This is a genomic window from Mesorhizobium sp. USDA 4775 (assembly GCF_054062655.1).
Genome location: NZ_JBSSFM010000002.1, coordinates 115343 through 346028 on the forward strand (window position 1 = coordinate 115343; position 230686 = coordinate 346028).

190 protein-coding genes and 58 pseudogenes (2 of these 248 cut by a window edge) are annotated in these 230686 nt (G+C 60.0%); 132 read left to right on the plus strand and 116 right to left on the minus strand.

Features of this window, described 5'->3' with window-relative positions:
• The 11 genes in view from ACVILI_RS32345 to ACVILI_RS32395 are tightly spaced (at most 53 nt apart) and all read right to left on the minus strand, a layout consistent with a single transcriptional unit that may run on beyond the window.
• A protein-coding gene (locus ACVILI_RS32345; RefSeq protein ID WP_457102765.1) for an EscU/YscU/HrcU family type III secretion system export apparatus switch protein crosses the window boundary here: on the minus strand, nt 1-1000 show its 5' portion. The gene continues 38 nt to the left of window position 1, outside the view; the window shows 1000 of its 1038 coding nt (coding positions 1-1000); the start codon lies at nt 998-1000; the stop codon falls past the left edge of the window.
• Nucleotides 997-1815, minus strand: a complete 819-nt coding sequence (gene sctT, locus ACVILI_RS32350; protein WP_038654912.1) for a type III secretion system export apparatus subunit SctT — start codon at nt 1813-1815, stop codon at nt 997-999. The genes ACVILI_RS32345 and sctT overlap by 4 nt, the downstream gene beginning before the upstream one ends.
• Before the next feature lie 8 nt (nt 1816-1823).
• Nucleotides 1824-2072 carry an EscS/YscS/HrcS family type III secretion system export apparatus protein gene (locus ACVILI_RS32355; RefSeq protein ID WP_084791849.1) on the minus strand — a complete coding sequence of 83 codons (249 nt, stop codon included), beginning with the start codon at nt 2070-2072 and terminating at the stop codon, nt 1824-1826.
• A 29-nt stretch (nt 2073-2101) separates the two neighbouring features.
• Complete coding sequence (sctR, locus tag ACVILI_RS32360) at nt 2102-2767, minus strand: type III secretion system export apparatus subunit SctR (protein WP_038654909.1); 666 nt, start codon at nt 2765-2767, stop codon at nt 2102-2104.
• On the minus strand, nt 2760-3803 hold the full coding sequence (gene sctQ / locus ACVILI_RS32365; protein WP_208604712.1) for a type III secretion system cytoplasmic ring protein SctQ: 1044 nt from the start codon (nt 3801-3803) through the stop codon (nt 2760-2762). Before sctQ ends, sctR begins: the two co-directional genes overlap by 8 nt.
• Before the next feature lie 53 nt (nt 3804-3856).
• Nucleotides 3857-4387, minus strand: coding sequence for a hypothetical protein (locus ACVILI_RS32370; protein WP_038654903.1), 531 nt, complete (start codon nt 4385-4387; stop codon nt 3857-3859).
• Entirely contained in the window at nt 4363-5718 is a 1356-nt protein-coding gene (sctN, locus tag ACVILI_RS32375) for a type III secretion system ATPase SctN (protein WP_091586575.1), read from the minus strand. Before sctN ends, ACVILI_RS32370 begins: the two co-directional genes overlap by 25 nt.
• Nucleotides 5715-6338, minus strand: coding sequence for a type III secretion system stator protein SctL (sctL, locus tag ACVILI_RS32380; RefSeq protein WP_038654897.1), 624 nt, complete (start codon nt 6336-6338; stop codon nt 5715-5717). The genes sctN and sctL overlap by 4 nt, the downstream gene beginning before the upstream one ends.
• Nucleotides 6335-6967, minus strand: coding sequence for a hypothetical protein (locus tag ACVILI_RS32385; RefSeq protein ID WP_038654894.1), 633 nt, complete (start codon nt 6965-6967; stop codon nt 6335-6337). The genes sctL and ACVILI_RS32385 overlap by 4 nt, the downstream gene beginning before the upstream one ends.
• Before the next feature lie 5 nt (nt 6968-6972).
• Nucleotides 6973-7830, minus strand: coding sequence for a type III secretion system inner membrane ring lipoprotein SctJ (gene sctJ / locus ACVILI_RS32390; RefSeq protein ID WP_091586577.1), 858 nt, complete (start codon nt 7828-7830; stop codon nt 6973-6975).
• A gap of 9 nt (nt 7831-7839) precedes the next feature.
• On the minus strand, nt 7840-8259 hold the full coding sequence (locus ACVILI_RS32395) for a nodulation protein NolB (RefSeq protein ID WP_276315567.1): 420 nt from the start codon (nt 8257-8259) through the stop codon (nt 7840-7842).
• Between the two features lie 250 nt (nt 8260-8509).
• Between ACVILI_RS32395 and ACVILI_RS32400 the strand changes: the two genes are divergently transcribed.
• Entirely contained in the window at nt 8510-9211 is a 702-nt protein-coding gene (locus tag ACVILI_RS32400; protein WP_038654888.1) for a nodulation protein NolW, read from the plus strand.
• Nucleotides 9212-9296: 85 nt separating this feature from the next.
• Here the strand turns inward: ACVILI_RS32400 and ACVILI_RS32405 are convergent, their stop codons facing one another.
• The gene (locus ACVILI_RS32405) at nt 9297-10130 is read right to left on the minus strand and encodes an IS5 family transposase (RefSeq protein WP_457102429.1); all 834 of its coding nucleotides are present in this window, start codon (nt 10128-10130) and stop codon (nt 9297-9299) included.
• A 443-nt stretch (nt 10131-10573) separates the two neighbouring features.
• Between ACVILI_RS32405 and ACVILI_RS32410 the strand changes: the two are divergent.
• Nucleotides 10574-12079, plus strand: a pseudogene (locus tag ACVILI_RS32410) (HrpF/NolX family T3SS translocon protein); the annotation flags it as partial.
• Nucleotides 12080-12344: 265 nt separating this feature from the next.
• Here the strand turns inward: ACVILI_RS32410 and istB (ACVILI_RS32415) are convergent.
• Together istB (ACVILI_RS32415) and istA (ACVILI_RS32420) are read right to left on the minus strand one after the other, a co-directional pair.
• Entirely contained in the window at nt 12345-13226 is an 882-nt protein-coding gene (gene istB, locus ACVILI_RS32415; RefSeq protein ID WP_038654861.1) for an IS21-like element helper ATPase IstB, read from the minus strand.
• A complete protein-coding gene (gene istA, locus ACVILI_RS32420; protein WP_457102814.1) occupies nt 13223-14485 on the minus strand; it encodes an IS21 family transposase in 1263 nt (420 codons plus the stop codon). Before istA (ACVILI_RS32420) ends, istB (ACVILI_RS32415) begins: the two co-directional genes overlap by 4 nt.
• A 385-nt stretch (nt 14486-14870) precedes the next feature.
• Between istA (ACVILI_RS32420) and ACVILI_RS32425 the strand changes: the two are divergent.
• From ACVILI_RS32425 to ACVILI_RS32445, 5 genes and pseudogenes are all read left to right on the plus strand, one after another.
• Nucleotides 14871-15071 (plus strand): annotated as a pseudogene (locus ACVILI_RS32425) (IS630 family transposase); the annotation flags it as partial.
• A gap of 345 nt (nt 15072-15416) precedes the next feature.
• Nucleotides 15417-16931: an IS21 family transposase gene (gene istA / locus ACVILI_RS32430; protein ID WP_457102398.1), complete on the plus strand. Its 1515-nt coding sequence runs from the start codon at nt 15417-15419 to the stop codon at nt 16929-16931.
• A complete protein-coding gene (istB, locus tag ACVILI_RS32435) occupies nt 16928-17743 on the plus strand; it encodes an IS21-like element helper ATPase IstB (RefSeq protein ID WP_284278837.1) in 816 nt (271 codons plus the stop codon). The genes istA (ACVILI_RS32430) and istB (ACVILI_RS32435) overlap by 4 nt, the downstream gene beginning before the upstream one ends.
• A gap of 109 nt (nt 17744-17852) precedes the next feature.
• Nucleotides 17853-18026, plus strand: a pseudogene (locus ACVILI_RS32440) (transposase); the annotation flags it as partial.
• 1 nt (nt 18027) lies between these two features.
• Nucleotides 18028-18222 (plus strand): annotated as a pseudogene (locus ACVILI_RS32445) (transposase); the annotation flags it as partial.
• A gap of 45 nt (nt 18223-18267) precedes the next feature.
• On the opposite strand, the pseudogene ACVILI_RS32450 reads toward ACVILI_RS32445, so the two are convergent.
• Together ACVILI_RS32450 and ACVILI_RS32455 are read right to left on the minus strand one after the other, a co-directional pair.
• A pseudogene (locus tag ACVILI_RS32450) lies at nt 18268-18852 on the minus strand (IS21 family transposase); the annotation flags it as partial.
• 144 nt (nt 18853-18996) lie between these two features.
• A pseudogene (locus ACVILI_RS32455) lies at nt 18997-19119 on the minus strand (IS3-like element IS426 family transposase); the annotation flags it as partial.
• A gap of 1 nt (nt 19120) precedes the next feature.
• On the opposite strand from ACVILI_RS32455, the pseudogene ACVILI_RS32460 reads away from it, so the two are divergent.
• Nucleotides 19121-19297 (plus strand): annotated as a pseudogene (locus tag ACVILI_RS32460) (IS630 family transposase); the annotation flags it as partial.
• A gap of 130 nt (nt 19298-19427) precedes the next feature.
• Complete coding sequence (locus tag ACVILI_RS32465) at nt 19428-20159, plus strand: RNA polymerase factor sigma-54 (RefSeq protein WP_457102766.1); 732 nt, start codon at nt 19428-19430, stop codon at nt 20157-20159.
• Here ACVILI_RS32465 and ACVILI_RS32470 read toward each other — a convergent pair.
• Nucleotides 20078-21346: an IS256 family transposase gene (locus tag ACVILI_RS32470; RefSeq protein WP_457102496.1), complete on the minus strand. Its 1269-nt coding sequence runs from the start codon at nt 21344-21346 to the stop codon at nt 20078-20080. The two genes, ACVILI_RS32465 and ACVILI_RS32470, sit on opposite strands and share 82 nt — an antisense overlap.
• Before the next feature lie 123 nt (nt 21347-21469).
• Here ACVILI_RS32470 and ACVILI_RS32475 point away from each other — a divergent pair, with 123 nt between their 5' ends.
• Both ACVILI_RS32475 and ACVILI_RS32480 read left to right on the plus strand, forming a co-directional pair.
• Nucleotides 21470-21661 (plus strand): RNA polymerase factor sigma-54, encoded by a 192-nt coding sequence (locus ACVILI_RS32475; RefSeq protein ID WP_084791863.1) that lies wholly within the window; start codon nt 21470-21472, stop codon nt 21659-21661.
• 41 nt (nt 21662-21702) lie between these two features.
• Nucleotides 21703-22116, plus strand: a complete 414-nt coding sequence (locus ACVILI_RS32480) for an RNA polymerase factor sigma-54 (RefSeq protein WP_457102767.1) — start codon at nt 21703-21705, stop codon at nt 22114-22116.
• Here the strand turns inward: ACVILI_RS32480 and ACVILI_RS32485 are convergent.
• A pseudogene (locus tag ACVILI_RS32485) lies at nt 22064-23693 on the minus strand (IS1634 family transposase). The gene ACVILI_RS32480 and the pseudogene ACVILI_RS32485 overlap by 53 nt on opposite strands.
• Before the next feature lie 125 nt (nt 23694-23818).
• Between ACVILI_RS32485 and ACVILI_RS32490 the strand changes: the two are divergent.
• Complete coding sequence (locus ACVILI_RS32490; protein WP_338100944.1) at nt 23819-24139, plus strand: RNA polymerase factor sigma-54; 321 nt, start codon at nt 23819-23821, stop codon at nt 24137-24139.
• Between the two features lie 81 nt (nt 24140-24220).
• Here the strand turns inward: ACVILI_RS32490 and ACVILI_RS32495 are convergent.
• From ACVILI_RS32495 to nodB, 5 genes and pseudogenes are all read right to left on the minus strand, one after another.
• A pseudogene (locus ACVILI_RS32495) lies at nt 24221-24968 on the minus strand (sulfotransferase domain-containing protein).
• A gap of 290 nt (nt 24969-25258) precedes the next feature.
• On the minus strand, nt 25259-26047 hold the full coding sequence (locus ACVILI_RS32500; protein WP_091586620.1) for an ABC transporter permease: 789 nt from the start codon (nt 26045-26047) through the stop codon (nt 25259-25261).
• A gap of 3 nt (nt 26048-26050) precedes the next feature.
• Nucleotides 26051-26965, minus strand: coding sequence for a nodulation factor ABC transporter ATP-binding protein NodI (nodI, locus tag ACVILI_RS32505; protein ID WP_038655128.1), 915 nt, complete (start codon nt 26963-26965; stop codon nt 26051-26053).
• A gap of 139 nt (nt 26966-27104) precedes the next feature.
• A complete protein-coding gene (gene nodC, locus ACVILI_RS32510; RefSeq protein WP_038655131.1) occupies nt 27105-28454 on the minus strand; it encodes a chitooligosaccharide synthase NodC in 1350 nt (449 codons plus the stop codon).
• A gap of 13 nt (nt 28455-28467) precedes the next feature.
• Nucleotides 28468-29163 carry a chitooligosaccharide deacetylase NodB gene (nodB, locus tag ACVILI_RS32515; RefSeq protein ID WP_084791865.1) on the minus strand — a complete coding sequence of 232 codons (696 nt, stop codon included), beginning with the start codon at nt 29161-29163 and terminating at the stop codon, nt 28468-28470.
• Nucleotides 29164-29465: 302 nt separating this feature from the next.
• Between nodB and ACVILI_RS32520 the strand changes: the two genes are divergently transcribed.
• From ACVILI_RS32520 to ACVILI_RS32535, 4 genes and pseudogenes are all read left to right on the plus strand, one after another.
• On the plus strand, nt 29466-30458 hold the full coding sequence (locus ACVILI_RS32520; RefSeq protein ID WP_051727029.1) for a LysR family transcriptional regulator: 993 nt from the start codon (nt 29466-29468) through the stop codon (nt 30456-30458).
• Nucleotides 30459-30593: 135 nt separating this feature from the next.
• A pseudogene (locus tag ACVILI_RS32525) lies at nt 30594-31056 on the plus strand (transposase); the annotation flags it as partial.
• 213 nt (nt 31057-31269) lie between these two features.
• Complete coding sequence (locus ACVILI_RS32530) at nt 31270-32898, plus strand: IS1634 family transposase (RefSeq protein ID WP_457102397.1); 1629 nt, start codon at nt 31270-31272, stop codon at nt 32896-32898.
• A 91-nt stretch (nt 32899-32989) separates the two neighbouring features.
• A pseudogene (locus ACVILI_RS32535) lies at nt 32990-33241 on the plus strand (integrase core domain-containing protein); the annotation flags it as partial.
• 46 nt (nt 33242-33287) lie between these two features.
• On the opposite strand, the gene fabG reads toward ACVILI_RS32535, so the two are convergent.
• The 4 genes from fabG to ACVILI_RS32555 form a co-directional block, all read right to left on the minus strand.
• Complete coding sequence (gene fabG / locus ACVILI_RS32540; RefSeq protein WP_091586622.1) at nt 33288-34025, minus strand: 3-oxoacyl-[acyl-carrier-protein] reductase; 738 nt, start codon at nt 34023-34025, stop codon at nt 33288-33290.
• Between the two features lie 216 nt (nt 34026-34241).
• Nucleotides 34242-35450 (minus strand): beta-ketoacyl-[acyl-carrier-protein] synthase family protein, encoded by a 1209-nt coding sequence (locus ACVILI_RS32545; protein WP_038655175.1) that lies wholly within the window; start codon nt 35448-35450, stop codon nt 34242-34244.
• Nucleotides 35451-35732: an acyl carrier protein gene (locus ACVILI_RS32550; RefSeq protein ID WP_038655172.1), complete on the minus strand. Its 282-nt coding sequence runs from the start codon at nt 35730-35732 to the stop codon at nt 35451-35453.
• Between the two features lie 266 nt (nt 35733-35998).
• Nucleotides 35999-36589: a NodA family N-acyltransferase gene (locus tag ACVILI_RS32555; protein WP_038655169.1), complete on the minus strand. Its 591-nt coding sequence runs from the start codon at nt 36587-36589 to the stop codon at nt 35999-36001.
• A 173-nt stretch (nt 36590-36762) separates the two neighbouring features.
• Between ACVILI_RS32555 and ACVILI_RS32560 the strand changes: the two are divergent.
• Nucleotides 36763-37476, plus strand: a pseudogene (locus tag ACVILI_RS32560) (LysR family transcriptional regulator).
• 55 nt (nt 37477-37531) lie between these two features.
• On the opposite strand, the pseudogene ACVILI_RS32565 reads toward ACVILI_RS32560, so the two are convergent.
• From ACVILI_RS32565 to ACVILI_RS32580, 4 genes and pseudogenes are all read right to left on the minus strand, one after another.
• Nucleotides 37532-38320: pseudogene (locus tag ACVILI_RS32565) on the minus strand (TIM barrel protein); the annotation flags it as partial.
• 353 nt (nt 38321-38673) lie between these two features.
• Nucleotides 38674-39243 (minus strand): IS5 family transposase, encoded by a 570-nt coding sequence (locus ACVILI_RS32570; protein ID WP_457102768.1) that lies wholly within the window; start codon nt 39241-39243, stop codon nt 38674-38676.
• A 32-nt stretch (nt 39244-39275) separates the two neighbouring features.
• Nucleotides 39276-40544 carry an IS256 family transposase gene (locus ACVILI_RS32575; protein WP_457102496.1) on the minus strand — a complete coding sequence of 423 codons (1269 nt, stop codon included), beginning with the start codon at nt 40542-40544 and terminating at the stop codon, nt 39276-39278.
• 39 nt (nt 40545-40583) lie between these two features.
• Entirely contained in the window at nt 40584-41063 is a 480-nt protein-coding gene (locus tag ACVILI_RS32580) for a transposase (RefSeq protein WP_457102769.1), read from the minus strand.
• A gap of 76 nt (nt 41064-41139) precedes the next feature.
• Here ACVILI_RS32580 and ACVILI_RS32585 point away from each other — a divergent pair.
• Both ACVILI_RS32585 and istB (ACVILI_RS32590) read left to right on the plus strand, forming a co-directional pair.
• A pseudogene (locus ACVILI_RS32585) lies at nt 41140-41901 on the plus strand (Mu transposase domain-containing protein); the annotation flags it as partial.
• Nucleotides 41898-42713 carry a P-loop NTPase family protein gene (gene istB, locus ACVILI_RS32590; protein WP_457102770.1) on the plus strand — a complete coding sequence of 272 codons (816 nt, stop codon included), beginning with the start codon at nt 41898-41900 and terminating at the stop codon, nt 42711-42713. The pseudogene ACVILI_RS32585 and the gene istB (ACVILI_RS32590), both read left to right, overlap by 4 nt.
• Before the next feature lie 171 nt (nt 42714-42884).
• Here istB (ACVILI_RS32590) and ACVILI_RS32595 read toward each other — a convergent pair.
• From ACVILI_RS32595 to ACVILI_RS32615, 5 genes and pseudogenes are all read right to left on the minus strand, one after another.
• Nucleotides 42885-43365 (minus strand): annotated as a pseudogene (locus tag ACVILI_RS32595) (IS481 family transposase); the annotation flags it as partial.
• A 72-nt stretch (nt 43366-43437) separates the two neighbouring features.
• Nucleotides 43438-43735: pseudogene (locus ACVILI_RS32600) on the minus strand (IS701 family transposase); the annotation flags it as partial.
• Nucleotides 43736-43783: 48 nt separating this feature from the next.
• A complete protein-coding gene (locus ACVILI_RS32605; protein ID WP_038655158.1) occupies nt 43784-44236 on the minus strand; it encodes a MucR family transcriptional regulator in 453 nt (150 codons plus the stop codon).
• A 68-nt stretch (nt 44237-44304) separates the two neighbouring features.
• The gene (locus tag ACVILI_RS32610) at nt 44305-45009 is read right to left on the minus strand and encodes an IS6 family transposase (protein WP_038655155.1); all 705 of its coding nucleotides are present in this window, start codon (nt 45007-45009) and stop codon (nt 44305-44307) included.
• 17 nt (nt 45010-45026) lie between these two features.
• The gene (locus tag ACVILI_RS32615; protein ID WP_457102771.1) at nt 45027-45215 is read right to left on the minus strand and encodes a LysR family transcriptional regulator; all 189 of its coding nucleotides are present in this window, start codon (nt 45213-45215) and stop codon (nt 45027-45029) included.
• Nucleotides 45216-45460: 245 nt separating this feature from the next.
• Between ACVILI_RS32615 and ACVILI_RS32620 the strand changes: the two genes are divergently transcribed.
• The 3 genes from ACVILI_RS32620 to ACVILI_RS32630 are packed head-to-tail and all read left to right on the plus strand — an operon-like array spanning nt 45461 to nt 48134.
• A complete protein-coding gene (locus ACVILI_RS32620) occupies nt 45461-46447 on the plus strand; it encodes an NAD(P)H-dependent flavin oxidoreductase (protein WP_457102772.1) in 987 nt (328 codons plus the stop codon).
• Complete coding sequence (gene ligM, locus ACVILI_RS32625) at nt 46435-47841, plus strand: vanillate/3-O-methylgallate O-demethylase (protein WP_038655152.1); 1407 nt, start codon at nt 46435-46437, stop codon at nt 47839-47841. Before ACVILI_RS32620 ends, ligM begins: the two co-directional genes overlap by 13 nt.
• Nucleotides 47842-47894: 53 nt before the next feature.
• A complete protein-coding gene (locus tag ACVILI_RS32630; RefSeq protein WP_038655149.1) occupies nt 47895-48134 on the plus strand; it encodes a hypothetical protein in 240 nt (79 codons plus the stop codon).
• On the opposite strand, the pseudogene groEL reads toward ACVILI_RS32630, so the two are convergent.
• Nucleotides 48131-48331: pseudogene (gene groEL, locus ACVILI_RS32635) on the minus strand (chaperonin GroEL); the annotation flags it as partial. The gene ACVILI_RS32630 and the pseudogene groEL sit on opposite strands and share 4 nt — an antisense overlap.
• A 49-nt stretch (nt 48332-48380) precedes the next feature.
• Here groEL and ACVILI_RS32640 point away from each other — a divergent pair.
• The 4 genes and pseudogenes from ACVILI_RS32640 to tnpC all read left to right on the plus strand — a co-directional run.
• Nucleotides 48381-48551, plus strand: a complete 171-nt coding sequence (locus tag ACVILI_RS32640; RefSeq protein WP_167365358.1) for a hypothetical protein — start codon at nt 48381-48383, stop codon at nt 48549-48551.
• Between the two features lie 82 nt (nt 48552-48633).
• A pseudogene (locus ACVILI_RS32645) lies at nt 48634-48813 on the plus strand (transposase domain-containing protein); the annotation flags it as partial.
• Between the two features lie 91 nt (nt 48814-48904).
• A pseudogene (locus tag ACVILI_RS32650) lies at nt 48905-49853 on the plus strand (IS630 family transposase).
• 10 nt (nt 49854-49863) lie between these two features.
• Nucleotides 49864-51128 (plus strand): annotated as a pseudogene (gene tnpC / locus ACVILI_RS32655) (IS66 family transposase); the annotation flags it as partial.
• 18 nt (nt 51129-51146) lie between these two features.
• Here tnpC and ACVILI_RS32660 read toward each other — a convergent pair.
• From ACVILI_RS32660 to ACVILI_RS32670, 3 pseudogenes are all read right to left on the minus strand, one after another.
• Nucleotides 51147-51758 (minus strand): annotated as a pseudogene (locus tag ACVILI_RS32660) (TCP-1/cpn60 chaperonin family protein); the annotation flags it as partial.
• A 203-nt stretch (nt 51759-51961) separates the two neighbouring features.
• Nucleotides 51962-52168, minus strand: a pseudogene (locus tag ACVILI_RS32665) (IS110 family transposase); the annotation flags it as partial.
• Between the two features lie 4 nt (nt 52169-52172).
• Nucleotides 52173-52391 (minus strand): annotated as a pseudogene (locus ACVILI_RS32670) (IS6 family transposase); the annotation flags it as partial.
• Between the two features lie 139 nt (nt 52392-52530).
• On the opposite strand from ACVILI_RS32670, the gene ACVILI_RS32675 reads away from it, so the two are divergent.
• The gene (locus tag ACVILI_RS32675; RefSeq protein ID WP_457102773.1) at nt 52531-56454 is read left to right on the plus strand and encodes a Ulp1 family isopeptidase; all 3924 of its coding nucleotides are present in this window, start codon (nt 52531-52533) and stop codon (nt 56452-56454) included.
• Nucleotides 56455-56809: 355 nt separating this feature from the next.
• On the opposite strand, the gene istB (ACVILI_RS32680) is transcribed toward ACVILI_RS32675, so the two are convergent.
• Together istB (ACVILI_RS32680) and ACVILI_RS32685 are read right to left on the minus strand one after the other, a co-directional pair.
• A complete protein-coding gene (gene istB / locus ACVILI_RS32680; RefSeq protein ID WP_038646815.1) occupies nt 56810-57565 on the minus strand; it encodes an IS21-like element helper ATPase IstB in 756 nt (251 codons plus the stop codon).
• Nucleotides 57566-57577: 12 nt separating this feature from the next.
• A complete protein-coding gene (locus ACVILI_RS32685; protein ID WP_457102774.1) occupies nt 57578-58519 on the minus strand; it encodes a Mu transposase domain-containing protein in 942 nt (313 codons plus the stop codon).
• A 1-nt stretch (nt 58520) separates the two neighbouring features.
• Between ACVILI_RS32685 and ACVILI_RS32690 the strand changes: the two genes are divergently transcribed.
• Nucleotides 58521-59744 (plus strand): IS256 family transposase, encoded by a 1224-nt coding sequence (locus ACVILI_RS32690; protein ID WP_038649879.1) that lies wholly within the window; start codon nt 58521-58523, stop codon nt 59742-59744.
• Nucleotides 59745-59747: 3 nt separating this feature from the next.
• Here ACVILI_RS32690 and ACVILI_RS32695 read toward each other — a convergent pair whose 3' ends face one another.
• The 6 genes and pseudogenes from ACVILI_RS32695 to queC form a co-directional block, all read right to left on the minus strand.
• On the minus strand, nt 59748-60443 hold the full coding sequence (locus tag ACVILI_RS32695) for a hypothetical protein (RefSeq protein ID WP_457102775.1): 696 nt from the start codon (nt 60441-60443) through the stop codon (nt 59748-59750).
• Nucleotides 60444-60505: 62 nt separating this feature from the next.
• Nucleotides 60506-60808 (minus strand): hypothetical protein, encoded by a 303-nt coding sequence (locus ACVILI_RS32700; RefSeq protein ID WP_457102776.1) that lies wholly within the window; start codon nt 60806-60808, stop codon nt 60506-60508.
• Nucleotides 60809-60904: 96 nt separating this feature from the next.
• A pseudogene (locus ACVILI_RS32705) lies at nt 60905-61885 on the minus strand (IS5 family transposase).
• Between the two features lie 658 nt (nt 61886-62543).
• Complete coding sequence (gene queE, locus ACVILI_RS32710; RefSeq protein ID WP_038654934.1) at nt 62544-63278, minus strand: 7-carboxy-7-deazaguanine synthase QueE; 735 nt, start codon at nt 63276-63278, stop codon at nt 62544-62546.
• The gene (gene queD / locus ACVILI_RS32715) at nt 63275-63631 is read right to left on the minus strand and encodes a 6-carboxytetrahydropterin synthase QueD (protein ID WP_038654931.1); all 357 of its coding nucleotides are present in this window, start codon (nt 63629-63631) and stop codon (nt 63275-63277) included. Before queD ends, queE begins: the two co-directional genes overlap by 4 nt.
• On the minus strand, nt 63631-64329 hold the full coding sequence (queC, locus tag ACVILI_RS32720; RefSeq protein ID WP_038654928.1) for a 7-cyano-7-deazaguanine synthase QueC: 699 nt from the start codon (nt 64327-64329) through the stop codon (nt 63631-63633). Before queC ends, queD begins: the two co-directional genes overlap by 1 nt.
• A 595-nt stretch (nt 64330-64924) precedes the next feature.
• On the opposite strand from queC, the gene ACVILI_RS32725 reads away from it, so the two are divergent.
• Entirely contained in the window at nt 64925-65050 is a 126-nt protein-coding gene (locus ACVILI_RS32725; RefSeq protein WP_276315590.1) for a hypothetical protein, read from the plus strand.
• Nucleotides 65051-65097: 47 nt separating this feature from the next.
• Here the strand turns inward: ACVILI_RS32725 and ACVILI_RS32730 are convergent.
• From ACVILI_RS32730 to ACVILI_RS32750, 5 genes and pseudogenes are all read right to left on the minus strand, one after another.
• Nucleotides 65098-65445 (minus strand): annotated as a pseudogene (locus ACVILI_RS32730) (IS3 family transposase); the annotation flags it as partial.
• Nucleotides 65446-65489: 44 nt separating this feature from the next.
• A pseudogene (locus ACVILI_RS32735) lies at nt 65490-65543 on the minus strand (hypothetical protein); the annotation flags it as partial.
• The gene (locus tag ACVILI_RS32740) at nt 65527-66246 is read right to left on the minus strand and encodes an IS630 family transposase (protein WP_276315591.1); all 720 of its coding nucleotides are present in this window, start codon (nt 66244-66246) and stop codon (nt 65527-65529) included. The pseudogene ACVILI_RS32735 and the gene ACVILI_RS32740, both read right to left, overlap by 17 nt.
• A gap of 97 nt (nt 66247-66343) precedes the next feature.
• Nucleotides 66344-66588, minus strand: a pseudogene (locus ACVILI_RS32745) (DUF2185 domain-containing protein).
• Between the two features lie 65 nt (nt 66589-66653).
• Nucleotides 66654-67632, minus strand: a pseudogene (locus tag ACVILI_RS32750) (IS5 family transposase).
• 63 nt (nt 67633-67695) lie between these two features.
• Between ACVILI_RS32750 and ACVILI_RS32755 the strand changes: the two are divergent.
• A pseudogene (locus ACVILI_RS32755) lies at nt 67696-68124 on the plus strand (DDE-type integrase/transposase/recombinase); the annotation flags it as partial.
• A gap of 381 nt (nt 68125-68505) precedes the next feature.
• Here the strand turns inward: ACVILI_RS32755 and ACVILI_RS32760 are convergent.
• Nucleotides 68506-69156: a helix-turn-helix domain-containing protein gene (locus tag ACVILI_RS32760; protein WP_457102777.1), complete on the minus strand. Its 651-nt coding sequence runs from the start codon at nt 69154-69156 to the stop codon at nt 68506-68508.
• Nucleotides 69157-69171: 15 nt separating this feature from the next.
• Between ACVILI_RS32760 and ACVILI_RS32765 the strand changes: the two genes are divergently transcribed.
• On the plus strand, nt 69172-69858 hold the full coding sequence (locus ACVILI_RS32765; protein WP_457102778.1) for a B3/B4 domain-containing protein: 687 nt from the start codon (nt 69172-69174) through the stop codon (nt 69856-69858).
• Nucleotides 69859-70127: 269 nt separating this feature from the next.
• Here ACVILI_RS32765 and ACVILI_RS32770 read toward each other — a convergent pair whose 3' ends face one another.
• A complete protein-coding gene (locus ACVILI_RS32770; protein ID WP_038655116.1) occupies nt 70128-71756 on the minus strand; it encodes an IS1634 family transposase in 1629 nt (542 codons plus the stop codon).
• Nucleotides 71757-71934: 178 nt separating this feature from the next.
• On the opposite strand from ACVILI_RS32770, the gene ACVILI_RS32775 reads away from it, so the two are divergent.
• From ACVILI_RS32775 to ACVILI_RS32795, 5 genes are all read left to right on the plus strand, one after another.
• Complete coding sequence (locus tag ACVILI_RS32775; protein WP_038654657.1) at nt 71935-72717, plus strand: ABC transporter ATP-binding protein; 783 nt, start codon at nt 71935-71937, stop codon at nt 72715-72717.
• A gap of 36 nt (nt 72718-72753) precedes the next feature.
• Nucleotides 72754-73515 (plus strand): transporter substrate-binding domain-containing protein, encoded by a 762-nt coding sequence (locus ACVILI_RS32780; RefSeq protein WP_038654655.1) that lies wholly within the window; start codon nt 72754-72756, stop codon nt 73513-73515.
• A 71-nt stretch (nt 73516-73586) separates the two neighbouring features.
• Nucleotides 73587-74282 (plus strand): ABC transporter permease, encoded by a 696-nt coding sequence (locus ACVILI_RS32785; RefSeq protein ID WP_457102779.1) that lies wholly within the window; start codon nt 73587-73589, stop codon nt 74280-74282.
• A gap of 154 nt (nt 74283-74436) precedes the next feature.
• The gene (locus ACVILI_RS32790; protein ID WP_038655116.1) at nt 74437-76065 is read left to right on the plus strand and encodes an IS1634 family transposase; all 1629 of its coding nucleotides are present in this window, start codon (nt 74437-74439) and stop codon (nt 76063-76065) included.
• Between the two features lie 143 nt (nt 76066-76208).
• A complete protein-coding gene (locus tag ACVILI_RS32795) occupies nt 76209-76964 on the plus strand; it encodes an ABC transporter permease (RefSeq protein WP_457102780.1) in 756 nt (251 codons plus the stop codon).
• Here the strand turns inward: ACVILI_RS32795 and ACVILI_RS32800 are convergent.
• Nucleotides 76883-78151 (minus strand): IS256 family transposase, encoded by a 1269-nt coding sequence (locus ACVILI_RS32800; RefSeq protein WP_457102496.1) that lies wholly within the window; start codon nt 78149-78151, stop codon nt 76883-76885. The genes ACVILI_RS32795 and ACVILI_RS32800 overlap by 82 nt on opposite strands.
• Before the next feature lie 197 nt (nt 78152-78348).
• Here ACVILI_RS32800 and ACVILI_RS32805 point away from each other — a divergent pair, with 197 nt between their 5' ends.
• The 8 genes from ACVILI_RS32805 (at nt 78349) to ACVILI_RS32840 (ending at nt 86278) form a co-directional block, all read left to right on the plus strand.
• On the plus strand, nt 78349-79560 hold the full coding sequence (locus ACVILI_RS32805; protein ID WP_038654652.1) for a trans-sulfuration enzyme family protein: 1212 nt from the start codon (nt 78349-78351) through the stop codon (nt 79558-79560).
• A 106-nt stretch (nt 79561-79666) separates the two neighbouring features.
• Nucleotides 79667-79984, plus strand: a complete 318-nt coding sequence (locus ACVILI_RS32810; RefSeq protein WP_038654804.1) for a DMT family transporter — start codon at nt 79667-79669, stop codon at nt 79982-79984.
• A 231-nt stretch (nt 79985-80215) separates the two neighbouring features.
• Entirely contained in the window at nt 80216-81277 is a 1062-nt protein-coding gene (locus ACVILI_RS32815; RefSeq protein WP_457102781.1) for a homoserine dehydrogenase, read from the plus strand.
• On the plus strand, nt 81274-82692 hold the full coding sequence (locus ACVILI_RS32820; RefSeq protein WP_457102782.1) for an aldehyde dehydrogenase family protein: 1419 nt from the start codon (nt 81274-81276) through the stop codon (nt 82690-82692). Before ACVILI_RS32815 ends, ACVILI_RS32820 begins: the two co-directional genes overlap by 4 nt.
• Before the next feature lie 47 nt (nt 82693-82739).
• Entirely contained in the window at nt 82740-83618 is an 879-nt protein-coding gene (dapA, locus tag ACVILI_RS32825; RefSeq protein WP_038654646.1) for a 4-hydroxy-tetrahydrodipicolinate synthase, read from the plus strand.
• A gap of 11 nt (nt 83619-83629) precedes the next feature.
• Nucleotides 83630-85033, plus strand: coding sequence for an aspartate ammonia-lyase (locus tag ACVILI_RS32830; protein WP_240565486.1), 1404 nt, complete (start codon nt 83630-83632; stop codon nt 85031-85033).
• 13 nt (nt 85034-85046) lie between these two features.
• Entirely contained in the window at nt 85047-85838 is a 792-nt protein-coding gene (locus ACVILI_RS32835; RefSeq protein ID WP_240565485.1) for a phosphotransferase, read from the plus strand.
• On the plus strand, nt 85835-86278 hold the full coding sequence (locus ACVILI_RS32840) for an Lrp/AsnC family transcriptional regulator (protein ID WP_038654575.1): 444 nt from the start codon (nt 85835-85837) through the stop codon (nt 86276-86278). The genes ACVILI_RS32835 and ACVILI_RS32840 overlap by 4 nt, the downstream gene beginning before the upstream one ends.
• Before the next feature lie 204 nt (nt 86279-86482).
• Here the strand turns inward: ACVILI_RS32840 and ACVILI_RS32845 are convergent.
• Nucleotides 86483-86828: pseudogene (locus ACVILI_RS32845) on the minus strand (FAD-dependent oxidoreductase); the annotation flags it as partial.
• Nucleotides 86829-86976: 148 nt separating this feature from the next.
• Complete coding sequence (gene istB / locus ACVILI_RS32850; RefSeq protein ID WP_457102783.1) at nt 86977-87705, minus strand: ATP-binding protein; 729 nt, start codon at nt 87703-87705, stop codon at nt 86977-86979.
• 135 nt (nt 87706-87840) lie between these two features.
• On the opposite strand from istB (ACVILI_RS32850), the gene ACVILI_RS32855 reads away from it, so the two are divergent.
• Entirely contained in the window at nt 87841-89109 is a 1269-nt protein-coding gene (locus tag ACVILI_RS32855) for an IS256 family transposase (protein WP_457102496.1), read from the plus strand.
• Here the strand turns inward: ACVILI_RS32855 and istA (ACVILI_RS32860) are convergent.
• Complete coding sequence (gene istA / locus ACVILI_RS32860; RefSeq protein ID WP_457102784.1) at nt 89078-90613, minus strand: IS21 family transposase; 1536 nt, start codon at nt 90611-90613, stop codon at nt 89078-89080. The two genes, ACVILI_RS32855 and istA (ACVILI_RS32860), sit on opposite strands and share 32 nt — an antisense overlap.
• A 177-nt stretch (nt 90614-90790) precedes the next feature.
• Between istA (ACVILI_RS32860) and ACVILI_RS32865 the strand changes: the two genes are divergently transcribed.
• On the plus strand, nt 90791-91309 hold the full coding sequence (locus ACVILI_RS32865) for a pyridoxal-phosphate dependent enzyme (protein ID WP_457102785.1): 519 nt from the start codon (nt 90791-90793) through the stop codon (nt 91307-91309).
• Nucleotides 91310-91597: 288 nt separating this feature from the next.
• On the opposite strand, the pseudogene ACVILI_RS32870 reads toward ACVILI_RS32865, so the two are convergent.
• From ACVILI_RS32870 to ACVILI_RS32880, 3 genes and pseudogenes are all read right to left on the minus strand, one after another.
• Nucleotides 91598-92578, minus strand: a pseudogene (locus tag ACVILI_RS32870) (IS5 family transposase).
• Between the two features lie 73 nt (nt 92579-92651).
• A pseudogene (locus ACVILI_RS32875) lies at nt 92652-93257 on the minus strand (IS256 family transposase); the annotation flags it as partial.
• A gap of 14 nt (nt 93258-93271) precedes the next feature.
• Nucleotides 93272-93628, minus strand: a complete 357-nt coding sequence (locus tag ACVILI_RS32880) for a hypothetical protein (RefSeq protein ID WP_457102786.1) — start codon at nt 93626-93628, stop codon at nt 93272-93274.
• A gap of 254 nt (nt 93629-93882) precedes the next feature.
• Between ACVILI_RS32880 and ACVILI_RS32885 the strand changes: the two genes are divergently transcribed.
• From ACVILI_RS32885 to ACVILI_RS32895, 3 genes are all read left to right on the plus strand, one after another.
• Entirely contained in the window at nt 93883-95151 is a 1269-nt protein-coding gene (locus ACVILI_RS32885) for an IS256 family transposase (protein WP_457102496.1), read from the plus strand.
• A 25-nt stretch (nt 95152-95176) separates the two neighbouring features.
• A complete protein-coding gene (locus ACVILI_RS32890) occupies nt 95177-95962 on the plus strand; it encodes an IS701 family transposase (RefSeq protein ID WP_457102815.1) in 786 nt (261 codons plus the stop codon).
• A 285-nt stretch (nt 95963-96247) separates the two neighbouring features.
• Complete coding sequence (locus ACVILI_RS32895; RefSeq protein WP_019863152.1) at nt 96248-98134, plus strand: acyltransferase family protein; 1887 nt, start codon at nt 96248-96250, stop codon at nt 98132-98134.
• Between the two features lie 88 nt (nt 98135-98222).
• Here ACVILI_RS32895 and ACVILI_RS32900 read toward each other — a convergent pair whose 3' ends face one another.
• The gene (locus ACVILI_RS32900; RefSeq protein WP_457102787.1) at nt 98223-98921 is read right to left on the minus strand and encodes an IS6 family transposase; all 699 of its coding nucleotides are present in this window, start codon (nt 98919-98921) and stop codon (nt 98223-98225) included.
• Between the two features lie 73 nt (nt 98922-98994).
• Here ACVILI_RS32900 and ACVILI_RS32905 point away from each other — a divergent pair, with 73 nt between their 5' ends.
• On the plus strand, nt 98995-99978 hold the full coding sequence (locus ACVILI_RS32905; RefSeq protein ID WP_457102788.1) for an IS5 family transposase: 984 nt from the start codon (nt 98995-98997) through the stop codon (nt 99976-99978).
• A 55-nt stretch (nt 99979-100033) separates the two neighbouring features.
• On the opposite strand, the pseudogene ACVILI_RS32910 reads toward ACVILI_RS32905, so the two are convergent.
• Nucleotides 100034-100526, minus strand: a pseudogene (locus tag ACVILI_RS32910) (IS6 family transposase); the annotation flags it as partial.
• A 128-nt stretch (nt 100527-100654) separates the two neighbouring features.
• Nucleotides 100655-102574 (minus strand): potassium transporter Kup, encoded by a 1920-nt coding sequence (locus tag ACVILI_RS32915; RefSeq protein WP_038652234.1) that lies wholly within the window; start codon nt 102572-102574, stop codon nt 100655-100657.
• Between the two features lie 728 nt (nt 102575-103302).
• Between ACVILI_RS32915 and ACVILI_RS32920 the strand changes: the two genes are divergently transcribed.
• From ACVILI_RS32920 to ACVILI_RS32945, 6 genes and pseudogenes are all read left to right on the plus strand, one after another.
• Complete coding sequence (locus tag ACVILI_RS32920) at nt 103303-104286, plus strand: IS5 family transposase (protein WP_457102789.1); 984 nt, start codon at nt 103303-103305, stop codon at nt 104284-104286.
• A 46-nt stretch (nt 104287-104332) separates the two neighbouring features.
• Nucleotides 104333-104896: pseudogene (locus tag ACVILI_RS32925) on the plus strand (Tn3 family transposase); the annotation flags it as partial.
• 15 nt (nt 104897-104911) lie between these two features.
• Nucleotides 104912-105277: a hypothetical protein gene (locus ACVILI_RS32930; RefSeq protein ID WP_240565481.1), complete on the plus strand. Its 366-nt coding sequence runs from the start codon at nt 104912-104914 to the stop codon at nt 105275-105277.
• Complete coding sequence (locus tag ACVILI_RS32935; protein WP_240565482.1) at nt 105277-106479, plus strand: hypothetical protein; 1203 nt, start codon at nt 105277-105279, stop codon at nt 106477-106479. The genes ACVILI_RS32930 and ACVILI_RS32935 overlap by 1 nt, the downstream gene beginning before the upstream one ends.
• Nucleotides 106480-106620: 141 nt before the next feature.
• Nucleotides 106621-107172 (plus strand): recombinase family protein, encoded by a 552-nt coding sequence (locus tag ACVILI_RS32940; RefSeq protein ID WP_014330244.1) that lies wholly within the window; start codon nt 106621-106623, stop codon nt 107170-107172.
• Complete coding sequence (locus ACVILI_RS32945; protein ID WP_014342038.1) at nt 107169-107594, plus strand: hypothetical protein; 426 nt, start codon at nt 107169-107171, stop codon at nt 107592-107594. Before ACVILI_RS32940 ends, ACVILI_RS32945 begins: the two co-directional genes overlap by 4 nt.
• 55 nt (nt 107595-107649) lie before the next feature.
• On the opposite strand, the pseudogene ACVILI_RS32950 reads toward ACVILI_RS32945, so the two are convergent.
• A pseudogene (locus ACVILI_RS32950) lies at nt 107650-107846 on the minus strand (transposase); the annotation flags it as partial.
• Between the two features lie 49 nt (nt 107847-107895).
• Between ACVILI_RS32950 and ACVILI_RS32955 the strand changes: the two are divergent.
• Nucleotides 107896-108612, plus strand: a pseudogene (locus tag ACVILI_RS32955) (IS6 family transposase).
• Between the two features lie 53 nt (nt 108613-108665).
• Nucleotides 108666-108824, plus strand: a pseudogene (locus ACVILI_RS32960) (IS6 family transposase); the annotation flags it as partial.
• Nucleotides 108825-109051: 227 nt separating this feature from the next.
• On the opposite strand, the gene ACVILI_RS32965 reads toward ACVILI_RS32960, so the two are convergent.
• Together ACVILI_RS32965 and ACVILI_RS32970 are read right to left on the minus strand one after the other, a co-directional pair.
• Complete coding sequence (locus tag ACVILI_RS32965) at nt 109052-109321, minus strand: hypothetical protein (protein WP_240565542.1); 270 nt, start codon at nt 109319-109321, stop codon at nt 109052-109054.
• A 68-nt stretch (nt 109322-109389) separates the two neighbouring features.
• Complete coding sequence (locus ACVILI_RS32970; protein WP_019863204.1) at nt 109390-109602, minus strand: cold-shock protein; 213 nt, start codon at nt 109600-109602, stop codon at nt 109390-109392.
• 229 nt (nt 109603-109831) lie between these two features.
• Here ACVILI_RS32970 and ACVILI_RS32975 point away from each other — a divergent pair, with 229 nt between their 5' ends.
• The 7 genes and pseudogenes from ACVILI_RS32975 (at nt 109832) to ACVILI_RS33005 (ending at nt 115771) form a co-directional block, all read left to right on the plus strand.
• Entirely contained in the window at nt 109832-110530 is a 699-nt protein-coding gene (locus ACVILI_RS32975; RefSeq protein WP_457102787.1) for an IS6 family transposase, read from the plus strand.
• A gap of 152 nt (nt 110531-110682) precedes the next feature.
• Complete coding sequence (locus tag ACVILI_RS32980; protein ID WP_276315588.1) at nt 110683-110808, plus strand: hypothetical protein; 126 nt, start codon at nt 110683-110685, stop codon at nt 110806-110808.
• Nucleotides 110808-110984, plus strand: a pseudogene (locus ACVILI_RS32985) (IS6 family transposase); the annotation flags it as partial. The gene ACVILI_RS32980 and the pseudogene ACVILI_RS32985, both read left to right, overlap by 1 nt.
• 338 nt (nt 110985-111322) lie before the next feature.
• Nucleotides 111323-112795 (plus strand): benzaldehyde dehydrogenase, encoded by a 1473-nt coding sequence (locus ACVILI_RS32990; RefSeq protein WP_038644990.1) that lies wholly within the window; start codon nt 111323-111325, stop codon nt 112793-112795.
• 67 nt (nt 112796-112862) lie between these two features.
• A complete protein-coding gene (locus ACVILI_RS32995) occupies nt 112863-113963 on the plus strand; it encodes an NAD(P)-dependent alcohol dehydrogenase (RefSeq protein ID WP_038644992.1) in 1101 nt (366 codons plus the stop codon).
• A 36-nt stretch (nt 113964-113999) separates the two neighbouring features.
• Nucleotides 114000-114893, plus strand: a complete 894-nt coding sequence (locus tag ACVILI_RS33000; RefSeq protein WP_038644994.1) for an alpha/beta hydrolase — start codon at nt 114000-114002, stop codon at nt 114891-114893.
• A gap of 161 nt (nt 114894-115054) precedes the next feature.
• Nucleotides 115055-115771: an IS6 family transposase gene (locus tag ACVILI_RS33005; RefSeq protein WP_457102790.1), complete on the plus strand. Its 717-nt coding sequence runs from the start codon at nt 115055-115057 to the stop codon at nt 115769-115771.
• A 27-nt stretch (nt 115772-115798) separates the two neighbouring features.
• Here ACVILI_RS33005 and ACVILI_RS33010 read toward each other — a convergent pair whose 3' ends face one another.
• From ACVILI_RS33010 to ACVILI_RS33045, 8 genes are all read right to left on the minus strand, one after another.
• Nucleotides 115799-116065: a hypothetical protein gene (locus ACVILI_RS33010; RefSeq protein ID WP_143019600.1), complete on the minus strand. Its 267-nt coding sequence runs from the start codon at nt 116063-116065 to the stop codon at nt 115799-115801.
• 39 nt (nt 116066-116104) lie between these two features.
• A complete protein-coding gene (locus tag ACVILI_RS33015; RefSeq protein WP_240565487.1) occupies nt 116105-118327 on the minus strand; it encodes a Ulp1 family isopeptidase in 2223 nt (740 codons plus the stop codon).
• Between the two features lie 571 nt (nt 118328-118898).
• Nucleotides 118899-119951, minus strand: a complete 1053-nt coding sequence (locus ACVILI_RS33020; protein WP_038654993.1) for an LLM class flavin-dependent oxidoreductase — start codon at nt 119949-119951, stop codon at nt 118899-118901.
• A gap of 268 nt (nt 119952-120219) precedes the next feature.
• Nucleotides 120220-121815 carry an SDR family oxidoreductase gene (locus ACVILI_RS33025; protein WP_240565366.1) on the minus strand — a complete coding sequence of 532 codons (1596 nt, stop codon included), beginning with the start codon at nt 121813-121815 and terminating at the stop codon, nt 120220-120222.
• 319 nt (nt 121816-122134) lie between these two features.
• The gene (locus tag ACVILI_RS33030) at nt 122135-122773 is read right to left on the minus strand and encodes a nuclear transport factor 2 family protein (protein WP_240565367.1); all 639 of its coding nucleotides are present in this window, start codon (nt 122771-122773) and stop codon (nt 122135-122137) included.
• Nucleotides 122736-123065 carry a ferredoxin gene (locus tag ACVILI_RS33035; protein ID WP_338100942.1) on the minus strand — a complete coding sequence of 110 codons (330 nt, stop codon included), beginning with the start codon at nt 123063-123065 and terminating at the stop codon, nt 122736-122738. The genes ACVILI_RS33030 and ACVILI_RS33035 overlap by 38 nt, the downstream gene beginning before the upstream one ends.
• Before the next feature lie 28 nt (nt 123066-123093).
• Nucleotides 123094-124311, minus strand: a complete 1218-nt coding sequence (locus ACVILI_RS33040; RefSeq protein WP_240565368.1) for a cytochrome P450 — start codon at nt 124309-124311, stop codon at nt 123094-123096.
• A 1179-nt stretch (nt 124312-125490) separates the two neighbouring features.
• Nucleotides 125491-127119 carry an IS1634 family transposase gene (locus ACVILI_RS33045; RefSeq protein WP_457102791.1) on the minus strand — a complete coding sequence of 543 codons (1629 nt, stop codon included), beginning with the start codon at nt 127117-127119 and terminating at the stop codon, nt 125491-125493.
• Between the two features lie 505 nt (nt 127120-127624).
• Here ACVILI_RS33045 and nifB point away from each other — a divergent pair.
• The 6 genes and pseudogenes from nifB (at nt 127625) to ACVILI_RS33075 (ending at nt 130887) form a co-directional block, all read left to right on the plus strand.
• On the plus strand, nt 127625-129106 hold the full coding sequence (nifB, locus tag ACVILI_RS33050) for a nitrogenase cofactor biosynthesis protein NifB (protein ID WP_091586658.1): 1482 nt from the start codon (nt 127625-127627) through the stop codon (nt 129104-129106).
• An 8-nt stretch (nt 129107-129114) separates the two neighbouring features.
• Nucleotides 129115-129333 (plus strand): 4Fe-4S dicluster domain-containing protein, encoded by a 219-nt coding sequence (locus ACVILI_RS33055; RefSeq protein WP_240565499.1) that lies wholly within the window; start codon nt 129115-129117, stop codon nt 129331-129333.
• A gap of 83 nt (nt 129334-129416) precedes the next feature.
• The gene (locus ACVILI_RS33060; protein WP_038655039.1) at nt 129417-129737 is read left to right on the plus strand and encodes a nitrogen fixation protein NifZ; all 321 of its coding nucleotides are present in this window, start codon (nt 129417-129419) and stop codon (nt 129735-129737) included.
• Nucleotides 129734-129946, plus strand: coding sequence for a putative nitrogen fixation protein NifT (gene nifT, locus ACVILI_RS33065; RefSeq protein ID WP_038655042.1), 213 nt, complete (start codon nt 129734-129736; stop codon nt 129944-129946). The genes ACVILI_RS33060 and nifT overlap by 4 nt, the downstream gene beginning before the upstream one ends.
• A gap of 38 nt (nt 129947-129984) precedes the next feature.
• Nucleotides 129985-130131: pseudogene (locus ACVILI_RS33070) on the plus strand (SIR2 family protein); the annotation flags it as partial.
• 57 nt (nt 130132-130188) lie between these two features.
• Nucleotides 130189-130887 carry an IS6 family transposase gene (locus tag ACVILI_RS33075; RefSeq protein ID WP_457102804.1) on the plus strand — a complete coding sequence of 233 codons (699 nt, stop codon included), beginning with the start codon at nt 130189-130191 and terminating at the stop codon, nt 130885-130887.
• Here ACVILI_RS33075 and ACVILI_RS33080 read toward each other — a convergent pair.
• Nucleotides 130836-131198 carry a hypothetical protein gene (locus ACVILI_RS33080; protein WP_457102762.1) on the minus strand — a complete coding sequence of 121 codons (363 nt, stop codon included), beginning with the start codon at nt 131196-131198 and terminating at the stop codon, nt 130836-130838. The genes ACVILI_RS33075 and ACVILI_RS33080 overlap by 52 nt on opposite strands.
• Nucleotides 131199-131291: 93 nt before the next feature.
• Between ACVILI_RS33080 and nifA the strand changes: the two are divergent.
• Nucleotides 131292-132416: pseudogene (gene nifA / locus ACVILI_RS33085) on the plus strand (nif-specific transcriptional activator NifA); the annotation flags it as partial.
• 139 nt (nt 132417-132555) lie between these two features.
• Here nifA and ACVILI_RS33090 read toward each other — a convergent pair.
• Nucleotides 132556-133260 (minus strand): IS6 family transposase, encoded by a 705-nt coding sequence (locus ACVILI_RS33090; RefSeq protein WP_038655013.1) that lies wholly within the window; start codon nt 133258-133260, stop codon nt 132556-132558.
• A 320-nt stretch (nt 133261-133580) separates the two neighbouring features.
• Here ACVILI_RS33090 and ACVILI_RS33095 point away from each other — a divergent pair, with 320 nt between their 5' ends.
• The 4 genes from ACVILI_RS33095 to ACVILI_RS33110 are packed head-to-tail and all read left to right on the plus strand — an operon-like array spanning nt 133581 to nt 137188.
• On the plus strand, nt 133581-134432 hold the full coding sequence (locus tag ACVILI_RS33095) for an electron transfer flavoprotein subunit beta/FixA family protein (protein ID WP_038655016.1): 852 nt from the start codon (nt 133581-133583) through the stop codon (nt 134430-134432).
• Between the two features lie 15 nt (nt 134433-134447).
• Nucleotides 134448-135557 carry an electron transfer flavoprotein subunit alpha/FixB family protein gene (locus tag ACVILI_RS33100; protein WP_038655019.1) on the plus strand — a complete coding sequence of 370 codons (1110 nt, stop codon included), beginning with the start codon at nt 134448-134450 and terminating at the stop codon, nt 135555-135557.
• 11 nt (nt 135558-135568) lie between these two features.
• On the plus strand, nt 135569-136876 hold the full coding sequence (locus tag ACVILI_RS33105; RefSeq protein WP_038655022.1) for an FAD-binding protein: 1308 nt from the start codon (nt 135569-135571) through the stop codon (nt 136874-136876).
• A 12-nt stretch (nt 136877-136888) separates the two neighbouring features.
• The gene (locus ACVILI_RS33110; protein ID WP_038655026.1) at nt 136889-137188 is read left to right on the plus strand and encodes a ferredoxin family protein; all 300 of its coding nucleotides are present in this window, start codon (nt 136889-136891) and stop codon (nt 137186-137188) included.
• A gap of 266 nt (nt 137189-137454) precedes the next feature.
• Here the strand turns inward: ACVILI_RS33110 and ACVILI_RS33115 are convergent.
• Nucleotides 137455-138799 (minus strand): annotated as a pseudogene (locus tag ACVILI_RS33115) (IS1634 family transposase); the annotation flags it as partial.
• Between the two features lie 66 nt (nt 138800-138865).
• On the opposite strand from ACVILI_RS33115, the gene ACVILI_RS33120 reads away from it, so the two are divergent.
• From ACVILI_RS33120 to ACVILI_RS33130, 3 genes are read left to right on the plus strand one after another with little or no spacing between them, the layout of a single operon-like run.
• Nucleotides 138866-139402 (plus strand): IS5 family transposase, encoded by a 537-nt coding sequence (locus ACVILI_RS33120; RefSeq protein WP_457102792.1) that lies wholly within the window; start codon nt 138866-138868, stop codon nt 139400-139402.
• Entirely contained in the window at nt 139300-139596 is a 297-nt protein-coding gene (locus ACVILI_RS33125) for a transposase (RefSeq protein ID WP_457102793.1), read from the plus strand. The genes ACVILI_RS33120 and ACVILI_RS33125 overlap by 103 nt, the downstream gene beginning before the upstream one ends.
• Nucleotides 139597-139641: 45 nt before the next feature.
• Entirely contained in the window at nt 139642-140340 is a 699-nt protein-coding gene (locus tag ACVILI_RS33130) for an IS6 family transposase (RefSeq protein WP_457102804.1), read from the plus strand.
• A gap of 273 nt (nt 140341-140613) precedes the next feature.
• On the opposite strand, the pseudogene ACVILI_RS33135 reads toward ACVILI_RS33130, so the two are convergent.
• Nucleotides 140614-140772, minus strand: a pseudogene (locus tag ACVILI_RS33135) (transposase); the annotation flags it as partial.
• Between the two features lie 408 nt (nt 140773-141180).
• Between ACVILI_RS33135 and ACVILI_RS33140 the strand changes: the two are divergent.
• From ACVILI_RS33140 to ACVILI_RS33155, 4 genes and pseudogenes are all read left to right on the plus strand, one after another.
• Nucleotides 141181-141852: a winged helix-turn-helix domain-containing protein gene (locus ACVILI_RS33140; protein ID WP_084791841.1), complete on the plus strand. Its 672-nt coding sequence runs from the start codon at nt 141181-141183 to the stop codon at nt 141850-141852.
• A gap of 41 nt (nt 141853-141893) precedes the next feature.
• Complete coding sequence (locus ACVILI_RS33145; protein WP_084791881.1) at nt 141894-143351, plus strand: type II and III secretion system protein family protein; 1458 nt, start codon at nt 141894-141896, stop codon at nt 143349-143351.
• A gap of 8 nt (nt 143352-143359) precedes the next feature.
• A complete protein-coding gene (locus ACVILI_RS33150) occupies nt 143360-143926 on the plus strand; it encodes a CpaD family pilus assembly lipoprotein (RefSeq protein WP_084791842.1) in 567 nt (188 codons plus the stop codon).
• Between the two features lie 597 nt (nt 143927-144523).
• Nucleotides 144524-144946, plus strand: a pseudogene (locus ACVILI_RS33155) (IS6 family transposase); the annotation flags it as partial.
• A gap of 57 nt (nt 144947-145003) precedes the next feature.
• Here the strand turns inward: ACVILI_RS33155 and ACVILI_RS33160 are convergent.
• Nucleotides 145004-145570, minus strand: a pseudogene (locus ACVILI_RS33160) (IS6 family transposase); the annotation flags it as partial.
• 55 nt (nt 145571-145625) lie between these two features.
• A complete protein-coding gene (locus ACVILI_RS33165) occupies nt 145626-146324 on the minus strand; it encodes an IS6 family transposase (protein ID WP_457102804.1) in 699 nt (232 codons plus the stop codon).
• Between the two features lie 71 nt (nt 146325-146395).
• Between ACVILI_RS33165 and ACVILI_RS33170 the strand changes: the two are divergent.
• Nucleotides 146396-146530, plus strand: a pseudogene (locus tag ACVILI_RS33170) (IS256 family transposase); the annotation flags it as partial.
• A 98-nt stretch (nt 146531-146628) separates the two neighbouring features.
• On the plus strand, nt 146629-147024 hold the full coding sequence (locus ACVILI_RS33175; protein ID WP_038654851.1) for a hypothetical protein: 396 nt from the start codon (nt 146629-146631) through the stop codon (nt 147022-147024).
• A 181-nt stretch (nt 147025-147205) separates the two neighbouring features.
• On the opposite strand, the gene ACVILI_RS33180 is transcribed toward ACVILI_RS33175, so the two are convergent.
• The 3 genes and pseudogenes from ACVILI_RS33180 to ACVILI_RS33190 form a co-directional block, all read right to left on the minus strand.
• Nucleotides 147206-147583: a DUF1419 domain-containing protein gene (locus ACVILI_RS33180; RefSeq protein WP_240565500.1), complete on the minus strand. Its 378-nt coding sequence runs from the start codon at nt 147581-147583 to the stop codon at nt 147206-147208.
• A 132-nt stretch (nt 147584-147715) separates the two neighbouring features.
• A complete protein-coding gene (locus ACVILI_RS33185) occupies nt 147716-148108 on the minus strand; it encodes a hypothetical protein (protein WP_240565501.1) in 393 nt (130 codons plus the stop codon).
• Between the two features lie 361 nt (nt 148109-148469).
• Nucleotides 148470-149350: pseudogene (locus tag ACVILI_RS33190) on the minus strand (ParB/RepB/Spo0J family partition protein); the annotation flags it as partial.
• A gap of 65 nt (nt 149351-149415) precedes the next feature.
• On the opposite strand from ACVILI_RS33190, the gene ACVILI_RS33195 reads away from it, so the two are divergent.
• On the plus strand, nt 149416-150639 hold the full coding sequence (locus ACVILI_RS33195) for an IS256 family transposase (protein WP_038649879.1): 1224 nt from the start codon (nt 149416-149418) through the stop codon (nt 150637-150639).
• A gap of 12 nt (nt 150640-150651) precedes the next feature.
• On the opposite strand, the pseudogene ACVILI_RS33200 reads toward ACVILI_RS33195, so the two are convergent.
• Both ACVILI_RS33200 and ACVILI_RS33205 read right to left on the minus strand, forming a co-directional pair.
• Nucleotides 150652-150894, minus strand: a pseudogene (locus tag ACVILI_RS33200) (DNA-binding protein); the annotation flags it as partial.
• A gap of 263 nt (nt 150895-151157) precedes the next feature.
• Nucleotides 151158-152351 (minus strand): DUF932 domain-containing protein, encoded by a 1194-nt coding sequence (locus tag ACVILI_RS33205; protein ID WP_240565503.1) that lies wholly within the window; start codon nt 152349-152351, stop codon nt 151158-151160.
• 412 nt (nt 152352-152763) lie between these two features.
• On the opposite strand from ACVILI_RS33205, the gene ACVILI_RS33210 reads away from it, so the two are divergent.
• The 3 genes from ACVILI_RS33210 to ACVILI_RS33220 all read left to right on the plus strand — a co-directional run bounded on the left by ACVILI_RS33210 (nt 152764) and on the right by ACVILI_RS33220 (nt 154691).
• Nucleotides 152764-153006, plus strand: a complete 243-nt coding sequence (locus ACVILI_RS33210) for a DUF982 domain-containing protein (RefSeq protein ID WP_038654839.1) — start codon at nt 152764-152766, stop codon at nt 153004-153006.
• Between the two features lie 201 nt (nt 153007-153207).
• Nucleotides 153208-153411, plus strand: a complete 204-nt coding sequence (locus ACVILI_RS33215) for a hypothetical protein (protein ID WP_240565504.1) — start codon at nt 153208-153210, stop codon at nt 153409-153411.
• A 59-nt stretch (nt 153412-153470) separates the two neighbouring features.
• On the plus strand, nt 153471-154691 hold the full coding sequence (locus ACVILI_RS33220; protein ID WP_038650363.1) for an ISAzo13 family transposase: 1221 nt from the start codon (nt 153471-153473) through the stop codon (nt 154689-154691).
• Between the two features lie 320 nt (nt 154692-155011).
• Here ACVILI_RS33220 and ACVILI_RS33225 read toward each other — a convergent pair whose 3' ends face one another.
• The 5 genes and pseudogenes from ACVILI_RS33225 to ACVILI_RS33245 all read right to left on the minus strand — a co-directional run.
• Nucleotides 155012-155224, minus strand: coding sequence for a cold-shock protein (locus ACVILI_RS33225; RefSeq protein WP_091586566.1), 213 nt, complete (start codon nt 155222-155224; stop codon nt 155012-155014).
• A 356-nt stretch (nt 155225-155580) separates the two neighbouring features.
• Complete coding sequence (gene repC, locus ACVILI_RS33230) at nt 155581-156786, minus strand: replication initiation protein RepC (RefSeq protein WP_457102794.1); 1206 nt, start codon at nt 156784-156786, stop codon at nt 155581-155583.
• Between the two features lie 154 nt (nt 156787-156940).
• Complete coding sequence (gene repB / locus ACVILI_RS33235; RefSeq protein ID WP_038654833.1) at nt 156941-157975, minus strand: plasmid partitioning protein RepB; 1035 nt, start codon at nt 157973-157975, stop codon at nt 156941-156943.
• On the minus strand, nt 157972-159153 hold the full coding sequence (repA, locus tag ACVILI_RS33240; protein ID WP_038655379.1) for a plasmid partitioning protein RepA: 1182 nt from the start codon (nt 159151-159153) through the stop codon (nt 157972-157974). The genes repB and repA overlap by 4 nt, the downstream gene beginning before the upstream one ends.
• Before the next feature lie 917 nt (nt 159154-160070).
• Nucleotides 160071-160470 (minus strand): annotated as a pseudogene (locus ACVILI_RS33245) (integrase); the annotation flags it as partial.
• A 510-nt stretch (nt 160471-160980) separates the two neighbouring features.
• Between ACVILI_RS33245 and ACVILI_RS33250 the strand changes: the two are divergent.
• The 3 genes from ACVILI_RS33250 to ACVILI_RS33260 are packed head-to-tail and all read left to right on the plus strand — an operon-like array spanning nt 160981 to nt 163194.
• The gene (locus ACVILI_RS33250) at nt 160981-162273 is read left to right on the plus strand and encodes a hypothetical protein (RefSeq protein ID WP_038655376.1); all 1293 of its coding nucleotides are present in this window, start codon (nt 160981-160983) and stop codon (nt 162271-162273) included.
• A gap of 4 nt (nt 162274-162277) precedes the next feature.
• Entirely contained in the window at nt 162278-162616 is a 339-nt protein-coding gene (locus ACVILI_RS33255) for an antitoxin Xre/MbcA/ParS toxin-binding domain-containing protein (protein WP_038655373.1), read from the plus strand.
• Nucleotides 162617-162624: 8 nt separating this feature from the next.
• Complete coding sequence (locus ACVILI_RS33260) at nt 162625-163194, plus strand: RES family NAD+ phosphorylase (protein ID WP_038655370.1); 570 nt, start codon at nt 162625-162627, stop codon at nt 163192-163194.
• Nucleotides 163195-163230: 36 nt separating this feature from the next.
• Here the strand turns inward: ACVILI_RS33260 and ACVILI_RS33265 are convergent, their stop codons facing one another.
• The gene (locus ACVILI_RS33265; protein WP_038655367.1) at nt 163231-164445 is read right to left on the minus strand and encodes a site-specific integrase; all 1215 of its coding nucleotides are present in this window, start codon (nt 164443-164445) and stop codon (nt 163231-163233) included.
• A 125-nt stretch (nt 164446-164570) separates the two neighbouring features.
• Between ACVILI_RS33265 and ACVILI_RS33270 the strand changes: the two genes are divergently transcribed.
• On the plus strand, nt 164571-165527 hold the full coding sequence (locus ACVILI_RS33270) for a DUF1403 family protein (protein WP_091586632.1): 957 nt from the start codon (nt 164571-164573) through the stop codon (nt 165525-165527).
• A gap of 2 nt (nt 165528-165529) precedes the next feature.
• Nucleotides 165530-166210 (plus strand): SMC-Scp complex subunit ScpB, encoded by a 681-nt coding sequence (scpB, locus tag ACVILI_RS33275; protein ID WP_038654660.1) that lies wholly within the window; start codon nt 165530-165532, stop codon nt 166208-166210.
• A gap of 193 nt (nt 166211-166403) precedes the next feature.
• On the opposite strand, the gene ACVILI_RS33280 is transcribed toward scpB, so the two are convergent.
• A complete protein-coding gene (locus ACVILI_RS33280) occupies nt 166404-167759 on the minus strand; it encodes a hypothetical protein (protein ID WP_457102795.1) in 1356 nt (451 codons plus the stop codon).
• Here ACVILI_RS33280 and ACVILI_RS33285 point away from each other — a divergent pair.
• Complete coding sequence (locus ACVILI_RS33285) at nt 167748-167954, plus strand: hypothetical protein (RefSeq protein WP_240565543.1); 207 nt, start codon at nt 167748-167750, stop codon at nt 167952-167954. The genes ACVILI_RS33280 and ACVILI_RS33285 overlap by 12 nt on opposite strands.
• 39 nt (nt 167955-167993) lie before the next feature.
• Nucleotides 167994-169262: an IS256 family transposase gene (locus tag ACVILI_RS33290; protein WP_457102496.1), complete on the plus strand. Its 1269-nt coding sequence runs from the start codon at nt 167994-167996 to the stop codon at nt 169260-169262.
• Here ACVILI_RS33290 and ACVILI_RS33295 read toward each other — a convergent pair.
• The 3 genes and pseudogenes from ACVILI_RS33295 to ACVILI_RS33305 form a co-directional block, all read right to left on the minus strand.
• Entirely contained in the window at nt 169181-169609 is a 429-nt protein-coding gene (locus tag ACVILI_RS33295) for a hypothetical protein (RefSeq protein WP_240565450.1), read from the minus strand. The two genes, ACVILI_RS33290 and ACVILI_RS33295, sit on opposite strands and share 82 nt — an antisense overlap.
• 265 nt (nt 169610-169874) lie before the next feature.
• Nucleotides 169875-170264: an AAA family ATPase gene (locus tag ACVILI_RS33300; RefSeq protein ID WP_240565448.1), complete on the minus strand. Its 390-nt coding sequence runs from the start codon at nt 170262-170264 to the stop codon at nt 169875-169877.
• Nucleotides 170265-170464: 200 nt separating this feature from the next.
• Nucleotides 170465-171897, minus strand: a pseudogene (locus tag ACVILI_RS33305) (ISKra4 family transposase).
• Between the two features lie 90 nt (nt 171898-171987).
• Here ACVILI_RS33305 and ACVILI_RS33310 point away from each other — a divergent pair.
• Nucleotides 171988-172737 (plus strand): DUF6502 family protein, encoded by a 750-nt coding sequence (locus tag ACVILI_RS33310; RefSeq protein WP_240565449.1) that lies wholly within the window; start codon nt 171988-171990, stop codon nt 172735-172737.
• Here ACVILI_RS33310 and ACVILI_RS33315 read toward each other — a convergent pair.
• Nucleotides 172699-174140: pseudogene (locus tag ACVILI_RS33315) on the minus strand (ISKra4 family transposase). The gene ACVILI_RS33310 and the pseudogene ACVILI_RS33315 overlap by 39 nt on opposite strands.
• A 117-nt stretch (nt 174141-174257) precedes the next feature.
• On the opposite strand from ACVILI_RS33315, the pseudogene ACVILI_RS33320 reads away from it, so the two are divergent.
• Nucleotides 174258-174533 (plus strand): annotated as a pseudogene (locus ACVILI_RS33320) (transposase); the annotation flags it as partial.
• 203 nt (nt 174534-174736) lie between these two features.
• On the opposite strand, the gene ACVILI_RS33325 reads toward ACVILI_RS33320, so the two are convergent.
• The gene (locus ACVILI_RS33325; protein WP_148307452.1) at nt 174737-175159 is read right to left on the minus strand and encodes a hypothetical protein; all 423 of its coding nucleotides are present in this window, start codon (nt 175157-175159) and stop codon (nt 174737-174739) included.
• Between the two features lie 165 nt (nt 175160-175324).
• Here ACVILI_RS33325 and ACVILI_RS33330 point away from each other — a divergent pair, with 165 nt between their 5' ends.
• Nucleotides 175325-176953: an IS1634 family transposase gene (locus ACVILI_RS33330; protein ID WP_038655116.1), complete on the plus strand. Its 1629-nt coding sequence runs from the start codon at nt 175325-175327 to the stop codon at nt 176951-176953.
• A 256-nt stretch (nt 176954-177209) separates the two neighbouring features.
• On the opposite strand, the gene ACVILI_RS33335 is transcribed toward ACVILI_RS33330, so the two are convergent.
• From ACVILI_RS33335 to ACVILI_RS33355, 5 genes are read right to left on the minus strand one after another with little or no spacing between them, the layout of a single operon-like run.
• Nucleotides 177210-178319: an NAD(P)/FAD-dependent oxidoreductase gene (locus tag ACVILI_RS33335; RefSeq protein WP_051726966.1), complete on the minus strand. Its 1110-nt coding sequence runs from the start codon at nt 178317-178319 to the stop codon at nt 177210-177212.
• Nucleotides 178300-178716 carry a hypothetical protein gene (locus ACVILI_RS33340; protein ID WP_240565417.1) on the minus strand — a complete coding sequence of 139 codons (417 nt, stop codon included), beginning with the start codon at nt 178714-178716 and terminating at the stop codon, nt 178300-178302. The genes ACVILI_RS33335 and ACVILI_RS33340 overlap by 20 nt, the downstream gene beginning before the upstream one ends.
• A 2-nt stretch (nt 178717-178718) precedes the next feature.
• Entirely contained in the window at nt 178719-181364 is a 2646-nt protein-coding gene (locus tag ACVILI_RS33345; RefSeq protein WP_091586496.1) for a LodA/GoxA family CTQ-dependent oxidase, read from the minus strand.
• A gap of 42 nt (nt 181365-181406) precedes the next feature.
• A complete protein-coding gene (locus tag ACVILI_RS33350; protein WP_091586498.1) occupies nt 181407-183404 on the minus strand; it encodes a tyrosinase family protein in 1998 nt (665 codons plus the stop codon).
• Nucleotides 183391-185496 carry a multicopper oxidase family protein gene (locus ACVILI_RS33355; RefSeq protein WP_038654607.1) on the minus strand — a complete coding sequence of 702 codons (2106 nt, stop codon included), beginning with the start codon at nt 185494-185496 and terminating at the stop codon, nt 183391-183393. The genes ACVILI_RS33350 and ACVILI_RS33355 overlap by 14 nt, the downstream gene beginning before the upstream one ends.
• A 1066-nt stretch (nt 185497-186562) precedes the next feature.
• Here ACVILI_RS33355 and ACVILI_RS33360 point away from each other — a divergent pair.
• From ACVILI_RS33360 to ACVILI_RS33395, 8 genes and pseudogenes are all read left to right on the plus strand, one after another.
• Nucleotides 186563-186925, plus strand: a complete 363-nt coding sequence (locus ACVILI_RS33360; protein WP_091586492.1) for a Nif11-like leader peptide family natural product precursor — start codon at nt 186563-186565, stop codon at nt 186923-186925.
• 147 nt (nt 186926-187072) lie between these two features.
• Nucleotides 187073-187525: a hypothetical protein gene (locus ACVILI_RS33365; protein WP_457102796.1), complete on the plus strand. Its 453-nt coding sequence runs from the start codon at nt 187073-187075 to the stop codon at nt 187523-187525.
• Nucleotides 187474-188604 (plus strand): radical SAM family RiPP maturation amino acid epimerase, encoded by a 1131-nt coding sequence (locus tag ACVILI_RS33370; protein ID WP_457102797.1) that lies wholly within the window; start codon nt 187474-187476, stop codon nt 188602-188604. The genes ACVILI_RS33365 and ACVILI_RS33370 overlap by 52 nt, the downstream gene beginning before the upstream one ends.
• The gene (locus tag ACVILI_RS33375; RefSeq protein ID WP_091586490.1) at nt 188588-189610 is read left to right on the plus strand and encodes a cysteine peptidase family C39 domain-containing protein; all 1023 of its coding nucleotides are present in this window, start codon (nt 188588-188590) and stop codon (nt 189608-189610) included. Before ACVILI_RS33370 ends, ACVILI_RS33375 begins: the two co-directional genes overlap by 17 nt.
• Nucleotides 189579-190718, plus strand: coding sequence for an ATP-binding cassette domain-containing protein (locus ACVILI_RS33380; RefSeq protein ID WP_051727005.1), 1140 nt, complete (start codon nt 189579-189581; stop codon nt 190716-190718). Before ACVILI_RS33375 ends, ACVILI_RS33380 begins: the two co-directional genes overlap by 32 nt.
• A complete protein-coding gene (locus ACVILI_RS33385; RefSeq protein WP_038655104.1) occupies nt 190715-191704 on the plus strand; it encodes a hypothetical protein in 990 nt (329 codons plus the stop codon). Before ACVILI_RS33380 ends, ACVILI_RS33385 begins: the two co-directional genes overlap by 4 nt.
• Before the next feature lie 147 nt (nt 191705-191851).
• Nucleotides 191852-193027 (plus strand): annotated as a pseudogene (locus ACVILI_RS33390) (ATP-binding cassette domain-containing protein); the annotation flags it as partial.
• A 31-nt stretch (nt 193028-193058) separates the two neighbouring features.
• Nucleotides 193059-193415 carry an ATP-binding cassette domain-containing protein gene (locus ACVILI_RS33395; protein WP_457102816.1) on the plus strand — a complete coding sequence of 119 codons (357 nt, stop codon included), beginning with the start codon at nt 193059-193061 and terminating at the stop codon, nt 193413-193415.
• 186 nt (nt 193416-193601) lie between these two features.
• Here ACVILI_RS33395 and ACVILI_RS33400 read toward each other — a convergent pair.
• Nucleotides 193602-194110, minus strand: a pseudogene (locus ACVILI_RS33400) (transposase); the annotation flags it as partial.
• Between the two features lie 72 nt (nt 194111-194182).
• Between ACVILI_RS33400 and ACVILI_RS33405 the strand changes: the two are divergent.
• Nucleotides 194183-195131 (plus strand): annotated as a pseudogene (locus ACVILI_RS33405) (IS5 family transposase).
• Between the two features lie 108 nt (nt 195132-195239).
• On the opposite strand, the gene ACVILI_RS33410 reads toward ACVILI_RS33405, so the two are convergent.
• Entirely contained in the window at nt 195240-196616 is a 1377-nt protein-coding gene (locus tag ACVILI_RS33410) for an IS701 family transposase (RefSeq protein ID WP_091586684.1), read from the minus strand.
• Between the two features lie 98 nt (nt 196617-196714).
• Here ACVILI_RS33410 and ACVILI_RS33415 point away from each other — a divergent pair, with 98 nt between their 5' ends.
• From ACVILI_RS33415 to ACVILI_RS33510, 20 genes are all read left to right on the plus strand, one after another.
• On the plus strand, nt 196715-196999 hold the full coding sequence (locus ACVILI_RS33415; RefSeq protein ID WP_038645292.1) for a hypothetical protein: 285 nt from the start codon (nt 196715-196717) through the stop codon (nt 196997-196999).
• Between the two features lie 105 nt (nt 197000-197104).
• Nucleotides 197105-197938, plus strand: coding sequence for an IS5 family transposase (locus ACVILI_RS33420; RefSeq protein ID WP_240565493.1), 834 nt, complete (start codon nt 197105-197107; stop codon nt 197936-197938).
• Nucleotides 197939-198000: 62 nt separating this feature from the next.
• Nucleotides 198001-198723 (plus strand): LuxR family transcriptional regulator, encoded by a 723-nt coding sequence (locus ACVILI_RS33425; RefSeq protein WP_038655506.1) that lies wholly within the window; start codon nt 198001-198003, stop codon nt 198721-198723.
• Between the two features lie 83 nt (nt 198724-198806).
• A complete protein-coding gene (locus ACVILI_RS33430; RefSeq protein WP_240565321.1) occupies nt 198807-199523 on the plus strand; it encodes an acyl-homoserine-lactone synthase in 717 nt (238 codons plus the stop codon).
• A gap of 606 nt (nt 199524-200129) precedes the next feature.
• Complete coding sequence (locus ACVILI_RS33435) at nt 200130-201089, plus strand: AfsR/SARP family transcriptional regulator (RefSeq protein WP_038655092.1); 960 nt, start codon at nt 200130-200132, stop codon at nt 201087-201089.
• A 335-nt stretch (nt 201090-201424) separates the two neighbouring features.
• Nucleotides 201425-201886: a nuclear transport factor 2 family protein gene (locus ACVILI_RS33440; protein ID WP_038655089.1), complete on the plus strand. Its 462-nt coding sequence runs from the start codon at nt 201425-201427 to the stop codon at nt 201884-201886.
• Nucleotides 201887-201908: 22 nt separating this feature from the next.
• Complete coding sequence (locus tag ACVILI_RS33445) at nt 201909-203765, plus strand: alkaline phosphatase family protein (RefSeq protein ID WP_167365340.1); 1857 nt, start codon at nt 201909-201911, stop codon at nt 203763-203765.
• A complete protein-coding gene (locus ACVILI_RS33450) occupies nt 203762-205126 on the plus strand; it encodes a DegT/DnrJ/EryC1/StrS family aminotransferase (RefSeq protein WP_051727004.1) in 1365 nt (454 codons plus the stop codon). The genes ACVILI_RS33445 and ACVILI_RS33450 overlap by 4 nt, the downstream gene beginning before the upstream one ends.
• Nucleotides 205126-205986 carry a transketolase gene (locus ACVILI_RS33455; protein ID WP_091586466.1) on the plus strand — a complete coding sequence of 287 codons (861 nt, stop codon included), beginning with the start codon at nt 205126-205128 and terminating at the stop codon, nt 205984-205986. The genes ACVILI_RS33450 and ACVILI_RS33455 overlap by 1 nt, the downstream gene beginning before the upstream one ends.
• Nucleotides 205973-206896 carry a transketolase family protein gene (locus ACVILI_RS33460; protein WP_038655083.1) on the plus strand — a complete coding sequence of 308 codons (924 nt, stop codon included), beginning with the start codon at nt 205973-205975 and terminating at the stop codon, nt 206894-206896. Before ACVILI_RS33455 ends, ACVILI_RS33460 begins: the two co-directional genes overlap by 14 nt.
• 11 nt (nt 206897-206907) lie before the next feature.
• On the plus strand, nt 206908-208239 hold the full coding sequence (locus ACVILI_RS33465) for a radical SAM/SPASM domain-containing protein (RefSeq protein WP_084791859.1): 1332 nt from the start codon (nt 206908-206910) through the stop codon (nt 208237-208239).
• 14 nt (nt 208240-208253) lie between these two features.
• Nucleotides 208254-210266: a B12-binding domain-containing radical SAM protein gene (locus ACVILI_RS33470; RefSeq protein WP_038655078.1), complete on the plus strand. Its 2013-nt coding sequence runs from the start codon at nt 208254-208256 to the stop codon at nt 210264-210266.
• The gene (locus tag ACVILI_RS33475; RefSeq protein WP_038655075.1) at nt 210263-211456 is read left to right on the plus strand and encodes a diaminopimelate decarboxylase family protein; all 1194 of its coding nucleotides are present in this window, start codon (nt 210263-210265) and stop codon (nt 211454-211456) included. Before ACVILI_RS33470 ends, ACVILI_RS33475 begins: the two co-directional genes overlap by 4 nt.
• Before the next feature lie 11 nt (nt 211457-211467).
• Nucleotides 211468-212271, plus strand: a complete 804-nt coding sequence (locus ACVILI_RS33480; RefSeq protein ID WP_091586464.1) for a DUF3050 domain-containing protein — start codon at nt 211468-211470, stop codon at nt 212269-212271.
• A gap of 203 nt (nt 212272-212474) precedes the next feature.
• Entirely contained in the window at nt 212475-213473 is a 999-nt protein-coding gene (locus ACVILI_RS33485) for a metallopeptidase TldD-related protein (protein WP_167365337.1), read from the plus strand.
• Nucleotides 213470-214438 carry a hypothetical protein gene (locus ACVILI_RS33490; protein ID WP_091586460.1) on the plus strand — a complete coding sequence of 323 codons (969 nt, stop codon included), beginning with the start codon at nt 213470-213472 and terminating at the stop codon, nt 214436-214438. Before ACVILI_RS33485 ends, ACVILI_RS33490 begins: the two co-directional genes overlap by 4 nt.
• Nucleotides 214435-215007 carry a hypothetical protein gene (locus ACVILI_RS33495; protein WP_038655061.1) on the plus strand — a complete coding sequence of 191 codons (573 nt, stop codon included), beginning with the start codon at nt 214435-214437 and terminating at the stop codon, nt 215005-215007. The genes ACVILI_RS33490 and ACVILI_RS33495 overlap by 4 nt, the downstream gene beginning before the upstream one ends.
• A gap of 31 nt (nt 215008-215038) precedes the next feature.
• A complete protein-coding gene (locus tag ACVILI_RS33500; protein ID WP_143019577.1) occupies nt 215039-216016 on the plus strand; it encodes a cysteine peptidase family C39 domain-containing protein in 978 nt (325 codons plus the stop codon).
• Nucleotides 216016-216942 carry a sulfatase-like hydrolase/transferase gene (locus tag ACVILI_RS33505; RefSeq protein ID WP_208604710.1) on the plus strand — a complete coding sequence of 309 codons (927 nt, stop codon included), beginning with the start codon at nt 216016-216018 and terminating at the stop codon, nt 216940-216942. Before ACVILI_RS33500 ends, ACVILI_RS33505 begins: the two co-directional genes overlap by 1 nt.
• Nucleotides 216943-217585: 643 nt before the next feature.
• Complete coding sequence (locus ACVILI_RS33510) at nt 217586-218821, plus strand: cytochrome P450 (RefSeq protein ID WP_167365335.1); 1236 nt, start codon at nt 217586-217588, stop codon at nt 218819-218821.
• Nucleotides 218822-218854: 33 nt separating this feature from the next.
• Here ACVILI_RS33510 and ACVILI_RS33515 read toward each other — a convergent pair.
• Nucleotides 218855-218974 (minus strand): annotated as a pseudogene (locus tag ACVILI_RS33515) (IS5/IS1182 family transposase); the annotation flags it as partial.
• Between ACVILI_RS33515 and ACVILI_RS33520 the strand changes: the two are divergent.
• Nucleotides 218965-219332 (plus strand): annotated as a pseudogene (locus tag ACVILI_RS33520) (ISL3 family transposase); the annotation flags it as partial. The pseudogenes ACVILI_RS33515 and ACVILI_RS33520 sit on opposite strands and share 10 nt — an antisense overlap.
• 153 nt (nt 219333-219485) lie before the next feature.
• Here ACVILI_RS33520 and istB (ACVILI_RS33525) read toward each other — a convergent pair.
• Together istB (ACVILI_RS33525) and istA (ACVILI_RS33530) are read right to left on the minus strand one after the other, a co-directional pair.
• A complete protein-coding gene (istB, locus tag ACVILI_RS33525; protein ID WP_038646815.1) occupies nt 219486-220241 on the minus strand; it encodes an IS21-like element helper ATPase IstB in 756 nt (251 codons plus the stop codon).
• Between the two features lie 12 nt (nt 220242-220253).
• Entirely contained in the window at nt 220254-221765 is a 1512-nt protein-coding gene (gene istA / locus ACVILI_RS33530; RefSeq protein WP_148307437.1) for an IS21 family transposase, read from the minus strand.
• Between the two features lie 195 nt (nt 221766-221960).
• Here istA (ACVILI_RS33530) and ACVILI_RS33535 point away from each other — a divergent pair.
• A pseudogene (locus ACVILI_RS33535) lies at nt 221961-222404 on the plus strand (ISL3 family transposase); the annotation flags it as partial.
• 497 nt (nt 222405-222901) lie between these two features.
• Here ACVILI_RS33535 and ACVILI_RS33540 read toward each other — a convergent pair.
• Nucleotides 222902-224125, minus strand: a complete 1224-nt coding sequence (locus tag ACVILI_RS33540) for an IS256 family transposase (RefSeq protein WP_038649879.1) — start codon at nt 224123-224125, stop codon at nt 222902-222904.
• Nucleotides 224126-224189: 64 nt separating this feature from the next.
• On the opposite strand from ACVILI_RS33540, the pseudogene ACVILI_RS33545 reads away from it, so the two are divergent.
• Nucleotides 224190-224489: pseudogene (locus ACVILI_RS33545) on the plus strand (ISKra4-like element ISMet1 family transposase); the annotation flags it as partial.
• Between the two features lie 104 nt (nt 224490-224593).
• Here the strand turns inward: ACVILI_RS33545 and ACVILI_RS33550 are convergent.
• Nucleotides 224594-225286 (minus strand): class I SAM-dependent DNA methyltransferase, encoded by a 693-nt coding sequence (locus ACVILI_RS33550; RefSeq protein WP_038654478.1) that lies wholly within the window; start codon nt 225284-225286, stop codon nt 224594-224596.
• Between the two features lie 132 nt (nt 225287-225418).
• Between ACVILI_RS33550 and ACVILI_RS33555 the strand changes: the two genes are divergently transcribed.
• Nucleotides 225419-226117: an IS6 family transposase gene (locus ACVILI_RS33555; RefSeq protein ID WP_457102804.1), complete on the plus strand. Its 699-nt coding sequence runs from the start codon at nt 225419-225421 to the stop codon at nt 226115-226117.
• Between the two features lie 254 nt (nt 226118-226371).
• On the opposite strand, the gene ACVILI_RS33560 is transcribed toward ACVILI_RS33555, so the two are convergent.
• The 5 genes from ACVILI_RS33560 to tssF form a co-directional block, all read right to left on the minus strand.
• Nucleotides 226372-226707, minus strand: a complete 336-nt coding sequence (locus ACVILI_RS33560; protein ID WP_038654601.1) for a hypothetical protein — start codon at nt 226705-226707, stop codon at nt 226372-226374.
• Nucleotides 226707-228647: a type VI secretion system Vgr family protein gene (locus ACVILI_RS33565; RefSeq protein WP_038654598.1), complete on the minus strand. Its 1941-nt coding sequence runs from the start codon at nt 228645-228647 to the stop codon at nt 226707-226709. Before ACVILI_RS33565 ends, ACVILI_RS33560 begins: the two co-directional genes overlap by 1 nt.
• A 241-nt stretch (nt 228648-228888) precedes the next feature.
• Nucleotides 228889-229317: a hypothetical protein gene (locus ACVILI_RS33570; protein ID WP_457102798.1), complete on the minus strand. Its 429-nt coding sequence runs from the start codon at nt 229315-229317 to the stop codon at nt 228889-228891.
• Nucleotides 229318-229363: 46 nt separating this feature from the next.
• Entirely contained in the window at nt 229364-230428 is a 1065-nt protein-coding gene (tssG, locus tag ACVILI_RS33575) for a type VI secretion system baseplate subunit TssG (protein WP_457102799.1), read from the minus strand.
• Nucleotides 230392-230686: the 3' end of a type VI secretion system baseplate subunit TssF gene (gene tssF / locus ACVILI_RS33580; RefSeq protein ID WP_038654590.1), read on the minus strand. 1592 nt of this gene lie beyond the right edge of the window; the window shows 295 of its 1887 coding nt (coding positions 1593-1887); its start codon lies beyond the right edge, outside the window — the gene reads right to left on this strand; the stop codon is at nt 230392-230394. The genes tssG and tssF overlap by 37 nt, the downstream gene beginning before the upstream one ends.

Here is a 230686-nt window from a genome sequence, read left to right on the forward strand (position 1 = left end):
GTTCGAAAAATTCCTTAGGAACGGGGTTGCCGAGATTTGCTTTTCTGATGAGCTGGTTCGCTAGGACATGATCATCGACAATTTCGAGACGAAGCGCCCGCGCTTCGCTAAGGAGGGGAGAAACGCGCTCGTCTTTCGCTCGGCAAACCACGACCGGCACCCCGGTCTCACCACGAACGTAGCGAACACCGATCAGTGCCCCCCTCCCTTTGAAGATCAGCGTGGCGCTATGAACACCAAGGGGAGGTTCGTCAGCTGCCTCATCGCGGATGCGACGTCGTTCACCTTTTAACTCGGGGGCCCCTTGCTGATCCTTCCGTTCGCGCATGACTTCAGTCTGGGTCATCCGCATCTCGCGCTGAAACAACGCACGCTGCAACACAAGATCAATCAGGCCGACGACCATTAGTGCGCCGGCGCCAATTCCAATGAGCGGTTTTGCCACCCCAACGACATGGCCGATGCAGCCCATGCCGCACCCCGGCAGATACATCATGGTCTTCCACGCGCCGAGCAGGTAGAGGGAAAACGTTGCGCTGAGAACGAATACCTTAAACAGAGTCTTGCCGAGTTCGACTGTGGACTGCGCAGACGCCAAGCGCTTCAGCCCTTGAAAAGGATCCATTTTTTCAAGGCTGGGCTTGATCGGCTCGAAAGAGAAAACAAATCCACCATTGGCTAATAAACTTGCCAAAATGACCACAGCGACAAGCGTTCCAAGCAGCGGGCCAACAGTTGCGAGGGCGAGTGCGGCCAGAACAACCAGCGCCTGCCCGACGGCGAATTTGAATGGCAGGTGGTGCAGTTTGTCGACGAAGAGTAGCGCTTCAAGACACTTGTCCTCGATGACGCTGCCTCTTACCCACAGGTATCCGAGCCCAGCGCAGGTCCCGACCGCGCGAACGAAATCGGAGCTACGTGGCAGCTGCCCTTTTTTGCGCGCCTCGCTTAGCTTCTTGGGACTGGCGGCGTGTGTCTTCTCTTCACTCGTGTCGCTCATTTCAGCAACTTATCGAGCCACTCGAGAGTGCCATCCGTTTGTGTGATCTCCAATGTCATTCCCTCAACCAGATAGGCAGCATAGGTGACCATGATGACCGGAAAGACAAGATTCTTGATCGCGGGCGAAAACTGACTTGACTTGAATTGGGGCGCAAAGCGACGCAGTATCATCATGGACACATCAATCAACGTCAGAAAGAACACGACTGGCCCAGACACCAACAAAGTCGTGCGCATAATGTGATCAAGGAGACCTAATATCTCCATTCCTGCTTGAGCGCTCATGGTTGGGTGAAACCGATATATGGGCCAGATCAAATAGCTGCCATAAAGTGCGCTGATCACGGTTTCCATACCCCCAGAGGCGACGAAGATGGCGATCGCAGTAATCCCGAGAAAGACCCCCACGGCGGAAGCCTGACTGTTCGTGGCGAGGTCGGACGGAGCAGACGGGCTGGTAATACCGCGTTGGTTGTCGATAAACTCACCCGCTGCCTGAAGGGCCCATAGGGGAATGCCAAGAAAAGTGCCTAATAGTGCACCAACGAAAACTTCCTTCAATCCGAGCAGAGTTACCTGGATCACGCGCGTTTCAGGATCCAGCGCCTGCAACCCGTCGCTGACGTGCGCCAGGCATGGTAATCCGAAAGCGACAGCCAGGCAGCCGCGGATTAGCCCGTCGGTCTGAGAACGAGTAAATACAGGCAGGATCAGCATGATGCCTATCGCGCGCCCGGCACCAAGACCGGCTGCTAGGAGGAGCTCGATAGCCGTATGAATCAGGATTTGAATCTCGGCTGATGACATAGACATGGCCGAGACTAGTAGCTGAGCGTCATGGCGGGAAACTCGGTAAAGATCTGGTTGGTTAGCTCTAGCAGGGGGGCGCTCAGGACAGGAGCAAACAAACCAATCACCGAGACAACAACCAGAAGCTTCACGGTGAGTGGTAAACTCTCATCCTGAATCTGCGTTGCCGCCTGGATGATGCCAATGACCAGGCCAACGACCACCGATGCGATCAACGGCGGTAGAATCCAAATCATTAAGACCACCAACGATTGACTCATAAGAACGACAATACTGGATTCGGCGATAATCAACCTCCCGGAAGCGTGTAACTCAACACAAGACCTTCCATCAATTTCGACCAACCATCAATAGAGACGAAAACAAATAGCTTGAAAGGGACTGATATAAGTGTCGGAGACACCATCGACATACCCATCGCCATCAAAATTGTCGTAACGATAAGATCGATAACAATGAAAGGAAGATAAAGCAGAAATCCAATCTCGAACGCGCGCTTAAGTTCTGACAGTAGAAAAGATGGCACCAGAATCGATAAATCATCATCCGCAGTCTTTGCGCGCATTTCCTCTGGCCATACTTTCTCGATCGAGGAGAGGAAAATTTTTCGCTGATCTTCATTGGTGAATTTCTTTAGATGGTCACGCAGTGGCTCGCTCCCGGATTTGACAGCGCTTACCCAGTCATCAAACGTCTGATAGTGCAGCTTCGGGTCGCTCATCCTATCATAGGTCAGTTGAATAACGGGCGCGCTAACAAACATGGTCAGGATCAATGATACAGCGTACAGCACTATGTTAGGTGGTATTGTTTGCGTTCCGAGCGCATTGCGCACGAGAAAAAGAACAACTGATACTTTTACAAACGCAGTGGTTGTGACGACTGCTAAAACAAGCAGACCAAGTCCAGCGGTTACCGCAAGAAGCGCCAGGATTGTCGGCTGGACCTCAGTCATTACATCCCAACCCGCCTCGCAGCTTTATACCCAGCGTTTCTCCAATGCGCACGATGTCGCCACGCCCGATGCGCTGACCATTGGCCAGTATGTCGACCGGACCCTCGATCGGGCGCCCAAGTTCGAATATATGCCCATCGCCGGCACGTCTTAATTCCCCTAGAGGAATAGGCCAGCGGCCGCATTCAAAGACAAGCATGATCCCGATATCGTCGAGATCATCCGTCAGTCCCAGCTGCGATACAGCTTGTGTCATCTGCGCATTCTCCAAAGAACTCGATCGCCGGCGGAAAGGGCCTCGCAGCACTAACTGGTCGCCCTCAAGATCTGCGCCGGCCCACAGCTGGCCAAAAGATAGAATGATCTCGCCGCGGCCAAACGGCGCCATGTTCGGCAACAGAACATCCCCGGCACGTGCGTCTCGAAGAAGAGCTGGAGGAATGCGTAGCGTCCCAATTTCTCCTGCAACCAGGATCGGCAGGTCCCGCGATAGCCCTCGCGGTTTTCGTGGTAACTGCGCAATGAGTTCGTCTAGGACGCGAAATGCAAGCGGCACCAAGCCGTCGAGAGGCGAGAACAGGAATAGACGACTGTTGCCTCTGACCGCGCCGAATACGATATCCAGTTCGAGATAGGGGGCTAGCGTGGCGGCTTCACCAACGCGCAGGAGTTGCAGGTTCAGCTGTGTCGCACACTCCAGTCGAGCGACGAGCGGCTCAAGTGCAAGCTCCAAAATGAGCGAAGCCGTTGGCTCGGACGGAAAAGGCAGGTCGTCCTGCACTGTCGCAATGAACGCATCTACAAGCGGCCGCGATAACGAGAGGATGACCGTCTCGGCTCCGACCTTCCAAATGCAGTCAAGCATCTCAATGGCTGCAGATTGCTCTTGACAGACAAGCCCTGCAACAGTCACCGACAACGGCACGTCTTTGATTCGGCTCTGAAACGGCTTGCGAGAAGCTGCCGTGTTATTAAGCAACCGCACGATCTCCCGTGATAGTGTCAGGGCTGGTTCAAATATAATGGGCCTCACCATCCCGGAAACCAAAGACTGCACAGCGCTAGCATTTCGGAGGACCTGCCGGTTTTCTAATTTGATTGCGCGACCTGGGCAAGCGCACTCCTCCCAAACCGAACTACTCTATCATCCTCGGCCTCGGTCTCGCTCACGGCCTCCGAATGGATCTCAACGTCGCGCCCGACGTCGTCCTCGATTTGCTGCCATTTGCGTGTTGCCGCCGAACATGCGATCCATTCGTCCCTCGTCCTGAACATCGCTATCTCAGCCTGTTCTTGGGCGATTTGCGCATCGCCAAGCATTTGCCGTCGGCACGTTATTTCAGCCGCAAGCAGCTCAATGCGCAGGTGGTGCCGGTCGAGCATACCGTTCGACAAGTTTTCGAGAGTCATCAGCTCCTGGTAGAGATCCGCTTCGGCGGCTGCGCAATCTTGTTGTGTCATTGCAAGGTCTCGAGCGGCATTCTGAGCGGCTAAGACAGCCATGTCGCGCTTGGCTTCCGTTTTGGACATCTTATGAAGGGCGCGACGCTCTTGCATCTCTTTCAAAAGACGTAACCTCGAAGCCTGAACATGATTTAAGCGGTCAGACGCGACATCCATGCGACCGTTTCCTCAAAGGTTGATGTCTCGCCTGCGCTCTGGCGCAGAAACTCTCTCAGTTCGTCTATTGAGTCGACAGCTCGGTCCGTCAGGGGATCGGCGCCTTGTTTGTATTCGCCGACTTTGATCAGGAACTCGGTCTCGGCATACAGCGAGAGGAGTTCACGAAAGATGGATGCCGCCTTGCGATGTGTCGTCGAAATGATCGCATCCATCACGCGGCTGCGACTCTGCAGTACATCGATAGCGGGAAAATGCGATCGCGCCGCAATCGCGCTTGAGAGGACGACATGCCCATCGAGAATGCCGCGCGACTCTTCTGCGATTGGATCCCCTGTGCCATCGCCTTCTACAAGCACAGTATAGAAAGCCGTGATTGAGCCAAGCTCACTCATGCCGGCGCGTTCTAACAGGCCTGGCAGCATGCTGAAAACTGAAGGAGGAAAGCCCCGTCGCGTCGGCGGTTCACCGGCAGCAAGGCCTATTTCACGCATTGCACGACAGAAGCGGGTCAGCGAGTCCAGCATGAGAGCTACGCGTAGCCCCTGTTCGCGAAAATACTCTGCAATCGCTGTCGCCATCGGAGCACATTGCGCCCGCTCGACAGCCGAGCGGTCGGACGTTTCAACAACAACGACGGCACGGCGAAGTCCTTCCGTTCCAAGATGCCTCTCGATGAATTCACGAACTTCACGTCCTCGTTCGCCTATCAGCGCGACTATGACAACGTCAGCGGCTGCACCTTTTACGATCTGTGACAATAGCGTCGACTTACCACCACCAGGCTCGCCGTAAATTCCGATCCGCTGGCCCTCGCCGCACGTCAGGAGACCGTCCAGAACACGTACCCCTAGAGGCAAGGGTCGTTCAATCATCCGCCTTGTCATTGGATTTGGAGCTCGGCCGTGCAGCGGCCGAGTTTCTGTGGTCCTGATTTGGCCTTTGCCGTCCAGTGGACGGCAACGACTGTCAACCACGCGGCCGAGTAAATCGTCTCCAACGGGTACTTCACGCATTCGTCCAGTGGCTACGACTTCGGCACGGCTAGACAGACCAGCCAAGTCACCAATCGGCGTCAGCAATACGCTATCATTCGAGAGGCCGATCACCTCGGCTTCGAGCGACAGTCCGGTTCGCGGATCCTGCAGGAGGCAAAGTTCCCCAATACGAGTGTCAGGCAAGACGGCATGAACAAGTGTGCCGACAGCACGCGTGATTCTGCCCCGGAGGGCGCGGGTCTCGATCCGCTTTGCCCGAGCTCTCAAAGACGAAATCACCGGATCAGCGGGGCAAACCGCGGCATCGTTATTAGGTTGTGACAGCGTGGTCATAGTTCGCCTCTTTCAGATAGCAACCCGAAGCCGAGGCGCAACGCGCGCATCTGGGCATCAAGCCCCAGATCGACATTGCCGTACTCACTCCACAGCACGCACCGTTGCGACGGCAACGTCGGATCCGGTTCGATCCGAACACTTGGTCGACCATCCTGTCCGTCGTATCCTGCAAACTCTTCCGCGAGTATGTCCACTTGACTCGGAGACACATGGAGGCAAACTTGTGCGCCGCTATATTGGCGTTCAATGGCGTGGCGAACAGCCATCACCAAAACTTCCCCCGGATCTAATGCTCCCACAAGATCGCTTAGTATCTCCATCACGAGCTGCGGCAATTCCTGGTTAAGAACGGCCTTTCGTTGCGCGACTTCGGTGACCGCCTGAGAAATCACCGCTGCCATTTCGGCGGCGCCCGCAGTTAAACCCTCGGCATGGCCGCGCGCCAACTCACGCTGATAGGCGGCGCGCGCCCAGCTGCGAACCCGCTGCTGATATCGTTCCGCGGCCGCAAGCGCTTCTGCAGCACTATCCCAGATTTCCAGCTCACTCGCCGGGATCAGCGGCCCCATTGGGCACAGCTGCGGCGCTGTTGGCGCAGGGAAAAGATCAAATGTCATATTAGCGGCTTCTCCGCCTCAAAATAGGCCATCACAAGCGAAAACAACTGGCCGGAGACGTTCCTGTGCTCAGGCTTTGGATTCTCGGCGGCGGTTCCAACCGGCAACCGTAGGAGGACGCGGTTACGCTCCATCACTGAATTGTTATTGAGCCAAGCACCAAGACAGGCATGTCCATCGTGTTCGATTTGGTGCGCGAGCTTTTCCGGATCGGCGATCAATCGGTTTGCAACGGAATGCGCCAAGTGTCGGATACCAAATTTGTGCGCATCAGCGCCGATATAGCCAATAAGAGCGGTGAGATCAGACCGAGAGACAAGCTTAAGCAGCGAACGGGCATGCCATACACTGCCTGCAAGAAAGGCGGCCCGCTGCGGATCATTCCCGCGCAGAAGATCAGGCCCCCAGTCGCTATGCTTTGAAGCCACGTCGAACAGCAATTCTGTCAGCCTTGGTTGCAGCCTGGGGGACTTCTGCAACTGCTCTAACGTAGCGGGCGCCAACGCCGGATCAAGACGCGCAGCAAGACGACTCGGATGGGCCGAAGCTGCAGGCTCGATCCCGCCGAAGGCGGACAATTGGAACGAACGATCAAGTTGGGCAGTCAGTATCGGCATTGGCGTCGACATGTCACTTACGCGCTATCGCTGGCGTTTCTTTGAATGGTGCTGAACACGGAAGGACTCAATCGCCGCTCGACCTTGGAGAATCCGCCCGACGATTGCTTGCGCCGGCGGCTAAGAGCGCTGGCCAACAGAAAGCATGCCACTGCGAACAGAGCTACAGCGATACCGATTACGGTCGCAAGAAACCGCGCTGGAATGAGCCTGGATGTCTCGGCCAAAACAGGCCTCGGCACAGACAGCTGCCCATCTGCGGACCCTTCCACCGCCACCAAAACCACTTCAACCTTGTCGTACGACAACCCTTCGATGCTGTCAGCCACAAGCATCTTTATCTGCGGCAGTAGAATAGAAAGGTTCGCTTTGGCGTCATGCCTGATAAAAACTGAGGCCGATGAGGGCGTGGTACCTGCTCGCAAAAGGTCGTTATGCGGCAGAACAACATGAACACGTACAGAGAACACTCCATCGATGTCGCTGATGGTACGGGACAACTCCTCACTCAGCGCATAGACGTAACGGGCACGCTCCTCGGTTGGCGAGGCTATCAGGCCTGATCCTTGGAAGATCTCGCCAAGGTTCTTGAACGACTGTCGCGGCAGCCCCTTCCCATTTAGAAGGTTAATTGAGAAAGCGATCCGCGCTTCATCAACCTGGAGGGTGCTAGTCCCATCCTTGGCGGCCACCCGGATCGCAGCTACTCCGTTGTCTATCAAAAGAGCCAACATTTCATTCGCTTCGCGTTCCTGCAGCTGCGTGTAGAGATCGACCTTGCAACCACCGAGAGCCAGGAGAACTGCCAGAGCTACAAGGCGAAGCAATCGCCAATGGTAAGTGTCGAGCATGACTTCCGCGGCTAGCTCAATCATGCGCGCGGTTCAGCCTTCCTTTAGAAGTTTATTCAACGAAGACGTAATGCCGCTGACACCTTTAGAGACAAGAGCAACCTGGGTGACACCGTTGTAGAGATCCCGCAGGCCAACAATCATTGCTTCAAAATCACGACCTCCTTGCGAAACGCCAGAGGTTCCGGTTCCCGGGCCTGTTTCGGCTGTAAGCTTCTGCGGCGGCCCTGGTTCCGAACCCTTGGAGAGTCCTACCTGCCAGTCGAGCGGACTAACCGCATTGCCTGCGAACATCGAAGAAATCTTCTCTACCACGCGATCGCCCAGGGAATTTGTCTTCGCAGCTGCGCGTTGCACATCCATCACCGGAGGAGCGAGCACCAGGGGAGCGTCGTTTTTCAGCGCGTCGGCCGCGTGCGCCAAAGCGCGCTCGAACTGGGCCTGGTCGCTCAAGGACGCTGATCCGGCCTTGGGCAGACACTCTGCTAGAGTGGCAGTAATCGGAGTGAAAGGCATCATCATGCAAGAACTCGATTATTTCCTCTTTGGCGATGTGAATCCCGTCGCCCATTAGTCGTTGTCGGGCCAGCATTTAGCCGTGAGAGCTGACGACAAGCTGACCAAGGCGGCATAATGGGCCATCTCATGCTGTGTGACTTTAGCCCCCTTGTGAAACTCTCAAACTGTAGGTTATCATTAGGATATGCCGAGACTGCTCATCAAATTCATCCCCTTGAACCTTTGGAGGCTTCTGTGTGCCGGGTTCTTTCTCTCCACCGGAATCCACGGAACACTAGGTGTCCCCTTATCCTTCCCCCGGACGCCTTACAGGTATACAGTTCTCGATCAGGATCTCGCTGCCGTGCTGCAGCAATTCGGTAACAACCTTAATATCCGAATCAACATTAGCAGCGAGGTGAAGGGACGGATCCGCGGGAGCATGTCGAATTTGCCACCGCTCGAGTTCCTAGACCGTTTGGCCAACTTGTACAGTCTACAATGGTATTATGATGGGCTTGTCCTTTACGTATCGGCCGCAAAAGAATCACAAACCCGCGTGCTTGTGTTGACCTCGATCCGCTTCGATAAGTTGAAGAAGGCCCTTGATAAGCTTGAGATTTCCGATGACCGCTACGTCATGAGACCTGCGCCGGGAGATAGCCTCGTTTTGGTCTCCGGTCCGCCGCGTTTCACCGCACTCGTGGAGCAGACGTTCAACGGCCTCGTTGCTGAGGCGCAGGCGCAGCCGCGCGTTCCTGAAACACAGCCAAGCGAATCGGTCCTGACATTGTTTCGTGGTTCCTCCTCCATGGTCGTTCGCGACGGACTACCGCAAGCCGCTTATTCGTCTGACGTGTTGCAACAGGATGGCGTCGGCGAGAAGCCAGAGCCGCGCCAAAAATGATATTTGCGACCGCAGCCTTGGCAAAAAAACGCCACAGCGGCCGCCCTTGAATGTGAATTCTCTAAGAGTCGGACTCGAAAAGAGGTCAATGATAGCAATATCTTGAGAGACGGCGCGTGATGAGGCGTATGTGGGCGATCATGATCCACGCCTCGGCGGAAGCGACGGATTTCTCGAAGTCCTTCGCCAGCCTTCTGCATCTGCCGAGCCATGCGAAGGTCCGTTCAACGACCCATCTGCGCGGTAGAACCTCGAAGCCCTTTGCCTTGTCGGATCGCTTGATGATTTCCAGTGTCCAGTGCCCGATTTTCCGCAGTCGCCTTTTCAGCTTGTCACCCGCGTAGCCGCCATCGGCAAAGACATGCAGCAGCCAAGGCCATCTTTGGCGGATGGATTTCAAGAGGTCCGGAGCACCGTCCCTGTCCTGAATGTCAGCGGTATGGACCATGAGACCGACCATCAGGCCGAGCGTGTCGACAAGGATGTGACGTTTGCGTCCCTTGATCTTTTTTCCGGCATCATAACCCCGAATGCCGCCGCTTTCGGTGGTTTTCACGCTCTGGCTGTCTATGACGCCTGCCGTCGGGCTGGCCTCTTTGCCTTCCAACTCGCGTGCTTCCATCACGAGATGATGGTTGATCCGGCTCCACAGACCCGTTGCTCTCCATTCGTAGAAATAACGCTGAACGGTTGAACAGGGCGGGAAATCCTTCGGCAGCATACGCCACTGGCAACCCGTCGAGGCGATGTAGAGCAGCGCGTTCAACACCTCTCGCAAATCTGTGGTGCGGGGACGCCCGACACGTCGCGCCGCTGGCAGAAAGGGCTGCACCAGGCTCCATTCACGATCCGTCAGATCGCTTGCATAACGGGTCGCGCGCCGGGCATAGTGCCGACGGGTGATTTCAGTCCAGGCCATCGTGAGCTCCATCGAATCTTTGCAAATCCGACGGAATCACAACCTATTGAAATCACCCACTTCTTTTTGAGGCAGTCTCTTAAGCTCGTCAGTTTCCCGAAAGCTAAACCGCTCATAGTGGAGCCGGAAGTTTGAGCGGTATCTCCGCCGATTGCTGAAATGGCGCCTGGAGCTGGCGCAGAACGATGTAGTTTGAAGCGCAGGCCGAACTATGACCTGCCAAAGCTCGTAGGACGCAAGAGCCCGAGGGGTTCTTGTGAGAAATTCTAAACATCACGTTTGAGGATGTACAAATGCCGGATTTATCGTCCCTTATCGCCAATCGCGCACAGTCTAGACAGCAGTCGCCAATCCTGAATGCTTTTCATCCGCAGCAAAGCGTATCGTGCTTCGAGGCGATACTAAGGAACTGCGCGCACAGGCCCTTCGGACTGGGCCCAGGTCCCGCTCCGAGAATAACGTGGAACGGGGGCTTGCTGACTTCTGCCGAATTGCAGATCGTGGCGGTACTGAACCGTCACAAGGACCAAATGCCCCTCAGTTGGGAGTCGCTGGCCCGCAAGGTCAATGATCCCTCCACTCCACCGGATCTGAGAGAGGCGATCGAGGGACTGCAGCAAGACCAAGAGCTTTTCTATGCCATCGGCTCTCAGGGCGATGGTCGCTGTGGAGGCAAAATCACGGCGAGGGACTTGTCCGAATTTTCCAAGCTTCATCCACCAGTCGCCGCATTTCAGGAAAGCCTGGCGCAAAGCTACGAGCAGAACTACATACCATCCGATAGCACCAAAAACGTTCAGCCTTCGCTCATGACCCGGAGCGATGCCTTGCGCGAGCTTTACCGATATTCCGAAAATTTGCCCAAGGTCATGAGCCTGGCTAGTTTCAAACAGATCGTTGTCGGCGAATCGCGAGCCGGTAAGTGTCCGCCCCAGGTCATTGCAGCAGCTCAATACTTCACCAATCATCCAGATGAATGGATGCAGGTGTGCGGTGGTGCTTCAGGTAAGGTCCATAAAGAGGATTTTCTGCAGGCCGCTTCATCGTCGATGAGTCTCACGCAAGCTGAACTGAATGTCCTAAAGACTATCAGCAGCAATCAGCTAGCTTTTTTCGAGGGCGGCGATCTAACGCGTGAAAAGCTGACAGGCATGTCTGAAGACAAAGGACTCGACAAAAGAGTAACGGAGGCGTCAGTTCAGCTACTTTCCGATCCTCTCCTCTTCAGTCTTCTGAACAATTCGATTACGGGATATAAGTCGCACAATTCATTCTTCGATTTCGGCGGCGGGCATACTGTCGACTCCGGTGACATTAGCAAAGAAGACTTTGTTCACTTCTACGGGAGCATGTCGTATGCGAACGGCGCCGTTCAGCAGCCCAAGACCCATGCGCCGGAAACCGCAGCGGATCAGAAAGCCGTCTCGGACATGATGATGGGCCGGGCGGATCAACCTGATGCCAAGTCACCCAAGAAAAACGGCGGGGCTTTCATCCACGCAGTCGGCGACGTGCTCAAGGTATACTCGACAGTGAATGATTGGGCTGCGACGGCGGTGGGTCTATTGAGCTTCATTCCGGTCGTGGGCCAAGTGGCCGATGCCGTTTCAATGACGCTAGCGTTCGAGGCGCAAGCGGCAAATCTTGTCCGTACAGCGATTACCGGCGGCAACTTGAAGCAGGCGCTGCTGGACGCTGGCATCAATATCGGCGCGCAAGCGCTGAGCCTTGTCGCTGGACCCCAGGTCAAGCTTGCAATTAGTAACGGACTCGTGAAGAAGGCGATGGAGGAGGCTGCCACGGTCGGTATCGATCTGCCGATTTCAATGGCGAAAAGCTACGCAGAAGACTATTTGCAGGGCCTGCAAGCACGTCTTCCGGCCGACCCTGTGCAAGCAGCCAATTTCCCCAGCCAAATGGCCATTCAATTTTCCCAGAATATGATCTGACAACAAATGTGGGAGGCACTCGTGGCTGTGGATGACAAGGGAACGGGGAAGGGCCGGTGAGTTCGCCGCTCCTGGCTAATATACCTTCGCTGTGTTTACCTCTCGGCTTAGGGCTGGCGACAGCGCGATGTCACGGGCGATATGATTATCGTGCGCTGTGCCGATGATGTTTTCGTCGGTTTCGAGGACGAAGCTCGTCATTTCCTCGATGCGGTGTCAATACCGGGTGAAATTTCCCCAAAAGTGCCGAAGTAAAATTCCCCAATTACGCCGTCTCGGACGGCATGGAGAATTGGGTATTTTTCGGCGGCCGACCGCGCGGCCGTGATGGTGGAGCGAATGACGGTGGAGTAATCAGGGCTTTCGAACGGACGTGTTCAGGCATCAATTCGGCATGCTGGCGCAGCCTGTAGCTTGATCCTTCGATCTGAACGACGACGGCATGGTGCAAAAGCCTGTCGAGAAGCGCGGTGGCGACCACGGCGTCTCCAAAAACATCTCCCCACTCTGCAAAGCCGCGGTTGGACGTCAGGATCATTGCCCCTTTCTCGTAGCGGGCGTTGACGAGCTGGAAGAACAGATTGCCGCCGCCGGCGATCACCGGGAGATAACCGATCTCGTCGACGATCAGCAGACTTGGCCTGCAGAAGAAGCGGATGCGTTCTTGCAGCCGTCCCTCCCGCTCGGCCCTGGACAGCACTGCAATGAGATCGGCCAGGGTGCAGAAGTAGACGCTCTTGCCCGCTTTGACAGCTTCGACGCCGAGCGCGATAGCCAGATGGCTTTTGCCAGTTCCTGGCGGCCCGAGGAAATGGGCGGCCTCGTGCCTTTCGACGAAGCCCAGTTGCGCGAGCGTGAAGATCCGATCGCGATCGAGGGAGGGCTGGAAAGAGAAATCGAAGCCGGCGAGCGTTTTAATGGTTGCCAGCCGACCCATCCGCAACGCCGTCTTTATACGGCTGTTCTCCCGTAGGGTCAGCTCTTCGGAAAGGAGAATGTCGATCGCTTCGAGCGCCGACAGCTCGCCATGCTCCAGGCGGCGGACAATATGGTCGAGTGCTTCAAGGGCACGTGGCATCTTCAGGCCGACCAGGTCATGGCGAATGCGGTCGATCATCGACGGCACGGCATCGAGAGCGGCGCTCATGGGCGGTTCTCCTGCGCCATAGCTCTGGCGACGGCGTCGTAGAAGGCGAGCGGCCGTTGTGTGACCCGGTCTCCGGATCCATGAAGAATGATCTCGTCATTGTTGACGTGCGATCGCGATCGCGGCGGTGAGCGAAAGGTTCTGTGTCCTGGTTCGACGCGTCGCTGATGGCGACCTTCCAACACCGGATGCACAGCAATCAGCGCACCGTCTTCGAAGATTCGAACCTCATTGGCCAAGGTGTGAACTTCGACGAGCCGCCTTCTGGTGGCGTCGGGCACGCTGTAGGCGTTTCCACCGACACTCACCATGCCCTCTCGGGATATCCTGCGCTCAAGCCGCAGAACCGATCGGAACGGAGCCAGCGGCAAGGGACGCAGATGAAGGCGCTCTTCCGCGAAGGCCTCGACGACGACGCGCTGCGTTGTGGCGTGCACGCGCGGATTGGCAACGCCATCCAGCCATTGCCGCAGTTGGGTGTTAAGATCATCAAGGTTGCGAAACGAGCGCGCCAGGAAAAAGTCTTCACGAATAAAGCGGAATGGTCGCTCGACCTTTCCCTTCGTCTTGGCGCGATATGGTTTGCAGGCCTTTGGATGAAAGCCGAAATGGCGAGCGAGATCGAGCAGAGCGCGGTTATAAACAATGCCGCCCGTTTCGCCTTCGCCGATGACGGCAGTCTTCATTCGGTCGTAAAGAATCTCGCGCGGAACGCCGCCGATCGCATCGAACGCCGCGGCGTGGCATCGCAGCACCGTCGGCAGATCCTGATGCATGGCAAAGCGCGCCCAGATGAGACGGCTATAGCCCAGCACCATAGAAAACAGCCAGACGATCCTGGGGGTTGCCGGCTCGTCGGTGAAGACCACATGGAATTGGGCGAAATCCACCTGCGCCTGTTCGCCGGGAGCTGTTTCGAACCGAACTTCAAAGCCGGGTTCTGAGGTCGGACGAACGTCTCTGAGAAAGTCCGTGACGGTAGTGTAGCCCCCGGCAAACCCACGATCCTTCAGCTCTCGCAAGAGCCGCCGACCGCTAAGGCCGGGATAGGCAGCAACCCGTTCACGCAAATAAGCGGTGAAGGGATCAATCACCGTCGCCCGCGGCTTCCTTGGTCCATAGGCAGGGGCCTCAAGGCCACGCTCGATGTATTTGCGGATTGTCTTTCGATCGACGCCGGTCTGCCTGGCGATCGCTGACATCGACAGCCCCTGCCGATGCATATCCAAGATCATGACTATCTCCCCGAGTTTGATCACCGCCATTCCCCTCTCGACCATCGAGAGCAGTATCGGTGATGACGCGCCGCCGGTCCTCCGGGGCGCGCCCCGGAAGACCGGCGGCAACGCTAAACTGAGGAAGATTCAAACGGCACTTCTGGGGAGTATTGACCCGGTATCGACAATGCGGTGCGTACGACGCTTGAGGAGTCCATGCTGTCGTTCCATCCGGACAGGGTCCGCCTGATTGAACTGGCCGCCATGGAACAGTTAATCGTAATCGGCTCGGGCTCGGCAAACCGGAAAGTTCGCGCTTGTGCAGTTCCTGTTTTGAGGAAATCCTAGGATTTCCAAAGAAGAGTGTTTGTGATTCAAGATGCTGGCTGGATAGGAGGCCAGCATCTTATGACGCGAGGCCCTTTTAAACGATCTTCGTGAGCGTGTTGTTGAGGCAGTTGGAGCGAGTGAGAACTGCCGTTCGGTGGCATCGGGCTTTGGCGTTGCAGGTTCCTCTGTGGTGAAGTGGTCGCAGCGTTACCGTGCGACCGGCTCGGTGGCGCCGGGCAAGATGGGCGGCCACCGGAAGCGCGTTCTGGAGGCGCATCGGGCCTTCATCGTGGAGCGGAGAGGTGGCTCGGCAAAATTGGACAGGGTGATAAGTGGAATTTCTGCCTGAGATCGGCATGAGTGCCGGAACAGGAGAATGACGAATGATCAGCCGCCCACGCCGGAACCACAGCCCGGCTTTCAAGGCGAAAGTTGCGCTTGCGGCGATCAAGTGCGGCGCGACAATGAAGGTGCGAGCGTTGCGTCAATCAAGATGAGAATGCTGGCGGGTTGGATCGCAGGGAGGGCGTAGCCCGACTGGAGTTTCAACCCGCCAGCGCCGCTGCCTTTTTGGGGGCGTTTGTCTGGTGATCGCGGTCGACCGGGTATGCCGGTGGTTTTTCCGATTTGGAGGAATCACTTTGTGCCCGGCCGCCACGTAACCGATCACCAGATGAGGCTCTACATGAAGTTCCGTCAGACCAATTCGACAGCCGTCGCGGCGGCAAAGGCGTCGATCAGCACGGCCACGGCCTATCGCATCGAGAAGGATTCGAGGCTGCCCTCGCAGAAGAAGGCGCCGCGGGAACGACGCCGTGCCGACCCGCTTGCCGATATTTTTCAGACCGAGGTCGTGCCGATGCTGCAAGCCGCGCCCGGCATTCGCGCGATAGCTATCTTCGAGGAGATGCTGCGCCGCCACCCCGATCTGGGCAACGGCGTTCGCCGCACGCTGGAGCGGCGCGTCCGCTCCTGGCGCGCCGTCCACGGCGTGGAGCAGGAGGTCATCTTCCGACAGGTGCATGAGGCCGGCCGCCTCGGCCTGTCGGATTTCACCGACATGGGTAAAGCCGGCATCACGATCGCCGGCCAGCCGCTCGACCACCGGCTCTATCATTTCCGGCTCGCCTATTCCGGCTTCGAGCACGCTCATGTCGTGCTCGGCGGCGAGAGCTTCGTCGCCCTGGCGGAAGGCCTGCAGAACGCGCTGTGGTCGCTCGGCGGGGCTCCCCGCGAGCATCGCAGCGACAGCCTCTCGCCGGCATTCCGCAACCTGGACAAGGACGCCCGGGCGGACCTGACGCGCCGCTACGACGAACTGTGCGGCCACTACGGCATGACCCCTTCCCGCAACAATCGCGGCATCGCGCATGAGAACGGCTCCATCGAAGGCCCGCACGGCCATCTCAAGCGGGCGATCGACGACGCGGCTCTGATGAGAGGATCGAGCGATTTCGGCGATCTGGTCTGCTACCGCCGCTTCGTCGACGAGATCGTCAGCCGCATGAACGCCCGCAATTCCAAGCGCATCGACATCGAGCGCGCCGAGCTCCAGGAACTGCCCGTCCGGCGCACATCCGACTACGAGGAGGTCACCGTGCGCGTCACCTCATCGGGCGGCTTCACGCTGCGCAAGGTGTTCTACACCGTGCCCTCGCGCCTGATCGGCCACCGGCTCAGGGTGCGCCTTTTCGACGATCGACTGGACATCTTCATCGGCGGCACCCTTCTCGTGACGCTGCCGCGCGGACGTGCCTCTCCATCGGGCAAACACGATCAGGTCGTCAATTACCGGCATGTCATCCATTCGCTGCGTCGCAAGCCGATGGCGCTGTTGAACCTGGTCTATCGCGACCAGCTCTTTCCGCGCGAGGCGTATCGGCACACCTTCGACATGCTCATGGAGCGGCTGCCGGAGCGGCAGGCCTGCCGCATCATGGTGGATCTTCTCGCCATGGCTCACGAGCGCGCCTGCGAGAGCGAACTGGCCGACCAACTGGATGCCGCGCTGCAGGCGCGCCGATTGCCCGACATGGCCGCCTTGCGGGAACGCTTCGCCCCCGATCCCTCCCGGCTGCCGAATGTCGTCGTGCGCCTTGCGCCGCTCAATGCCTATGAAGCCCTGCTCGGCGCCAGCCTGACGGGAGACGCGGCATGAAGACCAACACCACTGTCGATACCGCCAAGCTCAGCCTGCTCCTCAACGAACTGCGCTTGCCGGCCATCAAGCTCATGTGGCCGCAATTCGCCGAACAGGCCGACAAGGAAGGCTGGCCCGCCGCCCGCTTTCTCGCCGCGATCACCGAGCATGAACTGGCCGAACGCGACCGCCGCCGCATCGAACGCCACCTCGCCGAGGCCCGCCTCCTGCCGGGCAAGACCCTCGACACCTTCGCGTTCGAGGCCGTGCCGATGATCTCCAAGGCCCAGGTGATGGCGATCACCGCCGGCGACAGCTGGCTGGAGAAGGGGGCGAACCTGCTTCTGTTCGGCCCGCCCGGCGGCGGCAAAAGCCATCTCGCTTCAGCCATCGGCCTTGCGCTCATCGAGAATGGCTGGCGGGTGCTCTTCACCAGAACAACCGACCTCGTCCAGAAGCTTCAGACGGCACGGCGAGACCTGGCGCTCGAGAGCGCTCTGGCCAAGCTCGACAAGTTCCATCTCCTGATCCTCGATGATCTCGCCTACGTCACCAAGGACCAGGCCGAGACCAGCGTGCTGTTCGAGCTCATCAGCGCCCGCTACGAGCGGCGCTCAATGCTCATCACCGCCAACCAGCCGTTCGGCGAATGGGGCAAGGTCTTCCCCGACCCCGCCATGACGCTCGCCGCGGTCGACCGCCTCGTCCATCACGCCACCATCTTCGAGATGAATGTCGAGAGCTACAGGCGCCGCGAGGCCATGGAGCGAAAGCGTGGCCCGGGACGCCCCGCGTCCTATGCCACACCCGCCAACAGCGTCGCTGATTGACGCGCCGCGACAATCAAACCGACAAACCCTCTTGCGCGCGGCAATCAATGCCGCGATCATCACCTCCGCCGCGACACCAGATTCTCATCCAGATTGTCGCGCGCTTCTCATCAGAATTGTCGCGCCACAGATCAAGGGAGAAAAGACGCTGGCCGAGCTGGCGCAGCAATATGATGTGCATGCGAACCAGATCACGGATTGGCGAAAGCAGCTTCTGGAAGGGGCCTCGAACGTGTTTGGCGCGGAGAAATCGGAGCCGACGGTGGACATAAAGGCCCTCCATGGCGTTGAACCCGAAACTTCGACGGGCTGTCAGGGCCAGGGGCCATTTCCGCAGCGACGACGCGGCGACCAAGCTGCTCTATCTGATCTTGAACCGATCCGAGAAAGAGTGGAAAATGCCGCCACGTGAGTGGACCATGGCCAAGGCCCAATTCGCCGTCATCTTCGGCGAGCGCTTCATCCGGGCAATGGCTGCAATGTTCAACAGCCCGCCCGCACACGGAATTCCTGACAGTCCCCGCGCCTCCCAACTTCCACAGCGCATCTTGCAGATGCTCGGACAGAGCGGTGAAGCTCTCTCTACCCAGTACGACCGCCGAATCCTCCCAGCCGCTGCTGGCGAGGCGAAAATGAAAGAGGCGATGGTCGAAGCGCTGGCTGGCGATGGTGACACGCAAATCGTCAGCGACGGTGAAATCCAAGAGGCCTAGCCGGCCGATCTCGTGATGCTGTGGGAAGAAGATCTCCGTCTCGCCCCCATTCAGGGCCCGCCACCGGGCAATCCGGCGCTCGAGGGTCCGCCTGACGCCATCGGGGACGGCGGCCTACCCGAACTCGTCCTGCACAGTCTCGAAAATGGTGACGGAGAGGATGCCTGCGATCTTCAGCAGTTCCTCCACGCGTGGCCATATCTGTTCGAGGGGGTCAGGCCGGGTACGCCAGTGCCGCTCGCGCTTCTTCTGGGATGGCAGCTGCGGATTCTTGTCGATCCGGCGTGCACTACGTTCGCTGATACCGGCCTTGGCCGCCGCAACGGCCTGGGTGTGGTGACGACGCTGAGACATGTAACGATGTACCTGTTGATCGGTGATGTGGAGGCCAGGCATCGGTACCTATCGCTGCTATGTTCGATAGGTGTTCCGATACCACCACTCCACTCGCCCCGATCAGAGCCCCCTCGCAGCGGCTTTGACGCGCCCACCGGCCATCATAGTCGCCGCTGAACCGGCCACCGTAGTTGTCGCCGCGCAATCGTCCGCTTTTAGATACGGCCCACGCGGTTTGGACTTGCCTTTAAGACGTTCGAGGAGATTGGAACGCGATACGCCCAGGACATCTGCCACCGTCTTCATCGGGAACCGTCCTTCGGCAACCTACAGTCCCGACTTCAACCCGATCGAGAACGCCTTCGCCAAGCTCAAGGCGTTGTTGCGAGCAAAGGCCGAGAGAACCATCAAGGCTCTGTGGGACGCCGTCGGTCCGCTTCTCGACCTCTTCACGCCAGCCGAATGCGCCAACTACTTTAAGGCCGCAGGATATGAACCGCATTAAACAGGACGTGCTCTAGATCATGTCGCCCAAAACTGTGCGGCAGTATTGGTGCAAAACCTGTACAAAGCATGACTCTAAGGCGCTTCGCATGAAGGGGCCTCCCCCTAAGCCATCGCAAGGATTTCGAGCTATGCAAACCACGGCAACGCTGATCCAGCACCAGAAGCAATCTATGGTCCTATCACGTAAAATCATCGAATCGATTGGCTTGCTGCGATTGAGTCTTACCGAATTGCAGCAGTTCGTGGATCAGGCAGTCGCAGAGAACCCGGTATTGGATCGCGCGCCAACTGATGGCGAGGCTTCTGGTGATGACTGGTCAATTTCGGGGGGCGATCCGCGAACCGGCTCACGCGGAAAGGACGTCGCCGACTCGCCTGCACGGTTCGGCCGCGGGATCAACACGACGAACAAACCGGCGGGTGATCGCCCTGACCTCGACAAGGCTAACAGCTACACTGAAACGTTGCGCGACCATGTCGCTCGGCAAATTGCTGGCACTGCATTCACACCGCGGGAGCGGCTGATAGCTCTTGGGCTTGCCGCGCCTCTGGAAGAAACTGAGTATCTTCATGTAGACTTTTTGGAGCTGGCCGGCCGCCTGAACGTACAGGAGGCTGATGTGGAACGTGTTCTCGGAACCATGCAGCAGTTCGATCCATCGGGAATTTTTGCGCGAACCCTCAGCGAATGCCTCGCGATACAGTTGCGGAACCTGGAACGGTTCGACCCTGCGATGGAAGTACTGGAGCTATGCTGGAATTTGGGTGACGAGGCTGATCAAGCGGCGCTCTGCGGCTTCAATTCGATGACCTCGATTCCATCTTGGAATCTGGCACCTGCGATGAGTTTCGGCAACTGATTTTGTCCTTTCAATCGTCGCCATGTCCTGGCGGCGGCCATGACCAGTTTGAAGACCATCAGCCTTGCGGTCTTCGATGATAGGGAGCCTTTCGTGCGCACCGTGCGATGGCGAACGGTGGCAAAAACGCTCTCGATGGGATTCGATGTCCGCAGATGATCCCAATGTTCGGCGGGGAAATCGTAGAACGCCAGCAAGGCATTCTGATCTTTGGTCAGGCAGTCGACCGCCTTGCCGTATTTCGCATCATATTTCTCGACAAAGACGGCAATCGCCGTCTCGGCTGAGGCTCGGTTCGGGGCGGAAAAGATTTCGCGCAGATCTGTCTTCATGCCGGCCTGCATTGAGTTCGGCACCTTGTTGAGCACGTTGGCTGTCTTGTGCACCCAGCACCGCTGGTGCTTGGTGCCGGGAAGGACCTCATCGAGCGCGCTCCAGAAGCCAAGCGCGCCGTCGCCGACGGCAAGATCGGGCGCGATTTGCAGGCCACGACGCTTCACGTCGACCAGCAGCTCGCGCCAGCTCTGCGCACTCTCACGAATCCCTGTCTGGAAGCCGACGAGTTCTTTTTTGCCCTCAGGCGTGGCGCCGATCAGCACCAGCATGCATTCGGCATGGTCTTCCATGCGCGCCTGGAGATAGACCCCGTCCGCCCACACATAGACATAATGGCGCGCCGAAAGATCGCGCTTTTGCCAACGCTCGTATTCGGTGGTCCACTCTGCCGTCAGCCGCGTGATCACCGAGGGTGAGAGGTTCGCTGCCTCCTTGCCGAGCAGGGCTGCCAGAGCTTCCTGAAAGTCGCCCGTCGAAACGCCGCGCAGGTAAAGAACGGGAAGCAGCGCGTCCAGACTTCGCGTCCGACGCGCCCATTTGGGTAGGATCGATGAGGAAAACCGGACCCGGTCCGCTTCGCCGGTCGCGCCGCGGTCCCGGACCTTCACCCGGCTGACGGGCACCGGCCCGATCCCCGTCTGGATGCTCCGCTCCGGGCCGCGACCGTGCCGGACCAGCCGCTCACGTCCGTCCGGCAGCTTCAGATCCCGCATCTCGGCAAGAAACGCTTCGGCCTCCATCTCGATCGCCTGCGCCAGCAATTTGCGCGCGCCGGTGCGGAGCACATCCGTCAGGGGATCATCGATCTCGTCGGGCTGACGAAGGCGAACAATGTTGATAGTCTCGTTCATGGCGTATCGCTCTCCTTGAGAGGTTCTGGCAGGCTTCAATCACCCGCCTCGATACGCCGCCCTTCTCAAACCGTCATCACCCATTTTCCGCCATAGCTCGAAGTACTGCTCGCCAACCCTGAGATGCTTGCGGCTCGCGATTTTAAAGGCTTAAAGCAGCATTGCAGCGTCGATGAAGACGAGGTTCGCGAGATGTGGCAAGAAATCCGGGCGCTAGATTCCAAGCCTGGAAATCGATTCCACGCAGGGCCTGATCCTCTCCAACCGACGTCCGAGTCATCCGCAAGCCCGGGGTGGGTGGGAGATCGAACTTAGTCCAGAGTCACTCCCCAAGGTGCTGATCAACCGAACCTATTGTGCCGAAATCTCACGCTTTTTCCTCCCCGACGTTGCAAGCTGAGGCATTTATAAATGAAAGCCTTTCCAAAGCGAGCTGGCTCATCCGCAATCTCGATCGTCGAGCCGATTCGATCCTTAAGGTTGCAACTGAAATCGTCCGCCATCAGGAGGCCTTTTTCGAACACGGCGTCTTCCACCTGCGGCCTCTCGATCTCAAGACTATCGCTAACGCCATCGGCGTGCACGAGTCGACTGTAAGCCGGGTGACCTCGAACAAGTACATGCAACCCGACTTAAACACCGCCTGTGAGAATATGTCATTAAGTCAGCATGTTAGGCGCGCGCCGGCGCGTGTTACCACTACATTTTGGGGGGATCTCAGGCGAGTTGTTCGTCGAGGTTGTGTGGCAGAGCGATGCCAGCTGCCTTGAAGACGTTGCCCACTTGGCCGGTGACGTGAGTTCTGGTTGTGACGATGCGACCATCCTTTTCGATGGTGGCTTCCTGGAGGCGATCGAGATCGCGTAGGAGCGGCTGCCATTCGGGCGTCAGGCCTTTGGCCCGGCAGAGGCGGCGCAGTTCCTTGCTGAGCACGAGCGCCAGGAAACGAGCAGAACACATGCCCGCGGATGGCGGCATCGGATTGGTGGAAGATCGGCCGGGTATTGAAGGTTGCCTTGGCGGCGCGGAACAGGCTCTCGACCTCGAGCAAATCGCGATACCGCAGCACGGCCTGGAGCGGGGTCACCTTCGCGTTGGTCCGCACCACGGTGATACCGTCGTAGCGGGCTTCCTCGGCAAGCTTGCCGACATCGATCTTGAAGTTCTTGCCGCCGGCCTTGAGGTAACGCCGGTAGGCCGAGTTGCCGACCAGTGCCTTGTCGCCCTTCTTGAGCTGTGCCTCGAGGCCGGCGATGATCGCCTGGCGGTCGGCCTTGTCCTTCTCGGCCTCGGCGTCATTGCGGCTGACGATGTAGCGGTCTTTACCGAACTTGACCTCTTTGACCCACAACTGAGTTTCACCGCGCTGGCGCTCGAGAACGAGCGGAACCATCGGCGCCGTGTCATTGAGCACGACGTTGTGGATCACGCTGCTCGAGCGTTCGCGGGCCCCCAGAATGTATTCCATGCCCAGCTTTTCGAGCGCGGCGATGGTATCGGCGCTGATCATGCCGCGATCGGCGACAACGCAGGCGCGTGTGACGCCGAAGCGCGTTCGCAGCCGATCGACCACCGGCAACAGGACGGTCACGTCAGCGGTGTTGCCAGGCACCATCTCGGTGCAGATCGGCCGGCCCTCGCCATCAACGACCAGCGCCAGGATCATTTGCGCCAGATCGGGGCGGAAGTCCTTGGAATGCCCGCGCTTGCCCAGCGTCTCGCCGCCCGCGCCGTAGAAGGATAACGAGGTTGTGTCCATGAACACAAGGCTGAGGTCGGTGAACAGGTCCTGCCGGCGCGCGAAGAGCTTTTCCTCGATCACGTCTTTCACGCAGCGCGCCACCAGCGCGCCTTGCGCCTTTTCGCCGCGTTCCTCGCCCAGCCACGCCATGGCCCGGTAAAAGTGATGGAGCGCCAGACCCTCGGCGCCCTCGATACCATAATCGGCCATCCAGTTCGCGCAGTCGCGGTCCGAGCCCGACACGAACAGCCGATGCAACGTGCCAATGAACACCGCCCGTTCCACCGCAAAGCCGAACTGGCGCCCTTCCAGCACCTCTTCCAGCACATCGCCAATCCCGAGCCGCTGCCACAGCCGCCCGAACAACAGCGGACCGCCAATGCGGCGAGAGGCAATCCGCCCCGCGTCAATGTCGGACAGGATGAGGCTGCGTTCGCCATGGCGCGCAATCGAGGCCGCCAATCTGTCAAGTTCGCCGCTGGCAACCAGCGCATCCTTGCGGCCCAGTGCCTTTATCGTGCGCTGGCGAACGGTTTTGCCGTCGCGGACACTTTCCACGAGGTAGAGATAGCGATGGCCGCGCGCGACTCTCTCAACGACAAACATGCCAGCGTTGTTAGTAAATAAATGCCGTCAAATCCAGACAAAACAGAGCAAACAGCACAAATGTTGTTACCACACATTTTCGCGCCCGAAATTCAAGGCAAATGAATTCAATGGCTTAACGGACAGTGTTCGCTATCCGTTCACGTCCAACTGTTCAAGTTGGGATGCAAAGCCCGCATGGCGCGTTCGAGCTGAAGTATTTTTTCACCACCGCGATCGCCTTTTGCTACGGCGGCAACGCGCACTCCGCGGAAGCTGTCCGCCAACGGATCCTGCCGATAGTCCGTGCGGAATCGCCCGACGCCGTGCTGTCCGACGAAGACATTGTCGTGGAGTTCAAGAAGATCGGCATCTATATTGCGCGCCGCACCGTTGCAAAATATCGAGAAGTGCCTTCCTTGACGCAAATAACTTCGCAAGCCGCCTCAAGACGCTTCCCGGCCTAACGAAGCCATCTGTACGGCATGGACAAACAGCCAGATCGCTTCAGGCTCGATCCGGTCCACCTGAGATCGGGACTGAACACCTTAGTCCGAGTCCCGGACGTCAAAGAATCGCGCGAAAGGTCCTTCTGCGAAGTGGAGTCGCAACTCACTGAAATTCTGCACCGTTTGATCCAGCGTTCGGGTTTCTTGGCGCTGGAGGACGGCCCGGTCAAATCTCTCAAGCGGCGGAACGCCCAGGAAATCCCAAACCTTTTCCAAGCATGCTGTGGGTTGGTTAAGAAGATGCTCATATTCGACTACGAGCAGATCGGTCGACGCGAATGAGTGCTCGACGAGAGTGTGAAAATCGTCCGCCGCTTTGAAGTAAGCCTCGCAGTCAGAGATCGACAATCTGACGAGCGGTGGCCAAGCGGGTTCCTTGTCTGAACCGTATTTCAGCCACTGGCCGCTTTGCCTTGCCTGTGAAAAAGATCGTAGCGATTCCAATACGTTTCGAGTTACGAGGATGGCCTTGAGTGCGCGGCCACCGGATCATTTCCGCAAAAAAAGCCGGACGATCGCGAAACTGCGGTTCGTTGATCTTGCATCCAATATGCGTCACGTTCTTGTGGTCTCGCGTAGGGTAGCGCACATAGGCATGTTCGAGGAGCTCGCGATCAGGGCGTAGCAGGCGATCCTTCCCAGGCCAATTCGTATCGTATTCATTGAGTAACTCACCGTTACTCAAGACGGTCGGATGCTCGTTCAGCAATTCCTCCAGATAATGTGTGCCAGTCCTTGGCATGGCAAGGATAACAAAAGGGCGAGGCGTCGGCGTGTCGTGAGTCATTGCGCGTGTTTCCTGCTTGTCGTGCTCGCGATGGTCAAAGGAGCCTCAGGCACAAGGGCTGAGCTGCCATGTCCTGGACGCGGCTAGATCCGCGCTCATGGCGATCGGGCCGGTCCTTGGGCTCTTGGTCTCGACGATCGGAACGTGGCTGCATCAATGTATTGGGTCACTTCTCTGCTCTAATATTGCTTTGCCGTGCACAATCCCCAGGCCAATCATGGTTGGTTCCACGTCCAACGTGGCCGATTCGCGATGCGGCATTAGGGCCCCCTCGCGTCGATCAAATTGGGTCAACGCATCAGGCGTCGACGAAACAGCGCTGCCGAGAAGAAAAACGGCAATACTGCGTACACACAGAGTGCGCCGATATGAAGCCCTACATTGTTTGCCAGGTGGCCAAGCATCACAGGACGAATTAGGTCTATAGAGTTCGCCAGTGGCGATAAGGCCGCTAAGTGCTGAAAGGTGCCTGGCAACTGGTTGACTGGAAAGACCGCGCCAGACAAGAACAGCATAGGTGTGATGACAAGCGTCTGATAGAATATAAAATAGTGATAGCTAGGCGCGAGCGCGATGACAACCATCGCCAGGCTCGCAAAGGCGAACCCGGTGAGCGCGACGACCGGAAGCACATAAGGGACGGACGCCCATCCGGCATAGCCGAGCGTCGCAGCAACGACGGTAATTGCCGTACCGGCGAGAAAGGCCTTGGTGGCTGCCCATGCCAATTCACCGAGAACGATGTCGCCTATGGTAAGTTGTGAATGCAGCATTGCTTCCCAAGTGCCATGATCCCGCATGCGACCGAAAACCGCGTATATTGTTTCGAAGGTCGATGCGGTCATCGCACCTGTCGCGACCATGCCGGCTGCCAAAAAAGCAATGTATGAGGCACCTTCAACGCGGCCTACTAGTAGTCCAAGACCAGTGCCTAGCCCGAAAAGGTAAATCATAGGATCGGCAAGCATGCCGAGAAGCGACGCAAGTGCGACCTTCGTCCACGCCAGATAGTTCCGGCGCCACACCGCGATCCAATTCCACGCGTTGGCGGGTAGAGCAGCCGCAAAACCTTCACCCATTATTCATTTCTCCATCTCGCGTCCCGTTAGCCGCAAGAAAACGTCCTCAAGACTAGGCGGACGCTCCAGAAAACGCAGACCTGCGCGCCCGCGAAGCTGGACACGCACCTGCTCCGGAGCGGGTGTATAGCAAAACAGTGTCTCTCCGCTCACCTCAACGCGCTGAACGCACGGCTTGATCAGTGAAATGAGCTCATGTGGATTTCCGCCGAAGATCTCGATCACGTTACAACCAATATATTCCTCAATCAGAGCAGGAGGACTGCCCTCGGCGATTTTGGATCCATGCTCGAGCAGACATATCCGATCGCATAGTCGCTCAGCCTCTTCCATAAAATGGGTAGTCAAAATGATAGTCTTTCCGCTCGCCAACAGAAAACGGAGCCGCTCCCAGATTTGATGGCGGGCGTGCGGGTCGAGGCCGGTGGTCGGCTCGTCCATTATAAGGAGCTGGGGGTCATTAATCAGCGCACGTGCCAGCGTTAGTCGCCGCTTCATGCCGCCGGATAGTTGGCCGACACGTGCATCCGACTTGCTCTCCAGGCGCGCAAACTCAAGAAGAGATGGGATCACACCTTGGATCTCCCGAGTGCTCATGCCGAAATAACGTCCGAACACCAACAAGTTCTCGCGCACCGTGAATTCAAGGTCAAGATTGTCAGACTGCGGAACAACGCCGATGCTCTTGCGGGCCAATCGACTTCGTTCGGGCACGGACACTCCGAGCACTGTAATGTTGCCTGAGTCAGGCCGTGTCATACCAAGGAGCATGCGCGCAATCGTGCTCTTGCCTGCACCGTTGGGACCCAGCAGACCAAAGCATTCTCCCGACGCGACCGCGAATGACATGTCGTTAACAACGAGCTTATCTCCAAATGACTTGGTAACGCCTTTAAGACCGATGGCTACATTTGACATTTGTCTATCTCAAGCTAGAGAAGAAACGGCTAACCGGTAGCTTACTTTCGATTCTGGATCAGACTGGCCGGCTTTGAGCTGGTCCGTGTACAAAAAGGACAGCCCTGAAGCCTCCCGCCCAAATGCCAACCATACTCGATTAGTCGGCGCTGTGAACGCTGTCAGACCTAGCCAGTCGGGAAGGGGCGCGCGAACGACCGGTCGTATGATGTGACTCCCCACTCACCGAACTGACTGTTGGCCTCCCGATCGGATTCGCAATGATGATCGGCTTTTTGCCTTCGGGGGGCACGCTAACACTTTTACGCGACAACCAATCACTATTGCTCAATGTGCACAAAGCATACCCTTTGAGGGGAAGTAGAAGGAATATGTTGATGAACGTGTGCACAGCAAAGCCCAAAAACCGAAGTTGGTGCGCACGAAAGGCAATCACCGCGCATCGAATTACGGTCATACCGGCAATAATAGTCGCTGTTGGCCAAGGCGCGTTATTTGTCAGCACGAGTTCCGCAAGCCCGGCTAGTACAGCGATGGCGAGCAACAATGGACCGAGGTTCTGTCCAATCACATCTAGCGTGAGATAGCGATCCAGGCTTGGCAGCAGGCGCAGCGCAAGCAGGGTGTCGCGGAATGTGCTCCGTGCCCAGCGCAGCTGTTGGCGCAGATAGGCCTGCAGCGAATCTGGAACGACTGTTGCTGCGACCGCCTCTGGAACGTACTCGGTTCGGAAACCTGCTTTCAACATCAGGATCGTGAGATGGCGATCCTCGCCGAAGTCGCTTGGCTTGCCCCGAAACAGCTGTGTCTCGTATTGATCTAGCAGCGAAAGAAGAGAAGACCGACGGTACATTGCACAAGGGCCGCAACAGCACATGACCGCACCAAAACGAGCCTGCGCCGCGCGCTCCTCATTGCAGGCAAGCCAGTACTCCATGTCGATCAATCGGGTCAACCAAGAGTCGGTCCGGTTGGATGCCACCAACTGGCCCATAGCCGCGCCGATCGCTGGATCGCGCATCCTTTCCGTAAGCTTGGTCACGACCTCGGGCTCAAGTGTCGTGTCGGAGTCGACGCTGAGTACGAAATCTCCGGACGAGATGCGGATCGCGGCGATCTGTGCCTTGCGTTTGCCAACATTCTTGCCGAGCTGAATGAACGTGAACCTCGGGTCGTCGACGTAGGCATGATGAACTGGTACGAGGGTATCGCGATTTCCGGAACCGTCATCAACCACGTAGACATGCAGGTCCCCAGCATATTCCTGAGTCGCAACGGAAGCTAGACACGCCGCGAGCGTCCGCGGATTCTCGTTGTAGCAGGGGATAATTACATCCACACTCGGCCAAAGGTCTGATCCAAGTAAGTCGTCTGACATCGACGTAATTGTAGACGGCTGCGCGTATACGGCTTGCGTGCCTTTATAAACAGCAGAGAGCAGCGCATAACACGAAATGGCGACAGTACTGACTGTGGCGAGCAGGTCCATAAGATCTCTTTGTTCAATGATGTTGAGGAAGGGATCGGACTACGAATCCGCGGTCATGCAACGATGGAATCAGGTGGGACAGCGCCGTAATTGTCTGGTCGCGTGGCTCGGTGTGGTTGCGCTCGCACCCATCGTGCAAGAGCACAATTGCACCCGGTCGGAGGCCGGCGAGTACCGCATCGACAATCGAATCGGCGCCGGGTCGAGACCAGTCTCGTGGATCAACTGACCAATGCAGGGCGGCCAATCCAGCACTCGCCGACGTAGCGAGAACTTCTTCGGTCCAGCTCCCATACGGGGCTCGAAAGTGCCGTACCGTGGCCTCTGGACACGCCAACCGGATGGCTCTGCTCGCCCCAGCTATTTCACATTCGACTTCGCCCAGTTCGCATTCGAAGAGATCCGGATGAGTCATCGTGTGATTGGCTACTTCGTGCCCATCTGCAATCATTCGCCGGATAAGTTCCGGTTGGTCTACAGCCTCGGCACCGATCACGAAGAATGTCGCCGGTACCCGATGTTGCGCCAGCAAATCGAGGACCTCCGGTGTCCAAATCGGGTTCGGACCGTCGTCAAATGTCAGATAAACACTGCGCTCTTCGGTGACGACCCGTGTACAGATGTCCTGTTTAAAGCCCGAGAGTTCTACATGCTGAGCATGTTGCGACTCATTGCCCCTGCACAACGTCCACCGCACATCAGAACGCATGGAAAGACCTCGTATTTGTTCGTGTTTTCTTGAGGTAAGCGCCTAATGATAGGGAGCTTGTCGCGTCGAGCCGACGCGTTGTGGTTGACGTAGATTACCGGAGAAGCTTAACCGCTATAAACATCCGGATGACGCCGTAAGGCGTCACCGGCAATGCTGCTCGTCACCAACGTAAACACCAAGTTTCATTTCAGGCTTACATCCTTGCAAGGTCCCTATGCGACGTTCAGCAAAGCTGGTAAAATTCTTTGTTTCGATGAGAGGTATCCACTCGATGGATGGCCGCTCGGTGGATGGCGGACATGCGTTTCAAGGGGCTTGATTTAAACCTCCTCGTCGTGCTCGACGCGCTGCTGGCGGAGCGCAACCTGTCAGCGGCGGCACGCCGCATCAACCTCAGTCAGCCGGCCATGAGTGCGGCTGTTGCCCGGCTGCGCGAGTTTTTCGGCGATGAACTATTCAGCATGAGTGGTCGCGAACGTATTCTTACATCACGCGCGATAGCACTTGGCCCTGCAGTTCGCGATGCCCTCCTGTACATTCAGTCCTCGATTATTTCATCAGATCCATTTAACCCAGCTCGATCTGATCGCCGCTTTAGGATCATTATTTCCGATTTCGCTACGCTCGTGTTTTTTGAAAAAGTGGTGGAGCGTGTTGCCCGGGAAGCCCCCGCCGTTACCTTCGAATTGCTGCCTCACGACGACATCCCCGATGAGCTCCTCCGGCGCGGTGACGTCGACTTTTTGGTTATTCCGGATGTGTTCATGTCAAACACGCATCCGCGAGTGTCGCTTTTCTACGAGAGGCTCGTATGCGTAGGCTGTCCCACGAACAAGCAGCTGCCACGGCAGCTTACATTCGAGAGATATCTCTCGATGAGGCACGTGTGCGTAAGGTTCGGACGTTTGCAGAAGCCCTCAATCGAGGAACAGTTCTTGCTTGAGCATGGCCTTCAAAGACGTGTTGAAGTTGTTGTGCAGGGCTTCAGCATGATCCCGCCCATGGTGTCAGGCACACCTCGTATAGGGACGATGCCCTTGCGACTGGTCAGGCATTTTGAAAAAATGTTCCCCCTTCAGGTCGTCGAGCTTCCTCTGCCGCTTCCCGGTTTCACCGAAGCCGCCCAGTGGCCGGCACTCCACAATAGCGATCCGGGAAGCATCTGGATGCGGGAGATAATGGTGCAGGAGGCATCTCGGATGGCTAGCCCGCTGAAAGCACACGAGAGTCCAGGCGCTCCTGAATTTACTCTGACTGCCATCGACCCCTCTTATAGTCTGGATCAGGAATGAGGCCGACAGATCGAGGGGACCAGTTGTTTGGCACGAGTTGCGCGTTGAGCTCCGAGGAGTGGAGTTCAGAACCATGGCCTGCTGCCGGTTTCGTGGACACCGAGATAAGGTGTTTAACGGAACTGGAGAGTTGGAATGCAGAGAAGGAAATTCAGCCGCGAGTTCAAGCTTGAGGCGGTGAGATTGATCAAGGATCGGGGCGTTGCGGTGGCCCAGGCTGCCCGCGACCTCGATGTCCACGAGAATGTGCTGCGCAAATGGGTGCGTGAGCTATCGACCGATCCGCAGCATGCGTTTCCCGGTCATGGGCAGATGAAGCCGGAGCAGCAGGAGATCGACCGGCTGCGCAAGGAAGTGGCCAAGCTGAAGGCGGAGCGCGACATCCAAAAAAAAACCGCAGCCTACTTCGCGAGGGAAGTGACATGAGGTGCTGGATGTGTCCCGATCAGGCTTCCATGCCTGGCTCAACCGCAGCCCCAGCGCTCGCTCCCGGCATGACGAGATCCTCGTTTCCAGGGTCGACCGAAGCTTCAATAGCAGCGACCGCACCTATGGGTCTCGTCGCGTCTGGCATGACGTGCTGGCCGAGGGCCTCTCTGCGCCAGGAACGACATCGACCACCGCACCACCAAGGCCAGGCACCCATGCCCAACTTGAACAGTTGGACGTGAACGGATAGCGAACACTGTCCGTTAAGCCATTGAATTCATTTGCCTTGAATTTCGGGCGCGAAAATGTGTGGTAACAACATTTGATCTGCTAGCCGCATGTTGTATGGATTTTATGGCATTTATTTACTAACAACGCTGGCATGTTTGTCGTTGAGAGAGTCGCGCGCGGCCATCGCTATCTCTACCTCGTGGAAAGTGTCCGCGACGGCAAAACCGTTCGCCAGCGCACGATAAAGGCACTGGGCCGCAAGGATGCGCTGGTTGCCAGCGGCGAACTTGACAGATTGGCGGCCTCGATTGCGCGCCATGGCGAACGCAGCCTCATCCTGTCCGACATTGACGCGGGGCGGATTGCCTCTCGCCGCATTGGCGGTCCGCTGTTGTTCGGGCGGCTGTGGCAGCGGCTCGGGATTGGCGATGTGCTGGAAGAGGTGCTGGAAGGGCGCCAGTTCGGCTTTGCGGTGGAACGGGCGGTGTTCATTGGCACGTTGCATCGGCTGTTCGTGTCGGGCTCGGACCGCGACTGCGCGAACTGGATGGCCGATTATGGTATCGAGGGCGCCGAGGGTCTGGCGCTCCATCACTTTTACCGGGCCATGGCGTGGCTGGGCGAGGAACGCGGCGAAAAGGCGCAAGGCGCGCTGGTGGCGCGCTGCGTGAAAGACGTGATCGAGGAAAAGCTCTTCGCGCGCCGGCAGGACCTGTTCACCGACCTCAGCCTTGTGTTCATGGACACAACCTCGTTATCCTTCTACGGCGCGGGCGGCGAGACGCTGGGCAAGCGCGGGCATTCCAAGGACTTCCGCCCCGATCTGGCGCAAATGATCCTGGCGCTGGTCGTTGATGGCGAGGGCCGGCCGATCTGCACCGAGATGGTGCCTGGCAACACCGCTGACGTGACCGTCCTGTTGCCGGTGGTCGATCGGCTGCGAACGCGCTTCGGCGTCACACGCGCCTGCGTTGTCGCCGATCGCGGCATGATCAGCGCCGATACCATCGCCGCGCTCGAAAAGCTGGGCATGGAATACATTCTGGGGGCCCGCGAACGCTCGAGCAGCGTGATCCACAACGTCGTGCTCAATGACACGGCGCCGATGGTTCCGCTCGTTCTCGAGCGCCAGCGCGGTGAAACTCAGTTGTGGGTCAAAGAGGTCAAGTTCGGTAAAGACCGCTACATCGTCAGCCGCAATGACGCCGAGGCCGAGAAGGACAAGGCCGACCGCCAGGCGATCATCGCCGGCCTCGAGGCACAGCTCAAGAAGGGCGACAAGGCACTGGTCGGCAACTCGGCCTACCGGCGTTACCTCAAGGCCAGCGGCAAGAACTTCAAGATCGATGTCGGCAAGCTTGCCGAGGAAGCCCGCTACGACGGTATCACCGTGGTGCGGACCAACGCGAAGGTGACCCCGCTCCAGGCCGTGCTGCGGTATCGCGATTTGCTCGAGGTCGAGAGCCTGTTCCGCGCCGCCAAGGCAACCTTCAATACCCGGCCGATCTTCCACCAATCCGATGCCGCCATCCGCGGGCATGTGTTCTGCTCGTTCCTGGCGCTCGTGCTCAGCAAGGAACTGCGCCGCCTCTGCCGGGCCAAAGGCCTGACGCCCGAATGGCAGCCGCTCCTACGCGATCTCGATCGCCTCCAGGAAGCCACCATCGAAAAGGATGGTCGCATCGTCACAACCAGAACTCACGTCACCGGCCAAGTGGGCAACGTCTTCAAGGCAGCTGGCATCGCTCTGCCACACAACCTCGACGAACAACTCGCCTGAGATCCCCCCAAAATGTAGTGGTAACACGCGCCGGCGCGCGCCTAACATGCTGACTTAATGACATATTCTCACAGGCGGTGTTTAAGTCGGGCCATGGACCAACGGCCAGGTCGAGAGGATGAACCGGACTATCAAGGACGCAACCGTCAAGCGCTTCTACCATGAGAGCCACGATCAGCTCCGGCAGCACCTCGCCGACTTCGTCGCAGCCTACAACTTCGCTCGCAGACTGAAGACCCTCAAGGGCCTCACCCCATAAGAGTTCATCTGCAAGGCCTGGGCTGCACAGCCGGAACGCTTCACGCTAAATCCGCTCCAGCAAATGCCGGGACTAAACATCTAGGTGGTTGCGGAGGCCATGCCCCATCATTTACAGGTACACTCAGTGCTCAAATCATGGCCATGCCGCCATTGACGTGAATGGTCTGGCCGGTGACGTAGGCGGCTTCGTTGGAGGCGAGGTAGGCGACGGCGGACGCCACTTCAGCACCCGTGCCCATGCGGCGCGTCGGGATCGCTGCCATGATCGCCTCTTTCTGCTTGTCGTTGAGCTTGTCGGTCATGGCCGATTCGATGAAGCCCGGGGCGACGCAATTGACGGTGATGTTGCGGGTAGCGATCTCCTGCGCCAGCGACTTGGAAAAGCCGATCATGCCGGCCTTTGAGGATGAGTAGTTGGTCTGGCCCGAATTGCCGGTGATGCCAGAGACGGAAGTGATATTGATGATGCGGCCATGGCGACGGCGCATCATCGGATGGGTGAGTTCGCGCGTCAGCCGGAAAACGGCGGTCAAATTGACCTCGATCACGGAGTTCCAATCGGCGTCCGACATGCGCACGAACAGGCCGTCCTTGGTGATGCCGGCATTGTTGACCAGAATGTCGACGCCTTCGAGTTCGGCCTCAGCCTTCTGGCCGAGCGCCTTGACTTCGTCGCGGTTCGACAAGTTGGCCGGGAACAGCTTGACCCGATCGCCGAGTTCGCCCGCCAAGGTTTCCAGTTTCTCGATGCGGGTGCCGTGCAGGCCGACAATGGCGCCTTGCGCATGCAGCACGCGGGCAATCGCCTCGCCTATGCCTCCCGATGCGCCGGTGACGAGCGCCTTGCGGCCGGTCAGTTCGAACATTTCTTATCCTTTCTCAAATCCTGCTTGCCGGTTAGTTCAGTGACCTCTAAATCGAGCCGGAAATCCTAGGGTTCGATGGGATGCCTTGCTCGACGCTCCTGATCCTCGCCAAGACCTCGGCCCGCGAGGTATATTCGTATCCGGCCCAAAACCGCTCGGGCACTCATGAGCGCAGGGCGCAAGCGACCCTGCCCGGATTTGTATGTCTCAGCGCTCCTACACCTGTTTAAATGCTAAAACTGCGTTCATGCCGCCCATAGCAAATGCGTTGCTAATGGCCACACGCACCTTGCGCTCGCGTGGCACGTTGGGCGTGACGTCCAGATCGCAATCGGGGTCTGGCTCGCGATAGTTGGCGGTCGGCGGTACGATCCCCTCTTGGATCGCCCTCACACAGGCAATCATTTCGAGCGCACTCGCTGCGCCGAGGCAATGCGCGTGGGTGGACTTGGTGGAAGAGACGGACATCGAACAAGCATGCGCACCGAAGACCCGCTTGATCGCCGCCGTTTCGACCTGATCGTTGGCCTTGGTGCCTGTGCCGTGCGCGTTCAGGTAGTCCACGTCCTCGGGATTCAGCCTCGCATCGGCAAGGCATGCGCGCATCGCCGCCTCCGGCCCGTGAACTGCCGGCGCGGCGATATGGAAAGCATCAGCAGACAGGCCGATGCCGGCGACCTCGGCAAGAATTGTAGCGCCGCGGGCAACAGCATAATCATAGTTTTCCAGCACGGCCATGCCTGCCCCTTCGCCCAGCACTAAGCCCTTTCGGTCAGCGGAGAAGGGCCGGCAAGTATCCGGAGCGAGCACGCGCATTGCTTCCCACGCCTTCACCACAATGAATACGAACGGCGCGTCGCTGCCTCCCGCAAGCATCACGTCCGCACGGCCGGCCCTGATCTGGTCGACAGCTGAAGCGACCGCATGATTGGCTGATGCACAGGCGGAGGTCACGCCGAAGACCGGCCCGCGCAGGCCGAGGCTCATGCTGATATGGCACGCAGCCGCACTCGGCATCGCCTTCACACCAGTGAACAGATCAATGCGTGCCGCGGCTCCCAAAAGGAGGGCGCGATAGGCCTTTTCGGTCGCGTCGTAGCCGCCGAAACCAACGCCCACAGCTGCGCCGAAGCGATGGGCATTTGACTCATCGATGGAAAGTCCGGCCTGTCGCATCGCTTCGCGCGCTGAAATTACGGCAAGCAGGCTGAAGCGGTCCATCGAGAGGAGCTGCCTGCGGTCGACGTCATGCTCCGGCAGCTTCTTGATCTCGGCGCCGATCGTCCCCTCTAGCCCATGAAGCTGTGGATTGATAATCGGGCCGATGGCCGAGCGGCCATCGCGCATGCCCGTCCAAATGGAGGCGACATCGGTGCCCAGTCCACAAAGCCCGCCCAATCCGGTGATGACGACGCGCCGATCCATTCAAGCCGCCTTGCTGAGCAAGCCGCGAATGGCTTCCACCATGTCGCCGACATTTTGGAGATCAGACCAGGCCTCCGCCGTGTTCATTTCGAGCTTGATGCCGTAGGCCTGCTCAAGATCCCAGAGAACGTCCGCCAGTCCCAGAGAGTCAATGCCAAGCCCAGTCAGTTCCGTCGCAGTCGTGATGTCGCCGACGTATTGCGCAGTGATGCCCTCGGAACTCTCCGATTCGATGCGTTTCTTGATTATCTCAATGATTTCCGTTGCAAGTTGATCAGTCATTTCTGCTCCTTTGATTTTCAATTTGTTTTACGTGGCGAATTAGCCAAGGGGCTGTGCAACTGACAAAGCCCTATGCTCATTAAAGCCGGATGAATTCTGGCCGCTCTTTGGCGCAGGCTCCGTCTACGAGAACGTCGCCGGCATCCAATGTTGCGCCAACAATCGAGGTGCAAAGTGGATTGGGAGATCGTCAAAGGTCATACACGCTGCGATCTTCTGCGCCACAACCCCAGTCACTCCAGGCTCGCACCTGCAGTTCAGAAGTTTCATAGCTCCGAACCGTTCCGGTCGATCACGTCCCCCGGCGGCCATTCGTCGATCGAGCGTCCAATGGGCGACACCAAAACGATCACGTCCTCCAGGCGTGTGGACGGCAAGTCATGATGCACATTTGCACGGCTCGACCGTACTTTAACGCCCGGCACGATGGCCGCTATACCCTCTCTGCAGAACCTCTCCACATGGCTACGCATTGCGTGGCGAACCGTGCCGAAAGCGAAGGGAACGGCTAGCTGCTGCAGAACTGGATGCACCATGCGCATTGAAAAGCTGATTCCGAGCTTCTCTAGATCCGGCCGAACCCCGTACAATCCTAACTCAGCTACTAAGAGATCGACCTCGCCCACCTTGATGAATCGTCGCAGTATGCCGACGTGTGCGGCTATACCCTGCGCGTCGCTAGCAATTAAGCGGACTTCCGGTCTCGCGCCGGCCCAACTGCGACCGCCTTCGAACGGCTTTGCGTCGAAGCTCCCAATTCGGCCATAGATCTTTCGGAAGAAGTCGGAGAGTTCGACATGGTCGGTCAGTTGCAGGTCATTTTCCCAGCACAATCTCCACTGCACGGCTGAGCGCATGGAAGAATTTCTCCTTTCGGGCTGTCCGTAAGACGCTCATCACGGCATAGAGGGCAGCGGTGATCGGCGCGTCAGGTGTTTGTCCATGCAAGATTCCAGAACGACAATAAAATCCTTTGTTTCGATGTAAGGTATCCACTCGATGGATGGCCACTCGATGGACGACCGCGGACATGCATTTCAAGCAGCTTGATTTAAAGCTCCTCGTTGTGCTCGACGCGCCGCTGGCGGAGGGCAACCTGTCAGCGGCGGCACGCCGCACCAACCTCAGTAAGCCGGCCACGAGTGCGGCTGTTGCCTGGCTGCGCGAGTTTTCGGCGATGAACTATTCAGCATGAGCGGTCGCGAACGTATTCTGAATCACGCGCGATAGCACTTGGCCCTGCAGTTCGCGATGCCCTCCTGTAAATCCAGTCCTCGATTATTTCATCAGATCCGTTTAACCCAGTTCGATCTGATCGCCGCTTTAGGAGGAGGCTCGTATGCGTAGGCTGTCCCACGAACAAGCAGCTGCCACGGCAGCTTACATTCGAGAGATATTTCTCGATGATGCACCTGTGCATAAGGTTCGGACGTTCGCAGAAGCCCTCAATCGAGGAACTGTTCTTGCTTGAGCATGGTCTTCAAAGACGTGTTGAAGTCGTTGTGCAGGGCTTCAGCATGATCCCCGCCCATGGTGTCGGGCACATCTCGTATGGGGACGATGCCCTTCCGACTGGCAGGCATTTCGAAAAACTTTCCCCCTTCAGATCGTCGAGCTTCCTCTGCCGCTTCCCGGTTTCACCGAAGCCGCCCAGTGGCCGGCACTGCACAATAGTGATCCGGGAAGTATCTGGATGCGGAAGATAATGGTGCAGGAGGCAACTCGGATGGCTGGCCCGTTGTGACACCGCAGAGGGGGCCAGGGGCACCTGTGTCTGCTACCCCCCGCTTTCGCCTCAACATAGCGCGCTGGATAAGATCAATGCTGGCGGCAAGGGTGTCTGCAAGATCGTCCAGTGTGTGGGCTTCCTTGACCAGCTCGAACGAAAAAGGGCCCGCGTAGCCACCTTCAAGCAGCGCCTGGATCTGGCTGCCATTGTCGGAACCACCAAGGAAGCGATCTGGGTAAATCCAGAAGCTCGGGTCGTTCACGCCTGAAATGTGCACCAGGCCAGTGAGCTCGCAAAACAACGATATTTCACCTGCCAGGGTGTGGTGGAAGGTGTCATGCACGAGGCGGAAGACGGACGAACCATCAACTTCGGCAATCGCTACGGCCGCTTCCTTCTTTGATGGAAGCGAGGAGGTTCGAAAGCCCAGCGGCTCGATGAGGCCGATGAGACCGCGCGACTGGAGGATCGGATTGAGCGCGTTTAGCGCGACGCGCAGACTGTCACGGCGCTCACCATTGCCGGCCCACGAGCCGTCGTTGACCGGCAGCAGCACGACCATCTTTGCTCCGCACGCCGCCGCATAGTCAGCAAGCTCGATCGCCTCAGCTTGACGCCTGAGAGTCCAGTCGTTGAAGCGTTGCAAGGCGTTGATGGAAATTATCGTGACGCCGGCGTTGGTAGCGGCGCACCGGATGTCTGCGGCCGGAAAGGCGCTTGCAACAGGATTGCTGAAATGATGGTCACGGATTTGAACCTCGGTCAGGCCATGGTCGCGCGCAAGTGAGAAAACTGCACTGACGTCTAGTGATGCCGCCGTCATGTGGTCGAGCGCAAAGCGAGGAGATACCTGGCCCATGGCGTGTTTCCTTCGAGAAGTGCGCGCCAGTTTCGCTTGTCTGGCATCTCTGCGAGTTGCTGCGCCGCAGGCCGATGCACAAACCTGAATGAAGCAGGTGAGTCAATTGAACGATTCTTGCATTTATGATAGAAATTGCGGCGCTACCTGATAAGATTACATCATTTCGGGTATTTTCCGGCAGAACATGTCGAACGGCAGAAATGCCTTCCGGGCGTCTTGGCGGTGCCGGTCTTTGATGGCGCCATCCATCAGCACTATCTGCTCTTGACGAAATCGGTGCTGTGGCAGAACGGGCGAGCCCTGTTGCATGGATCAGACTTTGGACGAGGCAACCCTATCCACTGCATTTTTCATGCAACGCGCTCGAACTTGGGCCGGCCAAGTTCTGTCATCCGGTTAAGAACACGGACGCCAATCTTCGCTTCAGTCTTCTGATTGTCAAAATGTCGCGCTTTGAGTTTGGGCCCGATCACAGCCTTCCATCGACCCATCTGGGTCTCAGCGCGACTGCGCTTGTTGTAGCCGGTGGATTTCTGCCATGCCATCCGCCCTTTGGTCTGGATTTCTGCAATATGGCGATCGCGGACAGATGGAACCAGCACCGATTGAGGGCTGGCAACGGCAGTCTTGGGAGGTGGGATAATGACCTCCACGATCTCACCAAAGCGTGTCGCCAGAAGATCTCGGGTTGGCGTTCCATCATAGGCGCCGTCGGCAATGAACTTCTCGACGGGGCCACCGATCTGGTCCAGAAGTCCTGGTAACGCTGTCGGATCGCCGACATCATCCACGGTCAGATCGGAACAAACAATCTCACCACTGACAAGATTGAGACCAAGGTGCAGTTTGCGCCATCTTTTGCGTTTGCCCTTGGTTTTGTGCTTGTTTTCCAGCCACTCACCCTCGCCGAAGACCTTCAAGAGCTATGCTGGAATTTGGGTGACGAGGCTGATCAAGCGGCGCTCTGCGGCTTCAATTCGATGACCTCGATTCCATCTTGGAATCTGGCACCTGCGATGAGTTTCGGCAACTGATTTTGTCCTTTCAATCGTCGCCATGTCCTGGCGGCGGCCATGACCAGTTTGAAGACCATCAGCCTTGCGGTCTTCGATGATAGGGAGCCTTTCGTGCGCACCGTGCGATGGCGAACGGTGGCAAAAACGCTCTCGATGGGATTCGATGTCCGCAGATGATCCCAATGTTCGGCGGGGAAATCGTAGAACGCCAGCAAGGCATTCTGATCTTTGGTCAGGCAGTCGACCGCCTTGCCGTATTTCGCATCATATTTCTCGACAAAGACGGCAATCGCCGTCTCGGCTGAGGCTCGGTTCGGGGCGGAAAAGATTTCGCGCAGATCTGTCTTCATGCCGGCCTGCATTGAGTTCGGCACCTTGTTGAGCACGTTGGCTGTCTTGTGCACCCAGCACCGCTGGTGCTTGGTGCCGGGAAGGACCTCATCGAGCGCGCTCCAGAAGCCAAGCGCGCCGTCGCCGACGGCAAGATCGGGCGCGATTTGCAGGCCACGACGCTTCACGTCGACCAGCAGCTCGCGCCAGCTCTGCGCACTCTCACGAATCCCTGTCTGGAAGCCGACGAGTTCTTTTTTGCCCTCAGGCGTGGCGCCGATCAGCACCAGCATGCATTCGGCATGGTCTTCCATGCGCGCCTGGAGATAGACCCCGTCCGCCCACACATAGACATAATGGCGCGCCGAAAGATCGCGCTTTTGCCAACGCTCGTATTCGGTGGTCCACTCTGCCGTCAGCCGCGTGATCACCGAGGGTGAGAGGTTCGCTGCCTCCTTGCCGAGCAGGGCTGCCAGAGCTTCCTGAAAGTCGCCCGTCGAAACGCCGCGCAGGTAAAGAACGGGAAGCAGCGCGTCCAGACTTCGCGTCCGACGCGCCCATTTGGGTAGGATCGATGAGGAAAACCGGACCCGGTCCGCTTCGCCGGTCGCGCCGCGGTCCCGGACCTTCACCCGGCTGACGGGCACCGGCCCGATCCCCGTCTGGATGCTCCGCTCCGGGCCGCGACCGTGCCGGACCAGCCGCTCACGTCCGTCCGGCAGCTTCAGATCCCGCATCTCGGCAAGAAACGCTTCGGCCTCCATCTCGATCGCCTGCGCCAGCAATTTGCGCGCGCCGGTGCGGAGCACATCCGTCAGGGGATCATCGATCTCGTCGGGCTGACGAAGGCGAACAATGTTGATAGTCTCGTTCATGGCGTATCGCTCTCCTTGAGAGGTTCTGGCAGGCTTCAATCACCCGCCTCGATACGCCGCCCTTCTCAAACCGTCATCACCCATTTTCCGCCATAGCTCGACCTTCAAGCCGGTGCTGTCGACAACCAGATGGACCGGACCTGATGTTGTGGCTCGGGACTTTGTCGACGGCAACGCCAGCCCTTTGCTCCGGCGAGACAGGGTGGAGAAGTCAGGCACGGCAATATCGAACCCCATCAGCGCCGCGACACTGCGCATCAAGCCTTGGGTCTGGCGTAGCGCCAGCCCGTAGACGACGCGCAGGGTCAAGCACAACGTAATCGCCAGATCCGAGTATTTCGGCTGACCACCCCGCGATGTCCGCCTCCGCGCCGTCCATAAAGACAGGGCCTCATCCTTCACCCAGATGGTCAAATCACCACGTTGACGCAGGCTTTCATTATATGCCGGCCAATTCGTCACTCGATATTTCTGCTTGGCAATCTTGTCCCGCCGATCGGCATTGAACTTGTGCGGCATCGTCGAAATCCGGATCAGGAGACTGAAAACCACCGCTCAATATCAGTCGCCGGGTGATCCACGCAACAACGCCCCGCACGGCCATCTCAAGCGGGCGATCGACGACGCGGCTCTGATGAGAGGATCGAGCGATTTCGGCGATCTGGTCTGCTACCGCCGCTTCGTCGACGAGATCGTCAGCCGCATGAACGCCCGCAATTCCAAGCGCATCGACATCGAGCGCGCCGAGCTCCAGGAACTGCCCGTCCGGCGCACATCCGACTACGAGGAGGTCACCGTGCGCGTCACCTCATCGGGCGGCTTCACGCTGCGCAAGGTGTTCTACACCGTGCCCTCGCGCCTGATCGGCCACCGGCTCAGGGTGCGCCTTTTCGACGATCGACTGGACATCTTCATCGGCGGCACCCTTCTCGTGACGCTGCCGCGCGGACGTGCCTCTCCATCGGGCAAACACGATCAGGTCGTCAATTACCGGCATGTCATCCATTCGCTGCGTCGCAAGCCGATGGCGCTGTTGAACCTGGTCTATCGCGACCAGCTCTTTCCGCGCGAGGCGTATCGGCACACCTTCGACATGCTCATGGAGCGGCTGCCGGAGCGGCAGGCCTGCCGCATCATGGTGGATCTTCTCGCCATGGCTCACGAGCGCGCCTGCGAGAGCGAACTGGCCGACCAACTGGATGCCGCGCTGCAGGCGCGCCGATTGCCCGACATGGCCGCCTTGCGGGAACGCTTCGCCCCCGATCCCTCCCGGCTGCCGAATGTCGTCGTGCGCCTTGCGCCGCTCAATGCCTATGAAGCCCTGCTCGGCGCCAGCCTGACGGGAGACGCGGCATGAAGACCAACACCACTGTCGATACCGCCAAGCTCAGCCTGCTCCTCAACGAACTGCGCTTGCCGGCCATCAAGCTCATGTGGCCGCAATTCGCCGAACAGGCCGACAAGGAAGGCTGGCCCGCCGCCCGCTTTCTCGCCGCGATCACCGAGCATGAACTGGCCGAACGCGACCGCCGCCGCATCGAACGCCACCTCGCCGAGGCCCGCCTCCTGCCGGGCAAGACCCTCGACACCTTCGCGTTCGAGGCCGTGCCGATGATCTCCAAGGCCCAGGTGATGGCGATCACCGCCGGCGACAGCTGGCTGGAGAAGGGGGCGAACCTGCTTCTGTTCGGCCCGCCCGGCGGCGGCAAAAGCCATCTCGCTTCAGCCATCGGCCTTGCGCTCATCGAGAATGGCTGGCGGGTGCTCTTCACCAGAACAACCGACCTCGTCCAGAAGCTTCAGACGGCACGGCGAGACCTGCCGCTCGAGAGCGCTCTGGCCAAGCTCGACAAGTTCCATCTCCTGATCCTCGATGATCTCGCCTACGTCACCAAGGACCAGGCCGAGACCAGCGTGCTGTTCGAGCTCATCAGCGCCCGCTACGAGCGGCGCTCAATGCTCATCACCGCCAACCAGCCGTTCGGCGAATGGGGCAAGGTCTTCCCCGACCCCGCCATGACGCTCGCCGCGGTCGACCGCCTCGTCCATCACGCCACCATCTTCGAGATGAATGTCGAGAGCTACAGGCGCCGCGAGGCCATGGAGCGAAAGCGTGGCCCGGGACGCCCCGCGTCCTATGCCACACCCGCCAACAGCGTCGCTGATTGACGCGCCGCGACAATCAAACCGACAAACCCTCTTGCGCGCGGCAATCAATGCCGCGATCATCACCTCCGCCGCGACACCAGATTCTCATCCAGATTGTCGCGCGCTTCTCATCAGAATTGTCGCGCCACAGACGGCGGTGGTGACCTTCTCGTGCAGTTCGACGAAGGCTCACTTCGATGTGCGATCGATGGCGACGAACATGTGCAGCTTGCCCTGTTCGGTCCGCACCTCGGCGACGTCGATGTGGAAGTAGCCGATCGGATAGCTCTTGAACTTCTTTCTCGCGGGCTTGTCACCCTCGACATCCGGCAGCCGACCGATGCCGTGGCGCTGCAGGCAGCGATGCAATGAAGACCGGGTCAAATGCGGGATCGTTGGCTGCAGCGCATAGAGACAGTCGTCCAGTGGCAGCAGCGTGTAGCGACGGAAGGCGACGATGATCGCCTCTTCCTCGACGCAGAGCACCGTCGAGCGCGGCTCCTTCGGGCCGGTCGGCAGATCGGCCACCGCAGTCCGCGTCTTCCACTTCGCGACCGTCTTCTGGTTAATCCCCGTAGCGTTTGGCCAGCGTCCTCAGGCTCTCTTGACTATGTTGTATCGCTCGACGGATCGCCTCTGTCGTCGTGGCGCTCCCATGAAGAACTTGGCCCATAGCGCATCGTTTGATTCGGACGACAAGCACTACTTTGGCAGTTTAGATTCGACGGCGTCGGCGAGGAGTTTCTCACAGTGGGGGCATCGCCTGGGTGGCGGCCGTGCGAAGAGGTCGAGGATGGCCTGCCTGATGGCCGGCATGCTCGGTTGTGGCGGCGGCCCCCGACTCTTTTTTTTCCGTCCCGCTGCTTTGAGGCGGCGGGATTGGAGAAAGGCGTAGGCGATCATGGTCATCAAGGCGTGTCTGTGTAATCCGGTCCAGGATCTACCTTCGAAGTGGTCGAGGCCGAGTTCCTCTTTCAACTGCTGAGGTGCCTGCTCGCGTCGGCCGGTAAGTTCGACACATAGTATTTCTGCTCGCCAGTCGAGATTGACGCGTCATCGCATCGAGCCCGCTTGCCTGAGGCAGGGTCTTCTTAGGCCTTCACCCGCTTGGCTGGCGCCTTCTTGGTGGGCATTTTTGCGCTCGCCTTGCGACCAAGTCCGAAAGACTTCGCCAGCTCTGACCGTTGTGCAGCGTAGCTTGGTGCCACCATAGGGTAGTCCCGCGCCAACCCCCACTTAGCTCGATACTCGTCAGGCGTCATGCCAAGCAAGCCCAAGTGCCGTTTCATCGACTTGAACTTGCGCCCGTCTTCCAAAGAAATGATGTGGTCGGGAAACACAGACTTTTTGGGATTGACCGCCGGTGTCGGTGTTGGCTGCTCGACTACAGCTGGCTTGACTAAGCTAACGAGAGCGGAGTTCACTGAAGAAATTAGATCGGGCAGGCCTGCTACAGGTACTGCGTTATTTTGGACAAACGCCGCGACAATATCCGCGGTCAATTCCATCAATTCCGCATTCTGGCGATTGTTCTCTTCGGTCATTCATCAACTCCTATTCCGGCGCTGTCACATTGTTTGAAGCGTGGACGCGCGGAAGCCCACAGCTGTTTTCAGGCAATCTGCAACGCCACGGCCTTCCATTCTGCCATGGCATTGAGGCGGTGAGTTCGGATCTGCGTGGCAGACCTGTTTGAGCGGGAGGGGACAAAGACATTGCGTATGGCGGAGAAGACGGAGACGAAATGCTGAAGGGAGCCAATGCTGCGGAAGCCTTGCCGAATGCGCTCCCGCTTTCGAAACGGCAGGTGAGAGTTCTCCGCCCGGTTGTTGAGGCCCTTGTGCGACCGGTGCTCGATATTGGGCATGACCTGACGTCTTGCCGCTGAATAGGAGCGCAGCTTATCGGTGACGATACGCTTCAGCGACAGGCCTTGCTTCTTCAGCAGACGAATGAGCAGACGCCTGGCCGCCTTGGTATTGCGGCGGGTCTGCGCGATCTCATCCAGCACATAGCCGTCCTGGTCGACGGCGCGCCACAGCCGGCACCGTCTGCCGTTGATGCGCACGGCTACCTCATCAAGATGCCAGACATCGTCTTTCGATGGCGCCTTGCGGCGCAGGCGACGTGCATAATCGGGACTGTGCTTCTTTCCCCTGCGGCGAATGTTCTCGTAGGAGACGACGATCCCCCGCTCCAGCAGCATTTCTTCAACATCGCGCAGGCTCAGCCCGAACCGGCAATAAAGCCAGGCGGCATGAGCAACGATTTCGATCGGGAAGCGATGGTTCTTGTAGGTGGCGCATGCTTCGACCATGCCAACCTGACTTATCGTCAAACCGTTAAGCCAAAATCAATGTGACAGCACCTGTCGCGTTGGAACAGCGGCACACCGATCTCGGCCTCGAGCTGCTGAATGCGAGTGGTGACGTTAGAAGGGACGCGGCCGAGCAATCCGGCAGCTCGGGTGATGCTTTGCTCGCGGGCGACGGTGCGGAACACCGCGAGAGCTGCGAGATCCATAGAAGATTCTCCATTGCAGAATTGTTTCGAGTATGTATTCTTCTTTTGTGAACGTTAGTCAATCAAAAATTCCGACCCAAGGCGGAGCCCGATCCTAGAAGCCATGACAACACTGGAGCCGATTCTGTCTGTGCGACGGCGCTCATTCGTCACTGACCTGATTCGGGCAGGCGCATCGCCGGACCACGCACATACGATTCTTCGGTCCGACCGACGAACTCTTGAGCTGCCGAGGAGAAGCATTCGTGCTGGATAAACTTGGAATGACACTACCGATCGTTCAGGCGCCGATGGCCGGGGTTTCGACCCCGGCATTGGCTGCCAAAGTCTCCAATGCCGGCGGGCTCGGCTCTATCGGTATTGGCGCGAGCGACGCAAATGGCGCGCGAACGATGGTCGAGGAACTGCGCGCAAGGACCGATCGCGCCTTTAACGTAAATGTGTTCGTGCATGGCTCGGCGAAAGTTGATCGCGAGCGTGAAGCGGCCTGGCTCGAATGGCTAGCGCCGGTCTTTCGCGAGTTTGGTGCCGAGGCTCCAAAGGAACTCCGCACGATCTACAAGAGCCTCAACGATGACCCTGAACGATTGTCGTTTCTGCTCGAAACAAAGCCACCCGCCGTCAGTCTGCATTTTGGCTTGCCGTCGACGGACGCGATCAGGGCGCTGAAGGCGGCTGGTATCATGCTCTTTGCGACCGCGACCAGCCTTGAAGAGGCCCGCAAGATCGAAGCGGCCGGCATCGATGTCATCGTGGCACAGGGAATCGAAGCCGGGGGGCATCGCGGCGTCTTCGACCCAGCCTCGCCCGATGACGGTCTCGGCACATTTGCATTGACGCGGCTGCTCGCTCGCCAAGCCAATCGGCCCGTCATCGCGGCGGGCGGTATCATGGATGGTGCAGGCATCGCAGTGGCACTTGATCTCGGTGCAGTTGCCGCGCAACTCGGGACGGCGTTTATCTCCTGCCCCGAGTCCGCCGCGGACGAGGCCTATCGCAAAGCCTTGACCGGACATGGCGCGTATCACACTCGCCTGACTTCGCTCATCTCCGGACGACCGGCACGGGCGCTCGCCAACCGTTTCACGGCGCTGCAGGAGACGCTCCTTGACCAGCTGCCGCCCGGCGCTAAGCCGGCGCAGCGTCTAGCCGCAACTGCTGAAAGTGGGCGGAAGCCGCCGAAGTATCAAAAACAAGACAATCCAGGGAGTTTCAAGTGGTGGACGTTGTAAAAAACCTCGAACAGAAGCTGGCGGGCGTGAAGAGCGTCGTTGGCATGTTGCGCAACTCGCAGAACGGCGCCTATGTCTATCCCGTCGTTCCGTCGGAGTTTAACAACTGGCGCGACGAACAGCGGGCTTGGCGTGAAACTGCCGTGCTGTTCGACCAAGCGCACCACATGGCCGAGTTGATGATTGAGGGGCCGGACGCAGAAAAGCTCCTTTCACGGCTGGCGATCAACAGTTTTACGAATTTCACCGTTAACAAGGCCAAACAGTTCGTGCCCTGCAGTCATGGCGGACACGTGATCGGCGATGTCATCATCTTCTATTTGGCGCAGCAGCAGTTCCTGATCGTCGGTCGTGCGCCGACGATCAACTGGGTTCAGTTTCACGCCGAGACCGGCGGCTACGACGTCAGGCTGGAGCGCGACGACAGATCGCCGTCCCGACCCGGCGGCAAACCCGTGGTGCGCAAGCGTTACCGATTCCAGGTGCAAGGACCGAATGCGCCACAAATCCTCGAGAGGCTGAATGGCGGTCCGGTCCCCGACATCAAATTCTTCAACATGGACGCCATCACCATAGCTGGACGCAGGGTCCGTGCGCTCCGACATGGTATGTCGGGTGTGCCAGGCTTGGAGATCTGGGGACCTTACGAGGAAGGCGAAGAGATCCGGGCTGCAATCATCGAGGCCGGCAAGGATTTCGACCTGCGTCAGGTTGGATCGCGCGCCTACGCCACCAATACATTGGAATCGGGCTGGATCCCCTCGCCGCTGCCGGCCGTCTACACGGGCCGTGAAATGAAATCCTACCGCGAATGGCTGCCGGCTGACAGCTACGAGGCGACCGGCTCCATCGGCGGAAGCTTCGATTCCAACGACATCGAGGACTACTATCTCACGCCTTACGATCTCGGCTATGGGTCGTTCGTCAAGTTTGACCATGATTTCATTGGCCGCGAGGCGCTAAAGAAGATTGCCGACCAGCCGCATCGCAGGAAGGTGACCTTTGCCTGGAATGCCGATGATGTCGCCAAGGTCTTCCGCTCCTTTTTCGAACCCGACATCGGCAACTACAAATACATCGACCTGCCGCTTTCCAACTATGCCTCGTCGTCCTACGACAAAGTGACAAAGGCGGGCAAGACAGTCGGTTTGTCGATGTTCACCGGCTATTCCTTCAATGAACGCTCAATGCTGTCGCTCGGAACGGTCGACCCCAGCGTAGAGATTGGCGATGTCCTCACACTGGTCTGGGGCGAGGCGGACGGCGGCTCGGCCAAGACCACCGTTGAGAGGCACAAGCAGATCGAAATCAGGGTACAGGTCGCGCCCGCGCCCTATGCGAGACAGGTAAGGGAAACCTACCACGAAGGCTGGCGGACCGCGCAGCCGGCATAGTTTCAACATTCAGGGAGCCGCCTCCCGGTTCCCGCCAAAGGGGGAGGCAGGCCATGAACGAGCCATGCTATTCGGAGGCGGCGCTGATGCGCCGCGTTGCGGCGATTGAGGCGATGGGTTGCGGCATCGGCGGGAACGATGGCGATCTCTCCTTGTCCTGCTTTCACGACCGTCGCTACTACGGCCATACGGCCGGCGTACGCGCCGAAGGTTTCCGGCCGGATCCACTTCAAGGAAAAGGGCGGCATCGCTGCCGCCCTTTCGCGTATGTGAAGCCGGATCGGCTGGATTAAAAGTCTATGCCGCCCATGCCGCCAGGCATGCCGCCGCCAGCCGACTCCTTCTTCGGAGCCTCCGCGATCATGGCTTCGGTGGTGACGAGCAGGCCGGCGACCGAAGCCGCGTCCTGGAGAGCCGTGCGCACGACCTTGACCGGATCGACGATACCCATGGCGATCATGTCGCCATACTCGCCGGTCTGGGCGTTGTAGCGTAAGCGCTGTTTTGACCCCACCTTCCGGATCAGCGTATGATTGTCGATGTTCAGCCTGGAAGAGGGGCTTGGACATATGTCGATTTCAGAGCTTACGCTTAAATCCAGGGATGAGCCGGTGCGCCGGTTCGAGGTTTACACCGTCAATGGCCGCCGTCGCGAATGGAGCGACGGTCAGAAGGCGCAGATCATTGCGGAGAAACGCGCACGCCGGTAAAGGCTGGATGACGGCCGCGACCAATTGAATCAGCACTATCCAGCCCCTCGATCCAAGCGGTAAAATATGCTGTTCTCAATCCATGGCGATAACGGCGGACGAGCTTCCGGATGATCTGAACGCGCTGAAAGCGATGGTGCTTTCGCGCGAGGCGGAGAACGCCCGCCTGCGTCAGATCATCAAGGAATTGCAGCGTCACCGGTTCGGTCGCCGTGCCGAGACACTTCCCGAGGATCAGCTTCTGCTTGGGCTTGAAGAGGCCTAGAGCGTTTCCTGTTTTGAGAGAATCGTAGGATTCCCAAATCAGGTTGTTTGTGATTCAAGATGCAGGCTGGATTGGAGGCCAGCATCTGATGACGCGAGCGCTTTCAAACGATCTTCGTGAGCGTGTTGTTGAAGCCGTTGGCGCAGGCGAGAATTGCCGTACCGTGGCATCGCGCTTTGGCGTTGCAGTTTCTTCTGTCGTGAAGTGGTCGCAGCGCTATCGGGCGACCGGCTCGGTGGCACCGGGCAAGATGGGCGGACATCGCAAGCGCATTCTTGAGCCGCATCGGGCCTTCATCGTGGAGCGGATCAATCAGACCTTTGAGCTGAGTTTGCATAGGCTGAAAGACGAGTTGGCCGCGCGCGGGGTCAAGGTCTCGCACAATACGATCTGGATGTTCCTGCGCCGCGAGGGCCTGAGCTTCAAAAAAAACACTGTTCGCCCTTGAGCAGGCGCGCGCTGATATTGCCCGCAGGCGGCAGCGATGGCGATCTTGGCAGACCGGTCTCGATCCACAGTGCCTGGTCTTCATCGATGAGACCTGGATCAAGACCAACATGGCTCCGCTGCGAGGTTGGGGGCCGAAGGGCAAGCGGCTGCGCGGCCTGGCGCCGCACGGCCACTGGCGCACGCTGACCTTCCTTGGCGCGCTGCGCTGGGATCGGCTCGCAGCACCTTGTGTCTTCGACGGACCGATCAACGGCCAATGCTTCCGCGCTTATGTCGAGCAGCAGCTCCTCACCGTTCTGAAGCCCGGCGACATCGTCGTCATGGATAATCTGGGAAGTCATAAGTCGGCGGCCATCAGGCAGATGATCAAGGCTGCCGGCGCCAGGCTTTGGTACCTGCCGCCCTACTCTCCGGACCTCAATCCGATTGAGTAGGCCTTCGCCAAGATCAAACACTGGATGCGCCAGGCTCAGAAACGCACCGTCGAGGAAACTTGGCGCCACATCGGCCACCTCGTCGAAACCATCGAGGCAGCCGAATGCAAGAACTACTTCGAAAATGCCGGATACGCTTCCGTCAAAACATGAAACGCTCTAGCAAGTCGAAGCTGCCGGTCTGGAGGACAACGAGCAAGCCGCTCCCGCTGTTCGACAGGCGCAGGTCGCCAAACGCCGCACGAACAGAGATTCGCTGCCAGCACATCTGCCGCGCATCGAGATCGTGGTCGATATAGATGACCACGCCTGTCCCTGCTGCCGCAACGACCTGCATCGTATCGGCGAGGACGTCAGCGAGAAGCTGGACCTTGTGCGCGCCCAATTCCGCGTTCTTGTGGTGCGCCGCCCAAAGTATGCCTGCCGGGCCTGCGGAGAGGTCGTTGTTCAGGCTCCAGCCCCGGCAAGGCTGATCGAAGGCGGCATTCCGACGGAAGCAACCGTCGCTCAGGTGCTGATTTCCAAATATGCCGACCACTTGCCGCTGTATCGCCAGGCGCAAATCTACAAGCGTCAGGGCATCGATCTCGACCGTGCGACCCTCGCCGACTGGGTCGGCCGTGCCGCCTGGCATCTGCGCCCGGTCCATCAGTGGCTGCTTGATCATCCCAAGACCGGCCAGCTCTGGGCTTATGCACGAGATGACCGGCCGTGGCAGGGCGATGACCCGCCCGGTGTCGCCTATGTCTATGCGCCAGATCGCAAAGGCGAACGACCGATGGCCCATCTCGACGGCTTCGTCGGCATCCTGCAGGTAGACGGCTACAGTGGATATCGCCCGCTCGCTGCAAAGAACACCGTGTTGCTAGCTTTCTGCTGGTCCCACGTTCGACGCCGCTTCTATGAGCTGGCTGCGGCCGGTCCGGCACCCATCGCCAGCGAGGCGCTGCGACGCATCGCCGAACTTTACAGGATCGAAGAAGAGATACGTGGCCGGACCCACGAGGAGCGTCATGTCGCCCGCGAGGAAAGAAGTCGTCCGATCACCGACAGCCTTGCTCCCTGGCTGCATGAACAACTCAGCTACATCAGCCAGAAGACAAAGCTCGCCGAAGCAATCCGCTGCGCTTTGTCACGCTGGGACGGCTTGACCCGATTCATCGACGATGGCCGGATCGAGATCGACTCCAACGTCGTTGTTCAATCAGACCAATTGCCCTCAATCGCAAGAATGCGCTGTTTGCCGGTTCCGACGCCGGAGCCGAACACTGGGCAACCATCGCGTCGTTGATCGAGACCGCCAAGCTCAACGATGTCGAGCCGCTCGCCTATCTCTCTGACGTTCTCACCAAGATCGTCAACGGGCATTCAAATAGTCAGATCGACCAACTGCTGCCGTGGGCCTACGCCGCAAATCCCGATCTCAAAGCGTGGCCTGAGAACACCGCTTACGTTGTAGCCGAAGGTCGCGCCCTTGTTCTCAAGGATCTTGCCGGCAACGATCGATGCTTCCACACCGGCGTTCGAGGCGATCTGGCGGGCCGGAGCCTGCAGCGCGCGACGCACGATGTTGATGCCAGCAGCCTGGTCGGCATTGGCGCCGGCAGCCTTGATGTTGGCCGAAGCGCGCAGCAGGGCCACGCCACCGCCGGCAACGATGCCTTCTTCCACGGCCGCGCGGGTCGCGTTCAGCGCATCGTCAACGCGGTCCTTCTTTTCCTTGACTTCGACTTCCGTCGCACCACCAACGCGGATCACCGCAACGCCGCCCGCGAGCTTGGCGAGACGTTCCTGCAGCTTCTCCTTGTCGTAGTCCGAGGTGGTCTCCTCGATCTGCTGCTTGATCTGGGCGACGCGGCCCTGGATCTCGGACTTCTTGCCGGCGCCATCGACGATGGCGGTGTTCTCCTTGGAGATCGACACCTTCTTGGCGCGGCCGAGCATGTTGAGGCCGACATTCTCGAGCTTGATGCCGAGGTCTTCCGAGATGACCTGGCCACCGGTCGGTTCTGTCGCAGAACTCCAGGACTGTTTCGGCATCCAATGTCTGAGCCCGATTGCATGACCGGCCGTCTCCGAGCACGATCAACCTCACATGCGGTCGCCGTTCAGGACGGCGCACCAATATCCCGCTTGCGGCGGGCAAGGGCTCAGGAGGATGAGACCATTCTACAAAACGGCATTCAGGCCATGCCAGGTATCGGTTCATCCACCTGGATCGGCCAGGACTGATCGGGTCCTGGCGGATTACGGGATTAGGGTCAAACAGCCTTCACCACGACGCCTTCGATCACGATGCCGGCGGTCACATACTTCCAGAGTGCGACTAGCAGCTTGCGGGCGAGCGCCACGATCATTGTCTTACGCATCCGCCCGCCGTTTTGATCGACGCGTCCACGGAACCAGAGAGCAAGCGCCGATTGCGGTTGATGACGCAGCCATAGCCAGGCGAGTTGAACCATCGGCGTTGTCACGTTGTTTGCAATGTGGCCGTATGCGGCGCGCATAATCAGGGCCGTGCTTTCGGCACCATCGGCGGATGGTCTCGTAGGAAACGACGATCCCGCGATCGAGCAGCATTTCCTCGACATCGCGCAAGCTCAGATTGAAGCGGAAGTAGAGCCAGATAGCACGGGCCACGATTTCGATCGGATAGCGGTGGTTCTTGTAGGTCGGTGCACTCACGGTCATGGGCGCGCTGCTACCTCAATTTCCTTACCCCTCAATCAATGTGACAGCACCGTTCGATTTCGTCAGGTTGTCGACAGCTCCCCTATGGCAGATACACGCTCGGCTTCAAACTAGCTTGCATTGCTGAAAGTGAGAACGGATGGATTTCACCTCAACCAATCGGATGCGCGAACAATCGAACAGGACCGGCCTGCGAGAGAGCTCACCCGCGGCATCGTCCGCAGTTGCGGTGGCGTTTGAGCAGCAGCTGAGCGAGATCGCCAATTCAGGTGGAGGCGGTAAAGCAATACCAGCCGGCTCGGCGTCCCAGCCGTCGCCGATTGGTGGTCGGCTCAACCCGTCCAATGGTGGTGAAGTCCTCGAGTTCATCGGAAGGGGCGATCCCGCGAAACTCCAGCCGGCATTAGGTCATCTTCCGACCTCGCAGTCGACGGGCGGCATCGTGTCGATCGGCCGCCCTAAGCGGAAGGCCGTTTCGCTCATCAATTCCGGAGACGCGACACCGCTTGAGCCGAGGTGGGTCGGCGCCAGCGCTGCGCAGCAAAACGCGTCGCAAAACGCTGGCAGTTGGCCAAAGCAGCGTCCTGCGGCAGCCCGCGATCAAGACGCGGGGTTAGAGCCGATGGCCGAACCCGGCCCGTCCTCTACGCCGCCGCGGCCGGCTCAGTCAGTTCGGCGTCGGAACCAGCCTCTTTATCCCGAGGATGCTCCGCTGATTTTGGGGCTTGACGATGCCCTCGTTAAGGCCGGGGCCTCCGAGCACACCGTCAACGACTATGTACGTGCTCTTCGCAGATTTGGCCGCTGGCTCTTCGCAAACGACAAAACTCCCATGAAGTATCGCCTCGACCAGCAGTCGCTGACCGATGATGCGCGCGAATTCTTAGGAAAGCGTAATCCAAAGGTACTCCTTCCGGCCATAGATCATCTCCGGACCTCGCAGTCGACGGGCGGCATCGCTCCGATCGCAGGCCGCGCTGAGTTGACTCCACATCCGGAGGACACGGCTCTCATCGCGGCTCTCATCAAAGAGTACAGAGACAACGCCGATATTGAGACCGGCAAAAGGAATGCAACTGCTCTTAGGAGTTTCAGTGACTACCTGCGTCAAAGGAACAAGAAGGGCATCGCCGGCCGGCTTTCCGGCAAGGCGCTGGATGGAGATGTCAAAGTTTACAGGATGGACGCCGGTGGTGATCGAAGGATCGGCTCCGCACTGGCTTATCTCCGAAAATCGCACGCCGGCGCCAAAGCGATCGAGCGCGAACGCCATGTTCCCGTCGTTGCTGATCCCAAGGACGCAGTACTGATGGAGCCGAGGCGGGTCGGCGAGGCGCTTTCGCAGTACAGCGCTTCGCACGAAGCCGGCAATTGGCCAAAGGAGCTGGCTGCCGCAGCCCACGATCAAGATGATGTGCGTTTCGAGTTGACTGACGAACCCGGCCCGTTGTCCTTCCCGCGGCCGGCTCGGTCAGTTCGGGTTCGCAGGAAGCAGCAGCCTCTCTATCCCCAGGATGCTTCCCTTATTTTAGGCCTTGAGGAGGCCCTCGCCAAAAGCAACGCCGCCGAACTCACCATCAAGAATAATGCACAAATTCTTCGCCGCTTTGGCCGCTGGCTGCACGCAAATAACAAAACGAGCATTGGTGCTCGGCTCAATAGCAAGTCGTTGTCCGATGGCGGTGAAGTGCTCGAGTTCATCGGAAAGGGCAATCCCGCGAGACTCCTGACGGCATTAGGTCATCTCCGAAGCTCGCAGTCGACAGGCGGCATCGTGGCGATCGGCCGCTCTAAGCGGAACGCCCCCCCCGGGGCCGTTTCGCTCATCAATTGCGGAGACGCGACATCGCTGGCGCCGAGTTGGGTCGGCGACGCCGCTGCGCAGCACAGCGCTTCGCATGAAGCTGGCAGTTGGCCAAAGCTGCTTCGTGCGGCAGCCCGCGATCAAACCGTGGGTTTGGAGCTGATGGACGAACCCGGCCCGTCGTCATTTCTCGAGCATGACCAGGCACGGTATCCCGGAGTGTCCAATCACCAACGGTCTCGGGACGATTTGATGGGTGTACCCCCCTCGAGCAACAACCTAATGCCAAGCGAGGAAGCCTTCGTCGGCGATGAGCATGACACAGCTGGGTTGAGGCCAGCGAAGCGGCAGAGGAAACTGAATGCGCCGCCAGCCGTCGCCATTCAGCTGCAGCTGAACGGGATCGCTAATTCAGGCGGTTGCATGCCGATGCAGCCCTCCGCCTACCAGGTGGGCGCATTGCCATTGGAAGAGCAGCTCGTCGTGCGGGGGAGAGAGTCCGAATACATTCCAAGGCTGCAGTCTGAGATTAGGGGTATCGGGGGCGCCGCTGCGCAGCACAGTGCCCCGCATGACGCTATCGCTCCGCGATTCGTCGTTCCTATGGAAGATTACGATCAGGATCTACTTTGGGAGGGAATGAACAAGGCCGACTCACTGCCCTCTCTGGGGTCAAGTGCGAGCCATTGTCAACCGCCGGCGTCTGCAGGAGCCGTGCATGCTTTGAACAGGCGTCACGACCGCCATCCGGGTGCGGACGAGTTTGCCGGGAGCAGCGTCCTGCCGAGGCGCAAGGACGGCGGGTTCGAGGCAATGGTCCATCGGAATCCGCCCACACCATTCGAGCTCAATGCTATGGTTCCGGCACCTGATTTTCCGCCGCCGTTTGCCGGGCCAGTACCGGCTCATCACCATGGCGCTCGACAACCCGGCGTGCCGCAGGAACTTTCTCCCGTGCCAACGTCATCGAACGGTAAAGGTTTGGCGTGGTTAAGCGAGGAGTTGGTGCGGCGGCAGATGCAAGAGCTGGCTTCACTATTACGTGCCGGAGCTCAGCATCTCTATCCTGGCTCTGAGGCATTGGTTGCTTCAGATCCGTCCGACTTGCGCGACGATGCTCACTTTGCGCCAGGGCCGCCGCCCGGTGCGAGGGCTCGTTCAGGCACCTTCGATGGTCTTCAGTCTTTTGTTGATCTGAATGCGCCCACACCGTCCGACTTGCGCGACGATGCTCACTTTGCGCCAGGGCCGCCGCCCGGTGCGAGGGCTCGTTCAGGCACCTTCGATGGTCTTCAGTCTTTTGTTGATCTGAATGCGCCCACGCCGTCCGACTTGCGCGACGATGCTCATTCCGCACCGGTGCGTCCGCGCAAGCAGACGCTCGGCGACACGGAGCGGCAAACGATGATGCAAGGGACAGAGGCCGCCGCCGTCTTCGGGCCGGGAGGCCCCGGTGACGGTCCGCTCATGCATCGCGGTCGACTTTCGCCGATGGGTGAAGCTGCGCCAGCGACGCGGGCCAAGATTCGCCAACCCGCATCGCCAGTAACCACCAGGCCGGGAGACACCTACCGCGGCCTTCCAGTGGTTGATTTGACTACGTCCACGACCACCTCCTCCGATACTCAGCTCGGGGCGTCGGGTCCGAGAGCCTCATCCAATGTCGCGAAGGGATTGGTGCTCGGGCCCGACCAGTGGCTCGCCGACGAGCACATACTGAGGGATTACAATTTGCTTCACGAGCAGCTGCAGGCGCTCGATCCGATGCTCGCCGCGCGGACGCTGCTGGTGGATCCGTCGGTATCCCATCTACTGCGTCATCGCGAGCTGCAATACGCGCGAGACATATTGCAGTCCATCTATAATCGAAATGCCGGCCCAGCCGACTTCGTGTTCGTGCCAGTGAACAACGGCACTCTTACCCGCGAAGGCAGTCATTGGTCACTGCTGCTGGTTGATCGCCGCAATCCAGAAATGCCGGTCGCCTATCATTACGACTCCCTCCAGCGAGCGGGCCACAACAACGCGCCTGCAAAACGGCTCGCGAGAGTGCTGAACGCCACCTCGGAGCCAGCTCCCATGGCCCAACAGCTGAACAATCATGATTGCGGCGTCTTTGTCTTGGACGGCACGTGGGAGCTGGTTCGACAATTGTTGGACGGGCAGCGGCCGGACCACGGGCCCCTACCCCTGGACGACCTCGTCGCCGACCGGCCGGCGCTGCAAGACCGCCTAAGGAGACGCTTGCCACACGAGTAGCAGCTGCGGCAGCCGCTGGATTATAAACTCGCGCCCCAATGATGGCGTTCGAGCCAGGGGAATTCCGGCAGCTGTTGGATAAGAAGCATGCCTCATCGACGCCGGAAACTAACTGACCCCACCTGCGCGAACGGACTGTGTTCATCCGCCAACTCGATGATTGGGCGACGAAAAAGACGAAACTTCGGTTTGCGCGGCCATCGGATTGCGTATTCCGACGAAGCCGGCCATCGATTCCGATTTGAAGCCGGCCAGTCATTCCGATTTCATTCCGGCCGGTGTTCCGATTTGAAGCCGGCCATTTTTCGGACTGATCCTGGGTCTCGTTGATGTTTGGATTGGGTTTCGTTTCAGGTCAAGCGTGCGCTGTTTCGGACGCTCTCGGCGAGCGCTGTTTTCGCATGCTTTCACCGGTGAGATCGATGCGATAGGCGTTGTGAACGAGGCGGTCCAGGATGGCATCGGCCAGGGTTGGGTTTGCAATGATCTCGTACCAGCGATCCAGGGGCAGCTGACTGGTGACGATTGTCGATCGGCGTTCGTAGCGGTCTTCAATGATCTCAAGCACATCACGCCGCTGGTCATCATTGAGTTTTTCCGGTCCCCAGTCATCGAGAATGAGAAGGTCGGTTTTGGCGAGTTGCTTGAGGATCCGGCCATAACGTCCGTCGCCTCTCGCGAGGGCAAGCGTTGCAAACAGCCGGGGAACGCGGTGATAGGCGACGGAGAAATCCTCTCGGCAAGCTTTGTGGCCAAGCGCACAGGCCAGCCAGCTCTTGCCGACGCCGGCCGGCCCGGTGATGAGAAGACTGTGATGCTTTCTGATCCAGTCGCAGCCGGCGAGCGCCATGAACAGATTGCGATCAAGACCGCGTGCGGCACGAAAGTCGGCATTCTCGATCTGTGCGTCATGGCGAAGTTTTGCAGCTCTGGCGCGGGCTTCGAAACGCTTCTGGCGGCGCATGGTAGCCTCGCGCTCGAGCAGCATGGCAAGCCATTCGCCATGCTCGAGGCCGCGTGCTTCGGATTGTGCGTCGAGTTCCTGGAAGGCAGTGGCCATGCCATGAAGGCCGAGTTCGCGCAGCATGTTGATGGTCGGATGGATGAGCATTGGTATGTCTCCTCAATGGAAGTAATCAGGGCCACGCAGATTGGCGTGATCGACGATGGCGGTCGGTTCGGTGGAATGCCTTGCGGCCTTGTGATTGGCGATGAGCGAGGCGATGCTCTTGCAGTTCAGCCCACCGATCTCGACAGCGCGGGCTGAGACGGCTTCGGCGCGATCGCGTGTGACATCGCGAAACAGGCGAAGGACACCCAGGCATGTTCGAAAGCCTTGTTCAGGATGTGGGCGGCTGGCGAGGATTGCGACAACCAAGCCTTCCGTCTCGGGCCCGACGGATGCGGCCCAGCGACGGAAACGATCCGGCGTCCACTCGGCATATCGCCGGTGGGAGCTGGGCATATGATCCGGATCCGTCCCATGACGAGGGCCGCCATAGCGGCGCTGATGGACGGCAATGCGCTTGCCGCGGTGGAAGATCTCGATGGTGCGTGCCGTTGCCCTCAGATCGACTTGCTGACGAATGAGGTTGTGCGGTACGGAATAGAAGAAGGTCTTGAACTCGACGTGGTAATCCGTCGAGACGCGGGCCAAACGCCACTCGGCGAATTCGTAGTCTTCGCTCGGAAGGCTTGCCAGCGCAGCACGCTCGACGCTCTCAAACAGTTGCCGGCGACTGACGCCCAGCCGACGCATGACGTGATCATTGATGCGATTGAGTGCCTGGCGAATTGCGGCATTGGCCTCGGCCAGCGAGAAGAAGGTCTGGTTGCGCAGCCGCCCCAGAATGCATGACTGGGCGAAACGCACGCCGTTCTCGACTTTCGATTTGTCCTTCGGCCGTCGCGGCCGTGCCGGAAGAACGCCGACGCCATAATGGGATGCCATCATGCCGTAGCTGCGATTGATCTCGGGATCGTAGAAGCTGGCGCGGCTGACGCCCGACGGGACTGTCAGGAATTCCGTGTGCGGGCGGGCATAATGGGTAAAAAGGATTCCCACTATGACCCGACGCAAAGAACCTGCGATACCGAATGATCTTCTCGACCAGCTTCTGGCAGGCGGGGCAGCCAGTGCTGCCTTCGAACAGGGCGGCCTGCTGGATACGCTCAAGAAGGCTCTGACCGAGCGCGCGCTGAACGCGGAGATGGACCATCATCTGGCGAGCGGCGAAGACGCTGGCAACACGCGCAACGGTTATGGCCGCAAGACGGTGACGACCGAGACCGGCAAGCTGGAGATCGATGTTCCGCGTGACCGCCAGTCGAGTTTCGATCCGCAACTGATCGCCAAGTACCAGCGCCGTTTTCCCGGCTTTGATGACAAGATCGTGTCGATGTACGCGCGTGGCATGAGCACCCGGGAGATCACCGGGCACCTGCGCGATCTGTACGGCATCGATGTGTCTGCGGACCTGATCTCAACGGTGACGGACGCCGTGCTCGACGAAGTCGCCACCTGGCAGCAAAGGCCGCTCGATCCGATTTACCCGCTGGTCTTCTTCGATGCGATCCGGGTCAAGATCCGCGATGAAGGGATGGTCCGCAACAAGGCCATCCACATCGCACTGGGCGTGCGCGCCGATGGTGCAAAGGAGGTGCTGGGCCTGTGGCTCGAGCAGAATGAAGGCGCCAAGTTCTGGCTGCGGGTGATGAACGAGCTCAAGAACCGCGGCACGGAGGATATCCTTCTGGCCGTCGTCGATGGCCTGAAAGGCTTCCCGGACGCGATCACCGCTGTGTTCCCGGAGGCGATCGTCCAGACGTGCATAGTCCATCTGCTGCGCAACTCGATGGACTTCGTGTCCTGGAAAGATCGCAAGAGCCTCGCCGGCGCACTCAAGGAAATCTACCGCGCCGTCGATGCCGATGCCGCCGAAAAGGCGCTGGCGGCGTTCGAGGCCGGCCCCTGGGGCCTGCGCTATCCCGCCATCGGCCAGAGCTGGCGGCGCGCCTGGGCCGAGGTCATTCCATTCTTCGCGTTCCCTGACGACGTCCGCCGGATCATTTACACGACGAACTCAATAGAGGCGTTGAACTCGAAACTTCGACGGGCTGTCAGGGCCAGGGGCCATTTCCCCAGCGACGACGCGGCGACCAAGCTGCTCTATCTGATCTTGAACCGATCCGAGAAAGAGTGGAAAATGCCGCCACGTGAGTGGACCATGGCCAAGGCCCAATTCGCTGTCATCTTCGGCGAGCGCTTCATCAGGGCAATGGCTGCATAATGTTCAACAGCCCGCCCGCACACGGAATTCCTGACAGTCCCCGCCCGACTTCAGATTGTCGGGGACGATCAGGCGGGGAACGCCATCAAAGAAACGAAACATCCTGACGTGTGAACCAATCCAATCCGGCAGTGTCTGGGTCCAGGTCGCTTCGGCATAGGTCAAGCTGGACGCACCCAGCACTGCCACGAAGATCTCCGCCTCACGGATCTCGCCGGTGTCTCGATCAACGATCGGGATCTTCTTGCCGGAATAGTCGACGAAGACCTTGTCGCCGGCGGCGTGTTCCTGGCGCATCGTCGGCGAAAGCCGCTGTTCGAAGCTGCGAAAGAGCTCGCAGAACCGGCTGTAGCCATATCCGTCGGGATGACTTCCTCGATACTCCTCCCACAAGATGAGGAGCGTGACGCCCGGCTTCTTGAGCTCGACGGCAAGATGGGCCCAGTTCGGCTCTGTGCGCCGCCGCGTGCCCTGCTTGACGCCATTGCGAGCGAAGAGTTTGTTCTCAAGCGCGTCATCGGTCAGCTCGCCTGGCAGGGGCCAGCTCAACCCGATTGCCGCTGCGCGCCGCAGATTATCCTGCACCGTACTGCGTGCTATTCCCAGCACGACCGCAATCTCGCGGGAGCTGGTCCCGCTTCCGGCAAGCCGAAGCATTTGTCTCAACTGTCTCATGGTCAGCCTTCTCTTTGCCGGCATCAAAATGTCCTCGTTCATCGCGAGGTAATTGATGCCAAAGTTGCTGACCCAGGAGGTAATCTTCAGTGCCGAAAACCGGCCGGTCTTTGGTTGGAATGGTGGCCGGCTTCATACCGGAATGGTGGCCGGTGTTTGATCGGAATGGCGGCCGGCTTCACGTCGGAATCCGCAATCGGATAGATGGCTTCGACCTTCATCGTCTTCATGAAGCTTTCCGCTTTGGCATTATCGTAGGGATTGCCGCGCCGACCCATCGATCCAATAAGATCGTGCTCGGCGAGAAGATTGCGATAGAGGAGCGCGGCATATTGGGCGGATTCAAATGGTCGTCGCAACACTCTGAAGTTGGAGGTTGCGATGAGCATTGGAAAGCGGCGATCGGCACGGTCTGGACGAGCGCCATTACCTAGCCCTGTTGCATGGATTGACTTTGGATGAGGCAACCCTATCCACTGCATTTTTCATGCAACGCGCTCGAACTTGGGCCGGCCAAGTTCTGTCATCCGGTTAAGAACACGGACGCCAATCTTCGCTTCAGTCTTCTGATTGTCAAAATGTCGCGCTTTGAGTTTGGGCCCGATCACAGCCTTCCATCGACCCATCTGGGTCTCAGCGCGACTGCGCTTGTTGTAGCCGGTGGATTTCTGCCATGCCATCCGCCCTTTGGTCTGGATTTCTGCAATATGGCGATCGCGGACAGATGGAACCAGCACCGATTGAGGGCTGGCAACGGCAGTCTTGGGAGTGGGATAATGACCTCCACGATCTCACCAAAGCGTGTCGCCAGAAGATCTCGGGTTGGCGTTCCATCATAGGCGCCGTCGGCAATGAACTTCTCGACGGGGCCACCGATCTGGTCCAGAAGTCCTGGTAACGCTGTCGGATCGCCGACATCATCCACGGTCAGATCGGAACAAACAATCTCACCACTGACAAGATTGAGACCAAGGTGCAGTTTGCGCCATCTTTTGCGTTTGCCCTTGGTTTTGTGCTTGTTTTCCAGCCACTCGCCCTCGCCGAAGACCTTCAAGCCGGTGCTGTCGACAACCCAGATGGACCAGACCTGATGTTGTGGCTCGGGACTTTGTCGACGGCAACGCCAGCCCTTTGCTCCGGCGAGACAGGGTGGAGAAGTCAGGCACGGCAATATCGAATCCCATCAGCGCCGCGACACTGCGCATCAAGCCTTGGGTCTGGCGTAGCGCCAGCCCGTAGACGACGCGCAGGGTCAAGCACAACGTAATCGCCAGATCCGAGTATTTCGGCTGACCACCCCGCGATGTCCGCCTCCGCGCCGTCCATAAAGACAGGGCCTCATCCCTCACCCAGATGGTCAAATCACTACGTTGACGCAGGCTTTCATTATATGCCGGCCAATTCGTCACTTGATATTTCTGCTTGGCAATCTTGTCCCGCCGATCGGCATTGAACTTGTGCGGCATCGTCGAAATCCGGATCAGGAGACTGAAAACCACCGCTCAATATCAGTCGCCGGGTGATCCACGCAACAACGCCGGCGGCAAGCACCTGCACGTAGGGCTTGGCATAGAAGGCCCTGCGAGGCGCGGGACTCGCGCTGCGGATTGGTGAAGCTAACATCATTTCTCTCCCAACCGGATAGGGGCCGGGCTCTTCCTCCCTTCCAAGGTTTCTCCCGTCGCGACGCTCCGGTCGAACGCTGCTGCCAGGTCGGCCGCAAGTGCCGTGCCAAATAGCGGCGGCGCGCGAGGCTTCACGCCGTGCTTGTGCGGATTTCTGCAAACGCCACTGGCGCGTGCCTCTTATCGAGAGAAGGGCCCAGTGTGGGAGATGGGAGAGTCGCTCCGGGGCCGTTAGACGCAGCCTGGCGGCGGCCAAGCGATTGCCACAGCGATCCCGTATCGTTTGGCGCTCTACAAAATGGCGGGAGTCGACCGGCCGCGTTGTGACATAGGCCTTAAGTTGCTCTGCTGGTGCGATCGCTGTGCTGCATCCGCACCCCCCGGATCAACGGCGCCTGGTTGGGAGTTCGACGCCGGGTGCGGATTTCACAAAGAAACAACGGGTCGACACCCAAGCGAAGCTCCGCAGACGCAGTTCCAGTGCAACGAAAGACGCAGGCTAGACGGCCCTCTTGTTGCCCCACAGCAGAACGTGCAGCTGCGGCAGCACGCGTGCATCGAACCACCTGTCGCCGGTTACCTTTTCAACCAGCCACTCCATGCGTTTCATTATTCCGTCCATATCGACAGACGCGTCTTCGTTGCCAGGACCGGGCGGCGTGTGATTGCCCGGTTGCAGGTAGACCGGAAGGCGCGGAAATCGCTCCGCGGCGCCTTTCGCGTAGACGTAGTCGCTCTCGTCAAAAACAACGAGCTTGAGCACGATTTGAGGCTTCTCCTGCGCTGCATCGACGCACGCCTCGAGAGCGGCCCAATCGGTCATCATTTCGCTCGAAGGCGGCTTTGGGCTGAGGACCAGCACGTCAAGGTCGCCAAACCAGTCCCTGGCCACCGAGCCTTGGGTCTCCAGCGCAAAACGGTAACCTTCACGATGGCCTCGCTCGATGAGCGCACGAAATGGCTGAATGGCCGGATTGCCGCCTGACAGCGACACCATCACTGGCCGACCGCCGGAAAGGGTCACGACGGTTTGCCATACCGCATTGATTGGCATCATCTCCCATTCGCTGCGGAATTGATTGTCCACCGCATGGAGACTGTCGCACCAGGAACAGCGATAGTCACACCCGCCGGTTCTGATGAAGACCGTCGGCAAACCGATGAGCACGCCCTCGCCCTGGATCGTCGGCCCGAAAATCTCGCTCACGCGGATTGCGGTATGCGTATCGGTCATGGCCGGTATTCCGCCCAGGTTTTCGGCGTTTCGCTCACCCGCACGGCCGAAGCTTCGGGCAGGCGTGCCTTGCACCATAGATAAAAATGTCTGGCAAGGCATTCCGCGGTGACTTGCTCATGTCCCAGCACGTCGTTGAGATGTCGGTGGTCGAAGCCCTCGTCGATATAGCGTTTGAATGGCGCCAGATCGTGATAGTCGCGCACGAAGCCGTCGTCGTTCAGTTCCTTCGCCGAAAGCTCCACTTCGACGATGTAGTTGTGCCCGTGCAGGCGCGCGCATTGGTGATCGGGCGGCAACGAGGTGAGCTGATGCGAGGCCGAGAAGTGGAATTCCTTGGTGATGCGGAACATTACGCGGTCCTCCTTCGCAGCGCGTCGAGCCAGAAGTCGGAGTCCTCGTAGTCGGTGGGGTCCGGGTGCCCAGAAAGATGAAATGCCTCGCGCCGCTCGACGCAGGTGCCGCACCTGCCGCAGTGACGCTCGGCGCCCTTGTAGCAGGACCAGGTCTGCGCAAATGGCGTTCCGTATGTTGCACCATCCCTCACAATGTCCGCCTTCGTAAGATTCACATAGGGCGCGTAGACGCGAATCTTCGCGTAGCCGTCGAGCGCACGGTCTTGCATCATCTGGAAAGAGTCGATGAAGGCCGGACGGCAGTCGGGATAAATGAAATGATCCCCACCATGCACGGCAGTCGCCACCGCTTCGACCTTGTGCGCGGCGGCAAGCCCGAAGGCGGTGGCCAACATGATGGCGTTCCGGTTCGGCACCACCGTCGCCTTCATCGTGTCTTCGGCGTAGTGCCCGTCCGGCACATCCACACCGTCTATCAGCGCGGAGCCGGAAAGGCCGCGACCGATTTCGCGGATGTCGATGATGCGATGAGGGACGTTCAGACGCTCAGCGCAAAGGGCGGCAAAGCTCAATTCCTTCCGGTGCCGTTGGCCATAATCGAAAGACAGAAGGCCGGCGAGCTCGTGCTGGGCTGCCACCTTGTGAGCAAGAGTAACCGAGTCCAATCCGCCGGAGCAGACGACGAGAGTCTTCATCATTGGGTCCTTGTTTTAACCGGGTAGGCTGCGACCGGAGATTTCTCTGCGCTCCTCGTACTTCAGGAAATCCATGTTGTGAAGTGAATATGGAGACGAGTTTGATGTGCTGACGCGACAAAGCGCCCAGAGGCGATGCCCCTGCAATAAACACGGACGAGCGAAACGGCACGCTTCAGTGGATGTTCAAAGGCGAGTCGAATAGGCTCTGAAGGAGGACCGAATCTTCGGAAAACAAAGTTCGCGACGCTTCGATCAAGGGCCCGGCGGCAACGCGTTTCGAGGACGCCACCGCGAGGTTTCATGTACAAGACGGCCCGAGAATGGCGTTGCCGCAAAGAACGGACTTACCAGATGGGATACGCCGAAATGCAGATGTCCGGAATGATCACGACATCAATTGTCGCGGCAACTTGGTTGGCCGCCTCTTCGGGTTGCGTAGATCCCGCACATTGCGCTTAAGGATCGGTTCGAACGGAGCACGTCTTCGGTCAATGGCCGCCGGCAAACCCTAAATGATCGGTCGTGACCGACATATGTGAAAAAGCCGGTGTGCGTCGATTGCAATCACCCCAGTGTTGCGCGCAGTTACCTTATGAATGAACTGGATTTGATGATTTTCCAGATGGCGGTCGAAAGCGTCCGCTCGCTCTCCCTGAGCTTCGCTGAAAAAGTCGCGGAGATAGCCACCAGGGGCACCGTAAAGTTAACCGACGGCTGATGAAGATGTGCGAACATTGGCCTGCTGCCGGTTTTTCGGACACCAGGTTAAGCTAACATAGCTTGTTCCTCAAACTCCACGGGGCTCAGATAGCCCAGCGTCGAGTGGTGCCGCTTGGGATTGTAGAAGCATTCGATGTAGTCAAACACATCCGCCCTGGCGTGATCCCTCGTCCTATAGACCTTACGGGCTGTCCGCTCGGTTTTGGGGGACGAGAAGAAGCTCTCCATTGCGGCATTGTCCCAGACGTTGCCGGACCGGCTCATTGAGCAGGTGATGCCGTGATCGGCCATCAGGCGCTGGAACTGCTCGCTAGTATATTGCGATCCCTGATCCGAATGATGCAGCAGGCTGTCTGGCTTGCCTCGGCGCCAGATTGCCATGATGAGGGCGTCTTGAGCTTGGCGAAGGCGTTCTCGATCGGGTTGAAGTCGGGACTGTAGGGCGGCAGGTAGAGCAGGCTCGCCCCTGCGGCCTCAATCGCGTCGCGCACGGCCGGCGGCCTTGTGGGCGGGCAGGTTGTCCATGACGACTACGTCGCCCTCCGACAATGTCGGGACCAGCACCTGCTCGACATAGGCCACGAATACGTTGCCGTTCATAGCGCCGTCGTAGACGAAGGGCGCTGTCATGCCCGTCAGCCGCAGCGCTCCGGTGAAGGTCGTGGTCTTCCAGTGGCCATGCGGCACGCCGGCCCGGCAGCGCTCGCCGCGCGGCGCTCTTCCACGCAGGCGGGCCATCTTGTGGAGAGGCCGGTCTCGTCGATGAACACGAGCTTCGCCGGATCGAGATCGAGCTGGCCGTCGAACCAGTCCCGGCGCCGCTTCAGGACGTCGGGGCGATCCTGCTCCAGTGCGTGCGCGGACTTTTTTGAATGTCCCGCCGTGGCCGCGAAGCCAGGCGCTCAAGGCGCTGCGGCTGATCCGCACCGAATGCTCGGCGATGAGCCGCTCCACCATCTCGTTCAGCGTGATGTCCTTGCGCTCCTCGATCAGCCCGACGATGAAGGCTTCATGCGCATCGAGGCTGGAGGCGCGGCGGCGGCCCTGCGGGCGTAGCGCCAGTTCGCCGATCTTCGCCCGCGCAATCCAGCGGATCGCGCTGGACACTCCCACGCCGAACCGCGCCGCCGCTTGCCGCGCCGACATGCCCTCGTCCGAAGCCTTCAAGACCCGCGACCGAAGATCCCCGCTCAATGCTCTTCCCATCGTCCACCTCCATCGAGGTGGATGTTGAATCAGCACAAAACGCAGCCGTCACATCACAATCGATTCATCGATCACAGGACGTCCTCTAGATGAGGTCACTATTCGGTTCGTGCACCTTGCGGGTCGGGGGGACCAAACCTGAAGCCGTGCGAATGAAGGCTGACCCAACGGGAGCATCCAGTAGCGGGATGATTTTGGGGTCGTAGTTGGCAATGGTATTAACGTCGTAGATTGCGTGGTTGTTGGCGTCGCTCATGTAATCATCGCTCTCATCACCCGCGAGAAAGGCCCACCACTATCAAGATCCTTATGAGGCCGAGTGCGATACATATAACCTACGGGGCGACCATCGACTGTTATCCGGTCGCTTGCAATCGCCCCGCCGCGCCCCGTTACTAAAGGCCGGATTTGATCTGTGGCCGGCCAATTTCTGTCATCCGGTTAAGAACACGGACGCCAATCTTCGCTTCAGTCTTCTGATTGTCAAAATGTCGCGCTTTGAGTTTGGGCCCGATCACAGCCTTCCATCGACCCATCTGGGTCTCAGCGCGACTGCGCTTGTTGTAGCCGGTGGATTTCTGCCATGCCATCCGCCCTTTGGTCTGGATTTCTGCAATATGGCGATCGCGGACAGATGGAACCAGCACCGATTGAGGGCTGGCAACGGCAGTCTTGGGAGGTGGGATAATGACCTCCACGATCTCACCAAAGCGTGTCGCCAGAAGATCTCGGGTTGGCGTTCCATCATAGGCGCCGTCGGCAATGAACTTCTCGACGGGGCCACCGATCTGGTCCAGAAGTCCTGGTAACGCTGTCGGATCGCCGACATCATCCACGGTCAGATCGGAACAAACAATCTCACCACTGACAAGATTGAGACCAAGGTGCAGTTTGCGCCATCTTTTGCGTTTGCCCTTGGTTTTGTGCTTGTTTTCCAGCCACTCGCCCTCGCCGAAGACCTTCAAGCCGGTGCTGTCGACAACCCAGATGGACCAGACCTGATGTGGCTCGGGACATTGTCGACGGCAACGCCAGCCCTTTGCTCCGGCGAGACAGGGTGGAGAAGTCAGGCACGGCAATATCGAATCCCATCAGCGCCGCGACACTGCGCATCAAGCCTTGGGTCTGGCGTAGCGCCAGCCCGTAGACGACGCGCAGGGTCAAGCACAACGTAATCGCCAGATCCGAGTATTTCGGCTGACCACCCCGCGATGTCCGCCTCCGCGCCGTCCATAAAGACAGGGCCTCATTCCTCACCCAGATGGTCAAATCACTACGTTGACGCAGGCTTTCATTATATGCCGGCCAATTCGTCACTTGATATTTCTGCTTGGCAATCTTGTCCCGCCGATCGGCATTGAACTTGTGCGGCATCGTCGAAATCCGGATCAGGAGACTGAAAACCACCGCTCAATATCAGTTCGGTGATCCACGCAACAACGACACATCAAGGTGCACGGCAAGTGGATTTATCTCTACCGCGCCATCGACAGCGTCGGCGACACGGTCGAGTTCTTCTTCAGCGAAAACCGTGACCTGCCAGCAGCCAAACGCTTCCTCCGCAAGGCCTTTGAGCGCCATGGCCGGCCGGATCGCATCGTCATCGACGGCAGCCAGACAAATCACGAGGCGATCCTTTCCGGCGATGCTGAAAGCCGTTTGCGGGATCGATCGCGGCGACCGCTGAAGCCGATCCGCACCCGCCAAAGCCAGTACCGCAACAATCGCTTTGAGCAGGATCATCGACGGATCAAGTGCCGCATCAGCTCCATCCTCGGCTTCAAGGCGAAGGCGACCGCCGAAATTATCCTGTCTGGCATCGAGATGATCCACATGATGCGCAAACGGCAGGCGAGGTATGCCTAGAATCCCAGCCCGTCAATCGCCGAGCAGTTCGCCATCCTCACGGCATAGAACGCCGATCCGGATTCCTGCCATCCTTTGTCCCGTTTCGATCTTTGCGACAGAACCATTTGTTTTGGTGTCGCCGCCTTTAGGAGGACTCGCGTGCTGGACGAGCTTTCACAGCCCCGGACAGCACGATACACCGACAGGCGCGCAAAGATCACGGTGTCCAATATCTCACCAGCAGCGACTGTGCAGCAGAACCGCAAGAACGGGACCTTGGAGTTCGACTTGGCTTTGCCTCGTTGGATAGAGTGGAAACGGAACAGTCGCTCAGTGCGTTGCGCGACGCGTTCGACCTCTACTTGCGCGGAACCTGACACCGCGCCAAGAATGTTAATGCTAGAGACCCGTTCTCAACCGTGGTCGCTGCAACTCCGCCACAGCCATGACAAACCGGAGTTCCTGCTTGCCACTGTTCATGTAGGCGTGTTTGTCTTCTGTGCGAGCCAGCACGGATGAACCGGCTGGAACGAGATGTTCGCTATCGCCCAACTTAAGGGTAAGTTCGCCAGCTTCCACATTGAGCAGTTCGAGCGTTCCCGGCGAATGCCCAGGGGATTCGAATGTCTCGCCGGGAAACAGCGTCCAGCGCCAAAGTTCGATTTCGTCGGGTCCTTGCGTTCCCACCAGGAGCGTAGCGCTGCCTCCCTTGGGGCCGCGCCAAAGGATGGAGGCGTCCTGCGGTGGGACGATACGTACCGGCAAGCTGACCGCCACTCCAACGAAATCAGCCACCGATACACCCAATGCGGTCGCTGCACGGCAGAGGATCGCGATGCTGGGATTGGCGGTCCCTTTTTCAATCTCAACAAGCATGCCTTTGCTCACGCCGGATTTTTGCGACAGCTGATCGAGCGTCAGGCCGCTTTGCCGCCTGAACGTTTTGAGGTTTTGAGACACCGTGGCGCTGACGCGTTCAACATCAGCGACCGCCTCAGTCGATATATTGACTTTCTTTTTCATGGTCGGTATATAGACCAGATTGGTCAATGGGAGCTAGAGGCCGTGTTGAATTTTCCGGTGGTCGACAAGGAAATTGCGGGCATCGCCCCTGACTTCCGCGCGATCAGCATTCTTGTTGATGCCAATGGTACAAAGAAGGGACGGATTGATCCCAACATTTTGTTGAGCGCTTGCGACTACGTCGCCTCCGGAGGACCGGAGTGGGGAGATGCGCATCTGGCCAACTGGGGTGACGTATACAGCCGGTTCGGAGCAAAGCCAAACCGGACGCCGTGCTCGGCGCTGGCATTGAAGAAACGTGTGGAGAAGGATGGCCGCATTCCATCGATCAACCCTGTCGTTGACCTTTACAACGCGGTGAGCCTGCGTTTCGCGATACCGGTGGGTGGCGAAAACTTCGATGCATATGTTGGACGGCCGCGGCTGGCGGTTGCAGAAGGTACCGAGCCCTTCGACACTGTCATGAATAGCGAACCGATCATCGAAAGTCCTTCCAAGGGAGAGGTCATCTGGCGCGATGACGTGGGCGCCACATGTCGGCGATGGAATTGGCGGCAGGGTACGCGCACCCGCTTGGAAACCGTGGGGGGCCGGATGTGGTTTATTTTGGAGAGCTTGTCTGCAATGCCACAGGAAGCGCTCGAAGAGGCCGCCAATATGCTGATGAGCGGCTTAAGAGAGCTGTCGCCAGGGTGTGAGATCTACAAACAGAACATAATGGTCGGCTAACGCGCCAGCGATCAACCCCAAGTAAGTAAGTCGAGGTGACATGCGATGCGACGTCTCGACGTCGCACGAGCGGCTGTTTGCGAACAGCTTTCACTGATCACGAAGTCATTTCGCCGTCGCGAGACGGCAATGGCGGAGCTTTGCCTGCGCAAGGAGCAGGCAGCCGTCGAAACCCTAGCCCGACTTAAACACCGCCTGTGAGAATATGTCATTAAGTCAGCATGTTAGGCGCGCGCCGGCGCGTGTTACCACTACATTTTGGGGGGATCTCAGGCGAGTTGTTCGTCGAGGTTGTGTGGCAGAGCGATGCCAGCTGCCTTGAAGACGTTGCCCACTTGGCCGGTGACGTGAGTTCTGGTTGTGACGATGCGACCATCCTTTTCGATGGTGGCTTCCTGGAGGCGATCGAGATCGCGTAGGAGCGGCTGCCATTCGGGCGTCAGGCCTTTGGCCCGGCAGAGGCGGCGCAGTTCCTTGCTGAGCACGAGCGCCAGGAACGAGCAGAACACATGCCCGCGGATGGCGGCATCGGATTGGTGGAAGATCGGCCGGGTATTGAAGGTTGCCTTGGCGGCGCGGAACAGGCTCTCGACCTCGAGCAAATCGCGATACCGCAGCACGGCCTGGAGCGGGGTCACCTTCGCGTTGGTCCGCACCACGGTGATACCGTCGTAGCGGGCTTCCTCGGCAAGCTTGCCGACATCGATCTTGAAGTTCTTGCCGCCGGCCTTGAGGTAACGCCGGTAGGCCGAGTTGCCGACCAGTGCCTTGTCGCCCTTCTTGAGCTGTGCCTCGAGGCCGGCGATGATCGCCTGGCGGTCGGCCTTGTCCTTCTCGGCCTCGGCGTCATTGCGGCTGACGATGTAGCGGTCTTTACCGAACTTGACCTCTTTGACCCACAACTGAGTTTCACCGCGCTGGCGCTCGAGAACGAGCGGAACCATCGGCGCCGTGTCATTGAGCACGACGTTGTGGATCACGCTGCTCGAGCGTTCGCGGGCCCCCAGAATGTATTCCATGCCCAGCTTTTCGAGCGCGGCGATGGTATCGGCGCTGATCATGCCGCGATCGGCGACAACGCAGGCGCGTGTGACGCCGAAGCGCGTTCGCAGCCGATCGACCACCGGCAACAGGACGGTCACGTCAGCGGTGTTGCCAGGCACCATCTCGGTGCAGATCGGCCGGCCCTCGCCATCAACGACCAGCGCCAGGATCATTTGCGCCAGATCGGGGCGGAAGTCCTTGGAATGCCCGCGCTTGCCCAGCGTCTCGCCGCCCGCGCCGTAGAAGGATAACGAGGTTGTGTCCATGAACACAAGGCTGAGGTCGGTGAACAGGTCCTGCCGGCGCGCGAAGAGCTTTTCCTCGATCACGTCTTTCACGCAGCGCGCCACCAGCGCGCCTTGCGCCTTTTCGCCGCGTTCCTCGCCCAGCCACGCCATGGCCCGGTAAAAGTGATGGAGCGCCAGACCCTCGGCGCCCTCGATACCATAATCGGCCATCCAGTTCGCGCAGTCGCGGTCCGAGCCCGACACGAACAGCCGATGCAACGTGCCAATGAACACCGCCCGTTCCACCGCAAAGCCGAACTGGCGCCCTTCCAGCACCTCTTCCAGCACATCGCCAATCCCGAGCCGCTGCCACAGCCGCCCGAACAACAGCGGACCGCCAATGCGGCGAGAGGCAATCCGCCCCGCGTCAATGTCGGACAGGATGAGGCTGCGTTCGCCATGGCGCGCAATCGAGGCCGCCAATCTGTCAAGTTCGCCGCTGGCAACCAGCGCATCCTTGCGGCCCAGTGCCTTTATCGTGCGCTGGCGAACGGTTTTGCCGTCGCGGACACTTTCCACGAGGTAGAGATAGCGATGGCCGCGCGCGACTCTCTCAACGACAAACATGCCAGCGTTGTTAGTAAATAAATGCCATAAAATCCATACAACATGCGGCTAGCAGATCAAATGTTGTTACCACACATTTTCGCGCCCGAAATTCAAGGCAAATGAATTCAATGGCTTAACGGACAGTGTTCGCTATCCGTTCACGTCCAACTGTTCAAGTTGGGTCAAGGGAGGTTCAATGCGCACGGACACATCCGCCCCCGCTTTGGTCGTCAACAACGTCCACAAAAGTTACGGGGCTCATGAGGTCTTGAAAGGGATTTCCCTTACCGCAGAAAAAGGCGACGTCGTCTCGGTCATCGGATCCTCGGGTTCGGGAAAAAGCACGCTCCTGCGCTGCATCAATTTCCTTGAGATTCCCGATCAGGGAACGTTCCAGATCAATGGGGAAGACGTGGTTTTCCGGATTGGACGTGATGGCAGATGTCACCCTGCCAGCTGGCGGCAGATCGAGCGGCTCAGAAGCGGCCTCGGCATGGTCTTCCAGAGCTTCAACCTCTGGCCGCACATGACCATTCTTCAAAATGTCATCGAAGCGCCCGTGCATGTGCTCGGTGTCAAGCGCAACGTTGCCATCGAAAAGGCTGACAGCCTGCTGGCCAAGGTCGGCCTCTACGACAAACGCGATGCCTATCCTGCCTTCCTGTCTGGCGGCCAGCAACAGCGGGCATCGATAGCCCGTGCGCTTTGCGTCGATCCCGCGGTCATGCTGTTCGACGAGCCGACATCGGCGCTCGATCCGGAGCTTGTCGGGGAGGTGCTGAAGGTGATCCGCGGCCTCGCCGAGGAGGGCCGTACCATGGTGATGGTCACCCATGAAATGAAGTTCGCACGCGACGTCTCGACGCGCGTGATGTTTTTGCACCAAGGCCAGGTGGAGGAGATCGGTCCGCCTGCCCAGGTCTTCGGTGCACCCAAGAGCGCTCGCTGCAAGGAGTTTGTTGCAGCCGGATCGCACTAACCACTCCAACGTCCCAACACAAAAAGGGGAACGCAAATGAAGCATCTGGGAAAAGTTCTAGCGCTCGCAGCGGTCATACTGACGACCAACGCTCATGCCGAAATCCGGTTCGGCGTCGTCAATGAGGCCTATCCGCCTTACACGACAAAGGACGCGTCGGGGAAAGCGATCGGCTGGGAAATCGATCTGATGGATGCCGTGTGCGCAGAGCTCAAGGAAAAGTGCACCATCGTCGACGTCGCCTGGGACGGCCTCATTCCGGCTCTGGAAAGCAAGAAGATCGATGTCATCTGGTCTTCGATGTCGATCACCGACGAGCGCAAGAAGCGTATCGATTTCACCGACAAATATTACTCCGCACTGGCCGGCATGATCGGCACCAAGGATGGCACCATGGGTGTCACGGCCGAGCAGCTGAAAGGCAAGACCATCGGCATAGCCGTTTCCACCACGCAGTCGGCCTACTTCAAGAAGCACTTCGCCCAGGTCGCGACCGAGAAAAGCTATGCGACCGTGGATGAATCTTTCCAGGACCTGGCATCGGGACGGATTGACTATGTATTCGCCGACACAGCGCCGCTGAAGGAGTTCCTCAAGACGGACCTCGGGCAGGGCTGCTGTGAATTCAAAGGCAATGTCGAGCCAGACAATGCCATTCTTGGGGCCGGGGTCGGCGGCGGGATCCGCAAAGGCGACGACGCATTGCGTGAAAAGCTGAACGCCGCGGTCCAGGCCGTCAGAGCCAACGGCAAATATGCCGAGTTCAGCAAGAAGTACTTCGACTACGATCCCTATTGAGCCCAACGGCAAGGCAGATTTGTCCCGAACGCTTGGGGGCAAATCTGCCGGCCTGTTTTTGAAAGCTTGCCATGAGTTCCTCAAATTCAGTTCTGGACATGCTGGCGATCGCGCCTCCCGGCTGGGGTGGCGTGCTGCTCACCGGAGCGGTCGCAACCCTGTTTATCTCGTCTGGGGCCTATCTGGTCGGCATGGCGCTGGGTCTCGCCGGCGCTCTGGGCAAGTTGAGCGGCTTTCGGCCGCTGCGGTACACTTTGAACGCCTATACGACTGTCGTGCGGGCAGTTCCTGAGCTCATTTTGATCGTGGCCCTGTACTATGCGGGAACCGATGGTCTCAATCGGATTCTCGCCTGGGCGGGACTTGGCCCGATCGAGGTCAACGGTCTGGTGGCGGCAGTCGCGGTGCTTGGCTTCGTCCAGGGGGCCTACATGACGGAGGTGCTGCGCGGCGCCATCCTTGCAATTCCTGTCGGACAGCTCGAAGCTGCCAAGGCTTTCGGCATGCGGCCGACACTACGCTTTCGCCGGATCGTGTTGCCTGCTCTCATACCCAACGCGCTGCCGGGTTTCGCGAACCTGTGGATGTCGGTCATCAAGGACAGCGCGCTGATCGCGGTTGTGGGCTACCAGGAGCTGGCTCTCGCAGCCCGCGTCGCTGCGAGCAATACCAAGCAGTACATGGTTTTTTTCCTGGCTGCCGCGGTCCTCTATCTCTTGATCACCATCGTATCGAACATGCTGTTTTCTGCGTTTGACCCAACTTGAACAGTTGGACGTGAACGGATAGCGAACACTGTCCGTTAAGCCATTGAATTCATTTGCCTTGAATTTCGGGCGCGAAAATGTGTGGTAACAACATTTGTGCTGTTTGCTCTGTTTTGTCTGGATTTGACGGCATTTATTTACTAACAACGCTGGCATGTTTGTCGTTGAGAGAGTCGCGCGCGGCCATCGCTATCTCTACCTCGTGGAAAGTGTCCGCGACGGCAAAACCGTTCGCCAGCGCACGATAAAGGCACTGGGCCGCAAGGATGCGCTGGTTGCCAGCGGCGAACTTGACAGATTGGCGGCCTCGATTGCGCGCCATGGCGAACGCAGCCTCATCCTGTCCGACATTGACGCGGGGCGGATTGCCTCTCGCCGCATTGGCGGTCCGCTGTTGTTCGGGCGGCTGTGGCAGCGGCTCGGGATTGGCGATGTGCTGGAAGAGGTGCTGGAAGGGCGCCAGTTCGGCTTTGCGGTGGAACGGGCGGTGTTCATTGGCACGTTGCATCGGCTGTTCGTGTCGGGCTCGGACCGCGACTGCGCGAACTGGATGGCCGATTATGGTATCGAGGGCGCCGAGGGTCTGGCGCTCCATCACTTTTACCGGGCCATGGCGTGGCTGGGCGAGGAACGCGGCGAAAAGGCGCAAGGCGCGCTGGTGGCGCGCTGCGTGAAAGACGTGATCGAGGAAAAGCTCTTCGCGCGCCGGCAGGACCTGTTCACCGACCTCAGCCTTGTGTTCATGGACACAACCTCGTTATCCTTCTACGGCGCGGGCGGCGAGACGCTGGGCAAGCGCGGGCATTCCAAGGACTTCCGCCCCGATCTGGCGCAAATGATCCTGGCGCTGGTCGTTGATGGCGAGGGCCGGCCGATCTGCACCGAGATGGTGCCTGGCAACACCGCTGACGTGACCGTCCTGTTGCCGGTGGTCGATCGGCTGCGAACGCGCTTCGGCGTCACACGCGCCTGCGTTGTCGCCGATCGCGGCATGATCAGCGCCGATACCATCGCCGCGCTCGAAAAGCTGGGCATGGAATACATTCTGGGGGCCCGCGAACGCTCGAGCAGCGTGATCCACAACGTCGTGCTCAATGACACGGCGCCGATGGTTCCGCTCGTTCTCGAGCGCCAGCGCGGTGAAACTCAGTTGTGGGTCAAAGAGGTCAAGTTCGGTAAAGACCGCTACATCGTCAGCCGCAATGACGCCGAGGCCGAGAAGGACAAGGCCGACCGCCAGGCGATCATCGCCGGCCTCGAGGCACAGCTCAAGAAGGGCGACAAGGCACTGGTCGGCAACTCGGCCTACCGGCGTTACCTCAAGGCCGGCGGCAAGAACTTCAAGATCGATGTCGGCAAGCTTGCCGAGGAAGCCCGCTACGACGGTATCACCGTGGTGCGGACCAACGCGAAGGTGACCCCGCTCCAGGCCGTGCTGCGGTATCGCGATTTGCTCGAGGTCGAGAGCCTGTTCCGCGCCGCCAAGGCAACCTTCAATACCCGGCCGATCTTCCACCAATCCGATGCCGCCATCCGCGGGCATGTGTTCTGCTCGTTCCTGGCGCTCGTGCTCAGCAAGGAACTGCGCCGCCTCTGCCGGGCCAAAGGCCTGACGCCCGAATGGCAGCCGCTCCTACGCGATCTCGATCGCCTCCAGGAAGCCACCATCGAAAAGGATGGTCGCATCGTCACAACCAGAACTCACGTCACCGGCCAAGTGGGCAACGTCTTCAAGGCAGCTGGCATCGCTCTGCCACACAACCTCGACGAACAACTCGCCTGAGATCCCCCCAAAATGTAGTGGTAACACGCGCCGGCGCGCGCCTAACATGCTGACTTAATGACATATTCTCACAGGCGGTGTTTAAGTCGGGTTTGAAGCATACTTTCGCCGCGGACAAAGACCGGTATCATAGGGAGGCGGACGTGGATTTCAGCTGGATCTTCGAATATCAGGGGCTGTTGGTGCGCGGCGCCTTCCTGACATGCCTGCTGCTGGCAATCTCGGTTACCCTGGGGTTCGCGCTCGCCATTTTCCTGGCGATTGCTCAAGTCGGCAATGGCTCGATCGCCCGCTGGATCTCAAAGGGATACTGCACGTTCTTCCGCGGCACGCCGTTGCTGATCCAGCTTTGGCTCATCTACTACGGACTTGGCTCGTACCTTCCTCACATCCCCGGCCTGAGGACCAGTTTCCTGTGGCCCGTCATGCGCGAGGGATTGTTCTTCGCCGCGCTGGCCCTCACCTTGAACTTCGCCGCTTATCAAGGGGAGATTTTGCGAGGGGCAATGCTTGCGGTGCCCAAAGGCGAGCTTGAAGCGGCTCGCGCTGTCGGCATGTCGGCCAGAATGATCTTGCGGCGGATCTGGCTGCCGAGAGCGATCCGGATCGGACTGCCGACATTTGCCGGCGAGGTGATCCTCCAGCTCAAGGCAACGCCGATTGTCTTTTCGGTTACGGTCATGGATCTCTATAGTGCTGCCTACAAGATCCGCCAGGATACGCTCCTGGTCTACGAGCCCCTCCTCCTGGTCACGGTGTTTTACGTGGGCCTGACCTTCGTCATCGAGCTATGCTGGAATTTGGGTGACGAGGCTGATCAAGCGGCGCTCTGCGGCTTCAATTCGATGACCTCGATTCCATCTTGGAATCTGGCACCTGCGATGAGTTTCGGCAACTGATTTTGTCCTTTCAATCGTCGCCATGTCCTGGCGGCGGCCATGACCAGTTTGAAGACCATCAGCCTTGCGGTCTTCGATGATAGGGAGCCTTTCGTGCGCACCGTGCGATGGCGAACGGTGGCAAAAACGCTCTCGATGGGATTCGATGTCCGCAGATGATCCCAATGTTCGGCGGGGAAATCGTAGAACGCCAGCAAGGCATTCTGATCTTTGGTCAGGCAGTCGACCGCCTTGCCGTATTTCGCATCATATTTCTCGACAAAGACGGCAATCGCCGTCTCGGCTGAGGCTCGGTTCGGGGCGGAAAAGATTTCGCGCAGATCTGTCTTCATGCCGGCCTGCATTGAGTTCGGCACCTTGTTGAGCACGTTGGCTGTCTTGTGCACCCAGCACCGCTGGTGCTTGGTGCCGGGAAGGACCTCATCGAGCGCGCTCCAGAAGCCAAGCGCGCCGTCGCCGACGGCAAGATCGGGCGCGATTTGCAGGCCACGACGCTTCACGTCGACCAGCAGCTCGCGCCAGCTCTGCGCACTCTCACGAATCCCTGTCTGGAAGCCGACGAGTTCTTTTTTGCCCTCAGGCGTGGCGCCGATCAGCACCAGCATGCATTCGGCATGGTCTTCCATGCGCGCCTGGAGATAGACCCCGTCCGCCCACACATAGACATAATGGCGCGCCGAAAGATCGCGCTTTTGCCAACGCTCGTATTCGGTGGTCCACTCTGCCGTCAGCCGCGTGATCACCGAGGGTGAGAGGTTCGCTGCCTCCTTGCCGAGCAGGGCTGCCAGAGCTTCCTGAAAGTCGCCCGTCGAAACGCCGCGCAGGTAAAGAACGGGAAGCAGCGCGTCCAGACTTCGCGTCCGACGCGCCCATTTGGGTAGGATCGATGAGGAAAACCGGACCCGGTCCGCTTCGCCGGTCGCGCCGCGGTCCCGGACCTTCACCCGGCTGACGGGCACCGGCCCGATCCCCGTCTGGATGCTCCGCTCCGGGCCGCGACCGTGCCGGACCAGCCGCTCACGTCCGTCCGGCAGCTTCAGATCCCGCATCTCGGCAAGAAACGCTTCGGCCTCCATCTCGATCGCCTGCGCCAGCAATTTGCGCGCGCCGGTGCGGAGCACATCCGTCAGGGGATCATCGATCTCGTCGGGCTGACGAAGGCGAACAATGTTGATAGTCTCGTTCATGGCGTATCGCTCTCCTTGAGAGGTTCTGGCAGGCTTCAATCACCCGCCTCGATACGCCGCCCTTCTCAAACCGTCATCACCCATTTTCCGCCATAGCTCTTCGTCATCACGCAGGTATTCCAGAAGCTCGAAAACGCGGTACCGGTTCGGCGCTAGCCCGGCACCTGAACAATCAACCCCAAAAGCAGAGGCCAACAATGTCGAGACCAGACAAACACGAACTGTCCACGCTCTCCTTCAACACGCTGTCAGTGCATGGCGGCAACGAGATCGACAAGACGTCCGGAGCGATCCGCACGCCGATCGTCATGGCCAATTCGTATCTCCTTCCTGAAGACCCTTCAACAATGGACTGGTCCGACACCGAAACACCGTCCTACACGCGCAATTCCGGGCACAATCAGATCTGCCTGCAGCGCAAGCTTGCCGCGCTTGAGGGCGGCCAGGACGCCGCCGTCTTCGCAACCGGCGTTGCCGCCCTGCATGCCGTGTTCTTCACTTTCCTGAAGAGCGGGGACCATGTGATCGTCGGTGACGTCACCTACGAGGCGGTCTGGCGGCTTTTTTCCGAACTGCTGCCGCAGCGCTACAAGATCGAAGCCACCTTCGTCGACATGGGCGACATGGATGCCGTCAGAGCCGCCGTGCGGCCCAACACCAGGCTGATCCATACTGAAACGATCGCAAACCCGACTACAAAGGTTGCCGATATCGCCACGCTGGTGTCGATCGCCAGGCAGGCAGGCGCGCTGTTGTCGGTTGACTCGACCTTCACCCCTCCCCCCTTTTTCCGGCCGCTGGCCTTGGGCGCAGACTTCGTCATCCATTCGCTGACCAAGTACATCAACGGCCATGGCGACGCGATGGGCGGCGTGGTGATCGGCTCCAAGGAGCTCATCCATCACGTCAAGGCGGATGCGCTCGTCGACCTTGGCGGGACGATTTCGCCATTCAACGCCTGGCTGATCATGCGCGGCTCGGTCACGCTTCCGCTGCGCCTGAAGCAGCAGTACGCATCGGCCGAGGCCGTCGCCGACTATCTGGCGACAGACAAGCGCGTTGCTTACGTCACCTATCCCGGGTTGGAGAGCCACGACCAGCACGCGCTGGCGAAAAGCCAGTTCGCGGGCAAGGGCTACGGCGCGGTCATGGCCTTCGCGGTCGAAGGCGATCCCGCTACGCAAAACCGGTTCGTCGCCAATCTGAAGGTAATCACGTCCGCAGTCTCGCTTGGTCACGACGAAACCCTGATCGTGCATGTCGGCGGCAGCGGCCGTGGCGGCTCGGATCGTTACCCGCCGAATTTCCAGAAGTATGGACACTTGCGACTTTCGATCGGCCTCGAGGACACCGAGGACCTGATCGCCGACATCAACCACGCCCTCGATGAGACGTTTGGCAGGGCCTGAGGGGATCAAGGTTCTTCTTGTTTCATGTGGATTGCCCCTCGCGGGCAATCCACACCGCCTCTTCAAAGCCACCGCGCGACTGATCAGATTCGCCAGGAAGGATGCCATGCATTGGATTGTTCTGTTCGTCGCCGGCCTGCTTGAGATCGTCTGGGCCTATTTTATGAAGAGGTCTGAAGGGTTCACATTGCTCGTCCCCTCGACAATCACCGTCGTCGCGATGATTGCCAGCGGCGTGCTGCTGTCCTTTTCCATGAGGGTTTTGCCCCTTGGGACCGCCTACACGGTCTGGACGGGGATCGGGGCGGTAGGCTCATTTCTTTTGGGAGTGGCCATCCTTGGAGAACCGGCGTCCCCGATGCGTCTGGTGGCGGGCTCGTTGATCGTGTCGGGAATTCTGATGATGAAGCTGTCGAGCACCTAAGCAGTGCCCGAACAGGAAGGTCTCAAGGTCGCTACGCGACACCGGTTTGACGCCACAGGTAGCGCAGCAAGGCAGGCCGTTCGAACGAGCTGGCCCACCGTCTGGAAGACGAAAGCCAATACGACAACGCAACGAGCACAATTGCCCAGTTGTTTGGTCCATATGCATCGTTCCCTCTGAGCGGTCCGCACCCGACAATAGCCAACACAAATCTCACCGGAGGGACCCTTCATGACAGTCTACACTATCGCGCTTATCGGCTTTGGCGGCGTCAACCGCGCTTTGGCTGAACTCATTGCGACGAAAAACCAGCTCTGGGAACGTGACCTTGGCTTTCGTCTGAACATTGTCGCGGTGAGTGATCTTTTCTTGGGTTCGGTCATTTCTCCTAATGGCCTTGATGCCAAGATGCTCGTGGAAACGAACTTCGCGAAAGGCGGCTTTGGTCAGCTTTCGGGTGGAAGTGCGGAAGCCGACAACGAGACCATCATCAAGACTGCTCCGGCCGACATCGTCGTCGAGGCGACCTTTACCAATCCGATCGACGGCGAGGCCGCCGTTTCCCATTGCCGCTGGGCACTTCAGACCGGAAAACATGTGGTGACCACCAACAAGGGTCCTGTGGCCATTGCTGCCCGGGAACTGAAAGCACTGGCGAAAGCGAATGGTGTCCACTTCGAGTACGAAGGCTCCGTCATGAGCGGCACGCCTGTCATCCGCATGGCCGAAAAGACACTCGCCGGCGCGGAGCTGAAGGGCTTTGAGGGCATTCTCAACGGCACTTCGAACTTCGTTCTGGGTCGCATGGAAGGCGGCCTGGATTTTGCCGCGGCGGTGAAAGAGGCACAGCAGCTGGGCTATGCCGAAGCCGACCCAACCGCCGATGTCGAAGGTTTCGACGTCCGTCTCAAGGTGGTTATCCTCGCAAACGAGTTGTTGGGTGCGGACCTCAAGCCCGGGGATGTAATCTGCAAGGGCATTTCCGGTCTCTCGGCCGCCGACATCGAAAAGGCTGCCAAGGCAAACAGCCGCTGGAAGCTGATCGGCTCAGCGGTGCGCGGTGCTGACGGCCGCGTGACCGGCAGTGTATCGCCTAGACAGCTCCCGCTGGACCATCCGCTGGCTGGCGTCAACGGCGCCACGAATGCAGTGTCGCTGAACACCGTACTTCTCGGTTCAGTCACGATCACCGGTCCGGGCGCTGGTCGCATTGAAACCGCTTACGCCCTTTTGTCCGACATCGTTGCAATCCACAACACTCACGCGTCGGTCGCTACGAGGGAGGCTGCATGATGCGCAACCTTGCTCTCAGCGACACGACCGTGGTTGACCAGATTGTCGTGACCAACCCGTTCGACGGGACAGTTGTTGGAACGGTGATCGAGACAAGCGCCGCGAGCTTGAATTCGCTCCTGGAGCGGGCAACACGCGGAGCGCAAGATGCAAGATCCCTGCCCCGCCACGGGCGCTCGGCAATCCTGGAGAAAGCAGCTGGATTGATCGAAGCCCGTCTGGAGGAGTTCGCGCTGCTCATCGTCAGGGAGGCTGGCAAGACCATCACCCAGGCACAGAAAGAGGTAATGCGTTGCGTCAACACGCTGAGGCTTTCCGCCGATGAGGCCAGGCGCAACGCCGGCGAGGTGATCCCGTTTGATTCCTATGCAGGATCGGAGTCCCGCCAGGGCTGGTACACAAGAGAGCCTTTGGGCATCATCACGGCCATCACGCCCTATAATGACCCTCTGAACCTTGTAGCTCACAAGCTCGGCCCGGCCATCGCAGGTGGAAATGCCGTTCTGTTGAAGCCATCGGAACTCACGCCTCTTTCCGCGATCAAGCTGGTGGAGGTGCTTGTCGAAAGCGGTCTGCCCGACGAGGTCGTCACCGTTGCAATCGGCGGACCGCAGCTTGGCAAAGCTCTTGTTTCGGCAAGAAATGTCCGGATGATCTCCTTCACCGGCGGCTTTGCCACGGGCGATGCGATCGCAAGGAGTGCCGGCATCAAGAAGCTGGCAATGGATCTTGGCGGCAATGCTCCTGTCATTGTCATGGAGAATTGCAACTTCGATGCCGCCGTCGAGAGCTGCGTATCGGGAGCCTTCTGGGCGGCCGGGCAAAACTGCATCGGAACGCAGAGAATTCTGATCCAGCGCTCCATCTATGAGCGGTTCAAGGCGAAGTTCGTCGAAGACACCAAGAAGCTCAAGACCGGCAACCCTCTCGATGCAGACACCGATGTCGGCCCGATGATTTCCGCAAAGGCGGTCGGCAAAGCGGCTGCCTTGGTCGACCGTGCGCTTGATGCCGGCGCGGCGTTGCTTTGTGGTCACAAGCCAGCCGGCAACCTCTACCCGCCGACGGTCCTGGAGAACGTTCCTGCAATTTGTGAGGTTTGGAACGAGGAAGTATTCGCCCCGATCGTCATCCTGCAGCCCTTCGATGAGCTGACTGATGCGATCGACCTGGCAAATAGCCCCGAATACAGCCTTCACGCTGGCATTTTCACAAATGACCTGGAAGCGGCACTTGAGGCGGCAAGCCGGATCGATGCCGGCGGCATCATGATCAACGACTCCTCCGACTACCGGTTCGACGCGATGCCGTTTGGCGGTTTCAAATATGGCAGCATGGGACGTGAAGGCGTGCGGTTTGCCTATGAGGACATGACGCAGCCGAAAGTCGTGTGCATCAACCGCCTGAAGCGGTGACCGCGGCCATGGCCAGCCATCCCATCAGCGCACTTAGGAGTATGTGAATGTTCAAGGGTTCCATCACCGCGCTGGTCACGCCATTCGCTGATGGTCACGTCGATGAGGTCGCGCTCCGTGACCTCATCGAGTGGCAGATCGAGGAAGGATCATCCGGACTGGTTCCATGCGGAACCACGGGCGAAAGCCCTACCCTCAGCCATGCCGAGCACAAGCAGGTTGTCGAGATCACGATTGAAACCGCCAAGGGCCGTGTTCCCGTGATCGCGGGCGCAGGATCAAACAGCACGGCGGAGGCGATAGACTTTGTGCGCCATGCCCAGGATGCCGGCGCCGACGGAGTGTTGATCGTTTCGCCATACTACAACAAGCCGACACAGGAGGGCGTCTACCACCACTTCAAGGCGATTGATGCCGCGGCAACCGTTCCGATCATCGTCTACAACATTCCAGGCCGCAGCGTCATCGATATCCAGGTTGAGATGCTTGCCCGGATTTTCAAGGACTGCCCGAATGTAACCGGCGTCAAGGATGCAACCGGCAACATTCTGCGCCCGTCTCTCGAACGCATGGCCTGCGGCAAGGACTTCAACCTCCTGTCAGGAGAGGACGGGACGGCATTGGGCTATATGGCCCACGGCGGTCACGGTTGCATCTCCGTTACCGCCAACGTTGCACCCCGCTTGTGTGCCGATTTCCAGCGCGCTTGCCTGAACGGTGATTACGCGGCTGCGTTGGACTTGCAGGACCGCTTGATGCCACTTCACCGGGCGCTGTTTCTTGAAACCAATCCGGCCGGGCCAAAATACGCCCTGCAACGCCTTGGCCGGATACGGGGGGACCTGCGCCTTCCTCTGGTACAGGTCAGCGCTCCGGTTGAGGCGTCGATCGACGAGGCGATGCGCCATGCAGGTATTTTGGGATAGGGATCAGGAAAATGGCTTTGGAACGCATTGAAGCTGATCTGATCGGGTCCCTCTCTCTTCCCGCGGACGCGCTCTACGGCGCCCAGACGCGTCGCGCCGAGCTGAATTTTGACGTGTCTGGGCTTCACCTCAAGGATTTTCCAGAACTCATCCAGTCCATGGCAATGGTTAAGAAGGCCGCGGCCCTGGCAAATGGTGAACTGGGGCTTCTGCCTGATGACAAAGCGCTCGCGATTTCGGGAGCCTGTGACGACCTCATCGCGTTGAAAGGGATCGACGACAACTTTCCCGTGGACATGATGCAAGGCGGTGCTGGAACGTCCACCAACATGAATGTCAACGAGGTCATCGCCAACCTGGCCCTCATGAGGCTAGGGGCCGACATCGGCGACTACTCGAGAATGCATCCAAACGACGACGTCAACCTCTCCCAGTCGACGAACGACGTCTATCCGACCGCAATTCGCCTGACCATCCTGCGCGCCTGCGAGGGGCTTGTGTCATCGCAGGTTTGCCTGCGCGACGCCTTTCGAGCCAAGGCAGTTCAGTACGGCAGTGCTGTGAAGGTGGGCCGGACCCAGCTTCAGGACGCGGTGCCGATGATGGTCGGGCAAGAGTTTGAAGCGTTTGCAGAGCTCATCGATGAGGACATCGTCCAGGTTCAGCTGGCATCGAGGCTGCTAAAGGAAGTCAACCTTGGCGGGTCCGCGATCGGTACGTCGATAAACGTCCCTCGTGGTTTCCCAAATGCGGCCTGTCTGCATCTGAGCCGGATCTCCGGGTTCGAGCTTCTCTCGGCCCGCAATCTCATCGAGGCGACATCCGACACGGGCGCTTTAGTCGCTTTCTCCAGCGTCCTGAAGCGTATCGCAGTCAAGCTCACGAAGATATGCAACGATCTGCGCCTGTTGAGCAGTGGCCCACGCGGGGGGCTGGGAGAGATCCGCCTGCCGCCGGTGCAGGCCGGCTCGTCAATCATGCCGGGCAAGGTCAATCCCGTCATTCCCGAAATGATGAACCAGATCGGCTTCCAGGTGATCGGAAACGATCTCACGGTGACCCTTGCGGCGAGTGCGGGCCAACTGCAGTTGAATGCGATGGAACCCGTGATCGTCCTCAACATTCTTCAATCCATGCGAATGTTGACAAGAGGGATGGAGATTTTCCAGCAGCGTTGCATCGACGGTATCGAAGTCGACGTGGATCGGTGCAAGACCCTGCTTGACCAATCTCTTGTTCTTGCTACGCCTTTGGCAAAACTCATCGGATATGGCAAAGCGGCTGATCTGTCGAAGAAGGCTTTGGCCGAGAAGCGGGAGCTGCGCCAGCTCATCGAAGAAGAGGGAATTTTGGCGCCAAACCAACTTGACCAGTTGTTCGCGGACAGCGCGGCGTTTGCCAACATCACGGCATAACCAAGGAAACAAAATGGCTGTTTTTACTGAGCTGTCCGATGAAGATCGCATCTCGATTACCGCAGCCTATGGAATGACATCGCTGTCGTCGGTCATCGGGATAGCCGATGGAGACCGGGAAACCACCTACCTTTTTCGGAGCAAGGAAGGCGAGTTCATTGTAACCCTGTTCGAGAACGATGCTGAACCGCTCGATCTGGAAAGGGCCTTCGCGACAATGGAAACGCTATACGATAACGGCGTGCCCTGCCCTAAGCCTATGCGAACGATCGAAGGCGATGCAACCTTTCAGGCGGCAGGGCGCCTGGTTGCAGTCGTGAGCTTCGTGTCAGGATCGGCCACAAGCAATGCGAGCCCCGCCAAGTGCGCAAGTCTTGGCCGCGTGATGGCGCAAATCCACACTGTCTTGGACCGGAGCCCTGAACGGGCCGCAACTGAGCTGCGCATCGGGTCGGTGCATGGTGCGTTGGACCATCAAAACGTTTTCTTCCTGGGCGAAAGCGTGAGCGGGGTCATAAACTTCAGGCTGCGTCACAACGACGTTCTCATCGCTGAAGTCGCTGATGTGCTGGTTGACTGGGCGAGCCAGAGCACCGGCGCGCTCGACAAGGAACGGGCGCGGGCCCTCCTCCAAGGTTATCAGGAGATACGCAAGCTCACCTGTGCGGAAAGCGAAGCGCTGCGGGACTTCGTGATGGCGTCGACCGCCAGACGCTACGCCAGCCAACCAGACAGGACCTGCCTGCCGGAAGTCGCCATTATTGCCTATAAGTCAGTTTCTCCTGATATCGTGACGTGTTCATGAAATATCTCCTTGATCGAACGGACGAACAGATACTCGGCGAATTGAAAGCCAACGCACGCATCTCGCACGCAGAGCTGTCAACGAAGGTGAACCTGTCGCGCAATGCGGTGCGGGTGCGTATCGAGCGGCTGGAACGCGAAGGGTTCATCAAGGGATATACGATCGTCACCGGCGAGGGTGGCGGCAACCAGCACATCACGACAGCGCTGATGTTCGTTTACCGGCATGATCGAATGCGGGGTGGCGACGTCATCCAGGCGCTACGCAAGATACCCCAGGTCGTCGCATGCGATGTGATGAGCGGTGACTTTGATCTCCTGGTGCGAGTGGAATCGCCTGATGCCGACCGTATTCGCCAGATTTGGCAGCAGATAGCGGAGTTGCCTGGGGTGCGCGATACGCTGACTGCGTTCGCGCTCTCTTCCGTCATTCGCAGATGATTGGAGAATGGGCGGCCAATCTTTTATCGGACATCGGAACGCAGCCATACGCTCTGATCCAGATGCTCTTTTCGGGATTCCCGAGGGGTTCCGACAGGCGCGCCTGACGCGACCCTCCGCCAACGTCAATTTTCGTAGTGAAATCAATACTATATAACCTGCGAGGTGTGGGGTCACTGTTCGGCGCGTTCTCACACAGTATTGCCCCTTGACCGGATAGACCGGCAGGTCGATGCCGTATTTGCGGCCGAGCAGCCCACTTTCAGGCCCCATCGAAATCACCACCGCATCGCTGGTGACCGGCCCGGCGGACGTCTTGACAGCGCTCACACGGTCGCCGTCGACGTCCAGCCCTTCAACCGTCGTGCCGAACAGGAATTTCTCGCCGAGTTTCTCGCTCGCATAAGCAGCGAGCCGTTCGACGAACATCCTGGAGTCGCCGGTCTGGTCCATCGGCGAATAGACGCCCGCAATTCCTTCGCTCCGGCGAGGCCCGGTTCAAGCTCGATCAGGCGTTGCGGTCGACGATCTCGATCGGCAGTCCTTGCTGTCAAACGGCTTCCAAAACTGACCCCCGATAGGCGTCCAATTTTGACCCCCCTATGTAATGCGCGGCGGTCAGCGTTCGCCCGGGCGGAGCTGGTCAGGGTTGCGCAGCCCGGGCGAGCGCGGATGGCGCTTGGCAGTTGATGGGGTGATCAGGCGCGGTTCTTGAAGCGCCAGGATTCGTTTCCGGTCTCGATGATCTCGCAATGATGGGTGAGACGGTCGAGGAGCGCTGTCGTCATCTTGGCGTCGCCGAAGACGGCGGGCCATTCGCCGAACGCCAGGTTGGTAGTGACGATGATCGAGGTCCGTTCATAGAGCCTGCTGATCAGGTGGAAGAGCAATTGCCCGCCGGCCTGGGCAAAGGGCAGATAGCCGAGTTCATCGAGCACGACGAAGTCGAGCCGGGTGAGGTAATCGGCGATACGGCCCTGCTTGCCGCCACGGTGCTCGGTCTCGAGCCGGTTGACGAGATCGACGACGTTGAAGAAGCGGCCACGTGAGCCGTTGCGGATCAGGGCGCGGGCAATGGCGATTGCCAGATGCGACTTGCCGGTTCCGGTGCCGCCGATGAGAACGGCATTGCGCTGATCGGCAACGAAGGTGCCGTTGGCAAGGTCCCGGACCAGCACCTCGTTGACCGGCGTGCCGTCGAAGTCGAACTCATCGATGTCCTTGGCGATTGGCAGCTTGGCGACAGTGAGCTGGTATTTGATGGAGCGGGCCTGCTTCTCGGCGATCTCGGCCGACAGCAGATCGCCGACGATCCTCGGCGGCTCGTGCTGGCGCTTGATGCCTGTCGTCATGACCTCGTCATAGGCACCGCGCATCCCGTAGAGCTTCAACGTGCCCATCAGTTCCAGAACCTGGGTTCGTTCCATCAGCTTGCCCTCCTGAGGCTGTCATAACGGGCGCAGGAGCTATGGCGGAAAATGGGTGATGACGGTTTGAGAAGGGCGGCGTATCGAGGCGGGTGATTGAAGCCTGCCAGAACCTCTCAAGGAGAGCGATACGCCATGAACGAGACTATCAACATTGTTCGCCTTCGTCAGCCCGACGAGATCGATGATCCCCTGACGGATGTGCTCCGCACCGGCGCGCGCAAATTGCTGGCGCAGGCGATCGAGATGGAGGCCGAAGCGTTTCTTGCCGAGATGCGGGATCTGAAGCTGCCGGACGGACGTGAGCGGCTGGTCCGGCACGGTCGCGGCCCGGAGCGGAGCATCCAGACGGGGATCGGGCCGGTGCCCGTCAGCCGGGTGAAGGTCCGGGACCGCGGCGCGACCGGCGAAGCGGACCGGGTCCGGTTTTCCTCATCGATCCTACCCAAATGGGCGCGTCGGACGCGAAGTCTGGACGCGCTGCTTCCCGTTCTTTACCTGCGCGGCGTTTCGACGGGCGACTTTCAGGAAGCTCTGGCAGCCCTGCTCGGCAAGGAGGCAGCGAACCTCTCACCCTCGGTGATCACGCGGCTGACGGCAGAGTGGACCACCGAATACGAGCGTTGGCAAAAGCGCGATCTTTCGGCGCGCCATTATGTCTATGTGTGGGCGGACGGGGTCTATCTCCAGGCGCGCATGGAAGACCATGCCGAATGCATGCTGGTGCTGATCGGCGCCACGCCTGAGGGCAAAAAAGAACTCGTCGGCTTCCAGACAGGGATTCGTGAGAGTGCGCAGAGCTGGCGCGAGCTGCTGGTCGACGTGAAGCGTCGTGGCCTGCAAATCGCGCCCGATCTTGCCGTCGGCGACGGCGCGCTTGGCTTCTGGAGCGCGCTCGATGAGGTCCTTCCCGGCACCAAGCACCAGCGGTGCTGGGTGCACAAGACAGCCAACGTGCTCAACAAGGTGCCGAACTCAATGCAGGCCGGCATGAAGACAGATCTGCGCGAAATCTTTTCCGCCCCGAACCGAGCCTCAGCCGAGACGGCGATTGCCGTCTTTGTCGAGAAATATGATGCGAAATACGGCAAGGCGGTCGACTGCCTGACCAAAGATCAGAATGCCTTGCTGGCGTTCTACGATTTCCCCGCCGAACATTGGGATCATCTGCGGACATCGAATCCCATCGAGAGCGTTTTTGCCACCGTTCGCCATCGCACGGTGCGCACGAAAGGCTCCCTATCATCGAAGACCGCAAGGCTGATGGTCTTCAAACTGGTCATGGCCGCCGCCAGGACATGGCGACGATTGAAAGGACAAAATCAGTTGCCGAAACTCATCGCAGGTGCCAGATTCCAAGATGGAATCGAGGTCATCGAATTGAAGCCGCAGAGCGCCGCTTGATCAGCCTCGTCACCCAAATTCCAGCATAGCTCCGGGCGCAGTCGGCCTGCGGCTCATGCTGCAGGCGGAGCGCGTCCGGGGTGAGAATGGTGATGGCGGGCGCCGGATCGCGCCGCCGTGCCAGGATGTTGATGATGATGGCGGCGGAGCAGACGTTCTGGTCGATCGCTTCTTGGCAGGCAGCCTCGACCGCATCGATGCCGTCGGTCAACACCGCGGCCAGGATCGCCACCATCTGCCGATCGCCGTCATGCGCCGCCCTCAATCTCCGCCGCACCCGCTCCATGGCCGACGGCAGAACCCAGTCCTGGAACGGCGCGCCGTTGCGCAAGGCGCCAGGCTTGCGGGCAAGCACAGGGACGTAATGCCAGGGATCGTAGATCGTCTCGCCGCGCCCGAAGGAGCGGGCATGTTCGGCGACGACCACGCCGTCCTGGCGGATGACGATCCTGTCGGCATAGGCCTGGATCTCCACCGGGCGGCCGACCGCGGTCGACAGCACCGAGTATTTGTTGTTGTCGAAGCGAACCGTGCAGGTCTTCGACACCGAGGCCGGCACCGTATGGAATCCGTCGAAGGGGCCGCGGTATGCGACCAGCTTGCCGCGCTCCTCCTCGAACACGTTCCAGATCGTTCGTTCCGGCTGTTCGATGTGACGGTGCGCCTTGGCGTAGCCGACGCACTTATCCTGCAGCCGGGCGTTCAATTCCTCATAGGTCTTGAAGCGCAGCCTGGGCGTGAAGAAGCGCTCGCGCACCAGCCCGACCTGGTTCTCGACCTGACCCTTCTCCCAGCCAGACGCCGGCGTGCAGGCGACAGGTTGAACGAGATAGTGACTGCACATCTGCATGAAGCGGCGATTGTATTGGCGGTCCTTGCCAACGAAGATCGTTTCCACCGCCGTCTTCATGTTGTCGTAGATGCCGCGCGTGCAGGCGCCGCCGAAGAAGGCAAACGCCCGGTCGTGGGCGTCGAACACCATCTCCTGCGTCTCGCGCGGATAGGCCCTCACGAACATCATGCGGCTATGGCAGAGCCGGACATGGGCGACCTTCACGGTCACCGTCACACCGTTGATCAGGACGATCTCGTGGCTCCAGTCGAACTGGTAGGCCTCGCCCGGCGCGAAGAACAGCGGCACATAGGCGTCCGCCGATGCCGACCCTTGCGCTTTCGCCCAACTCTTCGCGTAACGCCGGACGGCGTCATAGCCGCCCTCGTAGCCGAGGCTGCAAAGCTCTTCGTAAATCCGGATGAGAGTCAGTTGCTCGCGGGCGGCTTTGCCACGGTTGCCGGTCAGAAACGCGTCGAGCTGATCCTGCCATGGGCCGATCTTCGGCTTGGGCTGCCGCTCGCGTTCGTAGGAGAACGACGTCTCGTCGGATCTGAGAATCTTGCGGACCGTGTTGCGAGACACATGCAGCTCGCGGCAAATCCGCTTGAGCGACCATCCTTGCACATGGAAGGCGCGCCGAACCCGAGCAATCGTATCCACCGACTTCATCCCCACACCATCCGCTCGCTACGACGAGCGGATGGTCGCAAATCAAAGCATCAGGGGGGTCAAAATTGGACGCCGATTCCCCGGCTTATGGGGTCAATTTTGCACGCCGATTCACAGTCCTTGCTCCTCATGCCGCCATTCCTTTGCCGAATGTCACAGTCCGCGTGCCCTCCTGGAATGCCGCGCAGGATTGCGGCCAGCGCGCCGAGGCCAGATCAGCTCGGCGGAGGCGTCGTCTGCAGGCCGATAGATTGCAGTGTAGAGCGTACCATAGCCGCAGCCATAGGCAGTCTGGTACACTGGCGGCTGCATGAACACGCCGAGCATCGTCTCCGCGTCGCTGGTCCCGTCTACGGCGCTAAGCAAGACCTGCTCGCGCTCGACGGACCGCGTGGCCTCGGCGTGCCGTTTCCATTCCGGTCCGCGCTGATGGTTGGTGATGACCCGGCGCTTGATCACCTCGACCTCAATCGCGATCTATATGACGAAGTGCGCAGCATTCCGGAAGAAGAAGCACGCGCTATGTGCCACCAACTGGCACGGGAGGAAGGACTGTTGGTCGGCACGTCCACGGGCCTCAACGTCACTGCGGCCATTCGTATGGCCAAAGAGTTGGGGCCGGGTAGGACGGTCGTCACGGTCGCGAGCGACACCGGTCTAAAGTACATGAACGGGAAGCTTTTTGCAGATGCTTGACAACGATTGAGCGATGGCCGGGACGACGCTGGACATTGGGTTGAATTGGAAACGACCGAGAATGCAGCAACCCTCTGGCTTCCAGCGTTTGGTGCATCCGCCGACGTGGTTATGAGCAATACTCCTGGCACTTTTACTTTCACGGGGCCGTCGGAAAACTTGCGGGTGAGAATCCCACCAGCATCTTCGCTGTCGCCTTTGCGGACGCCGTTTTGGATAGATGGGCCGCTTGTATAGCCCTGTTGCATGGATTGACTTTGGATGAGGCAACCCTATCCACTGCATTTTTCATGCAACGCGCTCGAACTTGGGCCGGCCAAGTTCTGTCATCCGGTTAAGAACACGGACGCCAATCTTCGCTTCAGTCTTCTGATTGTCAAAATGTCGCGCTTTGAGTTTGGGCCCGATCACAGCCTTCCATCGACCCATCTGGGTCTCAGCGCGACTGCGCTTGTTGTAGCCGGTGGATTTCTGCCATGCCATCCGCCCTTTGGTCTGGATTTCTGCAATATGGCGATCGCGGACAGATGGAACCAGCACCGATTGAGGGCTGGCAACGGCAGTCTTGGGAGTGGGATAATGACCTCCACGATCTCACCAAAGCGTGTCGCCAGAAGATCTCGGGTTGGCGTTCCATCATAGGCGCCGTCGGCAATGAACTTCTCGACGGGGCCACCGATCTGGTCCAGAAGTCCTGGTAACGCTGTCGGATCGCCGACATCATCCACGGTCAGATCGGAACAAACAATCTCACCACTGACAAGATTGAGACCAAGGTGCAGTTTGCGCCATCTTTTGCGTTTGCCCTTGGTTTTGTGCTTGTTTTCCAGCCACTCGCCCTCGCCGAAGACCTTCAAGCCGGTGCTGTCGACAACCCAGATGGACCAGACCTGATGTTGTGGCTCGGGACTTTGTCGACGGCAACGCCAGCCCTTTGCTCCGGCGAGACAGGGTGGAGAAGTCAGGCACGGCAATATCGAACCCCATCAGCGCCGCGACACTGCGCATCAAGCCTTGGGTCTGGCGTAGCGCCAGCCCGTAGACGACGCGCAGGGTCAAGCACAACGTAGTCGCCAGATCCGAGTATTTCGGCTGACCACCCCGCGATGTCCGCCTCCGCGCCGTCCATAAAGACAGGGCCTCATCCTTCACCCAGATGGTCAAATCACCACGTTGACGCAGGCTTTCATTATATGCCGGCCAATTCGTCACTCGATATTTCTGCTTGGCAATCTTGTCCCGCCGATCGGCATTGAACTTGTGCGGCATCGTCGAAATCCGGATCAGGAGACTGAAAACCACCGCTCAATATCAGTCGCCGGGTGATCCACGCAACAACGCCCAGGCCCAGCACCTCCTTTGCACCATCGGCGCGCACGCCCAGTGCGATGTGGATGGCCTTGTTGCGGACCATCCCTTCATCGCGGATCTTGACCCGGATCGCATCGAAGAAGACCAGCGGGTAAATCGGATCGAGCGGCCTTTGCTGCCAGGTGGCGACTTCGTCGAGCACGGCGTCCGTCACCGTTGAGATCAGGTCCGCAGACACATCGATGCCGTACAGATCGCGCAGGTGCCCGGTGATCTCCCGGGTGCTCATGCCACGCGCGTACATCGACACGATCTTGTCATCAAAGCCGGGAAAACGGCGCTGGTACTTGGCGATCAGTTGCGGATCGAAACTCGACTGGCGGTCACGCGGAACATCGATCTCCAGCTTGCCGGTCTCGGTCGTCACCGTCTTGCGGCCATAACCGTTGCGCGTGTTGCCAGCGTCTTCGCCGCTCGCCAGATGATGGTCCATCTCCGCGTTCAGCGCGCGCTCGGTCAGAGCCTTCTTGAGCGTATCCAGCAGGCCGCCCTGTTCGAAGGCAGCACTGGCTGCCCCGCCTGCCAGAAGCTGGTCGAGAAGATCATTCGGTATCGCAGGTTCTTTGCGTCGGGTCATAGTGGGAATCCTTTTTACCCATTATGCCCGCCCGCACACGGAATTCCTGACAGTCCCGCCGTCGCGCCGCGGTTCGAACGGATATAGGTCAGGAGCTGCAAGCCGAGGCTTTGAAGTCGGGCGATGGAGAACTCGCTGTCTCCTTGCGAAGCCTTCACCCTCTCCAAGAGTTGCTCCAACTCGGTGATCGCGCGATCGACCCGCCCATGCCACAGGCGCCACTTCACCGCTCTGATGTCACGGTCGATTGCAGGAAGCGCTTCAGAGAGACCCGATCGGGATCGAGCCATATGATCGGCGATCTGCTGCATCGGCTGGACCTTCATGGCGATGTGGAACCAGTCGATGATGTGGGCCGTCGGCTTCGGCATTGCGCGGGGTAGCCGCTTCAGGATTTAGGCGCCGTCCGAAATCACCGTCACATCGCCAAAGCCGCGGTAGCCTACTTCCCGAAGGGCATGAAGGGCGCGATCCCGGATTGCCCGTTGGTCGGTGCTGTCACGAAATAGCGACCGCCAGCTTCGCCGAGCTATGGCGGAAAATGGGTGATGACGGTTTGAGAAGGGCGGCGTATCGAGGCGGGTGATTGAAGCCTGCCAGAACCTCTCAAGGAGAGCGATACGCCATGAACGAGACTATCAACATTGTTCGCCTTCGTCAGCCCGACGAGATCGATGATCCCCTGACGGATGTGCTCCGCACCGGCGCGCGCAAATTGCTGGCGCAGGCGATCGAGATGGAGGCCGAAGCGTTTCTTGCCGAGATGCGGGATCTGAAGCTGCCGGACGGACGTGAGCGGCTGGTCCGGCACGGTCGCGGCCCGGAGCGGAGCATCCAGACGGGGATCGGGCCGGTGCCCGTCAGCCGGGTGAAGGTCCGGGACCGCGGCGCGACCGGCGAAGCGGACCGGGTCCGGTTTTCCTCATCGATCCTACCCAAATGGGCGCGTCGGACGCGAAGTCTGGACGCGCTGCTTCCCGTTCTTTACCTGCGCGGCGTTTCGACGGGCGACTTTCAGGAAGCTCTGGCAGCCCTGCTCGGCAAGGAGGCAGCGAACCTCTCACCCTCGGTGATCACGCGGCTGACGGCAGAGTGGACCACCGAATACGAGCGTTGGCAAAAGCGCGATCTTTCGGCGCGCCATTATGTCTATGTGTGGGCGGACGGGGTCTATCTCCAGGCGCGCATGGAAGACCATGCCGAATGCATGCTGGTGCTGATCGGCGCCACGCCTGAGGGCAAAAAAGAACTCGTCGGCTTCCAGACAGGGATTCGTGAGAGTGCGCAGAGCTGGCGCGAGCTGCTGGTCGACGTGAAGCGTCGTGGCCTGCAAATCGCGCCCGATCTTGCCGTCGGCGACGGCGCGCTTGGCTTCTGGAGCGCGCTCGATGAGGTCCTTCCCGGCACCAAGCACCAGCGGTGCTGGGTGCACAAGACAGCCAACGTGCTCAACAAGGTGCCGAACTCAATGCAGGCCGGCATGAAGACAGATCTGCGCGAAATCTTTTCCGCCCCGAACCGAGCCTCAGCCGAGACGGCGATTGCCGTCTTTGTCGAGAAATATGATGCGAAATACGGCAAGGCGGTCGACTGCCTGACCAAAGATCAGAATGCCTTGCTGGCGTTCTACGATTTCCCCGCCGAACATTGGGATCATCTGCGGACATCGAATCCCATCGAGAGCGTTTTTGCCACCGTTCGCCATCGCACGGTGCGCACGAAAGGCTCCCTATCATCGAAGACCGCAAGGCTGATGGTCTTCAAACTGGTCATGGCCGCCGCCAGGACATGGCGACGATTGAAAGGACAAAATCAGTTGCCGAAACTCATCGCAGGTGCCAGATTCCAAGATGGAATCGAGGTCATCGAATTGAAGCCGCAGAGCGCCGCTTGATCAGCCTCGTCACCCAAATTCCAGCATAGCTCCAGGGCGCCGCGTCATCTTCGTAGGCGACAGCAGCTTTGCCGTCCATGAACTGGCCCATGCCATCACTGCCAGGGCAACGCTCATCAGCCGGCTGCGACTGGATGCCAGCCTGTTTGCGCCACCGCCAAAGCGGACCACGCGCACCCTCGGCCGGCCAGCGCAAAAAGGTCCAGCACTACCAAAGCTCAAGACCCTCCTGTCCAACCCCGCCACGACTTGGGCCAGGATCATCGTGTCCGCCTGGTATGGCCATGTCGACGGCAAGACGCTCGAGATCACGTCTGATACCGCCTTGTGGTACAGGCCCGGTACCCCGGTAATGCCGATCCGCTGGGTGCTGGTCCGGGATCCCGATGGTAAACGCGCGCCCCAAGCCTTCTTCAGCACAGACATCGCCCTCGAGCCCGCCGACATCATCGCCCTGTTCGTCCGCCGCTGGCAGATCGAGGTCACGTTCGCCGAGACCCGCGCCCACCTTGGCGTTGAGACCCAACGGCAATGGTCCGACAAGGCCATTGCACGAACCACCCCAACATTGCTCGGTCTCTACACCCTCGTATCGCTATGGGCCTGCGATCTGCTCACCAGCACCACCACCCCATACGCCGCAGCGTGGTACCGAAAAACCAGCCTGACGTTCAGCGATGCCATCGGCGCAGTCCGCCTCGAAATCTGGATCGGCGATATTAATCAACACTCCCCGCCAAACCGGGAACGACAAAATATCCCGCCACAACGCATCCTGCGAATGGCGCAAGCACTATGCTTCGCCACCTAAACGTACAAAGTCGAGCTAAGGATCAAAAACTTCTTGCATCACAGGCGGCAACCACAGAAGAAATTACCGGTCTCGTCGGCGCCTGTGCCAAATCGGGCTCGCCGATCGAACCTCCTGTTTCCTACCTTGACACTCATGTTGCGGTGCAGCAAGGTTGCGCAACAGAGGATGGGCCCGTGCGACCAACGAACCGGCATTTTTCACATTATCAGGACGACGCCGCATGAGCAGTGCACCAAGCTGTGGCATGCGAATACAGCCGATCGCGGCATGCGGACCCGCCGAATGAACTACAGGCGCGATATTGATGGCTTGCGGGCCGTTGCGGTGCTGCCCGTCGTGCTCTTCCACTTCGGCGTATCGGCCATTCCCGGCGGCTTCACCGGCGTCGATATCTTCTTCGTCATATCGGGCTATCTGATCAGCGGCAGCCTGCTCGACGATCTCGAGCGCGGCCAGTTCTCGATCGGCCGCTTCTACTGGCGCCGCGCGCGGCGCATCCTGCCGGCGCTGACCTTCGTCATCCTGCTCGCCAGTATCGCCGCCTGGTTCATCCTCCTGCCGTCGGATCTCCACGAGTACAGCCTGAGCGTAATTGCGGCCTCGACCTTCTGGTCGAACATCTATTTCTGGAAAACGACCAACTATTTCTCCATCGACGCGGAACTGCGGCCGCTTTTGCACACATGGTCGCTTTCGGTCGAGGAGCAGTATTATATCTTCGCGCCGGTCCTCGTATATCTGATCTACCGATACGCCTCGAAGCGCTGGCTGACGATATTGCTGCCGATTGCCATAGGCAGTTTTGCCCTGGCGGTCATGGCAACCACGCTGGCGCCGACCGCCGGCTTCTACCTCTTGCCGACGCGCATCTGGGAACTGGCGCTGGGCGCCATGCTCATGCTGAGAAAGCCGCCGGCGCTTGCCAGCCGTCCGCTGACTGAACTGATCGGGCTGGCCGGTTTTGGCCTGATCGCCTTCGGCTTCCTGACGATTTCGGAAAGCGATCCGTTTCCGGGCTACAATGCCCTGTTTCCCTGCATCGGAACGGCGCTGCTCATCTATGCCGGCCAGCCCCATGCGGACAGGCCGGTCCCTGTCGCCACGCAGGTGCTGCGGCTCACACCGCTGGTGTGGATCGGCCTTATCTCCTATTCGCTCTACCTCGTTCACTGGCCGATCAATTCGTTCGTCCATTATCTCTCGCTCAAGGCCATCGGCGTGCCGACGATCATGGCGATGATCGTGGCCAGCGTCGCGCTGGCGACGTTCTCGTGGAAATATGTCGAGCAGCCCTTCCGCCAGAAGCGGGCCTTCACTGCCCCCCTGCCCATCTTCGCGTTCTCGGCGACGGCGATCGCCCTGTTGTGCGTCGTCGGCTTGGCTGGTGCGCTGGGCAAGGGTTTTCCGCAGCGGTTCCCCGATTTCTCGACGGAACGGGTCCTGGTGGGTGACTGGCGCAATGGCGTCTGTTTCAACGAGGGCGGGAGCCGGATCGAGAACTGGAACCTCGCCGACTGCACGCGGACGCATGGCTTTGCCACCAATGTGCTGCTGTGGGGCGATTCCTTCGCCGCGCACTACGTATCGGGGCTGGAGGCCAATGCACAGAAGATCCAGGCCAACGTCGTCCAGTACACCTATGCCGGCTGCCCGCCCAATCTGAGCTACTTCTCCTATGCTCGGCCGGCCTGCACTCGCTTCAACGAACGGGCGCTGTCGATCATCCGCGATGCCAACATCCAGGCGGTGATCCTGAGCGGCAGATGGACCGACTACCAGGCAAGGGGCTTTGACGGCCTGCAGAAGACGGTGGACCGGCTGCGCGACATGGGCGTCAAGGTCTACGTCATCGGCCAGTCTCCGGAGTTCATCGCCGACGTCCAGAAAATCGCGTTCTTCGCAAAACGGGAGCACGCCGCGAACACATCCTGGCCGATGGCCATGGATCCGGACATCAACAAGCAGGTGTTGCCATTCGTCAAAGGGGCAACTTTCATCGACCCGTTGGCCTATCTGTGCGACCCAGCAGGCTGCTCCTATGCCGACGCCGGCACCCGGCAGTTCCTCTACTTCGACTACGGTCATTTCTCGTCCGCCGGCGCGACGCTCGCCATCTCGAAATACTGGCCAAGCTTTGCCGCCAGCAACAAGGTCGCCAAGGCAAAATAGGAATCGCGGCCAGCGCCGAGGGAGGCGAAAGGGTTCTGTCGCAAAGATCGAAACGGGACAAAGGATGGCAGGAATCCGGGTCGGCGTTCTATGCCGTGAGGATGGCGAACTGCTCGGCGATTGAGGGGCTGGGATTGTAGGCATACCTCGCCTGCCGTTTGCGCATCATGTGGATCATCTCGATGCCAGACAGGATAATTTCGGCGGTCGCCTTCGCCTTGAAGCCGAGCATGGAGCTGATGCGGCACTTGATCCGTCGATGATCCTGCTCAATGCGATTGTTGAGGTACTGGCTTTGGCGGGTGCGGATCGGCTTCAGCGATCGCCGCGATCGATCCCGCAAACGGCTTTCAGCATCGCAGGAAAGGATCGCCTCGTGATTTGTCTGGCTGCCGTCGATGACGATGCGATCCGGCCGGCCATGGCGCTCAAAGGCCTTGCGGAAGAAGCGTTTGGCTGCCGGCAGGTCACGGTTTTCGCTGAAGAAGAACTCGACCGTGTCGCCGACGCTGTCGATGGCGCGGTAGAGATACATCCACTTGCCGTGCACCTTGATGTAGGTCTCGTCCATGTGCCACTTCCCGGTGACGGTGCGCTTGCGCCGGTTGAAGCGCTCCAGCAGCTGCGGCGAGAAGTGCACGACCCAGCGATGCACGGTGGAATGATCGACGTTCAAGCCGCGCTCGGCCATCATCTCTTCCAGATCGCGAAGGCTGAGCTTGTAGGCCAAGTACCACCGTACGCACAGCAGGATCACGGATTGGTCGAACTGGCGGCCTTTGAACATTGCAACCTCCGAAATGGTTGTAGGATCCCTTGCCACTCGCGAGTAACAAAAACGTTGCAACACATCCGTTGCCATGCCGTACAAACACAACGCAGATCGTCGTCATCACGTGGGAAAGATGAAATTCAGGGTGACGAATTGGCGTGACTACGAAGCAGGTCTGCGCCGGCGTGGTAGCCTGAGCTTATGGGTAACGCCGGAGGCACTGGCGGGATGGCGCGCTCCGCGACGCAAGACCCGCGGCGGCCAAGCCCGGTATTCCGATCTCGCCATAGAGACAGCGCTGACGCTGGGTTGCGTCTTCGCAATGCGGCTGCGCCAAACCGAGGGATTGCTCCACTCGCTGCTGGATCTCATGCGGCTGAAAGTTCCAGTTCCAGATCATACGACGCTGAGCCGTCGGGCACAGAAGTGGGAGCCATCAGCCCGACGAAACCCGCCGCTGCCGGATGGCCCGCTGCATGTGCTTGTCGATAGCACGGGATTGAAAGTCTACGGCGCCGGGCAATGGCTGGAGCAGAAACATGCCACCAGATCACGTCGCAACTGGCGCAAGCTGCATCTGGCAGTGGATGCCAAAAGTGGCGCGATCATTGCCCAAAGGCTGACAGATCAGGACACGGATGATCCTTCCCAGGTGGCACCGCTGCTCGATCAGATCGACGGCGAGATCGACCAGTTCACAGCCGACGGAGCCTATGACGGCAAGCCAACCTATCGGTCTATCCTGCAGCACAGCGCAACCGCGAACATCGTCATTCCACCGCGTGCCACGGCGGTGGAAAGCGGTGATAGCGGACCGCCTGGTCAAAGGGACAAGCACATTGCCGCAATCGCAAGCGACGGTCGGCTGAAATGGCAGGCAGCCACCGGCTACGGCAAGCGGGCGCTGAGCGAAACAGCCATCGGACGATACAAGGGGCTGATCGGACGGCGCCTGCGAGCACGCTCTCTTCCGGCTCAACAGACCGAGGTTGCCATCGGTTGCATCGTTCTCAACCGCATGCTGGCATGGGCACGCCCGCAGTCTATCCGGCGTCAAGTCACGCAGGCATAACCAACTACATTAATGATCGAAATGCGTTCGATTTCATATCCGCGCACCAACGCCGGCCTTTGTGCGACCGGTGTTCGACACCGGGCATGAGGTCGCGCCTGGCGGCATCATAGGACCGGAGCTTTTCGGTGATCATGACCCGTGGTGTCCGCCCTTGAGCCTTCAGCAACTTGCGCATCAGACGCTTTGCCGCCTTGGCATTTCGGCGGCTTTGCACCAGCACTTCGAGGACGAAGCCGTCCTGATCGACGGCACGGCAGAGCCACTGCTTCTTGCCATTGATGGCCACCAAACATTCGTCGAGATGCCATTTGTCGCCCAGGCAGCCGGCTGACCGCTCGCTTGATCTCCCGGGCGAAATGCCGCCCGAATTTCTCCGCCCAGCTTCGAATGGTCTGATGCGTGACGATGATGCCGCGGGCCGCCAACATGTCCTCAACCATGCGCAGGCTGAGCGGAAAGCGAAAGTAGAGACATACCGCGTGCGCAATGATCTCGGCGGGAAAGCGGTGGCGACGATAAAGCGGATCACGAGCAACTTCTGACATGGCCCATGTTCGCACATCTTCATCAGCCGTCGGTTAACTTTACGGTGCCCTCAACTACACTCCATAAAATCAAAATTTGTCTTGCATTCTATGGGGCGTCCGCAGATGCACCAACGCTGCGGCATGCCCTAAATCGTCACCTGGGTTCCGATCTCGACCACGCGCCCGGTCGGGATCTGGAAATACTCCGTCGCATCGGCTGCCGTGCGCGCCAGTCCGATGAACAGCTTGTCCTGCCACACCGGCATGCCGGAATTGGGCGACGCCTTGAGCGAGCGCCGCGACAGGAAGAACGACGTGGTCATGATATCGAACTTCCAGCCCTGCTTGTGGCAGATCGCCAGCGCGCGTGGAATGTTGGGCTGTACCATATAACCGAATGTCAGCGTCACCCGCATGAACAGCTCGTTGATATGCTCCATATTGACGCGTTCGCTGTCGGGCACCACCGGCTGCGGCGCCGTCACGACGGAAAGGATGACGTTCTGCTCATGCAGCACCTTGTAGTGCTTCAGGCTGTGCATCAGCGCGGTCGGCGCGCTTTGCGGATCGCTGGTCAGGAAAACCGCCGTGCCGGATACCAGCTGCGGCTTCTTCTTCAAAAGATTGCCGGCAAGGAAATCGAGCGAGATCTCGTTCCTGCGGGTCTTTTCGAACAGATACCTGGTGCCTCTTATCCAGGTCCACATGGTCATCACGACCACCGCGGCAACGGCAAGCGAAGCCCAGCCGCCTTCGAACACCTTGACAATGTTGGCTGCAAAGAAGCCGATGTCGATGAAGGCAAACAGCGCCGTCAATCCTGCCGCGACGCCAAATGGCCATTTCCAGATGCGCCGCATGACCACATAGAGCAGCACCGTCGTCACCAGCATGTTGCCGGTCACCGAAATACCGTATGCTGAGGCCAGCTTGCTGGATTCGCCAAAGCCGACCACCAGCAGTATCACCACCAGTGCCAGCAGCAGGTTGATTCGCGGCAAGTAGATCTGGCCTGACTGTTTTTCCGACGTATGCTGGATCACGAAACGCGGCAGCATGTTGAGCTGCACCGCTTGTCTGGTCAGCGAGAAAGCGCCGGAAATCACCGCTTGGCTGGCGATCACGGTCGCGGCGGTTGCCAGCACCACCATCGGGATCAGCATCCATCCCTCGTTCATCTCGAAGAACGGATGGCCGACGACGCCGCCATGCGCCAGCACGAAGGCTCCCTGTCCGGCATAGTTGAGCAGCAGGCAAGGAAACACGATCGCCAGCCAGGCGATCACGATCGGCTTGCGGCCGAAATGGCCGAGATCGGCATAAAGCGCCTCGGCGCCGGTGACAGCCAGGAAGACGGCACCGATGGTCACGAAAGAAACGTCGGGCGAGTTGATCAGGAAGGCGACGATATAATGTGGACTGACTGCCAGCAGGATTTCCGGATCGTCGATGATGTGGTTGAGGCCGGAAAGCCCGATGGCCAGAAACCATACGGCGGTCACCGGGCCGAACACCAGGCCCACGCCGCCCGTACCGAAGCGCTGCACCGCGAACACCATGGCGAGGATGACCAGTGTCAGCGGCACCACATAGGGCTGGAACGCGGGGGTAACGACATTCATGCCCTCGACCGCCGACAGCACCGAGATCGCCGGCGTGATGACGGCATCGCCGAAAAACAGCGAGGCGCCGACGATGCCGATGCCCAGGATCAGCGCCGAGCGCTTCGGGAAACCGCCGCGCGCCAAAGCCATCAGCGACAGCACCCCGCCCTCGCCGCGGTTGTCGGCGCGCAGCACGAACATGATGTATTTTACTGTGACTGTGATGGTGAGCGACCAGATAATCAGCGACAGCACGCCGAGAATATCGCCGCGCTCGGCAACATTGCCACCGGACGAAGCATGCAATGCCTCACGGAATGCATAGATCGGGCTGGTGCCGATGTCGCCATAGACGACGCCGAGCGCGCCCAGCATCAGAACCTTGGTGCTGTGCTGTTCGATCTCGGGATGGCTCGATTGTTCGACGGGTTCTGCCTCACTACCAGCATTGGTAAGGGCCATGGGCGACACTCCGGTAAGCGCGCGGTGCTCTACGCTTGCTGCGATGCAATATCAAGTGCCGCCACGGTATGGTAGCCAATGCCGGCATTGCGAGTTCTCCATCGGCTTAGCAGGCTCATCAGCCTCGAAGCCAGCGTGGGACCTTTGTGAGACCATGCCGAAGCTGCGGGAGTAACGAAGCCCCGAGCCAGTATCGGAACGTATAAGACTGCCCACATTGTGGAGCAGAATTGGCTGCACGTGCCGCCCACTTACTCAACTTCGCGCAACCGATAACCAAACGCCGGTTTAGGTGGTGATCTAGCGCGGCTGCCGCGATTACCCCATGTAATTACCGACGAAGGATTGCTAGCGGCGAACTCATGCTGGTCGGCAACGCGATACTGGCTGGAGCATCAGGTTGGCCGACGAGAGCGGCCCACCAAGTTGGGCAGGATCGGCCGACACGGTCGACATCGCGCCGCTCTGACAAGAGCACAGCGGGCACCCAGACACTGCCGGGTTGACTATGGGTGTCGGAACCGCGAAAAGGGGCCGCTCTTCATGAGTGGCGTGCGCCGGCAGTCTAACCCCAAGCCCCCCGCCCAGGCTGCCGGCGCGCTTCTAAAGCAGTTCCTGCGAACAATGAATCGATTGTGATGTGACGTCGAGCGGCGTTGGTGCATGGATCCGTGTCAACGGTTTGGCGATAGGCAGGCAGGATCGAAATCAGCTTGATACGAGTTGCCATGCCGTACAAACACAACGCCGATCGTCGTCATCACGTCGGAAAGATGAAATTCAGGGTGACGAATTGGCGTGACTACGAAGCAGGTCTGCGCCGGCGTGGTAGCCTGACCTTATGGGTAACGCCGGAGGCACTGGCGGGATGGCGCGCTCCGCGACGCAAGACCCGCGGCGGCCAAGCCCGGTATTCCGATCTCGCCATTGAGACAGCGCTGACGCTGGGTTGCGTCTTCGCAATGCGGCTGCGCCAAACCGAGGGATTGCTCCACTCGCTGCTGGATCTCATGCGGCTGAAAGTTCCAGTTCCAGATCATACGACGCTGAGCCGTCGGGCACAGAAGTGGGAGCCATCAGCCCGACGAAACCCGCCGCTGCCGGACGCCCCGCTGCATGTGCTTGTCGATAGCACGGGATTGAAAGTCTACGGCGCCGGGCAATGGCTGGAGCAGAAACATGCCACCAGATCACGTCGCAACTGGCGCAAGCTGCATCTGGCAGTGGATGCCAAAAGTGGCGCGATCATTGCCCAAAGGCTGACAGATCAGGACACGGATGATCCTTCCCAGGTGGCACCGCTGCTCGATCAGATCGACGGCGAGATCGACCAGTTCACAGCCGACGGAGCCTATGACGGCAAGCCAACCTATCGGTCTATCCTGCAGCACAGCGCAACCGCGAACATCGTCATTCCACCGCGTGCCACGGCGGTGGAAAGCGGTGATAGCGGACCGCCTGGTCAAAGGGACAAGCACATTGCCGCAATCGCAAGCGACGGTCGGCTGAAATGGCAGGCAGCCACCGGCTACGGCAAGCGGGCGCTGAGCGAAACAGCCATCGGACGATACAAGGGGCTGATCGGACGGCGCCTGCGAGCACGCTCTCTTCCGGCTCAACAGACCGAGGTTGCCATCGGTTGCATCGTTCTCAACCGCATGCTGGCATGGGCACGCCCGGAGTCTATCCGGCGTCAAGTCACGCAGGCATAACCAACTACATTAATGATCGAAATGCGTTCGATTTCATATCCGCGCACCAACGCCCCTGCCGATCCTTTCCAGCGTGATCAGCTGGGAGGAGATCGAGCAGCAATATGACGAGATGGTCAAATACACCGCCGCCATGCAGACCAGAACGGCGGACCCGGAGGCCATCCTGCGGCGGTTTGCCCGCGCCGAGGTGATGCATCCCACCTACAAAGCGTTGAGCGAGCTCGGCCGCGCGGTCAAGACGATATTCCTGTGCCGCTATCTTCGCCAGGAATCGTTCCGTCGAGAAATCCACGAGGGGCTGAATGTCGTCGAGAACTGGAACAGCGCCAATGGCTTTGTGTTCTTCGGCAAGGGCGGCGAGATTGCCATCAACCGAGTCGATGAACAGGAAATCTCTGCCCTGGCTTTGCACCTGCTGCAAGCTTCACTGGTGTACGTGAACACACGCATGCTCCAGACCGTGCTGGTGGAACCGAAATGGGCCGGCCGGATGGCACCGGAAGACTATCGCGGCCTCACGCCGCTCATCTACAGTCACGTCAATCCTTATGGCCGTTTCGATCTCGACTTGAATAGTCGGATCGACTTTGATCGGCTGGCCGCATAATTTTTGGAGATGCCAATGGTCAAGATTGCTGAAGCATGCCTGAATGTTCTCTACCAGCACGGGTTGTCGTCGGCACAGTTCCAATTCTGCTTCGAGAGAGCAAAGCATGATCTCTTGGCCGATGGCATGGCCTGCGACGCCATTGTTGCTGAGGTTATGCAGTCCATGGACGATCATCCGGACGCGGCAACCTTGTTCGGATTGCTGCTGGATGAGGCCCGAATGGGCATCGAGAATGACAGCCCATATGGAAAGGCCTTCCTGGAGAATGCGGAGAAGGCGATCAAGGCTCACATTGCTGCCGGCGCTGGCGAGCCGCTTCACCGTTTGAAAATTGCTGGCTTGTATCGGCGTGCCAGTCTGCCGTGCCAGACATACTGATGCTCGACCCGGTTGGGGAAAATTCCACCGACGAGATCCCGATGCCGGATCTTGATGGCGCGCTTGCCGTTTTAGCGGCAGAAGTTGAAGCTGAAGGCGGTGGCGCGTATGAGTTATTCAATGGCCTGGATGAGATGTCGGCAGGAATGCCGGAGGAGGTCAAAGCCGCGTTTGTCCATCATCTTTTGAGTCTCGACAATCCCTTTCTGGAGCGCTGTGCGCTGTATTGGCTGGCCTCCGGCACAGCATTGACGCGAGAGGCAGTGGCCGCCGGCCTACGAGAAAGGCTCATGCGCGGGAAGCTGGAGCCTGAAACTGCATCCTATTTGCCGATCATTCGCGGCTGGTTGCCAGCGACTGCCGCCCGGGCGGCTATCGATGACATCGGCAAGTTGGCTCGGCGAAAAGGTCTTGCAGAGGCCTCCAATCAAAACAGAGCGGAGCCGATCATCACCGACATCATGGCGACCACCGCTGACGGTGTTGGAGCGCAAGGCCTGACGTTTGTGGGAAAACTGCAAGCTCGAACATTTGTCGCGATGATCCTGTTAAAGACTGGATACGGCATCAAGGATGCCTTTGTCATTCATTGCCGTTCAAAGCGCGAGGCAAACAGCATTGTCTCTTATGCCTGCCAGGAAGCAAACAGCGTCAAGATAGATCGAATGACCGCCGAACTGCTGCTGGAGGCGGCTCTGGCGGAGGGGATGGAAAACGGCCACCCACCGGCGCCAGGCTTCATTGACGTCATGGAGGCTTGCTGCCTGAGCCAATTGCGGCCCCAGGAAAGGGATCTGCAGGCTTTGCTGGATCACGTCGATCCGCAAAAGGAGATCCAGAATGCGACAGCGGCACAACTGGATCGGATGCTCCGCAATGAGCCCGCACTGGATGCGCTCGTCCCGTTCACCGATAGCTGGTTTGAAGACACAGGAGAAACACGCGGCATCCTCCAGGGATCTCGCTCAGTGCGGACTGTTGAAAAAAGGATCTGGGCCTTTCTCGAGGGCCGGCGAGACATTTGGGCGAGACGATTTCTGCAAACCGCGATCATTCTCAAATCGGCCAAAAAGGAACGGATGTCAAAAGCACTGGTAGCCGCAACCTTCGCGCTGATGCACAAGCATCCTCTACAGGACATCCCGCTCGTGGAAGATATCGTTATGACTACACTGGACGCAGGCGGCGGATCTCTGTTGTGAGTATTTTGAGTATACCCATCATGAACATTGTCAATGAACAGGTCGCGGTCGTGGTTTCCTGTTTATTTTGGGTCCAAAACGATATATTGAACAAATTGACACGATGGCACACCCAAATTGAACAGTTCGCATGGTTAGGACATGGCTCGTATCGGATATGCCCGTACATCCACAACAGACCAGAACCTCGCCGCGCAAATCGCCGCGCTCAGGAACGCCGGCTGCGAGGTCATCCGCGAGGAGCAGAAAAGTGGTGCCTCGCTCGAAGGCCGGCCGCAGCTGATGACCATTCTTGACTTTATCCATGCCGGCGAAACCCTTGTCATCACCCGCATCGACCGGCTGGCCAGATCGTTGCGAGATCTTCAGGTGGTAGTCGACCGACTCAAGGCCAAGGGCGCGCATCTGGTGGCCACCGAGCAGCCCGTCGATACCTCCACAGCTGCCGGGAAGGCGTTCTTCGACATGCTCGGCGTCTTCGCGGAGTTCGAAACTAACCTGCGGCGCGAGCGGCAGGCTGAGGGTATCGCCGCTGCCAGGAACCGTGGCATCTACAAAGGTCGCCCACCGAAGATTGACCGAGCAGAAATCCTGCTTCGCCTCCAAAAGGGTCAGGGACCCAGCAAGATCGCCCGCGATCTCGCCATATCACGTGGCACGGTCTATCAGGTACGCAACGGTGCTTCCGAATGAGCAAAGCCAACCGCATCACCCGTTTAACATCCGCCGCCTGCGAGCAGATTCAGGCCCGCATGCTTGAGGCTTGCAGACAGATCGCCTCAGATCACGGACTGGTCATCGAAAGTACCGGGTGGCGTGGCCTGGAACCTGGCTTCTCATTCGAACCAGCATTCCGCATCAGTATAACCGCGCCAGACGGCAAGACGCTCAATCTGGATAAGGAGATGTTCGCCCTGCTGGCCGAACAGTACGGCCTGGAGGCTGCTGACTTCGAACGCGAGTTTATCGCTGGTGGCGAGCGTTTCCGGATCACCGGCATTGATCCACGAAGACCTAAATATCCCATCTCCGTCGAGCGTATCCCCGATCGCCGCGGCTTCAAGTTCACCGCCGACAATGTTGCCATGTTGCTCAAAGCTCAGGTCAAACCCTGACGTTCACCAATCGTTCTTCAACTTGGCCAAAATCCCAGCTTCGAGCCGACAGGGCCTTGTTGAGCACGTTGGCTGTCTTGTGCACCCAGCACCGCTGGTGCTTGGTGCGGGAAGGACCTCATCGAGCGCGCTCCAGAAGCCAAGCGCGCCGTCGCCGACGGCAAGATCGGGCGCGATTTGCAGGCCACGACGCTTCACGTCGACCAGCAGCTCGCGCCAGCTCTGCGCACTCTCACGAATCCCTGTCTGGAAGGCACCGTAAAGTTAACCGACGGCTGATGAAGATGTGCGAACATTGGCCATGTCAGAAGTTGCTCGTGATCCGCTTTATCGTCGCCACCGTTTTCCCGCCGAGATCATTGCGCACGCGGTATGGCTCTACTTTCGCTTTCCGCTCAGCCTGCGCATGGTTGAGGACATGTTGGCGGCCCGCGGCATCATCGTCACGCATCAGACCATTCGAAGCTGGGCGGAGAAATTCGGGCGGCATTTCGCCCGGGAGATCAAGCGACGGTCAGCCGGCTGCCTGGGCGACAAATGGCATCTCGACGAATGTGTGGTGGCCATCAATGGCAAGAAGCAGTGGCTCTGGCGTGCCGTCGATCAGGACGGCTTCGTCCTCGAAGTGCTGGTGCAAAGCCGCCGAAATGCCAAGGCGGCAAAGCGTCTGATGCGCAAGTTGCTGAAGGCTCAAGGGCGGACACAACGGGTCATGATCACCGACAAGCTCCGGTCCTATGATGCCGCCAGGCGCGACCTCATGCCCGGTGTCGAACACCGGTCGCACAAAGGCCTCAATAATTGAGCGGAAAATTCGCACCAGCCGACCCGACGACGCGAAAGGACCATGAAACGCTTCAAGTCGGCACGCCAGCTTCAGCGGTTCGTTTCCATCCATGATCCGATTGCCAACCTGTTCCACTTTCCCCGCAATACGCTGTCATCGGCTCAACATCGAGACCTGCGCAACGCCGCCATGCAAATCTGGAACAAAATCGCGTGTCTCGCCGCAGCGTGACAGCCGTCCCGGCCAGCTATCGCTGCATCAATCCGCTGATAACTTTACAGTGCCGCCGCATCAGCTCCATGCTCGGCTTCAAGGCGAAGGCGACCGCCGAAATTATCCTGTCTGGCATCGAGATGATCCACATGATGCGCAAACGGCAGGCGAGGTATGCCTACAATCCCAGCCCCTCAATCGCCGAGCAGTTCGCCATCCTCACGGCATAGAACGCCGACCCGGATTCCTGCCATCCTTTGTCCCGTTTCGATCTTTGCGACAGAACCGTTCCATGTCATAGTCCGCTTACCGAAAGGTTTGCGACAGAGCCCGCAGGGAACGCGAGCGCTTTACGCTGGTTCGCCTCCGCCATTTGATCATACCGATTGTCGTGACAAGACCTGTCCAAGCCCTTCCCCCCACTCGGGAGGATGCGCTTAATCAGGATTGAAGTCCACTATGGCTGGAGCAGAGCGCCACCATATTGCGCCCACAGATGTTCGCAATCCCATATCCTCAAGCTTGGCGTTCCAGGTTTGCCGTATAGGACCAATGCGCCGTGAACGTCGTAGCCAAGCACCGACGCGTTGGCGACGAACTGAATTGCGCGCCCCAAGCTGATGGCGCCGATCCGGGTTTCGATCTTGCTGGTGAGATCGATCACGCCGAAGATTTCAGCGTCTGCGCCTCTACCGGCCAAAACAGCCGACGAGATCGCATCGTCCAAGGCAAGCAGGATTGCGGAGTCCCCCCGTAAATGCCGCGTCCTCCGGCTTCTGCCGGACGCAGGAAAAATCAGCCAGCTTTGCTGAGGCTGCCAGCAGAGGACTTGCCAGTGCGGCGGTCTTGCTCGATCTCATAGTTGATCTTCTGGCCGTCAGTGAGGGTCGAGAGGCCGGCGCGTTCGACAGCGGAAATGTGAACGAAAACATCCTGACCGCCATTGTCGGGCTGGATAAATCCAAATCCCTTGGTGCTGTTGAACCACTTCACGGTCCCAGTCGCCATATGCGTATTCCCTGTAAAGTTCGCAACACGTTGTGGTTCGGCGATCATGCCGGGCTCGATCACGGCATAATGCAGTAAATGCGAAGGACCGCAAGTCGGGAGCGACCGCGCCGTGGTCAGCCGGCGAACGACAAAGCGGCAATCGCGAAAGTAGACAAAACTGGATGTGTTGCAACGTTTTTGTTACTCGCGAGTGGCAAGGGATCCTACAACCATTTCGGAGGTTGCAATGTTCAAAGGCCGCCAGTTCGACCAATCCGTGATCCTGCTGTGCGTACGGTGGTACTTGGCCTACAAGCTCAGCCTTCGCGATCTGGAAGAGATGATGGCCGAGCGCGGCTTGAACGTCGATCATTCCACCGTGCATCGCTGGGTCGTGCACTTCTCGCCGCAGCTGCTGGAGCGCTTCAACCGGCGCAAGCGCACCGTCACCGGGAAGTGGCACATGGACGAGACCTACATCAAGGTGCACGGCAAGTGGATGTATCTCTACCGCGCCATCGACAGCGTCGGCGACACGGTCGAGTTCTTCTTCAGCGAAAACCGTGACCTGCCGGCAGCCAAACGCTTCTTCCGCAAGGCCTTTGAGCGCCATGGCCGGCCGGATCGCATCGTCATCGACGGCAGCCAGACAAATCACGAGGCGATCCTTTCCTGCGATGCTGAAAGCCGTTTGCGGGATCGATCGCGGCGATCGCTGAAGCCGATCCGCACCCGCCAAAGCCAGTACCTCAACAATCGCATTGAGCAGGATCATCGACGGATCAAGTGCCGCATCAGCTCCATGCTCGGCTTCAAGGCGAAGGCGACCGCCGAAATTATCCTGTCTGGCATCGAGATGATCCACATGATGCGCAAACGGCAGGCGAGGTATGCCTACAATCCCAGCCCCTCAATCGCCGAGCAGTTCGCCATCCTCACGGCATAGAACGCCGACCCGGATTCCTGCCATCCTTTGTCCCGTTTCGATCTTTGCGACAGAACCATGGCAACTCGTATCAAGCTGATTTCGATCCTGCCTGCCTATCGCCAAACCGTTGACAAAGGATCCATGCACCAACGCTCATTGAAGCCCTCGAAATGGCCGATGAGGCCGCGCGCAATGGCGGGGAGGACATCAGCGAGATGGAGCAGATGATTCGGGCAATGCTCGCAAAACAACTCCTCTCCGTTATCGATCAAGCCGGCGGTCAAATTTCAAACTGAGACACTACCAACGCTTCAAGTCGGCACGCCAGCTTCAGCGGTTCGTTTCCATTCATGATCCGATTGCCAACCTGTTCCACTTTCCCCGCAATACGCTGTCATCGGCTCAACATCGAGACCTGCGTAACGCCGCCATGCAAATCTGGAACAAAATCGCGTGTCTCGCCGCAGCGTGACAGCCGTCCCGGCCAGCTATCGCTGCATCAATCCGCTGATAACTTTACAGTGCCATTGCAAGGCCCTTGCCGCCGATGTGGAGTCATCCCCGCGCTCGCGATGAAAAAGTACGCATCATCAATTACTTGCAGCCTCATCTCGGCAAGTGCTGCATGCCCTCCGAAATTCTGGCACGGCCTTTGCAGCGTAGTTCTCGAACCGCTTGAGGAGGCGGCAAGGGGACATCGGCAGACCGCCCATGTGACAGCAAACCAGCGAGGTTGGCGAAAGTGCTTGCGATGGCGACGCTGTGCCCGTACCTCCCGACGGCCCAGCGACATTTTTGAGGAGAACCACGATGAATATCCAGAACCAGAATTTCCTCGATAGCGAGCGCTGGCAAGGGCGCGCCTTCTTTGCCGATTGGGAGAAGACGGCCGCCGGCGTCATGGACGTGACCGACCCGGCGACCGGGGCGATAATCGCTTCGGTTGGTATCGGCGGCGCGGCCGATATTGCCCGTGCCGCATCGGAGGCGCGTGCCGCACAGAAGGCCTGGGCGAAGACCTTGCCGACCGACAGGGCGCGCATTCTTTCCAAGGCTGCGGACCTGCTCGAAGAGAACGGCGCGGAGCTCATCCCCTGGATCATGCGTGAGTCCGGATCGATCTATCCGAAGGCGGGCATCGAGATCGAACATGGTGCGCTGTTCATCCGCCATGCCGCATCGCTGGCCACGGCACCGATGGGAATGATGATTCCGGCCATGGACGACCGGACAAACTATGCCAAGCGCGTGCCGCATGGCGTTGTCGGCGTCATCTCACCGTTCAACTTTCCGCTTGTCCTCTCCGTGCGCTCGATTGCCGCGGCACTCGCCTTCGGCAATGCCGTGGTCCACAAGCCCGATCCGCGCACGCCGATCTCCGGCGGCATCATCATCGCCCGCATCTTCGAGGAGGCCGGCCTGCCGAAAGGCGTGCTGCAGGTCGTTCCGGGTGGCGCCGATGCCGGCGAGGCCATGTGCATCGACCCCAACATCGCGATGATCTCCTTTACAGGATCTGCGAGAGGCGGCTCGAAGGTCGCCGAGGTCGCGGGCCGGCATTTCAAGAAAGTGCAGCTGGAACTCGGCGGCAAGAATTCGCTGATCGTGCTCGACGATGCCGATGTCGACGTCGCCGCTTCGAACTCGGCCTGGGGGGCTTTCCTGCACCAGGGCCAGATCTGCATGGCGACAGGCCTGATCCTGGCCGACGAGAGGATCGCCGATGCGCTGACCGAAAAACTCGTCGTCAAAGCTGCCCATTTGCCGGCCGGCGACCCCTCGACCAATCAGGTGGCGCTTGGTCCGATCATCTCGGACGGTCAGGTGGCCGGTATCCAGGCGATCGTCGACGATGCCGTGGCCAGAGGGGCAAAGCTCCTGGCCGGCGGCACGCATGACGGCCGTTTCTACGCCGCGACCGTGCTTGCCGGCGTCAAACCCGGCATGCGGGCTTTCGATGAAGAAATCTTCGGCCCGGTGGCCTGCATCGCCACCTTCAAGACCGATGCAGAGGCGATCGAACTCACCAACAACAGCGATTACGGCCTCGCGGCCGGCGTGATCTCGTCCGATACCGGCCGTGCTCTCAGGATCGCCGATGAACTCGATGTCGGCATGGTCCATGTCAATGACCAGACGGTCAATGGCGGTCCCTTCGCGCCCTTCGGCGGACCGCGCAAATCCGGCAACGGCACCCGCATTGGTGGGCCGGCCGACATCGAGGAATTCACCACCTGGAAGTGGATTTCCGTCAAGGACGCCGCGACGCCCTATCCGTTCTGATCATTCCTACGATGGATGCGGGCGACGAGGCCCGCATCCGCTTATTCCCTTCATTTCGGAGACTGCCATGCAGATCAAAGCTGCGATTGCCCGCGCCGAGGGCGCCGACCTCGTCCTCGAAACCATCGATATCGAGGAACCCCGCGACAATGAAATCCTCGTGAAAGTCGTTGCCACCGGTGTCTGCCACACCGATATCGTCGTGCGTGATGGCATGTTGCCGACGCCGCTGCCCGTCGTGCTCGGCCATGAAGGCGCCGGCGTGGTCGAAAAGGTCGGCCGTGCCGTTTCGAAAGTCAAAGCCGGCGACAAGGTGGTGATGACCTTCAATTCCTGCGGCCATTGCCCGAGCTGCCAGGACCATCATGTCAGCTATTGCCACGAGTTCTTTCCGCGCAATTTCTTTGCCGCGCGCACCGACGGCACGAGCGCGCTTTCGGCCGGCGGCGAGCGCATACACGGCAACTTCTTCGGCCAGTCCTCCTTCGCCACCCACTCCATCTGCCATGAAGTCAATGTCGTCAAAGTGCCGGAGACGGCGCCGCTCGAACTGCTCGGGCCGCTGGCCTGCGGCATCCAGACCGGTGCGGGCGCGGTGATGAATGCACTCAAGGTCTCGGCCGGCAAGTCCTTTGCCGTGTTCGGCTCGGGTTCGGTCGGCTTGTCCGCCTTGATGGCAGCCAAAGTGGTGGGCGCGACGACCATCATTGCGGTGGACATGAACGACGAGCGGCTGGCCATGGCGCGGGAGCTCGGTGCCACGCATGTGATCAATCCGGGCAAGACAGATGCGACAGCCGAGACCATGGCGATCACCGGCCATGGGCTCAATTTCGCACTGGATACGACGGGGATCTCGAGCGTCATCCGCGCCGCGGTCATGGCACTTGCGCCGATGGGAACCTGCGGCATTCTTGGCGCCTCGGCCATGGGCACAGAGATCAAACTGGACGAAGTGCATTTCATGAGCGGCGGCCGCCGGCTGATGGGCATCGTCGAGGGCGAGTCCAATCCGGATACCTTCATTCCCATGCTGGCCGCACTACACGCACAGGGTCGCTTCCCTTTCGATAAGCTCGTGAAGTTCTACGACTTCGCCGAGATCAACCAGGCGATCCACGATTCCGAGAGCGGCAAGACCATCAAGCCGATCGTGCGCATGCAGTAGCCCGCCCATCCCATCCGACACTTCAGGGAGGAAACCATGTCGAAAGCCCAACTCGATTTTATTCTTGATATCAGCAGCCAGAACCCGCCGCCAGAGGATGCCACGCCTGCCATGATGCGGGCGTGGTTCGAGGGCATCAATGCCCAGATGCCGATCGCCGATGGCTCGATGATCGAGCGGGTGCTCGCCGGCCCATGCGGCGGCGACCTGATCCGCCGGGAGGAGACCGATGAGCGCAGCTTGGTCATCTACTATCACGGTGGCGGATTCTTCTTCGGCTCAAGCCGGTCGCATCGGGTGATCGCAACCCATCTCGCCCGGACATCGGGTGCTGCGGTGCTGGCAGCAGACTATCGGCTGGCGCCTGAATATCCGGCACCGGCTGCGCATGACGATGCGCTCGCCGTCTACAAATGGGCATTGGCGCGAGGTTGTGACCCGAGGGCGATCGCGCTGACTGGGGACAGCGCCGGCGGCAATCTCGCGCTTTCGGTCGCCGTCAGAGCGAAGAAGGAAGGCTTGCCGCAGCCCGGCGCGGTGGTGCTGATGTCGCCCGCGCTCGACTTCGCAGGCGAAGGCGTTTCGCATCATTCCGTACCCGATGCGCCGCTTCTGACGCCGCAGCTCATGGAACTTTTCAACATGGTCTATGTCGGCACTGGCGATCGCAAGTCGGAGCTGGTGACGCCTTTCTACAGCGATTTTACCGGCTTGCCGCCGACGCTGGTGCAGGTCGGTTCCTGGGAGATCCTGCGCGACGATTCGGTGACAGTCGTCGAGCGGCTCAAGGCCGCGGGCGTATGCGCCGAACTCAAGATCTTCGACGGCATGGTGCATTCCTGGCAGCTCTTCGCGCCGATGCTCGACGAGGGCATGCAATCAATCGAGGAAGCCGGCGGCTTTCTCCGCGAGCATCTGCGATCCGGGTAATGTCACGTTATCTGGCTCTGACCGCGCTGAGGCCTGTATGGCGGATGTCAGTTGCCCCCGGTGACGACTTTCCACTCTGCCATGGCTTGCAGGCGGTGAAGATGGATCTGAATGGCGCGTAAAGTTAACCGACGGCTGATGAAGATGTGCGAACATGGGCCATGTCAGAAGTTGCTCGTGATCCGCTTTATCGTCGCCACCGCTTTCCCGCCGAGATCATTGCGCACGCGGTATGGCTCTACTTTCGCTTTCCGCTCAGCCTGCGCATGGTTGAGGACATGTTGGCGGCCCGCGGCATCATCGTCACGCATCAGACCATTCGAAGCTGGGCGGAGAAATTCGGGCGGCATTTCGCCCGGGAGATCAAGCGACGGTCAGCCGGCTGCCTGGGCGACAAATGGCATCTCGACGAATGTGTGGTGGCCATCAATGGCAAGGAGCAGTGGCTCTGGCGTGCCGTCGATCAGGACGGCTTCGTCCTCGAAGTGCTGGTGCAAAGCCGCCGAAATGCCAAGGCGGCAAAGCGTCTGATGCGCAAGTTGCTGAAGGCTCAAGGGCGGACACCACGGGTCATGATCACCGACAAGCTCCGGTCCTATGATGCCGCCAGGCGCGACCTCATGCCCGGTGTCGAACACCGGTCGCACAAAGGCCTCAATAATCGAGCGGAAAATTCGCACCAGCCGACCCGACGACGCGAAAGGACCATGAAACGCTTCAAGTCGGCACGCCAGCTTCAGCGGTTCGTTTCCATTCATGATCCGATTGCCAACCTGTTCCACTTTCCCCGCAATACGCTGTCATCGGCTCAACATCGAGACCTGCGTAACGCCGCCATGCAAATCTGGAACAAAATCGCGTGTCTCGCCGCAGCGTGACAGCCGTCCCGGCCAGCTATCGCTGCATCAATCCGCTGATAACTTTACAGTGCCGTTGCAACAAAACCCGAAATGTCGCCCTTTGAAATCATCTTTCGACCGGAGCTTCAGCTTCTCGGCAATGGTATTCAGAATCACAGGCTCGCTCCACAAATTCGAAGCGAGAATTTCTCCGGCGAGCGTCAACAGACGGTTAACTAAGAAAATTTGCGACAGGCCCATATTCCATCCACCCACCATCGAGAACTGCAAGCAACTGCCATGCAAGCATGGCGCCAAATCGCGCGCGTTCACGCCGAATGAACCAAAGCCTCACTCCCAGATCGGTGCCGATCAGGGTGGTTGCAGCCGGTCCTGGAGTGCCCGCCGATTGGCAGCGAGGCCATTGAGGTTATTAAGGTGCTCCCGCTCCGGCCGTCTTTGTGCCAATCGTCCAACCAGTGCCCGCGTCGCGTCCAGCAGGAAGACGCCGCAATCAAAACCGTTTTCCTGCTGGGTCATGGAGGCTCGGACCAGGGTGGTGGCGCCAACCCTTGTTGCGAGCGCTGCTGCAACGGCGTGGTTGTGCCCCCCCGAGGAGTCGTAGTGATAGGCAACCGGGTGTTGTTGATTCCTGCGATCAACGAGCAGCAGCGACCAATGCCGGCCGCGGCGATTAGGATCAAAAGCATGGGCATCGTTCACTGGCATGAACAGGAAGTCGGCTGGCTCCCTTCCGCGCAAGATCCCCTCCCAGTGGTTGTTGTCGTGGGGGTTGTCCCGCAGATGCTGGGCTACGAGGGGATCCACGAGGCGCGTCCGAGCGGCCAGAACCGGATAGGTCGCCCGCAAGTCGCGCTCCAGGAGCCTGTAGTCCTCTATGATGTGGTCGCTGTTCAGCCATTGATCGTCCCCGAGCCAACCTACAGGGGGGTGATGGGTGAGATGAACACTCCCGTCCGACCGCTCGGCCGTGTAAAGGTGACTGTGGATCAAGAAGCGTGTCTGTGGAGCGAACCGGCTTGGCGCGAGCCCGTTGTTCTCCAGGATGCCGATCACAGTGCTTGAGGCCCGTTGGGAGCGGTGTCGCCAGCCACCAAATAGGTATCCAATCTCAGGCGGCTGGGGAGTTGATGGACCGGCAAAGGACGGTGGGCCGGCCCACGCCGGCGCAGAGTGAGCATCATCGCGCAGCTCGTGCGGTGTGGACGGCAAATCAACCAGAGATCCAAGCCCGCTGTAGATGTGTGACGACCGAGGCCTTGCAGCCGATGGTGGTGGCCCGGATCCTTGCATTACCTCATTGTAACTGTCCGCTGGAGACTGGCTAGATTCTTGCGGCCAACCCGACTGCGACGCCCACGAGCGGTCCCACCCCTCAGGTGGCCGCCCTCCGGCTTGATCCGCAGCGTCATGAATTGCGTCTTGATCGTAACTGTCCACTGGAGACTGGCCCGATTGTTGCGGCCAACCCGACCGCTCAGGCGGGTGCATTCCCCGCGCAGCGTTCTCAAGGCGTTGCTGGTAAGTCCGAAGCTGGTTTCTGACGCGGGGCCGCACTTGACCGCCTGGCGCGAGCCTCCGGAGATCAGACAGCCCCGTGCGGACCCTGGCGTGGGCGGCAGCGTATTGTGCCCCGTACTCTTGAAGGTCGTCGTTGATCGATTCGGCTTGATACCGAGAAGCGATGGATGGCCTCCTAAATTTTTTGAGCCACGCAGAAAACTGCCTAAGTGCCGGTGCATTCCCGTTTAGGGAATCGTAGCCCTCGGTCGCGAACTGCTCGAGGAGATCCTTGTCTTCGGGATAAGGAGGAGCGCGAAAAAGGGCTGGGTGGATTCCGGCGCGCCAATCCAGCACGACCTCCACGGCGACCCCCACGCCGCGCTTTGGGTCGCCAACCTCCTTCGCAAACGTCTCCGCAAGAGCAGTCAACTGACCAGGGTCATCAACGAGGCTGGCCACCGTTAAGCTGCGGGCCTGAAGCCAGACGCTGAACTTGCGCAGGGCGGCTACCCACTTCCCGACGGTAGAGGACTCAGAGACGGCGGAGTTTGTCGCCCTGGCCTCGTCCAGTGCCTCTCTCAGCAGGGAAAATAGGTGCTCGTCGGGGGTGATCGTGTGAGCCTCCGCGGCCGGGCGGCTGCGCTTGACGTAATCGGCGCGATACGTCGTCTTGACAACCTCCGGCTGGTGCATCTCGTCGTTCGACGTCTTCTTGCCGCTGCTTGGAACGAAGGCCTTCTTCACCGTTTTCAGCAACGATTTCAATCCCCCGCTTTTTTTCCGCTGGGGGGGGGCGATTGCCGGCTCGTCCGAGAAGGAGGAATAAGCCTCCGACGAAACGGCCGAATGCCTGGAGCGCGAGTGGCTCGAGGCTGCGTAAGAGGTGTCTATGCTGTGGCGCGCGCTGCTGATCTGGTTGTCCCGCAGGGAAGGCTGCCGCGGCATCCGCATTGACCCCCCAATGGACGTGCGCCGAATCGCACCATTGCCTGCATCAGCAGCGGAGCCGCCTAGGTTCAACTCGCTCAGCTGCCGCTCCAGGCCCAGTTGTTGCTCACGGTACTGCTGCATGTAATCGTCCGTTGTCCCCCCTATCCCTGTCAAACTCGCGACCCAAGGGTATATATCGGCGTTGGGATCATTTTGTTCGGAAGCGAAGTCGGGCCATGCCCGGCCAGTATTGTCCATAGCGGTCTCTCCGGTCGGGGATCCAGACAGGGTCGCGGATCCAGAAAGTACTCTAGCGCCTATCGGTCGCGCCGCCGTCATGCGCAATTCATATTCAATCATTCAATCGGGACATGGGGCATCGTCAACTTAACGGCCTGTGGAGTGCGGATTGAACTAAGCGGGGATGTCACATTAACGAGAAATACTACTATCTACTCGTCAAGCGGAAAAGTTTCGGGCAAAAGAAATCAAAGGGTTAGGGCGTCAAGAATCGGCGCGGCGCGATGGAAAAAGCTCTTTACTGAGTTAATGTGACATCCCCAGTGGGGAACCTCATTTGGGGCCGTCCAGGTGACGGAAGCGCCTCTCATCGAAAGCACACCAAGTTCCATTCATGAGCCTGCCATTGAACCGTGCGTCTATGCCGAGTGGAACGAAAAAGAAGCGGCACGAAGTTCGACCCCTTGTGAATTCAAACGCGCGCATGACCCAGCGCCTTGTTGATCGCGGGAATGATCTTGTCTCCCCAGAGTTCGATCTGGCGCAGCATTGTCCTTTGGTCGAAATCCCCCAACTGGGTCTGGATTGCGATCTGATCCGGTTTCAGAATATCGATCTCTTCCAGCAAGCGATCAATCACGCGATTCACGCTGCCGATCGGCATATTGTTGCGCATTGCCTCGAAGGACAGATCCTGCTGGGTGGGCGTTTCCTGCAGCAGGTAGCCGTCGTGGCTCTGCTGGCGGCGCTGATGCAGCGCCTCGGACAGGCGGCGCTGGAAGCGGGCGTTGTCGAGATAGCTCTTGATCTCCTCCCCGTCATCGCTGGCGTAGCAGCAACGCAGCAGCGATATCCTGGCGGCGGTGACATTCCTGTCCTCGGAAGCCGCCACCTCCTTGATCGCTCCGCGCAACGTGCTCAAAGTCTCCAGGCCGTCGTGGAATGCCGTGACAAAGAAATTGTGTCCCTCGCGGTAGGCCCGTTTCATGCGGGCCGGGCCGCCGGCCATCCAGATCGGCGGGGTCGGCCTCTGGACGGTGGGTACTGAAATCGCCGTCGGGGGTATTTTCTCATAGTGGCCATCGTGCTCGAAGATGTTCTGGTTGAGACCTTTCAGAAGGATGTCGAGGTGTTCCGAAAAGATGGCCGGCGCCTCATCGATATTGACGCCGAAGCGCTCGAACTCGAACTGTTGGTATCCAGAGCCGACGCCGAGTTCCAGGCGACCGTTCGCAAGGATATCGGCGAAGCCGATCTCGGAGAGCAGACGCTGCGGTTTGTAGAGCGGCAGCACGCAGATGGCAGTGCCGAGGCGAATGGTGCTCGTCACGCCGGCGCAGTGGGCCACCATCATCAACGGCGACGGGATCAGGCTGTAGTTGTTGAAGTGGTGTTCTGCGAACCAGGCTGTGCCGAAGCCGGCCTGCTCCGAAACGATGGCCTGTTCGATGGAGTTTCGGATGACGATGTCGGGTGATTGATGATAGCCACGTTGGGCGGCCAGGATGAAGGTGGCGAATTCCACTGTGTTTCCTTGTTTGCTGCTGGTTGGCGGATTTGGAAATGCGCTCGTCCGAGACACCGATTGTCTCGGATCGGGCGCCTGGCAGGGGCATAGTTTGCGATAAGCGGTTTTGTGATCCGCAGTTGCGGGCACGCCCCAGAGCTTGTCCCCGTGCCGAGGGACGTTGCCCCGCCGACATCTTCGATTGGGGCGGCGCTGCGGGCGCGTCCCAAGCCAAGGGTCTCCGCTTTCATGAACAGCACCCGGTCGCCTGGCGAATGGTCGATGTTCAAACAGCCGCCTGCGCAAAGCATTCGTCGTAGAGTTGGCTGGCGTTTCCTGCGTCACCGAACGCGGTCCAGCCGCCGTCCACATAGAGGATCGAGCCGTTGATGGATGAGGCGTCGGACGAAGCTAGGAAAAAAGCAGCATCTGCAACATCTTCCGGCCGTCCCATCCTACCCAAGGGGATTCGGCGTCCGATCGCTTTCGTATCGATGCGGCGGGCCTTCGCCAACTCGCTAATGGCAGGCGTGCGGATATAGCCAGGAGCGACAGTGGCAGTGCAAACGCCGACGGGCCCCAGTTCGGCCGCCATGCAGCGGATCAGCATATCCATCCCCGCCTTCGAGGCGCCATAGGCATGACGCGGCGCGAAGGGCAGAAAGCTGTTGATCGATCCTAGGTTGAGGATCACCCCGCCGGGGCGCATCATCTTGATCGCTTCACGCGCGCAAGTGAAGGCGCCGGTGAGATTAACATGCTGGACATGTTCGATCTCTGCAGGCAATTGTTCGATGCCCGCCACAAAAGTGTCGACAGAAGCACCATTGACAAGGATATCAAGACGCTCGAAGCGCCCCCGCAGCTCCTCAAACAGCGCCACCACCTCGCTCTCGATTCCACATCCACGGATTTCGCTATGTTCTTGCCGCCGAGCAATGCAGCCAGGAGTGTCGCTGCGGCGGTATCTTTGTCGGCGATCGACGGTGTCACCGTTCGCGGCAAAACGGACAGCAACAGCGGCGCCTATACCGTTGGCGCCACCTGTGACGAGCACGACTCGCGCGTCGGTGCGTTCGGCCAGAGAGGAAAGTTCTGTTCTGGGGAACCCTTCCACCTCAGGGCTGGCGTCCCCGGGTTGGTCGAATGACATCCAGCCGCCGTCGACCACTAGAACCGATCCAGTGACGTAGCCTGCCTTCGCGCTGGCCAGAAAATGCACAGCCCGGGCGATCTCCTCGGGGCGAGCCATGCGTCCCATTGGCACCCGACGGCGCATCGCCGAGAGGTTCATTTTGCCTGCTCGTTCCAGCTCTGCAATCATAGGCGAGCGCACGCAGCCCGGCGCTACCGCCGACACGCGGATGCCGCGAGAAGCCCACTCGCATGCAAGCGACTTCGTCAACGAGATCAGGCCCGCTTTCGAGGCTGCGTAGGCATTGCGCTTGGGATTGCTGGCCACGCCTGACATCGAAGCGACGTTGACGATGGCACCTCCCGGCCTCATGCGCCTCGCCGCCTCGCGCGCCATGAGGAACGGCCCAATCAGGTTTACTGCCAGGCCGCGTCGGAAGGCGTCGACATCGGTGTCGACAGTGGCAGCCATAGTGGGTCCCACTCCGGCGTTGTTGATGAGGACGCCGATCTGCCCGAACTGTGCTTCGACCCGGCCATAAAGCGCAACGATATCTTCCTCTCGTGAGACATCGCACTCAAGGCCAAAGTGCGGCTCGCCGAGATCGCAGGCCAGTTCAACCACGCCGCTCCCCGGAAGGTCCACCGCAACAATAGTGTCTCGATCTCCGGCAAGAACATCGACCAGGGCACGGCCGATCCCGCCCGCGGCACCTGTTATGATGACGACCCATCCTGCATGCTTCATGGGAACTTTCTGCAGGAGTCTCGGGAATCTCTGCCCTCGACGTCGTGCGGCCGAATGGTGTGCCGCGGTAGAGCACCTGTGCTGGTGCCGGTCGCTTGCGTTCCCAGACGTCGTCCGCGTGGGCTGCGGTCCAACTCTCGGTTGGATAGCCGAATGTGGTGAGCGACGCCTCGAGCACAGGCGCTTGCCTCGATGAGCGGCTCTGCCAAAGTCCAGCAAATCGATGTAGACCGGCCTCGCCACGCTCGTGGCCTCAGAGCAGAGCGCTGTCACGGTCACGCTGTCGCGGGGCAGAAAGGCTACCCTGCCGGCCGCATCTTTACCGTGCAGGGCGTCGCCAAGGCTGCTGTGGCGTAGCAGAGTTGTCATAAATTGTCGTCCCACCGATGTGGTTGTCCCGTTCAGAAGCTGTGAACGCGTTATCGCGAGAAGCAACGCGACGCTTTCCGATCGTGTAGACTGGATCGTTCGGATACGGTGCTCCGATCGGCTGTCGCAGGCCGAACCGTTCTGCCTCAAGCACCGCCGCTGGGATCTGCTCCTCGAGCCAATCGTAGACGACGGTCCGTTCGGCAATCCGCCACTCGCCTGCCCTCTTTTGAAAGAGATCGCAGTAGCGCCCGCTTAGCAGCATCTGGCGCATTTCTCCGTCTTTGTCCGGTCCGCGTTGCAGCGCGGTGAAATAGCTCTCGACTGCTGCCTCTGCCGGGTTGATGAATTCGACAAGGATGTTCGTGATCTGATGGATGTTGCGCGGTCCGGTCTTGAAGACACCGAGCGCAAACCGGATGAAGCCCTCTGCCGAACCGCAATAGGCCCCGTGATTGTCATGTGCATCAGGCCAGTAGGCGCTACGCAGCGCTGCCGCATCGGCGCGGTCTATCCCGCGGCAGTACCGATAGAGGCAGTCGCGGATCGCCTCACGGTCGAGTAGTTCGGTAAATGTTGCTTGGTCCATAGTCGCAAATTCCGTGGCGCTGAGGTGTTCCGGGAGCGCAGTCTTCCGTTTGCGCCTGGCCTCGGCTACTAGGCGCGCAGCAGGCGGATCGTCTATTTCCAGCGCTAGCTAGTTCGGGGCAAGATCGCACCCCATCTGCCGCAAGCAGTTGCTCCCCATCCGCAATATCAATGTCACCGGGTAGGATGTAGCCCGCCTCATCCAGCTTGAAGACTGCCGGCGCTCGCGCCCAGCATCGCGCATGACCCTGGCACCTGGCTTTGTGAACGATAATGCGCACGGCTACTCCCACGTCTGTGCCCAGCTCCGGGCGGCCTTGGTCAAGCCCAGTCCAGGATCAGATTTTCGATCCCGAACACATGGCCGCCATGGGTGATGGGTGCTGTTCCCTCCTTGATCCGAAAGGGCGGTATGCGCGCCAGCCACTCCTCCAGCCCAATGACAATTTCCCGCCGGGCGAGATGTGAGCCAAGGCAACGATGGGGACCATAGCCAAAGGCGGCGTGGCGGTTGCCCTCTCGCATCAGATCGACCGTGTTGGGGGCCTCGAATTCCGCGGGGTCACGATTTGCAATCATCGTGGCGCAGGAAACAAAGTCCCCCTTGTGGATCGGCGCACCTTTGAAATCGATATCTTTCCGTGCCACGCGGATCATCTGAACGCTCGGATAGGCGCGCAGCAATTCTTCGGCGGCGAGCACAATCCGGTCTGGTTCGTTCCGCAGCAATCCCTGGTCTTCGAGGTTGCGCGCGAGATAGGTCAAGTTGAAGCCAATGGCTGCAGCTACGGTGTCGAGCCCCGCCACGAAGGTAAGCACGCCAATGCCACGGACCTCCTGGTCCGTCAGCACGCGACCCTCGACCTGTGCATGCACGATGAAGCTCATGAAATCGTCGACGGGCTCTTTGCGGCGCAGCGCTGCCAGTTCGTCAATGAACGCAACAATCGTCCGAGCGGCCGCCGGCCGTCTGACATCGTCGCCGTGGAGCAGATCTTTCGCCCAGCCGACAAATGTATCGAGACGGTGATCCGGCAGTCCGAGAAAGCGAAGGAAGATGTTGACCGCGAAAGGAAAGGCGAAATCCTTCATCACGTCGCAGCTTGTGCCCGACGAGGCGATGCTGTCGATGAGCGTTATCGCTCGCTCGCGGATAGTCGGTTCAAATTCCGTTATACGCTGTGGCGAAAGCAGCGGATTGAGCAGTGAGCGAAAGACTCCATGGTACGGTGGATCGAGTTCGAGCGGGATCATCGGCCAGTCCTCGCCCAGTGCGGATGCGAAGATGCTGCGATGACTGGACAAGACTTCGGTCTCCTGCAGCACCCGGCGCTGATCTGCCGCGCGAGTGATGACCCAAGTACCCTGCCCAGCCCGCGTGTTCCAAGGCGAATAAAAGATCGGCGGTCCGGCATGCACGCAAGCGACTGCTGCGTGCGGATCGCCGTTGGGCGTCGGGGACATGCCTGGCGACGTAAAAAGACTGAAGTCTCCCACCATTTCCGGGGGGACATGATCTGGAACCGGGTTGGCCGCCATTTGGTTCTCCTGCGTTCAGGCGTTTACGCGCTCGACTGAGATACCGCTGAACTGCGTAACGCACTGCCGACATCGCCTCAGATGACATTGAGCAAATCGCGTGCCGAATAGGCGCACCGTTGGCGCTGCTCATATATCCGTAGTGGCCCCGGTGTGGGGCGACGCCTGGTAGGTCTTTCGACATTCTTGTCCGTTCCAGACACGACAACGTTGCGCATAGAAAGCTAACGAGGAGCCTAGTGAAGGAGGCTAAGGATCGAACGAGGTCCCTCCCAGACTGGGTGTGGCTCGGCGGTAGCGAACCCGCTCGCGAGCGCGAGCGCGCCCTCCACAAGCGCTGTAGGGAGCGAGCGGCTTTGCGGTGGCAATCGACAGTTCGCAGGTCAGGTTGGGGTTGCTGACACCAATTAATTCGTAGGAACGATCGATGACCGACGACATGATGAGCCTGCGCGCTCGTGGAGAAGGCTCCGTCAGCCGAGGCTATCGCGGGCCGCAAATAGCTGATCTTTGAAGATTGCTCCCCGACATTCTTCTGCGTCAGGATCACCTCGCCTGGCGGTGACGAGAGCCTCGTCGGACATCTGCTGCTAGCCGGAGAAATCCTGGACCGCACTGGTCGTACCGGCAACCCGGCCGTCGACTGCTGCGTCGCCGCCTGAGCCAAGAATCTAGCCGCCCTGCTCCGATAGCACGAACAGGATGCGCTGGCGTTCTTTGATGATACGGTCTGCTTTGGGCGGCGTTCAGCTTTGCATCCATCTCGCACGCTATCCTTTCGGACTTGGCATTAGACGCCGAGGGGCCTTGCTGGCGACGTGGACTGTTCGAGCATGCCTTTGTGGAGCCGTCCCTCAGGAAACTTGACGGAAGGCCCGATCGATTTCGACCACTTGCTGCCACCCGCCGCCGTACAGGGCCGGGATGTTGGACGTTCGATCGACGTACAGCTGACGCGTTAGCCCACATTGGGCAGCTTCCGGTTCTGGTACATCGCAACGGAAGCATTGATGGCTATGCTCGCGAACCGTGTAGGCGCTCTGGGGAATGGAAACTCCGATCGAGGCGAGCCGCGACGGATCGCAAAACCCGACTTAAACACCGCCTGTGAGAATATGTCATTAAGTCAGCATGTTAGGCGCGCGCCGGCGCGTGTTACCACTACATTTGGGGGGGATCTCAGGCGAGTTGTTCGTCGAGGTTGTGTGGCAGAGCGATGCCAGCTGCCTTGAAGACGTTGCCCACTTGGCCGGTGAGGTGAGTTCTGGTTGTGACGATGCGACCATCCTTTTCGATGGTGGCTTCCTGGAGGCGATCGAGATCGCGTAGGAGCGGCTGCCATTCGGGCGTCAGGCCTTTGGCCCGGCAGAGGCGGCGCAGTTCCTTGCTGAGCACGAGCGCCAGGAACGAGCAGAACACATGCCCGCGGATGGCGGCATCGGATTGGTGGAAGATCGGCCGGGTATTGAAGGTTGCCTTGGCGGCGCGGAACAGGCTCTCGACCTCGAGCAAATCGCGATACCGCAGCACGGCCTGGAGCGGGGTCACCTTCGCGTTGGTCCGCACCACGGTGATACCGTCGTAGCGGGCTTCCTCGGCAAGCTTGCCGACATCGATCTTGAAGTTCTTGCCGCCGGCCTTGAGGTAACGCCGGTAGGCCGAGTTGCCGACCAGTGCCTTGTCGCCCTTCTTGAGCTGTGCCTCGAGGCCGGCGATGATCGCCTGGCGGTCGGCCTTGTCCTTCTCGGCCTCGGCGTCATTGCGGCTGACGATGTAGCGGTCTTTACCGAACTTGACCTCTTTGACCCACAACTGAGTTTCACCGCGCTGGCGCTCGAGAACGAGCGGAACCATCGGCGCCGTGTCATTGAGCACGACGTTGTGGATCACGCTGCTCGAGCGTTCGCGGGCCCCCAGAATGTATTCCATGCCCAGCTTTTCGAGCGCGGCGATGGTATCGGCGCTGATCATGCCGCGATCGGCGACAACGCAGGCGCGTGTGACGCCGAAGCGCGTTCGCAGCCGATCGACCACCGGCAACAGGACGGTCACGTCAGCGGTGTTGCCAGGCACCATCTCGGTGCAGATCGGCCGGCCCTCGCCATCAACGACCAGCGCCAGGATCATTTGCGCCAGATCGGGGCGGAAGTCCTTGGAATGCCCGCGCTTGCCCAGCGTCTCGCCGCCCGCGCCGTAGAAGGATAACGAGGTTGTGTCCATGAACACAAGGCTGAGGTCGGTGAACAGGTCCTGCCGGCGCGCGAAGAGCTTTTCCTCGATCACGTCTTTCACGCAGCGCGCCACCAGCGCGCCTTGCGCCTTTTCGCCGCGTTCCTCGCCCAGCCACGCCATGGCCCGGTAAAAGTGATGGAGCGCCAGACCCTCGGCGCCCTCGATACCATAATCGGCCATCCAGTTCGCGCAGTCGCGGTCCGAGCCCGACACGAACAGCCGATGCAACGTGCCAATGAACACCGCCCGTTCCACCGCAAAGCCGAACTGGCGCCCTTCCAGCACCTCTTCCAGCACATCGCCAATCCCGAGCCGCTGCCACAGCCGCCCGAACAACAGCGGACCGCCAATGCGGCGAGAGGCAATCCGCCCCGCGTCAATGTCGGACAGGATGAGGCTGCGTTCGCCATGGCGCGCAATCGAGGCCGCCAATCTGTCAAGTTCGCCGCTGGCAACCAGCGCATCCTTGCGGCCCAGTGCCTTTATCGTGCGCTGGCGAACGGTTTTGCCGTCGCGGACACTTTCCACGAGGTAGAGATAGCGATGGCCGCGCGCGACTCTCTCAACGACAAACATGCCAGCGTTGTTAGTAAATAAATGCCGTCAAATCCAGACAAAACAGAGCAAACAGCACAAATGTTGTTACCACACATTTTCGCGCCCGAAATTCAAGGCAAATGAATTCAATGGCTTAACGGACAGTGTTCGCTATCCGTTCACGTCCAACTGTTCAAGTTGGGCCTAACCGGAACCATGCCGACACAGGATGCGGCGACAACTTCACCACCGATGAGTTCGCCGCCGCCGAGATCGACATCTTCGTCGGAGACCGGTCGAGAACGTTGTGCCGAGGCGATCAGGGGTGAATTGATCGACAGGGGATTTCTGTCTCTCAATGATGTCCGGCCGCAGTCGCTTCCTGACGTTCTGCGGGTAGCCACTGTCGCAAGTCCGACAAACTATGTCGGAGCAACCCATGATATCTGACGCGAAAGCCGATTGCCGGTCATAGTGCCGCCTTTTGAGTTGGCATTGCGCTTGCGCTTAGAACTGCGACGTCAACCCGCAACGGAGCCGTTCAATGTCCGCACCCGTGATTTCGGTCGAGAGCCTGACCGACACGAGGCTCTCCGACCAGTTGCTGGCGAGCGCGAATTCGGGTGGCTGCGCATCTACCTCCTGCGGCTCGTCAAGAAACCGGGACGAAATGAATCCGGCTATCTGGGAGAAGATCAAGGATCACCCCTGCTTTTCGGAGGAAGCGCATCACTATTTCGCGCGCATGCACGTCGCCGTCGCGCCGGCTTGCAATATCCAGTGCAACTACTGCAATCGTAAATATGACTGCGCCAACGAAAGCCGGCCTGGGGTCGTGTCGGAAAAGCTGACACCCGATCAGGCGCTACGCAAGGTTGTCGCGGTCGCCAATGAAGTGCCGCAGCTTTCCGTGCTCGGGATCGCCGGACCGGGCGATGCCTGTTGCGACTGGGAAAAGACGAAGGCAACGTTCGAACGAGTTGCCAAAGAAATCCCTGACATCAGGTTTTGCATTTCCACCAATGGGCTCGCGCTGCCGGACCACGTCGCCGAGCTTGCCGACATGAATGTCGATCACGTGACGATCACCATCAACATGGTCGACCCGGAAGTTGGCGCAAGGATTTATCCCTGGATCTTTTACGACCATCGCCGCTACGTCGGCATCGAAGCCGCCCGAATCCTGCACGAACGGCAGATGTCGAGCCTGGAGATGCTACGCGCGCGCGGCATCCTCACCAAAGTCAATTCGGTGATGATCCCCGGTGTGAACGACGAGCACCTGAACGAGGTGAACAAATGGGTCAAGGACCGCGGCGCGTTCCTGCACAACGTCATGCCTCTGATTTCCGATCCGTCACACGGTACGCACTACGGGCTGACCGGGCAGCGCGGCCCAAACGCAATGGAGATGAAGGCCCTTCAGGATCGTTTGGAAGGCGGCGCCAAGTTGATGCGCCACTGCCGGCAGTGCCGGGCAGATGCCGTCGGGCTGCTCGGCGAGGATCGAGGCCAGGAATTCACGCTCGACCGGATTCCCGGCGAGGTCACGTACGATGCCGGCAAGCGCGAGGCCTATCGGAAGCTGGTCGCGGACGAGCGCCGTGATCACGGGACGGCCAGGAGTGAGGCGATCGGAATGATCCAGGCAGCGGGCTCCGGCAAGTTCCTTCTCGTCGCGGTGGCGACGAAGGGCGGCGGCCGCGTCAACGAGCACTTCGGCCATGCGAAAGAATTCCAGGTTTATGAAGCCTCCTCGGAAGGGATCAGCTTTGTCGGGCACCGCAAGGTTGAGCAGTATTGCCTCGGTGGTTGGGGCGAAGACGGCGCTCTCGATGGCATCATCGCTGCGCTGGAAGACATAGACATCATGCTTTGTGCCAAGATCGGAGATTGCCCCAAGGATCAGCTCGCGGACGCCGGTATCCGAGCAATCGACGCTTACGGTCATGACTACATTGAGACGGCAATCGGCGCCATTTATGCCGTCGAGTCTGGCGTCCCGGCACTCACGGCGACCGCCTGAGCCGTCTCATTTCACTCGAACCAGGAGTCAAAATGGCTTTCAAGATCATCGCATCCCAATGCACGCAATGTGGCGCCTGCGAATTCGAATGCCCGTCCGGTGCGATCAAGTTCAAAGGCGAGAGCTACGTGGTCGAGCCGCAGAAGTGCACCGAATGTGAGGGAGCATTCGACACGCAGCAATGTGCCTCGGTATGCCCGGTGCCGAAGACCTGCGTTCCTGCCTGACCCCAATCAGGCTACCGCATAGCGGCTGCCTCCGGGGCCCGCGAACATCAACAACTGTAGCCTCAAAGAAACAAGGAACCGCCATGTGGCTCGCACGCGAACAGGAGGTCGAAATCCACAGGCCTCCCCGATTTAGGCCGGGAGAGCGGGTCCGTGCCACTCGTCACATAAAGAATGACGGCACCTATCCTGGCAGGGAGATCGGCGAAAATCTCGTGCGCAAGGGTGAAGAGGGTTATGTGCGCGACATCGGCACCTTTCTACAGCAGTTCTTTATCTATGCCGTCGAATGGATCGACCGTGGCACCATCGTTGGCATGCGAGCGCGTGAATTGATGAGCCTCGACAAAGCCGACCTTCCCTGCAGGGCCGAAGAAAACGCGAAGCAAGGAACGGCCCGATGAAAGTAATGATCCGTAGGAGTGATGCCGGATTGTCCGCGTATGTTCCCAAAAAAGATCTCGAGGAGGCGATTATCAAGTTCGAGAACCAAGACTTGTGGGGCGGGGTCGTAACGCTCAAGAACGGCTGGCGCCTCCTCCTACCCGATCTTCCCCCGAATACGCGTCTGCCGATCACCGTCGAGGCAAGGAAGCTTCCGGACGAGGACTGATGCTGAGCCTTAATCAGAGGCGTCGAGAGGAAACGAGCATGAACACGATCCCGACCTCCGGCCACCTCGTGGTCGTCCGCGACAGTTTTGCCCGAAAGCTGCTTGAGCTGGCCAGACGAGCGCTCGTCTGCGATCAGGTGATCCCGTATCTCGGTCCGGGTCTCCTCCGGCTGGCTCTGTCGCAAACCTTTCGGTAAGCGGACTATGACATGGAACGCCCCTCAGCTTTGGAGGAGTACGTGATGTTCAAGGGCCGCCATTTCGACCAGTCGGTGATCCTGCTGTGCGTACGGTGGTACTTGGCCTACAAGCTCAGCCTCCGCGATCTGGAAGAGATGATGGCCGAGCGCGGCTTGAACGTCGATCATTCCACCGTGCATCGCTGGGTCGTGCACTTCTCGCCGCAGCTGCTGGAGCGCTTCAACCGGCGCAAGCGCACCGTCACCGGGAAGTGGCACATGGACGAGACCTACATCAAGGTGCACGGCAAGTGGATGTATCTCTACCGCGCCATCGACAGCGTCGGCGACACGGTCGAGTTCTTCTTCAGCGAAAACCGTGACCTGCCGGCAGCCAAACGCTTCTTCCGCAAGGCCTTTGAGCGCCATGGCCGGCCGGATCGCATCGTCATCGACGGCAGCCAGACAAATCACGAGGCGATCCTTTCCTGCGATGCTGAAAGCCGTTTGCGGGATCGATCGCGGCGATCGCTGAAGCCGATCCGCACCCGCCAAAGCCAGTACCTCAACAATCGCATTGAGCAGGATCATCGACGGATCAAGTGCCGCATCAGCTCCATGCTCGGCTTCAAGGCGAAGGCGACCGCCGAAATTATCCTGTCTGGCATCGAGATGATCCACATGATGCGCAAACGGCAGGCGAGGTATGCCTACAATCCCAGCCCCTCAATCGCCGAGCAGTTCGCCATCCTCACGGCATAGAACGCCGACCCGGATTCCTGCCATCCTTTGTCCCGTTTCGATCTTTGCGACAGAACCGCCCTGGTTAAGGGCTCGCGCGCGAATGTGCGCAGCTTCGCCAGATGATCGACTGGACGAAGCACCGGATCGACTTCCTCGACCAGCGCCATCGCCTCGGCGTCAGCGCCGGTAAATTCTCGCACGCGGCTGGTAAACACGCTGCATCTGTGTATCAGCGTCTTAAGTGTCTTGATGACTGCCTTCCACGCGAGCAAGCGCGACAATGAATCGCAGGCCTGCACGGCGTAGAAACTCCTGGCTGTGGCGGCCAACGGTGGCTCATCCCTGAGCCAGACTAAGCCGTGTGCGCCGAGGTACGTCGCAAGCCAGATAACGGGGCGTTGTTTTCGTGGCCCGAAACCGAGGAGACGATAATGGCCAATGGTGACACTAATCTAGACCGTAATCTAGACCGTGGGGAACCGATAGCAAAGCAGTACTTGCTGTCAGAGGGGATCATTGGCGACAGTTTGCCTTTGCGCAATCTGCTTCAAACAGTCGCGCGCGTCGCTAAGTACAACTTTCCGGTTCTCTTGCGAGGCGAATCCGGTACCGGCAAGGAGCTGGTCGCCAAGGCTATTCACGAGTTGTCGCCCCGCGCCAAGCGGCCCCTGGTAAAGGTCAACTGTGCGTCGCTGACAGAAAGCGTCCTCGAATCCGAATTATTCGGTCATGAGAAGGGCGCATTCACAAGCGCATTCTACTCGCATAAGGGACGCTTTGAGCTCGCTCACAAGGGGACGTTATTCTTGGACGAGATCGGCGAGATCTCACCCTCGTTTCAGGCAAAGCTCTTACGCGTGCTGCAGGAGCAGGAGTTCGAGCGCGTCGGCGGCAACCAGACCATTAAAGTCGATGTTCGCATCATTGCCGCGACGAACAAGAATTTGGAAGAGGCCGTTGTAAAAAATGAATTCCGTGCCGACCTCTATTACCGCCTCAATGTGGTTCATTTGCTGGTGCCGGCGCTACGCGAAAGGCGCACTGATATTCCGCTCCTCGCAGCCGAGTTTCTCAAGAAGTTCAACGATGAGAACGGCGGTATGCTGACCTTCGATGCCAGTGCGATTGAAGTACTGACAAGCTGTGATTTTCCCGGCAACATTCGCGAGCTCGAAAACTGCGTGTATCGGACAGCGGTTCTGGCCGAGGGAGCATCAATCGGGAGAGGCGACTTTGCATGCTGTCGGGGCCAATGCTTCGCTGCGGCGTTGCATAAGCTCACATCTGGAGAACTCGCGCTGCGACCCCGGTCGAACATGCCGCAGCAAGCGATTTCGGCCCCCTCCGCCGCAGTCTCGTCAGAGGCTGGAGGACAGCCGCCGGCGCGGCCTGCCGACGCAGTCCACTTGAACAATGCCGATCGGATCACGGCCGCCATGGACATATGTGGCGGGGTCCAAGCGAAGGCCGCACGCCTGCTTGGACTGACACCGCGCCAGATTGGTTACGCGCTGAAAAAACACGCCATCAATGTGAAGCGTTTTTGAAACAAACGACCGACGATGGCAGCTGGGGCAAATCCGACTTGGTGCTTTGGCGACTCGAGACGAAACGACGGAGTTCTGGCGTCAGTGGGCGTTGTCACGTTGTTTGCAATGTGGCCGCGTGAGGCTGCTACCGCGCTTTTCAGGCAGGCAGTGCACTCACGGCTTCCCACGCGGCCATTGCCTGGCGTCGATGGGTTCGAATTTGTGCTGCCGAGCGGTTGGTCTGGGAGGGGACGAAGAGATTTCGGACGGCGGAGAAGATCGACACGAAATGCTGCAATGAGCCGACCGACCGGAAACCCTGTCGCGTTCGTTCCCGTTTTCGGAACGGCAGATGAGAATTCTCCGCCCGGTTGTTCAAGCCTTTATGCGAGCGGTGTTCCACGTTCGGCATGACCTGGCGTTTGGCCGCCCCGTAGGAGCGCAGTTTGTCGGTGATCATACGCTTTGGCGGCAGACCCTGCTTCTTCAGAAGTCGCGTCAGCAGGCGCCTGGCGGCCTTGGTGTTGCGACGCGTCTGGACAATCTCGTCGAGCACATATCCGTCCTGATCAACCGCTCTCCACAACCAGCACTTCTGACCGTTGATGCGCACCACGACTTCATCCAGATGCCAGACATCGTCTTTCGTTGGTGCCTTGCGGCGTATGCGGCGCGCATAATCAGGGCCGTGCTTTCGGCACCATCGGCGGATGGTCTCGTAGGAAACGACGATCCCGCGATCGAGCAGCATTTCCTCGACATCGCGCAGGCTCAGATTGAAGCGGAAGTAGAGCCAGACAGCACGGGCCACGATTTCGATCGGATAGCGGTGGTTCTTGTAGGTCGGTGCACTCACGGTCATGGGCGCGCTGCTACCTCAATTTCCTTACCCCTCAATCAATGTGACAGCACCGCTCAAAGACCACGACCCGGACAGTCCCGCCAGGCCGTGCCCCACCTTCGTCCCGTTCGAATCCGTGCTGAACCGGATCGAATGAGCGCGACACATTTGCGACGCTACAATGTCGAGAAGCCGACAAATCCGGTGATCCCGCTTGTGCTTCCGATGCAGCCAATTGAATTTCAAAGGGATAGCGGAGCGCAAAACGGTTGGCACAAATGATGCAGCCAACGAGATGAACTGCCAAACCCCATTTGGATAAAAGCTTAGCGAGACCGCCAATGCACATCGTAGTCTGCATCAAGCAGGTGCCAGATTCGACACAGATACGTGTCCATCCGGTGACGAACACGATCATGCGCCAGGGCGTGCCAACCATCATCAATCCTTATGACCTGTTCGCCCTCGAAGAAGCACTCAGACTGCGCGACGCCGATGGTGGCGAGGTTACCGTACTCACTATGGGGCCGCCAATGGCAGAGGATGCGCTACGCAAGGCGCTCGGCTACGGCGCCGATCGCGCAGTGCTCTTGACCGACCGCTATTTTGCCGGCTCAGACACGCTGGCGACTTCCTTCGCTCTTTCCCAGGCAATCGCAAAGGTTGGCGAGACGTTCGGCACGCCTGACATCGTCTTCACGGGCAAGCAGACGATCGACGGCGACACCGCCCAGGTCGGGCCAGGCATCGCCAGGCGTCTCAACCTCCTGCAACTCACCTATGTCGCGAAAATCGTCTCCCTTGATCTTGCTGCGGGGGAGATTAAAGTCCAGCGCCGTTGCGAGGGCGGCACGCAGATGCTGCAGAGCAGGCTGCCATGCCTCGTCACCATGCTGGAAGGCACCAACGAGATCCGCCGGGGTTCGATCGAGGACGCACTGCGCGCGGCGCGCAGCCGGGTCGTGAGGTGGAGTGCAGCCGACGCCGGCATCGAGGACTTCACCAGATGCGGACTGCGCGGCTCGCCGACGGTTGTCAAGCGCGTTTTCGCGCCTGCCGCGCGGGCAGAAAAGGCGGCGCAGATCGACACCGCTGAGAAGACGCTGCGCGACCTCGCCGACGAACTAACCGCCGCAATCTTCACCCGCCAGCCGGCGCTGGAACAGGAAGTCGCCTTCGACGGCGGCACGTGAGGCAAGGAGCAGACTATGGCTACCGCGAACCGCGAAACCCCTCGCCCTGCTGCCGGCCGAGCCGGAATAAAGAAGGAGCTGCCCGAGCGTTTCAAGGACTATCGGCATGTTTGGGTTTTCATCGAACTCGAGCGCGGCCAGGTCCATCCTGTATCCTTCGAGCTGCTCGGCGAAGGCCGCAAGCTTGCCGACAAGCTCGGCGTCCAAGTCGCGGGCGTCGTACTTGGACCAGCGGGAGGGGTCACCCAGCACGCAGTTGCCGAGGCCTTCGCCTACGGCGCCGACCTTGTCTACATCGTCGAAGCCCCGCTGCTTGCCGACTATCGAAACGAGCCTTTCACCAAGGCGATGACGGATCTGGTCGTTACCTACAAACCCGAGATCCTGCTTCTGGGTGCGACAACGCTCGGCAGGGATCTTGCCGGCTCCGTGGCGACAACCTTGCTGACAGGGCTCACGGCCGACTGTACCGAACTCGACGTGGATGCCGACGGTTCGCTCGCCGCGACCCGTCCGACTTTCGGCGGCTCCCTGTTATGCACCATCTATACGCTGAACTTCCGGCCGCAGATGGCGACAGTGCGACCGCGGGTCATGTCCATGCCGCAGCGGGTGGATAAGCCCGTCGAGCGCGTCATCCAGCACAAGCTGTCGGTAGCCGAGGACGACATCGTCACCAAGGTCCTCGGCTTCCTGCCGGATAGCCAGTCGGCGAAGGCAAATCTCGCCTATGCCGATGTCGTCGTTGCGGGAGGCCTCGGTCTCGGCGGGGCCGAGAACCTGCAGCTTGTGAAGAGTCTCGCGCGAGCGATCGGCGCCGAATATGGCTGTTCGCGCCCGCTGGTGCAGAAGGGCTGGATGTCTGCTGATCGGCAGATCGGCCAAACTGGCAAGACCATCCGGCCGAAGCTTTACATCGCGGCCGGGATTTCCGGCGCCATCCAGCACCGGGTTGCCGTCGAAGGCGCCGATCTCATCGTGGCCATCAACACCGACCCGAACGCGCCGATTTTCGATTTCGCTCACCTCGGCATCGTCACTGATGCGATCCGCTTCCTGCCCGCCCTGACGGAAGCCTTCACCCGCCGGCTGTCGCCGCACAGTCGCGACAAGCTTGCAAGCTAAAAGAGACTGACATGATCGAGGAAGAATTCGACGCCATTGTCATCGGGGCCGGCATGTCCGGGAACGCAGCTGCTTACACCATGGCAAGCCAAGGCCTGAAGGTGCTGCAGTTGGAGCGCGGTGAATATCCGGGCTCCAAGAATGTCCAAGGTGCCATCATGTACGCGAACATGCTGGAGGAAATCATCCCCGATTTCCGGGATGACGCGCCTCTCGAGCGGCATTTGGTTGAACAGCGGCTTTGGGTGATGGACGACACGTCGCACACCGGCATTCACTATCGGTCGGACGACTTCAATGAGGCAAAGCCCAACCGCTACACGATCATCCGTACCCAGTTCGATAAATGGTTTTCGCGTAAGGTGCGCGAGGCCGGCGCGACTGTTCTGTGCGAAACGACCGTGACGGAACTCGTGCGTGATGCCAAGGGCAAAGTGATCGGCGTCCGCACGGATCGGGCCGGCGGGGCGATCTACACGGACGTGGTCGTTCTTGCAGAAGGCGTCGGCGGACTGCTTGGCACGCGAGGCGGCCTGCGCAAGATGCTGAAGCCGGAAGCCGTTGCGCTCGCCGTCAAGGAAATGCATTTTCTGCCCGAAGAGGTTATTGAGCAGCGGTTCGGCCTCAAGGGCGGTGAAGGCTGCGTGATCGAGGCGGTGGGCACAATCTCACGCGGCATGACCGGGCTCGGATTCCTCTACACCAACAAGGAGTCGATCTCACTGGGCATCGGCTGCCTCGTCTCGGATTTCGCCGCGATGAGGGAGAGCCCTTACGCCCTGCTCGACGCGTTAAAAAGCCATCCTTCGATCCGGCCGCTGATTGCCGGCTCGGAGGTGAAAGAATATGCCGCGCATCTCATTCCCGAAGGCGGCTTCAAGGCGATTCCCCAGCTCTTTGGCGACGGTTGGGTCGTGGTCGGCGATGCGGCGCAATTGAACAACGCTGTTCACCGCGAGGGTTCGAACCTCGCCATGACCTCCGGGCGCATCGCGGCTGAGGCAATTGTCCAGGTCAAGAGCCGCAACGATCCTATGACCAAACTGAACCTCGCCCTTTACAAGACGATGCTGGATGAATCCTTCGTGGTGAAGGACCTGCGGAAATACAAAGACATGCCAGCCTTACTCCATAATAACGCCGGTAATTTCTTCACGACCTACCCACGGTTAATGTCGGAAGCCGCGCAGAACTTCATGCGGGTCGACGGCACGCCAAAGATCGAGAAGGAAAAGGCGACCACGGCAGCCTTCATCAAAGCGCGATCGCGGTTGGGTCTGGTCAGCGACGCGGTCCGCCTGGCATTGGCGTGGCGGTGAGGCACTGACGACATGACGAACCCAGTGACGAATTTGCGTGTCGAGGACAAGCTCTACCAGAACCGCTATCTGGTGGAGCCCGGCCGTCCGCATATCAAAGTGCGACCGCACGCGTGGCCAAGTGCGAACCTTCTCGCGCTGACCCTCGTCTGTCCGGCGAAATGCTACGAGTTGTACGACAAGGGTCAAGTCGAGATCACCCCCGACGGCTGCATGGAGTGCGGCACCTGCCGCATCTTGTGCGAGACCAGTGGCGAGATCGAGTGGAACTATCCGCGCGGCGGCTTCGGTGTCCTCTTTAAGTTCGGATGACCACGCGCCGTTTCAACAGTGTGAACCGTTAGGGCTGAAGTTGCAGCACACCCCGATTCAATGGTCATCATCACAGATGAAGAGAAGCTGGTGAATACTGTGCATTCATAACTCAATTACGAAACGGCGCTTGGGGAGGAGCACCTGGATAACAACGCCTGAGGTGTTTCCATGGCCCGACTTAAACACCGCCTGTGAGAATATGTCATTAAGTCAGCATGTTAGGCGCGCGCCGGCGCGTGTTACCACTACATTTTGGGGGGATCTCAGGCGAGTTGTTCGTCGAGGTTGTGTGGCAGAGCGATGCCAGCTGCCTTGAAGACGTTGCCCACTTGGCCGGTGACGTGAGTTCTGGTTGTGACGATGCGACCATCCTTTTCGATGGTGGCTTCCTGGAGGCGATCGAGATCGCGTAGGAGCGGCTGCCATTCGGGCGTCAGGCCTTTGGCCCGGCAGAGGCGGCGCAGTTCCTTGCTGAGCACGAGCGCCAGGAAACGAGCAGAACACATGCCCGCGGATGGCGGCATCGGATTGGTGGAAGATCGGCCGGGTATTGAAGGTTGCCTTGGCGGCGCGGAACAGGCTCTCGACCTCGAGCAAATCGCGATACCGCAGCACGGCCTGGAGCGGGGTCACCTTCGCGTTGGTCCGCACCACGGTGATACCGTCGTAGCGGGCTTCCTCGGCAAGCTTGCCGACATCGATCTTGAAGTTCTTGCCGCCGGCCTTGAGGTAACGCCGGTAGGCCGAGTTGCCGACCAGTGCCTTGTCGCCCTTCTTGAGCTGTGCCTCGAGGCCGGCGATGATCGCCTGGCGGTCGGCCTTGTCCTTCTCGGCCTCGGCGTCATTGCGGCTGACGATGTAGCGGTCTTTACCGAACTTGACCTCTTTGACCCACAACTGAGTTTCACCGCGCTGGCGCTCGAGAACGAGCGGAACCATCGGCGCCGTGTCATTGAGCACGACGTTGTGGATCACGCTGCTCGAGCGTTCGCGGGCCCCCAGAATGTATTCCATGCCCAGCTTTTCGAGCGCGGCGATGGTATCGGCGCTGATCATGCCGCGATCGGCGACAACGCAGGCGCGTGTGACGCCGAAGCGCGTTCGCAGCCGATCGACCACCGGCAACAGGACGGTCACGTCAGCGGTGTTGCCAGGCACCATCTCGGTGCAGATCGGCCGGCCCTCGCCATCAACGACCAGCGCCAGGATCATTTGCGCCAGATCGGGGCGGAAGTCCTTGGAATGCCCGCGCTTGCCCAGCGTCTCGCCGCCCGCGCCGTAGAAGGATAACGAGGTTGTGTCCATGAACACAAGGCTGAGGTCGGTGAACAGGTCCTGCCGGCGCGCGAAGAGCTTTTCCTCGATCACGTCTTTCACGCAGCGCGCCACCAGCGCGCCTTGCGCCTTTTCGCCGCGTTCCTCGCCCAGCCACGCCATGGCCCGGTAAAAGTGATGGAGCGCCAGACCCTCGGCGCCCTCGATACCATAATCGGCCATCCAGTTCGCGCAGTCGCGGTCCGAGCCCGACACGAACAGCCGATGCAACGTGCCAATGAACACCGCCCGTTCCACCGCAAAGCCGAACTGGCGCCCTTCCAGCAGGCGTTGTTGCGTGGATCACCCGGCGACTGATATTGAGCGGTGGTTTTCAGTCTCCTGATCCGGATTTCGACGATGCCGCACAAGTTCAATGCCGATCGGCGGGACAAGATTGCCAAGCAGAAATATCGAGTGACGAATTGGCCGGCATATAATGAAAGCCTGCGTCAACGTGGTGATTTGACCATCTGGGTGAAGGATGAGGCCCTGTCTTTATGGACGGCGCGGAGGCGGACATCGCGGGGTGGTCAGCCGAAATACTCGGATCTGGCGATTACGTTGTGCTTGACCCTGCGCGTCGTCTACGGGCTGGCGCTACGCCAGACCCAAGGCTTGATGCGCAGTGTCGCGGCGCTGATGGGGTTCGATATTGCCGTGCCTGACTTCTCCACCCTGTCTCGCCGGAGCAAAGGGCTGGCGTTGCCGTCGACAAAGTCCCGAGCCACAACATCAGGTCCGGTCCATCTGGTTGTCGACAGCACCGGCTTGAAGGTCTTCGGCGAGGGTGAGTGGCTGGAAAACAAGCACAAACCAAGGGCAAACGCAAAAGATGGCGCAAACTGCACCTTGGTCTCAATCTTGTCAGTGGTGAGATTGTTTGTTCCGATCTGACCGTGGATGATGTCGGCGATCCGACAGCGTTACCAGGACTTCTGGACCAGATCGGTGGCCCCGTCGAGAAGTTCATTGCCGACGGCGCCTATGATGGAACGCCAACCCGAGATCTTCTGGCGACACGCTTTGGTGAGATCGTGGAGGTCATTATCCCACCTCCCAAGACGGCTCTGTCGCAAACCTTTCGGTAAGCGGACTATGACATGGAACGCCCCTCAGCTTTGGAGGAGTACGTGATGTTCAAGGGCCGCCATTTCGACCAGTCGGTGATCCTGCTGTGCGTACGGTGGTACTTGGCCTACAAGCTCAGCCTCCGCGATCTGGAAGAGATGATGGCCGAGCGCGGCTTGAACGTCGATCATTCCACCGTGCATCGCTGGGTCGTGCACTTCTCGCCGCAGCTGCTGGAGCGCTTCAACCGGCGCAAGCGCACCGTCACCGGGAAGTGGCACATGGACGAGACCTACATCAAGGTGCACGGCAAGTGGATGTATCTCTACCGCGCCATCGACAGCGTCGGCGACACGGTCGAGTTCTTCTTCAGCGAAAACCGTGACCTGCCGGCAGCCAAACGCTTCTTCCGCAAGGCCTTTGAGCGCCATGGCCGGCCGGATCGCATCGTCATCGACGGCAGCCAGACAAATCACGAGGCGATCCTTTCCTGCGATGCTGAAAGCCGTTTGCGCGATCGATCGCGGCGATCGCTGAAGCCGATCCGCACCCGCCAAAGCCAGTACCTCAACAATCGCATTGAGCAGGATCATCGACGGATCAAGTGCCGCATCAGCTCCATGCTCGGCTTCAAGGCGAAGGCGACCGCCGAAATTATCCTGTCTGGCATCGAGATGATCCACATGATGCGCAAACGGCAGGCGAGGTATGCCTACAATCCCAGCCCCTCAATCGCCGAGCAGTTCGCCATCCTCACGGCATAGAACGCCGACCCGGATTCCTGCCATCCTTTGTCCCGTTTCGATCTTTGCGACAGAACCGCGCTGAGACCCAGATGGGTCGATGGAAGGCTGTGATCGGGCCCAAACTCAAAGCGCGACATTTTGACAATCAGAAGACTGAAGCGAAGATTGGCGTCCGTGTTCTTAACCGGATGACAGAACTTGGCCGGCCCAAGTTCGAGCGCGTTGCATGAAAAATGCAGTGGATAGGGTTGCCTCGTCCAAAGTCTGATCCATGCAACAGGGCTCGTTCGAGGCCCCTTCCAGAAGCTGCTTTCGCCAATCCGTGATCTGGTTCGCATGCACATCATATTGCTGCGCCAGCTCGGCCAGCGTCTTTTCTCCCTTGATCGCCGCAAGCGCAACTTTCGCCTTGAAAGCCGGGCTGTGGTTCCGGCGTGGTCGTCTGATCATTCGTCATTCTCCTGTTCCGGCACTCATGCCGATCTCAGGCAGAAATTCCACTTATCACTCTGTCCAATTTTGCCGAGCCACCTCTCTCATCCATGACATGGATGTTTATTATCCGAAGAATTGATTTGTTGAATGTGCTTTTGGAAAGCTAACCGTTGGGATCCTCGTGTATCGGGGAGGGCAACGCAGGCTTGGCCAAGGCCGCGGCAAAAAGGGAGAACGATCCGAGACAAATTCCAGGCAAGTTCGCGGGCATGTTGGCTGGTATCCGCCTAGCGCAGGCCGACAGTTCGCATGCTCCTCCGATTCGTCTTCCCAAAGAGAATCACGAAGACTGCGACGAGTTGCGCGAATTGTGCTGCCCACTCAGCAGTCCCGGCGACCCATCCTACATTGATCGGAGATGAAATGCGAACGCTATTGGTTGACCACCATGTGGGTCTTACACGAGCCGTGGAAGTTGCACTTGGGGCTAGCGGTTTCGCCGTTGATGTCGTTCGCACACTGGAACTCGCATCGAGTGCATTATCTTGCGCTAGATATGAAATTCTCCTGCTGGAGTTGGCTCTGCCAGATGGCGACGGCCTGGATTGGCTGAAACAACTAAGGAGTGACGGACATTCAGTTCCAGCTCTCGTTTTGAGCAACGTCGACGATCTTGAGAAGCGAATTGCGATTTTCAACGGTGGCGCGGACGACTTTCTTCTTAAGCCCGTCTCGACCGATGAGCTCATTGCCAGAATGAGAGCCGTTCTGCGACGATCGACACAGATGACCGACCCCATCATTGCATTTGGCAATCTCCATTTCGATCCGATCGGCCGACAGGTCTGCGTTGCCGGTTTCCCGGTGACGGTCGCACGCCGTGAATTATGTATCCTAGAGCATCTGCTCAATCGCGCAGGCCGAATCGTGCCACGCGCCCAGTTGGAAGATCACCTGTATTCATTCAACGATGAAGTATCTGCCAACGCTCTTGAAGTCGGAATCTATCGTTTACGTAGATATCTGTGTAGATCCGGCGCAACGCCACGGATAACAACCGTGCGCGGCATTGGTTATGTTCTCGAATGTGAATAACGCGACATCCGTCGTTGGCCGAATTGAAAGAGAAGACCGCCTTGAAAATCATTCCAACTGATTATCCTGACACCCCTCTGCGACAGCCGCCCGTTGTCGGCCCTATACCTCCTACCGCTTCTCCTCACTTGGGCCTGCTCCTCTGCGCGCTCCTTCTTTCATATCCAGTTCCTGTCCTGGCCCAGGGCATCGAGGACAAAGTTGCGCAGCGCCCAGCTTCCAACGGTATCGATGGCACGCTGAACCTTTCCTCTTCGCTCGGCAAGACCGTCCATTTGCCCGCACCGGCCAGGACCATCTTTGTGGCTGACCCGACGATCGCGGACTATCAGGCAGCCTCGAGCACAACCATCTTCGTATTTGGGAAGAAAACGGGGCGGACAAGCCTATTTGCGCTGGATGACAAAGGCGAGGCTCTGGCCGCGTTGCGTATTGTCGTCACGCAACCCATTGAGGAACTGCGTGCCATGCTGAGCGACCAGGTTGGCGACTCTTCAATCCAAGTGAGCTATACACCGCGGGGCGCAATCCTTAGCGGCACAGCTCGCAATGCGGAACTTGCCGACAAAGCAAAAAGAGTCACAGAGCAATATCTCGGTGACGGTGCACAAGTCGTCAATAACATCAAGGTTGCGGGGTCGTTACAAGTGAATCTGAGTGTAAGGGTAGCGGAGGTCTCCCGCAGCGCTATGAAGGCACTCGGTGTGAATCTGTCCGCCTTTGGTCAAATCGATAATTTCAGAGTGGGTTTGTTAAGTGGGGAAGGGGCCGGCTTTGGTGCAGCGCAGGGTGGCGGGACAGCAGAAATCGGATTCAACAATGGTGCGGTCAACATCGGCGCAGTTCTGGACGCGCTCGCCAAAGAGCACATTGCTTCCGTTCTGGCCGAGCCGAATCTCACCGCGATGTCCGGTGAAACTGCCAGCTTTCTCGCCGGCGGAGAATTTCCCATCCCTGTTTTGCGGGAGAACGGGCAAGTTTCGGTTGACTTCCGTCACTTCGGCGTAAGCTTGGAATTCCTGCCGACCGTTCTCAGCAATAATCGAATCAACATTCACGTAAAGCCGGAAGTCAGCGAACTGACGTCCCAAGGTGCGGTTCAAATCCAAGGTATCTCCGTACCGGCAGTTTCCACACGCCGGGCCGACACAGTCGTCGAACTTGCCAGCGGGCAGAGCTTTGCAATTGGCGGTCTCATCAGGCGCAATGTCAATAATAACGTCAATGCCTTTCCCTTTCTCGGCAAGATTCCGGTCCTTGGAGCCCTGTTTCGATCCTCCTCGTTTCAAAAGGAGGAATCAGAACTGATAATTCTGGTTACGCCTTACATCGTAAGGCCCAGCTCCAGCCCCAAGCAGATGAGCGCGCCGACGGACCAAATGGCGCCAGCTTTGGACGGTGCTCCGACGAATACGCGGGCAATTGCGCCGCGAGGCCACGCAGCCGCCCACGCTGACGCGGCAGGGGCCAAGCGCGGTCGCGGCTTCATAATTGAATAGGTGATTGAATGGTTTCGCGGATCAAAGTTCTCCTTATCACCCTGATAGTCAGCGCAAGTGGCTGCACAAACACTGCGCCGATCTATGTCGAGCCGTCAGCGCCAATCCTTGTCCGATCGGAAACGACCGTCTTGACATTACAGAGTCTTCGCGCTTCCGAACGGCGGCGTTTGCGTGTTTTCCTTGAAGGGACTAGTCGCGGCCGGCGCGATGCCCTTCATCTCCATATCTGGGGTTCGCCCCGGCTCAGCGCAGAGGTAGTTCATCAGGCCAGGCAGATGGGTATTGACACTTACAAAATCCATTTGCTCCATCGAATTGACGGACGGGCTGTCCAAGTAGAAGCGATTGTGTATTATGCCCTCCCACCGGCCTGTCCATCGTACGCTGGTACTTTACTAGGTGACAAATTCTTCGAAGAGACACTGGGCTGTTCGACACGACGTAGCCTAGCTGCGATGGTTAACGATCCGCGCGATTTGCTCGGCAACACGTCTGTCGAGCCGGGCGATGGCGAACGTGCGGCCATACCAGTTGCAACATACAGGTCGGTCGGCGCCAGCAAAGGTCGCTGACTTGCAGCGGGCCAGAACATCATGCGGTGTTGAGCGTCACTATACAGGTTCGGCAATGTATGGCCCGCCCCGTCTGCAAGCGGAATGTTAAAGAGGGCACACCCGGTCTTCACCAATGTATCCGGCCTCAGCGCCTTGGCGCCCTGCCAGATGGAGATTCGCACGCCCGGCTCCTAAAAGATACCCGCCCTCGAAAGGGCCGCTGCCTGCCTACAGGTTTGCCGAACGCCGATCAACCGTTGGGCCTTCTCTGTGTACATCCTCCCGCAAACTTCATGCGGCCAAGCAGTAGCCGGGACGCTCCCGCTCAACCAAGCTCGTTATCCCTTCGAGGCCATTGCGGCTTCGTAAGGGCTCTGGTTCGACATTACGGCTCAAGCGATCTGGGCCAGCTTATTGACGAGCGCAACGACCACGTTAAGAGGTGGCTCGGCAAAATTGGACAGAGTGATAAGTGGAATTTCTGCCTGAGATCGGCATGAGTGCCGGAACAGGAGAATGACGAATGAGCAGCCGCCCACGCCGGAGGCTCTGTCGCAAACCTTTCGGTAAGCGGACTATGACATGGAACGCCCCTCAGCTTTGGAGGAGTACGTGATGTTCAAGGGCCGCCATTTCGACCAGTCGGTGATCCTGCTGTGCGTACGGTGGTACTTGGCCTACAAGCTCAGCCTCCGCGATCTGGAAGAGATGATGGCCGAGCGCGGCTTGAACGTCGATCATTCCACCGTGCATCGCTGGGTCGTGCACTTCTCGCCGCAGCTGCTGGAGCGCTTCAACCGGCGCAAGCGCACCGTCACCGGGAAGTGGCACATGGACGAGACCTACATCAAGGTGCACGGCAAGTGGATGTATCTCTACCGCGCCATCGACAGCGTCGGCGACACGGTCGAGTTCTTCTTCAGCGAAAACCGTGACCTGCCGGCAGCCAAACGCTTCTTCCGCAAGGCCTTTGAGCGCCATGGCCGGCCGGATCGCATCGTCATCGACGGCAGCCAGACAAATCACGAGGCGATCCTTGGTTCTGTCGCAAAGATCGAAACGGGACAAAGGATGGCAGGAATCCGGGTCGGCGTTCTATGCCGTGAGGATGGCGAACTGCTCGGCGATTGAGGGGCTGGGATTGTAGGCATACCTCGCCTGCCGTTTGCGCATCATGTGGATCATCTCGATGCCAGACAGGATAATTTCGGCGGTCGCCTTCGCCTTGAAGCCGAGCATGGAGCTGATGCGGCACTTGATCCGTCGATGATCCTGCTCAATGCGATTGTTGAGGTACTGGCTTTGGCGGGTGCGGATCGGCTTCAGCGATCGCCGCGATCGATCCCGCAAACGGCTTTCAGCATCGCAGGAAAGGATCGCCTCGTGATTTGTCTGGCTGCCGTCGATGACGATGCGATCCGGCCGGCCATGGCGCTCAAAGGCCTTGCGGAAGAAGCGTTTGGCTGCCGGCAGGTCACGGTTTTCGCTGAAGAAGAACTCGACCGTGTCGCCGACGCTGTCGATGGCGCGGTAGAGATACATCCACTTGCCGTGCACCTTGATGTAGGTCTCGTCCATGTGCCACTTCCCGGTGACGGTGCGCTTGCGCCGGTTGAAGCGCTCCAGCAGCTGCGGCGAGAAGTGCACGACCCAGCGATGCGGTTCTGTCGCAAAGATCGAAACGGGACAAAGGATGGCAGGAATCCGGGTCGGCGTTCTATGCCGTGAGGATGGCGAACTGCTCGGCGATTGAGGGGCTGGGATTGTAGGCATACCTCGCCTGCCGTTTGCGCATCATGTGGATCATCTCGATGCCAGACAGGATAATTTCGGCGGTCGCCTTCGCCTTGAAGCCGAGCATGGAGCTGATGCGGCACTTGATCCGTCGATGATCCTGCTCAATGCGATTGTTGAGGTACTGGCTTTGGCGGGTGCGGATCGGCTTCAGCGATCGCCGCGATCGATCGCGCAAACGGCTTTCAGCATCGCAGGAAAGGATCGCCTCGTGATTTGTCTGGCTGCCGTCGATGACGATGCGATCCGGCCGGCCATGGCGCTCAAAGGCCTTGCGGAAGAAGCGTTTGGCTGCCGGCAGGTCACGGTTTTCGCTGAAGAAGAACTCGACCGTGTCGCCGACGCTGTCGATGGCGCGGTAGAGATACATCCACTTGCCGTGCACCTTGATGTAGGTCTCGTCCATGTGCCACTTCCCGGTGACGGTGCGCTTGCGCCGGTTGAAGCGCTCCAGCAGCTGCGGCGAGAAGTGCACGACCCAGCGATGCACGGTGGAATGATCGACGTTCAAGCCGCGCTCGGCCATCATCTCTTCCAGATCGCGGAGGCTGAGCTTGTAGGCCAAGTACCACCGTACGCACAGCAGGATCACCGACTGGTCGAAATGGCGGCCCTTGAACATCACGTACTCCTCCAAAGCTGAGGGGCGTTCCATGTCATAGTCCGCTTACCGAAAGGTTTGCGACAGAGCCCTTCAAACTGGTCATGGCCGCCGCCAGGACATGGCGACGATTGAAAGGACAAAATCAGTTGCCGAAACTCATCGCAGGTGCCAGATTCCAAGATGGAATCGAGGTCATCGAATTGAAGCCGCAGAGCGCCGCTTGATCAGCCTCGTCACCCAAATTCCAGCATAGCTCTCCGATGACTGTGCACAACCTACTGCATCGATTGCAATCCTGATTTTCTTGGGAGCAAATCTTCTCATGGCGGCAGATGAGCTGGACGCGATTGTTTTCGGGATGGCGGTCGAAAGCGTTCGTGCGCTTCCTCTTGGATTCGCGGAAAAAGTCGCAGAAATTGCCAACAGAAGCCACGGCGCCCTGCTTTTTGATTTACGCATCGATGGCGACGTGGAAATGCAGCGGATCGCCGCCGTCCGATATCCAAGCAACCAGACAGGCATTCTGGCGCTGGACAAGCAGGGCTCGGCGATCAGCCATTGGATGGTCAATGGCACTTTCTCCAGTTTTATCGCTCCCTTGGAGGACTGGAACACTCTGCCGCTACCGATGCAGGCCAGGACGAGTATCGCCGGCCCGGCCAGCCTCTTCATCGGCGCCTTACGCAATGCCGGATACATCCCGCGCGGCAGGTCCTGATCCGACGTATTGTTCGGCGATCATATCGTCGAGCCAGTCCGACGTGCCCATTTCAGCGGAGAAGATGGACCATGCTGTAGGGACGTTTCGCTTCCGAGCGGCGCTCTCAGGGACAACCTCTATCGTCGCCTCCCTTCGACAGGAGTTATGTTCCAGATCGCCTCAAGCTTTTGCTCGCGAGTCATGTTGTGCTCGCGCCGGTCTCGTGGGCGATAATGGCGGCTCGCATCTTGTCTGGAGACTGCCGATCCGTGAGGTCGCAAAAGCCGTGAAACCAGCATTCGCGGCCTCGGATCAGGATAGCGAAGAATACGCTGGTCACGTTACCGGCCCTGAACTCTGACATGCCGAACATGCCGGTGCGCATGAAGAGCGGCGGCAGCAAATCGAGCATGAAGTGGTATTCTGACGCGGGTATCTGGAACCACTCGCCTGAATAGGGTGTGCCGGAAAGCGGATCGATGCCGGGCGTGTCTTTGTGGCGGCTGAACAGTTGGAACATCTGCTCGCGGGTGGCGACGCCGTCGAGCACCTTCCTGAACGGTGGATGTGCGGCCATGGGTTCTCCTAAACGAAGGTCAGCCACGCGCGGCATGAGCCGCATCGTGGCAACTGCTTGGCGGTGTTGTGGCTGACGACTGGCCGAGCCTGTGGCCGGCGTGTGCACCGGCGATGACGGGTTTGCAGGAGTTCAGGCGGCGCGTCGTTCGGAGGAACGCGAAGTGTCTTTACCAACCCCGGTGATGGCACGGACGGCGGCGGCGAGCGCCGGGATGTCGTCGAGCATGCCGAGCGCAACGAAGTGGTTGGACCCGCCGGTGTAGTCTTTGCGGCCCTTGCAGGTACGGATCAGGATGCCGTGATCTGAGGACAAGCCGAACTGGCCGACCTGAATGTAGGCGCGGTCATGGTGCAGGGTAATTTCACCGGAAACGGCGATGCCCGCCCTGTTTGAGCGCAGATCAAAGCTGCCTGGTAGCAGGGCAAGTTCGGCGGCCAGTTTCTTCAGCCGTGAACGGGCTGTCGTGTGGAAACGTCTCTTCTGCTGCTCGTCATAGGAGCAGCTTCTTTTCCAATCGAACATGTGAATCTCCATGAAACGAAAGCGCCCGGGATTGCTGTGGCGATCCCGGGCTTGAGAGTGAGTTGCAACTCGAACGGGTCCCGCGGAGGTGCCGGACCCGTGCGGAGCGGGCGCCTAATTATTCGGCAGCCTGCAGCTGGTCCGTTTCGTCGCTGTCGATGGTCACCGGCTTATCGGAGGGCGGAGCCAAATCGTCGGCGAGGAAGGCCGGCAGCTCGCCGGCATCGCCGTCGAGAGGCGCCTCGTCCGACTTGTCGTCGGCCACCGCGTCACCAGCATCCACTCCATCGGCCTCAAGGCGCAGCGGCTCGGGCAGCCAGTTCGATCCTTCGAGAAGACGTGCGGCTTCACGGGCCATGGTGGGATCGTAGCTTTGAGGGCGATCATCGATCGCATCGAGCTCGGCTCCCAGCTGGTCGAGCTTCGCCTCGATTGCTTCGTCGGCATCCTCGGCCTTGGCATAGTCCGCATCCAGCTTGTCATATTCGGCCTTCAGCGCGTCGTAGCGTTCGATCTCCTCGGCGCTGAGTTCCTGCGCCTCGGCGTAGATGCGCTGCATTCCAGCGGTGTGGCCGTAAGGAAAGCTGATCGCCGCCTCGACCCATTTCCAGCCTTCGGCGCTATCGCCTCGGCATCCACCTTCAGCCTGTCGAAGACAAGCTGCTCGAGAAGTGCGGCATCCTGGAACCAGCCGCCGGAATCCTGTTCGAACAGGTCGCGAAGGATGATGCCGCCAGCTGCCTCATAGGCTTCGGCGCCGACATAGACGGCCCGGCGATCATCGGCCTGCACCGTCGTCTCCGTCAGCAGGCGCCTGATGTAGTATGGTTCCTGCGTGTGCGAGCTGGAAATCCGCTCCCAGACCTGTTCCTGGCGCGCGTGATCGTCCGAGATCGAAAACGCCATGAGCTGTTCGAGCCGGATTTCGTCCTTCTCGTAGAGATCGAGAAGTTTCGGTGATATCGAGGCCAGCCGCAGGCGCCGCCTCACCGTCGCCGGCGATACGAAGAAGCGGGCGCCAATCTCGTCGGGATCAAGGCCCTGATCGCTCAGCGTCTTGAAGGCCCGAAACTGGTCGAGCGGGTGTAGGTCGGCGCGCCGCAGGTTTTCGGCAAGCGAATCCTCCTCGGCCGAGGTCTCCTGCCCGCGGTTGACGATGCAGGGGATTGGCTCGTTCTTGGCCAGGCGCTTTTGCTTGATCAGGATGCCGAGCGCGAGGTAGCGCCGGCCGCCGGCGGGCACCTCGAACGGGGACTGTCAGGAATTCCGTGTGCGGGCGGGCATAATGGGTAAAAAGGATTCCCACTATGACCCGACGCAAAGAACCTGCGATACCGAATGATCTTCTCGACCAGCTTCTGGCAGGCGGGGCAGCCAGTGCTGCCTTCGAACAGGGCGGCCTGCTGGATACGCTCAAGAAGGCTCTGACCGAGCGCGCGCTGAACGCGGAGATGGACCATCATCTGGCGAGCGGCGAAGACGCTGGCAACACGCGCAACGGTTATGGCCGCAAGACGGTGACGACCGAGACCGGCAAGCTGGAGATCGATGTTCCGCGTGACCGCCAGTCGAGTTTCGATCCGCAACTGATCGCCAAGTACCAGCGCCGTTTTCCCGGCTTTGATGACAAGATCGTGTCGATGTACGCGCGTGGCATGAGCACCCGGGAGATCACCGGGCACCTGCGCGATCTGTACGGCATCGATGTGTCTGCGGACCTGATCTCAACGGTGACGGACGCCGTGCTCGACGAAGTCGCCACCTGGCAGCAAAGGCCGCTCGATCCGATTTACCCGCTGGTCTTCTTCGATGCGATCCGGGTCAAGATCCGCGATGAAGGGATGGTCCGCAACAAGGCCATCCACATCGCACTGGGCGTGCGCGCCGATGGTGCAAAGGAGGTGCTGGGCCTGTGGCTCGAGCAGAATGAAGGCGCCAAGTTCTGGCTGCGGGTGATGAACGAGCTCAAGAACCGCGGCACGGAGGATATCCTTCTGGCCGTCGTCGATGGCCTGAAAGGCTTCCCGGACGCGATCACCGCTGTGTTCCCGGAGGCGATCGTCCAGACGTGCATAGTCCATCTGCTGCGCAACTCGATGGACTTCGTGTCCTGGAAAGATCGCAAGAGCCTCGCCGGCGCACTCAAGGAAATCTACCGCGCCGTCGATGCCGATGCCGCCGAAAAGGCGCTGGCGGCGTTCGAGGCCGGCCCCTGGGGCCTGCGCTATCCCGCCATCGGCCAGAGCTGGCGGCGCGCCTGGGCCGAGGTCATTCCATTCTTCGCGTTCCCTGACGACGTCCGCCGGATCATTTACACGACGAACTCAATAGAGGCGTTGAACTCGAAACTTCGACGGGCTGTCAGGGCCAGGGGCCATTTCCCCAGCGACGACGCGGCGACCAAGCTGCTCTATCTGATCTTGAACCGATCCGAGAAAGAGTGGAAAATGCCGCCACGTGAGTGGACCATGGCCAAGGCCCAATTCGCTGTCATCTTCGGCGAGCGCTTCATCAGGGCAATGGCTGCATAATGTTCAACAGCCCGCCCGCACACGGAATTCCTGACAGTCCCCCTCGAACGTGCCGGTCTCCTCGCCTTCACCGTCGAGCACCGGACGGACGTTCAGGCTCTGGATCAGCTTTCGCCGTCCGATGTCTTCGGCCAGCTGCTCGATCGACACGCAGTCCTTGATGCGCCGAACATTCTTCTGCGACAGCATCAGCTTGTCGTAGGGAATATTCTCCGCGGCGTTCATCGCGATCTTCTCAATGGCGTTCTTTGCCATGGTCAGGTTCTCCATGACGGGCGGCCCGGGGCCTCTCCCCGAACCTCCAAGCCCGTCAGAACCCCTCCCCTCCCCCCTCTGCCCCGGCTCGCGGATCTCGACGCGATCGTGCCACCCGCGGGGCCTCCAGCACGTTGGCGTCACAGGGTTCTCCCACGAAAAAAGCGCCGTCCTCTTGGCTCTCGGAGGACCGCGCTGGGATCGATGGAGACGGCCGGTAGGCGAGGCCGGCAACGAGAGTTTCGCTGCCGGCCTCCGCAGGATCAGCCTGCGAAATCGAGAAGCCTCTTGGCTTTGCCCTCCATTTCCAGGCGGACATCCTGATGCGGCTTGTCGCGTGCGACCCTCGTGATGCCCTGCACGAAATCAAAGATCGATTCCGGTGGTCTGCCTTCCTCCATGAGAACAGTATCGATGATCTTTGCAGTCTCAGACTTGGAGAATCCGCGCTTGCGCAGGAAGCTCTGGCGATCGTCGTCGTCCCGAGCGACGATCCGTTGCCGCGCTGTCTTGATGCCGTTGACGAACGGCATGGGCGAGGAATCGGCAAACTGGATCAGGGCCGGCTCGGCCTCAAGGGCGAAACGAGAGGCTGCGTATTTTGAATGGCGGATGGTGATTTCCTCGAGATCTTCCACGCCCCACAGATTTCGATTCTGGCACACTGCGCGCAGATAGAAGCTGGCGATCCCGAGGGTGCGGGCTCCGACTTCGGAATTCCAGCAGTAGAAGCCGCGGAAATAGAGATCCGGTTCCCCATTCGGCAACCGCCCGGCCTCGATCGGGTTCAGATCGTCGACGAGGAACACGAAGACATCGCGGTCAGACGCGTAGAGCGTCGTGGTGTCCCTGGAGATGTCGACGTGCGGATTGTATATTCCCGTTGACCAGTCGAGCACGCCGGGTACTTTCCAGCGCGTGTCGCCGGTACCGTTGCCGGCGATCTTTTGCACGGCGTCCACCAGCTCAGAGTCGAATATTCTGCCGTAATCAGGGCCCGTTACCGCTCGCAGTTCGAGGCGTCCGTTCTGGATTTCCAGCGTCTTCACCTGCTCGGCGCGATGGTTGAGGAGACCGTGCTGGAGATTAATCGCCGCGAGCGGAGCAGGAAGCTGGCGAAGATAGGTGGCCGGCGCGCCGACCAGGCTGGCGAGTTGGCCGAAACTCCAATGGGTGGGGGCAACTGGGGCAGGCGCATCGGGTAGCATTAGCCGTAGGCGCTCCGGGTCGTCGCGGCTGGCCTCGACGCGGATCAGCTCACTTTCGACGACGCGGGTCTTGCTGCGCTCCGATCGGCTCTTCACCGAATTCCGAAGGTCGGTGAGCGATAGGTATCGCTCGTCCGCTGGTCGGTTGAACCATTCTGACACGCGGCCGATGCGTTGGCCGCGGCTGACGTCGACCTTGTAACCGGCACGCTCGTTGCGCTTGGGCGTGTGAATTTCCATCTGGGTCATGGGTGTCGCTCCTCGGCGGGCGCCGGAAGACTCTCTCCCGGACCTTTACCCGCCACCGCAACCCGTCCGCCCTCTTCCTCTCCCGGCATCCGCGCTCCGCTAGAAGCGTCGCTATCGCGGCAGCGGCCTCTTCAAGGCCTGCAACCAGGAAGGAATGCTCGACCTTCAGGAAAGCCAGAGCCTGGACCCAGCGCCGCTCCTTCCGGACGCGGCAGAATTCCGCTGGGCTTTCTTGCGCGACAAGACCGAGGCCCCTCCGGATGCAGGTAACAGCCTGCGGAAATTGGAGAGGCAACTGGTCTTGAGATTGGGCAATTGCCAGTTCTGTTCTGGCCCTAGCCAGAAATGTATGAATTGACCCAACGTAATGATACGCGAAGACCCTGATGGTCGGAATTGAAAGTCTAATGGCATGTCGAGCAGGTTCGTCCGGCCCGTGGTGGTACAAGTTGGCCGGCAGGAGCGTGAGCGCGTCATATTCGACGTGAACGACGCAGCCGCTATCCTCCTGCGGAGTTTCCCTCATCAGACGACGAAGCGAAAACTGGCTATGGATGCATGTCTTCAGGTTCTGCGCGGTCAAGCTCAGACGCCGGTTGCGAGACGGGCTTTCGTTGCAGCGGCATTGGAAGCCAAAATCCTGCGCAGCGACTGAGGTCCAAATTGATAGTGGCTCGATGGCTTCCAAAGCAGTGGGGAAAAATAGAGCTTCACAACAGCGAGGCGGTGACCCGGATTTCTAGAGCCGGCAGTAGAGGATCGAGTACTGCCATCGTTGGAAACAAACCGACATCCATCTGCTTGACTCGACAACGGTCAGGATGGCGGCAATATTTACCTCGATCGGAGATGGTATATGCGAGATTTGCCGAGCGGCATCGATGCTGACGTTGTGATTGAAGTCGGTCGGCTTCTCGATGATGCCGAGGATCTCCCGCCGTTGCCGGTGCACGATCTGGTCAAGCGGATTCGTACGACACTGCAGACCCGCCTTTCCGATCAGGAAATCGAAAAACTGGTCGTCGAGATGGCTTCTAAGGACACGTCGATAAATTGCTGAATCGATAAAGCTCGTTTTGGGGGATTCCGAAATCCTGCGTTGCTTTGTAGACATGGGCGGTGATCGATGTCGCCGCTATAAAGCTCCGCTATGATGCGGTTAGCCCCGTGCTGGACGAGCGTGGTCGTCGCCGCTTTGCGGCGGCGGAAGCGCTCACCGCGGGCTGGGGCGGGATCGCGGCGGTGTCCGCGGCAACGGGGATCGCGCGTAGCACCATCGGATATGGATTGCGGGAACTGCGCGGCGCGGCGCCGGATTCAGCTCTTGGCGGCATCCGGCGCAAGGGTGCCGGACGCAAACCTTTGACGCAGACGGATCCGACACTTCTCAGCGACCTGGAAAGGCTTGTCGACCCCGCCACGCGTGGCGATCCGATGTCACCCTTGAAGTGGACATCGAAAAGCTTGCGGAACTTGGCGGCGGCGCTTTGCGCCATGGGCCATCGTGTCGGTCATGACGTCGTCGGTACTCTGTTGAAAACGCTTGGGTATTCTCTTCAGGGCAATCGAAAGACGCTGGAGGGATCGAGCCACGTCGATCGCGACGCACAGTTCCAGCACATCGCCAGGACGGTCAAGGACGCCATTACGGCCGGTCAACCTGCGATCTCCGTCGATACGAAGAAGAAAGAACTCGTCGGCGACTTCAAGAATGGCGGACGTGAATACCGACCGGCCGGAGCACCAGAGCCGGTCCGCGTCCATGATTTCGTCGACCCGAAGCTCGGTCGTGCCGCGCCCTACGGTATTTATGATATCGCCGATGACAAAGGGTGGGTCAGCGTCGGGATCGACCACGATACCGCTGCCTTCGCCGTCAACGCCATACGCTCCTGGTGGATCAGCATGGGGCGTGATCGCTACGCGCACGCTCATACCTTGACGATCACCGCCGACGGCGGCGGAAGCAACGGTTCGCGCGTGCGCCTGTGGAAAGTCGAACTCCAAAAGCTGGCCGACGAGTTGGGGTTGACCATCGCTGTCCTCCATCTCCCGCCCGGCACCAGCAAATGGAACAAGATCGAACACCGCCTCTTCTCGTTCATCTCGAGAAACTGGCGTGGACGACCGCTCACCGATTATCGCACCATCGTCGAACTCATCGGCGCCACAACCTCGACGGCGGGACTGACCGTTCGTTGCGAACTTGATGAAAACCGCTATCCCGCCGGGATCAAAGTCTCCGACGAGGACATGGCCAGCTTGAACATCATTCGCAACGAATTCCACGGTGAATGGAACTATACAATCAAGCCGCAATCCCAAAAATTAGCGCGATAAATTATCGACACGTCCTAATCGTGGAATGCCCATGGTCTTCGACAAGCCTGCATGATCGGAGAGGATGGCCGGTCGTCGTCGCCCCAGTTTACCTGTTTCTCGCGCGCAAGAAAAAGGCCGGACTCGGGGCCGGGCCAAGTGTGAAGGTCAAAACCTCCAGAGGGGAACGCGCCAGACGAATGGGAGGAAACATCCGGCGCACCGCGCATATGGGTCAGCAAAGGTGACACTTCAACGACATGCCGTAGGCCACCAGACTTGTTCTCTTGGTGCACCGAAGCTTGCATGCCTAATGCGATTGCTGAAACGATACGGCTGGTTCAGCCAGCCTTGCTCAGGTTGCCGGCCGACGATTTGCCGGTCCGCCGATCCTGCTCTATCTCATAGTTGATCTTCTGGCCGTCAACGAGCGTCGACAGGCCAGCGCGCTCGACAGCAGAAATATGGACAAACACGTCCTGTCCACCACCGTCGGGCTGGATGAAGCCAAAGCCCTTGGTCGCGTTGAACCACTTTACCGTCCCAGTCGCCATATAGGTATTTCCTTGCCGTAGGTGTCTACAAATCTGCCTGGCCGACCGCACCGGCCGCCGCCGTTCCAGATAGATGCAGCAAATGGGCGTCATGGCAAGTCTGCAGCCTGTTTAGGGGACGTTGGCACCAAGCGGCGTTCCGCTGACCGCAGACGCCAACTCGATAGTTGGCCAATGCCAGCATCGTGTGTTTGGGAACAGGACGCACTGAACTCCTGCCCTGCCATTGCGCCTGGTCGGTCAGACTGCCCAAATAGCCACCAGGACCCCTTGCCGGTCGGCGAAAACCAACGATCCATAAGGCCGCATTGGCTTTGAGCCAGGCGCAAAGCGACAGGCTGCGGGATTGGCGATCGTCATCCGGTCATCCTCGCCGTCGCGCCGTTCGCCTTGAGCGCCGCCATCAGCATCGGCCCGACAGAGAACTGCCCCGCCGTCGCCTTTTCGGTCAGTACCCGCAAATAGCCGCCGGCCGAGTTGATGTGCTGCGCCCTTTGCAGGATGCAGGCAATCACGATCGCCGCGGTCTCCTGGCCCATTACATGGCAAGCCTCCTCATACGCGGACGGCGAAACGCCCAGATATCCCCGCACCTGAGCGGCCGTTATCATGAGGTCGCGCCAATTGCCGATCCCGTCGACGGCGTAGTCGGTAATTTCAGGGCAGGCCTTCAGCACCATCGCCAGCGGGTATGTTTTCGGCGCCTCCGCGGTCCTCGTCCTGGGCTCGGCCGTCGCCCAGCTTTTCTCTAAAGCAGGTTCAAATTCAAAAATAGAGTCGGTATTTGAATCAGATTGCTGCCGCTCGTTTTGAGAGTCATTGCCGCTCAGATTCGTGGATTTCATATGAATTTCCAGCAGCTTATCCACTTCGTCATGCAATGCGGCAAGATCCGCTACGATCGGTTCCAGCTGAGCAATGCAGGCTCGGCGTGGGATTGCCTCCACAACGCCGCGGAAACGCTTCCACAGGCCTCCCCAGTCGCCCGGGACATCTTCGTCAACGGCCGCTTCGATCAGCTTGTGGATGTCTCGGCGGTGCAAGGTGATCCGCTCGCGCATAAGCCTGAGCGCCCGTTTGCCGGCACGAACACATTCAGCCGCGGCCTCGAACTCGTAAGCACGGGCCAGCAGGGGCGCCAGGGAGAAGCCGAATGCTTCCTCGATCTGCCCTCCCCGGCCCTTGCGGGCGTAACGCTTGCCGTTCGGGCTATCCCGACGGATGATCAGCCCGCAGTCAACAAGAGCCGCCAGGTGTCGTCTGACGGTGGGCTCAGGCATTCCGTGCGCCCTAAGCGACAGCTGAGCGTTTGAGGGAAAGACGATGAGGTCGTTTTCCTCACTCAATTCGCTATCAGGATAGAACGATAGCAACGCATTCAGGACGGCCAGAGCACGATCGCCGATGCCGATGATGCTCTTGCCTTCGCAGAGGTTGCGGTAGATCTGCCACTTGTCGACGACCCTGCCCTTGGGGATTTCACGTGAATCGTTTTGCGCTGCCAGCATGGCAAGCGACATCGGCCGCCGCCCAAAGGGCGTCGTTGCAATACCCGTGTCCATTTTCTTTCACCCTCTATCAGGCAAAAGAAATCTGCTCGCCAAAACGACGCCAATGACTCTTGACAGTGATTCGTGGAGATGCGATTCTCAGAGCGCTTAGTTCAGAGAGAGGCTTCCACGGCTTGCCGTTCGGGGGCCTTTTTCTTTTGCGGTTTCAGACTCCTTGTTTCATTGTGGACTTCCGAAAGGCCTCAAACAGGTCGTCCAGTTGTCCGGCGATAAACGCGGCGAAACGCGATCCTTCGGCCTCTCCCACCGCAATCATGGTAGTTTTTCCGTTGTCTTTGAGGCTGACGCTGACTGTTTTGTCTGGAGCAGCCCAGGATTTCATAGCAATCTTGGGCTTTGATGGCTTAGCCGGTCCCGCAGGTACTTTGAACGCGTTTTGATCCAGTGGCAGCGTCTCAAGCAGCATAATGAATCTGTCGTCGGACGTTGCCTCGCGGAACTTGGTTTTGCGAATAAGATCGGAGGCTTTTGCGAGTGAGCCGTCGACGGAATAGCGGTTCGAGAATTCCTGCCATCGTCCTCGACCAATACCGGGAGCTTTACCAATCGATTGCAGTATCTCCTTGTCGACCGAGGACGCGATTTTTATCATCTCGGAGACATGCGATTTTCCTGTCGACAACGAAGCGCAGATGGTGTCCCGTTTGTACCCCGCTTCCTGCTGCGCAAGCGCAAAAGCGCACTTTTCAATGTATGAAAGATCCTCTCGAGCGGTGTTTTCTTCGCCTTGGAAAATGACGGCCTGTTCATCAGTTAACTCGCGGACGGCCGCTTTGAATCCAATCCCGAGCTGCCTAGCTGCCGCTAACCTTCTGCGGCCATAGACGATTTGAAACTCGCCATCCTTGCCTTGTACTGGCCGAACCAATCCAGGCACAATTTGACCGCGCTCCCGCATGGATTCTGTGATCTCAGCAATGGCTGAAATTTCGTAGGCCTCATCATATCGGTCGGTGATAGATGACGGCCGTATTTTGTCGGGATCGAGTTCAATGATCTGTTCGCCTGACCTCAGTAACTTGTCGGCGATATCGCTACGCTCTTGCATTTGGCGAACACCAGCCGCCACCTTCATCAGGTGCGGCGATGACGTGCGGCGGCTAACGCCCTCCTCCGGATTCTCCTCCCCGAGTTGCCCCAAAACAGCAGCAAACATGCCTTTAGAATCTTTACGGCTCACTGTTCACGCCTCCATGCCATTGTGATGAGGCTTTCTATTTCCGCGTTCGCGGCGTTGATCGATTCGATTGCACGATCATAAGTTTTAGGTGCCGAGAACCTCGATCGTTGCACTTCATAGAGGCTTTGCTTCCAAGTAAGAGCGTCCGCAACGGCAGTGGATTTGGAGACCGAATTGAGAAGTAAATCCTCGCGAAACACTTGGCGCATTAGGGCCTGCATGTTGGCTTGCGGGTGGTCGTTGGCCTCAAACTTTGTGATGAGGAATTTGGCGAAATCCCAGCGCGCGCCTGCACCAGCCTGATCCAGGATCTGCATATAAGATGCGGCGAGCTCCAAAAACTTCCCTGTGGAGTCGACATCGAGCATGTGCGCTGGAACTGGGATTAGGACTCCGGTAGCGGCAGTGAGCGACGAAAGCGTCAGGAAATTGAGTGACGGCGCACAGTCGAGAAGAACGATATCGTAGCTATCGACAATCTGTTCCAGGGCCTGTGACACTCGAAGCAGGAAACTGGTTCCTCCACTCTTGCGCATCTCAAGGGTAACGGCCGTTTCGAATTCTGTCAGCTCAAGACCCGCGCAGATGACGTCGAAGCCGATGATATGAGTCTGATGGATAATCTTTTCTGTTGGCACTGGATCATCAAACCGAATCGCCGAGTAGAGGGTGTCACCTTCTCGGTAGTCAAATCCGGGTAACGCTCCCTGCAGACTTGTTAACGACGCCTGGGGATCCATGTCGACTGCGAGAACGCGATATCCCCGTAGTGCCAACCAATGACCTAAATGAATGGTGGTCGCTGTCTTGGACGATCCACCTTTGAAGTTCGTGATCGCGATGATCTGGCAATCCTCGCCTTTAACGCGACGAGGATTAATCCATTTCTTCCGAGCTTTTTCCGCCAGGTGCATCCGAAGGTCCAGCACCTGCTCCACAGAATATAGGCGCTTTCCGGTGGTCGTTGTCTCTGGCTCGGGTCCCTGCCCTTTTAAGGAAACCTGCCGTATGTAAGCTTCGGTCACTCCTAGCAATGCCGCCACTTCCGTCGAAGTGAACTTTCGCATCGTACGAACTGCGTCAGGAGGATACTGTGCCAGCGAAAGATTGTTGAGTGCCTTCTCGAGTTTCGTCGAAAAGGTATTCATGAATTGAAGGCTACTTAGATGCCGCGTCACCCAGATTCTCCTCTTGCACCCAGCGCCTATTGCGAACAAGCTGTTGACGCCACGCCAACTACGCCAACTTTTCGAATTACGCGGTTTTTCCGTTACTGGGCTTATGCCCGATTCGGAGAATTCGGGCAAATGGACATAAGGCAGTTCCCAGCTGGGAACTTTTCGTTTCGCTCGCTTCCCGTGCCATCAAAGTTGCGCATCAGGTATTGAAAAAGACAGCTATGATATTGGTCGCGGATCGTCGGTGTACGAGCGAGCCCTTTGCCCCGTTTTGTTCTCGTAGATAGTCGATGTTGGTTTACCGATTTGCTTGCCAGCGTCGGCGTGCGGCGGCCAGCCCTAAAATCGCAGGCAGCCTTCGGCCCCTGGAGAGATCCCCCACGTTGGAGCGGCAGCGACATTCCCATTGCCACGGCAGGCACAGACCTCGCGCAATCCCTGGGGAGTCACCATCCTTTGCGTCGGAGACGATCGGTTGTGTTTGTGATGCTGTCATGCCACGCCGCTTCCGATGTCACTTCGGTGATCACCCTTACCGGCCCACGCCCCTTTCCGGCATCAAGGGTTAGGATTGTCGCCAGGCGTCCCACTCGTTTTTGACAGCACTCATCGTTTGGCAAGTGGGCGTCCTGTCTATGCGCACATTCTTCCAGTGCGTCGAGGATGTCGCAAGCAAGTGGCTCCGTGTTGGCGACGGATCCTGGAGAGAACCATCGAGAAGCAAACTCCTCGCATGACTCTTAATCGAGCAGAGGCACCATCCGAACTTTGAGTTCCCAGCTGGGAACAACTCTCGAGTTGGAGGCTTGCACGGCACCAACAACCCCGGACCCCTATCAACTTGATGGGTTGGGATTCTGGCTCTCTGGTGGATTGGCGCAGCCGGAGTCTCCTCGGCTGGGGGCGTATCGCTGAAATCCTGACGCCTTAGTTAGATTGACTCGGAACGATCGCGTCGGCGCTGATATTTGCGGGGTCATCTAGGCGGAGGCATGGCCGACTTGCTTTTGCACATAGCGCGTCGTCGACCTCGGCTGACGAGGCGAGGCCGGCGCGCGGCGAGTGGCCAGAAAACTTCTGTCCCCGCTCGCCTTCAGAGTGATCGCCGCGCGCGCCGAGACCAAGGCGGTGCGCTTACCAACTGGGCCGTCTCCTGATAGTTACGCCGCTTGGCGCTAAGCGTTTTGCCCTAACCAGTAACACTGCGGGACCATGGGCGATGCGCGATGCGCGATGCGCGCAAACTTCAACCAGGTCCTGCAGGGCGACAACCGGGCATGTGGCATCGGACGAACCGCGGCCGATCTCGGCCTCGCGCTCGATCTGCGCCACGGCGCCGAGGCCTGCAGCGAGAGCGTGCCCTGCGGCGTCCTTGTGTCGATCGGATCCCGCAGCGAGCGAAAATTCGCACCCTTGGCGGCGATATCCTCGACCACCTCAAGGAAATGGCTGATGGATCGCGCGAGGCCACGAGCGTGGCTCCGATACAGGGGGTTTGACAGGGCAGGCCGGGTGCGAGAGGCGACAAATCCTTCTCCTCGACGTCGCAGCCGGCGGTCTGCAACTCCATTCCTGAGCCTGGGTCACCTGCTCACCGGTAGAGACGCGCATAGCCGATTTGTCGGCCTGTGGAAGCACGACTTTGCGTGTCAGTGGGCATCCGAAGCCCTGGGGAGGGTGTTTGGAAGCAGATTTGCAAGCGCAGAGGATAAGGACAATCGATCCGTTGGAGTAGGCAGCTAGGTGCGTGACCGGGCTGAGTTGCATAACGATTTCATCGCTTGACAAATGTGAAATCACAACGTAAGTAGCATCAGGAGCATAAAGATGAGCGAGAAAATCATCTACCTGCATGGTCAGCCGAAACCGATCGGTCACTTTTTGCGCGTTGGAACCAGCGGTCACCGACAGCTCGAGACCCTGTTGGGTTCGGGAAAGATGATGGTTGATCGGGTCGTGGTGGAAGCCTCGGCGGCTCTGAGGCAACATGATCTCCTGACGGCCATCGCCGAGGTCGGCGGAGAGCTGATCCTGGACACCAATGTCGCCGAGCTTTCGTCGATTGGCCGATTTGGTGGAGCGGCCAAGTCTGCGCCTTGGGCAAATCCTGATAGCGTTCTGACGCCCGACGATCTGCGACCAAACGCGAACCGGGACGTCATCGGCCAGATATCCCGCTTTGCGGTGAAACAGGGCTTTCACGCCGTACAGGCACCTGCGCATGTCCTTGAGGGCTCGACAGACCCGCTTTTTGCCCTCGACTGCGAGGCCACCGCCGCTCTGCGCCGTGCGCTCGATGCGGAAGGAGGCAAGGACATCGCCATCGACTACCCGCTGATGATCAAGAATTCATCCCTTCGCGATCCTGCTCAGCGACGGGCGTTCATAGCCGCGTTGAAGAACGCACCGTTTGACAACCTGTGGTTCCGCGTCTCGGGCTTCGGCGCGGACGCCACGCCGATGGGATTGCGGCGGTACGTAGCAGCCATGATGGACTTTCACAGACTGGAAGTTCCTATCGTGGCCGATGGAGTCGGTGGTCTTGTGGGCGTCGCTATTGCCGCTTTCGGTGCTGCCGGTGGAATTTGTCATGGCGTTGCCGAGAAAGAACGCTTCGATGCCAGCGATTGGTCGAAGCCGCCTCAGACCGGTGGCGGAGGACGCGAGAAGCGTGTTCTAATTGGTGGATTGGATCGCCTCCTCAGCGTGAAACAGGTCGACGCTCTGATGGCTGCACCAGGAGCCAAACCTCTGCTGAGCTGCCACGATCGATCATGCTGTCCGAATGGACTGAGCGACACGTTGAAGGATCCAAAGGCGCACTATCTGCGCCAGCGCGCTCGCCAGATCCGAGAACTGTCGGCGGTGCCCGACGCGCGACGTCCGCAGCATTTTCTTGAAAAGGAGCTGGCTGCGGCGGAACGGGTCGCGCGGTCGGCCGCAAAGCTCAAGGTATCGGACGAAGGCTTATCGGAGGTGCTACAGCGCAGTAGCGACCGGCTAGAAAAGATGCATGCGGTTCTGGAGTCCTTGAACGGCACGATTGCCGGCCAGCCAAGGGCTCCTGTCCCACCGCGGCGGCAGGGGAGGGGTGCGAGCGTGGCCTCGCACCGCAGGTAAAAACATGAGCACAGCTGTAGCACGAATTCTGGACGATCTTCGGTCTCGGGGAGGCCTGCAGGGCAAGGACATCGCCAACATTGTCGATGTATCGACCGCGACTGTGTCGCGGTGGTCGCACGGCAACGGCTCTCCAAATCTTCGAACCCAGACGGTCATTGCTGATCTGCGGTACGTTGTTGATCGCCTCTCTGACTTTTATACGGCCGATGAAACTCGGCTTTGGCTGCATTCGCGCCATCCTCTTCTCAACAACGAGCGCGCGATTGATCTCATCAATGCCGATCGTACCCAGGAAGTCCTGGCGGTGATTGAACGCCTCGACGCCGGCGCTTACATCTGAGGCGACGCGTGGAGCGAAGGGCGCGAGATCTTGAACTGCTTGACCTGCTTGACACGCACAAGGGCGTGTCATTCGAGGGGAATGTCTGGCGCATTGTCCGCGAGGAACGCGAGCCGCTGCTGGGCTATCCGGCTGGGGCTCGTTGGGATCCGGGCTCGTTCGACGTGCTCTACACCTCGCTGGAGCGGGAGGGCTCACTCGAGGAGATTCACTTTCATCTAAGCCGTCAACCGGTCTTTCCGTCCAAAATTCGATCGGTCTTGCATCAGATTTCGGTCCGCACCCAACGGACGCTTCGAATTGCCAACCTGGCAGAGTTGAAGGCACTTGGGATAACGCCGGAAACCTATGGGTCGCTCTCCTATCAGCGCACGCAGGAAATTGGGGATGCGGCCGCCTTCCTCGGATTCGATGGCATTTTGGCGCCAAGCGCGCGATGGCCGTGTCAGAACCTCGTTCTCTTTACCGAGCACTTCACACCGGCGGATCTTATTGTCGTCAGCTCGGAGCCGGTCGATTGGGACGACTGGAGAAAGCGAAGAAACACCCAGCGACAGCACCGCGACCACCAATCTTGAACCTAGACTAGTAGGGCAGGGGAGGGCTTTTGTTCCCTACAGACCGCTCGCCTTGGTGAGATTGACCCGGAAGCGATCGCGGCGGCGCTGGTACTTGCGGGTCATCTCGGCACTTGAGTGGCCGAGCTGCTTTTGCACGTAGCGTTCGTCGACCTCGGCCGAGGAGGCGAGACCAGACCTTAATGAATGGCCGGCAAACAGCTTGCTGCGCTCGCCCTCGGGCAGGTCGCCGCGGACGCCGGCGGCCAAGGCGGTCCGCTTGACTAGGCGGGCGACCTCCTGGTCGTTGAGTCGATCGGCGCCGACAACCTTGCCCTGGCCGGTGACGCGCCGGAACAGGGGGCCGTGCGCAATGCGCGCGAGCTTGAGCCAGGTCTCCAGCGCCACGACCGGACAAGTCGTGTCGGATGAGCCACGCCCGACTTCAACCTCACGCCAGCCGGTCTTGCCGCGCAGGCGCAGCAGCATGCCCTTGTCGAGAATCTCCAGCCAGCCGCGGCCGTCCTCGGTCTGGTCGCGGCCACAATCCAGGCCGACAACCTCGGAGCGGCGCAGGCCGCCGGCAAAGCCGATGAGCAGCATGGCGCGGTCACGTAGGCCGCGCAGGGTGCCGCGGTCGAGCGTTTCCAGCATGGCAATCAGATCCTCGGGCAACACCGCCTCCTTCTGCCGAGGCGGGGCGGCGTGCTTGTTGCGTATGCCGGCCATAACGGTGGCGATGTGGCGGTCCTTCCTGTCCAGCGGCTGGCCGCGCTGAGCAAAATTCCAGGTCAGCGACGAGAGACGTCGCTCGATCGTCGACACGGAGTTCGGTTTTTTGTCTCCCGTCGCCTTACCGGACGCGCAAGCCGTGATGTAGAGGCCGACAGTCTGCGGTTCTGGCGGCACCACCTCCAGACCTTGGCGGCGCGCCCAAGCGCAAAAATGCTTCCAGTCCGAGGCGTAGGCACGACGCGTGTTGGTGGAACTCGCCGCTTCGACATAGTCGCGCGCGCGATCCGCGAGCCCTGCAAGGTGGGCTGGCAAATGGGATGGCGGCTGCATTCCGCCGACCGGCAGTGCAGGGGAGGGCGGCTCGTCCGACGCTTCGCTGCCGGCGCGGTCCATCTCCATGACGAGATCGACGATGTCGGGCAAATCGTCGGCCGGCAGCGGAGCAGGGGAGTGCTTGGAGAGTGCTGGCGTGCTGAGGGACGGCGCTGAGCGGTCCTTAGGACTATTTTCGGGGTTTTGCTCGACGATAGGGGGCATTTGCGCACTAAGCCCGATAACGACTGATAAGGCAACATTATCATTCGTGTTAGTGCTCTGACAGGCTGTGCGTTTTGGTGCGAAAATCATCGCCAAAAGCGCACCGGCACTTTATCCTCCAATTCATGATTCGCCTCGATCCCGCGACCGCCAACTCCTCTGCGCCGCCCTCCGTTACGGCTTGGGCGCTGGCAAACGCCGGCGCGCCGAGCGACGCTGAAGCTGCCTTCCGGGCCGGCGCCGCCGTGGCTGCCCTCGACACGCTCGCCCGCGCGCAACCGAGCTGGTCCGGCGCCTGGCGCCAGCGGCTGGTGCTCAATTGCGCCACCACCGGCATGCGGCTTGCCGGCCGCGCCGAGGACGCGGCCGCCTTGCGCGACGCCTGGCACCTGCGCCCGGCCGGCGCCGATCCCGGCCCCGCCGGCGCCGTCTTTGGCGCCTGGCGGCAGTTGGCCGGGCAGCCGCCCGTCGCTACCCCCGACCGACTCGAAAAGATACTCGACCAGCTGGGTCTCCATTGGGACGTCGAGGCGCTAGCCGCGCTTTGTGAACACATCGACGGCCTGGCGCGCTCGGGGCGGCCGGCGCCATTCGCCGCGGCGGCGATCGCCGCTTATGTCGTCACCGTGCGTCCCGATGCCGAGCTTTTGGCCTGGTGGCTCGCCGACCTGGTGCTGGCGCAATGCCTGCGCTGGCCGCGACCGCTGCCGCTGTTGATGGCGCAGGCCTTTGGCCCGTCCTTCCGCGCCGAGGCCGGCGGCGGCAAGCGCATCCGACCCGGCGAAGAAAGTTTTGAGCGGGCGGTCTGCGTCGCGCTGGTTCAAGCGGCGGCGGATGCCTGCCGGCTGGCCGCGGATTTGTCGCGCCGTGCCGAAAAGCTCCTGGCGGTGGCGCCAAAACTGCGCGCCAGGGGCGCCGGCGACGTGATTTTTTTGCTCCTGAATGAAGATGCCGTCTCGGGCTCGCTGACGACGAAAAACCTGTCGCGTTTCGCGGCGCGCCGCCTTTTCGACCGTCTGCAGCAACTCAATGCCGTGCGCGAGCTCTCCGGCCGCGCCACCTTCCGGCTGTTTGGGCTCTAGCGATGAGCCAAGCGTCTGCCCGTCGTAGGCCGACCGATCAACCGGCGCTGCTGGACACCGAGCTGGAACACCTGCCGCCGGAGCTGCGCTGGCGCGAATGGATGGGCCGCGTCGAAGCGGTGATCTTTGCCGCCAGCGAACCGGTGACACGTAGTGTCCTCGCGCGGGTGGTGGGGAAGAGCTGCAATCTCGAGCTGATCATCGACGACATCCGCGCCGAGCTCGCCGGCCGCCCCTACGAGCTGGTCGCGGTCGCGGGCGGCTGGCAGCACCGGACCAAAAAGGCCTTTGGAGACATCATACACGCCGCATTTGGCACGGTAGGGCAGGGGACAAAAGAACTGTCGCAGTCGGAGGCGCTCGTTCTGATGTGCATTGCCTATTTCCAGCCGATCACGCGTGGCGAGCTGTCGTCCTTCTTCGGCAAGGAGGTGTCGCGCGATCTGATCGGCGTGCTGCGCGCGCAGGACCTCATCGCCTCGGGACCGCGCTCGCCCCAGCCGGGCGCGCCCTACACCTATGTGACGACGAAAACCTTTCTCACGCAGTTCGGGCTCGACACGCTTCGCCAGCTGCCGGATTTCGAGGCACTCGAGGACGCCGGGCTGCTTTCAAAGGAGAAGCTGCTTGCGGGGTACATCATGCCCGAGTTTTCAGACCGCGCTGACGAAAAACCAGAGTAGCGCGCTTGCCGATAGGCACATTCTCGTGACGACCACCGACGATAAAAGATCTTGGGATCACCGGTGCCCGTCGAAGCGCGTTTGCTTGCCATGGGACTTCTGACGGTCGCGGATCCGGCCACTTCACATTGGCCCATGCTAACGCATCGATGCGCTTCAGCCTGCGGGACGCCGGCCCCATCCCGTATGGTAACTAGGCGCCTTTTTGCAGCAGGTTTAGGCTTAGCGCACCGCATCCACAGCGGAGTGCCTCCTTCTTGCCTCTGTCTGGCGAAACGAAATAGATTTCGTTGCATTTGTCGCATATGAAGGCGTCCGTAAATCCACGAAAGGCAGTCACGACCGGTGCGAAATCCGATCGGTTGAGGTCCGCCCATTCGTTGAAGTGGACGGCCGTGTTGATCTGCCAGTTGTCGTAACCTGTTTTGATCTTGGCTTCCCCAAACCCAGTTTCGATCGCGTTGATCAGGTCCAGGCCTTCCTTCTGGTTCCAGGAATTGGCGGCCGCCTTTGCCTTCTTCAGCATCTCGCCGAGCGCACTGGTGGCGCTGGGCAGGAGATCACCAAGCATGAATTGAGCATCGCCGCGGAACTCCACACTGGCGCGCAGGCGGTCGCAAGCCTCCTTGGCAAAATGCTCAAGATAGTGACGCAGCAGCGCAGCCGCCGCTCTTACATCGTTTTTTGCCAAGTGGTCATCCAACTCGGCCCAAACGTCACGATCATCCCATTCGGCAGGACCCAGATCGACGGTCCAGGTTCTAAAATGGGCGAAGTTGCGGCCCTTGATGAGACCCTCGGACTTCATGTGCCGCAACCAGATTTCGTCGTGTGTGGTGAAGATGAACTGCGTGTTCGGAAATCTCTCCTTGAGCAGGGCACAAACCTGACGGCGGTGGCCGGCGTCGACCGACATAAGCACGTCATCGAGCACCGCGAAGGTGAAGTTCGACCCCAGCAGATGGTTCATGAGCGCGAGGTATAGGCACAGTCCCATACCGTCCTGGTGGCCCTCGCTGTGATAGGCGCCTGGCGGAAAATGTCCGCGCCCATAGAAATCGACGTCAAATGCCAGCCTGCCTATGGAAGGCATGAGTTTGGCGGTGAATGTGTTCTCATCATCTTCGTTGATTTTGCGATAGTAGCTCGCGAAGGTGGTCTCCACGTCCTTGTAGATCTTCTCCAGCGCGGCCGTAGTCACCGTTCCGTAGGTGTTGGAGATCCTGGCAGCGCGTTCAGCCCGGAGCTTCCCCGTTGAATGTTTCTGCCGTGCGATTCGAAGCTGCTCCAGGCGCTCTTGTGCCAGAACAAGAAAGTCCCGTGCCGCGTCCTGCTTGCTTGGTTCTGGAATTGCGGCGATCGCCTTTTCCAGCACGGTCAGTTCCGTCCCCAGTTGCTGGATGGCGTACGCCGCCATCAGGACCGCGACGGTATCGCCGAGAGGCAGCAGCTTTTGCAGCTGCTTGTATCTGGCACGAAGAGTTGAGCGGAATTCGTTCAGTGCGACGACATCGATTTTCGGGGAGAGAAGACCCGCGTGATCGATCATCGTGGTCAGGGCGGTGCCTGCACTGAACAGATCGTCGAGAACCGGCTTGAGTTCGGCTTCGAGCGCGGCGCGGCGTTTGCCCAGATCGTCAAGATGATTCAGCTTTTCGGCGAGATGCCCCCGAAATGCATCGGGGAGCTATGGCGGAAAATGGGTGATGACGGTTTGAGAAGGGCGGCGTATCGAGGCGGGTGATTGAAGCCTGCCAGAACCTCTCAAGGAGAGCGATACGCCATGAACGAGACTATCAACATTGTTCGCCTTCGTCAGCCCGACGAGATCGATGATCCCCTGACGGATGTGCTCCGCACCGGCGCGCGCAAATTGCTGGCGCAGGCGATCGAGATGGAGGCCGAAGCGTTTCTTGCCGAGATGCGGGATCTGAAGCTGCCGGACGGACGTGAGCGGCTGGTCCGGCACGGTCGCGGCCCGGAGCGGAGCATCCAGACGGGGATCGGGCCGGTGCCCGTCAGCCGGGTGAAGGTCCGGGACCGCGGCGCGACCGGCGAAGCGGACCGGGTCCGGTTTTCCTCATCGATCCTACCCAAATGGGCGCGTCGGACGCGAAGTCTGGACGCGCTGCTTCCCGTTCTTTACCTGCGCGGCGTTTCGACGGGCGACTTTCAGGAAGCTCTGGCAGCCCTGCTCGGCAAGGAGGCAGCGAACCTCTCACCCTCGGTGATCACGCGGCTGACGGCAGAGTGGACCACCGAATACGAGCGTTGGCAAAAGCGCGATCTTTCGGCGCGCCATTATGTCTATGTGTGGGCGGACGGGGTCTATCTCCAGGCGCGCATGGAAGACCATGCCGAATGCATGCTGGTGCTGATCGGCGCCACGCCTGAGGGCAAAAAAGAACTCGTCGGCTTCCAGACAGGGATTCGTGAGAGTGCGCAGAGCTGGCGCGAGCTGCTGGTCGACGTGAAGCGTCGTGGCCTGCAAATCGCGCCCGATCTTGCCGTCGGCGACGGCGCGCTTGGCTTCTGGAGCGCGCTCGATGAGGTCCTTCCCGGCACCAAGCACCAGCGGTGCTGGGTGCACAAGACAGCCAACGTGCTCAACAAGGTGCCGAACTCAATGCAGGCCGGCATGAAGACAGATCTGCGCGAAATCTTTTCCGCCCCGAACCGAGCCTCAGCCGAGACGGCGATTGCCGTCTTTGTCGAGAAATATGATGCGAAATACGGCAAGGCGGTCGACTGCCTGACCAAAGATCAGAATGCCTTGCTGGCGTTCTACGATTTCCCCGCCGAACATTGGGATCATCTGCGGACATCGAATCCCATCGAGAGCGTTTTTGCCACCGTTCGCCATCGCACGGTGCGCACGAAAGGCTCCCTATCATCGAAGACCGCAAGGCTGATGGTCTTCAAACTGGTCATGGCCGCCGCCAGGACATGGCGACGATTGAAAGGACAAAATCAGTTGCCGAAACTCATCGCAGGTGCCAGATTCCAAGATGGAATCGAGGTCATCGAATTGAAGCCGCAGAGCGCCGCTTGATCAGCCTCGTCACCCAAATTCCAGCATAGCTCTGCATCGGGCTCTAAGGGCGTATCGCATACCGGGCAAGCCGCGCCGTCATACAGTTCGAGCGCCGACTTGAGAAGAGATTCGCGTGACAATCCGTCGAGACTATCAGCGTCCTTACCGAGTTCGGTGGCACTAGCAGCGGCGGCGGTGCACTTGTCCTTGAACGAACTGGCAGCAAGCGTTTCCAGTGCTTGCTTGAGCGCGGCCAAATCTGCTGTGGCTTGTATCTTCGGGACACGCCCTGGCACGCTCGTAGTGGTCGTCGCAAGACCGTTGAGAGATATCTGCGCCCAGGTCAGCCAACGGCGCGAGGCCAAGCAGCGCGCGTTGTGGGTTCACCGCGTCGATGACCGTCTTCTTGTTGAGTTCGCTTACACCGAGAGCGGCGACTAGAGTCTTGACTGCGTCTGCCTCGGCACGCTGGAGCCCCGGAAGTTCCCGCGCGGAGGCATTGGCGATTTTCTGCAGCACGCCCCGAAGCTTCTCGATGTCCTCAAGCCGCAGAAGGGACTGAACCTCCTTTGATCGCTGGCCCGGTTCGGACAGGACGTAGCGGATCAGCTCGCGACGCGAAAGCGCGAACTACGGATGCAGGTTGACGCTCTCGAAAGTGGCAAGAACATCCTTGTCGGCGGGAGTGATCTCAGGTGCGCTTGCGGATTTTACCGTACGGCGGATTTGCGCCTTCTTGTTGCCGAGGGCAGGTATGGTGACGTCGAGGGTGACCGAGGCCGCCTCCGGTTTGCTGCGGCTATCAACGTGGGGGCAGTGCGACTTTACCGAAAGACCGCCGGTCCCCGCACCAGCGAGGCGGGAGACGTTGCCGGTCAGGGCAAATTCAATCGCGTCGACGATGCCGCTCTTGCCGGTTCCGTTCGGGCCGCAGGCTGCGAAGTTCTGCCCGTTGAGACTAAGTGTCAGCTCGCGGATGCCACGAAACTGCTCAATGCGTATTTTGTCGATCCGGATCATGAGGCATCCGGGAAAATAGCGGCGCGGATAGAAGGCTCGGCAAACACGCCATCGTCGAGCACGACCTTGCGAACCCTCGGTGCGACGTCGCCTAGACCTTCTTCCTTGTCCAAAGCAGCGAAGAATTCGCCAAGAATGTTGGCGGCGACCGACTTAACCTTCGCGGGCGGTTCTGCCGGAGACCGGTAACTTCTCTGGGGTTAGGCGGCGCGCAGGAGAGGCGGTTTGGGCTTGAATAGTGGTGGCACGTTCGGCCCTGGCTGTCGGAACGGTGCCCGCAATCGATTGCGAAGCTCGCCGTTGAGATCTGCCGTCCTGACCTGCATGAGCATGTGAGCACCGTGGAGCGACCACCGCATCTGCTGTTTCTTGACCATTCGCTTGCCGACAAGTGAATTCACCGCCGATTCAGCCAGAGTCGTTGCGACGCGAAGGCCGGCTTGGTAGCGCTTGCCATAGTTGACGATCGCGCCACGGTTCGAACGGATATAGGTCAGGAGCTGCAAGCCGAGGCTTTGAAGTCGGGCGATGGAGAACTCGCTGTCTCCTTGCGAAGCCTTCACCCTCTCCAAGAGTTGCTCCAACTCGGTGATCGCGCGATCGACCCGCCCATGCCACAGGCGCCACTTCACCGCTCTGATGTCACGGTCGATTGCAGGAAGCGCTTCAGAGAGACCCGATCGGGATCGAGCCATATGATCGGCGATCTGCTGCATCGGCTGGACCTTCATGGCGATGTGGAACCAGTCGATGATGTGGGCCGTCGGCTTCGGCATTGCGGCATTGCGCGGGGTAGCCGCTTCAGGATTTCGGCGCCGTCCGAAATCACCGTCACATCGCCAAAGCCGCGGTAGCCTACTTCCCGAAGCGCATGAAGGGCGCGATCCCGCATTGCCCGTTGGTCAGTGCTGCTGGTCACGAAATAGCGACCGCCACCTTCGCCCCGCCTGCCGCGGCCGCATCGGGCCACAACGAGCTCGAAGTTGCGCGCGGAATTGGAATCGGCGCTGCGAACATGCGCAGTATCGATGCTGATGACGAACTCTTCGCGGCGATCGCCGGGAAGCTGCATTTCAAGCTGGCGTCGTTCGTGCGTTTGCGTCCTTGCGTGCAAATTCTTCCTCAGCAACCTGATCGTCGAGCCGTTCGCCAATCTTGATGGTTCGCTTGCGCACGGTGGCATGCGTCTCGGTCGGCTCAACGGGCAGGAATTCTGCAAGCACTCTCGCCGCCTGCCGGTACGGCATCATGCTCCCCAGCCGCACCGTCAGTTCCATCAGCTCGGATGTCGCTCGATCCGGGTGCCTGGGGAACAATCCCGACACAGCATCCAGCGAGGATTGCGCACCTCCACGATGCCAAAGACAGTCCGGATCCGTCGCGTCGTGTAGTCCTTGACCGGCCGAAACCTGTGGCAATCCGGGCAGACCCGACGAAAAAGGGAATACGTCTCCGCCTCGTGGTTCACGACCGCGCTCTGCAGCGCGGTCATGATGGTCTTGCCGTCCTCGATCGACAGACCGAGGTCGCCGTCAAACAGATGTTCCCGGCTCTTGTCGATACGGACCGCCTTCCGGCAAACGTCACCGAACTCGTTCCTGCCCTCGATCGTGATCGTCCATTCTACCGCCATCGCTTGTGGAAGCATTTCCCACGAGCTATTTTCGGCAGGAATTTCCGAGGGATGGATGATCAATTTCGTGATTGAGAAGTGAAGGCAACGATGAGCAAATCGGCGGGACAATATCTGGATGCCGCAGGGGTCCAGGGCGCGTTGAACCGGGTCCTTCGCCCGCTGGTGCGGCTCGCCATCAAATGCGGGGTGACGTTTCCGGCCTTCGTCAACCTGCTGCGCCAGCTCTACGTCAATGTGGCGGAGCATGAATTCGCCTTGCCGGACAAGCAGCAGACCGACTCCAGGGTCAGTCTGCTGACGGGCGTCCACAGGAAGGAAGTCAGCCGGCTGAGAGGGGCGGGCGCCCCGGTGCGGGTGGTGCCTGATTCCGTCTCCCGGACGAGCGCCATCGTCGCGCGCTGGCTTGCCGACCCGCTGTTCGTCGACGCCAAAGGCGTGCCGTTGCCGCTGGCGCGCACGAGCGTGGCGGGAGAGCCGTCCTTTGCCGGCCTGGTCGAATCGGTGACCCGTGATCTCAGGCCACGCGCCGTGCTAGACGACTGGCTCGACCGGGAGCTGGTCGAAATCGACAGCAAGGATCGCATCGTCCTGATGGAAGGGGCGATGGTGCCGCGCGGCGACGGCGAGGTCCGGCTCTACTATTTTGCCCGCAATCTCGGGGATCATGCCGCTGCCTCGGTCGAGAACGTCCTGGCCGACGCTCCGCCCTTCCTCGAGCGCGCCGTCCATTATGACGGGCTGTCGGAAGGGCTTGCACGAACCCGCTTTGCGGGAGGGTGGAGACCGGTAACTTCTCTGTTAGGCGGCGCGCAGGAGAGGCGGTTTGGGCTTGAATAGTGGTGGCACGTTCGGCTCTGGCTGTCGGAACGGTGCCCGCAATCGATTGCGAAGCTCGCCGTTGAGATCCGTCCTGACCTGCATGAGCATGCGAGCACCGTGGAGCGACCACCGCATCTGCTGTTTCTTGACCATCCGCTTGCCGAGAAGTGAATTCACTGCCGATTCAGCCAGAGTCGTTGCGACGCGAAGGCCGGCTTGGTAGCGCCGTCGCGCCGCGGTTCGAACGGATATAGGTCAGGAGCTGCAAGCCGAGGCTTTGAAGTCGGGCGATGGAGAACTCGCTGTCTCCTTGCGAAGCCTTCACCCTCTCCAAGAGTTGCTCCAGATCGGTGATCGCGCGATCGACCCGCCCATGCCACAGGCGCCACTTCACCGCTCTGATGTCACGGTCGATTGCAGGAAGCGCTTCAGAGAGACCCGATCGGGATCGAGCCATATGATCGGCGATCTGCTGCATCGGCTGGACCTTCATGGCGATGTGGAACCAGTCGATGATGTGGGCCGTCGGCTTCGGCATTGCGCGGGGTAGCCGCTTCAGGATTTCGGCGCCGTCCGAAATCACCGTCACATCGCCAAAGCCGCGGTAGCCTACTTCCCGAAGCGCATGGAGCGCTCGATCCCGGATTGCCCGTTGGTCGGTGCTGCTGGTCGCGAAATAGCGACCGCCGCCTTCGCCCCGCCCGCCGCGGCCGCATCTGGCTACGACGAGTTCGAAGTTTCGCGCTGAATTGGAATCGGCGCTGCGAACATGCGCAGTATCGATGCTGATGACGAACTCTTTGCGGCGATCGCCGGGAAGCTGCATTTCAAGCTGGCATCGTTCGCCCGTTTGCGCCCTTGCGCGCAATTCTTCCTCAGCAACCTGATCGTCGAGCCGTTCGCCAATCTTGATGGTTCGCTTGCGCACGGTGGCATGCGTCTCGGTCGGCTCAACGGGCAGGAATTCGGCAAGCACTCTCTCCGCCTGCCGGTATGGCATCATGCTCCCCAGCCGCGCCGTCAGTTCCATCAGCTCGGATGTCGCTCGATCCGGGCAGATCTCCCGCAGCGGCGCAAAGGCAACGACCATGCCTGGGGAACAATCCCGACCCAGCATCCAGCGAGGATTGCGCACCTCCACGATGCCAAAGACCGCCCGGATCCGTCGCGTCGTGTAGTCCTCGACCGGCCGAAACCGGTGGCAATCCGGGCAGACCCGACGAAAAGAGGGAATACGTCTCCGCCTCGTGGTTCACGACCGCGGTCTGCAGCGCGGTCATGATGGTCTTGCCGTCCTCGATCGACAGGCCGAGGTCGCCGTCAAACAGACGGTCCCAGCTCGTGTCGATGCGGACCGCCTTCCGGCAAACGTCACCGAACTCGTTCCTGCCCTCGATCGTGATCGTCCATTCTACCGCCATCGCTTTCCCTCCGAACAAAGCGACGCTGATGGACTACGGGACCTAACAATCCGTATTCGACCCCAGAGAAATTACCGGTCTCAATGGGCGCATTCTCACATTTAAGTGCAGTGCGACAACTTCGTCTGCTGGAAAGACCGCAAAGGGCTGGCGACAGCGCTCAAGGACATCTACCGCGCCGTCGATGCCGATGCTGCTGAAAAGGCGCTGACGGTGTTCGAGGCCGGCCCCTGGGGCCAGCGCTATCCCGCCATCGGCCAGAGCTGGGGGCGTGCCTGGGGCGAGGTCATCCCGTTCTTTGCGTTCCCTGACGAAGTCCGCCGGATCGTCTACACCACGGATGAGATCGACAAGCGCTTTCTTTCCGGTCGTGGTATCCTTCAACGGCGCGGGCGACCTCGTGGCGAAGCGCGGCGCATCGGCTGAAAGCGCCGCCGGGCAGCCTTATTCAAGCCTTGCCGGATTGAGGCGCCCGCGCGCCTTTTCTTTTGGCGGTCGCGGGCGCCAGACCTCGACAAAGTGTTCGTAGGGCAATGGCTGCATAATGTTCAACGGCCCGCCCGCACACGGAATTCCTGACAGTCCCGTCACACGGTTCAGACGACGAGATCGTGGACGCGGTTCGTAGTCACATGCAGGTGGTCCTTTGCTTCCTGCATTTCGCCTATGGTGAAGCGCCGCCGACTTCCGTCATGCATCACGCAGACGACCGCCGCTTCCTCGCCGCGCCATGGATTTGCCGAGACCGACGACAAGCCGTGCGCTAAACAGTTTCGAAGCGTTGCCACTTCCTCGATATCGGCGAATAGCTGCTCCAGCCTCCGGTCGCCACCATCAGCTTCCGCATGACGCCATTGGGTGAGCACTGGCGCTTTCGTCGGTGGCTTGCCTTCGGCCGTATGGATCACAGCAAGGCACTTGCGTATCGCCGTTTCAAGAAAGCCCCAAAGCAATAGAAGTTCGCCGACCGTCGCCATCAGGTCGCGCATGGTTGGGCCAAGTGGCGGGGTGTCAGTCATGCCCAACTTGAACAGTTGGACGTGAACGGATAGCGAACACTGTCCGTTAAGCCATTGAAATCATTTGCCTTGAATTTCGGGCGCGAAAATGTGTGGTAACAACATTTGATCTGCTAGCCGCATGTTGTATGGATTTTATGGCATTTATTCGCTAACAACGCTGGCATGTTTGTCGTTGAGAGAGTCGCGCGCGGCCATCGCTATCTCTACCTCGTGGAAAGTGTCCGCGACGGCAAAACCGTTCGCCAGCGCACGATAAAGGCACTGGGCCGCAAGGATGCGCTGGTTGCCAGCGGCGAACTTGACAGATTGGCGGCCTCGATTGCGCGCCATGGCGAACGCAGCCTCATCCTGTCCGACATTGACGCGGGGCGGATTGCCTCTCGCCGCATTGGCGGTCCGCTGTTGTTCGGGCGGCTGTGGCAGCGGCTCGGGATTGGCGATGTGCTGGAAGAGGTGCTGGAAGGGCGCCAGTTCGGCTTTGCGGTGGAACGGGCGGTGTTCATTGGCACGTTGCATCGGCTGTTCGTGTCGGGCTCGGACCGCGACTGCGCGAACTGGATGGCCGATTATGGTATCGAGGGCGCCGAGGGTCTGGCGCTCCATCACTTTTACCGGGCCATGGCGTGGCTGGGCGAGGAACGCGGCGAAAAGGCGCAAGGCGCGCTGGTGGCGCGCTGCGTGAAAGACGTGATCGAGGAAAAGCTCTTCGCGCGCCGGCAGGACCTGTTCACCGACCTCAGCCTTGTGTTCATGGACACAACCTCGTTATCCTTCTACGGCGCGGGCGGCGAGACGCTGGGCAAGCGCGGGCATTCCAAGGACTTCCGCCCCGATCTGGCGCAAATGATCCTGGCGCTGGTCGTTGATGGCGAGGGCCGGCCGATCTGCACCGAGATGGTGCCTGGCAACACCGCTGACGTGACCGTCCTGTTGCCGGTGGTCGATCGGCTGCGAACGCGCTTCGGCGTCACACGCGCCTGCGTTGTCGCCGATCGCGGCATGATCAGCGCCGATACCATCGCCGCGCTCGAAAAGCTGGGCATGGAATACATTCTGGGGGCCCGCGAACGCTCGAGCAGCGTGATCCACAACGTCGTGCTCAATGACACGGCGCCGATGGTTCCGCTCGTTCTCGAGCGCCAGCGCGGTGAAACTCAGTTGTGGGTCAAAGAGGTCAAGTTCGGTAAAGACCGCTACATCGTCAGCCGCAATGACGCCGAGGCCGAGAAGGACAAGGCCGACCGCCAGGCGATCATCGCCGGCCTCGAGGCACAGCTCAAGAAGGGCGACAAGGCACTGGTCGGCAACTCGGCCTACCGGCGTTACCTCAAGGCCGGCGGCAAGAACTTCAAGATCGATGTCGGCAAGCTTGCCGAGGAAGCCCGCTACGACGGTATCACCGTGGTGCGGACCAACGCGAAGGTGACCCCGCTCCAGGCCGTGCTGCGGTATCGCGATTTGCTCGAGGTCGAGAGCCTGTTCCGCGCCGCCAAGGCAACCTTCAATACCCGGCCGATCTTCCACCAATCCGATGCCGCCATCCGCGGGCATGTGTTCTGCTCGTTCCTGGCGCTCGTGCTCAGCAAGGAACTGCGCCGCCTCTGCCGGGCCAAAGGCCTGACGCCCGAATGGCAGCCGCTCCTACGCGATCTCGATCGCCTCCAGGAAGCCACCATCGAAAAGGATGGTCGCATCGTCACAACCAGAACTCACGTCACCGGCCAAGTGGGCAACGTCTTCAAGGCAGCTGGCATCGCTCTGCCACACAACCTCGACGAACAACTCGCCTGAGATCCCCCCAAAATGTAGTGGTAACACGCGCCGGCGCGCGCCTAACATGCTGACTTAATGACATATTCTCACAGGCGGTGTTTAAGTCGGGTCATGCGGCTAGATTTGCGTGGGAACGGTGGAGTTGGAAGGTTGAGGGCAGAGCGTGCCTGTTGCAAAGGACAGCGCAGTGATCGAGGCCTGTTGCGCGGCGAGCATTTCCATCATGGCCGTCGTGTACCCAAGAAAGTAAGGGCCTTCGACGTCCGTGGTGAATTCATGCGCCGCGCTCTTGATACGCCGCGCGCTCTTCGGGTTGATGCCGACGCCGCTGCCAGAAAGCTGTGTCCCACCGTGCGGCGGCGGCATAGTGATTAGGGAGCGCGGAGGCGTAGTCGGCAAAGCCCTGCGAGGCGATCATCGCGTAGCGCGTGCGCGCGAGTTCGTCACGTCCGTCGACCATGTCCGACGCCGCATAGGCGGCGAGGATGCCTGAGCGCAGCGCATGCACGATCCCGCGCGACGAGAGCGGATCGGCGGCGAACAGGCTGTCGCCCGCTGCCACCCAGCGCTCACCCGCGGCTGGATCGACTGTGGCCGTTCCCGCCGATTTCACCAGCGTTGCAGTTTCACGCGCGCCAGGAGGCAGGAGCGGTGCGATTAGCTGTGTTGCCGCTAATGCGCGGTACCAGGATTTCGGGTCCCGCAGTTCGCTGCCGAGGTCAGGATCGGTCAGGCACGCCACCACCCGGCGTCGGTCGGGCAAGTCGGCGCTGTACCACCAGCCCTCGGGGCGCGCCTCGACGACCATTCGACAATCGCCTGGCGCGCGCTCGAAGAAGCGGGTATACGCCGCGAGGTGGCCGTGCACCCGAAGCTTCGCGCCGAAGGATCGCGCCAGCCTCCAGCTCCGGCCGGTCGCCCAGATCACGGCGCTGGCGACGACGTCCCCATCGGTCAACTTGAGCCGCCAGCCCTGGCCTTCACGCACCGCCGAACGCACCGCGCTGCCAAGTCGCACCTGCGCCCCTGCTGCAGCTGCCGCCTGAACCAGGAGCTGATCAAACCGTGCCCGGTCGAGTTGCCAGCCCCCGCCCTGGGCGGAGAATATACTGTGCCGCTCGTCGAGCGCCTCGCCAGCCCATGCCGAGACGACCGCGCGGTTGTCCACGAAGGCTGCGGCAAGGAACGGTGTCCAGACGCCGAGCTGGCGCAGCAGCCCCTGCGCCACCGCAGCCAACATCTCACCTGGCTTTGGCCGATCGTGCCATCCCGCCTCGAACAACACCACGCGCCGTCCGGGAGCGTGGTGGCGTAACCTCAGCGCTGCCGCGGCACCCGCCGGGCCGCCGCCAACGACGACGAAATCAGCCTGCTCGGACGGCATAGAAGGATGCCACTACCCCTGCCGGGTTCGTGCTGCCGCCGTCGCCCGAATGGGGGATGGTGCGCACCACCGACCCGACGATCGCGGGCACTTCCAGCCGGTCGGTGCTATCAGGCCAAACGGGTACTAGCCAGCCGATATAGTCGTAGATCCACTGCGCGCCGCCGACCACGCCCTTGCCCTGGAAGCGGACCTGCATCGGCGACCCGTAGCCGAAGCTGCCGCGCAGATCGAGCGACCATCCCGGCCCGCCGATCGTTCCCGAAAGCTCGGTCTCGGACTGCTCCGCAATGGCCAGCGTGCCTTCGCCGAACAAGAGGTCGTTGGCCGCCTTGCCGAGGTCGGGGTCGTTGTTGAAGCTGCGATAGGTCCAGTTGCCGACAAACGGATTGGTCACGGTCATTCTCCCGAATCTTCGACGCAAATGTATTTTTTCTGGGGTGAAGGCTGGTCGAGCTTGCCGCTGGGATTACGGACGATGAAGCCGAGCTTCGACCATTCGGTTACCATCTTGAGGTCGCCGGCAAGCGTCTGCGGAATGCCGCGCGCCCAGTTGCGGAACTGGAAGTCCTTGCCAGCGAGGTAGTAGGCCTGCATCGGTCGATGCGCCGGCCACCACAAGGTCTCCCACACGCGCCGCTCGCGCTCCATCAGCGTGTTGCCGACACTGTCGGGATAGAGGACGTTCCATTCCTCGTAGGTGACGTCGATCGTCTGGGTGGAGCATTCGTTGAAATCGGCCTGCCATGGCAGCCCGCTGAGCTTGGTCAGGTCGCCGGGCTGCAATCCCACATCGAGGTCGCTGCCTTGCGACAGCGGGTCGGAGGCATAGGCGATATAGCCTTCCTCGCTGACGCCCGCTCCCCATCGATTGGCGTTCTCCTGCGCCGCGGTCAGCGCAAAGCTGTACCACTCGGGGTCGGCTTTGATCCGGTAGGGCTCGCGCCAGATCGCCGGGTTGCGGATGATCCAAGTCACTTCACCACCCGGGCAGAAGGCGCCGCCGAGCCCGTTCGACAGCACGCCCTTGTCGAGACCGCGTCCGCCCGGCACGTTCCAGTCCTTGTAGGGCTGCCACGGATCGATCGCCGGGGTGAAGCCGGCATCCACCTCGTCAATGAAGATACCCGCAGCCCATTGCCGCAGCAGGAACAGTTGCGTGTCGGTCAGCCGCAGGAACTTGCTTACCGTCTTGTTGGTGATCGGATTGTCGCCGGCAAGCAGCGGCATCAGCGGCAGGTGATAGGTACGCGTCGCCGGATTGGCGTCGAGCCGGAACAGGTTTTCCTCCCCGGGCTTACGCAGCAGATCGAACAGATACTGCCGCGCGGAACGGCCGGGATCGGTCGTGGCATCCTTCGCGGCGGCAGTGAGCGCGCGGTCAAGCAACTGGCCGGAACGGTATTCGAACGCCAGCCGGCGCAGCGCAGCCTCGATCGGCTCGTCCGGATCGGTGGTCCGGTCCGGTTCGCCCGGCTCCTGCCGCGACGAGGCCCGGGCAAGCTTCAGCATCCGCTTGCGCGGTGGCGAGGCGGCCGCGGCGATGCGCGCGATCACGTCGGCGACCACCGCGTCGAATACGCTGCGCGCCTCGGCATAGGCGGGCTCGGCCACCGTGTCGTTGTCGGCGAACACCTGTTGCCAGCGAGTGGCATAGGTGCGCGGCGCCTCACCATCGCCAGGCGGACAGACCGCGGCGGTGAAAGCCGCCGCTGCCGCCTTGAGCGTGGCGGCGGCATCGCCAACCACGGCATCGTCAGCCGCGCCCGGCGCCTGCGTTGCATCGAGCAGCATCAGGCTCGGCTCCACCACTGCCTCGAGCAGCCGTCCGCCGACATGATCGTCTTTCGCGCGGCCTTCCTTTTGCGCCAGCGCACGCGGCGCGACCCGCGGCGGGATGCACAGGCGATAGGGATCGAACGTGCCCCGGCTCGACTGGTTGTGCGGAAAGTTCGATTGCTGGAGGATGTTGGCGAAATAGGAGAATTCGTCGGCGCGGAAAATGATCGGCCAGATGTCGCGCCAGAACCACGGCCGATAGGCCGGGTTCCACTCCACCAGTCCTGCCTGCCAGTGAAGCAAGGCCGCCGTGTCGGTCGGATCGATCTTTTGCGGCGCGTCAAACGTTCCGGCGGTACCGTACATGTCGGTGCGATAGGCAAATTCGCGGATCGACATGTCCTCGACCACATCCTCCAGCGTGATCATGTCGAGCACTTCAGGCGCGTAGCGCGGATAACCGACCAGCACCCAGGCGGGATATTCGACATCGATGTAGCGCAGCGCCTGGACGCGCTCCTCCATCATTACCAGGCGGGCCATCACCGGCCCGTCCGAAATGTCGTCGAACCAGCCGTCGCTGTTGGCGTAGGTCTCGATGCGCGGATGGCCAAACCCGCTGAGGAACGAGCCGCTGTTGCCGTGCCCGCCAAGCAGCAGCAGCCGTCCGCTGTCGTCGGTCATCATTTCGCCCAGCGTGTCGATGTCGTTTGGCGCCATCCCGGTCGGCGGGAAGGTGACGGCATAGGCCGAGTTGGTGTCTCGCCCGAAGCTCGCCTTGCGCCGCGCGGTGCAGTCGACGGCTTGCGGGCCGGCGTCGATGATCAGCTTCTGCCGTTCGACGGGATCGGTGATGCCGGCGTTGCGCAACGGCGCGTCGGCGGCATAACCCGCCTCGCCGCGCAGCCCGTCGAACGTGAACCATGCCGCCTTCTTGTTGGCGAGCTGAACGCGCCACTGGATGTCGACCAGCTTGCCGCGATTGCCGCCACCTTCGACATGGTCGCCGATCTTCAGCGGGCTGCCCAGTGGATTGACCGCGTCATAGACGAATATCTGGAAACGCGCGGCCTGGCGCTTGATGCGGCCCTTGCTGTCCTTGAAGTTTTTGATCGGCGCGTCGTCTTTCGCGGCATTGCCGTTGGCATCGCATTCGATCGGCAACTGCGCCGGCTTTTCCGGCGAGATGCAGAAACCCTCGGGGCTGTCGCCGAGCCGGGCGATGCCGACGGCCGGGTGGATACAATAGACTGTTGGGTCGGCCATTTGATTTCTCCTCGGTGCCTGCGCCGGCCGTGTCTTGTGTTTTCAATCGAGAAAGTTGAGCGAGACCCCGTCCAGCCGCAGCAACTCGCGGTCCTCCTCATAGGAGGCGCCGATCACGACCAAGCTTACTGTCAGGCTGGTGGCACCGGCCGCGATCAGCCGGCGTGCCGCGCGCGTCACATCGATGCGGTGGTTGCGCGGCGTGTTCATGCTGCGCTCGCGTAGATCGAACTTGCGGTTCTCCGCTGGTGGAATTTCGCAATGCCCGGGCCCGCCAAAACATTCGCCGTGGCCGAAGATTGCCGCATAGCCGGCATAACCCGGCAGGTTGAGCGGCGTGCTGGCATCGGCATCCGGCGTGTTGAGAAACACACGGATGAAGCAGGAGCGCGGCAGCTGCGGCACGCGGTGCAGCCGCACTTCCGCCGAGCGGAAGCTCTTGGTCGCTTCGGGCACCGCGATCGGCGCCGAAACGAAGCGTCCGACCGGACTGGTCAGCCCGACCGGCATGAGGCATCCGCCACGAACATATTCATAGCCGAAGCGGTTCATGTCGAGCGTATCGCGCACCGCGTAGCTCCACGGCGTCAGCGCGGAATCGAGATCGGCGGGCAGGCCGTCGGGATGGTCCTGCTGCCAGCGCCACCAGAGCCGGTCGATATTGGCGTGCACCGGCCAGAAGATCGGGTCGTAGGACGCGGTCAGGTTCGAGAACATGTCGCCGAACTGCGGCTCGGAGTAGAGGTCGTCGCGCTGGTGGAACTTGCGTCCGGCAACGCGCACCGCGCTGTTGCGATCGGCGGGCGCGCTGGTCTTGAACGCAGGGTTCATACCGCCGGTCCAGATGTGCATCGTGTTGTGCGGATTCTGGTCGAGGAAGCCGAAGCTGTCGACGTAGAGGCTGCCACCGCCGAAGTCGCGGAAGGTGCGCAGGCTGAGGATCTCGTCGATGTCCTCCTGTGCCGGATAATGATAGTGGATGACGGTGTTGATCGTGCCTTTGCCGAACTGGCTGGAATAGCGCAGCGGATACCATAGCGAATTGGCCTCGAGCAGCGCGTCGATCAACCGCTTGCGATTCTCTCCCTCCACATAGTCCTTGCCGCAGGCGCCGCTGACCGCGTCATAGGCCTGCGTCGGATTGGCCCACAGCTGACCCGCCAGCGTGCCGATCTTGGCCGGGAAACCGTGATCGCGCAGGGAGCGCACAGAGGACTCGGTGAGGAAACCCTTGAACGCATCGGGAAGGATGGCGCCGTTGGCCGGATCCTCCGGCTTGTAGCGCGTAGCCGGGAAATCCCACCACGGCATGGTCACATCCGGGCAGAAATCCTGCAAAGCCTGTTCGAATTCATAGAGATACACGCGATGCCACGGCAGGAAACGTTCCCAGCCATGCTGACAGTGGTTCTGGTGGATCAAGGCCAGATTGTTGTAGCTGCGTTTGTCGCCGACCCATTTGTTGAGCTTGTAGAGCTCACGAAAGGCATAGCGCAGCCGCTCCTTTTGCGCGTCGTCCAGCACATCGACGTCCATGCGCTGCCGCAGCTCGCCCTTGGCGTAGCGCCAAGCCGCCGGATCGGACGCCGCGCTGAAGACCGGGCCGGCAATCCCCTTCACCTCGATGCGCGCCTCGGTCGCCACGCTGACCTCGCTGGCGAGCGCAATCGAACCGATCAACGCGCCGGGGCAGCCCTCCTCGATCCACGTCTCGATCCGGTCTATGTCTTCGTCGGCGACCGCCGTCCCGCCCCAGGGCAGGCGAGGGAACTGCTTACCGTCGAACGGCGGCAGTCCGCGCAAGCCCCGGATCAGCGCCGAGCGCGCGCCGCGCCCCTTGGCATCGCTCGTGCCGCAACAGGTGGTCGAGAGCGGCGCGATCAGCGGCATCCCGTGCAGCTGCAGTGCCAGGAACTCCGGCAGCGTCAGTCCCGTCAGGCTGCCGACTCCCCCGGTGCCCCCGGCCGTGGCGAGGATCGCCTCCACATCGCTCCAGGTGAACGGCGCGGCGGGCATTGGCTGCGCCTTATTTGTGGCCATCGTGGCCATCCATCTGCATCTGCATCGCGCCGCTCTGGGTAATGTCGCCCACCTGATCAGGCAGAACCACGGCAACGTTCTGCATCATGCCCTGGTCCTCATGATCGAGGATGTGGCAGTGCAGCACGTACTCGCCGATGTAGCGCTCGTAACGGGTACGGACCTTGATCGTGTAGATGCCCGAGAAGCCGGCCGGCAGGGATTGCGGGATCAGGCTCTTGATCCACAGCGTATCCTTCCACACGCCCTTTAGCCCGGCATATTGCGGATCGTAGGGCTCACCGCCGGCATCGTCTATCGCGCCCTGCGCGCTGACGTCCTTGCCGTTGGGATCGATGATCGAGACGATCTGGAACGGATTGACGTGGATGTGGAACGGATGGCTGACGAAGTGCGACTGCAGCGTCCATTCCTGCGCCTTGCCCAGCGGCAGCGAGCGGTCGATGCGGGTCGGGTCGTAGGGCTTGACGTCGGCCGTGTTGAGCGTGTTGCCGACCTCGAACTTGGTGTTCGGCCCCGTCGTGTCGATGAAGAAGGTCAGCTCCTGCGTGCCGTTGCCCTTCACCTCGTCGTCGGTGACGTCGGGATGCGGCGTGAAGCTGGTGAATTTCATTCCGGCCTTGAGATCGGCCACCACCGTCGCTTTGACGTTCGCCGGCATGTTGGCCTCGGCCAGGGCGACCAGCTTGCGATTGACGTAGGTTTCCACATTGTCGACCGCCGTTCCCGGCGCGACGTCGACCAGTGCGAGCAGTTGCGGTCCGACATCGAGTCCGCTGACCACGCCTGATTTGGGCGCCGAGGAGTCGATCACGCAATAGCGTCCGGCTTCTGGAAAGACGACCAGCGCGTCAAAGCGATAGCCGGGCTGGAAGGTTGCAAGCTTGGTCGGCTGCGCCGCCGCCATCGTCAGCCCGTCGGCCGCGACCAGCGTATAGGGCACCGGCGTGGTGCTGCACGTATCCTTGATGAACGCTGCGTTGGTGTCGGCATTGAGCAGCGTTTTCACTCCGGGCTTCAGCTTGCCGTCAAGCACCTTGAAGAACTGCAGGCTGATCGTGTCGCGCACGCCGGCATGGACCATGCGCCAGCGCTCGACCTGGCCCTGCGTCGCCTTCAAGGGGTCGTTGGAATTGAACACCTTGCCATTGAGTGAGGTATAGCGCCCCGATGCCGGCCAGGTGCCCGGCCCGAATTGGTCATAGCCCTCGATGCCGCCGGCATCGCCCGGATCGCAGAAATAATGACCGTTGATGTCCTGCTTGATCGGGCCGAGTTCTCCGGGCTTGGCCGCCGGCGCGCGGCAGGCATATTGGATCTGCTGCATCACCAGCACCCGCTCGGGGATCGCCGAGGTTGGGATCAGCGTATCGATGTCGCCATGGGTTGTCGGGGTCGGCAAGCGGTTGCCGCGGATGATCAGCGCACCGGCCATACCGCTCGACACCTGCAGCGCCGTCGAGCCGTGGCGATGGGTGTGATACCAGAACGTGCCGGAAGGATGGTCCGACGGGATGTTGTATTCGTAGGTGAACTGCGTTTGCGGGTTGATCGACAGCAGCACGTTGTCGCTGTTGCCCGACGGGCTTACCCACAGCCCGTGAGTATGCAGATTGGTGCCGTTGAAGCAGTGGGGGATGTCGGGCATCTGGCCGCCGGGCATGCAGCCGGGGTCGCCGGGCTGCGGCCCTGCCGGCAACTGATTGTCGAGGGTGACGCGCACCGTGTCGCCCGGCACTGCCTCGATCGTCGGCGAGACATAAGGAGCCTTGGGATCGACGCCCTTGCCGGTGTAGCCGCGCAAATGGACCTTGTCGTAGCCGCCAGTGGACAGGTTGTAGATCTGGTTGTCGATATACTCGATCTTGAGATTGAGCAGGCGGTCGCCGCGAACCGGCAGCGTGTTGCCGGGGAGCGACGCAGCGGGTGCGAGCTCCGTCAGAGCAGGTTTGGCGATCGGCGCGCGGTCATCCTGCAACACCGGTGGATTGAGGATCTCGGCCGCCGCGGGCAGCACTGCGATTGGTACCAGACTGCTGACGAAAACACCCGCGAGAAATCGCACACGAACCATCAATCCACGACGCATCATGGGTCCCCCTACATATCAGCTCGAGATTGTATTTCGAAAAGATAGTGCGCCAGATTTTGAGATCTGTCTAGCTTGCAAAGCCGCAAAATCTGGCATTTACTTCCACCACAACTGTGCGAACGAATTTTAGAACTTTCTTATACGCACTATTAAATCGTTTCGCTCTCATTCTATTTTAATCGGCTAAGATGCCGATCCGCGATCGACCAATCCAGTCACTCGATCTTCACCGAAAGCAAAATTGCCAGCTGAGCGCAGCTGATAGCAAGCATAACCACTGCCAACAAACACGCTGGAGGGAGATCGTTCGCGCTGCAGGTCGTTGCCTATCCCGATCGCCTGGTTGGCAATCGCCTGCGCGCATCGGAGAAGACCGACATGCCATCTCCATCCCTTCTACACCAAGCTGGACAGTTTCCGCCTCTGGCGCCGGGCCACGCAGCGGCCCGCAGCGCAACCGCGCCCACAGTCGCTTTCCAAAGTGCCCGGCAAGCCCCCACGTCTGCATATATCGTCTCCGGCAGCATCGCAGCTCCGCCTTAACCTCGTCTGAGTTTCCGGTGAGCGTGATCATCGGACGACTTCTCCTCAGTCCATGCGCCTTGTAGAGGACTACGCATGTACCGTGCCAAAGGAGAAATCGTTCTCAAGCAACACGATAGCCCTAACACAGCTATGTCACTTATCCGACATCGCCGTACATCGGACAATTGAGCGCGCCGTCAATCGGCCGTCCAAATTGCGGATCGCCGTCAAGCATCTGCCGCATCATCGACAGGTCCGTCAAAAAAAGCCGAGGAATTGCCCTCTTTGCCTCATGTTTGCAAAAAAGAAGAAAGAGCGCGACGCAAAGGTGCGCCCGCCCGAATTGAGTATCAGCGCGCAGCTACGTCCTCAGAATGGTACGTCACTTGCACGGTGAATTTTCGAGAAGCCGTTGTGATGTTTTCCCCACAACCGACGGAGATGACGATGGCAATTGGCCCAGAAGTACTGAATTGCTCGCAGCAACTGAAGATGGCTGAACAGCTGCAGGCGCAGCGTGCCGAGGCAGGGGGGATTAACTATGTCGCGAGCTGAGGTAGAGCGATTCGTCGACGATCTGGCGAAAGACGACAGTCTGCTCGAAAAGGTGAAACCGAATGCTACGGGTCTCGCATCGGTTGTGGCGATCGGAAAGAACCACGGCTACAATTTCACACTCGATGAGGCTAAGAGTTACATTCAATCGCGAAGCCCACAAGAGTTGACCGATAAGCAGCTCGATGCGATCGTCGGCGGCAAGCATCATCATTCGAGCGTTGCGACCTCGACCAAGGTTGTGCAGACCGCTGCGGTCGCTACCACCGCTGTGGAGGCAGCGGAGGTAGCGACGACTGTCGCAGAGGCAGCCGAAGCCGTTGTAGTCGTCGCTGCGGTCCTGATCTGACCACGCACTTTATGGTCTGAGCGCACCCACCGATACTCGATTAGACGTGTGAAGAAAACTTAAAATCAGGCCACTCGTGAGGAGCGATCATGGGATCCTTTGGCAGTTGGCCTGCGAAACTCGCTTCGAGGGGGCTGCCGTAACGTCATGACGCACACTGCTGCCGAACACTACCGACAGATCTTTGACCGACGCACCCCCGGACAGCTTCGCACGCTGGCCCATATCAAGCGCTTCATGGAGCGCCTGGTCGGCGACATGGCGTTCCGCAGTGCGCTTTCGGAGAACGTCGATAACCCTCGAACGGTAACCGAGCGCTACGGCATCGAAGTCGACCCGATGGAGATGCTGCCGCTCTGGCGCGGTAGCTACCTGAAATACCGCTTCAAGCCGGAGTGTGCGTCGTGGCCGCTGGCTGTGATGTGGGGCGAGTATATGCGCGAGATGTTGCGCCATCGCGACATCCTGCGCGACGAGGGCGAAATGTCGACGGTCAACCCTCGCTTCCATGCGTGGCGCGAGCGCCAATCCGCCGCTGCAACGGCGAATTGGGCGGATCGGCGGCGTCGGTCACGCACCCCGTCATCGCTTTCGAGCTGAGCGAAGGCTGCACCGTCGGTTGCTGGTTCTGCGGCCTGTCGGCCGACCGCTTCGAGGGTTACTATGAATATAGCGAGGAGCATGCCGAGCTTTGGCGCGGCGTGGTTGGTGTCGCGTGCGAGATGTTTGGTTCGGCAGCCCGCACTGGCTTCTGCTACTGGGCCACGGACCCGATCGATAACCCGGACTACGACCGCTTTCTGTTCGACTACTATCAAATCACGGGCGCATTGCCACAAACGACGACGGCCGCCCCGCTCAAGGATCAGGCACTCACAAGGCGCGTGCTCGAACTGTTCAAACGCTACCGTGGCGTGACAAATCGTTTCTCCGTCCTAAGCACGAACCACCTCAATCTGATTCACGAGGCGTTTTCGCCCGAGGACCTGATGGGGGTCGAACTCGTCCTGCAGGGCAAGGAGGCGCTGACCGCAAAAGCGTTCGCCGGGCGCGCGCGCGAGCGGAAGGAGAAACTCAGGGCAGCCAACAACGACGATGCAATCGCGTTGCTGGAGCGCGATCACACGACGATCGCCTGCGTTTCCGGCTTCCTCGTAAACATGCCGCGGGGACGAGTACAGCTGGTGACGCCGGTACCGGGGAGCAAACGCTGGCCTCTCGGCTACCGCATCCTGGATGAGCGTTTCTTCAGGACGCCCGACGAGTTCCGGGAGGGGCTCCAGAGCATCATCGACGAGCATATGCTCGAGAGCCCACCTCCGAACCTGCCGATCCGCTTCCGCGGAGACCTGCAATACGAGGCCGGGAACCTGCACTTCCACCTCCGCTCACGCAACATTGAACACCGGATACTCGACGACGTCGCTCCGATCTCCGTTGGCGATCTAATCGCGTGCGGCGACTGCACAGCGTCGGAGTTGGTTGTGCGCGTCATAGCTGACGGAGCGAGCGCTCTTGCAGTCGCCGATCTGCTAGACCAGTTGTACGCGGCGGGGGTGATCGAAGAGGACCTAGACGACCGCTTTGCCTGGCAGACCAGCGAGGGGATAACGAGCCGCATCGAAGCGGCCAAACACGCGACCTCCCGCACGGGCGTCGACCATGCCGATTCGCCTTGAGATACTGGACTACGTCAGCCTAAAGGAGGTGCGGCATCTTACCTATCCGGCAGTGTGGAGCGTGGTGACAAGCCGTTTCGCATCCACGGTCCGCGGCGTCGCGGCGCGCACAACCGACGTGACCGCAGGACTTGCCCTGGCCGTGCCAGGGCCTTCAGGGCAGTTCGAACTCCTTTCGGTCTATGTCCTGCCTATGCTCCGCCTCGCCCACTGGTCGGCCGACCACTTCGTCGTCGTCGAAGGCCGGTCAGGTCGCGGTGTGCGAATCAACGACCCGGCCCTCGGCCGACGCATCGTCGGTCACGAAGAATTCTACGAAAACTATTCGGGCGTCGCGCTAGAGTTCAAGCGCGGACCCGATTTCAAACCAGGCGGCTACAGGCAGGGTATGCTGCGGACCCTGTTCCGCTGGACATCTGGGTCAAGAGCCGCGCTCGTAGTGATGGCGGCCACGACCGTCATGCTTGCGCTGCCGTCGATTCTGCTCCCTGCGCTCATCAAAGTGTTCGTAGACGAGGTCCTGGTACGCCGATTCGACACCTGGCTGTTTCCCATCATCGTGGCCCTGCTGTTTGCAGTCGCACTGGCGGCGACCGTCACTTGGCTGCAACAACGCGTGCTGATGCGTCTACAGCTGAAATTGGCAGTGATGATCGGTGCGCGCTTCCTCTGGCACGTGCTGCGCCTCCCACTGCTGTTCCTTACGCAGAGCCAGCACGGCGACATCGTCAGCCGCGCGCACTCGGCCAATCAGCTTGCCATTCTGGTTTCCGGTCCCCTGCCGACCGCGGCCGCCCAGTTCGCAATGGTGATTGTCTATGCAGGAGTGATGGCGGTCTACAGCCTGCCACTCACCATCGTCTCGATTTTGCTGGTGGCCTGCAACGTCGCTGCTGTCGGACTTGTGCGCCGCAGATTGAAGGACGGCAACATAGTCATCCTCAATATCAGCGCAAAAAATAGCCGCCGCCGCGATGTCCGGCCTTCAGTCGATCGAGACCATTAAGGCCATGGGCTCCGAGTCGGATTTCTTCCGTATTTGGTCGGGCTACCAGGCGCGCGCGGTGAACCAGTTCCAGTCGCGCGAACGCATCTCCCTGTGGCTAGGGGCGGCGCCGACCCTGATCGGGCAGATCATGACGGCAACGGTTCTCTGCTTCGGCGCGGTCCTGATTATCTGGGGCGAGATGACCATAGGTGGACTACTGGCGTTCCAGATGCTTCTCGGCAGCTTCATGAGCCCCTTGCAGCAGATCGTCGACCTCAGCCTTCAGCTTCAGGAGGCAAAGGGCCACTGGGCGCGGCTCGAGGACATCCTTGCGGCGAAGAGCGATCCGCTGATCGAGGGGCATCCGGCGAAGACGACAGCACCGGCTGCGGAACCGCACCAACAACTCTCCGGGCGAGTCGAGGTAGGTGACCTAAGTTTTGCCTACGGCGCCTTCGACTTACCCGTACTGCACGACATCAACCTGAAGGTCGAGCCGGGGCAGCGCGTCGCCTTCGTGGGTGGCAGCGGCAGCGGCAAGTCGACTCTGGTTCATCTTCTGCTCGGTCTCTACACGCCGCGCTCGGGAAGCGTGCTCTACGATGACTGCCCGGTTGCCGAGCTGCCCCGCGACGTCTTCACCTCGAACGTCGCTTGGGTGGATCAGGACATCCGCCTGTTCGAGAGCACAATTCAAGACAACCTCGCCTTGTTCAATCGTGCTACCACCCCGGCATCGATCGTGCGCGGGGCGCGGGACGCTTGTATTCACGAAACGATTCTGGGACGTCCCGGCGGATATGAGGGCATGCTGACCGAGGGGGGCACCAATCTGAGCGGAGGCCAGCGCCAGCGCCTCGAGATTGCCCGCGCCCTCGCCCGCAACCCGAGGATTCTGGTGCTGGACGAGGCGACTGCCGCGCTCGATGCCGTCACCGAAGCGCAGATCGACCAGAACATGCGGCTGAGGGGCATGACATGCCTTATCGTTGCTCAGCGGCTCAGTACCATTCGTGACTGTGATCAGATCTTCGTGCTCGAGAATGGCACCATTGTCGAACGAGGCACGCATGAAAAGCTCAAGGCGGCCAACGGCGTCTATGCCGGCCTTGTGAGGGCTGGATGAACATCGTCGACGTCCTCCTGAATAATAGCGCCCTGCTCAATGCGATCATAACGCTGAGTTGGAAGGCACCCGGATCGACGCTCGCGTTGGCGCTGGGCATTGCCGAACAGCGCCGGATCGTGGGCGGAAACAACACGCTCGATGTCACGACAGCGGACCGGATATGGCTCGTGCTTTCGGGATCCGTCGAAGTATTTCTTGTGGACAGGTACGGCCGGTACCCGTTTCTGTCAGTCGAGGCGGGTGGGCTGATCGATTCCCTGCCAGCCGGCGATGAGTTCCGCTTCATCGGCGTGCCATCAGCCGACACTGAGATCGTCGAGACGACGCGCAAGGCGCTGTGGGAGCTTGCGTCGAACGCAGAGGCCCGACCCGCGCTCGAACAGGCCCAGCGCGGCTGGCTTGCGTTGCTGGCCCGATGGCAGACCGGGCCGTCCCGCCAAGACGCGGGCTTGGCACTTACCGAAACGGCCGTAAGGGCCGCTATCGCCAGCCGTGCAGGGGAACTTGCCCAGAACTCCGCGGCGCATGAAGCGGCACGCCTCACGGCGGAAGGCGATTTCGCCACGGAATTGGGCAACCTCGTTGACCTGATAAGCATCAAAACGACGGTCGAAGACAGTGAGGAAACCGAGACGATCGGCACGATCGTTGCCCGCGTGGCACGCGCGCTCGGCCATCCGGCGCTGTCGCGACGTCGCAATCAGATCACGCCACCCCCGCTGGCCCGGGCCATCGATGAGGTCGCCCGGGACAACCACCTACAGTATCGGGCACTGATCTTGCCGGACCGTTGGTGGGAAAACGACCTCGGCCCGCTTCTAGGGACGGTCGGACCGGAATCCGCCCCCTGCGCGCTGATCCGCTCCGGCAATCGCTACCTGTGTTACAGCCGTGGCGCCCCGCAGCCAGTGGATGCCAAGACCGGCGCAAAGATCAACCGCACCGCCTACGCCTTCTACATCCCGCTTCCTGAGGCAGGCTAACCGGTTGGCCCATCCTGCGCTTCGGCCTGCATAACTGCCGTGCCGACGTGCTCGCCACCATCGCCACGATGGTTCTGACCGGCCTTTTCTCACTCGCCTCCCCGATGGCCCTCGGCTGGCTGCTAGACCCGATCATTCAGCGGCCTGCTGCTGTTGTTGGCGCTCGGCATGACCAGCACAAATCTCGTGGAGTCGCTGAGCGGCCTGAGATTGGAGGCGCGCGCGGACAACCGCATCCAGACGGCTGTATGGATCAAGCTCCTCAACCTGCAGGCGCCATTCTTCCGCGGCTTCACGGCAGGCGACCTCGCCAGTCGCGCCGATGGCATCAACGTCACCCGTAAGCTGATCAGCCGATCGTTCATGACGTTCTTCTCGGGCGCTGTGTCGATGATTTTCAGTATCGGCCTGATGCTCTACTTCGAATGGCGCGTGACCTTGCTAGTGGTGCTCGTCTCGGGGCTGTTCGCGGGCGTTGCCTATCTGATCGGCAAGAAGATCCTGAGCTACAATTTCGAATCGCTCGAGCTGTCGGGAAAGCAGCAGGGCACTGTCCTGCAGCTGCTGGGCTCTATCGCGAAGTTGCGGGTAGCCGGCGCCGAGCGCGAGGCGTTCCTCGTTTGGCTCCGCACCTACCGCCGCACGGTGACCCTCAGCCTGCGGCAGAGCATCCTGAGCAATCGTCTCCATATTCTGCGATCTGGCTTCGGACCGATGCTGACCGTGGTCGTGCTGGTTGTTCTGGGTGCGCACAGCGGAAACCTGTTCGCCTTCTTCCGCTCGACGAACGACCCACGTCCGTATACGCCGCTGATGTCGGTCGCCGAGTTTGCGAGCTTCAACGTTGCTCTTGGCCAGTTCGTCAGCGCAGTCATGTCGCTGACCCGCGCGTCGCTGTTCATCGTCATGCTGCAACCCTACTTTCAGCGCGTCCGTCCGATCCTCGAGGCGAAGGAGGAACGGATCGGTCAGGGCAGCCGGTTCTCGCAGCTGAGCGGCGTGATCGAGCTGCGCGACGTGCGTTTCCGTTATGCGCCGGACGCGCCCCTTGTTCTCAAGGGCCTGTCGATGCGCATCCCGGCCGAGCGCTTTGTCGCCTTGGTCGGCTCATCCGGCGCTGGCAAGTCGTCCATCATCCGGCTCTTGCTGGGCTTCGACGTCCCCGAGTCGGGCAATATTTATCTCGACGGTACCGACCTCCGCTTCGTCGATCTCCAGGATATGCGGCGTCAATACGGCGTCGTGCTGCAAAACGGCCGCCTGCTAGCAGGCTCGATCTACGACAACATTGCAGCCGGCCTCCCGCTTTCCGAAGACGAGGCAATGGAGGCGCTGCGTATTGCCGCCCTCGATGATGTGGTCAAGAATCTCCCCATGGGCTTACACCGCCATCGCCGAGGGCGGCGTGACGTTCTCCGGAGGCCAGCGCCAGCGGCTGCTGATTGCGCGCGCTGTCACACGCAAACCGCGCGTCGTGATCATGGACGAGGCCACCAGCGCGCTCGACAATGTCACGCAGCGCCGCGTCATGGACAATCTGCGCAGCCTCCAGTGCACACGGGTTGTCATCGCTCAGCGGATCTCAACCCTGGAGTCTGCCGACCTGATCTACGTTATCGATGACGGCCGCATAGCTGAAAGCGGCAGTTATCTCGAGCTGTTGCAAAAGGGGCGGCTCTTCAAGCAGCTCGCACAACGCCAGCTTCTCTAAAATAAAAAGGAAGTGTGCCGCTGCTCGTGGCAGCTAGACCTCGAACTACCGGCGTTTCGCGGACCGGTAGGGCCGCGCTGATGTTCTGCGTGGACTGATGAACGGCGATCGCTTTGGATTTGGTTGTTGAGATGGATACGGTTGCCGATTTCGGCGTTGCGTCGGCGGTTTGCGCCGCCTTCGCCGTCATGCGGGCGCAGTTCGCCCCTGGTGCCAGACGAAGCGGGTGAGATTGTAGGCAAGGTTGGCCATGCCGATCTTCGTCCTGGCGCGGGCGATGCCGATGGTGCGCACGAACAGGCCCATCCTGGATTTCTGCTGCGCGAAGACGTGTTCGACGAATGCGCGGGTTTTCGATCTCCGCCCGTTGGCCCGCGACATCGCCTCGCTCATCGGTCGACCCTTCGGCTTCTTCTGGTGGATGTCAGAGACGTAGCCGTTCTTCTCCAGCCACTCCTATAGTTCTTTTTCGAGCGATAGGCCGTGTCGGCCCACACCGTCGAGCCGGTGTTGCCGCGGTTGAGCACATTGCGAAGCTGCGCGCCGTCATAGGCTGACGCGCTCGTGACGTTCCATCCCCGAATGAAGCCGTGCCTGCGATCAATCGAGGCATGGTTCTTATAGCCGAAGGCGGGAATGGCGATGTCGCGTTGCTGCGCCTTTCCCTCTTCGGCGACCTTGGCTTTCGAGAAGCGTTGGTGCATGGATCCTTTGTCAACGGTTTGGCGATAGGCAGGCAGGATCGAAATCAGCTTGATGCGAGTGCTATGCCGTACAAACACAACGCCGATCGTCGTCATCACGTCGGAAAGATGAAATTCAGGGTGACGAATTGGCGTGACGACGAAGCAGGTCTGCGCCGGCGTGGTAGCCTGACCTTATGGGTAACGCCGGAGGCACTGGCGGGATGGCGCGCTCCGCGACGCAAGACCCGCGGCGGCCAAGCCCGGTATTCCGATCTCGCCATTGAGACAGCGCTGACGCTGGGTTGCGTCTTCGCAATGCGGCTGCGCCAAACCGAGGGGTTGCTCCACTCGCTGCTGGATCTCATGGGGCTGAAAGTCCCAGTTCCAGATCATACGACGCTGAGCCGTCGGGCACAGAAGTGGGAGCCATCAGCCCGACGAAACCCGCCGCTGCCGGATGGCCCGCTGCATGTGCTTGTCGATAGCACGGGATCGAAAGTCTACGGCGCCGGGCAATGGCTGGAGCAGAAACATGGCACCAGATCACGTCGCAACTGGCGCAAGTTGCATCTGGCAGTGGATGCCAAAAGTGGCGCGATCATTGCCCAAAGGCTGACAGATCAGGACACGGATGATCCTTCCCAGGTGGCACCGCTGCTCGATCAGATCGACGGCGAGATCGACCAGTTCACAGCCGACGGAGCCTATGACGGCAAGCCAACCTATCGGTCTATCCTGCAGCACAGCGCAACCGCGAACATCGTCATTCCACCGCGTGCCACGGCGGTGGAAAGCGGTGATAGCGGACCGCCTGGTCAAAGGGACAAGCACATTGCCGCAATCGCAAGCGACGGTCGGCTGAAATGGCAGGCAGCCTCCGGCTACGGCAAGCGGGCGCTGAGCGAAACAGCCATCGGACGATACAAGGGGCTGATCAGACGGCGCCTGCGAGCACGCTTGCATCGTTCTCAACCGCATGCTGGCATGGGCACGCCCGCAGTCTATCCGGCGTCAAGTCACGCAGGCATAACCAACTACATTAATGATCGAAATGCGTGAGATTTCATATCCGCGCACCAACGCCCTCGATATCACCTGCTCTTGTATATTCGAATTGCCTAAGCTCGACTTTGTACGTTTAGGTGGCGAAGCATAGTGCTTGCGCCATTCGCAGGATGCGTTGTGGCGGGATATTTTGTCGTTCCCGGTTTGGCGGGGAGTGTTGATTAATATCGCCGATCCAGATTTCGAGGCGGACTGCGCCGATGGCATCGCTGAACGTCAGGCTGGTTTTTCGGTACCACGCTGCGGCGTATGGGGTGGTGGTGCTGGTGAGCAGATCGCAGGCCCATAGCGATACGAGGGTGTAGAGACCGAGCAATGTTGGGGTGGTTCGTGCAATGGCCTTGTCGGACCATTGCCGTTGGGTCTCAACGCCAAGGTGGGCGCGGGTCTCGGCGAACGTGACCTCGATCTGCCAGCGGCGGACGAACAGGGCGATGATGTCGGCGGGCTCGAGGGCGATGTCTGTGCTGAAGAAGGCTTGGGGCGCGCGTTTACCATCGGGATCCCGGACCAGCACCCAGCGGATCGGCATTACCGGGGTACCGGGCCTGTACCACAAGGCGGTATCAGACGTGATCTCGAGCGTCTTGCCGTCGACATGGCCATACCAGGCGGACACGATGATCCTGGCCCAAGTCGTGGCGGGGTTGGACAGGAGGGTCTTGAGCTTTGGTAGTGCTGGACCTTTTTGCGCTGGCCGGCCGAGGGTGCGCGTGGTCCGCTTTGGCGGTGGCGCAAACAGGCTGGCATCCAGTCGCAGCCGGCTGATGAGCGTTGCCCTGGCAGTGATGGCATGGGCCAGTTCATGGACGGCAAAGCTGCTGTCGCCTACGAAGATGACGCGGCGCCCTGGCAGCCAGCGACAGAGTTGCAGTGCGCCCTGCCGCGCCCAGTCGGTCAGCAGCTTATGGCGCCGCCCACGTTGATGGTCGGATCGCTCGGATGGGGCAAGCAAGGTCAGGACCGGCAAGGCCTTTACCAGGCTCGTCCATGGCACCGGGGTCAGCACCATGAAGCTCAACCAGCGCAGGCCACTGGCTTTGACGAAATGGCCATGGCTGGAGCGCACTGGATCCCGGTAGATGCCCCGTGCGCTGATCCGGCGTCCCCATCGGCGTTCGATGGTGTCGTCCATGCCAATGACGATGGGGCCATCGGGCACGAGCCGTTCGACCACGAGGCCCAGCAATCGCCTGGCAACGGCACGGGGGCTCCAGCAGGCTCGGTTGAAGATTTGGTGGTAGCTTGCAAAGTTGGCGGCCTCGGCCCTGCCGGTCATGCGCAAGCAGGAGCTGACGGTCCGCTTGCCCGGCGCCAGCAAAGCTCCCATGACCAGAACAAGGACATGTTCCCAACTGGGCGCTGTGAAACAGGTGCGCAACTCTTGGAGCCACTGGCGCAGGATCTGAGGAACGGCATCGCTGACGGCGGCGTTGGGATGGTGCAGCATCCCATGCTTCGAATCCCGGCCAGCACATGTTGCAAGGCAATGACCGTGCGGCGAAGTGAATCAGACCTGACTAGGGCTGCGGCAGCTATGACTGCACAATGGAAAAGGACGACATAGCCCTGCGCATCGAAGCGTTCGACCAGGCCAATGGCGGCGGCGTTGGCTGGTACAAGGACAAAGGTGCCTACCACCTGTACCTGCTGGCAACCGAGGTGCCGATCGCCCGTCTCAAGCCGATCGGCAGAGGCGATGAGGTCAAAATCGCCTACTGGTCACACCGGCGAAAATGGGAAGACATCGACGATATGGGAGGCTGCAGCCTGCCCCTCGATCAGGCGCTCAGCCACATCGCAACCAACAGCCTCTTCTGGACATGGACCTGACCAAAAACGTACAAAGTCGAGCTCAGAGACTGCCTCAAAAAGAAGTGGGTGATTTCAATAGGTTGTGATTTCCGTCGGATTTGCAAAGATTCGATGGAGCTCACGATGGCCTGGACTGAAATCACCCGTCGGCACTATGCCCGGCGCGCGACCCGTTATGCAAGCGATCTGACGGATCGTGAATGGAGCCTGGTGCAGCCCTTTCTGCCAGCGGCGCGACGTGTCGGGCGTCCCCGCACCACAGATTTGCGAGAGGTGTTGAACGCGCTGCTCTACATCGCCTCGACGGGTTGCCAGTGGCGTATGCTGCCGAAGGATTTCCTGCCCTGTTCAACCGTTCAGCGTTATTTCTACGAATGGAGAGCAATGGGTCTGTGGAGCCGGATCAACCATCATCTCGTGATGGATGCACGCGAGTTGGAAGGCAAAGAGGCCAGCCCGACGGCAGGCGTCATAGACAGCCAGAGCGTGAAAACCACCGAAAGCGGCGGCATTCGGGGTTATGATGCCGGAAAAAAGATCAAGGGACGCAAACGTCACATCCTTGTCGACACGCTCGGCCTGATGGTCGGTCTCATGGTCCATACCGCTGACATTCAGGACAGGGACGGTGCTCCGGACCTCTTGAAATCCATCCGCCAAAGATGGCCTTGGCTGCTGCATGTCTTTGCCGATGGCGGCTACGCGGGTGACAAGCTGAAAAGGCGACTGCGGAAAATCGGGCACTGGACACTGGAAATCATCAAGCGATCCGACAAGGCAAAGGGCTTCGAGGTTCTACCGCGCAGATGGGTCGTTGAACGGACCTTCGCATGGCTCGGCAGATGCAGAAGGCTGGCGAAGGACTTCGAGAAATCCGTCGCTTCCGCCGAGGCGTGGATCATGATCGCCCACATACGCCTCATCACGCGCCGTCTCTCAAGATATTGCTATCATTGACCTCTTTTCGAGTCCGACTCTAAGATGAGTTACAGATGGACTGTGCGGGGGAGACCTCTGGCATGATCGATTCAGATGTATTCGACTTTGTCGAGCGCTGCAGGAACCATGCAACAGCGGGGTCGCTTTTGAGCGATCTGCTTAACGCTGCAAAAAAGCTCGGGTTCGAGCATCTAATCTTGAGCGGCGTGCCTTTGGGTGGCCAGAAGCTCGCACCGATGATAGAATTGAACGGCTGGCCTAGGGGGTGGTTCGAACGTTACGTGGAAGCCGAGCACGCCGCCGTAGATGGTGTATGCATATATTCAGCAAAGACACTGAAGCCGTTCCTTTGGTCTGAGGTTCCGGCCAAATGGTCGGAGACGGAAGCATCGCGGCGCGTCGCAGGAGAAGCGACGGAGTTTGGCATCCGGAGCGGCTTTGCTGTGCCGATGCTGAGCGTTCACCATTGGCAGTCCGTTCTGTCATTTGCCTCTTCAGCGAAGTCTTGCGAGCTTCCGCGTCGTCAGCAGGCGCAACTGGTGACGATGGCCATATATGCCGGTATGATCGTCCAGGCGCTTTCAGACGACGACAAAGACGGTGATGGCCCTCTGACCGACCGGGAAAAGGAGGTGCTGCTTTGGGCCGCGGCCGGCAAGACCTCATCGGAAACCTCACAGATCCTCGGCCTTGCCGAGCGAACTGTAAAATGGCATGCAGCGAGGGCCCGCGAGGCTTTTGGTGTTGCCACGACGACGCAAGCCATTGTCGAAGCAGTCCGCAGGCGCCTGATCCATCCTTGAATCCGTCAACTGTCCGATCGGACAGGTGACGGATTTTAGCATTGCTGCAATCATTCCCCCAAAGAACGATTGGGGATCGCGTTATGATTGCGGCTCATGTAGTCAACGCGCAAAACAAGCACCTCTACGAGAATGAATTTGACGAGTTTTTGCGCCGTCGGCACGATTTCTTCGTGCATCAAAAACACTGGCGTCCTCCGAGTCCAGATGGTCGCGAACTCGACCAGTTCGATACGGATGCGGCAACTTATCTGCTCGGCATTGAAGGCGGGCGCGTCGTGACCTCGGCTCGACTAAGCCCAACGAGCGAGCCCCATATGGTCTCGGAGATTTTTCCCCATATGTGTGAGAAGTCCGGCGTCCCTAGGCGGGCCGACTGGGCCGAATGGACCCGCACATTCGTCGTTCCCGACAAACGCTCCACCGGGCTGCGAGGGACGCTGACACAACTGTGCTGTGCGGTAATGGAGTACGCCCTAAACGAGGGTCTCAGCGCGGTGGGCGGCGTTCAGGAAACTTACTTCATGCCTCACCACGGCGCGCTGAAGTGGCGGGCAGAGCCGATGGGAATGGCGCTGGAGGAAAATGGCGAGTGGTACATCGTCGCTTACATCGAGGTGAATGAGGCGGCGCTAGCGAGTGTTCGCGAAATCCTCAGGATAGAGCACTCGTTGCTTGTTCGTCGTGGAGTTCAAATTCCATTCGTTGCGGTTAATAATTCCTCGCAAATACTAGAGGCTGAAAACAGGAACAGTGTGTCGGATCAATTCCGACTCGCCGAACTTCCCGTTCATACGTAGATTCGGAGGAATCTCGGTCGTTGCCCAAGAATAAGATCAAGAGCGAAGCTGAGTATTCGACATATTTGATCGGATTTCCCCTTGGCGAATTCGATTTCGACGACGTGATACTCATCTTTGATCCGGCCGCGCTGCAGCGGCGATTCTTGCGAAGCTGCCGATGTCCTTTGCCACGGCAAGCGAGGCGTTGCTGCTTCCCGATCCTTGGCCGGAGAGAACAGATCCTAAATCGCTGGCTCTTCCGACGCCACCGGCCGAATCCGATGTTTGCCGCGTTTTGATGGTATGACGCGGTAGCCGCAACTATCACTGCCGTTCACGGGGATTGCTAGGCACCGATGGCGCCGCCAAACGGTCCGCGATTTGAACGCGGTGCTAGCGCGAGGAATCTGGTAAACGCACGCCGAGCGTGCTTCACCTTCGTTCTTCAGGATAGCTGGCTGGAGGGATATAGTTTTCGATAGCAATTGCCGGCATTGACCCCATGATTACCTGTTGTGGCCGCTAAATCGGTACTAATGCTTGCCAATAGCAATATTAGTGTATACATCAAGCAACACGCTCAACAGCATTGGTTTACAAAACGATTAGTATCACGGGTGATGCATGATATGGAAGGTCAATACATTCGGTGGTCTGCGGCTATTCTATCAAAATCAGACGCTTGGGGTACATCTATCGCGAACGTCCAAAGCGTTGATCGGAATGCTTGCGGCGCGCCAGGGCCGCAGCATTCCGCGTGATGAGGTCACGGAGTTGCTTTGGTCTGCCGATTACGACAAAGCTTCTCAGCATCGACTAAGCACGATCCTTTGGCGACTGCGTAATCTGGGCGATATCGGCGGACAGGCGGCCAGCCAACGGCTGGTTGTGATCGAGCCTAGCGGAGACATCAGGATCAACGACTGCAATGTCGTCAACGTCGATCTCGCTGAGTTTGAATCTGCGGTGGTGCGGTGCCGCATCCGTCGGGATGAGGCATCACCCGAGGACGTTGCCGTGCTGACGAGGTCGGCAGATCTATATACGGCAGATTTCTTGCGCGACATCGATTTAGAGTGGGTATCGGAAAAGCGGCAGTATCTGCGGCAATGCCACCTGGATATCTTACAGTTTCTTATTGAATGTCACAGCCATCACTGCAACTACGACGAAGTGATTGATTATGCGGGTCGGTTTCTGCGAATTGAGCCGTATCTCGAAACCGTTCACGTATTTATGATCAAAGCCTGTCTCGCGACGGGGCGGCGATCTATGGCGGCCGCGCGCGCCGAAGCGTGCAGACATGCGTTTATGGATGAGCTTGGTGTCGCGGTCGGGCCGGACACGCAGCTGCTGCTTTCGTCGCTTGCGTCAGCTACCAAAGCGCACATCAGGATGCCTACGAAGCACCGTGTTGAAAGGGGCGTGGGGGGGGGCGTCGACGGCACTGGCCTCGTTCAACTGAAACAGGCCTGTTCGCAGCTCGTTGATGTCTGCTCAAGCCTGTTGCTCGACGCCAACGATGCAAAGCCGAGCCCTACGGCCAATAAATCCTCTCCTCTCAGGAAATCGGCCGAGCAGTAGGGTAGCCCAGCTGCACGCTTCCTCATCAACCCTCCCCGATGCCTGCGGTCGGCGAAGACGCGGAAGGTGCGATCTCGCGCAAACCTATTCTCATTCTCAATTCCTCACCTCACCTCGACGGACGGTGACGACTCCCTGGCCTTTCTTTCACTTCTATCGACTGTGTCCGCACTGAGGTCGTGACCGAGGAGGGGCGCCGAGGCGTCAACTGTGATCAGGCTGTGATGCCCCTGAGGCGAGACTGAGAAGACGGGCTGTTAGGTTGGACTCGTAAATGAATCGGCCGCAATCGGACCGAGGCGGCTGCTTTTGCTGACCAACGGAGGAAATGAGCCATGGCTTTGAGTGAACCGGACGTGACAACGTTCCTGAAGACGTTCGTATCCACATACGAGAAGGGCGACGCGTCGTTCTTCGATCTGTTCGCTGGCGACGCTTCTGTTTTCAGCGTGTCGGTTCCGACCCGCATCGACGGTGCGGAGGAGTACCGGCGAGGCTACGAAGAGCAGTTCCAGGGAAAAAACCGACGGGCACAAATCCTTTCGCCGGAAATCCGCATCGCCGGCGACGTGGCGGTCGTCACCTATCACAACCGCGTTGCGTTCGACAATCAGTCGACCAACCTGCGGTCGACCCTGGTTCTCTCGCTTGTCGGCAAGGACCTTAAGATCGTGCATTTGCACAACTCACCTCTAGCCTCGCCGGGCGTCAGTTCGACCCCGCGGCGGCCGGAGGATGTAACGCTGCTGGAGGAGCGCGTCGCTACCGCTGCGGCCGCGGTGGGCACGCCGAAATAGCGTCAGGATGCGGAGAGGTAGCATGCCCAAAAACGCGCGTCGCCGGACTGCGCTTGTCGGCATCGACGGATTTGCTCCTGCTTTCATGGACCAGTTCCTGGATGCAGAGACGATGCCGGCGCTCGCGGCTCTCAGGGCGCGAGGGTGTGAGGTGCCTCTCCTGTCCACCATTCCCGCATGCACGCCAGTAGCGTGGGCGGCGATGATGACCGGCTGCCATCCCCAGACCAACGACATCCAGGGGTTCCTCACGGCGCGGCCCGGGCAGCCGCTCGACTGTCGCGTTCCCGGGGTCTTTGCCGACCGGCTCAAGGCGGAGCCGATATGGCAGACGGCCCTGCTCAATGGCCTCCGATCCTATGTGGTGAAGTTTCCAGTATCGTATCCGTCGCAGGCATCGCTACGCGTCGACGGTGCGGCGGGATGGGGTGGAATCACATGCTTGCACGAAACGGCGGTGGCCAGTACGTCGAGGTGGCCCGGGCCCGGACAGATTGGCGAGGGGCCGGCGTGGGCGGGCGCGCCGCCCGGTGGCGGCGCAGTGACGTTCTTTGGCCGCCTCTGCCTACCAAACATTTGGGGGCACAGAGCGGTCGAATTCTCGTTGGCAATCCTCGATCGGGACACTCATCCGGTTTTGGCGATTGCCTCCGCACCGGACTGGTCCCAGCTATGTACGATGCTCGAGATTGCTCAATGGAGCGAGCCGATCGTCCTGCCGGTCGAGGGGCGGACGGGTCGCGAGGACCACGCGCTGCGCTTCAAGCTCATGAGCCTAGAGGCCGCGCCAACGCGGATCGCGTTGTTCAATACTTGCGTGCACGCTTTGTTCAGCCACAGCGCACCATGGGAAATATGGCAGCGGCATCTCGCGGCAGCAGGTCCGATTGAGGAGCAGACGGACCCAAGCCTGTTATTCTCTGGCGCGATCGACATCGCCACACAGATTGAGCGGTGTCGGCTCAATGTCGAGTGGCTCTGCAAGGTCTCGCGCTCGATCCTTACCGCGGAGCCGTGGGATTTCTTCGCCGTCCAGCTCCACTTCGTGGATTGGGCTCATCACCTCCTGCACGGGGCACTCGATCCGCGGCACCCACGCTTTGACCGCGCCCGGCATCGCGAAGCACATGATTTGCTACGACTGTTCTATGCTATGGCCGACGAACTTGTCGGCGAGGTAACGGACGCTGCAGGTGACGCCGATATCATCGTAACTGGGGATCACGGCCAGGACCTGCATCATACCACCGTGCGACTCAACGAGTGGCTCGCGGAACGCGGCCTGATCAGATTCATCGCGGGCGGCGAGGCTGTGGATTGGGCCGGTACCAGCGTCTGCGCGCTCGGCAACACGCTGCACATCAATCGCAGCAGAACGATTCCGGGAGGCATCGTGTCCGAACAGGAGGCCGAGTATCTGATCGAATGGCTGTGCTGCGAAATAGCGGCACTCATCGTGCCGGAGACTGGTGAGCACCCGATCCAAAGCATTTGCCCGCGTCAGCAGCTTGCCCATCTCGGGGGAGCCGGCGAGGGAATGGGCGACGTGGTGTTCTTCTGCGCCAGCGGCTATCAGGCCCGCAACGACCGTGGCCCGCTGTTTCAGGTGACGGAGCCGTGGCGCGAGTTCACGAGCGGGCACGATCATTTTTCGCCATTGGATCCGCGCCTGTACAGCCGTCTCTACGCCGCTGGTCCACATGTCGCCAGCCGGGCAGCACAAGCGCCCCTGCACTCCGTGATCGATGTCGCGCCGACCATCGCCGCGCTGCTCGGTATCGCGCCCTCGCCGGACACGGAGGGGCACGTGATCGACGAGCTGCTGGCCGCGATCGACCCGACCAACAACCTTGCCGAGAAGCACGCGGTGCACGCATGAACGTCCAGAACCCAATCATTCAGCCCCGTCCTCGCCTGGCCATCGATGGCGGCGACCCCGTGGTGCCGAGCGGCTATGTCATGATGTCGCGTTGGCCGCGGTTGGACCGCGCCGACCTCGATGCCGTGATCCAACAACTCGAGTCCGGCCAGTTCACCGAAATGTCGTGCACGGCCCAGGTGCACGAATTTGAAACCGAGCTTGCAATCCTGACCGGAAACAAATACGCGCTGGCGCTCAACAGTGGCACTGCCGCGCTGCATTGCGCGCTGGCCGGGGTCGGCGTCGAACCGGGCGACGAGGTCGTGGTTCCCGCTCTTGCCTACATCGCCTGCGCAGCCGCGGTGCTGCATCATCAAGCGATTCCGATCTTCGCAGACGTAGACCCGTGCTCCTACAACGTGACCGCGCAATCGATCGCAGCGGCACTCACGCCGCGCACGCGCGCCATCATGGTCGTGCACCTACACGGCCATCCGGCGGACATGAACGAGATCCGCACCTTGTGTGATGGGTTGGGGCTGCCGCTGATCGAGGACTTCTCGCAGGCCGTGGGAGCCAGCTACGGCGGCCGCCCGACCGGGGGGCTGGGGACGGTGGGCGCCGCCAGTCTGATGTCGGGAAAGAATCTACCCTCGGTCGGGGAGGCTGGGGTCCTGGTGAGCCGCGATCGTGGCATCCGCAACCGGGCCGCACGGCTGAAGGCTTTCGGCGAAGAGATCGACAGCGATGGCGGCTATCGTGTGATCGGCACGACCATGGGCTGGAATTATCGTATCAACCTGTTGTCGGCGGTGATGGTCAGCCGCCAAATCTATCACCTCGAATCCTACACGGCGTTGCGGCGCGCTAGCGCGGGCCGGCTCAATGGGGTCTTGGCCGAAATCACAGGCTTTTCCGGTCCATCTGAGGGCGCCGATCGCGAGCATTGCTATCACATGTACCGCTTCCGCTTCGATCCGGCCGAGGCGGGACTCGCAGTCTCCATCGACCAGGCACATGAGGCGCTCAAGCAAGTGTTCTGGGCCGAAGGCCTGCCGGTGGTCGAGTTCCAGAATCAGCCGCTGCCCGGCCACGATCTCATGCAGGGAAAGCTCGGCTATGGACGCGGCTGCCCATGGACTTGCCATGGACGAGGGGATCACAACTACCGCATCGAGGATTATCCAGGCGCGCTGGAGGCGATCCGCAACTCGCTCGTGGTCGGCTATCCGTCTCAGGCGGTGCTGGCTAATCCCGAAGTCGTGGACGCCTATCTCGCGGTCTTCCGCAAGCTGGAGCGGAACATGCGCGTGTTCGAACGTTTCGCAGCTGACCTGCCGTCTGCCCCGCCTTGGCTCGCACCTCCACGGATCTTCTGATGCACATCGAATATCCCCATGTTGCCGCTGATCTGGCCAGCCAATTGGCCGAGCGCGCCCACGCTTTGCGGATGCTGATCCTCCGGACGCACGCGGCGGCCGGCCAGGGCCATCTTGGAAGCTCGTTGTCGATCGTGGAGATCCTCGTCGCGTTGATGTCGAGCGGAGTCGAAACCGGCTCCTGGGGTAAGGCGCCGCATGGTGACCGCATCGTGCTGTCCAAGGGGCACGCCGCTCTTGCGTTCTATTGTGCGCTCGCCCAGACCGGCCTGATACCGCAGCGTGATCTCGAATCGTTCAGCCGTAATGGCGGCAAGCTTGAGCCGCATCCTAACGAGCGCACCGTTCCTGCGGTGCAAGCGTCAACCGGTTCGCTTGGGCAGGGATTGTCGATCGGTGTTGGTCTCGCGTTGGGTAGCCGCATGTGCGGTCACAACGACTCCTGCTTTGTTATTCTGGGGGATGGCGAACTGAACGAAGGACAATGCTGGGAGGCTGCGATGTCTGCCTCGCGGTTGCGGCTTGGCAATCTCGTGGCCGTGGTCGACGCCAATGGCTTCCAGCAAGATGGCCCGATGGACGAGATCATGCCGGTCACCGGCCTGGCGGAGGCCTGGCGGACACTTGGCTGGGCGGCCGCTGAGGTAGACGGCCACGATTGCGCCATGCTGCTTGCCACGCTGGCGGCGACACGCAGCGCCGATCGTCCGGCGCTGATCGTGGCGCGGACTGTGAAGGGCCGTGGCGTACCCTTCATCGAACATATGACGGAGAGTCATTTCCCTCCGCCGCTGACCGCCGCTGAACTCGTCATGATCGACCAATTGGCTGCAAAGGGGACGGCGAATGCCCGCGGCTGAGGTCTATGGCCCGCTGCTGGCGGCGCTTGGTGGTCGAGACGAGCGGATCGTCGTCGTCGATGCCGGGCTCGGCTCATCGATGCAGACCGGTGCATTTCGCGCCAGCTATCCCGAGCGCTACGTCAATCTTGGCATCGCCGAGGCCAACGCGGTCGGCGTCGCTTCCGGGCTCGCCCGGCGCGGCCTACGGCCATTTGTCCATTCGTTCTCCAATTTCCTGGCGCGCCGCGCCCACGACCAGATCGCGATCTCGGTCGGGGTAGGGGGGCTGCCAGTCACGTTGATCGCAGGATCGTGCGGTATATTCGATGGTCGCAACGGTCCGTCGCATTTCGCCGGCGATGACTTGGCCGCGATCTGCACAATGCCGGGCATGACCGTCTACGAACCCGCTGATACTATCGATCTCGAAACATCGCTCGAATGGGCGCTGGCCAGTGCAGGCCCGGTCTATATCCGGCTACGCCGGAACGGCATGCCGCAGAGCATCGGCGATCCGTTGCTGACGCGGGAAGCGGTACGTCTGGTTCGGCTCAGCGTCGCGGCGCCGGTCGTCACGGTCGTGGCCGTCGGCGCCATGTTGGACGAGGTTCTGACCGCCTGCCGGATACTGCTCGACGACGGGATCGTCCCCGAACTCGTGCACGTGCTCAGGATCAAGCCGTTCGATGAGTCTGCAATTCTCGCGTCGGCTCGGCGGACCGGACGCATCCTCGCGGTCGAAAACCACGTCACCCATGGCGGCTGTGCGGCCGGCATTGCGATGCTTGCTGCGCGCGAAGCAATCAGATTTTCTGCATTGACGCTGCCAGATGCCATCCTCCCCGCAGGCGACCCGCGTTGGTTGTTGGCCCATTGCGGCCTCGATGCGACGTCGATTGCCGATCACCTCTCAAGCCTGTTGTCTTGAAGGAGCATCTAATGCTTCAGCATATGGCCCCACTCGCCCATGGTCACCGCGCCGAGCTGCCCGACAAGACCCGGCCGCTGGTGCGATGGCGCCGCGAGGCATTCGGCCTCCTTGCCGCCTTTCCAGATGGGCACGTCGCCGTGCTGGACGCGGAAGCGGCGCCATTGCTGGAGGCCGGCGCCGATTACGCCAGCTGTTCGGGCTATCGCCTCCCTCGGCTCGAAGTGGCGACGGATTTTCATTTCTCGGCGCCGCTGATGGCATGGCTGGAGCTCACCCGCGCTTGCAATCTTCGTTGCCCTCACTGCTTCGTCGAAGGCGGGGTGGCGCGCGCGGGCGAAATGCGCACGGACCGCATTCTCGCCCTGCTCGACGAATGGGCTCGGATGGGGGTGTTCTCCGTCATCCTGACCGGTGGCGAGCCTACGATGCATCGGAATTTCCTCGAAATTGTCCGTCACGCGCACAGCCTTGGCTTCGTGGTCGGGATTGCCACTAACGGCATGCCGATCACCGAGCGCATGCTGTCGACGATCCCGCGCGACGACGTGATCATCAGCGTCAGCATCGACCATCTGCACGGGCAGGGCGCACGCAAAGGCCTCAGCGATTTCGAGTACGCCAAGGGCAAGCTCCTGATGATGAAACAGGCCGGATTCAACACGTCGATAATGACGACGACGTCCAGCCAGAACGTGCATCAGCTGCAGGACATTATCGACTGGGCGATCGAGAACGATCTCAGCCTGCGCAGCGTGCCGTTCGTCGAGATGGGGCGCGGCAAGCTCCACGGCCACCTGCTCAACCAGAGCCAGGACGTAGAAGCAGCCGCCCGGTTCTGGATGACGGAGGAAGAGTGGGAGCGCGTGCGTGATCCCAAGCTCGGCCTGTGCGCCGGCAAGGTGTTTAATTTCCTCCTGACGATGGTCTATGCGACCCGCCGCTGCATGAGCGGCCGGGGCATCGCATATGTCAATTCCAACGGCGACGTCTATCCCTGCAGCACCTGTTCCGGCAACAAGGTCCTATGCGCCGGCAATGTGGCCTGGAGCGATTTTGCCGAGATCTGGGAAGGCAAGTGGGATATCCGCGCCATCACCTGGGACACCTTCGAGAGCACCTGCAAGGGCTGCGCGGTCGCTGATCGCAAGTATTTCTGTACCGGTCGCTGTCCTGGTAGTTCCAGCGTCCGCCACGGCCGTCTCGACGGCTGCGGGAGTACGGACTTTCAGAAGGCTAGCATCCTGCGGCGCGAGGAATTGTTCAAGGCCAGCATCAATGCGGAGCCGGCCGTACCGGTGCATGCTCCGCACACCGTTTCGGATCCACCCGTCAGCGCTTGAGGCAAAAGAAATCGATGCGTATCTCGCTCGCAACCAGCCTTCATCTCGACCATGGTTCACGTCGCTTTGACGCTCGGCCAGGCGATCCGATCAATGTCATGCAGGCATTCGTGCCGGTCGGTCTTCTGTCGCTCAAGGCATCGTGTCATGCCGCCTGCCCGAGCGCGGCGGTGGACGTGGTCGAAGTCAACACGCTGATCAATGCCGGGCAGATCCAGAACAACAAGGACTTCTACGATGACCTCGCGGACGCGATCGTCGGCGGCGGCACCGATCTCGTCGGGCTTATGACTGACTCCGACTCGCTCCACCACACCGTTGCGATCGCCAGCCGCGTCAAGGCACGGGCGCCGCGCGCGCTCGTAGGCCTTGGCGGCCCCGCATCGTCACCGCTCGCCCGCCCGCTGTTGCAGCGTTTCGAGCAGATCGACTTCATTGTCCGCGGCGAAGGCGAGGAGACGTTCGCAGAAGCCATTTGTGCGCTCGAGCGTGGGGCGACGTTGTCGTCCGGCATCGCCGGCCTGACTTGGCGTGATCGCTCGGATGTCGCGCATAATACCGATCGCAAGGTGATCGAGGATCTCGACACACTGCCGATCCCGGATTTCGCCGCCTACTCCGGGATTAGGGACGCCGCACTCTATCTAGACGTCGGCCGCGGCTGTCCCTTCAAGTGCTCGTTCTGCGCGACAGCTCCGTTCTGGGAGCGTCGTTATCGGATGAAGTCGATCCCGCGTATCCAGGAGGAGATGCGGCTGCTGCGCGACCGCTGGGGCCGTCGTCACGTCAATTTCTCGCACGACATTTTCACCTGCGACGCCAAATGGACACATCGTTTCTGCGATGCGATGAAGTCGGCCGAACTCGGCGTCACCTGGAGCTGCTCGACCCGCACCGACGTGATCGACCCGGAACTGCTCGCCCACATGGCCGAAGCCGGCTGTGTCGAGATCTATTACGGCATCGAGACCGGCTCCCAGGCGATGCAGGCAGTGATCGACAAGGATCTCGATCTTGCACGGTCGCGCGACATCGTGCGCGCGACGGCATCTGTCGGCATTCGTCCGGTTACTGGCTTCATTCTCGGTTACCCCGAGGAGACACCCGAATCGGCCTCGGACACCCTCACGCGCTTCTTCGACTTTCTAGAAGTCGGCGGATATCGCGCGCACATCTTCACGCTTTGTCCGTTCCCGGGGGCACCGATGTTCGCTCGCGCGCAAGAGCTGATCGGGCGGCGGTCGGAATGCCTCGAGCTTCCACTCGCCGCCGAGGCGGCGGCGGAAGCCGACCGGACGATCAGTGAAAATCCCCACATCTTCGTTGCACATTTCCGCTACGCGACGGCGGGCATTTCGTCGGAGCTCGTCGCGGCCGTCGAGGAGATTTCACCACATCTCGTGCTGCTAAAGCGGCTCTGGCCGTTGTTGTTGCCGCACTACGATGCACCGATGACCCTATTGATGCGCTGGACGCATTGGATCGCCGAACGTAATGCGGAGCGCCCATGGCGAGGCCGCCATCACGGCGACGCCGGCGACCTGATTGACTTCCTGGCCCGCGAACTTGCTGAACTCGGCATCGCCGATGGACGGCTCGGCGAACTCCTGCGCTACGAGGCTGTGAAACTTTCCGCCGCGGCGTTGCCGGCGAATTCACTCGACGACACCGAGCGGCCGACGCAGGTGAGCAGCGACACCATCCTTGGGCAAGCGAGGCATTACCTGATCGCGGCGTTCGCGGTCGATATTGGTGGGTTGATCGCCGGTCATGCGCAGCCGGCCAACGATGTTGTTCTGCCGCAATGGGTGCTGTTCGCGCGCGGATCGAGCGGCGCAGTCGACACGATGATGATCAGCGATCGCGCCCGCCGGATCCTCGAATCTGCGCAGCGGCCACGAAAGGCCGGCGAACTCGCGCGCGCCGCGCTGATCGATGCTGCGGGAGGCGGGCCGACCGAGTGCGGACTGGACACCGTTCATGCGTTGCTCGAACGAAGGCTGTTGAAGGAGGTGATACCGTCATGACCGTTCCGTCCCATGTCCTCGCCCACGCGCTGTGCTTCGAAGGTCCCGTCTATGTTTATGATCTCGCCGTGTTGCGCCAGCGTCTGGCGCGATTGGAAGCGCTGCCGGTACGCCGCAAGCGAATCCACTTCGCTACGATGGCGAACGACAATCCGCAGGTCCTCGGCGAGATTGCGGCCGCCGGACATGGCGTGTTCGTGAATTCAGCCCGCCATCTGGCGCTGGCGTTGTCGGCTGGTTTCACGCCCAATCGGGTCATCTTTGCGTCCAGCAACATGACGCCGGCGGAGATGCGCCATTGCCACACGTGCGGCGTCCACCTCGTGCTGGACTCGTTGGCGCAGGTCGAGACTTTTGATTCGCTCGCCTCACCCGGCACTGCGGTCGGCGTCCGCGTCAATGTCGGCAGCGCTATAGACACACCGGAGATAGGCAACGAGCCGTCTTATCGCTTCGGCCTGTTGCCGGCGGAGCTCAACGCGGCTGTGGAGCGCGTTCGGAGGTTGCGGATCTGCGGTGTGCATTCATATTTCGGTACCGACATCATGGCCCCGGAGACGCTGGCGGAGGGGCTGCGCCGGCTCGTACGCGTAGCGGCATCATTGCCCGATCTGAGCTATGTCGACAGCGGCGGCGGTCTGGGTGTCCCGGAGGACCCGGACGCACCAGAGTTCGACCTGAAAACCTATGGAGGGCTGGCGGCCGCCGAGCTCGCCGAACTCGAAAGCAGGCTCGGCCGTCCGATCGAGCTTGTTATCGAGCCGGGACGATGGCTGGTCGCCCCAATCGGCTGGTTCTTCGCCCGGGTCGTCGACATCAAGAGGCGTCCAGATCGAATCTTCGCCGGCACCAGCGCGAGCGTCGCCCAATTTCCGCGACCGCTGGTCTATCCGGACCGGGCTCACCATGCATGCGAGATCATGACCGGCGAGCGTCCACGCGCGCTTGCCGATCGTCCGGTCTGGCTCTCTGGTAATTCGACCTATTCCCGCGACTTTCTCGCCCGCGCCGTAACGCTACCTGAACCGGGAGTTGGGGATCTGATCGCATTCCACCATGCGGGCGCATATTGCCGCTCGATGGTGACCCGTTTTCTAGGCAAGGAAATGCCTGCAGAAATCGCCCTCAACGCCACGGTTCGCCACAATGCCAGGCCGGAGCAAGCCGCTCTGCTCAGCGTCGCAGATTGAAAGGAAGTCGCATGTCGGCACTCGGTATGTACAGCCTACTGCGTCGGCTCGAACCGGCGCGTCACCAACTTGCAGGTCATGAAGTCTATGCGGCGCTCAGTTGCATCGAGGACGTACGCGTGTTCATGGAGCACCATGTGTTCGCTGTCTGGGATTTCATGTCGCTGTTGAAGAGCCTGCAGCGGAGCCTCAGTTGCGTCGAGGTTCCCTGGCTGCCGGTTGGCTCGTCGCGCATGAGGCGACTGATCAACGAGATCGTGCTCGAAGAGGAAACCGACCTGATCGATGGTGAGGCGACAAGCCATTTCGAGCTTTATCGTTCCGCCATGCTGGCGGCCGGCGCAAACACCCGGCCGATCGATACCTTCGTGAAGGCGCTTCGCGATGGCGCTGAAGTGGCTGTCGCGCTAGCCAGCTGCTCCGCCCCCGTCGGCGCGCGCGCCTTTGTCGGCAAGACCTTCGAGATCATCGCCTCGGACAATATTCACCAGATTGCTGCCGCATTCACGTTCGGGCGAGAGGAGGCAATCCCCGGCATGTTTCGCACCTTGGTCGCTTCCCTGTCGCGGCAGCAATCCAGCTCGCTGACGCCGTTCCAGGTCTATCTCGATCGTCACATCGGGCTTGACGAGGACACGCATGGACCGATGGCCGTGGCGATGCTTGCGGAATTGTGCGGCGACGACGAACGGCGATGGGAACAGGCGACAGATGCGGCGCTTGCCGCTCTCGCCGCCCGCCTCACCCTCTGGAGCACCGTATCGAGCGAGGTTTCGCTGCGACGGCTCGGTGTTCCTAGCCTCGTGGCTGCCTGAGTCCTCGGGGTGCGATGCCGATGCAGCGGGCGGGCGAGCAGGGTACACTTCTCACGATCGGCCTAGCCTGGCCGCACGGAAGTCCGATGCTTCAGACTACGCGGTTCGCAGCCTATTGCGAGGGTACCGAGGCAGGCGGGGTGGGGCGGCACAGCGGTCCGCCTCCGGCGGAGTGGGGCGTTCCCAATGTCGATAGGCCGCCCGTGACGCCGCCGGACACGGCACGTCTGAGGCTCTCGGAATTTGCGGCCGCGGTCGGACTGCCGGCATCACTGCGCTACAGCCGTGTCGCTGCGCAGCGCTGGGTCTTGGAGCCCTTTACCGGCTGGTGCCGCCGTCCCGTCGACGTATTCGCGCTCACGGGGCGGCTGCATCTGGCTAACGGCCGGTTCATGCCGGTGGGATGGAGTGGCACGGGCGATGGACTGGCGCGCCTGCAAGCCGGCGCCCTGCGGCAGCGTCTCGTGCAGGTCGCGCGCGACGCCGGAATGGCCCAACCCACCGTGTCCTGCGATGGCCCGGCCGTTCTGGCTTCCCAGCCCGCAGCCTTGATTGCGCACGAGGCGATCGGACATTTCGCGGAGGGTGCTGCAGACCCGACAATCGATCTGCGTCACCGGCTCGGCTGCCGGCTGGGGGCGGATGATCTCGAGGTGCTGGATGATCCGACTTGTGGCGCTGCCGCGCGCTACGATGTCGATGACGACGGGATCATCGCAACGGGAGCCACCCGGATTCTGCAGGACGGGGTGCTTGTGCGCCAGCTGCATGGTCGCGCATCGGCAGCAGCGGCGGGCGAATTGCCAACCGCGAACGCGCGCTCTTCACAGATCACACTGCCACCGATTCCCCGCATGTCCAATCTGATCGTATCGCCCGGCACCAACTCGTTCGAGGAACTCGTCGACGGAGTTGGCAGCGGCGTCATTATTCATCACCTGTCGCACGGTTTTTCGCGCGGGCTCCATGTCGAGGCACGGATCATGCTCGGCGAAGTTGTCGCGGCAGGGCGCGCCACTGGCCGCTTCTTCACCGGTGGTCGGGTGGAGGAGCGCGTCGATGTACTCACCCGCTGTCTGGCGCGTGCCCGTGAGAGCGAACTCAACCCCAACGCCCTGTGCGGCAAGCATGGCCAAATTCTCTACGATGTCGGCACCTTGGCGCCGGCGATGCGGCTGTCGCGATTGAGGATTGTCGCATGAATCGGATCGATCGCAGCGTGGTGTTTGCGCGCACGTCGGACGGCTTGGCGACGAGCCATTTCAGCCATCGCCTCGTCATCGACGGAGCCGCTGCCGACGTTCGGTCCTGCAGCATCGATCCGCGCGATTGCGACGGGCCGGCGCGGACGGCGTGGGCGCGGTGGCAAAGTCGAGTACCGGTCAGCCGGAGCCGGGCGGTCACCGCCGAGTGCGGAATCGTGCGGGAGGGTCGACAGACACGGACCTACACAGTTGTTCATCTCGATGGCGCGATCCTGGAGATCGACGAGATAGACTTCGACCACCCCAAGACGACCGACGAACTGGAATGGTCGCAACGACCGCAACACGCAGCCATGGTGCTCGGGCCGTCCGCGGTTCTTGCGCTGGTGGACTTCGCCATTGATGGTGTGCTGGCCCCGCGCGGGCCGGCCGGTGCCGGCGCCCTCGCACCTTTGAGTATCATCGACACATCGACTTCGCCTTATCCGCCGCAGCACCGGGAGGACGGCATGACGCGACCGCTTTGTACCGCCAATTCCGGCGTGGCCGACGATGCCACCTTCTTGCTGCTCCAGCGAAGTGAACGTTGGCAACGTCCGCTCAACGCGCTGTACAATGTCAACCGCCGCAACTTAGCGCTCTACCATCCAGCCACAGTCGATAATCCGCCGGTCGCCTTAGTGATCGACACGCTGGTCGCCGAGGGGGAGCCGACCACTGCCGCGTCGAATTGGATCGGCAGATGGCACCTGCGCTCGCCCACGGGGGGGGGCTGGGGCAGTGGGCCGTTGTCGATCCGATGGGACGTGTCGCAATTGCTCGAAGCCACCCTCGGCGCAGTGTCGCCGCCGCTTCCCGCATGCGTGCGCGACCCGATCGAAGGCGACATATTCGGGCTGGCTCCGTCGTTGCTCGTTGGCCGGCTGCCGCAGGGATCCAAGCTTGATAAGGTGCCAGGATGACGATGCATGCGATCGACCTCGCACCGCACTGCAATGCCTGTGCGGCCACGTTCGACAGCGAGAGGTCAGCCGGCTGTGTCAACATCTGGGGTAACAGCTTCCCGGCTGAGGATGTGCCCTTCGGTCGCCCCATCATCGTCGGCGGCGTGACCTACCAGCTGGTCGCGAAGCAGCCCGGCACCCCCGACCATGTCGAAGCGCTTGGACAGCGGATTGATATCGGTGTGGTTGCAGTTGGGCGTGCGCTCGGTGTGCTGGGATTTGGCGAACTCGGACCACAGACCTTGATGTTGCGGTTGACGGACCGCTTCGGCGCGGTCGTCGGCGTTCGCGCGCAGCTCCCGAACTGGCTCTTGCCTCGGGAGGCTCCCGCCAGCACTGCGACTTGGCGCGCCAGCCACCTACACTATGTTGGCGACTACGAACTTGACCATCTATGTCCGGCGATGTTCAGCGCGAGGGTCCCTCTGCCAGCCCCGTTCTCGCCGGTGACGCTGACAATTCAACCGAACCCGCTTGCCCATGTGATGGCGGTGACCATGTTGCAGAATGGGGGCGGCTATGTCTGATTCGATTAGGCCGATCCTAGTGCCGAGTCCCTTGGCAAATCTGCAGACGATTCTTGATGCCTTCCTTGGGATTCCGAGTGGGTTCATGCTGGCGAGCGTCTGGTCGTTCAACCGCTTTGATCCCGATGCAGCGTCAATAGCCGAGTTCGACGTGCCGGGCGGCTGGCACTTGCTCGGCGCACGCATCGCCGCATATGCGGGGCTGGAGCTCGTGGCCGCGGTGTCCGATCCAACCGACCTCGCTTACCTGCGTCTCGAGCTTGGACAGCCGGTCGTGCTCGCGGTGGATAGTCACGAACTGCCGTATCGTCCGGCCTATGGCAAGGTGCACAGTGCAAGGACCATTCTCGCCACGCGGATCGACCGGTCCGCTGGAACGGTCGATGTGCTCGATCCTTGGCCGCCGACCTACACTGGGTCCGTTCCAATCTCGATGCTAGATCGCGCCCGACAATCAGATGTGCCCGAGGACCGTGTCCGCGAGCCGCTCTATGCCGGAGTCGAGCTGAAGCGCCGCTGGTGGACCCTCGCGCTCGTGGCGGATGCCAAGTCCAAGACGGTCGACGGAGCCATGACGGCGGTCGCAGAGCTTGCCCATGAAGCCGAAACAACAGCAAGCGCCGACGCCATCGAGCGGTTTCAGGTTATCGTGGAGGAGGCGATGGCAAATTGGGACGGCGCGCGGCAGGTTCGTCGCGCGGCTGCACTGCACCTTCGGGCAGAGATCGGGCTTCGCGCCTATCTGTTGGCGCTGTTGCGTCGGACCGCGCAGCTACTCGGTGATACGCTCTTCGCCGCCGAGCTCGATCGCTGGGCGCCGCATCTCGACGCGCTCGGTTTTGCCCGCGACGTACTGATCAAATCGCTCGGCCTTAATCGGAGCGAATACGCCGAGATCGTCGCCAGTGCGCTGTGCGAAGCGAGCGGCCGCGAGCGGCGGTTCGTGCAATTCCTGCGCGCGTTCTGCGCCCTCGAACACGCGGACGAATTGACAAAGGGGCAGGCGTGATGGTGAACCACATCGTCTGGATTATCTTCGACAGCGCGCGCTATGACTGCTTCGAGGCCGCGCATACGCCAGCCATCGACCGTATCGGCCCGGCACAAAAGCGCTACAGCTATGCAAGCTGGACCGCGCCCAGCCATCATACTTTCCTGATGGGGCTGCCGCCCCATGCCAACGAGCCGGGTGTGCTGTCGTCCGACGCGCAGCGCCGAGATCTATCGCTCTGGCAGGCCCGTATCGGTGGCAACAGGGAAGACGCGATCACATTCGCAGATTTCGCACCGACGTTGTCGTTGCCGCTGTTCCTAAGGAGCCTCGGCTACCGGACCGAGGCCTATGTGTCGATGCCAGTGCTGAATCCGAAGACGCTTATCGCTCCCCATTTTGACATATTCGAGCTGATGCCGGTGCACAACGACCTTCGCGCCATCATCGGCCGGCTGAACTTTGACGGAGGCCCGCACTTCATGTTCATCAACGCTGGCGAAACACATTATCCCTATTCCTTGCCTGGAGAAAATGCCGGTGACCTGCCCCACATTCCCGGTGTGCACGGGCTATGGCGTGGCATGGACGAGTTCGTGAGAGAACCGCAGGCATCGAGCGGCGAGGGCGCGGCGGATCGTTTCGACGTCGATCGTCTGCGGCCGCTCTGGAACAAGCAGGTACAGTGCATCGAGTATCTGGACGGTGTGATCGGTGAGCTGATCGAGATTGCGCCACCGGATACTTGGTTCATGGTGACGTCCGATCACGGCGAGCTGTTTGGCGAGGGCGGTTATTTTGGCCACGGCCCGGTCATGCATGAAAAGGTATTCGAGGTCTTCTTCGTCGAGGGCCGCAATCCCCGTCGTGGCGGTGGCCAAATTGGTCGCGACGAACTGGAAGCCACAGTGCTTGGTAGGCTCAAGCAGCTTGGTTATCTCTGATGTCCTGCATTCCAACAGCCTCAAGGATTTGCGCTGTGTCGGTAACGGGCACCGAAATAACCATAATGTCGTTGCTGAAGAAATGGGGGCTGATCGAGAGCCTTTTCGGACCGCAGGTCGCGAGCGGAGGTTGCTGGCGCATGTATTGGGGCGTTGAGAAGGGCGGACGCAGCTTGCATGCACTGCGTGGGCCGCAGGCGCGGCGACAGTTTCATGCGCTGGTCGCCCGTGGTCGGATCCACGACCTGCTTGCATTTGCGAAGTGGACACCGGTCGGATGGGCTTGCGTCGGCCCCTCCGAGGACTTTCTGCGGTTGAGGCGCGTTCGCGCCTTGGTGCGTGAGCGACCCCAGGGCACCTGGTCCATCGTATGGTTCTCCATCCAGATGAAATGGCGCGCCTTGGGAGTCGGATCGCGGCCACGCGAAGCGGGCCGCGATTTTGCCTTCGCGCAGGGCGCGAACTGCGTGGAAGGCTATCTGGCCAGTCCCCGCCAGACGTTACCCGGCGCTTCGTCTGCACCCGGGTACCTGCGATGTTAGCGGCGGCAGGCTTTGGAAGCTCCGGGCGGCTCTCGGACAGTGACCTGAACGAGCAGCTAGGTTGATCGAATCAGCGCTTTGCAGGGAATATGGTGACGGACATGCCGGTTGCCCTCGTAACTCCTCTCGACGATCCCTTCGGTCTGTTCGAGCCAGCCATCTTCGATGATCCATATCCAATATACCACATGCTGCGGCATGCGGATCCGATCCACTGGTGTGCACCGATCCAGTCGTGGTTGCTGACCCGCTACGATGACGCAAATTCGGTGCTCTCTGATCGCCGCTTCGCCAGCGGTGCACGCCGCGCAGCGGCCACTAACCAAATGCCGCTGGAATTGCGGCAGCGCATGATGCCGATCGACGACTTCATTTCCCAGTGGTTGATGAATATGGATCCGCCGCAGCACCTTCGGCGGCGTGTGCCGCTCAACAAGCTCTTTTCCAAGCCAGTGGTCGACCGCATCGCTGCCGAGATACAGCGGGTTGCAGATCAACTGATCGATCGCATGCTCCGAGCGGGCGGCGGCGACTTCATTGAGGACTTTGCCCAACCATTTCCTGTTGCGGTGATCGCCGCGATGGTCGGGATTCCGCCTCAGGATCACGCGAGACTTTTCACCTGGTTCAGCCGGATGACGGCCTATTTCGAGTTGGGAGCTGCACGGCCGGAGATCCTCGATGGAATGACAGCCACCATTGCGGAAATGAGTGACTATTTTGATGCGTTATTGGACCTGCGGCGTCGCATTCCTGAGGATGACGTGCTCACTCGTCTGCTTGCGCTTGAAGAGCCTCCGTTCGGCCGGGAGTGGACACGCGCAACCCTCGCGCTGCTATTGTTCGCCGGCCACGAATCGACGCGAGCCACGATCGGGAATGGGATGCTCGCGCTGCTCGCACGACCTGATACGATGGAGCGTTTACGCAAAGATCCGTGTCTGCTGGACCGCGCGATCGAGGAAATGTTGCGTTTCGATGGCCCGTTCATGCGGCTCGACCGCGTCGCCTCGGCCGACGTCGACATGCGTGGACAGCGGATTACTTCCGGCGATCGCGTAGTCCTGATCCTCGGCGCTGCAAACCGCGATCCGGCACGCTTTCCCCAGCCTGACGTCTTCGACATCGACCGCGCCGATATCGATCATCTTGCCTTCGGTCACGGCGAGCATTTCTGTCTCGGCGCCCGGCTCGCCCGCATGGAATTGGCGACCGGGTTCGAGGCGCTGCTGCGACAGCTGCCGCAGCCGCGTCTCAGCGGTGACGTCGTCTGGCGGCGTCACTTCAATCATCGCGGCCTCCGTAGGATGCCGCTGGGCGTTGGTGCGCGGATATGAAATCGAACGCATTTCGATCATTAATGTAGTTGGTTATGCCTGCGTGACTTGACGCCGGATAGATTGCGGGCGTGCCCATGCCAGCATGCGGTTGAGAACGATGCAACCGATGGCAACCTCGGTCTGTTGAGCCGGAAGAGAGCGTGCTCGCAGGCCGGAGTGTCGAACACGCGGCAAGCTGGCTGCGAAAGAACCCTTCAATCGAAATCGTAAGCCGTGACCGTTGTGGCCTCTACGCGCAGGCGGTCCGAGAGGGTGCTCCACATGCGATCTGCGGCTGGCGATCGAGGAGCAGATGAACCTGTCGGGGCGCCAAAACGGCAGGTCCATTCTGTCCGAAAAAGAAAACCTCCTTGCCGCAGCGCATCGGCGTCATGCGCGCTTGGAGCATCGACAATCCCGAGACGAAGTGTTCGCAAGGATCCACGCCCTGCGCAACGAAGGGCTATCCTTCTGTGAGATCGAGCGTCAAACCGGCTTCAAGCGGCGTACCGTCGCAAAATGGCTCGAGACGCTGCGTATTCCGACGAAGCCGGCCATCGATTCCGATTTGAAGCCGGCCAGTCATTCCGATTTCATTCCGGCCGGTGTTCCGATTTGAAGCCGGCCATTTTTCGGACTGATCCTGGGTCTCGTTGATGTTTGGATTGGGTTTCGTTTCAGGTCAAGCGTGCGCTGTTTCGGACGCTCTCGGCGAGCGCTGTTTTCGCATGCTTTCACCGGTGAGATCGATGCGATAGGCGTTGTGAACGAGGCGGTCCAGGATGGCATCGGCCAGGGTTGGGTTTGCAATGATCTCGTACCAGCGATCCAGGGGCAGCTGACTGGTGACGATTGTCGATCGGCGTTCGTAGCGGTCTTCAATGATCTCAAGCACATCACGCCGCTGGTCATCATTGAGTTTTTCCGGTCCCCAGTCATCGAGAATGAGAAGGTCGGTTTTGGCGAGTTGCTTGAGGATCCGGCCATAACGTCCGTCGCCTCTCGCGAGGGCAAGCGTTGCAAACAGCCGGGGAACGCGGTGATAGGCGACGGAGAAATCCTCTCGGCAAGCTTTGTGGCCAAGCGCACAGGCCAGCCAGCTCTTGCCGACGCCGGCCGGCCCGGTGATGAGAAGACTGTGATGCTTTCTGATCCAGTCGCAGCCGGCGAGCGCCATGAACAGATTGCGATCAAGACCGCGTGCGGCACGAAAGTCGGCATTCTCGATCTGTGCGTCATGGCGAAGTTTTGCAGCTCTGGCGCGGGCTTCGAAACGCTTCTGGCGGCGCATGGTAGCCTCGCGCTCGAGCAGCATGGCAAGCCATTCGCCATGCTCGAGGCCGCGTGCTTCGGATTGTGCGTCGAGTTCCTGGAAGGCAGTGGCCATGCCATGAAGGCCGAGTTCGCGCAGCATGTTGATGGTCGGATGGATGAGCATTGGTATGTCTCCTCAATGGAAGTAATCAGGGCCACGCAGATTGGCGTGATCGACGATGGCGGTCGGTTCGGTGGAATGCCTTGCGGCCTTGTGATTGGCGATGAGCGAGGCGATGCTCTTGCAGTTCAGCCCACCGATCTCGACAGCGCGGGCTGAGACGGCTTCGGCGCGATCGCGTGTGACATCGCGAAACAGGCGAAGGACACCCAGGCATGTTCGAAAGCCTTGTTCAGGATGTGGGCGGCTGGCGAGGATTGCGACAACCAAGCCTTCCGTCTCGGGCCCGACGGATGCGGCCCAGCGACGGAAACGATCCGGCGTCCACTCGGCATATCGCCGGTGGGAGCTGGGCATATGATCCGGATCCGTCCCATGACGAGGGCCGCCATAGCGGCGCTGATGGACGGCAATGCGCTTGCCGCGGTGGAAGATCTCGATGGTGCGTGCCGTTGCCCTCAGATCGACTTGCTGACGAATGAGGTTGTGCGGTACGGAATAGAAGAAGGTCTTGAACTCGACGTGGTAATCCGTCGAGACGCGGGCCAAACGCCACTCGGCGAATTCGTAGTCTTCGCTCGGAAGGCTTGCCAGCGCAGCACGCTCGACGCTCTCAAACAGTTGCCGGCGACTGACGCCCAGCCGACGCATGACGTGATCATTGATGCGATTGAGTGCCTGGCGAATTGCGGCATTGGCCTCGGCCAGCGAGAAGAAGGTCTGGTTGCGCAGCCGCCCCAGAATGCATGACTGGGCGAAACGCACGCCGTTCTCGACTTTCGATTTGTCCTTCGGCCGTCGCGGCCGTGCCGGAAGAACGCCGACGCCATAATGGGATGCCATCATGCCGTAGCTGCGATTGATCTCGGGATCGTAGAAGCTGGCGCGGCTGACGCCCGACTTCAGATTGTCGGGGACGATCAGGCGGGGAACGCCATCAAAGAAACGAAACATCCTGACGTGTGAACCAATCCAATCCGGCAGTGTCTGGGTCCAGGTCGCTTCGGCATAGGTCAAGCTGGACGCACCCAGCACTGCCACGAAGATCTCCGCCTCACGGATCTCGCCGGTGTCTCGATCAACGATCGGGATCTTCTTGCCGGAATAGTCGACGAAGACCTTGTCGCCGGCGGCGTGTTCCTGGCGCATCGTCGGCGAAAGCCGCTGTTCGAAGCTGCGAAAGAGCTCGCAGAACCGGCTGTAGCCATATCCGTCGGGATGACTTCCTCGATACTCCTCCCACAAGATGAGGAGCGTGACGCCCGGCTTCTTGAGCTCGACGGCAAGATGGGCCCAGTTCGGCTCTGTGCGCCGCCGCGTGCCCTGCTTGACGCCATTGCGAGCGAAGAGTTTGTTCTCAAGCGCGTCATCGGTCAGCTCGCCTGGCAGGGGCCAGCTCAACCCGATTGCCGCTGCGCGCCGCAGATTATCCTGCACCGTACTGCGTGCTATTCCCAGCACGACCGCAATCTCGCGGGAGCTGGTCCCGCTTCCGGCAAGCCGAAGCATTTGTCTCAACTGTCTCATGGTCAGCCTTCTCTTTGCCGGCATCAAAATGTCCTCGTTCATCGCGAGGTAATTGATGCCAAAGTTGCTGACCCAGGAGGTAATCTTCAGTGCCGAAAACCGGCCGGTCTTTGGTTGGAATGGTGGCCGGCTTCATACCGGAATGGTGGCCGGTGTTTGATCGGAATGGCGGCCGGCTTCACGTCGGAATCCGCAGAGACGCCGCCGGACCGGCGTCGTGGGCCCTTGAACCCAACATCGCCGTGGTATTTCGAGAAGTTCTTGGCTCAATGCTGGAAAGACGGAAATCGCTGCGGCCGGCACCTGTTCCATGATGTCAGGTTGCGAGGGTACACCGGCAGCCGCTCCCATCTGGAGCGGCTGCTTGGAGCCTGGCGCCGGGCCGACAATCGGACAGCCAGTGTTCCAGCAACAGAGGCCTTCAGCCTGGCTCCCATAAAAGATCCGGATACTGGTCATGCTATTTCGCCGGTCGTGGCGGCGGCACTCTGCATCAAGCCCCGAGGGCAACTGACCGATCAGCAGGCACGTAAGGTCGACGCGTTGAAGGGATCATTGGCGCGCAGTCTGGCAATGCGCTTCAACGGTATCTTGCGCGGGCGCCAGCCCGAACCCCTTGAGGCGTGGATAGACGACGCGAGACCGGTAATTTCTCTGGGGTCGAATACGGATTGTTAGGTCCCGTAGTCCATCAGCGTCGCTTTGTTCGGAGGGAAAGCGATGGCGGTAGAATGGACGATCACGATCGAGGGCAGGAACGAGTTCGGTGACGTTTGCCGGAAGGCGGTCCGTATCGACAAGAGCCGGGAACATCTGTTTGACGGCGACCTCGGTCTGTCGATCGAGGACGGCAAGACCATCATGACCGCGCTGCAGAGCGCGGTCGTGAACCACGAGGCGGAGACGTATTCCCTTTTTCGTCGGGTCTGCCCGGATTGCCACAGGTTTCGGCCGGTCAAGGACTACACGACGCGACGGATCCGGACTGTCTTTGGCATCGTGGAGGTGCGCAATCCTCGCTGGATGCTGTGTATCTGGAGCAACTCTTGGAGAGGGAGAAGGCTTCGCAAGGAGACACCGAGTTCTCCATCGCCCGGGACTGTCAGGAATTCCGTGTGCGGGCGGGCTGTTGAACATTATGCAGCCATTGCCCTGATGAAGCGCTCGCCGAAGATGACAGCGAATTGGGCCTTGGCCATGGTCCACTCACGTGGCGGCATTTTCCACTCTTTCTCGGATCGGTTCAAGATCAGATAGAGCAGCTTGGTCGCCGCGTCGTCGCTGGGGAAATGGCCCCTGGCCCTGACAGCCCGTCGAAGTTTCGAGTTCAACGCCTCTATTGAGTTCGTCGTGTAAATGATCCGGCGGACGTCGTCAGGGAACGCGAAGAATGGAATGACCTCGGCCCAGGCGCGCCGCCAGCTCTGGCCGATGGCGGGATAGCGCAGGCCCCAGGGGCCGGCCTCGAACGCCGCCAGCGCCTTTTCGGCGGCATCGGCATCGACGGCGCGGTAGATTTCCTTGAGTGCGCCGGCGAGGCTCTTGCGATCTTTCCAGGACACGAAGTCCATCGAGTTGCGCAGCAGATGGACTATGCACGTCTGGACGATCGCCTCCGGGAACACAGCGGTGATCGCGTCCGGGAAGCCTTTCAGGCCATCGACGACGGCCAGAAGGATATCCTCCGTGCCGCGGTTCTTGAGCTCGTTCATCACCCGCAGCCAGAACTTGGCGCCTTCATTCTGCTCGAGCCACAGGCCCAGCACCTCCTTTGCACCATCGGCGCGCACGCCCAGTGCGATGTGGATGGCCTTGTTGCGGACCATCCCTTCATCGCGGATCTTGACCCGGATCGCATCGAAGAAGACCAGCGGGTAAATCGGATCGAGCGGCCTTTGCTGCCAGGTGGCGACTTCGTCGAGCACGGCGTCCGTCACCGTTGAGATCAGGTCCGCAGACACATCGATGCCGTACAGATCGCGCAGGTGCCCGGTGATCTCCCGGGTGCTCATGCCACGCGCGTACATCGACACGATCTTGTCATCAAAGCCGGGAAAACGGCGCTGGTACTTGGCGATCAGTTGCGGATCGAAACTCGACTGGCGGTCACGCGGAACATCGATCTCCAGCTTGCCGGTCTCGGTCGTCACCGTCTTGCGGCCATAACCGTTGCGCGTGTTGCCAGCGTCTTCGCCGCTCGCCAGATGATGGTCCATCTCCGCGTTCAGCGCGCGCTCGGTCAGAGCCTTCTTGAGCGTATCCAGCAGGCCGCCCTGTTCGAAGGCAGCACTGGCTGCCCCGCCTGCCAGAAGCTGGTCGAGAAGATCATTCGGTATCGCAGGTTCTTTGCGTCGGGTCATAGTGGGAATCCTTTTTACCCATTATGCCCGCCCGCACACGGAATTCCTGACAGTCCCCATCGCCCGACTTCAAAGCCTCGGCGTGCAGCTCCTGACCTATATCCGTTCGAACCGTGGCGCGATCGTCAACTATGGCAAGCGCTACCAAGCCGGCCTTCGCGTCGCAACGACTCTTGCTGAATCGGCGGTGAATTCACTTGTCGGCAAGCGAATGGTCAAGAAACAGCAGATGCGGTGGTCGCTCCACGGTGCTCACATGCTCATGCAGGTCAGGACGGCAGATCTCAACGGCGAGCTTCGCAATCGATTGCGGGCACCGTTCCGACAGCCAGGGCCGAACGTGCCACCACTATTCAAGCCCAAACCGCCTCTCCTGTTCCCGGCTTCTATGCCGTGTTCAGGCAGAAATTCCACTTATAACCCCTGTCCAAATTTCCCGATCCAGCTCTGGTCAACACTGGCTCGCACTCAGCCGCGCAACTCACAGCAGAGGAAGATCTGTTCCTCCGGCAGCAAGTCGGCCGCCGCAGGGGCGTAGGCGGAAGACGTCTCCTGCACGATTGTGAACCCTGCCGCTTCGACCGCCGTACGCAACTCCTCTCGCAGATAGCCTGAGACCCGGATAGTATTTCCTAGGAATGGGACCGGGAAATCGTCCACATCCGCCTCCACCATCGAGAGGGCGAACAAGCCCCCAGGAGCAAGCAGATGACGGACCGTCGTTAGCGCGAGGGGAATCTCCACTCGTGGAAGCATCAGCAGCGAGAAGAATGCCGCAACGGCCTGGAACCGGCCGAGGTCCCTCGGCCCGCCGGGTCGCAAGTCAGCAAGGTCCAGTTGATGGAACGTCGCGCCCTGAACATGCTCGCGGGCGAGTTTCACCATCACGGCAGACAGATCGACACCCACGACCTCCAAACCGGCGTCGAGCAATTGACGTGCGGTTGGGACGCCGGTCCCGCAGCCAAGATCCAGAACCCGTGAACCCGTCGGCAAGGACTTGATCAGCCATTCGCCCGCCAGGACTTGGCCTTCCTTGTGCGGAAAGGCCTCCTCATAGCGATTGCCGATGGCGTCGAAGGCTATTGCCTGACCGTCGCGGTGGAGCCGAAGTGTCTCGTATGTCGCGGTGACGACTGTATGTTTGCCAGGGCTGTTCACGGAAGTATCCTGCTGGTCGGGGAGTTGTGCATTAGCCAAGCAAATGGCGTACCAATCCAGGAGGCTCTGTCGCAAACCTTTCGGTAAGCGGACTATGACATGGAACGCCCCTCAGCTTTGGAGGAGTACGTGATGTTCAAGGGCCGCCATTTCGACCAGTCGGTGATCCTGCTGTGCGTACGGTGGTACTTGGCCTACAAGCTCAGCCTCCGCGATCTGGAAGAGATGATGGCCGAGCGCGGCTTGAACGTCGATCATTCCACCGTGCATCGCTGGGTCGTGCACTTCTCGCCGCAGCTGCTGGAGCGCTTCAACCGGCGCAAGCGCACCGTCACCGGGAAGTGGCACATGGACGAGACCTACATCAAGGTGCACGGCAAGTGGATGTATCTCTACCGCGCCATCGACAGCGTCGGCGACACGGTCGAGTTCTTCTTCAGCGAAAACCGTGACCTGCCGGCAGCCAAACGCTTCTTCCGCAAGGCCTTTGAGCGCCATGGCCGGCCGGATCGCATCGTCATCGACGGCAGCCAGACAAATCACGAGGCGATCCTTTCCTGCGATGCTGAAAGCCGTTTGCGCGATCGATCGCGGCGATCGCTGAAGCCGATCCGCACCCGCCAAAGCCAGTACCTCAACAATCGCATTGAGCAGGATCATCGACGGATCAAGTGCCGCATCAGCTCCATGCTCGGCTTCAAGGCGAAGGCGACCGCCGAAATTATCCTGTCTGGCATCGAGATGATCCACATGATGCGCAAACGGCAGGCGAGGTATGCCTACAATCCCAGCCCCTCAATCGCCGAGCAGTTCGCCATCCTCACGGCATAGAACGCCGACCCGGATTCCTGCCATCCTTTGTCCCGTTTCGATCTTTGCGACAGAACCATCTAAACTGCCAAAGTAGTGCAAGTCTCTCAGAAACTGAAGTGCCTTCATGCCTGCACCAGCTTACCGAATAGTTTGCGACAGAACCGCTGCAAATCGCCATGCTTGGCGGCTATCTCGCTCGCGACCATGATCCGCCTCCCGGCAATATGGTCATGCCGCGCCGATCGCGGGTGACGGCGCAGGAAAAGGCGAACTCATGTCGCGATGACCCTTGTCTGGCTGGTGGCGATGATCGGCGGCCCGCCAGGGACTTGCTCAGCCGAGAGGCATAGAGCGGCAAGCGGATTGATCAGGATGGGCTGACCATTGGCCAGGACCCGCTTAGCCCCCGCGATCCAGCGTGTGGTCACGCAGGGCTGCGGTTTGCCGCTTGGCAGCGTGAAGACGCAGCCGGCCACCAGGCCCTGATCAGTCAAGACCGCCACGCGCATGCCCGAGACGGACACGCGCGGCGAGGCAGCAACTATGTTGAGGGTACCGCCATGCGGGCAGGTTGCGATGGTTCCAGTGTGAAGGACGGTACCAGGCATCACGTCACCACAAGGGCGCCGTTGTTGATGATGACCGAAGGACCTGACATCTGGATCGAGGCTCCCTGGCCATTCAGCAGAGTGATGCCGGCTTCGCTAATTTCGATGGCCTGAGGGCCGGTTGCGCCCAGCACTGAAAGTCGAATCTTGTCAGTTGTCACCTCTATACTGCTACCAAACGACGACCCGGCTGTGGCTGACGTCAGGAGGTACTTCTTCTTGACTTCGATGGCATAATTATTCCCGACCTCTACTATGTGGTCCTTCTGCGCTTTAAGAAAGACCTCCTCACTGCCTTGCCTGTCCTCGAATCGCAACTCATTGTAATCACCAATTGTGCCTCGATCGGTGTGCGTTCGGAAGGTGGAGCGGCTCTTGTTGGCCGGTAGGTTTTCAGGAGGCAGGTTGGACCCGTTGTAAACGACCCCGGTTACTAAGGGACGGTCAGGGTCGCCGTGGACGAAGTCCACTACGACCTCTTGGCCGATCCTTGGGATTAGGAGGCAGCCGAAGCCCTTGCCGGCCCAGTTCTGTGCGACCCTGACCCAGCAGGAGCTATTCTCGTCCTTGTTGCCCTCCCGGTCCCAAAAGAACTGGACCTTGATGCGGCCGTACTGATCCGTAGTGATTGTCTCGCCTCTCGGGCCGACAACGACTGCCGTCTGCGGCCCCTTGATAACCGGCACCGGTGTGTGGCGCACCGGGCGGTACTGAGTGCTCGCAGGGATGATTTCGAGCGTACTGTGATAGAGAAAGCTCTCAGCGCTCTGGTCTGCAATGACCGTTCCCGTTGTACGGTCTCCAACTTCCCCCAAAACCGTGAATTCGGTCGCGATCGCCAGAAAGCGCTGTGTAGCCGTTGGGCGAGCACTCACATCCCCGTAGTGAAACGGGTTTGAAGCCTTGAAGACTAATCCTGTTTCGATATGGCGAGCTGTAGTTTCAATACGCGCCCGATAGGCGTTACAAGCGAGTTCTTCTGCGCGAATCGTAGCGTAGAAATCACCATCCCTTTTTGCCTTATAGCCTCCGGGATAGATGAATGTCTCCTGTGTGGCTGAGCAAACGTTCGCGGTCGACGATTCCAATGACATGACGGGCGCGCCAGAAACGTGAGCAGCGGCACCCATTCCGCTCTTGGCGGGTGGAATGCCGCCGATCCGCACAGAAGGCGCGCGCGCGACAGCGGTAAGCTCCGCCATTGGCTTCTCATTGTCATAGTCCTTGAGAACGACCTTGTTCGACCGCAGTGACACGACTTCGTTCCAGTGCAAGATAACGTCATCTCGATGGAGATTTCGGGTGGCCCTGAGGTTGTGGTGGGTCTCCACAGCCTCCGGCTTGCATGTATCGTGGCTCGAAAGATTGTCAACGAGCACCAGATCATGTCGGTTCTCCCCATGTTCAAAATAATAGTATAGGCCGTCCTGCTCCATTAAGCGGCTGACGAAGGCCAAATCAGTCTCGTCGTACTGCACGCAAAACGTACGCTTTGGAACGCCATCTATTGTTCGATTCTTGATATTGCCCTTGTGCTCCCGAAATATTTCCATGATGACCTCAATGCTGGTTTTATTCTGAAAGATTCGGCTGTTGATCCGATAATCGAGCAGGGAAAGCCAAGGCCGCAACTCCGCCACGTAGTTGAGGTGCTCCGTGTCGTCCAGGCCGAGATACTCGAATCGAGTGATGACGCCGTTGAAGAAACGCGTTCCGGCGTCCTTCAGCTTAAGGCCGACCGTCAAAAATTGTCCGGGAACGTCGGCGAAATTCTGAACCGGATTGGGTGTGGCGATCTTCACCTCATAGTGAAAGGGCTCCCCCAGCCGTTCGGTTCCTCTTAAGCGTCGAAGAATGATGTCGTTCGGCTGGAGTGCGGCCGACGTAACTGCTGCAAACCGATTGTGCTTCAGGAGAGTTTCTATTGTGGGCTGAACCATAGGAGATTTCCGCGCTTGAGTTGCAAGAGAGCTGTAGTACCTTGACTTGGCTCTAGAGACGCGGCCGGAGCGCTTCCAAGGAAAACACTCGAGGGCGCAATGCCGAGCATCTATTGTGCCTCCGATTAGGCGCCATCCGCCGCTGCCGCTTGGCTGAGTCTACTTGGTGATCCGAATGGGGCCCAACTTGCTCCATTCCGGCAGCGTCTTGATACCCTCATCGAGAAGGGGCGATCTCGGGTCAGAAACGGGCATGCCGACTGACGGTACGTTGGGTGTGCATGGCGTCCCGTCCGGCAACTGAGCAGCGGGAATATACCGCTCCGACGACGCAACTGCGGACGCTATGCTCAGGATCTCGGCGCCTGGATGCCGCTTCTGGCGGGGGGATCTTGCGGCGCATATTCGTGACGCCCCCCTGCTCATCCGGCTCTGGCACATCGGCGGGCTGGAGGTTCTTACTTTGCGTCAGGGCCAGGTCGAAAGCGACGCGGTCCGCGAAGATGCCATGATCACCGCCGACACCGAGTAAAATCCACGGATTCGGCTGGGCATCGCCACTGAGCCGGTTTTTTAGCAATTCAAATAAATTATTATTGCGCAAGTTGCGGAACGCCGCCCCACTTTCGATCATCGTAGCATTGCACAGTACATGCAGTGCTCTGGTCACAGTCATACGATCCACTATGCCAACATCCTCAGATTGTTTCAGAAACTTAGGATACGGAGGGTCTCGAGTAGGGCTCGATCGGCACGGTAATCAGGTCGTCGGCATCGCGTCGCGTCTTGCGCTCGCCCATCCAACTCGTCCGGCCTAGCGTACCGCTATATCCCAGCCGGAGTTTCGGCACTTCTTCTTGTCGGAGGACCAGATTGACCTCCCAGTCCAGTTCATCACCTAGGTAGTTTCGGATAATCTTGGCCAAAGTTCTAAGGTCGGAGGTTCCCGGCAAAAGCCGTTCGTACTGAGCTAAGCCGAGTGGGCCGAGAATGACGCGGAAGCGATGATGGTAGACTTTGATCCTGCCGCCGACAGCCGCAGTGCTGCCAAGTGTGCCCGTGCATGGGTCACGGCCGAGCAGGCAGAGCGCGTCCAGCGGCAGCTGGACCAATGTGGGAATAAATTCACGGATTTCCACCGGGGCCGCAAAGAAGCTGTTGAGAATAGCAACGAGCCCCTCGGCATTGCGCGTGTGCGAGGCGAGACGGCCAGTGAAGTGAACTTTTGCAAGATCGGGCATGGCGTCCCGGCCATGCAAAGACGTCATGCCAAAACCCGCCAGGGAGCCGAGTTGCAGGGCAAAGCGATCTTCTTGTGGCCTGTCATGGCTGACGGTCGGCTCACTCTCCGCCCAGGCACGGAAGAAGAGCGAGGCTAGGCGATGATGAAAGATATCGGCAAAGCGAACCAGCGTCTCGTCGCCGGCATTGCGCTGCCTTAAAAGCGCGTACTCCGTCAGATGCAAAGGCAGCGGACCATTGGGCCCGAATAGGCCAAAGGCGTAGGTAGAAATACTGGCGGGATGGCCCTCTTCAGCCTCGGCCACGCGGGCGATAGATCGTGTCGGAAAGGCTAGCGCGGGCTCCTGTCCAATCCGCACCCGATCGAAGCTTGGCCGGCTTGATTCCCCAAGCCTGGGGCGATCTGAGCAGATTGCATCGACGACTCGCATAGCCTGAAAGAAATCACAGGCATGCGGCTCGGCCGCTACTGCACTCAGAAAATGCGCGAGAGAGTCCGGCATCAGAGGATCGTCCGGCGACCAATCGTCGGCGGCCATTGCATTACTTTACCGCGTTGCAATGTCCAGACGGCCATCTCGGTGAAGCTGTTGATTGAAACATATTTGGCGAAGAACTGATTGAGCACGGAGGCGAGGGGAAAAATACCAACGCCTTCGAAAGCCGCCTCATCCAGGACGACACGGATTTCGATCCCACGTGCGACTGCAGCTTGTCCCCCGCCCGGCAGCCGCCGAACTATCGGTTGCGAGTGGACTTCGCGTATTCCGTCGATCTGCTGCGAAGCGAAAGCATCC

Coding starts and splice junctions, on each gene's coding strand:
- sctT (WP_038654912.1), bottom strand. CDS start 1,815: ATGTCTATGTCATCAGCCGAGATTCAAATCCTGATTCATACGGCTATC.
- ACVILI_RS32355 (WP_084791849.1), bottom strand. CDS start 2,072: ATGAGTCAATCGTTGGTGGTCTTAATGATTTGGATTCTACCGCCGTTG.
- sctR (WP_038654909.1), bottom strand. CDS start 2,767: ATGACTGAGGTCCAGCCGACAATCCTGGCGCTTCTTGCGGTAACCGCT.
- sctQ (WP_208604712.1), bottom strand. CDS start 3,803: ATGGTGAGGCCCATTATATTTGAACCAGCCCTGACACTATCACGGGAG.
- ACVILI_RS32370 (WP_038654903.1), bottom strand. CDS start 4,387: ATGGATGTCGCGTCTGACCGCTTAAATCATGTTCAGGCTTCGAGGTTA.
- sctN (WP_091586575.1), bottom strand. CDS start 5,718: ATGACCACGCTGTCACAACCTAATAACGATGCCGCGGTTTGCCCCGCT.
- sctL (WP_038654897.1), bottom strand. CDS start 6,338: ATGACATTTGATCTTTTCCCTGCGCCAACAGCGCCGCAGCTGTGCCCA.
- ACVILI_RS32385 (WP_038654894.1), bottom strand. CDS start 6,967: ATGTCGACGCCAATGCCGATACTGACTGCCCAACTTGATCGTTCGTTC.
- sctJ (WP_091586577.1), bottom strand. CDS start 7,830: ATGATTGAGCTAGCCGCGGAAGTCATGCTCGACACTTACCATTGGCGA.
- ACVILI_RS32400 (WP_038654888.1), top strand. CDS start 8,510: ATGCCGAGACTGCTCATCAAATTCATCCCCTTGAACCTTTGGAGGCTT.
- ACVILI_RS32405 (WP_457102429.1), bottom strand. CDS start 10,130: ATGGCCTGGACTGAAATCACCCGTCGGCACTATGCCCGGCGCGCGACC.
- istB (WP_038654861.1), bottom strand. CDS start 13,226: ATGAGCGCCGCTCTCGATGCCGTGCCGTCGATGATCGACCGCATTCGC.
- istB (WP_284278837.1), top strand. CDS start 16,928: ATGAAGACCAACACCACTGTCGATACCGCCAAGCTCAGCCTGCTCCTC.
- ACVILI_RS32465 (WP_457102766.1), top strand. CDS start 19,428: ATGCAAACCACGGCAACGCTGATCCAGCACCAGAAGCAATCTATGGTC.
- ACVILI_RS32470 (WP_457102496.1), bottom strand. CDS start 21,346: ATGAACGAGACTATCAACATTGTTCGCCTTCGTCAGCCCGACGAGATC.
- ACVILI_RS32475 (WP_084791863.1), top strand. CDS start 21,470: ATGCTTGCGGCTCGCGATTTTAAAGGCTTAAAGCAGCATTGCAGCGTC.
- ACVILI_RS32500 (WP_091586620.1), bottom strand. CDS start 26,047: ATGGGTGAAGGTTTTGCGGCTGCTCTACCCGCCAACGCGTGGAATTGG.
- nodI (WP_038655128.1), bottom strand. CDS start 26,965: ATGTCAAATGTAGCCATCGGTCTTAAAGGCGTTACCAAGTCATTTGGA.
- nodC (WP_038655131.1), bottom strand. CDS start 28,454: ATGGACCTGCTCGCCACAGTCAGTACTGTCGCCATTTCGTGTTATGCG.
- nodB (WP_084791865.1), bottom strand. CDS start 29,163: ATGCGTTCTGATGTGCGGTGGACGTTGTGCAGGGGCAATGAGTCGCAA.
- ACVILI_RS32520 (WP_051727029.1), top strand. CDS start 29,466: ATGCGTTTCAAGGGGCTTGATTTAAACCTCCTCGTCGTGCTCGACGCG.
- ACVILI_RS32530 (WP_457102397.1), top strand. CDS start 31,270: ATGTTTGTCGTTGAGAGAGTCGCGCGCGGCCATCGCTATCTCTACCTC.
- fabG (WP_091586622.1), bottom strand. CDS start 34,025: ATGTTCGAACTGACCGGCCGCAAGGCGCTCGTCACCGGCGCATCGGGA.
- ACVILI_RS32545 (WP_038655175.1), bottom strand. CDS start 35,450: ATGGATCGGCGCGTCGTCATCACCGGATTGGGCGGGCTTTGTGGACTG.
- ACVILI_RS32550 (WP_038655172.1), bottom strand. CDS start 35,732: ATGACTGATCAACTTGCAACGGAAATCATTGAGATAATCAAGAAACGC.
- ACVILI_RS32555 (WP_038655169.1), bottom strand. CDS start 36,589: ATGCGCTCAGCCGTGCAGTGGAGATTGTGCTGGGAAAATGACCTGCAA.
- ACVILI_RS32575 (WP_457102496.1), bottom strand. CDS start 40,544: ATGAACGAGACTATCAACATTGTTCGCCTTCGTCAGCCCGACGAGATC.
- ACVILI_RS32580 (WP_457102769.1), bottom strand. CDS start 41,063: ATGCCGCACAAGTTCAATGCCGATCGGCGGGACAAGATTGCCAAGCAG.
- istB (WP_457102770.1), top strand. CDS start 41,898: ATGAAGACCAACACCACTGTCGATACCGCCAAGCTCAGCCTGCTCCTC.
- ACVILI_RS32605 (WP_038655158.1), bottom strand. CDS start 44,236: ATGACCGAAGAGAACAATCGCCAGAATGCGGAATTGATGGAATTGACC.
- ACVILI_RS32610 (WP_038655155.1), bottom strand. CDS start 45,009: ATGGTCGAAGCATGCGCCACCTACAAGAACCATCGCTTCCCGATCGAA.
- ACVILI_RS32615 (WP_457102771.1), bottom strand. CDS start 45,215: ATGGATCTCGCAGCTCTCGCGGTGTTCCGCACCGTCGCCCGCGAGCAA.
- ACVILI_RS32630 (WP_038655149.1), top strand. CDS start 47,895: ATGAACGAGCCATGCTATTCGGAGGCGGCGCTGATGCGCCGCGTTGCG.
- ACVILI_RS32640 (WP_167365358.1), top strand. CDS start 48,381: ATGTTCAGCCTGGAAGAGGGGCTTGGACATATGTCGATTTCAGAGCTT.
- ACVILI_RS32675 (WP_457102773.1), top strand. CDS start 52,531: ATGGATTTCACCTCAACCAATCGGATGCGCGAACAATCGAACAGGACC.
- istB (WP_038646815.1), bottom strand. CDS start 57,565: ATGCTCATCCATCCGACCATCAACATGCTGCGCGAACTCGGCCTTCAT.
- ACVILI_RS32690 (WP_038649879.1), top strand. CDS start 58,521: ATGACCCGACGCAAAGAACCTGCGATACCGAATGATCTTCTCGACCAG.
- ACVILI_RS32695 (WP_457102775.1), bottom strand. CDS start 60,443: ATGCCGGCAAAGAGAAGGCTGACCATGAGACAGTTGAGACAAATGCTT.
- ACVILI_RS32700 (WP_457102776.1), bottom strand. CDS start 60,808: ATGCTCATCGCAACCTCCAACTTCAGAGTGTTGCGACGACCATTTGAA.
- queE (WP_038654934.1), bottom strand. CDS start 63,278: ATGACCGATACGCATACCGCAATCCGCGTGAGCGAGATTTTCGGGCCG.
- queD (WP_038654931.1), bottom strand. CDS start 63,631: ATGTTCCGCATCACCAAGGAATTCCACTTCTCGGCCTCGCATCAGCTC.
- queC (WP_038654928.1), bottom strand. CDS start 64,329: ATGAAGACTCTCGTCGTCTGCTCCGGCGGATTGGACTCGGTTACTCTT.
- ACVILI_RS32725 (WP_276315590.1), top strand. CDS start 64,925: ATGAATGAACTGGATTTGATGATTTTCCAGATGGCGGTCGAAAGCGTC.
- ACVILI_RS32770 (WP_038655116.1), bottom strand. CDS start 71,756: ATGTTTGTCGTTGAGAGAGTCGCGCGCGGCCATCGCTATCTCTACCTC.
- ACVILI_RS32775 (WP_038654657.1), top strand. CDS start 71,935: ATGCGCACGGACACATCCGCCCCCGCTTTGGTCGTCAACAACGTCCAC.
- ACVILI_RS32780 (WP_038654655.1), top strand. CDS start 72,754: ATGAAGCATCTGGGAAAAGTTCTAGCGCTCGCAGCGGTCATACTGACG.
- ACVILI_RS32785 (WP_457102779.1), top strand. CDS start 73,587: ATGAGTTCCTCAAATTCAGTTCTGGACATGCTGGCGATCGCGCCTCCC.
- ACVILI_RS32790 (WP_038655116.1), top strand. CDS start 74,437: ATGTTTGTCGTTGAGAGAGTCGCGCGCGGCCATCGCTATCTCTACCTC.
- ACVILI_RS32800 (WP_457102496.1), bottom strand. CDS start 78,151: ATGAACGAGACTATCAACATTGTTCGCCTTCGTCAGCCCGACGAGATC.
- ACVILI_RS32805 (WP_038654652.1), top strand. CDS start 78,349: ATGTCGAGACCAGACAAACACGAACTGTCCACGCTCTCCTTCAACACG.
- ACVILI_RS32810 (WP_038654804.1), top strand. CDS start 79,667: ATGCATTGGATTGTTCTGTTCGTCGCCGGCCTGCTTGAGATCGTCTGG.
- ACVILI_RS32815 (WP_457102781.1), top strand. CDS start 80,216: ATGACAGTCTACACTATCGCGCTTATCGGCTTTGGCGGCGTCAACCGC.
- ACVILI_RS32820 (WP_457102782.1), top strand. CDS start 81,274: ATGATGCGCAACCTTGCTCTCAGCGACACGACCGTGGTTGACCAGATT.
- dapA (WP_038654646.1), top strand. CDS start 82,740: ATGTTCAAGGGTTCCATCACCGCGCTGGTCACGCCATTCGCTGATGGT.
- ACVILI_RS32830 (WP_240565486.1), top strand. CDS start 83,630: ATGGCTTTGGAACGCATTGAAGCTGATCTGATCGGGTCCCTCTCTCTT.
- ACVILI_RS32835 (WP_240565485.1), top strand. CDS start 85,047: ATGGCTGTTTTTACTGAGCTGTCCGATGAAGATCGCATCTCGATTACC.
- ACVILI_RS32840 (WP_038654575.1), top strand. CDS start 85,835: ATGAAATATCTCCTTGATCGAACGGACGAACAGATACTCGGCGAATTG.
- istB (WP_457102783.1), bottom strand. CDS start 87,705: ATGGAACGAACCCAGGTTCTGGAACTGATGGGCACGTTGAAGCTCTAC.
- ACVILI_RS32855 (WP_457102496.1), top strand. CDS start 87,841: ATGAACGAGACTATCAACATTGTTCGCCTTCGTCAGCCCGACGAGATC.
- istA (WP_457102784.1), bottom strand. CDS start 90,613: ATGAAGTCGGTGGATACGATTGCTCGGGTTCGGCGCGCCTTCCATGTG.
- ACVILI_RS32865 (WP_457102785.1), top strand. CDS start 90,791: ATGCCGCGCAGGATTGCGGCCAGCGCGCCGAGGCCAGATCAGCTCGGC.
- ACVILI_RS32880 (WP_457102786.1), bottom strand. CDS start 93,628: ATGCCGAAGCCGACGGCCCACATCATCGACTGGTTCCACATCGCCATG.
- ACVILI_RS32885 (WP_457102496.1), top strand. CDS start 93,883: ATGAACGAGACTATCAACATTGTTCGCCTTCGTCAGCCCGACGAGATC.
- ACVILI_RS32895 (WP_019863152.1), top strand. CDS start 96,248: ATGAACTACAGGCGCGATATTGATGGCTTGCGGGCCGTTGCGGTGCTG.
- ACVILI_RS32900 (WP_457102787.1), bottom strand. CDS start 98,921: ATGTTCAAAGGCCGCCAGTTCGACCAATCCGTGATCCTGCTGTGCGTA.
- ACVILI_RS32905 (WP_457102788.1), top strand. CDS start 98,995: ATGCCGTACAAACACAACGCAGATCGTCGTCATCACGTGGGAAAGATG.
- ACVILI_RS32915 (WP_038652234.1), bottom strand. CDS start 102,574: ATGGCCCTTACCAATGCTGGTAGTGAGGCAGAACCCGTCGAACAATCG.
- ACVILI_RS32920 (WP_457102789.1), top strand. CDS start 103,303: ATGCCGTACAAACACAACGCCGATCGTCGTCATCACGTCGGAAAGATG.
- ACVILI_RS32930 (WP_240565481.1), top strand. CDS start 104,912: ATGGTCAAGATTGCTGAAGCATGCCTGAATGTTCTCTACCAGCACGGG.
- ACVILI_RS32935 (WP_240565482.1), top strand. CDS start 105,277: ATGCTCGACCCGGTTGGGGAAAATTCCACCGACGAGATCCCGATGCCG.
- ACVILI_RS32940 (WP_014330244.1), top strand. CDS start 106,621: ATGGCTCGTATCGGATATGCCCGTACATCCACAACAGACCAGAACCTC.
- ACVILI_RS32945 (WP_014342038.1), top strand. CDS start 107,169: ATGAGCAAAGCCAACCGCATCACCCGTTTAACATCCGCCGCCTGCGAG.
- ACVILI_RS32970 (WP_019863204.1), bottom strand. CDS start 109,602: ATGGCGACTGGGACCGTGAAGTGGTTCAACAGCACCAAGGGATTTGGA.
- ACVILI_RS32975 (WP_457102787.1), top strand. CDS start 109,832: ATGTTCAAAGGCCGCCAGTTCGACCAATCCGTGATCCTGCTGTGCGTA.
- ACVILI_RS32980 (WP_276315588.1), top strand. CDS start 110,683: ATGGCCGATGAGGCCGCGCGCAATGGCGGGGAGGACATCAGCGAGATG.
- ACVILI_RS32990 (WP_038644990.1), top strand. CDS start 111,323: ATGAATATCCAGAACCAGAATTTCCTCGATAGCGAGCGCTGGCAAGGG.
- ACVILI_RS32995 (WP_038644992.1), top strand. CDS start 112,863: ATGCAGATCAAAGCTGCGATTGCCCGCGCCGAGGGCGCCGACCTCGTC.
- ACVILI_RS33000 (WP_038644994.1), top strand. CDS start 114,000: ATGTCGAAAGCCCAACTCGATTTTATTCTTGATATCAGCAGCCAGAAC.
- ACVILI_RS33005 (WP_457102790.1), top strand. CDS start 115,055: ATGTCAGAAGTTGCTCGTGATCCGCTTTATCGTCGCCACCGCTTTCCC.
- ACVILI_RS33015 (WP_240565487.1), bottom strand. CDS start 118,327: ATGCAGCAGTACCGTGAGCAACAACTGGGCCTGGAGCGGCAGCTGAGC.
- ACVILI_RS33025 (WP_240565366.1), bottom strand. CDS start 121,815: ATGAAGCATGCAGGATGGGTCGTCATCATAACAGGTGCCGCGGGCGGG.
- ACVILI_RS33030 (WP_240565367.1), bottom strand. CDS start 122,773: ATGGACCAAGCAACATTTACCGAACTACTCGACCGTGAGGCGATCCGC.
- ACVILI_RS33040 (WP_240565368.1), bottom strand. CDS start 124,311: ATGGCGGCCAACCCGGTTCCAGATCATGTCCCCCCGGAAATGGTGGGA.
- ACVILI_RS33045 (WP_457102791.1), bottom strand. CDS start 127,119: ATGTTTGTCGTTGAGAGAGTCGCGCGCGGCCATCGCTATCTCTACCTC.
- nifB (WP_091586658.1), top strand. CDS start 127,625: ATGTCCGCACCCGTGATTTCGGTCGAGAGCCTGACCGACACGAGGCTC.
- ACVILI_RS33060 (WP_038655039.1), top strand. CDS start 129,417: ATGTGGCTCGCACGCGAACAGGAGGTCGAAATCCACAGGCCTCCCCGA.
- nifT (WP_038655042.1), top strand. CDS start 129,734: ATGAAAGTAATGATCCGTAGGAGTGATGCCGGATTGTCCGCGTATGTT.
- ACVILI_RS33075 (WP_457102804.1), top strand. CDS start 130,189: ATGTTCAAGGGCCGCCATTTCGACCAGTCGGTGATCCTGCTGTGCGTA.
- ACVILI_RS33090 (WP_038655013.1), bottom strand. CDS start 133,260: ATGACCGTGAGTGCACCGACCTACAAGAACCACCGCTATCCGATCGAA.
- ACVILI_RS33095 (WP_038655016.1), top strand. CDS start 133,581: ATGCACATCGTAGTCTGCATCAAGCAGGTGCCAGATTCGACACAGATA.
- ACVILI_RS33100 (WP_038655019.1), top strand. CDS start 134,448: ATGGCTACCGCGAACCGCGAAACCCCTCGCCCTGCTGCCGGCCGAGCC.
- ACVILI_RS33105 (WP_038655022.1), top strand. CDS start 135,569: ATGATCGAGGAAGAATTCGACGCCATTGTCATCGGGGCCGGCATGTCC.
- ACVILI_RS33110 (WP_038655026.1), top strand. CDS start 136,889: ATGACGAACCCAGTGACGAATTTGCGTGTCGAGGACAAGCTCTACCAG.
- ACVILI_RS33120 (WP_457102792.1), top strand. CDS start 138,866: ATGCCGCACAAGTTCAATGCCGATCGGCGGGACAAGATTGCCAAGCAG.
- ACVILI_RS33130 (WP_457102804.1), top strand. CDS start 139,642: ATGTTCAAGGGCCGCCATTTCGACCAGTCGGTGATCCTGCTGTGCGTA.
- ACVILI_RS33140 (WP_084791841.1), top strand. CDS start 141,181: ATGCGAACGCTATTGGTTGACCACCATGTGGGTCTTACACGAGCCGTG.
- ACVILI_RS33150 (WP_084791842.1), top strand. CDS start 143,360: ATGGTTTCGCGGATCAAAGTTCTCCTTATCACCCTGATAGTCAGCGCA.
- ACVILI_RS33165 (WP_457102804.1), bottom strand. CDS start 146,324: ATGTTCAAGGGCCGCCATTTCGACCAGTCGGTGATCCTGCTGTGCGTA.
- ACVILI_RS33175 (WP_038654851.1), top strand. CDS start 146,629: ATGGCGGCAGATGAGCTGGACGCGATTGTTTTCGGGATGGCGGTCGAA.
- ACVILI_RS33180 (WP_240565500.1), bottom strand. CDS start 147,583: ATGGCCGCACATCCACCGTTCAGGAAGGTGCTCGACGGCGTCGCCACC.
- ACVILI_RS33185 (WP_240565501.1), bottom strand. CDS start 148,108: ATGTTCGATTGGAAAAGAAGCTGCTCCTATGACGAGCAGCAGAAGAGA.
- ACVILI_RS33195 (WP_038649879.1), top strand. CDS start 149,416: ATGACCCGACGCAAAGAACCTGCGATACCGAATGATCTTCTCGACCAG.
- ACVILI_RS33205 (WP_240565503.1), bottom strand. CDS start 152,351: ATGACCCAGATGGAAATTCACACGCCCAAGCGCAACGAGCGTGCCGGT.
- ACVILI_RS33210 (WP_038654839.1), top strand. CDS start 152,764: ATGTCGAGCAGGTTCGTCCGGCCCGTGGTGGTACAAGTTGGCCGGCAG.
- ACVILI_RS33215 (WP_240565504.1), top strand. CDS start 153,208: ATGCGAGATTTGCCGAGCGGCATCGATGCTGACGTTGTGATTGAAGTC.
- ACVILI_RS33225 (WP_091586566.1), bottom strand. CDS start 155,224: ATGGCGACTGGGACGGTAAAGTGGTTCAACGCGACCAAGGGCTTTGGC.
- repC (WP_457102794.1), bottom strand. CDS start 156,786: ATGGACACGGGTATTGCAACGACGCCCTTTGGGCGGCGGCCGATGTCG.
- ACVILI_RS33250 (WP_038655376.1), top strand. CDS start 160,981: ATGAGCGAGAAAATCATCTACCTGCATGGTCAGCCGAAACCGATCGGT.
- ACVILI_RS33255 (WP_038655373.1), top strand. CDS start 162,278: ATGAGCACAGCTGTAGCACGAATTCTGGACGATCTTCGGTCTCGGGGA.
- ACVILI_RS33265 (WP_038655367.1), bottom strand. CDS start 164,445: ATGCCCCCTATCGTCGAGCAAAACCCCGAAAATAGTCCTAAGGACCGC.
- ACVILI_RS33270 (WP_091586632.1), top strand. CDS start 164,571: ATGATTCGCCTCGATCCCGCGACCGCCAACTCCTCTGCGCCGCCCTCC.
- scpB (WP_038654660.1), top strand. CDS start 165,530: ATGAGCCAAGCGTCTGCCCGTCGTAGGCCGACCGATCAACCGGCGCTG.
- ACVILI_RS33280 (WP_457102795.1), bottom strand. CDS start 167,759: ATGATCGATCACGCGGGTCTTCTCTCCCCGAAAATCGATGTCGTCGCA.
- ACVILI_RS33290 (WP_457102496.1), top strand. CDS start 167,994: ATGAACGAGACTATCAACATTGTTCGCCTTCGTCAGCCCGACGAGATC.
- ACVILI_RS33300 (WP_240565448.1), bottom strand. CDS start 170,264: ATGATCCGGATCGACAAAATACGCATTGAGCAGTTTCGTGGCATCCGC.
- ACVILI_RS33310 (WP_240565449.1), top strand. CDS start 171,988: ATGAGCAAATCGGCGGGACAATATCTGGATGCCGCAGGGGTCCAGGGC.
- ACVILI_RS33325 (WP_148307452.1), bottom strand. CDS start 175,159: ATGACTGACACCCCGCCACTTGGCCCAACCATGCGCGACCTGATGGCG.
- ACVILI_RS33330 (WP_038655116.1), top strand. CDS start 175,325: ATGTTTGTCGTTGAGAGAGTCGCGCGCGGCCATCGCTATCTCTACCTC.
- ACVILI_RS33335 (WP_051726966.1), bottom strand. CDS start 178,319: ATGCCGTCCGAGCAGGCTGATTTCGTCGTCGTTGGCGGCGGCCCGGCG.
- ACVILI_RS33345 (WP_091586496.1), bottom strand. CDS start 181,364: ATGGCCGACCCAACAGTCTATTGTATCCACCCGGCCGTCGGCATCGCC.
- ACVILI_RS33350 (WP_091586498.1), bottom strand. CDS start 183,404: ATGGCCACAAATAAGGCGCAGCCAATGCCCGCCGCGCCGTTCACCTGG.
- ACVILI_RS33355 (WP_038654607.1), bottom strand. CDS start 185,496: ATGATGCGTCGTGGATTGATGGTTCGTGTGCGATTTCTCGCGGGTGTT.
- ACVILI_RS33360 (WP_091586492.1), top strand. CDS start 186,563: ATGTCGCGAGCTGAGGTAGAGCGATTCGTCGACGATCTGGCGAAAGAC.
- ACVILI_RS33365 (WP_457102796.1), top strand. CDS start 187,073: ATGACGCACACTGCTGCCGAACACTACCGACAGATCTTTGACCGACGC.
- ACVILI_RS33375 (WP_091586490.1), top strand. CDS start 188,588: ATGCCGATTCGCCTTGAGATACTGGACTACGTCAGCCTAAAGGAGGTG.
- ACVILI_RS33380 (WP_051727005.1), top strand. CDS start 189,579: ATGTCCGGCCTTCAGTCGATCGAGACCATTAAGGCCATGGGCTCCGAG.
- ACVILI_RS33385 (WP_038655104.1), top strand. CDS start 190,715: ATGAACATCGTCGACGTCCTCCTGAATAATAGCGCCCTGCTCAATGCG.
- ACVILI_RS33395 (WP_457102816.1), top strand. CDS start 193,059: ATGTGGTCAAGAATCTCCCCATGGGCTTACACCGCCATCGCCGAGGGC.
- ACVILI_RS33410 (WP_091586684.1), bottom strand. CDS start 196,616: ATGCTGCACCATCCCAACGCCGCCGTCAGCGATGCCGTTCCTCAGATC.
- ACVILI_RS33415 (WP_038645292.1), top strand. CDS start 196,715: ATGGAAAAGGACGACATAGCCCTGCGCATCGAAGCGTTCGACCAGGCC.
- ACVILI_RS33420 (WP_240565493.1), top strand. CDS start 197,105: ATGGCCTGGACTGAAATCACCCGTCGGCACTATGCCCGGCGCGCGACC.
- ACVILI_RS33425 (WP_038655506.1), top strand. CDS start 198,001: ATGATCGATTCAGATGTATTCGACTTTGTCGAGCGCTGCAGGAACCAT.
- ACVILI_RS33430 (WP_240565321.1), top strand. CDS start 198,807: ATGATTGCGGCTCATGTAGTCAACGCGCAAAACAAGCACCTCTACGAG.
- ACVILI_RS33435 (WP_038655092.1), top strand. CDS start 200,130: ATGATATGGAAGGTCAATACATTCGGTGGTCTGCGGCTATTCTATCAA.
- ACVILI_RS33440 (WP_038655089.1), top strand. CDS start 201,425: ATGGCTTTGAGTGAACCGGACGTGACAACGTTCCTGAAGACGTTCGTA.
- ACVILI_RS33445 (WP_167365340.1), top strand. CDS start 201,909: ATGCCCAAAAACGCGCGTCGCCGGACTGCGCTTGTCGGCATCGACGGA.
- ACVILI_RS33450 (WP_051727004.1), top strand. CDS start 203,762: ATGAACGTCCAGAACCCAATCATTCAGCCCCGTCCTCGCCTGGCCATC.
- ACVILI_RS33455 (WP_091586466.1), top strand. CDS start 205,126: ATGCACATCGAATATCCCCATGTTGCCGCTGATCTGGCCAGCCAATTG.
- ACVILI_RS33460 (WP_038655083.1), top strand. CDS start 205,973: ATGCCCGCGGCTGAGGTCTATGGCCCGCTGCTGGCGGCGCTTGGTGGT.
- ACVILI_RS33465 (WP_084791859.1), top strand. CDS start 206,908: ATGCTTCAGCATATGGCCCCACTCGCCCATGGTCACCGCGCCGAGCTG.
- ACVILI_RS33470 (WP_038655078.1), top strand. CDS start 208,254: ATGCGTATCTCGCTCGCAACCAGCCTTCATCTCGACCATGGTTCACGT.
- ACVILI_RS33475 (WP_038655075.1), top strand. CDS start 210,263: ATGACCGTTCCGTCCCATGTCCTCGCCCACGCGCTGTGCTTCGAAGGT.
- ACVILI_RS33480 (WP_091586464.1), top strand. CDS start 211,468: ATGTCGGCACTCGGTATGTACAGCCTACTGCGTCGGCTCGAACCGGCG.
- ACVILI_RS33490 (WP_091586460.1), top strand. CDS start 213,470: ATGAATCGGATCGATCGCAGCGTGGTGTTTGCGCGCACGTCGGACGGC.
- ACVILI_RS33495 (WP_038655061.1), top strand. CDS start 214,435: ATGACGATGCATGCGATCGACCTCGCACCGCACTGCAATGCCTGTGCG.
- ACVILI_RS33505 (WP_208604710.1), top strand. CDS start 216,016: ATGGTGAACCACATCGTCTGGATTATCTTCGACAGCGCGCGCTATGAC.
- ACVILI_RS33510 (WP_167365335.1), top strand. CDS start 217,586: ATGCCGGTTGCCCTCGTAACTCCTCTCGACGATCCCTTCGGTCTGTTC.
- istB (WP_038646815.1), bottom strand. CDS start 220,241: ATGCTCATCCATCCGACCATCAACATGCTGCGCGAACTCGGCCTTCAT.
- istA (WP_148307437.1), bottom strand. CDS start 221,765: ATGAGACAGTTGAGACAAATGCTTCGGCTTGCCGGAAGCGGGACCAGC.
- ACVILI_RS33540 (WP_038649879.1), bottom strand. CDS start 224,125: ATGACCCGACGCAAAGAACCTGCGATACCGAATGATCTTCTCGACCAG.
- ACVILI_RS33555 (WP_457102804.1), top strand. CDS start 225,419: ATGTTCAAGGGCCGCCATTTCGACCAGTCGGTGATCCTGCTGTGCGTA.
- ACVILI_RS33560 (WP_038654601.1), bottom strand. CDS start 226,707: ATGCCTGGTACCGTCCTTCACACTGGAACCATCGCAACCTGCCCGCAT.
- ACVILI_RS33565 (WP_038654598.1), bottom strand. CDS start 228,647: ATGGTTCAGCCCACAATAGAAACTCTCCTGAAGCACAATCGGTTTGCA.
- tssG (WP_457102799.1), bottom strand. CDS start 230,428: ATGGCCGCCGACGATTGGTCGCCGGACGATCCTCTGATGCCGGACTCT.